The sequence below is a fragment of the Streptomyces sp. XH2 genome (genome assembly GCF_049725035.1).
Classification (GTDB): domain Bacteria; phylum Actinomycetota; class Actinomycetes; order Streptomycetales; family Streptomycetaceae; genus Streptomyces; species Streptomyces roseoverticillatus.
In genome coordinates this window covers 1-223,098 of record NZ_JBMMMZ010000006.1, presented here as the reverse complement: position 1 = coordinate 223,098, position 223,098 = coordinate 1, and the positions used below count along the sequence as shown (strand labels likewise).

Sequence of the window (223,098 nt, the reverse complement as noted above, 5' to 3'; positions counted from 1 at the left end):
CTGGGGGGGTCGGGCGCGGGGTGGGGGGCCGGGGGGGGGCGGCCCCCCCCCCCCCCGCGACCCATGCCCGTACGCCCGGCACCGATCACCACACCCGAGCTCCAGCAGACGAAGGACCGTCCCCCATGGCCGAAAGCCATTCCATAGCAGACCGGTACACGGTCGAGCAGACCGAAGCCACCCCGCTCGACGAGACCCGTTACGCCGACGTCCTGCGCAGCGACTTCGTCGACCACTACGCCGGCGGACGCGACATATGGACCGGAGAGGAGGCGATGCGGCAGGCCCCTCGCCTGCTCATGGACGCCCTCCGCGCCCGGGCCGGAGCGGACGCCCCGGACGCCCCCGAGGCGCACGTCCTCGACCTCGGCACCGGCCACGGCCGCGACGCCGCGATCCTCCTCGCCGGCGGGCACCGGGTGACCGGCATCGACCTGGTCGCCTCCCCCGAGTGGGAGACCCTCACCGCCGGTCACCCCGGGCGGGCCCGCTTCCTCGCCACGGCCGCGCTCGACCTGCCGGGCGCCGCCGAGTACGACGCGGTGCTCGACAACGGCTGCTTCCACCACCAGCACCCCGAGGCGTACGGACCGTACCTGCGGCGCATCCACGAACTGCTGCGCCCCGGCGGCCTCCTGACCCTCTCCGTCTTCAACGCGACGGGCGCCAAGGGCGGCCTGTACGCCAACGCCGGCAACCGCCTCTACCGCGAGTTCACCGAGCAGGAGCTGACCGAGCTCGTCGGCGGGCACGGCTTCGCCCTCGTCGCGGCCCACCAGGTGCCCCGCGCCGTCGGCGACCTCACCTACCTCGTCAGCACCTTCCGCCGCATCGAGGGTGACGGCCGGTGAGCCGTACCGCCATCCGGCGCACCGCCGCGGCGGGAGCGGCCGCGCTGCTCTCCTGCGTGCTGCTCGGAACGCCGTCCGCGCAGGCCGCCGACGCGAGCGGCTGGACGGGCACCTGGGGCACGGCCCCCGCGCCCGCCGCCCCCGACGGCATCTCGAAGGAGGGCCTGGACAACCGCACCGTGCGCATGGTCGTGCACACCTCGGCCGCCGGCGGCGAGCTGCGCCTGCGCTTCTCCAACGCCCACGGCAGCGCGCCGCTGGCCCTCGGCCGCACGACCGTCGCCCTGCCCGGCCCGGGACCGAACCCCGCGCCGGCGGCCGGCACCCTGCGGCAGGTCACGTTCGGCGGGGCCGGCACGGCCACCGTGCCCGTCGGGGCCGAGCTCGTCAGCGACCCCGTGCCCTTCGACGTGCCCGCCGACCGCGACCTGCTGGTGAGCGTCCACCTGCCGAAGCCGACCGGCCCCACGACCTGGCACTGGCTCGCCCAGCAGACCAACTACGTCTCGGAGCCGGGCGACCACGCGGCCGACGCCGGGAACGGGGCGTTCACCCGCTCCGAGACCTCCTGGTTCTTCCTCACCGGCGTCGACGTCCGGGGCAAGGGCGCACGCGGCACCGTGGTGGCGCTCGGCGACTCGCAGACCGACGGCGTGAAGTCCACCCTCGACGGCAACGCCCGCTGGACCGACGCCCTCGCCCGCCGGCTGACCGCCGACCCCGCCGGCCGCGGCCTCGGCGTGCTCAACGAGGGCCTCGGCGGCAACCGCATCCTGCGTGACGGCAGCGAGACCGACCGGCCGCAGCGCGGGACCGCCGCGGCGGGACGGCTGCAGCGCGACGTCATCGACCGGCCGGGCGTGCGCACCGCCGTCCTCTACGAAGGCATCAACGACCTCCAGCTGGAGCCCAGGGCGAGCGCCGCCCAGGTCCTCGACGGGCTGCGCGGCATGGCCCGGCGGCTGCACGAGCGGCACATCCGGGTCGTGGTGGGCACTCTGACGCCGTTCAAGGACTCGCCCTTCTACACCCCGGAGGCCGAGAAGGCGCGCACCGAGGTCAACGCCGCCCTGCGCTCCCCCGCCGCCCGCGCCGACTTCGACGCCGTCGTGGACTTCGACGCGGCCGTCCGCGACCAGGCCGACCCGCAGCGGGTCCGGGCCGTGTTCGACGGCGGCGACCACATCCACCTCAACGACGCGGGCTACCGGGCCCTCGCGGACGCCGTGCCGCTCGCCGAGCTCACCGGCAGCCCCGCTCCCGCCGCTCACGGAAGGTAATACATGACCAGCAGTACCCCGCCGGTCGTCCTCGCCAACCCCAACACCCTGACCGACCGGGCCGCCATGGGCCTGCCCGACGCCTTCGCCGCACGGGGCCCGCAGCACCTCCTGGCCGGGCACCGGGACCTCCTGGCCGCCGCGCCGGACGTCCTCGTCGGGGTGGCGGAGGACCCCGCCGAGCCGTTCGCCCGCCGCCACGCCGCCGGCACCGTCCTCGGCCTGACCGGCGATCCGCGGATCCGCCCCGAGGACCCGCCGATGGCCGACGTGCCGGCCGCGCGGGTCCGGCTCGGCCTCGCGCCCGGCGAGGTGGCCGCGGTCACCGGCCGCTGGCGCCACGCGGGCGTCGAGGAGGAGTGGATCGCCAAGGAGTGCCCCGTCTACGAGGCGGACCTGGCGGCTTTCCGCATCGCCCTGCACCCCGTCACCAACGCCGAGTACCGGCTGTTCCTGGAGGACACCGGCCGCATCGAGCTGCCGACCAGCTGGCGCTTCGGCGTCTACCCCGGGCAGCTCGCCAACCATCCCGTGTGGACGGTGAGCCCCGAGGCCGCCGACGCCTACGCGGCCTGGCTCTCGGCCCGCACGGGGCGCCGGTTCCGGCTGCCGACCGAGGCCGAGTGGGAGTACGCCGCCTCCGGCGGTGACGGGCGCGACTTCCCCTGGGGCGACGAGTGGTTCCCCGGCGCCGCCAACACCGTCGAGGAGGGCCCGCTGGCGACCACGCCGATCGGGATCTTCCCGGCCGGCCGCTCGCCGTTCGGCGTGCACGACCTCGCGGGCAACGTCGAGGAGTACGTGGCCGACGACTACGCCGCCTACCCCGGCGGCGAGGACATCGCCGACGACCTCGCCGTCACCCAGGGCACCTACCGCGTCGCCCGCGGCGGGAGCTTCACCCGCTTCGGCGACCTCGCCCGCTGCCGGCGCCGGCACGGCTGGTACAAGCGCGAGATCTACGCGATGGGCTTCCGGCTCGCGGAGACGCCGTGACGGCGGCGCCCACCGCCACCACCGCCGAACGGGCGGCCATGCGCCGGGCCCTGGACCTCGCCGTCACCCGCCTGGGCCGCACCAGCCCCAACCCCGTCGTCGGCTGCGTCCTGCTGGACGCGGACGGCAGCGCGGTGGCCGAGGGCTTCCACCTCGGGGCGGGCCGCCCGCACGCCGAGGTCGAGGCGCTGACCGCCGCGGGGGACCGCGCGCGGGGCACGACGGCCGTGGTCACCCTGGAGCCGTGCGCGCACCGGGGCCGTACGGGCCCGTGCGCCGACGCGCTCCTCGCCGCCGGGGTCGCCCGGGTGGTGTACGCGGTCCCGGACCCCGTGCCCGGCCACGCGGGCGGCGCCGAGCGGCTGCGCGCCGCGGGCGTCGAGGTCGTGGGCGGCGTGCTGCGCGAGGAGGCCGAGCGGGCCAACGAGCTCTGGCTGACCGCGACCCGGCTCGGCAGGCCGTGCGTGACGTGGAAGTTCGGCGGGACGCTCGACGGGCGCTCGGCCGCGCCCGACGGCACCTCGCGCTGGATCACCGGCCCGGAGGCCCGGGCGGACGCCCACGGTCTGCGCGCCACGCACGACGCGGTCCTGGTCGGCTCGGGCACGCTCCGCGAGGACGACCCCCACCTGGGGCTGCGCCACGGCGTCTCCGGGCAGCCGCCGCTGCGGATCGTGCTGGACCGCACCGGGAGCATCCGGCCCGGTGCGCGGGTCCTGGACGACGCGGCCCCGACCCTGGTCGTGGTCGGCGAGCCGGCCGCCCGGCCCGCGCTGCCGAACGGGCACGAGGTCCTGGCCCTCCCGGAGGCCGGCGGCCGGCTCGACCTCGCGGCCCTGACGGCGGCCCTCTACGAGCGGGGCCTGCGCTCCGTCCTGCTGGAGGGCGGCGCACGGCTCGCCGCGGAGTTCGCCTCCCAGGGCATGCTCGACCGCGTCGTGGCCTACGTCGCGCCGGTGCTGCTCGGCGGCGGGGGGCGTGCGGTGCTCGACGGGTTCGGGGCCGGCACCCTGAGCGAGGCGCTGCGGCTGCAGCTGGACGAGGTCGCCCGGCTCGGCGACGACGTCCGGCTGGTGCTGCGCTCGCGCCCGCTCGCCGGCGGACCGGAGCCGGAGGAGGCGCCGTGACCCCGAAGATCGCCGTCGTCCACCACAGCCGGCGGGGCACGATGCGCGCCCTCGCGGAGGCCGCGGCCGAGGGGGCGCGCGCGTACGGCGCGCAGGTGCGGCTGGTGCGGGTCTCCGACGACAAGGCGGTGGCGGCGTGGCCCGAGCCGGAGGCCGCGCCGGAGGACGTGCTGTGGGCCGACGGCCTGGTGCTCGCCACGCCCACGTACTTCGGCAACCCCTCCTCGCCGTTCAAGCGGTTCCTGGAGAGCACCTCGCCGCTGTGGTCCCAGGGCCTGCTCGCCGACCGGATCGTGACCGGCATGACGTCGTCGACGTGTCTGCACGGCGGCCGCGAGGCCACTCTGCTGGCCCTGTTCCAGTCGGTCTACCACTGGGGGTCGTGGGTGCTGGGCTCCGACCCCTTCAGCGCCGAGTGCCGGGCCACGGACGGCAATCCGTACGGGCTGTCGGTCACGGCGGTGCGCGACGGCACCGTCGGGGAGGCGGACCTGGCCGCCGCGTGGGCGGCCGGCCACCGGCTGGCCGTCACCACGGCACGGGTGCGGCGCGCCGGCCGGGCGGACGGCACGGCCGGCCGCGCCCGGGTCACGGTCGTCCACTGCGCCGAGGACGAGACGGTCCGCATGCTGGCGCAGGAGTGCGCGGCGGGCGCCCGGGAGCTGGGGGCCGAGGTGCGGCTGCGCCGGCTGGCGGGGCCCGCGGCCGCGCGGGAGGCGGGCCTGCCCGGGCCCGCGGGCGGTGCCCCGCCGGCGGCCGTCGTCACCCCGGACGACGTGGCCTGGGCGGACTCACTGCTCTTCGGAGCACGCGTCAGGTCGGGATCCATGGCCGCCTCCATGCTGGGCTTCCTGCAGTCGCTGGAGCCCGAGGACGGCCCGGGGCCGCTGGCGGGCAAGCCGGCCAGTGGGTTCACCTGCACCCCCCGGCCCCACGCGGGCAGCGAATCGGCGCTGCTCGCCCTGAACAACGTGCTGCACCACGGCGGCGCGGTGGTGGTGCCGCCCGGCTACACCGACCCCGCGGTCTTCGCGGCGGGCGGCAATCCGTACGGCACGTCCCACTCCCGGTCGGCGGGGGTCCTGCCCACCCCGCAGGCGCTGGCGGCCGCCCGGCACCAGGGCCGGCGCATGGCCCTCGCCGGCGACCGGCTGCGCCGCGAGCCCGTGCCCGCGGGCGCCGCCTCCGACACCCCCCTCGAAAAGGAAGTCATATGACCGTTCAGCAGTACGACGACATCGGCGAGGCCTACGAGGGCTTCAAGTCGCTGCCCATGGCGCGTTACCCCGAGAGCGGCAGCTTCGTGCGGATGCTCGGCGATCTGAGCGGCCGTTCGGTGCTGGACCTCGCCTGCGGCACGGGCTTCTACACCCGGCAGGCCAAGCGGCTGGGGGCGGCGGACGTCCTCGGCGTCGACGTCTCCGACGGGATGGTGGCCGCGGCCCGGGCCATCGAGGAGCGCAGCCCCCTGGGGGTGCGCTACGAGGTGGCCGACGGCGCCGACCTGCCGGTCTTCGGCAAGCGCTTCGACGTGGCGACGGCCGTGTACCTGCTCAACTACGCCGACGACGCGGCCACGATGGAGTGGATGTGCCGGGGCGTGCACCGCAACCTGCGGCCGGGCGGCGAGTTCTTCGTCCTCACGCAGGCGCCGGACTTCCGCTTCGACGGCCCGCCGACGGACAAGTACGGCTTCCGCTACGAGCCGGTGGGCGAGGGCGAGGTGGGCCCGCGGGTGCGGATCACGGCGCTGCTGGACTCGCCCATCGACTTCGTGACCAACTACCCGCGGCGCGAGGTCTACGAGGGCGCGCTGCGGCAGGCCGGTTTCACCGGCGTCACCTGGGTGCCGCTGGAGGTGCCGGAGGACGGTCTCGCCGCGTTCGGCGAGGAGTTCTGGGCGGACTTCCTGGCCAATCCCCCGCTGGTGATGCTGCGCTGCACGGCGGCCTGAGCAGGCCGGTTCCCCCGTGGCCCCGACGGTCCTCACCGCCGGGGCCTTTCGGCATCCACTGTCACAGCAGCCACGGCCGGAAGTCCTCCGCGGGCGGCAGGCCCGCGTTCTCCCGGGCGGCCGCGGCCGTGCGGTGGATGTGGAACAGCAGGCGCACGGCCGCTCCCGGGTCGCCGAAGGAGACCTGGCCGTCGGGCTCCTCGCGCAGGGCCCGGCTCACGCGGGGCACGACGGTGCGCGGACCGATGATGGTGGCACCGGCCGTGAACAGCATCCTCTCGACCTCGGAGTACGGCTTCTGCTCGGCGATGGGCTCCTCGCAGGTGGTGAGGACGGCCACGGGCTTGCCCACGAGGGGTGAGCCCTCGGTCGGCCAGGTCAGCCAGTTCAGGAGCGTGCGCAGCGAGGCGGGCGGCGCGCCGTCCGTCTCGGGGGTGGTGAGGACGATGCCGTCGGCGAGCGACGCCATCTGGCGGAGCGCGTCGGCCACGGGGTGCGACGGGGCGATGATCTCGCTGCCGGCGCGGGCCAGCACGGAGGGGGCCGTGCTGACGACGAGCCGGGTGCCGGAGGCTCCTGGGGCCGAGAGGGCGCGAAGCAGCCGGTCACCGTACGGATCGTCTTCGGTGGGGGCGCTCAGTCCCAGCAGGAGGACGTTCTCCACGGTCGGTCTCCTTCCTTGAGGTGCTGTGGGTCCCGGGCGTCAGGCGGCCCGGGCGGGGCGCAGGCGCCGGGAGACGAGGACGCCGGCCAGTGCGAGGACCGCGGTGATGGCGAAGGTGAACAGGAGTCCGGCCCGGGTGGTGGAGTCGTGCTGGTGGGCGATGGCGATGGCGGCGCCGCCGATGCCGGAGATCAGGCCGGTCGCGAGGGTCTGGGCGAGCTGCAGGGAGCCGCTGACGAGTCCCTGCTGCTCGGCGGGGGCCTGTTCGAGGGTGTCGGTGGTGGCGGCGTTGAAGCCGATGCCCATGCCGATGCCGCCGAGCGCCCAGCCGGCGATGGCGACGAGCGGCGGAATGGCCTCGACGAGGACGGCCGCTGCCATGACGACGAGTCCGGCGAAGAGGATGGTGAAACCGAGGGTGACGCTGCCGGTGCGGCCGTCGCCCTTGCCGTCGCGCTTGGCCTGCCAGGCGGAGCCGACGACCCAGGTGATGGCGCCGGCGGACAGGCCGAGGCCGGCCAGGGAGGCGTTCACGCCGCGCAGTTCCTGCAGGCCGAGCGGGAGGAAGGCCTCGCTGCCGAAGTAGACGCCGCAGAGCAGGAAGCGGATGCCGATGCCGGCGCCGACGCCGGCGCGCAGGCTGAGCGTGCCGGCGGGGGTCACCTGGCGCAGGGTCGGCACGGCGACGGCGATGCCGACGAGGGCGAGCACGACGAGCAGCACGACGTTCTTGAGCAGCAGGGCCTGGAGGAGCAGGGCGGTGCCGGCGGTGAGCAGGATGCTGGCGGCGAGCGGGCTCTTCCACCAGGGGCCCGCGGGGGCGCTGCCGCCGGCGCCGGCGGCCGGGCGCTCGAGGCGGCGCAGGCCCGGCAGGGTGAGCAGGGCGGCGATGGCGATCAGGGGGAGCATCAGCAGGAAGACGCCGCGCCAGCTGGTGAAGTCGGCGAGGGTGCCGGCGATCACGGGGCCGATCAGCGAGGGGATGGTCCAGGCGGAGGAGAGCAGGGCGAACATGCGGGCCCTGAGGTTCTCGGGGTACGCGAGGCCGATCACCGTGTAGGCCATGCTCATGACAGCACCGACACCGAGGCCCTGGAGCGCCCGGCCCAGCAGGAAGAGCGGCCACGTGGGCGCCGCGCCCGCCACCGCGCAGCCGATGGCGAAGACCAGCATGCCGATCGCCATCGAGCGCACGGGGCCGCTCCGGTCGGCGGCGCGGCCGGCGACCACCGTACCGATGATGTTGGCGAGCATCAGGGCGGACAGGCCCCAGCCGTAGGCGCCCAGGCCGTCGAGGTCCTTCGCGATGTCGGGCAGGACCGTGGCCACGCCCAGGGACTCGAAGGCGACCATGCTCACGGAGAGGATGACGCCGAGCGTCAGCGCGCGGTAAGCCCCGCCGAAAACACTCTCCGATCCCCCGGCCGAGGCCGGCGTGCCCCCCTCCGCGACAGGTGACGCGAGCGGCTCACCGGCCCCCTCGGTCATCTCGTTCACATCTTGCGACACAACAGCCTCCCAAGTTTCGTTCCGTTCCGGGACGTAATTAATAGCAGATTACCTATACTGACCGCATGGTGAACACCCCGAACGGCGCGGTGGCCGAAGAGCGCGAGGCCGGCCAGCAGCGCACAGGCAGGCCGCGGGACGGCCGCATCGACGCAGCCGTGCCCGCCGCGGTGATGGAGCTCCTCAACGAGTCGGGTTACGGGAACCTGACACTCGAGGCGGTGGCCGCCCGCGCGGGCACGAGCAAGCCCGCCCTGCGCCGGCGCTGGCAGTCCCGCCAGCACCTCGTCGTGGACGCGCTGGTCACCACGATGGGCACCACCCCGACCCCGGACACCGGCTGCACCCACTGCGACCTGATCGCCGGGATCGGCACGCTCAGCCAGGCCTTCGGCACCACGCTCGGGCGGCGCGTGCTGCCCGCCCTGGTGGCCGACCTCGCCGACCAGCCGGAGCTGGACGCCCTCTTCCTGGAGCGCTTCTTCCACCCGCGCCGGGCCTCGACGGCCGAGGCGCTGCGGCGCGGGATCCGGCGGGGGGACATCCGCCCCGACGCGGACATCGACCTGCTGTTGGACATGCTGGCGTCCAGCACGTACTACCGGGTGCTCTTCGGGCACCTGCCGGTGACCGCGGCGCTCGCGGAGGACGTGGTCGAGGTGGTCCTGAAGGGCGTGGCCACCGGTGCCTGGCGCGAGCGTCACCGGCACGGGGTCTTCGACGGTTTCTGACGCACGGGTTCCGGCGTACGGGGGGCGGCGGGGGGCCGGGCGCCGTGACGGCCCGGCAGGTACGAGGGGAGGGAGAGACTGTTGCTGAGCCGCGACAGCGAAATGACGGCCCTGGACGGGGGCTTGTCCGCCGCGGAGGCCGGCATGGGGGCCAGCCTGCTGCTGGAGGGGGGCATCGGCACCGGCAAGTCGCACCTGGTGCGGGCCGCGCTGCGGACCGCCCGGAGCAGGGGCTTCGGGACGGTCTCCGCACGCGCCAGACCCGGCGAGCGGAGCCGGGCCCACGGCGTCCTGCACCAGATGCGCGACCAGTTGCTGTGCCTGCTCGGCACGGACCGGGTGCAGGAGCACGCGGGGGACGGGGACGCGGAGGCCGCCGGGATGCACCGGCTGATCACGGCCGCCACGGCCGGCGCCCCCCTGCTGGTCGCGATCGACGACCTGCAGTGGACGGACACCCCGTCGCTGCGCTGGCTCGGCTACCTGACGGCCCGTCTGGAAGGCCTGCCGGTCTTCCTGCTGGCCACCCTCGGCGTGGACCGCCCCGGGCCGGCGGGCGGGGGCGGCGGGCCGCAGAGCGCCGAGTCCCCCGCCGGGGTCGCCTCGTTCTTCCACCGCCGCGCGGTGCTGCAGGGCCTCAACGCCGACAGCGTCGCCTACCTGCTGTCCGCCTTCACGGGCGAGCACGCCGACCCCGGCCTCGTACGGGCCTGCCGCGCGGCCACCGGCGGCAATCCGCTGCTGCTCCAGGCGCTGCTGCGCGAGCTGCGGCGCACGGGCCTCGCGCCGGGCGTCGTCTCCGCGCACCGGGTGGCCGGGCTGGGCCCGGTGGAGGTCGCCGAGACCCTCCTGACCCGGCTCGACGGCAGCTCCCGCCAGGTCGGCGCCGTGCTCGACGCCGTGTCGATCGTCGCGCCCGGGGCGAGCGCCCCGCTCGTCGCCCACCTCACGGGCATCGGCGCCGGCGAGGCCGCCGACCTGCTCCACCGGCTCGTGCACTGGGGCGTCCTGACCGAGGGCCAGGACGGCATCGGCTTCGCCCAGCCCCTCGTCATGTCCTCCTTCCGGGCCCGGATGCCGCCCAGCGAGCGGGCCCGGCTGCACGCGGAGGCCGCCAGGGCCCTCTACGCGAGCAGCGCCCCCCGCGAGCGCATCACCGCGCACCTGCTTCCCGCCGCTCCCCTCGGCGAGCGCTGGGCGCTGCGGCTGCTCGTGGACGCGGCCGACGCGGCGCTCGCCGGCGGCGCCCTCGCGCAGGCCCGCGTCTGCCTGGAGCGCGGCCTCGCCGAGTGCGGGCCGGAGGAGGAGCCCGGGCTGCTGCGCCGGCTCGGCCACATCGAACTGGCCGACGGCCCCGAGCCCGCGGTCGCCCGGCTGCGCCGCACCGTCGGCCTCATCCAGGGCGGCACCGAGCACCGCGCCATGGCCCTGCTGGACCTGGCGCAGGCCGCCGCCATGACCGGCGACGTCCCCGAGGCCCTGCGGATCGTCGAGGAGGAGGCCGGCGAGCTGGAGCGCTCCGGCGCCCCGAAGGAGCTGCGGGCGGGCTTCCGCGCCGTACGCGGCCTGCTGGAGCTCCTCGAAGGCCGCGGCGCCCGGCCGAAGCCGTCGTGCGTACCGGCTTCGGCCTTCCCCGCGCAGCTGAGCGAGGTCGCCCGGTGTCCGTGGGTGCGGCGCGCCGAGGCCGCGGCGCAGGCCATGGGCGCGCAGTGGAGCGGCACGCAGCGGGCCGAGGCGGTCCAGCAGGCCCGCCTCGCGCTCGGCGAGCCCGTCACCACCGTCAACGACCACGCCCTGATGCGGCTCGGTCTCGTCCTCGTGCTGGCCCGCTCGGGCGCCGCCGAGGAGGCTTCGGAGCACGGCGCGGCCCTGCTCACCGCGGCGACCGAGGAGGGCTCGCGCACCGTGGCGGCGCTCGCCCGGGCCGTGCTCGCCGAATGCGCCTTCCGCACGGGCCGTCTGACGGAGTGCCTGGAAGCCGCGCACGGCGCGCTGGAGCGGGGCCCGGAGCCGACCGGGCGCGAGTGGCTGGGCTCCGCCGCGGCCCGCGGCTGGCTGGGCAGCGCCCTGTACGAGTCCGGTGACCTCGACCAGGCGCAGCGGGTCCTGCTGGAGGCCGGGCTGGAGAACGCGGTGCCCGCCGTCACGCTGCCCGGGCTGCTGTTCCACCGCGGCCGGCTGCAGGTCGCGCTGGGGCGGGTCGGTCCGGGGCTCGCGGACCTGGAGGAGTGCGGGCGGCTGCTGCTGCACCGGGGCTGGACCAACCCGGCGCTGTGGCCCTGGCGTTCCGAGGCGGCCCTGGCGCACGCCCGGCTGGGCGACGAGGACGCGGCCCGGCGGCTCGTCCGGGAGGAACTCGCCCTCGCGCGGGACTTCGGCGCGCCGCACGCCGTCGGCGTCGCCCTGCGCGCCGCGGGCCTGCTCGGGCCCGGCGAGGAGCGGGCGGCGGTCCTCGCGGAGTCCGCCCAGCTGCTGCGGGAGGCGGGCGCCGCGCTCGACGAGGCGCGGGTGCTGCGCGACCTGGGCCGCGAGCTGATGCGGACCCGTAAGACGCGGCAGGCCCGGGAGCACCTGCGGGCCGCCGCCGCGCTGGCCGAGAAGTGCGCGGCGCACGTCCTGGTCCAGGAGCTGCGCCAGGACATGATCGAGGCGGGTGCGCGCCCGCGCCGCGACACCGAGATCGGCCCCGCCTCCCTCACCCCCGCCGAGCGCCGCACCGCGCTGCTCGCCGCGGAGGGGCTCACCAACCGGGAGATCGCCGGGCGGCTGTACGTGACCCGGCGCACCGTGGAGATGCACCTGAGCCGGGTGTACCGCAAGCTGTCGATCTCCGACCGCCGGGCGCTGAGCCTGGCGGCGGACGACGAGCGGCTGTCGCCCGCGGTGTGTCTGCACCTGCCGGAGCACGAGGCCGCCGAGTCCTGCGCCTGACGCGTGCTGCCGCCGGCGGGCGGCGGCACGCGCCCCCGGCGGCGGCCGGCTGTCGTCTCGGTACCGGCACCCAATTGCTCCGGGGAAGGCTACGGGCCGCTCCGTGATCTGCGGGACCGGTGGGCGGCGGAATCTGGAGTCCCCAGCTCCGGAAGAAGGTGAGGCGCCCCATGACCGACGCGGCGGACGGCAGCGCAGCGCGCCCGTCCCACGACGACTTGCAGTACGACCGGATCGGCGAGGACTACGAGCTGTCCAAGACGCTGCCGCTCACGTGGTACGTGGAACGGCCCAGCGTGCTGGGCCTGCTGGCGGACGTCCGGGGGAAGGACGTGCTCGACCTCGCCTGCGGCACGGGGGTCTACACCCGTCACGCACGCCGGCTGGGGGCGGGCCACGTGCTCGGCGTGGACATCTCCCCGAAGATGATCGAGGCCTGCCGGGCCGCGGAGGAGCGCACGCACCTCGGCGTCGAGTACGCCGTGGGCGACGCCTCCGCGCTGCCGCGGCTCGGCGAGTTCGACGTGCTGCTCGCCGCGTACCTGTTCAACTACGCGGACTCGCCGCAGGCGCTGGAACGCATGGCCCGGGCCTGCGCCCGCAACCTGCGCGCGGGCGGCGTCCTGCGGGCCTTCGTCGCCCACCCGGACTTCGACTTCGACCGCCCGCTGCCGGAGCGGTACGGCTTCTCCTTCGAGCGGGAGCCGGACCCGGCGCACGACGGCCGGATCCGCGTCACCGCGCACACCGACCCCCGGATCAGCTTCTGCGCCTATCTGCCCTCCGGCCGGGCCTTCGAGGAGGCCTTCGCCGCCGCCGGCTTCTGCGACTGTTCCTGGGACGCGGCGCAGCTGTCCGTCGAAGGGGAGCTGGAGCACGGGCCCGCGTACTGGGACGACTTCCGGGCCAACCCGCCCTGGACGGTCTTCCACTGCGCCAAGTGCACCGAGGGCGGCGCCGCATGAGCCTGCCGGCCGCCATGGACTTCCTCCTGCCCGACCGGCTGGACGAGGCGCTGCACGCGATGGCCGCCCGCGCCGGCACCCTGCCCGTGGCCGGCGGCACCGACGTCATGGTGCGGCTGGCCCGGGGCCGGGAGCGCCCGCCCGCCGCCGTCGACCTCACCCGGATCCCCGGCCTGGCCCGCTGGGAGCGCTCGGCGGGCCGGGTCCGGCTCGGCGCGACCGTGCCCTACACCCGGCTCGCCGACGAGCTCGCCGGCCCGCTGCCCGGACTCGCGGCGGCGGCCCGCACGGTGGGCTCCCGTCAGATCCGCAACCGCGGCACCGTGGGCGGTGCCCTCGGCACCGCCTCGGCCGGCGGCGACGTCCATCCCGTGCTGCTGGCGTGCGACGCGGAGGTGGAGCTGGTGTCCGCGCGCGGCACCCGGCTGGTGCCGGTGCGGGAGTTCTACACCGGCCCAGGCCGCACGGTCCGCGCGCCGGACGAGCTGGTCCGCGCCGTGCGGGTGCCCGAGGCGGAGGGGCCGCAGAGCTACGCCAAGGCGGGGCGGCGGGGCGCCCTGGTGGTGGCGACCTGTTCCTTCGCGGTGGCGCTGTGGCCCTCCCGGGGCCGGGTGGGCACCGGCATCGGCGCGGCGGCGGACCGGCCCCTGGCGGCGCGCGAGGCCGAGCGGTTCGTGGCCGGGGAGCTCGCCGAACGGCGGCTGTGGCGGTCCCGGCAGCCGCTCCCGGACGGCGTCCTGACCCGCTTCGGCGAACTGGCCGCCGCCGCTGCCTCCCCCGCCGACGACGTGCGCGGCTCGTCCGCCTACCGCCGGCACGCGGTGGCCGTGCTGGCCCGCCGCGCCCTCGGCTGGGTGTGGGACGACTACCGCGCGGACCGGCACGCGAAGGAGGCACCGTGCGCCTGACGCTGACGGTGAACGGCGAGCGGCACGACATCGACGGCGTCGCCGGGACCGAGAGCCTGCTGTCCGTCCTCCGGCGGCGCCTCGGCCTGTCCGGCGCGAAGAACGCCTGCGAGCAGGGCCAGTGCGGCTCCTGCTCCGTCCACCTCGACGGGGTGCTGGTGTGCGCGTGCCTGGTGCCCGCGCCCCAGGCCCACGGCCGCGGCGTGGAGACGGTCGAGGGCCTGGCCGGCGAGGACGGGCCGCACCCCGTGCAGGAGGCCTTCCTCGCCTGCGGCGCCGTGCAGTGCGGCTTCTGCACGCCCGGCATGCTCAAGGCCACCGAGGACCTGCTGCGCCGCTGCCCCGACCCCGGCGAGGCCGAGATCAAGGACGCCCTCGCGGGAAACCTGTGCCGCTGCACCGGCTACCGCCACATCCTCGACGCCGTCCGCCTGGCCGCCGGCCGCACGCGCGCCCTGGAGGCCCGCCCGTGACCCCGTACACCCCGCGCACCCCTGACTCCCGCCGCACGCCCGGGGCGGTCGGCGACAGCGCACCCCGCCCGGACGGGCCGCTCAAGGTCCGCGGCGCCTTCGCCTACTCCTCCGACCTGGAGGCGCGGGACATGCTGTGGGGCACCACGCTGCGCAGCCCCCACCCGCGCGCCCGGATCCTCGCCGTCGGCACCGCGGAGGCCCTCGCCCTGCCGGGCGTCCACGCGGTGCTGACCCACCATGACGTGCCCGGCCGCAACCTGCACGGCGCGATGGTCGTCGACCAGCCGGTGCTCGCCGTGGACACCGTGCGCTACGAGGGCGAGCCGGTCGCCGTCGTGGCCGCCGAGGACCCGGAGACGGCCCGCCGCGCCGCGGAGCTGGTGCGCGTCGCCTACGAGGTGCTGCCTCCCGTCACCGACGCCGAAGCGGCCCTCGCGCCGGACTCCCCCGCCGTGCACGCGGGCGGCAACCTCCTGCGCCACGTCCCGCTGCGGCGCGGCCGCGCCGCGCGCGGCGAACCGCTCGCCGCCGACGTCGTGGTGCGCGGCGTCTACGAGGTCGGCATGCAGGACCAGGCCTTCCTCGGACCGGAGTCGGGCCTGGCCGTGCCCGACTCCGACGGCGGCGTGACCCTGCACGTCGCCACGCAGTGGCTGCACGTGGACCACGACCAGGTCGTGGCGGCCCTGGGCCTGCCGCGCGAGAAGGTGCGGCTGCACCTGGCGGGCGTCGGCGGTGCGTTCGGCGCGCGCGAGGACCTGTCGATGCACGCGCACGCCTGCCTGCTCGCCCTGCGCACCGGCCGCCCGGTGAAGATGTGCTACACCCGCGAGGAGTCGTTCGTCGGCCACGTGCACCGCCACCCCGCGAAGATGGCCTACGAGCACGGCGCCACCCGTGACGGCCGGCTCGTCTACGTCAAGGCGTCGATCGTCCTCGACGGCGGCGCCTACTCCTCCAGCTCCCCCGCCGTCGCCGGCACCGTCGCGACGTGCTCCCTCGGCCCGTACGAGGTCCCCGATGCGGAAGTGGACGTGCGCGTCGTCTACACCAACAACCCGCCGTGCGGGGCGATGCGCGGCTTCGGCGCCGTGCAGGCCTGCTTCGGCTACGAGTCGCAGATGGACCGGCTCGCGCGCGAGCTCGGCATGGACCCGGTGGAGCTGCGCATCCGCAACGCCGTGGCCGAGGGGTCGGCGGTGGCCAACGGGCAGGTCCTGGACCACCCGGCGCCGGTCGCCGAACTGCTGCGCCGGGTGCGGGAGCGGCCGATGCCCGCCCCGGCTCCGCCCGAAGGCGCCCACCTGGCCCGTACGGCCTCGCGCGGGGAGTCCGTCGTGCGCGGCGTGGGCTACGCCGTCGGCTTCAAGAACGTCGGCTTCGTGGAGGGCTTCGACGACTACTCCACCGCCCGGGTCCGGCTGGAGTCCGACGGCGGGCAGGCGCGGGCGGTGGTGACCAGCGCGGCGGCCGAGGTCGGCCAGGGCGTGGTGACGGTGCAGGCCCAGATCGCCCGGACCGAACTCGGCGTCGAGCAGGTGACGGTCGAGTTCGGGGACAGCTCCTTCGGCTCGGCCGGGCCCTCGTCGTCCTCCCGCCAGACGTACGTCACCGGCGGCGCCGTCAAGGCGGCCACGGAGGCCGTCCGGGCCCGCGTCCTCGCGCGCGCGGACCGGCTGCTGGGCCGGCCCGGCACCGCCACGGGCCTGGCCGGCGGTGCGGTCACCGGCGCGGGCGGCCAGGTGCTGTGCAAGCTGGCCGACGTGCTGGGCGACGAGGCCGTCGAGGAGACCGTCGAGTGGCACCACCGGCCCACGTTCCCCCTGGACCCGCACACCGGGCAGGGCGACTCGGTCTTCCAGTTCGCGTTCGCCGCGCACCGGGCGGTGGTCGACGTGGACACCGAGCTCGGCCTCGTCCGGGCCGTCGAGATCGCCACCGCCCAGGACGTCGGCAAGGCCGTCAACCCGCAGGCCCTGCTGGGCCAGATCCACGGCGGCACCGTACAGGGCCTGGGACTCGCGCTGATGGAGGAGATACGGGTCGAGGGCGGCCTGATGCAGAACCCCTCGTTCACCGACTACCTGATCCCGACCGTCCACGACGTGCCGCCGATGCACGTCGACGTCCTCGAACTGGCCGACCCGCACGCCCCCTACGGCGTGCGCGGCGTGGGCGAGCCGCCGAACATCTCCAGCCCGGCCGCGGTCGCGGCCGCCGTCCGGGACGCCACCGGCCTCGACCTGCCGCGCATCCCCCTGCGCCCCGAGGACGTGGCCGGGCTGACCGGTTCGCCCGGCTCCGGGGGGCGGTGAGCGCCGTGCTGGGCATCGCTCCGGTGCTGCGCCGCTGGCACGCGGCGGGCACCCCGTTCGGCCTGGCCACCGTGGTCGGGGTGCGCGGCAGCGCGCCCCGGCGGCCGGGCGCCGCGCTCGCGGTCTCGCCCGGCGGCCGCGTGGTGGGCAGCGTGTCGGGCGGCTGCGTGGAGGCCGAGGTCTACGAACGGGCGCGCTCGGCCGCGCTGGGGGCCGGTCCGTGCCTCGCCGAGTACGGCGTCGGGGACGAGGACGCCTTCGCCGCCGGGCTGACGTGCGGCGGCACGCTGCAGGTGCTGGTCCGTCAGGTGGTCCCGGAGCGGGAGCCGGACTGGGGCCCGGTCCTGGCGGCCCTGGAGCGGTCCGGCGGGCCGCAGGCGCCGCTCGCCCACGTCACCTGCGTGGGCGGCACGCCGAAGCTCGGCGCCTGGCTGGCCGTCCGGCCCGGCGGGTTCGCGGGCACGCTGGGCGAGGCGGCGCTGGACCGGGCCGCGGCGGCGCGGGCCCGGGAGCTGCTGGACGCGGGGCGCACCGGCCGGGCCCCGGTCCGGGCCGGGGCCGCCGCCGCGGAGGTGTTCGTGCAGTCGTTCCTCGCCCGGCCCCGGATGCTGATCTTCGGCGCGGTGGAGTTCGCCCGCGCCCTGGCCGGGGCGGGCCGGTTCCTCGGCTATCACGTGACCGTGTGCGACGCCCGCCCGGCGTTCACCACTCCCGAGCGGTTCCCCGAGGCCGACGAGGTCGTCCGGGAGTGGCCGCACCGCTATCTCGCCGGGGCGGCCCGGGACGCGCGCACGGTGATCTGCGTCCTCACGCACGAGGCCCGCTTCGACGTCCCGCTGCTGCGGGAGGCGCTGCGGCTGCCGGTGGCCTACGTCGGCGCGATGGGCTCGCGGCGCACGCACGAGGACAGACTGCGGCGGCTGCGGGAGGCGGGTGCCGGGGAGGAGGAACTGGCGCGGCTGCGTTCGCCGATCGGGCTGGACCTCGGCGGGTCCACGCCCGAGGAAGCCGCCGTGTCCATCGCCGCGGAGCTGATCGCGGTCCGCAACGGCGGGACGGGCCTGCCGCTGCGGGACGTCCGCGGCCCGCTCCACAAGGACCGCGGCCAGGCCCGCGAGGATCCCGGCCCGGCCGCGTGCCCGGCCGCGCCCACCACCGTCCCCGGGCCGGTCACGGCCGGGGCCCCGCCCACCGGAGGAGACCCCCCATGAGCCAGGAGCGCACCACAGCGCAGTACGACGTGATCGGGGCGCGCTGGGAGGACGCGCGGTCGCTGCCCACGGTCCACCCCGAGCGCGCGAGCTTCCTCGCCCTGCTGGGCGACGTGAGCGGGCTGGACGTCCTCGACCTGGCCTGCGGCGACGGCTTCTACACCCGGCAGGCCAAACTGCTGGGCGCGGGCCGGGTCGTGGGTGCGGACGTCTCGGAGGAGATGGTCGCGGCGGCGCGGGCCGCCGAGGAGCGGGCGCCGCTGGGCACCCGCTACGTGGCCGCGGACGCGGCGGACCTGCCGGACCTCGGCCGCTTCGACGTCGTGACCGCCGCCTACCTGCTCAACTACGCGCGGGAGGAGGAGACGCTGACGGCCATGTGCCGCGGCGCCTTCGAACGGCTGCCGCGGGGCGGGCGGTTCGTCGGCGTGACGCAGAACCCGCGCTTCTCCTTCGACGGGCCGCGGCCCGACCCGTACGGCTTCTCCTTCGAGCCGCTGGAGACCTCGGCGTTCGGCACCCGGATCCGGGTCACGGCGGCGCTGGAGCCGCCGGTCTCCTTCGAGACCTGCCTGATCCGGCCGGAGGTGTACGAGGCGGCGTTCGCGGCGGCGGGGTTCGCCCGGGTGTCGTGGGTGGCGCTGCACGTGCCGGAGGCGGCGCTGGCGCGCTTCGGGGCCGCGTACTGGGAGGGGTTCTCGGCCAATCCGCCCATCGTCCTCTTCGAGGCGGTCCGCTGAAGGCGCCGGGCCGGCCCCGGTGTCCTCGCGGGCGCCGGGGCCGGCCCGGCCGGTCAGCCGGCGGCGGCCAGCCGGGGCGGCTGAATGGCCGTCAGGAGTTCGTGGAGCCGGTCGAGCCCATCGGGGCGGACCGAGTAGCAGATCTGGGTGCCGCGGCGGCGGGTGACCACGAGGCCGGCCTCGCGCAGCACCTTCAGGTGCTGGCTGATGGTCGGCTGGGTGACCTCGAAGAGCTCGGTGAAGTCACAGGCGCACGTCTCGGGTTCGGCCGCCAGCGCGCGCATGATGCCCAGTCGCACGGGGTGTCCGAGCGCCCGGAGCATGGCGACGTCCGTCTTGCCCTCCGCAGGTTCTCTCACGTTGACAGGCTATCAAACAGCGCCTATATAGTGGATCCCCTAAATAGGAAATTGCCTATGTAAACTGGTTCGGAGGTCCGATGACCGACAACACCGGGACGCCCGCCGCAGACCCTGCCGAGGGCGGCGTCCTCTCCCCCCGCTACCGCGCGCTGTCATTAGGACTGATCACGTCGGTCACGCTGGTGGCCTTCCTCTGGCTGGGCGTCGCCACGGTCCTGCCCGAGGCCGCCGAGGACCTCGGCGGGGTCCACCTCTTCGGCTGGGCGTTCACCGCGTTCATGCTCGCCAACCTCTTCGGGACCATCGCCGCCGGCCAGGGCGCCGACAAGGGCGGCCCCACCCGCCCGTACGTGCAGGCCTTCGTCGTCTTCGTCATCGGCTGCGTGGTCGCCGCGATCGCCACCAACTGGTGGATCCTGCTCGCCGGCCGCATCCTCCAGGGCCTGGGCGTCGGCGGCGTGCTGGCCCTGGCCTACCTGATCGTCGGCCTCGCCTACCCCGACGCGCTGCGCGCCCGGATGCTCGCGCTCGTGGCCTCGGCGTGGACCCTGCCCGCGCTGCTCGGCCCGGCCATCGCGGGAGCGATCGCCGGCGCCACCAACTGGCGGGTGGTCTTCCTGATCCTCGTCCCGCTGGTGCCCGTCGCCGCCCTGCTCACCCTGCCCGCGATGCGCAAGCTCAAGCCCACCGGCGACGGCACGCCCGGCGAGAACCGGCTGCCGCTCACCGTCCTGCTGGTGCTCGGCGTCGGCGCGCTCCTGGCCGGCCTGGAGAACCGCAACCTCGCCGTGCTGGTCCCGCTGGTCGTCGCCGGCGTCGCGATCACCCTGCCGGTGCTCAACAAGCTGCTCCCCGCGGGCACGCTCACCGTCCGCCGCGGCATGCCCGCCGGCATGATCGTGCGCGGTCTGGTCAGCGCCGCCTACTACGGCGGCGAGTCCTTCTTCCCGCTCAGCATGACCCGCGTCCTCGGCCTCAGCACACTCGGCTCCGGCCTCGCCCTGTCCGCGGGCGCCCTCACCTGGGTCAGCGGCGCCTGGCTCCAGGCCAAGCTGGACACCCGCAGCGGCGGCAAGGGCCGGCACGCCCGCGTCGTCCTCGGCTTCGTCCTCCTCGTGGCCGGTGACGCCCTGATCGCGCTGGCCGTCGGCACCGGCCTCAAGAGCGTCCCGCTCGCGATCGCCGGCTGGGCCGTCGCCGGTCTCGGCATGGGCTTCGTCTACCCGGCCGTCACCACGATCGTCCTGTCGCTGGCCCCCAAGGGCAAGGAGGGCTCGGCCAGTTCGAGCCTGCAGCTGTGCGAGACCCTGTCCGTCGCCGTGATGACCGGCCTCGGCACCGCCATCACCGCCTACGGCTCCTCGCACGACTGGGCCGACAGCCGCGGACTGGGCATCATCTACGTCATCGCCGCCGTGTGCGCCTTCCTCGGCATCGCCGCGGGCCTGCGGACCGCCGTCCGCAAGCGCGCCGGCGGGGGCGACGACGGCTCCGAGGAGGCGCCGGCAGCCCCGGCAGCGCTCCAGGAATCGGAGCGAACGGCCTGATCAACGGCCGGATGCGGGCCCGGCACGGATCCGGTTCGGTACGCGGCGCGGAAAAGCTTCGGTCGCTGTACCGGGCCGGTCCGTGCTGTCCGGGGCAGCTTCCTCGGTGATGCTGGAGCGACCGGTGCGAGTGACGCGCCGGGCGCGCAAGCATCCCTGGGAGGAACAGTGCCCGAAGTGCTGAACGGCGACGTGCTCAGCGGCGAGGCGCCGGCCCCGGCGGGCGGCCGCCGGGGCGGGGCCCACGTCCGGTCCCGGGTGGAGATCCCGCTCCACCTGGCCGACGGCTCCTGGCAGACCGCGCACGTCATCACCTTCGACGGGCTCTCCGACGGCCTGGAGCACATCGCGGTGTCCTACACCCGCCACCCCGCCGTCCCCCTGGTGCGGGTCCACTCCGAGTGCCTGACCGGCGACGTCCTCGGCTCGGGCCGGTGCGACTGCGGGCCGCAGCTGGACGAGTCGCTGCAGCGGGTGGCCGAGGAGGGCGGCATCCTGCTCTACCTGCGCCAGGAGAGCCAGGGCCGCAGGGACGTCAGCCTCTACGACAAGCTCGACGCGTACAGCGCCGCGGACCGCGGCCGCGGCGCCGGCGCCGCGGGCCACGGCCTGCGCCTCGCCGACGACGCCCGCGACTACCACGCGGCCGCCCAGATGCTCCGGGCCCTGGGCGTCGTGCGGGTCAGGCTGCTGACCAGCAACCCGGACAAGGTGCGGCAGCTGAGCTGGTACGGCATCGCCGTCGAGGAACGGCTCGACTTCGCCGGCCGCGGCGTCTGAGGGACGCCGCGCGCCCGTGCCGGCCGGTCACCCGGCGCGGGCGCCCGACCAGGCGGCGGGCTCCGCGGCGCACTCCGGGCGGTCGGAGCCCGCGGAGCCGCTCTCCGGCCGCGCGAAGTACTCCGCGAGGCCGGAGCGGCCCGTCACGGCCAGCTTGCGGTAGACGCGGCTCAGGTGCAGCTCCACCGTGCGCTGGGTGACGAACATCTTCGCCGCGATCTCCCGGTTGGTGAACTTGGCCACCGCCATGAGCGCGACGCGGCGCTCGGTCGGGGTCAGGGCGTCGATGCCCACCTCGGTCGGCCGCCGCGGCCGGGCACCGGCCGCCAGCAGCTCCTGACGGGCCGTCTGGGCCAGCACGGCCGCCCCGCACTGCTCGGCCAGGGACTGCGCGCGCCGCAGGTGCTCGCGCGCCTCGCCGAGCCGGCTGGACTTGCGCATCAGGATGCCGAGGTCGGTCAGCGCCCGGGCCAGGTCCAGCCGGGCCGCGGACTCCTCCAGCACCTCGACGGCCTCCCGCAGCGCCTCCTCGCCGCCCAGGCCCTTGGCCAGCAGCCCGGCCGCCCGCAGGGCCCGGCCGGTCGCCCGGCGGCCGCCCCACCGGCGCGCCCGGCCGAGCTCCTCGTCGACGAGGGCGAGCGCGGCGTCGCGCTCGCCGAGCGACGCGTGGACGAGCGCCGCCTCCGAACGCCACGACAGCACGGACGGGTTGAGCTGCCCGGCGGCGCCGAGCCGGCGGCCGCACTCCAGCAGGTCGGCCAGGCCGGCCTGCGGATGGCCGCAGGCCACGCGGAGCCGGCCGCGGTGGAAGAGCAGGGCCGCGAACCCGGCGCCCTCCGGCACGTCGGCGTCCAGGCCGAAGTCGCTCAGCGCCCGGTTGGCCTCCCGCAGCTCGCCGGTCTCCAGCAGCGCGGCGACGACCGCCGCCATCGCCTGACCCGTGCGGCTCCAGTGCCCGGAGGGCGATGCCCCGGCCGGCTCCAGGGCCGCGCGCGCGTCCTCCAGGCAGCCGGTCACGTCCCCGGAGCGGTAGCGCACTTCGGCGCGCATGCTGTGGGCGATGGTCAGCAGCGTCCGCGACCCTTCGGCCCGCGCGCGGTCCAGGAGCGCGCGGCACTCGGACAGGGCGAGGTCCAGCTCGTCGGCGCGGGCGAGCACCTGGAGGGGCACCGTGCGGGTCGCGATGCGCCAGTCGAGGCTGACGTGCTCCTCCTGCAGCGCCTGCCGGGCCTGGTGGACGGCCCGGTCGCGCTCCTCGCCGCGGCGCGAGGAGCGCAGGGCCGCGAGGCTGAGCCTGGTGTGGCGCTCGCCGGGGGTCGCCGTCGCCGCCGGCGGGAGCGGTTCGGCGGCCCCGGCGCAGTCCGCCTCGACCACCGCGTCGACGGCGTGGTTCAGTTCGCGCAGCAGGCAGCGCTCGGCCCGCAGGACGCTCGCCGCTTCCTCCTCGGCGCTGCGGGCCTCGGCCACGCCTTCCAGCAGGACGCGCTCGGCCTCCTCGGGGCGGCCCAGGAGCTGCAGGGCGTGGGCGGTGCACAGCCGGATGTCGGCGCGGCTGTCGGCGTCGGGTTCCAGGGCGAGGGCGTGCCGCAGGTGTTCCACCGCGGCGGCGGGGTCGGCGGCGAGCTCGATCCGGCCCAGGGCGCGCAGGAGTTTGCCCCGGCACGCTCCCTCGCACTCCTCCAGGCCGCGGTGGAGGTAGGCGCGGGCCTGGCCGGTGTCGCCGCGCTGCATGACCTCGCCGGCCGCCGTGTACAGCACGGTGCAGGTCCAGTGCAGGCCGAGGGTGCTGCGGACGCGCAGGAGCTGGGCGGCGACGCGCTCGGCGGGGGCGCCGGACTCGTGCAGCAGCTGGGCGGCACGGGCGTGCAGGGCGTCGCGGCGGCTGGGCGGGATGCGGGCCAGGACGGCGGTGCGCAGGACGGGCCGGGCGAAGCGGACGACACCGTCCTGCCCGGTGAGGGCGCCGGCGCGGACGAGGGCGTCGACGACGTCGGCCGCGCCGAGGGCGTCCAGCCCGAGCAGGCGGGCGATCACGGCGGTGGTGGCGGAGCCGTCCAGGACGGCGACGGCCTGGAGCACCGCCGCGGCACCGGGGTAGGCCCGGTCGTAGCGCGGCAGGAGGGTGTCGGCGACCTCCACCGGGGCGAGGTCGCCGATGCGGTCCGCGGCCCCGGCGTCGGGGCGCAGGCCGTGCAGGCGCATCACGCGGAAGAGGGCTTCGAGCAGGTACGGGCTGCCGCCGGTGGCGGTGCGGCACGCTTCCACGAAGCGGGGGTCGGGGGCGGCCTCGGCGGAGTCGGGGGCGAACCCGGAGGCGAGCCCCGGGGTGGCGAAGGCGTCGGCGGCGATACGGGCGGTGTCCTCGGCGGAGAGGCCCCGTAACAGCGTGCGGTGGCGGAAGGAGGAGAGCACCTCCGCCAGGACGGGGTCGCCGGGGGTCTCGCCGAGGGCGACGGTGGCGACGACCGCGACCGGGGTGTTCTCCAGACGGGCCATCAGATAGCCGAGGCAGCGCAGGGACGCGGTGTCGGCCCACTGGAGGTCGTCGACGGCCAGCATCAGCGGGGTGCCGCTGGACAGCAGCCGGGCGAGCGGGTGGACCACCGCGGATCCGGGCGCGGGGTGCGCGGCGTAGGGGGCCGGGCAGTTGAAGTGGGCCTCCCAGGCGCCCGGGCCGTCGGCCTCCGGGGCGGCGCCGGCCAGGAGGGTCCGGGCACCCGCGATGAGCTGCTGCGCGATGCTGTACTCGACGTCCTGCTCGGAGGCGCGGGCCCGCGCCGACAGCAGGTGGAGGCCGTGTTCGCCGGCCTGGTCCATGGCGTGGCGCAGGAGTCTGGTGCGCCCCATGCCGGCCGTGCCTTCGATGAGGATGCTCTGGCCGCGGCCGGCGCCGGCGGCTTTCAGGATGTCGTGCACGCGCGTGCCCTCCCCGTAAGGCGGCGGGACCGTCCCGGAGCTGCATGCCACTCCCCCGGGTCCCCCGTTTACCGGCCCGGCCTTTGCTGCCGTGTTGCCGTGGGTAGTGATGTGTCTCAGGAGGCCGGACCGTGAAGTCGAAGACGTTAACTCGTATGAACAGGATGACCAATGATTGGTTCACCGTAGCTTATGGCGACACAAGAGGTGACCCTAACTTGAGAGTTGGGGCATTTCAACCGGCATGACACGGCCACGGACGCCGCCTGTCGTGCGGCGTCCGTGGCTCGTGGGATCCCGGTCCGCGGGGTCCTGGCCGGAGGGCCGGCGCGGGGAACCGGCCGTGGAAAGAAGCGGGCCGGGGCCCGGCGTGCGCTAGGGGCGCCGCGTCCCCTGCTCCAGCTCACGGAGCTGGCGGATCATGTCGGCGGCCATCCGCTTCCCCTCCGGGGAGAGTGCCGCGAGGTCGCCGCGCAGGTAGACCGCGCTCACCCCGGCCTCCGCCATGGCCTGGTCCAGCTCGCGGCCGGCCAGGACCTCCTCGTCGATCATGCGCCGGGCCACGTCGTCCTCGGTGAAGTAGGAGACGGGCACGTCGAAGTAGGCGGCCATCGCGCACAGGTGGCGCAGCGTCGGATTCGTGCGCTCGCCCCGGTGCAGCTGCCACAGGTACACGCTGGAGAAGGTCTCGCCCGACTGTGCGGCGATCTCCGCGGCCAGCTTCTTGTAGGACGGCTTGCCGTTCTCGCTGGGCCCGGCGCGCATCTTGAGCAGGTGGTCGAGCTTCTGCGCCACCGTGAGGCGGCGCCGGTCCGGACCGCCCCTCTCGTCACTCATCCTCTGCCAACCCCCCTCTGCACGTCACCAGTTTAGGCACGAAAGGCCGGGCCCCGTGCTGCCGGGCCCCGCCGCATCCTGCACTATCCCGCTTCTTCGATGCGCCGTCTGCGCTCGCGTTCCTTCTCGGCGAGCGCCATCATCTCCCGTACCTCCGGGCAGGTTTCCGCGTCCTCGTCGTCCTCCTCGTCGCCGTCGGGGACCAGGCCCTGCTCGCGCAGCTGCTGGTCGTGCACCTTGACGGGGGGCTGCGGGTCGTGGTCGGAGGGGCGCGGGCCCTCCGGGCCGTCCGGTCCGACGCGCACGAGGCGCTCGATGCGCACCACGCGGAAGCGCCGCCCGGCCACCTCCGCCTCAAGGCCGCGCTCGGCGTCGAGCCGGTCCGCCGCCCGGGCGTACTCCTCGCGCCCGGCCTCGTCCAGCCTGCGCAGCACCGGCGCCATCACCCGCAGGTCCAGGGCGAGGGCGTCGCGCGCGCCCTGGGGCGTGTGGCAGCCGCCGGTCACGGGCTCCCACTCGCCGTCGCCGGACCATTCCGCGATCATGTAGCTGACGGGGAGCAGCACGCCGCCCGGGTGGGTGGAGGTGGCCCGCAGGGAGTCGGCCCGCACGTCGGCGGGCGTGGTGCCCGGGCCGCGGACGAGGGACAGCAGCTCGACCTTGAGGATGCCCTCGGACATGCCGGTGGCCGTGAGGGTGTCGATGACCATTCCCCGGACGGGGTCGGGCACCTCGTGGGAGCGGCCGGCCGGGGCCGGGTCGGGGTCGGAGGGGCGCGGCGGCTCGGGCCCGTCGGGGCCGGTCCGGATGAACTGCTCCGCGCGCACGACGCGGTGGCGGACGCCCCGGACGGTCATCTCGTCGACGGCTTCCCAGTCCAGCCGTCCGGCGGCGGCGAGGCACTCGTCACGGGCGGCTTCGTCCCCGGCGGCCTCCGCGTCGCGGGCGGCCCGGCGGAAGAGCGCGGCCATCGTGTCGCGGGAGTCCTGCGGCGCGGGGTCGGCGAAGCCGGTGAGCAGCTCCCAGCCCCCTTCCTCGCGCTCGCGCGCCACGCCGAAGACGGGCCCGCCGCCGCCGAGGATGCCGGGGTACGCGTCCCGGGCACGCCACGCCTCCTCGTCCGCCAGGGCGGCGACGGGGGCGTCGGGCGCGGCCATCCTGATCTGCCGGTACCCCGGCACTCGCTCGCTGTGATCGGACATGCACTCAGCATGTCGCGCGAGTTGGCTCCCGCGCAGGAAAACGCGTGTGCTCACCCCCTTCACCCGCGCAGCAGCCGGGCCGCCACGCCGAGGTCGGACACCAGGCCCGCGTAGGCCTCGGCACGGGCCGCGGCGTCCGCGCGCAGCACCGCGGACGGGTGGATGGTGGCCACGAGCGCACCTTCCGCCTCCGCTTCGCCGGTGCCGTCCGGCGCGGGCAGCGTCAGCGGGACGCCGCGCTGCTGCGTGACCCGGAAGGAGGGGCCGAGCAGGGACTTGCCGGCCGTGGCTCCGAGGGCGACGACCACCTCCGGGTCGACCAGCCGCAGTTCGGAGGCGAGCCAGGGCCGGCAGGCGCTGATCTCGCGCAGGCCGGGGGTCTTGTGGATGCGGCGCTTGCCGCGCTCCTGCCGCTCGAACTTGAAGTGCTTGACGGCGTTGGTGACGTAGGCCTCGCCGGGGTCGATGCCGGCCTCCGCGAGCGCCCGCTTCAGGACACCCCCGGCGGGGCCGACGAAGGGCTCTCCCCGGCGGTCCTCCTGGTCGCCCGGCTGTTCTCCGACGAGCACCACGCGGGCGGAGGCCTCGCCGGCGCCGAAGACGGTCTGCGTGGCGTCGCGGTACAGCGGGCAGCCCCGGCAGCCGGCCGCGGCCTCCCGTAGGCGGCGCAGGTCCGCCTTCTCCGGCACGAAGGGGCCCGCGTCGTAGGCCTCCGGCCCCGGACCGGGCATCAGGCGCCCGCGGCCTTGCGGAACTCGGCGAGGGCGGCGGCGCAGAACACCTTGAGGTCGGCCGGTTTCCGGCTGGTGACCAGCGTGTTGGGGCCCTCGGTGCAGATCGCGACCTCCTCGTCCACCCAGGTGCCGCCCGCGTTGCGGATGTCGGTGCGCAGGCTCGGCCAGGACGTGAGGGTGCGGCCGCGCACGACGTCCGCCTCGACGAGGGTCCACGGGGCGTGGCAGATGGCGGCGACGGGCTTGCCGGCGTCGAAGAAGGCCTTCACGAAGGCGACGGCCCGGTCGTCCATGCGCAGGACGTCGGGGTTGGCGACGCCGCCGGGCAGGACCAGGCCGTCGAAGTCGCCGGCGCGCGCCGTGTCCACGTCCTCGTCGACGGCGAACGCGTCGGCCTTGTCGAGGTGGTGGTAGGCCTGGATGCGGCCCGTCTTCGTGGACACCAGCCGCGGCGCTCCGGCGGCGTCCATGACGGCCTGCCAGGGGTCCGTCAGCTCGATCTGCTCGACACCCTCCGGTGCCGCGAGGAACGCGATCCGCATGGTCATGAGTCTCCTTCCGGGGGTCCGGGGCGGGCCTTTCAGTCCGGCAGCTGCGGCAGCACCTTGCTGCGGTAGAAGTCGAAGAAGCCGCGCTGGTCGGGGCCGATCTGGTTGATGTAGACGGTGTCGAAGCCGGCTTTTGCGTACGCGCTGATCGCGGTGAGGTGGGCGTCCAGGTCGTCCCCGCAGGTCACCGCGGAGGCCACCCGCTCCTCCGGAACGAGCTCGCTCGCCTGTTCGAAGTGGCGGGGGGTGGGGAGGATCTGCGTCAGCTCGCCGGGCAGCTGCTCGGTGGCCCACAGCCGGTGCGCGGTGCGGACGGCCTCGTCGCGGTCGGTTCCCCAGCAGACCTTGAGCCCGCCGTGCGCGGGCTTGGTGCCGCCCCCGCTGCGCCGGAAGCGGTCGACCGCCTCGGCGTCGGGTGCCATGGTGAGGAAGCCGTCGCCGATGCGCCCGGCCAGCTCGGTCGCGGTCGGCCCGAACGCGGAGACGTCGATGGGCACGGGCTCGTCGGGGACCGTGTAGAGCCGGGCGTTCTCGACGGTGTAGTGCTTGCCGTGGTGGCTGACCTCGCCGCCCTCGAAGAGCAGCCGCATCACCTGGACGGCCTCCTGCAGCATCTCCAGCCGTACGGCCGCCTGCGGCCAGGCGCCGCCGAGGATGTGTTCGTTGAGCGCCTCCCCGCTGCCCACGCCCAGCCGGAAGCGGCCGTCGAGCTGGACGGCGGCGGTGGCGGCCGCCTGGGCGACGACGGCCGGGTGCATCCGGATGAGCGGGCAGGTGACGGCGGTGCGGACGGGCAGCGACGTGGCCTGCGAGAGCGCGCCGATCACCGACCAGACGAAGGGGCCCTGACCCTGCTCGGAGTTCCAGGGATGGTAGTGGTCGGAGATCCACAGGGAGGTGAAGCCGGCCTGCTCGGCCATGCGCGCCTGTTCGACCAGGTCGGCGGGGCCGTGTTCCTCGGTGGACAGGAAGTAGCCGTATTCCGTCATCGGGGGTGTCCTCCTGGAGGGCGGGGCTTCGGCCGCCGGGTATCCACCGGGACGCGGGGGAAACATCCGGGCGGGAACCGGCCCGGCCGCCGGCCGTCACGCACCGCGGGCCGGCCGTCCGCACCGGCGCCGGCGCAGGGCCGCGCGGGCCGCCGCGCCCACCGCGAGCAGGGCGGCGGCCGGGAGCAGCGCGGGGTGCCGGGCCGCGGCCGCCTGCGGGGAGTGCGCGTGGGACTGCTCGTCGAAGGCGCCGTGCGCGCCGAAGTCGCCGCCGCCGGCGTCGTCCACCGGCTGCCACAGGTTGTGCGGCCGGTCCGCGCGCGCCTGCTCGTCGGTCTGCTGGGAGGAGATGCCGGTCCGGGCCAGGTAGCGGTCCAGCAGGGCGGGGGCCGCCTTGTCGGCCAGGATCGTCGCCAGCGTCGAGGCGCCGACGTAGTACTGCTTGCGCCGGGGGTGCCGCGCGGCGTGCACGACGGCGCGGGCGGCGACCTCGGGCTGGTAGATCGGCGGCACGGGCCGGGGGTGGTTGGGCAGCCTGGACAGGACCCAGGAGAACTGCGGGGTGTTGACCGCGGGCATCTGCACGACCGTCACGCGGACGCGGCTGTGCCGGGCGAGCAGCTCGGTCCGTACGGCGGAGGTGAAGCCGTTGACGGCGTGTTTGGCGCCGCAGTAGGCGGACTGCAGGGGCACGGACCGGTAGCCGAGCGCCGAGCCGACCTGGACGACGGTGCCGGCGTCGCGCGGGAGCATGCGGCGCAGCGCGGCCCGGGTGCCGTGGACGCAGCCGAGGTAGGTGACGGCGGTGACGCGCTCGTACTCCTCCGGCGTGATCCGGGTGAAGGGGGCGAAGACGGAGGTGAAGGCCGCGTTGATCCAGACGTCGATCGGCCCGAAGGCCTCCTCGGCGGCGCTCGCCGCGGCCTCCACCTGGGCGTGGTCGGCCACGTCGGCGGGCAGGACGAGGGCCTTGCCGCCCAGCCGGGTGACGTCGGCCGCGGCGGCCGCGAGCCCGGCCTCGCCGCGGGCCAGCAGCGCCACGCGGGCGCCCTTGCGGGCGAACATGCGGGCCGTCGCGCGGCCGATCCCCGCGCTGGCGCCGGTGATGACGACGGTCTGGCTCATGGGGTTCCTTCCCTCGGGGTCCTGGGGAGGCGGTGACCGGTGCGGTCGCCGGTGCGGTCAGCGGACCCGGTACGGCTCGGCGCGGGCGGCGAGCAGCACGAGTCCGTGGCCGGGTGTGCCCTCCGCGCCCGGGCGTACGGATCCGCCGCCCGGGTCGAGGGCTCCGGCGAAGAACAGCGACTCGATCCTGGTGTGGTCGTGGAACCACTCCAGGTGGCGCAGGTTGGGCACGGCGGCCGCCGCGTGGGCGTGGACGTGCGGGGCGCAGTGCGCGGAGATCTGGATGCCGGCCGCCTCGGCGAGGGCGGCGGCGCGCAGCCAGACGGTGATGCCCCCGCAGCGGGTGGCGTCGGCCTGGAGGCAGTCGACGGCGCCGGCCTGCAGCATGCGGCCGAAGTAGGACAGGGTGTAGCCGTACTCGCCCGCGGCGACGTCGGGCAGGACCGTGTCGCGCAGCCGTGCCAGGCCGGTGAGGTCGTCGGAGGAGACGGGTTCCTCGAACCAGACGACGCCGTGGGCGTCGAGGTGCCGGGCCAGCCGTGCGGCCTGCTTGCCGGTGTAGGCGCCGTTGGCGTCGACGTAGAGCTCCGTACGGTCGCCGACGCTGCGGCGGGCGTGGGCGACGCGGTAGCGGTCCCGGTCCTCCGCAGTGCCCCGGGACTCCCCGATCTTGATCTTGACGCGGGGGATGCCGAGCTCCTCGGTCCAGTGCCGCAGCTGGCGGTCCTGGTGCGCGTCGTCGTAGGTGGTGAAGCCGCCGCTGCCGTAGACGGGCACGTCCGTGCGGCACGCGCCGAGCAGCCGTACGAGCGGCAGGCCGAGCAGCCGGGCCTTGAGGTCCCACAGGGCGATGTCGACGGCCGAGAGGGCGCCGGCGACGAGGCCCGGCCGGCCGGTGTTGCGCACGGCGCGGCTCATCGCCTCGTTGGCCGCCGGCACGTCGAGGGCGCGGCGGCCGGCGACGACGTCCGCGAGCTGACCGGTGATCACGTCGGCGGTGGCCGGGGAGCCGTAGGTCCAGCCGGTCCCGGTGGTGTCGCCGGAGTGCACCGAGGCGAGCACGAGGGTCGTGGAGTTCCAGGTCAGGGTGCCGTCCGCCTCGGGCGCGTCGGTGGGGACCGTGTAGACGGCCGCCGTCACGCCCTCGACGACCGGGCCGTCCGGGCCCGGGCCGCTCACCGCGGGGCTCCCGCGGGCGCGCGCAGACCGCTGCGCGCCCCGGCCGCCAGCCGGGCGGCGGCGCGGTCGACGAGCGCCATGATGGTCAGGGCCGGGTTGGCGCTGCCCTGGGTGGGCAGCACGCTGCCGTCGGTGACCAGCAGGTTGGGCACGGCGAAGGTGCGCAGGTCGGCGTCCACGACGCCGCTCTCGGGTCCCGCGGCCATCCGGCAGCCGCCGACGAGGTGCGCGTACCGGTTGATCGTGATCACCTCGGTGGCGCCGGCCGCGCGCAGGACGTCCTCCATGACGGTCCGCGCGGCGCGGATGAGCATGCGGTCGTTGTCGCACTGGCTGTACGAGAAGTGGGCGACGGGCAGGCCGTAGCGGTCCTTCTCCTGCGACAGGGTGACGCGGTTGTCCGGCAGGGGCAGCAGTTCGCACAGCGCGCCCAGCGTCGCCCAGTGCACGAAGTCGCGCATGTACGTGCGCAGGTCCTCGCCCCAGTGGCCCTGAGCCGACACGTGCTCCGCCCAGACGATGGGCAGCGGGGAGACCGTCTGCAGGGAGAAGCCGCGCTTGTACGGCTTGGCCGGGTCGGTCTCGTAGAAGTCCTCCGAGGACACTTCCGGGGGCGGCGCCTTGTACGCCCGGACCTCCTCGGTGAACCGGCCGGAGGTCTGCGGCGCGCCCTGCACCATGACGTACCGTCCGACGAGGTCGAAGTCGTTGCACAGCCCGTCGGGGAAGCGGCGGCACGCGGAGTTCAGCAGCAGCCGGGGCGTCTCCAGGGAGTAGCCGGCGACGGCGACCGCCCGGGCGCGCTGGAAGCGTTCCCGGCCCTCGCGCAGGTACCGGACGCCGGTGGCCAGGCGGCCCCGCGCGTCGAGCTCGATGCCCGTCACCATGCAGTCGGCGCGGATCTCCGCGCCGTGGGCCAGCGCGTCGGGCACGTGCGTGATGAGGGTGGACGCCTTGGCGTTGACCTTGCAGCCCTGGAGGCAGAAGCCGCGGTAGACGCAGTGCGGGCGGTTGCCGAAGCGGCCGTTGGTGATGGCGACCGGGCCCACGCGCGCCCCGATGCCCAGGGCGGCGGCGCCGCGCAGGAACACCTCGCCGTTGCCGCCGACGGGGTGCGGCGCGTGCGGGTACGGGTGCGGGTCGCCCCAGGGCCAGTACTGCCCGGCGACCGGCAGCTCCTGCTCGATCCGCGCGTAGGAGGCGCGCAGGTCCGCGTAGCGCAGCGGCCAGTCGGCGCCCACCCCGTCCTCCGTGAGCGTGGTGAAGTCGGAGGGGTGGAAGCGGGGCGCGTAGCCGGCGAAGTGCGTGGTCGAACCGCCCACGCCGCGACCGGAGTTGTTGGCGCCCAGCGGGACCGGGTCGGTGCCGGAGACGACGCGCGGCTCCGTCCAGTACAGGTGGTGCGAGCCGGCCTCGTCGCTGACCCAGTCGGTGTCCGGGTTCCAGAACGGGCCCGCCTCCAGGCAGACCACGGACCAGCCGTGGCGGGCCATGCGCTGGGTGAGGGTGGCACCGCCGGCGCCGCAGCCGATGACGACGAGGTCCACCTCGTCGTCGTCCTCGTGGCGGCGCATGCCCTCGACGAGGGCGCGGTCGAAACGCCGGTCGCTGCGGGGCAGGAGCCAGGCGGAGGCGTTGCGGTCGCGGATGCGGCCGGTGGGTGCTGTGGTGAGCCGCAGGGTGCCGGCCGCGGCGCGGGCTGCTGCCACGGGACCCCGGCGGGTGGTCTCTGCGGGTGCGGCCCGGTGGTCCGGTTGTGCCCACCCGTCCCGCCCTGCGGGACGCCTGCCCGCAACCTGCTCGGAATCCGTTACCGGGTCCACCGGGTGCTGGTCCCGGACCTCCCACGGCTCCCGTTGGCCCAGGCCCAGCCTCACGTATCCCCGCGGGTACGCCGGCCCCCCGAAACCGATCTCGTTCCAGGCCCACGGGTGGGAGTAGTAGGCCGTCGCGGTGTAGCGCGTCCACAGGCCCCACACGTGGCCGGCCGGCATGCCGTGCCAGCGTGCGGAGCCGGTGTCGCGCACGGCCTGGACGAGCGCTGCCTGCCGTTCGCGCGCGAGGCCGCCGAAGGGGGCGCCGTGCAGGGCGCGGGCGTCGTCGTCGAGGCCGGCGAGCGAGCGCCGCCACGCCTCGTCGTCCTCGGGCATGTCGGCGAACCGCCAGCCGTCGGTCTGCATCTCGGCGAGGCGGGCGTCGACCATCTGCAGGACCGGCACCCGGGGTTCGTCCCACTGCGCGAGGAGGTGGTCGAAGAGCGGGCGGGCCACGGCCTCCTCGTCCAGGGCGAAGAACCTCAGGCCGGGCTGGACGGCGGTGCGCGAGAGGACGACGCCGGAGGTCGCCGCGTCCCACGTGCCGGCCCGGGCGAGCACGTCGTACCCCGCGAACCGGGGGTTGTGCCGCCCGGGCGTCGTCATGTCACCGCTCCCTGCGCAGCAGGGCGGCCAGCAGGCCCATGCCGCCGACCATCGTCACCAGGAGCGGCGCGAACAGCGGCGGCCCCAGCTCGATGTTGCAGCGGGCCATCGCCCAGCCGCCGGGCTTCTGGGCGATGCCGCGGACGTGCAGGTACGTGCCCTGCAGGCCGTTCGCGGCGATGGCAGCCGAGGCCATCGGCAGGGCGGTCTTGGCCATCCGCTCGCTGGCGAACCCGGCCACGCCCGCGGCAGCGCCGACGGGCCCGAGCAGCACGGGCCACCACATGACGCGGTTGCCGAAGCTGGCGCGGTCGTGCTCCAGGTAGATCTCCGCCGCGGTGACGAGGGAGCCCGCCGCGGTCAGCAGGGACAGCGTGCGCTCGAACCTGCCGTGGCGGACGTTGCGCACCATGCGGTCCAGGACGTAGGGCGCCGGCCGGGCCCGTCCCCCGCGGCGCGGCAGCGGGCTCATCCGCCGTCACCCTCCCTGTGCCCGCGGCGCTTGTGGCCGCCGGGCAGCATGTCCTGCAGCTTCGCCTTGAGGCCCTGCCGGACGACGGCGGCGCGGTCGCTGTCGCCCTTGAGGACCGCGGCGGCCGCGGCCTCGATCTGGTCGAGGGTCGCGTGCGGCGGGATAGGCGGCACAGCCGGGTCGGTGCGGAAGTCGATGACGAAGGGCCGGTCGGCGGCGAGGGCCCGCTGCCAGGCGGCGACGACGCCGTCCGGCTCCTCCACGCGCACGCCGTCGAGCCCGATGGAGCGGGCGAAGTCGGCGTAGGGCACGTCGGGGATCGCCTGCGAGGGCAGGAACTGCGGGGCTCCCTCCATGGCGCGCATCTCCCACGTGACCTGGTTGAGGTCCTGGTTGTTGAGCACGGCCACCACCAGCCGCGGGTCCTGCCACTCCTTGTGGTACTTGGCGGCGGTGATGAGCTCGGCCATGCCGTTCATCTGCATCGCCCCGTCGCCCACGAGCGCGACGGCCGGCCGGTCGGGGTGGGCGAACTTGGCGCCGATGGCGTAGGGCACGCCGGGTCCCATCGTCGCCAGCGTGCCCGACAGCGAGCCGCGCATGGTGCCGCGCATCCGCAGGTGGCGCGCGTACCAGTTGGCGGCCGAACCGGAGTCGGCGGTCAGCATCGCGTTCTCGGGCAGCAGCGGGTCCAGGGCGTGGAAGACGTACTCGGGGTTGACGGGGTCGGCGGAGACCGCGGCGCGCCGCTCCATCACCTCCCACCAGCGGGCCGTGTTCTTCTCGATGCCGGCCCGCCAGTCGCCGTGCTCCTTGGGCTTCAGCTGCGGCAGGAGCCGCGTGAGGGTCTCCCGCGCGTCGCCCACGAGGTTGATCTCGAAGGGGTAGCGCAGGCCCACCATGAAGGGGTCGATGTCGATCTGCACCGCCCGCGCCTGCCCGAACTCCGGCAGGAACTGGGTGTACGGGAAGCTGGAGCCGACGACGACGAGCGTGTCGCAGTCGCGCATCAGCTCGTACGAGGGCCGGGTGCCCAGCAGGCCGATGGCCCCGGTCACGTACGGCAGGTCGTCGGGGAGCGCGTCCTTGCCCAGCAGCGCCTTGGCCACCCCGGCGCCGAGGACGTCGGCGAGCCGCTCGACCTCGGCGCGGGCTCCGCGGGCGCCCTGCCCGACGAGAACCGCCACCCGCTCCCCCGCGTTGATCAGCTCCGCGGCCCGGGTGATCTCGGTGTCCGCGGGCACGGGCGCGTAGGGGGCCACGCCGAGGCTGGAGGGGACCATCTTGAACGCGTGCCGCGGCGGCGCGTAGTCGAGCTCCTGCACGTCGGCGGGGATGATCAGCGCGGTGACGGTGCGGCGCGTGTACGCGGTGCGCATGGCCCGGTCGAGGACGTTCGGCAGCTGCTCGGGGACGGTCACCATCTCGCAGAAGTCGGAGGCGACGTCCTTGAACAGGCTCAGCAGGTCGACCTCCTGCTGGTACGAGCCGCCCATCGCGCTGCGGTTGGTCTGCCCGACGATCGCCACCACCGGCACGTGGTCGAGCTTGGCGTCGTAGAGCCCGTTGAGCAGGTGGATCGCGCCCGGCCCGGACGTCGCCGCGCACACGCCCACCCGGCCGGAGAACTTCGCGTAGCCCACGGCTTCGAAGGCGGACATCTCCTCGTGCCGCGACTGGATGAACCGCGGGTTGTCGTCCGCCCGGCCCCACGCGGCCAGCAGGCCGTTGATGCCGTCACCCGCGTAGGCGAACACCCGGTCGACGCCCCACTCGCGCAGGCGCTCCAGGAGGTGGTCGGACACCTTGGTGGACATGGGGGTCTCCCTCTCGCAGGGGCGTCGCGGTCGGCTCGCGGCGAAGCTGCGCGCTCCTCGCCACAGTGGTACGGGTGACCGGTCCCGGGCGCGGGAAACGCGGGGCACGCCGAATCCCTCGTGCGGATGTGCGGGGTCAGTCCTTCGGCCGGTACCGGCGCAGGGCCCAGCCGGGCAGCCCGAACCAGCACAGCACGAGCCACGCCACGATGCCCGCCACCAGCCAGGGGACGGCGGCGTTGTGCAGCGCGACGCGCAGGATCAGCAGCAGCGCCGAGGTGACGGTGCACAGCAGCAGGACGACCCCGGCCAGCGTCAGCCGGGCGGCCCACGCGACCGTCTGCGGCTTGATGCGGCGACCGCTGACGATCCGGTGGAAGGAGACCGGTCCGATCAGGGCGCCGGTGGTGGCCGCGCCCAGCAGCACGGTCACCACGTAGATGGTGCGGTCGGTGCTGCCGAGCGTGGCGAAGCGCGGGGTGAAGACCACGGTCAGCAGGAAACCGAAGAGGATCTGCACGCCCGTCTGGGTGACGCGCACCTCCTGCAGCAGCTCGCCCCAGCGCCGGTCCGCCCGCTCCTCGGGCGTCTCGTGACGGCCGCCACCGCCCTGCGCTCCGCTCGCCGCCATGCCGGTCCTCCGCATCGACTCCTGACCGGGGTACCCCTGCTCGGAGCGGACATGCACCTCTGCGGGAGCAGGGGCAGGGGACGCTTCGGCGCCCGGCTCAGACGGCGCCGGCGCGGCGGACCGTGATGTCGCCGGCCGAGGTGATGGCGTAGACCTCGGCCGTCTCGGCGGCTCCGCCCGGGCCGTCGGACGCCGTCAAGGAGTTGAGGACACTGCCGGCCTTGGTCCGTACGTCGAGTCGCGCCGCCGTGCCCTCGGCGATGCCGATCTCGATGCGGCCGCTCGACGTGCCCAGGACGATCTCGCCGCGGACGATCTCGCCGATCCGGATGTCGCCCGAGGCCGTCTTGGCCTCCAGCGCGGCGTGGGCCTTGCCGACGGTGACGGTGCCGTTGGCCGAGCGGACCCTCAGCTCCCCGGTGGCCTCGCCCACCCGGGTCTCGCCGTTGGCGTTCTTGATCACCGCCGAGCCGGCCAGGGCGCCGATCCGTACCGCGCCGGATCCGGTGGTGACGGCTGCCGTGCCGTCCATCCGGTCCGCGGTGATGTCGCCCAGCGAGGTGGTGAGGGTGGCGCGGCCGGTCTCCTCCAACCGGATGTCACCCGCCGACGTCTTGATCCGGCACTCGCCCAGCCGGCCGTAGCAGTGGAAGGCCGCCAGCTGCCCGGTGCCCTCGACGTCCGAGCCCGCCGGCAGGCCGATCGTCACGTCGACGGACCCGGACCTGCCGAAGACGCGTGGCTTGGGGCCCTTGACGAGCAGCCGGCCCGCGGCGAACTCGACCCGTGTGTCCTCGGCGGCCTTCGTGTCCACCTCGCTCCGCGGGTCGCTCGGGCGCACCTCGACGGCCGTGTCGGTGCGGTCGCCGGCGTCGAGGCGGACGTCGCCGATCGCCAGGTCGACGGAGACGGAGATCGGCTGCGGCGTCTCGAACGACGTCTCGAAAGCAGGCATGACTGCCCCTCCAGGTGAACCGGCCGGCCGTGCCCGCCGGCCGGATGCGTGGTGCTGCTGCGGTGCCGGGCGTCCGGCGCCGGGGACGGTCAGATGACCCAGCCGGTGTAGTGCTGGCCGCCGCGCGGGGCGCGCCGTTCGGGGCGGCGGGCGCGGTCGTCGTCGAGCATCGCGGACACCGACCGGACCAGCCAGGCGTTGACCGACAGCCCCTCCCGGCCCGCGGCCTCCTCGATCCGTGCCTTCAGGTGCTCGGGGGGCCGGAAGTTGATGCGCGACGTGGCGCCGTCCTCGGCGCCTGCCGGCGGCAGGGGCGCGGCGGGCAGCGGTGGCGGAACGGCGCCGGCGTGCGCGAAGTCGTCCCCGGCGCCGCCGGGGCCGTGCTCGGCGGGGGGAGGAGTGACGACGAAGCTGGGGTCGAGCCCCCGCAGGCGCACCTCCACCGAGCCGGGCGCCAGCTCACGGGTGATCTCGTCCGCGGCGGCCGACAGGGCGTCGAGCAGGACGAGCCGGACGGCGGAGGAGAGCGGTGTGACGAGCCGCTCGGCGAGCTCGCGTGCTTCCGCGTCTCCCGCCTCGGCCGCGACGAGGAGCTCCTGCCGCAGATTGTCGACATACCGCATCAGTTCCATGGCGCCATCCTCGCAGCGCCGTGGCGCCACGAGCAAATTTCCGGGCCCGCCTTGCCCGCCGGGCCACACCGGGCCGCGCGCGCAGGCCGGGCACGGGCCGCGCGCAAGCCCCTGCCCGCCGTATCGCCGGAACTCCTTGGCCGCCGCTGTGCCGCCGCATACGATGTCCCGGCGCGCAGTCCGAAGGTCTTCTGAGTCATTCCGGCCGCCCCGCGCGAGGCGGTGACGGCCGGCGCAAGGTGGGGGCTGATGACGACCGACCAGGGGGAAGCGGAGCGGTTCGTACGGCAGTTCGCCGACGAGTCCGGAACGGGCGACGACGCGCTCCGCGCACGGCTCGCCGCGATACGCCGGGAGATAGCGGAGACCGGCAGCTACCGCCACACCCCCGAGGAGCTCGCCTTCGGCGCCAAGGTCGCCTGGCGCAACTCCGCGCGCTGCATCGGCCGGCTGTACTGGCAGAGCCTGCGCGTGCGCGACCGCAGACACGTGACCGGCCCCGCGGACGTCGCCGCGGAGTGCTTCGCCCACTTGCGCGCGGCCACGAACGGCGGCCGCCTCAGGCCCGTCGTCACCGTCTTCCCGCAGGACGACGCCGAGGGCGCGCCCGTCCTCATCTGGAACGAGCAGCTCATCCGCTACGCCGGGTACCTGCGCTTCGAAGGCGGCTGCACCGGCGACCCCAGGGGGTTCGGCCTGACGGAGCTCGCGACCAAGCTGGGCTGGGAGGGCGCGGGCGGCCCGTTCGACGTCCTGCCCCTGGTCATCCAGACCCGGGAGCACGGCCTGCAGTGGTTCGGCGTCCCGCCGGAGGTCGTCCTCGAAGTCCCGCTCAGCCACCCCGCACTGCCCTGGTTCGCGGACCTCGGCCTGCGCTGGCACGCCGTCCCCGCCATCTCCCACATGCGGCTGCGCATCGGCGGCATCTCGTACTCCGCGGCCCCCTTCAACGGCTGGTACATGGGCACGGAGATAGGCGTGCGCAACCTCTGCGACTCCGACCGCTACGACATCCTGCCGGAGGTCGGCCGCAGGCTCGGCCTCGACACCTCCAGCGCGCGCACCCTGTGGCGCGACCAGGCCCTCGTCGAGGTCAACCGCGCGGTCCTGCACTCCTTCGACGCCGCGGGCGTCACGATCGCCGACCACCACACCGAGTCGGCGCGCTTCCTGCGCCACGTGGCCAGGGAGGAGACCGCGGGCCGGGCCTGCCCCGCCGACTGGTCGTGGATCGTCCCGCCCATGTCCGGCGGCCTCACCCCCGTCTACCACCGCTACTACGACGACCACCGCCCCCGCCCGGACTTCCACCTGGACGACGGCGCCCGCCTGCGCGCCCAGGGCGTGGCGGCGGAGGAACACCGGCCCGGCGGCCCGGAGTACGGAGAGGCGGGGCAGCCGGCCGGGTGGGCGTCGCGCACGGGTGCCGGGTGACGGGCCAACCACCCGTTCGGCCTCCGGAGGCCGCCCCGCCTGGAATGATCCGGAGCAGGCACAGGGGGGAGCGGGAAGCGTGCGCGTGACGCTGAGGCATCGGCTGCGGTACTGGTTCGACGCCACCATGGACCGCGGGACCCCCGCCCTCATCGGCTGGCTCGCCCTCGCCTCCCTCCTGCTGATCACCTCCACCACCGTCCTGGTGGTGCTGAGCACCGACGAGGAGACCGAGGCCAACGGCGGCTGGCCGGGCGTGGCCTGGATGAGCATGCTGCGCACCCTCGACCCGGGCACCATGGGCGGCGACACCGGCGGACCGGTCTTCCTGGGGCTGATGCTGACGGCGACCGTCGGCGGCATCTTCATCGTCAGCGCGCTCATCGGTGTCCTGACCACCGGCCTGGACACCCGCCTCCAGCAGCTCCGCAAGGGCCGCTCGCGCCTGGTCGAGCACGGGCACACGATCATCCTGGGCTGGTCCGAGCAGGTCTTCACGGTGGTCGACGAGCTGGTGGAGGCCAATCAGAGCAAGCGCCGCTCGTGCGTGGTGATCCTCGCCGACCGCGACAAGGTGGGCATGGAGGAGCAGATCCGCATGCGGGTCCCCGACACCGGCCGCACGCACGTCATCTGCCGGTCCGGCAACCCCCTCAAGCGGGCGGACCTCGAACTCGTGAGCCCGGACACCGCCAGGTCGGTCATGGTGCTGCCGCCGGGCGGGGCCGACGGCGACACCGGCGTCATCAAGACGCTGCTGCTGCTCAACAACCGGACCTGGCCCGGCCGCCGCCCCCACGTCGTCGCGGCCGTGCAGGACTCCGGCAACCTCTCGGTGGCCCGCCTGGCCGCGGGGGAGGCCGGCCTGGTCGTCGACGCCGAGGACTTCGCCGTGCGGCTCGTCGCCCAGTCGCACCGTCAGACCGGCCTCTCGGCGGTCTGCGACGAGCTCCTCAGCTTCGTCGGCAACGAGATCTACCTGCGGCCCGAGCCCTCCCTGACGGGCATGACGTACGGCGAGGCCCTGCACTGGTACGAGCTCGGCGTTCCCATCGGCGTGCGCCGGGCCGGCGGCCGGGTGCTCGTCAACCCGCCGATGGACACGGTGATCCAGGACGGGGACAGCATGGTCGTCGTCGCCGAGGACGACCTGCTCATCCGCCTCGCCGACACCACCGTCCCCGTCGTGCGCGCGGCCGTCGCCTGCCGGCCCGGGCCGCCGCCCGTCCCGGACCGGACGCTGCTCATCGGCTGGAACTCCCGCGGACCGAAGATCGTCAACCTGCTGGACCAGCTCGTCCGCCCGGGATCCGTCCTCGACATCGCCGCTCCGCGCCGGCCCGCGCACACACTGACCGTCCCCCGGGCGAACCTCACCGTGGGCCACCGGTCCTGCAGCCCCACCAGCCGGCGCTCGCTGGAGTCCCTCGGCCTGGGCGGCTACCAGCACATCGTCGTCCTCTCGGACGAGACGGTGCCGCCCGACCTCGCCGACGACCGCACCCTGGTCACCCTGCTCCACCTGCGCGACATCGAAGTCCGGCTCGGCGACCCGTACTCGATCGTCACGGAGATGAACGACGACTGCAACCGCGAGATCGCCCAGGTCACCAAGGCCGACGACTTCATCGTCAGCACCAAGCTCGTCTGCCTGCTGCTCACCCAGCTCGCCGAGAACCCGGACCTGTACGAGGTGCTGTCCGACCTCTTCGACCCCGCCGGCTCCGAGATCTACCTCAAGCCCGCCGCCCGCTACCTGCGGCCGGGCGCGGAGGCCAACTTCGCGACCGTCGTCGAGGCGGCCCGGCAGTGCGGCGAGACCGCCATCGGCTACCGGCTCGGCGCGCTCAGCGACAGGCCCCCGTTCTACGGCGTCTTCCTCAACCCGCCCCGGGCCGCGGCCCTCGCCCTCGGCGACCGGGACCACGTGGTCGTGCTCGCCGAGCAGTGACGGGCGGGGGGCCGGGCAGTGACGGGCGGGGACACGCGCCGTGCGGTGACGGCAATCTTCTGGCCACGCGCGCTCTCCTGAGGGATCTTGTACTGACACCACAGGAAACACCACAGGAACGGCAAGAGAGAGGACCCGACAACAGTGAGCTCGCCAACCACGGGGGACCCGGGCACCGGCACCGAGGGGTACAAACGGAGCCTGGGCTCCCGGCAGATGCAGATGATCGCCATCGGCGGCACCATCGGCACCGGCCTCTTCCTCGGCGCGGGCACCGCCATATCCCAGGCCGGCCCCAGCCTCATCATCTGGTACGCCGCCGCCGGCGCCGTGCTCTTCCTCGTCATGCGGGCCCTGGGCGAGTTGCTCACCCACCACCCCGTCTCGGGGAGCTTCGCCGACTACGCGCACCGGTTCCTCGGCCCGTTCTGGGGGTACGCGACCGCCTGGACGTACTGGATCATGTGGGTGACCACCGGCATGGCCGAGATCACCGCCGCCGGACAGTACGTCAACTACTGGTACCCCGGCTTCGACCAGTGGAAGACCGCACTGATCTCCCTGGTGGTGCTCGCCTGCGCCAACCTCATCTCGGTGAAGATCTTCGGCGAGCTGGAGTTCTGGTTCGCGATCATCAAGGTCACGGCCATCGTCGGCATGATCCTCATCGGCCTGGGCGTCCTCATCATCGGCTTCGGGGACGCCGGCGACACCGCGTCCGTCAGCCACCTCTGGGCCGACGGCGGCGTCGCCCCGCACGGCGTGTGGAACTCCCTGATGACCCTGCAGATCGTGCTCTTCGCCTACCTCGGCGTCGAGCTCGTCGGCGTCACCGCGGGCGAGACCAAGGACCCGGAGAAGAACATCCCGCGGGCCATCAACAGCCTGCCGCTGCGCTTCGGCCTGTTCTACCTCGGCGCCCTCTTCGTCATCCTGTCCGTCGTCAGCTGGCAGGAGTTCCACCCCGGCACGAGCCCGTTCGTCGCCGCCTTCACCAAGATCGGCATCCCCGCCGCGGCCGGCATCGTCAACTTCGTCGTCCTCACCTCGGCGCTGTCCTCCTGCAACGCCGGCGGCCTGTACGCCACGGCCCGCATGCTGCGCACCGCCGGGCGCAGCGGCCACGGGCCCGAGGCCCTCGGACGGCTCAGCAAGCGCGGCGTGCCCGCCACCGCGGTCGTCGTCTCGGCCCTGGTCATGGCCCTCGGCGTGCTGATCAACGCCATCGACCCGGAGCACGCGTTCGCGTACATCACGGCGGTCTCCACCGGCGGCGCGATCACCGTGTGGAGCATCATCCTCGTGACGCACCTGAAGTACCGCCGGGCCGTGGCCGTGGGCCTGGCACGGAAGTCCACGTACCGGATGCCGGGGGCCCCGTACACGAACTGGCTCGCGCTCGCGGCCTTCGCCTTCGTGACCCTGCTGATCGCCTGGGAGTCCGAGACCCGCATCGCCCTCTACGTGATCGCCATCTGGTTCGCGCTGCTCGGCGCCGGCTACCCCCTCGCACGCCGGCGCGCGGCCCGCACGCCCCTGGTGGCGGCCCCCGCCGACGACCCCGCAAACACCCCCCCCCACCGCGGCCCCGGCCGGGCCCCCCCTCCCGGGGGGGCCCCGCTTCCGCATGCCCGCCCGTCAGTTGCCGCCGAACGGCTCCCGCGAACGGCACCCGCGTGGCAGCATTTTCTGACCGGTCGGCGGTGACACACGCCGGCCCGAGGGGGGCTGAGCGACGTGCCGGAGCCTGTGAGACGGCCCTTGGGAACCGAGGGCATCGAGGCGCTGTTCCAGGAATGCCGCACTCAGGTGCAGGACGGGCGCGCGGCGGCGGGAGGGCGCGGGCTGCCCGTGGTGGTCCTCGTCGGGACCCGCGGCAGCGGGCGCACCACGGCGCTCGAATGGCTCGGCTTCCTCGGCTCGCACCGCCCCCACGCGCTCTACGACTTCGCGTCCGCGGGGCCGCGCCGCCCGCACGAGGTGGCGGGCCGCCTCGCCTACGGGCTCTCCCACCGCTTCGCCCGCCAGCCCGCCCTGCTCTTCCCCCGCCTCACCCTGGGCCTGCTCGTCGTCGACCCCGGCCTCTCGCTCGACGCCCACGACTCCCGCCGGGCCGGTCAGCAGCTGCGCCGCGCCCTCCACGACGCCCACGAGCACACCGTGGCGGCCGACCGGGCCGCCGAGGTCGCGGGCCTCCTGCAGGACCTCAACCTCCTGCAGATCCCCGGCATCGGCCTGCTGGCCGGGCTGATCCGCCGCCCGCCCCGCATGCCGCTCGGGATCGCCCGGCGCACCGGCTTCTCCTGGTACGCCGGCCCGCACACGCCGCTGCACGAGCTCGTCGCCCTCAACCAGCTGAGCAAGAGCGGCACCGACGCCGACCGGGCCGCCGTCGACCGGCGGCTGTGCGAGGCCTTCCTCGCCGACCTGCGCGGCGAGTTCGCGCGCCGGCGCCGCGACCGCAACTGCGTGGTCCTCCTCGACAACGTCGACGCCCCGGGCGGCCGCGGCTTCCTGGACCTGCTCGTGCAGCTGCGCGAGGCGAACGGCGCCCCCGACCCGCTGCTCGCCGTCGCCACCGCCTCCGACGCCGGCAAGGTCCCCGGCCCCTTCGCCCCCGGACCGGCCGGGGTGTGGATCCGCACGCCCGAGCAGGCCTCGTACGCCGACTGGGAGCAGTCCGTGCCCGACCCGCCGCCCGACTCCTCCTGGCGGTGGTACTGCGTCCAGCTGCGCGACCTGACCGCGGGCGAGGTCTCCCAGCTCGGCGCCGGCCTCGCCGACCGCCTGCCCGAGGCGCCCCCGCTGGTGCACCGGCTCACCCGCGGGCACGCCTGGAGCGCCCACCGGCTCCTGGAGGCGGCGGCGCACATCCCCGGCCGGGGCGACGCCCAGGAACTGCTGCGCGGCATCCTCTCCCTGCCCGTGCCGCCCACCGGCGACGACGCCGGGCCCGACCCCGGCCCGCTCGGCCGGGCCGTCCTGAACGACCTCCTGGAAGACCTGAGCGAGGAGCAGCGCACCGCCCTCGTCGAGTGCTCCGCCGCCCGCGAGTTCGACACCGCCTGCGACACCGACCTGCTGGACGCCTTCTCCCTGCGTACCCGCAACAGCCTGGCCCGCGAGACCGGCAACCGGCTCTGGCTGACCCCCGCCGTCCCCCAGGACGCCGGCGCGCGCGGCGGCCGCGGCTCCGGATACCTGCAGGACGCCCACCCGCACCCGCTGTCCGCGCACCCCGTCCTGCACCCGTGGCTGCGTCTGCTGCTCCTGCAGGAGCTGGCCCGCAGCAGCTCCCGCTGGGACGCGGTCCACGAGCTGCTGCAGGACTGGCACGCGCGCCACGGCCACCCCCTCGACGTCCTCTACCACGCGCTCGCCCGCGGCCGGCTCGACGACGTCGTCGGCCACCTCGCCCGCAGCCTGGCGGACCTGCCCGGCACCGACGCCTGGCTGTACGAGCTCTACGCCGTCACGGCCGCGCCCCTGCGCACCCCGGTCCTGCCCGAGCAGACGGCCACCCTGCGCGTGGACCGGCTCGCGGAGGAGCTGGCCCCCGCCTCCTTCGCCGCACCCGACCGCAGGCCCCTCACCATGCTGGTGACCGCCCTGTGGCTGGCGGGCGACCCGCGCAACCGGATGCCCGCCGCCCGGCCCGAACTCAACGACACGATCAGCTCGATGTTCCAGAGCCTGGCCATGCACTCCGACCCGCGCAGGGTGGGGCTCAGGCACGAGGCCGCGAAGTACGTCTGACCGCGCCGCAGCGCGCGACCGCCCTCCGGCAAGGAGCCCGCACCATGCCCCTGAACCGTCCCCGCCCACTCGACGAGCTGCCGCCCTGGTGGAAGGGCCGGCAGGGGATCGCCGCACTCGTCCTCGTCCTGGCCCTCCTCGCCGGAGGCGGCTTCTGGCTGCTGGGCGGGGGCGACGACGGGGAGGACCGCTGCGCCGAGGACGTCCCGGGCCTCGTCCTGGCCGGCTCCGGCGGCGACCGCGAGTGCATCGGCGTCATGAACGAGACCGCGTACGCCTTCGACCCCCGGCTGAAGGACGTCACCGAGAAGATCGCCGCCGAGAACCGGCGGGTGCGCGACCAGTGGGAGAAGCCCGCCGCCGGCCGGACGCCCGTCCCCTACGTCAAGGTGGCCCTCCTCACCCCGGTGACCGCGAGCGACAGCAGCGTGCTGCCCATCGAGGAGATCAGGAGCAGCCTCGAAGGGGCCTACACCGCGCAGTGCCGCGCCAACGCCTGCCCCGGGCTCTCCGCCGTGAACGCCACCGGCATCCACGGGCGGACGCCCCAGATCCAGCTGGTCCTCGCCAGCGAGGGCAGGAACCAGGTCCACTGGCGGCCGGTCGTCGAGCAGCTGGCCGGCATGACCGGCGGCGAGCACCCGCTCGTCGCCGTCGCCGGCATGGGCGTCAGCGTGCCCGAGACGCAAGCCGCCGCCGACGAGCTCGCCAAGCGCAAGATCCCGGCGATAGGCGCCGTCCTCACCGCGACCAACGTCAACTCCGAGCGCCTGTTCAAGGTCTCGCCGTCCAACACCGACTACGCCAAGGCACTGCGCCGGAGGCTGGACCGGCTGCCCGCCGAACAGCGCCGCGGCTACCTCGTCTTCGACAGCCGGGACGACAACTTCGTCCGGACCATGCGCCAGGCGTACGACGAGGTCTTCGCCGACTACATCGACAAGCGCCGCGTCTCCTTCGTGGGCACCACCGGCCCGCGCACCGAGGGCATGCCCAGCCTGTTCTTCAACGCCTTCAACAACATCTGCCTGACCAAGTCGGAGCTCGTCTTCTGGGCGGGCCGCGGCCGCGACCTCGCCGACCTCGTACGGTCGCTGTCCTCGCGCAACCAGTGCGGGCACGACAAGCCCATCACGATCGTCGTGGGCTCACAGGGCGCCGTGCAGCAAGCGAACGACGTGATGGGACTGCTCAAGGACAGCAGGATCACCATCCTGGAGGCGTCGGCGACCGACACCGAGCAGTGGATCAAGTCGAACGGGGCGCCGAGCGGATTCAAGCCCTTCCTGCAGAGCTTCCGCGACCTGAAGTTCCCCGACAAGGAGCTCTCCGACGGCTACGCCGTCATGCACCACGACGCCGTGCTGACCGCGGTGTGGGCGCTGCGCATGGTCACCGGGCAGACCGGCCGGGAGACGCCGGGCGTGCAGGACGTCTTCAACCAGCTGACCAACCTCCACGACGCCGCCGTGGTCCCCGCCGCCAGCGGGGACCTCAGCTTCGACGACGCCTCCGGCGGCTGGCCGCACAACAAACCGGTGCCCATCATCCAGGTGCCGGACGGCTCCGCGGATCCCGGGCCGCTGTACAGGACGTCGTAGCCCCGGCCCCGGAAGCGGCCGGGGTCAGTGCCCGAGCTTCCGCTTCAGCTCGGCCTTGTTCATGTGCGACCGGCCGTGGAGGTTGCGGCGCTGGGCCTCGGCGTACAGCTGGTCGTACGTCGGGCCCCCGGAGCCGCTGTGGGAGCGCTGACCGCCCCGCCGGGAGGAGGACATGTCCTGGGTCGAGGATTTGCTCGCCGTCTTCGACTCCCCGGAGCGGGCGCGCTCCTTGTTGACGGTGCGCGCGGCGATCTCCTTCGCGCGCTTGGTGCTCTCGCCGCGGTCTTGGGCGCTCTCCTTGATGTGTTCGTACTGCCGTTCACGCTTGGGACTGGAACCTCGAGGCATGATGTCCATCCTTAGGATGATTGTTTACGTTTTTCACCCTGCCCGCGGTGCCACGGCACCGCAACCGTGCGGGACCGGGACCGGGGCCGGCCCCGGTCACCACAGGGCCAGCAGCGAGACCAGCCCGATGCCGGCCACCGTCCAGGCCACGTAGTCGCCGACGTGCCCGGACTGCAGCCGGCGCAGCGGCGCGCTCCCGGGCACGGCCCGTGACCTGCGGCCCACGGACAGGGCGGCGAGCGCGACGGCGAGCCCGGCCGACAGCAGGCCCAGACCGGCGCCGGCCCACGTCCACCAGTCGTACGTCCCTGCCGGCCGCGCGGCGGGGTGGCCGTCGAGGACCGCCGCCGCGTAGCCGGCGTGGTCGGTGAAGGCCTCCGCGGCGGCGGTGACCGCGCCGGTGAGCCCGGGCACCGTGCCCACGGCCAGCGCCCCGGCCAGCAGCAGCGCCGCCACCGTCACCATCGGGACGGGCGGGCGGCGGACGCGGCGGCCGGTCTCGGGCTCCTCCTCCCCGCCCGCGGTCTGCGGACCCGCATCGTCCGCACGCCCCGCCTGCCCCGCACCCAGGAAGACACGCGCGGCGACCCGCAGCACCGCTCCGCCGGTCACCGCCGAGACGAGCACGAACAGCGCCGGCAACCAGGGGGACTGCTCCTCCACGAGCGCCTTGCCCAGGCTCGTGCCGAACGGCGGCAGCCCGGCGAGCGCCAGCCCGCCGGCGGCGAAGAGCAGGCCCGTGCCCGCCGTGTCGCGGCCCTTGCCGTGCAGCTCGCACTCGTCGACGCTGCCGTGCCGGTCCAGGAGGATGCCGGTGCAGGCGAAGAGGGCGGCCTTCGCCCCGGCGTGCCCGAGGACGTACAGCGCCGTGCCGGCGACGCCGTGCGGCGTCAGGAGGGCGATCCCGGTGAGGAACAGGCCGGTGTGCGCCACCGTGGAGAAGGCCAGCAGCCGTTTGACGTGCCGCTGCTGCCAGCACATCAGCGCACCCGCGAGCGCGCTCGCCACCCCCAGCACCAGGAGCGTGCGCCGGGCCCCGGCGGCCGGGACGCCGCCCGGCCCGGCGAAGACCGTCGTGTAGACGCGCGCGGCGCCGTAGCCGCCCATCTCCACCATCACGCCGGACAGCAGCATGCACACCGGCGTCGGCGCCACCGCGTGCGCGTCGGGCAGCCAGAAGTGGAAGGGCACGGCCGCGGCCTTGACCAGCAGCGCGGTCAGGATCAGCACGAACGCGGCGACGACCAGGGCGTCCCCGCCGCGCCCGGCCGCGCCGGCCTCCCCGTCCAGGGCCCGGCCCGCCTGCGCCATGCCGAGCTCGCCGGTGCGGGCGTACAGCAGGCCGATGCCGAGCAGGCCCGCGTAGCCGCCGAGGGAGTTGACGAAGCCGAAGACCAGCGCGCCCTGCACGGGGCGGGCCTCCTCGACGCGGTAGCCGGTCAGGGCGTAGCCGACGACGCCCATGAGCTCGAAGAACACGAACGCGTCGAAGAGGTCCCCGGTCAGCGCGAAGCCGCACATGCCCGCCTGGAAGAGCAGGACCAGGGCGGGGAAGGCGCCGCCGTGGCCGTGCGGCGGCTCGTCGAAGTAGTGCCAGGAGTAGGCGAGCACGGCGACGACGAGCAGCGAGGTGAGCGCGGCCATGCCCAGCCCGATCCGGTCGCCGACCAGCACGATCCCGACGCTGTGGCCGTCCCGCGGCCCCCAGGCCCCGAGCCAGGAGACCGCGGGCGGGCGGGTGAGGGCGACGGCGGCGAGCCCGGCGGAGGCCGCCGCGGCCAGCCCCGCGACGGCCTCCGCCACCGGTCGGGGCACGTGGCGGCCGCCCGCCACGAGCAGGGCCGCACCCAGCAGCGGCACCACGACGATCAGCGGGAGCAGCCGGCCCACCGCGGCTCAGCCCTTCAGCCCGGACAGCTCGTCCGGGTCGATGGTGCCGTGCCGTTTGGCCGTCTGGACGACGAGGGCGAGCAGCAGGGCAGTGACGGTGGCGCCCACGACCACGTCGGTGAGGGCGAGCGCCTGGACGACGGGGTCGACGACGGTCGCGCTCGTCGGCGCGTCGGAGAAGACGGGGGCGGTGGCGCCCTTCCGGTAGCCGACGGACAGCAGGAGCACGTACGTGGAGGACTGGGTGACGGCCAGGCAGCCGACGGCGTGGATCAGGTTGCGGCTGGTGGCGATGCCGTGAACGCCGGCGAGGAAGATCCACCCGGCGATCAGGTAAGGCAGCAGGCTCATGCGCCGCGGTCCTCCTCCCGCTCGCCCTCGATCTCCAGCGCCTGGGCGAGGAAGTGCGCCAGCAGGACGACGACGGCCGAGGTGACCTCGATCCCGACGGCGGCGTTCAGCAGCGGCACCGTCCCGCCCGAGGCGAGGGTGTTGAACGTGCCCAGGGGAAGGACGTTGGCCAGGTAGGCCGAGCCGGCGAGCAGCCCGGCCGCGCCGAGCAGCACGTAGGCCGCCTCGCCGGCGCCGTCGGCCAGTTCGTACAGCCCCAGCGGCCGGAAGCGCTCCAGGGCCGGGTAGTCGACGGCGATGTACAGCAGGTGCAGGGAGGTGGCGGCGACCACGCCGCCCTGGAAGCCGCCGCCCGGGCTGAGCTGGCCGTGCGCGATCACGTAGAGCCCGATGAGCAGGGTGACGGGCAGCATGAGGCGGCCGTAGCGGCGCAGCGCGGCCGGCACGCGGACCGGCTCCGGCGCCACGCGCTTCTCGTCGCGGGTCCGGCGCAGCAGCACGACGGTTCCGAGAACGCTGGCGAACAGGACGGTCTCCTCGCCGAGGGTGTCGAAGGCGCGCAGGTCGAAGTTGACCGAGGAGACGGTGTTCGCGGTCCGCTGCTGCAGCGCGGCGCGCACCGCCCGGTCACCGTAGGGGTGCCAGGAGCCGCCGAAGCCCGGCAGCCGCGTGCAGGCGGCCGCGTACAGCGCGGCCGTGGCGAGCAGCCCGGCGGCCAGCACCCACAGCCGTACGCGCCGCGTCACTTCGGACGCCCCTTGCGCTGCCGCACCTTGCGGACCGTCAGCAGGATCATCAGCGGGGTCACGGCCGAGCCCACGGCGAGCTGCGCGAGACCCACGTCCGGCGCCTGCAGGACGGTGAAGAGCACGGCGAGCGCGAGGCCGAGCAGCGAGAGCACGATCGCCTGCCGGGCCGGGTCGCGCTGCAGCACGGCCGCCGTGGCCGCGGCCGCCACGAGCACCAGGACGGCGACGACGAGCGCGTCATCCACGGCGCACCGCCCGCGAGGTGACGGTGCCTCCGGCGATCAGGAGCACGCCGATGAAGATCAGTTTGATCGTCGCGCGGCCGGGGCCGGTGGCGACGCACATGGGCACGACGGTCGCGGGCGCGCCGATCAGGACGGCGGGCGTCAGCAGGCGCGTCCCGGGCGGCCGCGCCTCCATCTCGTCGCCCAGGAGACGGGTGAAGACCAGCGTGCCGGCGGGCCCGAGCACGGCGATGACCAGGGCGAGGTCGACGTAGGACGGGCGTCCGTAGCCCTGGGCCAGCAGGAGGAAGACCAGGCACAACAGGAGCGTCGCCATGTTCTGGGCGACAACCCGCCGCCCGGCCGCCCCGCGCGCCGCGCCCCACAGGCAGGGCCCCAGACCGCCGGCGACGAGCGCGCAGGCTGCGGCCAGCCACCAGTTCACCGGGCCGCGGCCCGGCGGGCACCACGGGCTGCCCACGCCGCGAGCAGGGCCGCGCCCGCTCCGGCGGCGAGCTCCAGCGTGTCGGCCTGGCTGATCAGGACGGTCCACACCGCGGTGAGCCCGGCCCACCACGCGAGGACCTCCGCCACGGCCCCTACGATGCCGCGCGTCATCCGCTCCACCTCCGCCGCTCGCGGGAATGCCCCAGTATCGGCCTGCGGGCCCGGCGATCCGGCGGACCGGCCGGGCGCGTGTCGCGGGGCGTGTACCCCTGTTTTATGAAGATATTGCGACCTCCGGGCCGTCCTCCCCCGCGCCGTCCGCCGCCCGGTACGTGTCGCGGTACCAGCGCCCCCACGCATCGAGCTGGTCCGCGATGGCGTCCAGGCTCCGGCCGGCCTCGGTGAGCGCGTATTCGACGCGTGGCGGCACCTCGCGGTACACGGTGCGGGTGAGCAGCCCGTCCGCTTCCATCTCGCGGAGCTGGCGGGTGAGCATCCGCTGGGTGATCCGCGGGAGGGCGCGCCGCAGCTCGCCGAACCGCAGGGTGCCGCCCAGCAATTGTTTGAGGATGGCGAGTTTCCAGCGGCCGCCGAGGACTTCCATGGCGGTCTCGATCGCGCAGTAATCCGGCGTCTGCTGCTCCTTGCCGTCCCGCACGGAGTTCACCCCCAAGGTCGGTGTCCGGAGCCGGCGTACGGATCCGGAGCCGGTATACAGAGTGGTACTACGGCACTTTTCTGACCGTACTTGTCCGTGCCGTCGGTAGCCACCCATAGTGCAGGTATGCCTGCTGGGATGTCCGCCGGGACGCCGAAGAGCGAGACGCCGGTCCGCGCAACGCCCGCCTCGGAGAAGCCGCCTGTCACGCGGGGGAACCGCTGGGCGGTCCTGGCGGTGCTGTGCGCCGGCCTGCTGCTGTGCGGCATCGACCTGACCGTCCTGCACGTCGCGGTGCCGAGCATGAGCCGGGAACTCCGCCCGGGTGGTGCGCAGTTGCTCTGGATCGTCGACGTCTACTCCCTGACCCTGGCTTCCCTGCTGGTCACGTGCGGGACACTGGGCGACCGCATCGGCCGCAAGCGGATGGTACTCGGCGGTTTCGCGGTGTTCGGGCTGGCGTCGGCGGCCGCCGCGTTCTCCGCGTCGGCCGGGCAGCTGATCGCCGCTCGGGCCGTCCTGGGCGCCGGCGCGGCCATGATCATGGCGTCGACCGTGGCCGTCATCCGGGTCGTCTTCACCGACGACCGCGAGCGCAGCGTCGCCGTCGGCGTCTGGACCGCCGCGCACAGCGCCGGCGCGACGGTCGGGCCGCTGCTGGGCGGCCTGGTGACGGAGCGCTGGGGCTGGGGCGCCGTCTTCCTCGTCAACGTGCCGGTCGTGCTCGTGATGCTGGCCGCCGGGGCGCGGGTGATCCCCGAGTCGAGGAACCCCGTGCCGCGGCGCCGGGACCTGCCCGGCGTCGCCCTGTCCATCGCCGGTCTCGGCGGGGTCGTCTATGCGCTCAAGAGGGCGGGCGAGCACCTGGGCACGGACCTTCCGGTGCTCTGCGCCGGGCTCGGCGGTGCGCTCCTCCTCGCCGTGTTCGTCCGGCGGCAGCGGCGGCTCGCCGAACCCCTCCTGGACGTCTCCCTGTTCGCCGACCGCCGGTTCTCGACGGCCACGGTCTGCGTGATGACCTGTTTCGGCGGCTACGTCGCCCTGCTGTTCTTCCTCACGCAGTGGCTGCAGCAGACCGGCGGCTTCTCCCCGCTGCGGGCGGGGCTCGCGCTGATGCCGCTGGCCGCGGCCAACGCGGCCGGGGCGGCGACAGCCCCGTGGCTGTCGGCTCGGTGGGGCGGCCGCCGGCCCCTCGCGGGGTCGCTCGCCGCCTTCGCGGCCGCGCTCGCGGTCCTGGCCGTGGCCGGGGACACGGGGCGGTACGGCTCGCTGGCCGGTCCGATGCTGGTGGCCGGGTACGGGGCGGGCGTGGTCATGACGCTGGGCGCCGACTCCCTCATGGCCGCGGCCCGTCCGGAGCGCGCCGGCGAGGCGGCCGCGATCCAGGAGACGTCCTTCGAGCTCGGCGCCGGCCTGGGGGTGGCCGTGCTGGGGACGGTGCTCACGGCGGTCTACCGCGAGGCCCTGCCCGCGTTCCCCGGCCTGTCCTCCGGCCGCCGCGCCGCCGTGGAGCAGTCGTTCGGCGGTGCCGCGGACGTGAGCGACGAGCTCGGCGCGTCCGCGGCCCGCACGGTGATGGACGCCGCGCGGCGGGCCTATGACCAGGGCTTCGCCGCGGTCGCCGCGGTCGCGGCCGCGGGCCTCGCGCTCACCGCCGTCCTGGTGGCGCTGATGCTGCGTCCGCGCCGCGGCGGCACCGGCTAGCCCGGCGCGGCCGCCGCCGGCGCGTACGCTCCGCTGGTAGGGCCCCGTCAGGGTGGGCGCCGGCGAGCGCCGCGGCGGCTCGCGGCCGCTGAGGAGACCGGATGCGACAGGTTCTGGAACGCGTTCTGCAACGCGCCGCCGACCGGCTCTTCCCGGACGGCACGAACGCGCACGGCGCCCTGCCGGCCGTGCTCGTCGTGCTGACGCTGGCCACGGGCATCGTGGACGCGGTCAGCTTCCTCGGCCTGCACCACGTCTTCGTGGCCAACATGACCGGCAACGTCGTCTTCCTGGGGTTCTCCCTGGCGGGCGGCGGGGAACCGTCCGTCCGCGCCTCCCTGCTCGCCCTCGGCGCCTTCTCGGCCGGGGCCTGGGCAGCCGGCAGGCTCGGCCGGCGCGTGCCGCACCGGGCGAGGCTGTTCGCCGCCCTCACGGCCGTCCACGCGGGGCTCGTCGCGGCCGCCCTGGCGGTCGCCCTGACGGCCGGGCACCGGACGGCCGCGGCGCAGACGGCCCTCATCGCGCTCCTCGGCTGCGGAATGGGGCTGCAGAACGCGGCCGTCCGCGCGCTCGCCGTCCCGGACCTGACGACCACCGTGCTCACGCGCACCCTGACCGGCCTCGCCGCCGACGCCCCCGGGCCGGCGACGGTACGCCGCCTGGCCTCCCTGACGGCCATGTTCACCGGCGCCCTGTGCGGAGGCGCGCTCTTCCTGCGCGAGGGCGTGGCACCGGCACTGGCCCCGGCGCTCGTGCTGGTCCTGTTCACGGCCGCCGCAGCGCCCGTACGGGGCGGGGGCCGGTGACCGGGTCACCCGTGGATCGTCGGGTTCCGGCCGCTGACGCAAACGGCTCCTTGACGCGTGTCCCGCGCCGGTAAATGGTGTGTGATCGCCGCGTTCGCAGAGAGAGCCCCGCAGGTCAGCGAGGGTTCTCGCGCCTCCCGCACATCATTTACGAGGAGCCGCCTTGTCCGGCGAGCAGCAATTACCGAAGGTCTACTCCGACCGCGCGTACGTTCACACCACCACCGTGCGGCACCAGGGCACCACGGTGGCCCTGGCCATGGACGACCAGCGGCGCCTCGTCTACACCGTCCTCGCTCTGGCGCGGCACGACGAGAGCAAGGGCGAGCTCGACGCCGCCTACTGGTCGGAGAACCCCCTTCCGCTCCATTTCCCGTCCGAGATCGCGGACGTGGGCTTCGCGGCCGTCGGCGCCACCGCGCTGCCGGCCGTCAAGCGCGGCGGCAGGGTGAAGGCCGCGCCCGGGGAGCGGCTGGACGACGACGAGGTGGACCCGTTCCTGTCCACCACGGCCCGGCTCACCGCCCTCGCCCCCTTTCACGCGCTGTCCGACGGCACCCACATCGTGGTGCTGCGCCAGTCGGTGGACGCGGCGCACCCCGACGCCGTCCACAAGCTGGCCGGAGGCGCCTCCTCCGGCGATCCGGCCCGTACGGACTACGCCAAGGACGCCGCCGGGGCCAAGGTGCCCCTCGTCGCCGTCACGCTGCTGTGCGACCGATTCCTGCTCGTCGGCGGCGAGCTCAAGCCCGTCCTGGAGGCCCGTTACCGCCGCAGCCGGCACCGGACGCGGCCCGACTCGGCCAAGGACAGCCGGGGCACCACGGACATGGAGGGCCGCCCCTTCCACGAGCCCACCAAGGAGCTGTCGTTCGTACGGCACCTCTCCGGCGGGCGCTTCACCGCCCTGCTCGTCCCCACGGCCGTCCACGGGCAGCAGCGCTGGCAGATCTTCGCGCACAACGACGCCACCGGCACCGGCGCCCTGCTCCTGGGCCGCGCCCTCGCCCAGGGCGCCCGCGCCGAGCTGGACGAGGTCCGCGTCTGGGACCGCGCCCGCACCGCCGACGAGCTCAAGCGCGACAAGGGCGTCCGCCTCATCGGCAACGACCCCGGCCTCGTCGCGTACTACCGCTTCGACGAGGGCTCCGGCACCCGTCTGCACGACCAGACCGACCACGGCCGCCACGGCGAACTCGTCGGCGGCCCCCGCTGGGTGACGTCCGAGGCGCCCATCGGCGACCACCCCGGCGTCCGTCGCGACAGCTTCGCCGTCGTCGGCCGGAAGACCGTCTCCGGGCTCTCCGCCGTCCTCTACCACCAGCAGGAGGACACGGCCGTCGGGTACGGCCAGGAGCCCAAGCCCGCCAAGCGCCAGGCCCGCGTCCTGCTGTCGTACGCCACCTCCGGCCTCGACCCGAAGACCGGCACCGGCACCGGGGACGCGTACCTGGCCACGGTCGACTTCGGCGTCGGGCGCGACGGTCGTCTCGCGCACTGCGCCGGGGGTGCGATCCCGGCTCAGCGGAACTCCCGACGGGCGGCGGCCGCGAGCTGCTCGGCCAGCGGGTGCGCGCCCCGTAAGGGCAGCGCGAGCGACACCTGGACCGCCGGGGCGTTGCGCAGCGGCACGTACACCACCGAGGGGTGGCTGGTGCGCCGGGCGGCGAGTTCCGGCACGGCGCCGATGCCCTGGTCCGCGGCGACGGCTTCGAGCCACTCGTCGTAATTGCTGCAGACGGCGCCGACCGCGGGGCGGCGGCCGGACGGCCAGAGGTCCGGGGCGGTCGTGCCGCTCACCGTGTTGCGGACCAGCGGCCAGTCCGCGAGCTCCGCCCAGTCCAGGTGGTCGCGCCGGGCCAGCGGCGAGCTGCGCGCGACGGCCGCCACCCGGGGTTCCCGCCACAGCGGGAGCGCCGTGACGGGCCGGTCGCGGGGGATGCGGCGCAGCAGGGCGACGTTGGTGTGCCCGTTGTCCAGGCCGGCCGTGGCGGTGTCGTCGCGCACGAACTCGAAGTCGACCCCGGCCTCCTTCGCGAACCGCGCGACGAACCGGGAGAACTGCTCGGGCAGCAGCCAGCAGAACCCGATCCGCAGGACCGAGGACGAGTGCAGCCGGCTGATCGCCCGGTTCAGGTGGACGTAGGCCTCCGTCAGGTCCGCGTGGAACGTCCTGCCCTCGGGGGTGAGGCTGAGGTGGCGCGTGGAGCGGTCCAGGAGGCGGGCGTTGAGCGCGCTCTCCAGGCGCTGGACGGCGCGGGAGACGGTGGGCTGGGTCACGTGGAGGCGCCGGGCCGCACCGGTGAAGCTGCCCGCCTCGACGACCGCTATGAAACACCGGAACTGGGACAGGTCGACGTCCGCGTTCCCGACGGACGGACGCACGTGCCCACGCATCATCAAAGCCCCCTTACACACCCCCGGATGAACGCGCATCAACGGGGACGGAACACGAAGGGGAGCCTGCGTGACGACGCCGGGATAAACCGGTCGCTCATCCGGTTCCCGCGCTGAATAGCCGTACGGCGCCCGCGTGCTCCGTTGCACGCCCGCCGCTCCCCCGTTCTTCGGTCAGTACGCACGGGAAATCTAACATCCGGGACATTGAAGCGGCACTGGTTGATCATGCAACCACCCCCCGCCACAAACATCACACCCCGTCAAACTTTCGCAAAGACCGCGGCAGAGGATGTAGCGTTCGCGCTGCTCAGCGCGGGGGCGACGGGACGCATGCCGACTGCGGACGCTCTTATGCGCGCACTGAATAAATGATGCGCGGAAGTAATTCTTCTTGGCGATCAAGCCCGCCTAGGGTTCGATACATGCTCGACGCAAGGACATTCCAGGCCGATGGGAATCGGTTTCCGGAAGTTCCCGTCACGCGCTGACCGCCCTGTTCCCCTTGTGCATTCACCCGGGAGGGAAGACCCATGTCTCCTGCCACCCAGAACACTCTGGACATCGAAGCCGAGCTGCAGGTGAAATACCACGTCTCCATCACCCGGGACGTGTTTTCCCCGGACAATCCGCTGCTGCTCGAAACCGTCGACCGCAGCACTTCGGCCGGAAAGCAGCTCGTGATACTCGACGCGGCGCTGTCCGCGGTCCTCCGCGGGCGCGTGGAGGCGTACTTCGCCGCCCACGACGTGGCCGTCGAGGTGATCGAGGTCGACTCCGGCGAGGTCAACAAGAACCTCGACACCTGCCTGTCCATCGTCGACGCGCTGGAACGGTCCGGCGCGCGCCGGCAGAGCAACCCGCCCATCGCGATCGGCGGGAACGTCCTGATCGACGTCGCGGGCTTCTCCGCCAGCATCTACCGCCGGGGCATCCCCTGGGTGCGGGTGCCCACCACCCTCCTGGGCATGATCGACGGCAGCGTCTCCGCCAAGACGGCCGTGAACCACCAGGGCAACCGCAACCGGCTGGGCACCTTCCACCCCGCGATGCGGACCGTCGTCGACACCGGCCTGCTGGCCTCGCTGCCCCGCCGGCACCTCGTCAACGGCTGCGGCGAGATCCTCAAGATGGCCATGATCAAGGACAGCCGGCTGTTCTCCCTGCTGGAGGAGCACGGCCCCGAGCTGGTCGCCTCGCACTTCCGCACCGAGCCCGCGGAGGAGGTCGTCACCCGCGCCATCGACGGCATGCAGTCCGAACTGCGCCAGAACCTCTGGGAGAAGGACCTGCGCCGCATCGTCGACTACGGCCACACCTTCAGCCCGCCGATCGAGATGGCCGTCGTCCCCGAGCTGCTGCACGGCGAGGCGGTCGCGATCGACTGCCTGTTCACCGCGCTGCTCTCGTACGTCCGGGGCCGGCTCACCGGCGCCGACGTCCGGCGGGTGGCCCGCACCATGCACCGCGTCGGGCTCCCCCTCGACCACCCGCTGTTCTACGACATCGACATGCTCGAGCGCGCGATGGACGAGGCGCGCCTGCACCGCGACGGCAGCCTCAACCTGCCCGTCGTCCAGGAGATCGGCTCCTGCGCCTTCACCCAGGAAGTGACCCGGGAGGAGCTGCACCAGGTCACCGCCCTGCTCAAGGAGCTGGCGCAGTCCGCGGGCGAGAACCTGCCCGCCCCCGCCCTGCAGCACTGAGCACCGCACCCCCACCGCACCACACCAGGAGGAGACCCGTGCCGGGTCCAGGATTTGAATTCCTCGGCGACGAGGAGCGACACAACGTCGAGCAGGTGCTCGCGAACTGGGGCCTCACCCGCTACCTGTTCGACGACCCCGAGGAGCACTCCTTCGTCCGGAGGCTGGAGCGCGACACGGAGGCCCTCTTCCGCAGCGGCCCCGCGATCGCCGTCAACAGCGGGACCTCGGCCCTCGCCACGGCCCTCGCGGGGCTGGGCATCGGCCCCGGCGACGAGGTCGTCGTCCCCGGCTACACCTACGTCGCCTCCATCGGCTCGATCGGCCACTTCGGCGCGACGCCGGTCCTCGCGGAGGTCGACGAGACCCTGACCCTCGACCCCGAGGACGTCGAGCGGAGGATCACGCCCAGGACGCGCGCCGTCATGGCCGTGCACATGCTGGGCGCGCCCTGCGACCTGGGGCGGCTGCGGGAGATCACCGACCGCCACGGGATCCTCCTGATCGAGGACGCCGCGCAGGCCTGCGGCGGCAGCTACGGAGGCGCGCGGCTGGGGACGGTCGGCGACGCCGGCGCGTACTCCTTCAACCCCTTCAAGGTCATCACCTGCGGCGAGGGCGGCATGGCCGTCTTCCGCGACCGCACGGCCTACGCCCGCGGCTTCGCCTACCAGGACCAGGGCTGGCCTCCGCTGCGCGACGACAACGGGGTCGGCACGGGCGAGGCGACGTTCGGCCTGAACCTGCGCATGCCCGAACTCAGCGCGGCCGTGGCCTGCGCCCAGCTGCAGCGCGTCGACACCGTGCTCGCCGCGACCCGGCGCGTCCGGGACCGCCTCGTGGAGCTCATCGAGCCGCACGAGGGCATGCGGCAGCGCGCCCTCAACGACGCCGCGGGCGACTGCGCCAACGTCGTCGTCCACACCTTCGACAGTGCGGACCGGGCCCGCGAGGTGGCGCAGAAGCTGTCCACCAAGCCGCTCGTCGACTCGGGGCGCCACTACTACGGCAACATGCCCCAGCTCAGCGGGAACGCGTCGATCCGCTGCCGGCGGGGCGACCTGCCCCGCACCGACGACCTGCTCTCCCGCTCCGTCGCCGTCTCCGTCGGCGTCTCGGACGCGCACCTCGGCTCCGGGTTCGGCGTCGGCGTGCGCAGCACCGAGGAGGAGATCGCCCGCGCCGCCGAGGCGTTCAACTCCGCCGTCCGGTCCGCGGTTCCCGCGTGACCGCCCCTCCCCCCTTCCCCTCACGCCACAAGGATCGGAGCATTCGGTGAAGAACACCCTGGACGGTTTCTCCATGGCGGTTCCGGACGTGGACGCCGCGGCGCACCTGTTCCGGACCGTCTTCGGAGCCGAGGTGCCGGCGTCCGCGGACGGCCGGGCCGCGGTCGTGGACGACCACGGCGCGCCCGCCCGGAGCGTCCTGCTGCAGCTCGACCCGCGGACGCGGCTCCGCCTGTTCGCGTACGAGGCGAGCGCGGGGACGGCTTTCGACGCCTCGGTCGTGGACATCGGCACCGCGCACTTCTGCTTCCGCACCGGGGACATCGAGCAGGCCGCGCGGTTCCTCGCGCAGTGCCCGGGGATCAGGATCCTCGGCGAGGTCATGGAGATCCCCGAGGGGGCGCTGCGCCACCACAAGTGGGTCTACTTCCGCTTCCCCTGGGGCGCGTACGGCGAGCTCCAGGAGTGGCCCGGGATCCCCTCGGCGGAGGCCGCGGAGCTCTTCCACGGCCAGGTGCCGCAGGAGGCGTCCCCGGTTCCCGCCCTGATGGGGATCGACCACGTGGGCTACAGCGTCCGGGACCTCGACGCCGCCGTCGACCTGCTCACGAGCGGCCTCGGCGGGCGGCGGATCCTCGGGTCCGTCATCAGCTCCGGCAAGGAGTTGATGACGCGTCAGTTCGAGACGCCCGTGCCGGCCCTGTCGAAGATGGCCATGGTGCGCATCGGCGAGCACACCAACATCGAGCTGTTCGAACACGTGGTGGACGAGGTCCGGCGCACGGGCGACCGGCTCGCCGTCGGGGCGTCCCGCATGGTCTTCCGCTCGGACGACCCGGCCGGATCGGGCGCGGAGCTGTCGCGCCGCTTCGGCTTCTCCGCGGCCGGGGACGGCGGGGCCGGAACCCTGCTCACCGCGGGCTCGGGCCTGGACGTCGAGTTCACGGCCTGCCGGTCGGGCGGCGGCGCGCCCGGCCGGCCCGGGCGCGCCGCACCGCGCATGCACGACCGGAAGCAAGCAATTCATGGGGGAAAACATGAGGAATGAACGGGCACTCGCCGATTCGCGGCTCCCGTCCCTGACCGGCCTGAGGTTCGTGGCGGCCCTGCTGGTCTTCTTCTTCCACCTGAGCGTGGAGAAGCTGTACGACGACGGCACGAACCCGGTGCTGTCGAAGATCTTCAATCCGGCCGGCGGCGTCGGCGTCTCGTTCTTCTTCATCCTCAGCGGATTCGTCCTCGCCTGGTCGGCCAAGCCGGGCCGGCCCGCGCGCGAATTCCTGCGCCGCCGCCTCGCGAAGATCTACCCGAACCACCTCCTGCTCTGGGTGCTGACCCTGCCCCTCCTGCTGCTGTTCGGGGAGCAGGTCGCCGCGGGGTCCGCCACGGCGAACCTCGCCCTCGTGCAGACGTGGTTCCCGCGGCTGGACTTCTTCTTCAGCGTGAACCGGCCGAGCTGGTCGCTCTGCTGCGAGCTGTTCTTCTACCTCATGTTCCCGCTGCTGGCGCGGTTCGTCGGGCGGTTCGGCCGGCGCGGCACCTGGGCGGTCGTCGCCACGGCCGTCGCGGGCGTCTGGCTGCTGCCCGTGGTCGCCGGTCTCCTGCACGGCGGGCCCGGCATGCCGCTCGACGTGTCGCACCCCGAGGCGGACAGCGGCGTGTCCGTGCGCCAGTACTGGCTGGTCTACGCGTTCCCGGTGTCGCGCTGCCTGGAGTTCCTGCTGGGCATCGCGGTGGCGAAGCTGGTCAAGGACGGTGCGTGGCCCCGGGTTCCCGTGGCCGTGGCCACGGCCCTGCTGGCGACCGGCTACGCCGCCGCCGTCGTGTCCCCCGTGCTCTACGGTCTCGCCGCCCTCACCGTGATCCCCTTGACGCTCTTCATCCCCGCCGTCGCGATGGCCGACCTGGAGGGCCGCGGCTCCCTGCTGCGGAGCCGGTCCATGGTGTGGCTGGGCGAGGTGTCCTTCGCCTTCTACCTCGCGCACCAGACCGTCCTGCGGATCGGCCACGACCTGCTCGGCCACGACACCTCCTGGAACGCCTGGACGGCGTCCGCGCTCGCCGCCGCCTTCGCCGGGGTCACCCTTCTGATCGCCTGGGCGGTCTACCGGTGGTGGGAGATGCCCGCCATGCGCCTGCTGACGGCGCCGCGTTCCAGCGGCAAGAGCATTCCCGTGGCGTCCGGCGGCCCGCGCGTACGGCCCGGACCGGAGACCGCGCGGCCGCGCCCCGCCGAGCTGGCCGCCGACAAGGACTGAAGCCGGCAGCACACCCCCGCCCGTACCCGCCCAGCAACACCGTGAGGAACTTTCGCCATGCTGACCGTGGACCGCGTCACCGAGCCGGAACTTGCCGCTCCCGCCGTGGAACAAGCCCGCCCCGCCACCTGCCTGCAGTCCTATCAGTCCGCCCTGGAGCAGGTGGGCATCGGCTCCGGGTGGCACGTGCTCGACGCGGGCTGCGGCAGCGGCGCCTTCCTGCCGTGGCTCGCCGAACTGGTGGGCCCCGGAGGGCGCGTGTCGGCCGTCGACCGGCTGGAGCGCAACACGGCGGCCGCCGCGGAGCGGATGCGCCAGTACGCCCCCGGGCAGGCCGTGGACGTGCGCCGCGCGACCGTGCTCGGCCTCCCCCACGCCGACGGCTCGTTCGACGCCGTGTGGTGCGCCGACGTCCTCCAGCACCTGGACGACGGCATGCTCGGCCGGGCCCTGCGGGAGCTGCGCAGGGTCGTGCGGCCGGGCGGGCTGGTGGCCGTGCAGGTGCCGGACGTCACGGCGGTCGCGGCACGGCCCGGCGACCCGTTCCTGTTCACCGACTTCTTCCGCGCGGCGGCCCCGTCGTGCCCGTACGCCCGGCAGTTGCTGCGCGGCCGCGAACTCCACCGGTGGCTCCGCGAGTCCGGCCTGGAGGCGGTGCGCCAGCACACGACGGTGATCGAGCACCTCGCCCCGCTGGAGCCCGGCACCCTGCGGTTCTGGACCCGCACCGGCGCCCTCGTCGCCCGGCAGGCGCGGGGCCTCGGCGGCGGCTGGGAGCACCGGTTCGCGCCGTTCGCCGACGCCGGCGCGGAGGACCACCCGCTCCGCTCCCGGCACGGATACGTCAGCGAGGGCACCACGGTCGCCGTCGGCACGGTCCCCCTCGCGTGATAAGTTAGGATTCCCTTACTAAGGGATGATGATATGTTCTATCGGGAGGTGGGCGGAGTGCGCGCGGTACCGCGTTCGGCACTGATCGAAGGCACCATCGAGCGGCTGAAGACGCAGATCGTCAGCGGCAGGTGGCCGATGGGGAGCAAGATCCCCGTCGAGGACGAGCTCGTGGCCGAGCTGGAGGTCAGCCGCAGCACGCTGCGCCAGGCGGTGCAGGCCCTGGTCCACGTGGGCCTGCTGGAGACCGCGCAGGGCCGGGGGACGTTCGTGCGCGGCACCCACGAGGTCGACGCCGTCCTGACCCGCTATCTGGCCGACGCCGAGCTGCGCTACGTCCTGGAGACCCGCCGCGGCCTGGAGGTGGAGGCGGCGGGCCTCGCCGCCGAGCGCCGCAGCCGGTCCGACCTGGACCGCCTCGCGGCCGTGTATGAGCGCCAGACCGCCGCCCACCGGGACGGCAGGGCCGGCGAGTTCAACCGGGCGGCGGTGGAGTTCCACACCGCCGTCGTCGAGGCCGCGGGCAACCCCGTGCTGACCCGGCTCTACAGCAGCATGCTGGGCTCCGTCCGGGACTCGGTCCGGGTGGGCGGCGTGCGCCGCCCCGACGAGCACTACGGGGACCCCGGCCACGCCCGCATCCTGGAGGCGATCGACGGCGGCGACCCGCAGGCCGCGCGGGACGCGGCGGCCGAGCACGTGTCCGCCTTCCTGATCGCGCTCGCGCCGGCCGGCAAGGACGCGCCGTGACGGCCCGGGGCGGCGCGGCGCCCTCCCCCGGCGGCGAGCAGGAGCCGCTGTTCACCCGCACCGCCGTGGCGGCGTCCTGCCTGGGCATGGTGATCATCGGTGCGCTGATCGCCCTGTACGGACCGGTGGTCCCCGCCCTGCGCGACAAGTTCTCCTTATCGGAGCCGACGGCCGGGCTGGCCCTGGCCGCCCAGTCGCTCGGCGCGGTGGTGGGCGTCCTCGGCTTCCACTCCGTCCACCGCCGGATCGGCAACCGGGCGCTGCTGATCTCCTCCTACCTGACCATGCTGGCAGGCACCGTCACCTTCGGTCTCTCCGGGACGTGGCCCCTGATGCTGGGGGCGGCCGTCGTCACGGGACTCGGCCTCGGCGGCGTCGACTTCGCCATCAGCCGGCTGTTCCTCATCGGGCTCGGCTCCCGCGGCCCGGCCCTGCTGAACGTGGCCCACGGCTGCTTCGGGCTCGGCACGGTCCTGGCGCCCGCCGTCATCGCCGTCACCGGCCCCGAGCGCTACGGCGCCACGTTCATCACGATCGGCCTCCTGACCCTGATCCCCCTGGCCTGCGTCCGCGGGGTGCGGGCCCGCCCGACGCCCGCCGAACTCGCCGAGGCCTCCCCCGCACCGGCCCACCGCTCCGGCGGACGCGGCCTGGCCGTCGTGCTCGCCGGCTTCGTGGCCGTCTACATGCTGCACTTCGCGGTGCAGAGCGGCATCGGCAACTGGGAGCCCACCCACCTGCACGCGCTCGGGCAGAGCATGACCGGCGCGACCGTCGCCACGTCGGCGTACTGGCTGGCCATGACCGCCGGCCGCTTCCTGGTCGCCCCGCTCGCCCGCCGCTGGTCGCCGGCCGCGATCGTGACCGGCGCCTGCGCCCTGATGACCGTCAGCGTCCTGCTGGTGCCGGTGCCGGGCCTCGCCCCCTGGGCGTACGCGGCGGCCGGGCTGTGCATCGGCCCCATCTTCCCCAACGGCCTGAACTGGCTGAACCGTTCCGCGCCCGCCTCGGGCAGCGCCATGGCCTACGTCATCGCCGCGGCCATGCTCGGCTCCGTCGCCTTCCCGCCCGCGCTCGGCGCGGTCATCGAGGAGTACGACGTCGGCGCCCTGCCCCTCACGCTGTCCGTCCTGTGCCTGGCCACGCTGGCCATCAGCGCTGCCCTCGCGCGACGGCTGCGCGGCGCCCGGCCGGGGACGGTCACGGCCCGGACCGGGGTCCCCCGCGAGCAGACACGCACCACAACGACCGTACGAACGACAGGCACACGAGAGAAAGGCGCGTCATGACCCAGCAGTGGGTGGCGGGATTCCGCAGCGCGGTGATCAGCCCGTACGAGACGATCCGGCTCACCGAGCCCCGCGGCTTCCATGACCAGACGGTCCGTCAGGTCCTGCACATGGCCGGCGGGGGCGAGCGGGTCCGGGTGCGCCTCTCCAACCGCTACGGCCGCTCCCCGCTGACCGTCGCCGACGCCCGGGTGGCCGAACGCAAGACCGCCGACGAGATCGTGGCCGAGACCGATACCGGGGTGCGCTTCGACGGCTCGGCGCAGGTGACGGTCCCGGCGGGCGGCGAGGTGGTCAGCGATCCGGTCGGCCTGCCCGTCCGGGCGGGCGCCGACCTCGTCCTCAGCCTCCACCTGCCGGCGGAGACCGGCCCGGCCACCTTCTCGCACATGCCCGGCGAGACGTCCTACGTCACCGCCGGGAACGCGACCGGGGCGACGGGCCTCCCCGGGGCCGAGCAGGTCCCGTGCCGGTTCTACGTCACCGGGATCGACGTGCTCGCGGACGAGGGCACGGCGGTGGCCGTCGCCTTCGGGGACTCCTGGTTCGAGGGCGTCGGCACCACGCCCGGCGCCAACCGGCGCTCCGTGGACGCGCTCAACCGGCGGCTGGAGCGCGGCTGGACCGTCAACCAGGGCATCGCCGGGAACCGGCTGCTGACCGACGAGATCGGCGAGCACGCCCTGGCCCGCTTCGAGCGGGACGTGCTGTCGGTGCCCGGCGCCGCCCACGTCCTGGTGAACTTCGGCATCAACGACCTGGGCCTGCCCGGAATGGCCGGCCTGCCCCCCGCCACGGCCGGCGAGCTGATCGCCGGGTTCACCGAGCTGGCCCGCAGGGCGCACGGCGCCGGGCTGACGGTCCACGCGGCGACCGTCGGCCCGTTCGCCGGCGCCGTCTACCCGGGCCACAACACCCCCGAGGGCCTCGCCGCCCGGCGCGAGGTGAACGAGTGGATCCGCACCGGCGGCGCCTTCGACTCGGTCTTCGACGTCGCCCGCGCCGTGGAGGACCCCGAGCGGCCGGACCACATCCGCCCGGAGTTCGACAGCGGCGACGGCATGCACCTCAACGACGCCGGAGCCGAGGCCATGGCCGCCGCGGTCGACCTCGGCGCGCTCGCGTTCTGACGCCACCGGCGTCCCACGACGACCCCGCACGGCGCACTTCTCGTGCAACCCCCGGCCGTGCGGGGTCCCTCCCGTTCCGCTACGAGACCGTCACTTCGGCGATGCCCGTGCGGGACCCGGCGGCCCCGGCACCGTGCACCACCACCCTCACGTACCGCGCGTCAACCGGCGTACTGCTGCCGCCGGCCGCGGCGTCGTGCCAGTGCCGTCCGTCGGTGGACAGCTGAACGGCGTACGAGGACGGGGCCGGGCCGCTCCAGGCCGGGGTGACCTCGCTGACGCGCACGGACCTGCCGAGATCGGTGGTCAGGCTGCCGTCCGGCCCGTCCGGGACCCAGGCCGTGGCCGTGTTGCCGTCGACGGCGGCCCCCGCGTACATGCCGGGTTCCTCGGACGAGGCGGTGGCGGCGGTGCAGCGGGCCTTGTTACCGGTGGGCGCGAGGTCGGGGCGGCGGGTGTCGAGGACGGCCGGGGACGCCTTGGAGACCACCTTCGCGCCCTGCGGCGTGTCGAGGGTCATCGGCGCGCCGTCGGTGAGGCGCACGGTGGTGCGCCGGGCGCCGAGCTCGACGTCGTACGTGCGGCCCTGCCAGCGCAGCCCGCGCAGGGTGACGCCGCGGCCGAGCTGCGGGGGCAGCACCGGGTCGAGGTGCAGCTTGTCCTCGCGCATCCGCATGCCGGTCAGGCCGTTGGTGAAGATCTGCAGGAAGCCGCCCTTGCCGGTGAGGAAGTCGTGCGCGGGCGAGCCGGCCAGCGGGTCCTCGGCGCCCGCCTTGGCGCCGCGGGCCTCCGAGAACTGGGCGAAGGGGCCGCGGACGAACGGCCTGATGGCGCGCTGGAGGTAGGTGTACGTCGAGCAGCCCGGCTCGCCGATCGCGGCGGAGACGACGGCGTGCACCGAGTCCGTCATGGCCGGGCCGTCGGGGTCGGTCCGCTGCGCGTAGTAGTCGAGGGTGCTCGCCGCCGCGCCCTCGGGCATCGGCCACTCCAGCGGGTACATCAGCAGCACCGTGTCCGCCTGCTTGATCTTGCCGCCGCGGTAGCCGTCGTACTGCTCGAAGACCTTGCGCTGCGCGTCGTAGGGGATGCGGATCCGGTCGGCGATCGCCGTCCACTCCCCCGGGGCGCGCTCGCCGAGCAGCTGGGCGACGCGGGTGGCGTGGCGCAGCGCGGTGGCCGCGCCCGCGTTGGTGAAGACCGCGTCGTCGACGCCGTTGCTGTACTCGTCGGGGCCGGCGGTGTCCTTGATGGAGTAGCTGCCGTCCGTGTTGGGGCTGACCCTCCCGGCCCAGAACTCGGCGATGCCCTTCATGACGGGCCAGCCGCGCTCGCGCAGCCACGCGGTGTCGCCGGTGGCGAGGTAGTACTGCCAGACGGCCAGGGAGATGTCGGACTGGAGGTGGATCTGGGTGCGGCAGTGGGGCGGGTCCACGCTGTGGCACTCCTGGGCCAGATCGCCCTTGCTGCCGCTGTTCCAGGGGTAGAACAGCCCCTGGTAGCCGAGCTTGCGGGCGTTCTCGCGGGCTCCCGGGAGGGTGCGGTACCGGTACTCGACGACGCTCCTGGCGAGGGCGGGGTCGGTGGCCAGCAGGGCCGGGTACATCCAGGTCTCGGCGTCCCAGAACACCAGGCCCGCGTAGTTGTCGCTGGTCAGCCCGGCCGGGGCGATGCTGTCGGAGGCGTCCTTGCGGCTGCTGGAGAGCAGTCCGTACCGCGCGGAGCGCACCCAGGTCTGCAGGTCGCGCTGCCCGGGCACCTCGATGTCGGCGCGCCACAGGCGGGCCCAGGCGGCGGTGTGGGCGCGCAGCAGCCCGTCCCATCCCTGCCGGGCGGCGCGCTGTGACGCCGCGGTGGCGTCCCGGCGGGGTGCCTGCGAGGTCAGAGCGGTGTCGACGCCGACGTACTTGGTGAGTTCGTACGCGTGGCCGCTGCGGACGGGGAAGGCGAGGGACTGCCGTGCGCTCAGGTCCTCGGCGGCCCCGGCGGCTCCCGCCCTGTCCGTGCGCACGCCGTTCCCGGCGCGCAGGGTGGAGGCGACGGCGCCGTCGGTGTCCGTGCCGTCGGTGCGGAAGGCCACGTCCATGGTCCGCCCGTCGCGGCCGGACCCCTCGGTCCGGTCTCCCCCGCCGGTCTGGCGGATGCGCCGGGCGCCGTGTCCGTCGATCCGGTCGGTGACGGTGGCCTCGCCGCTCCAGCGCGGTGTCATGCGCAGCCGGACGGCGCCCACGTGCGGGTCGTTGCGGTCGGCGAGCACCTCGTAGACCAGGTCCGTCTTCCTGCCGTCGGCGGCGGTCCAGGTCAGGGACGTGCGGACGATGCCGCAGTGCAGGAAGAGGGTCTGGCGGTAGCCGGACACCCGGCCCGGTTCCGTCGAAGAGTTGAAGGTATCGCCGTGGGCGCCGCCGGTGCCGACGGTGAGCCCGGTCCAGGTGGGCAGTGCCGCGACGGCCTGCCGGTCGCCGGCGGTCTGCTGGTTGTGCGCGTAGAGCCCGGAGACGAACGAGCCGTCGTAGCTGGGGGTGAAGAGCGGCCAGCCGGTCTTGGTGTCACTGCCGGTGTAGCCGGTGCCGTTGGGCGCCACGCGCTGGCCCAGGTAGCCGTTGCCCACGTAGGCGTGGTGGGTGTCGGTGGTGTCGATGCGGGTGGAGTCGAGCGACCAGCCGTCACCCGTCCGGCAGTCGGCGGACGGGGGGACGGCGGCGGGGGAACGGTCGGCGGTGGGGGGTTGTGGTGCGGTGGCCGCGGCCGCGGGCGCCACCGGGGCGACGAGCGCACCGGCGAGCAGCAGCGCGGTCAGGCGGGCGGGACGCGGGCGCGGGCGCGCTCCGGGGGAGTACGTCATTGTTCTCCGTCGTTCTCGTATCTCCTGCGAGAGTCCCGCGACCATAAAGTTGCTGAACGGACAACGTCAATGGTTGACGTTATTCATACAACTTCTGAACTTCCTTGGGTGAGGGCGCATACGGCCGTCGCCGGGGCGCGGTTCCAGCGCATCCGGGACCAGGGCAGGGCCAGTTGACTCTGGTCGGACACCTCCCGGGGGGCGAGGTCCGCGATCGGCGCGGCCTCGCGGTGCCGGGCGTGGACGGTGTCGACGTAGCGGTGGCCGGTGTCGGCGGCGATGAAGAGGACCGTCCGTTCGGGGGCACGCTCGCGTTCGTGGCGGGCGGCGAGGTAGCCGGCGCCCGTCGACAGGCCCGCGAAGACCGCGTGCCGGCTCAGCAGGTCGACGCTGCCGGCCAGCGCCGCGTCGAAGGAGATCCAGTGCAGCGTGTCGTACAGCTCGTGGGAGACGTTCCCGAAGGGGATGGAGCTGCCGATCCCGGCGATGATGATCTCGGGGTCGGAGACGTGCTCGGCGCCGAAGGTGACGCTGCCGTAGGGCTGGACGCCGACGAGTTCGACGCCGGCCGGGCCGCCGGGTGCCGCGCGCAGGTAGCGGGCGAGGGCTCCGGTGGAGGCGCCCGATCCGACCCCGCCGACCACGGTGAGGCCTTCCGTGCCGGTCGCCTCGCGGATCCGGTCGGCGACGGCGCGGTAGCCGAGGTAGTGGATGTCGTCGTGGTACTGCCGCATCCAGTGGTACTCGGGGTGCGCGGCGAGGATCTCGTGGATCCGCTCCACCCGCCGCTTCTGGTCCAGTTTGAGGTCGCTGCACGGTTCCATCTGCTCCAGCGTGGCCCCGAGCACGGCGAGCTGGGTGCGCAGGGCGTGGTCGACCGTCGTCGAGCCGACGATGTGACAGCGCATGCCGTGCCGGTGACAGGCCAGGGCGAGCGCGTACGCGTAGATGCCGCTGGAGCTGTCGAGCAGCGTGTCCCCGCGCCGTACGGCTCCGGTGTCGAGCAGGTGGCGCACCGCGGCGAGGGCGGAGACCACCTTCATCGTCTCAAAGCGCAGGCAGACGAGCCGGTCGTCGAGGCGTATGAGGTCCGGCCGGCCGATCGACTCCGCGACGTGCTGATCCATCCAGGGGCTCCTTGGTGGTGGTGAAGGTCGTGAAGGTCCGGGTGGCGGGGATGCCGTGGGCGTCCAGGGCGCGCAGGCAGCTGCGGACGCGGTGCCGCAGGCCCGGGACGGCGGGGTCGAACAGCACGCCCGCCACGGCGCCGCTGTGCGCGATCTGGACGCCGACGGCCCCGGCCCGGCGGGCGATGACGGTCAGTGCGTCGAACTCCGGGTGGCCCAGGGCCTGCTGGCCGCGCCGGGCGCTGGCGGTGGCGACCCGGCCGAGCAGCTGGGCGTCGCCGGTGGCCACCGCCCGGCGCAGCCGTGTGCGCATCCGCTCCCAGGCCCGTACGTCGCTGTCGGCGGGTTCGTGCACGGGCAGGGAGAGGGTGTCCACGGGCGCGCCCCCGCCGAGGGTGCAGCCCACGACGACCAGGGGCGGCAGGGCCGGGCCGAGGACCTCCAGGACGCGGCCCTCCCGCTGGGCGAACAGCACCGGCCGGCCGTCCAGCATCAGCGGGTCGCAGGCCAGTTCGGCGCGCACGGCCAGCCGGGCGACCGCGCCGGGGGCCGTCCGCAGCCGGTACGAGTCCGCGACCGCGCGGACGGCGGCGATCACGTCGCTGGTGGAGCTGCCCATGCCCAGGCCCACGGGGATGTCGCACGTGATCCGCAGCTCCCCGCCGCAGGGCGGCTGACCGGTCCGTTCCGCGCACTCGGCGACCGCGAGGGCCGCGGCCCGGGCGGCCTTCGTGCGGTCGGCGGGCACGACGGTGAGTGCCTCGGGCGCCGTGCCGGGCCGGCGGACGAACTCGGCGCTGCTGCCGGGCCCCGCCATCGGCAGGGTGACCAGGCCCGCGCACCGGCGCCCGTCGTCGTCGAGGAAGACGCCCTGGAGGAGCTCGCCGTGGTGGCAGGGGGCGTGCCCGGTGCCGGTGGGGAGGACACCGGCACCGGGTGCGGTCGCACGGGCGGCGGGGATCATGCGCCGCCCGCCGTCCGGTAGCGGTACAGGGCGGTCTCCTCGGCGCTGAACTGGGAGAAGGGGAACGGTTCCGCGGACAGGGCGGTCACGCCCGAGCCGAGGAAGGCGCGGGCGACGGCGCTGCCGGTCTGCGCGTAGACGATCAGCGGGACGCCGCGGGACCGGCAGCGCTCCAGGACGGTGTCGAACGAGCCGTTGCTCAGGGTCATTCCGGTGGCGACGACGGCGTCGGCGCGGTCCAGCACCTCGTGCATGTCGTCGGTGACGGGATCGCCCCACTGGGTGGCCCTGAGGTTGAGGTCGCAGGGCAGGGGTTCGCCGCCGCGCGCGCGTATCGCCGCGACCAGCGGGTTGACGACGCCGATGAGGCCGACCTTCGCGCCCTCTTCGATGTCCAGCAGGCCGGCGACGGCCGCGTCGCGGGCCCGCGCGCGGACCTCCGGGGTGCCGGTGGGGAGGGTGACGGCCTCGGCGTCGCCCTCCTCGGCGGCCGCGCGGTGGGGGCGGGTCTCGGAGAGGTAGGCGTCGAGGGCGGCGATCCGCAGCGGGCGCGGGGCCTCGCGCAGGAGGGCGTCGAGCGGGGTGCCGGAGGAGTCGCGGCAGATCGAGGGGTCGAGCTCGCCGGCCTCGAAGGCGCAGCCGCCGAAGGAGCCGCCGAGGCGGACCAGGACGTACTGGTTGAGGTAGGTGGTGTCGCCGCCGGCGAGGCGGGTGCCGTGGTGGATCCAGAACACGCTGGTGGCGACGAGTCCGGAGGGGAGCGGGCCGTGTTCGCCCGCGAGGACGGCTTCGACGAGCGCGTCGACGGCCGGGGCGGGGGCGGGGGACGTACGGGTCATGGGGTTCCTATTCGGAGGGAGTGGTGGAGCGTTGCGGTCCGCGGTACGTGACCACGGGATGCCCCAGGGCGTCGGTGGTGAGTTCGGCGTCCACCTCGAAGACCTCGGCGAGCCGCTCGGCGGTCAGGACGGCGGCGGGGGTGCCGGAGGCGATCAGGCGGCCGTGGTGCAGGAGCAGCAGCCGGTCGCAGTACCGGGCGGCGAGCGACAGGTCGTGCAGCGCGACCAGGACGGTCTGCTCGGTGCCGGTCAGCAGCTCCATGAGTTCCAGCTGGTGTTTGACGTCGAGGTGGTTGGTGGGCTCGTCGAGCAGGAGGGCGTACGGCTGCTGGGCCAGCGCGCGGGCGATGTGGGCGCGCTGCCGCTCGCCGCCCGACAGGGCCTTCCAGGAGCGGCCGGCGAGCGCGGTGAGCCCGACGCGCTCCAGCGCGGTGGCGACGACCGCCCGGTCGGTGGCGTCCGGTCCGTGCCAGCGGTCGCGGAACGGGGTCCGTCCCAGACCCACGACGTCGGCGACCCGAAGGTCGCTGTCCGCGCCCGGGTCCTGTGCGGCGAAGGCGGCGTGGCGGGCGATCCGGCGCGCGCTCCAGCCGTGTACGGGCTCGCCGTCGTAGCGGACCGTGCCCGTCTCGGGGGCCCGCAGGCCGGCCAGGCAGCGCAGGAGCGAGGACTTGCCGGAGCCGTTGGGGCCGAGCAGTCCGACCGTCTCGCCGGGGGCGATGTCCGCGCTGACGCCGCGTACGACCGGCGTGCCCGCCACCGACCAGCTCAGTTCTTCGGCGGTGATCCTCACAGTTCACCTCGTTTGCGCAGGACGAGCAGGAAGAGCGGCACGCCGAGCAGTGCGGTGATCACGCCCACGGGAACCTCGCGGGGCGCGAAGGCGATCCGCGCCAGCGCGTCCGTCCAGACCAGGAACACCGCGCCCGCGAGCGCCGCGTACGGCAGCAGCACGCGGTGCAGCGGACCGACGAGGAACCGCACCCCGTGAGGGACGATCAGCCCGACGAAGCCGATGGCGCCGACGGTGGCCACCGCCACGGCGGTCAGCGCGGCCGTGGCCACGAGCAGCAGCATCCGCGTGCGCCGTACGCCGATCCCGAGGGAGGCGGCGGTGTCGGTGCCGAACGCGAACCCGTCGAGGGCGTTCGAGCACAGCCATGCCGCCAGCAGCCCCGGCGGGGTGACGATCGCGCAGGCCGCGACGGTGTCCCAGCGGGCCGGTGCCATCGATCCCAGCAGCCAGTGCGTGACGGCCCGGGTGGTGTCCGCGTCCGCCGAGGCCATCAGGACGAGGGAGGTGAGCGCGGTGAAGAGCTGGCCGACGACCACGCCGGTGAGGACGATGCGGGCCGAGTCCAGCCCGGTGCGGCGCAGGAGCAGGAGGAGCAGCCCGAAGGAGAGCAGCGCGCCGGCGAGGGCGCCGCCGGTGACGCCGAGCGCGCCCGCTCCCGCTCCGAGGACGACCACGGTGACGGCTCCCGCCGAAGCTCCGGAGGAGACGCCGAGCAGGTAGGGGTCGGCGAGCGCGTTGCGGGTGACCGCCTGCAGCACCGTGCCGCACACGGCGAGCGAGGCGCCGACGAGGGCGGCCATCAGCACGCGCGGCAGCCGCAGGTCCCAGATCAGGGAGTCCGTCAGCGGGGGCAACGGCTCCACGTCCAGGCCGAGATGGGCGCCGAGGACGCGGGCGAGGCCGGCCCAGCCCACGCCGGAGATGCCGGTGCGTACGGCCGCCGCGATGGAGCCCGCCAGGGCGAGCGCGGCGAGGAGGAAGAGGAGCGCCCGGGTCGCGGCGGACCGGCCGGACCGCGGTGTGGTGACCGGGTCCTCCGTCACCACCAGCCCGCGGGCCGCCGGAAGCAAGAGATCTGCCGGCGGCACGAGATCCGCCGGACCCTTCCGGGCCGCGGTCTCAGCGGACATGCCCGAGGTCCTTCATTCCCTCGGCCAGCATCCCCAGGGCGTGCACCGAGCGCACGGACGGGTCCAGTTCGATGCCCGGCACTTCGAGGATCTTGTTCTCCCGTACCGCGGCCAGCTTGGAGACCACCGGGTGCCCGGTCATGGCGGCGCGCTTCTCGGAGGCGCTGTCGCCCGGCCGGCCGCGCTCGGACAGGTCGCCGATCACGATGAAGTCCGGGTCGCGCTCGGCGACCTCCTCCCAGGAGACCTCCGGCCAGTCCTCGTTCACGTCGTCGAAGGCGTTCTTCGCGCCGATGATCCGGCTCATCTCGCTGGGCAGGCCGCTCCTGCCCGCCACGTACGGCATGCCGTTGAAGACGGAGTAGAGGTAGACGACGGTCGGCCGCTCCTTGCCCCGGGGGGCCTTGGCCGCGCTCTCCCCCGCCTTGGCGACCGCGGCGCGCTGGCCGGCGGCGAGCTTGCCGGCCCGTTCCCGGACTCCGAAGACCTTGCCCAGGTTCTCGTAGTCGGAGAAGAGGAGTTCGAAGGGGGTGCTGCCGGCCGGGTTCCGCTGCGGGCAGTCCACGGCGCTGACGAAGGTGGGGACCTTCAAGGCGGCCAGCTCCTCGCGGGTGCCGGCGCGGTCCTTGGTGAAGAGGTCCGCGGATCCCGCGACGACGAAGTCGGGGCCGGCGGCGCGCAGCTGCTCACCGGTGGCGATCTTGGGGGCGATGACCGGGACCCCGGCGTACGCGGCCTCGTACTGCGCGGGGATCTTCGTCTTGAGGTTGGCCGTTCCCGCCATCCGGTCCTGGAGGCCGAGTTCGAGCAGGGTCTCGGTCGAGGCCTGGTCCAGGGCGACGGCCCGCTTCGGGGGCCCGGCGACGGACACCTGACGGCCGCAGCTGGTGACGGAGGCCGCGGTGGCGGACTCGGCGTCCGCCCTGGAGCCGTCGCGTGCTGCCGTGGAACAGCCCGCGGTAGCGAGGGTGACGGCCAAGGCGATGCCGAGGCGGGCGGGGTGGCGCATGGGGTCTCCAGTCCGGGAGGGGGTGCCGCGTTCGAAGGGTACTGTAATGGTATTCATTTTCATTAAGCGAACCCGGGTGCGATCCGGCCCGCCGATCCGCACCCCCGGCCCCCACCCCGAGGAGCAACCACACCGTGCCGACCACACCCGCGCCGACAGCGGCCAAGTCCACCGCCCCGCCCCCGCGTTCGGTCCTCCGCGACACCGCGTTCCTGTGCCTGTGGACGGGCACCACCGCCTCCGGCCTCGCGACCTGGGCCCTGCCCTTCGTCCTCGGACTCGCCGTGCTCCACCGCGACCTCGGCGCCACCGGCCTCGGCCTGGTCCTCGCCGCACGCACCGCCGGCTTCCTCCTCGCCGTCGCCGTCGGCGGCGTACTGGCCGACCGGCACTCCCGCCGCGCGGTCGTCCTCTGGTCGGCCCTCGCGGCCGCTGTCGCCGCGCCCCTCCTCGCCGCCGGTCTCGGCCGCTCACTCGTGCTGATGACGGCCGCCGCCGCCCTCGCGGGCGCCGGACAGGGCGCCTGCCGCCCCGCGTTCCAGGCGCTCACCGCCGAGACCGTCGCCCCCGAACGCCGTCAGCGGGCCAACGCCGCCATGACCATCGCGGTACGGAGCGCCACGCTCACCGGCCCCGCCCTGACCGCGCTGCTCGCGGCCTTCCTCGACGTCTCGACGCTCCTGCTCGGCATCGGCCTGCTCTGGCTGGTCGCCGCGCTCGTCCCGGGCAAGGGGGCCGCCGGTCCCACCGCGGCGGACCCGGCCGCGGAGCCCGCCGCGCGCGCCGGCTTCCGCGCCGAGTTCCTCGAAGGGATACGGGAGGCGCGGCGCCACCCCTGGTTCCTGGCCGGCCTCGCCGCCCTCGCCGCCGTCATCGCCCTCGGCTACTCCGCCACCGGCGTCGCACTGCCCCTGATCAGCCGGGACCGCTACGACACCGGGTGGGTACTGGCCGCGGCCATGACCGCGTACACCGTGGGCGCGCTCCTCGGGGCCCTGCTCGTCGCGCGCCTGCGCCCCCGCTCCCAGGGCTGGGCCGCCTTCGCCGGGCTGGCCGCGTACGGCGTCGCGCCGCTGAGCCTGATGCTGCCCGTGCACCCGCTCGTGGTCGTCGCCGCGTACGCCGTCGCCGGGGCCGGCATCGAACTGTTCAACGTGCCCTGGTTCACGGCCACCCAGCGCGAGGTCGCCCCGGAGAAGCTGGCGCGCGTCTCCTCGCTGGACTTCCTGGTGTCCTACGGCCTGGCACCCGTCGGCCTGGCCCTGATCGCCCCGGCCATCGAACGGTTCGGGACGACCCCCGTCCTCGCCGTCGCCGCCGCGGCCTGCTTCCTCGTACCGGCCGCGGCAGCGCTGGTCCCCACCGCCCGCCACTTCACCCGCACGGGCCCGGCGGCGGGGGACTGACGCGGAGCGGCCACGGCCGCCTCGATACTGTTCCAGAACCTGAGAGTCGGCAGAGCGCCTCTCACTTGCAGATCAGCAGCCCGCCCTCGGCATTTCCAAGGAGCCCGCCGTGAAAATGTTGATCAACGTTCCCGAGTCCGTCGTCCCCGATGCCCTGCGCGGGATGGCCGCGGCGCATCCGGAGCTCACCGTCGACGTGGAGCACCGCGTCGTCGTGCGGCGGGACGCGCCGGTGGCCGGGAAGGTGGGGCTCGTGTCCGGGGGCGGGTCGGGGCACGAGCCGTTGCACGGGGGGTTCGTGGGGTACGGGATGCTCGATGCCGCGTGCCCCGGCGAGGTTTTCACCTCGCCCGTTCCGGATCAGATGGTGCGGGCCGCGGCGGCCGTGGACAGCGGCAAGGGCGTGCTGTTCGTCGTGAAGAACTACACGGGTGACGTCCTCAACTTCAACATGGCCGCGGAGCTCGCCGAGGACGAGGGCATCCAGGTGGCCAGTGTGCTGGTCAACGACGATGTCGCGGTGACCGACAGCACCTTCACGGCGGGCCGGCGCGGCACCGGCGCCACGCTGTTCGTGGAGAAGATCGCGGGTGCGGCGGCGGAGGAGGGGGCGCCGCTGGAGCGGGTGGAGGCGCTCGCGCGCCGGGTGAACGAGGCGTCGCGGAGCTTCGGCGTGGCGCTCGCCGCGTGCACCACGCCCGCCAAGGGCAGCCCGACGTTCGACCTGCCCGCCGGGGAGCTGGAGCTGGGGGTGGGCATCCACGGCGAGCCCGGGCGGGAGCGGCGGGCGATGATGACGTCCGGCGAGATCGCCGACTTCGCCGTGGACGCGGTCCTGACGGACCTGCAGCCGGGCGGGCCGGTGCTGCTCCTGGTCAACGGCGCGGGCGGGACGCCGCTGCTGGAGCTGTACGGGTTCACGGCCGAGGTGCACCGGGTGCTGCAGGAACGCGGCGTGCCGGTCGCGCGGACGCTCGTGGGCAACTACGTGACCTCCCTCGACATGGCGGGCGCCTCGGTGACGCTGTGCCGGGCCGACGAGGAGATCCTGCGGCTGTGGGACGCACCGGTGCAGACGCCCGGCCTGCGCTGGGGACGTTAGCCCCTCGGGCCGGCCCCTTCAGTCTCTTGGGCCGGCCCCCTCCACCCCCTCGGGCTAGCCCCCTTGCGGGCGGCTCACCGTCCCCAGCCACAGCGTGTCGCGCGCCCGGGTCATGGCGACGAAGAGCTGGCTGCGGTGGAGTTCGCGGCGCTCGCGCGCGACGCCGTCGTCGGTGCCGTCGCCCTGCCCGGCCGCGGCCGGGGCGTCGTGGTCGGGCAGGTGCACGTGCTTGAACTCCAGCCCCTTGGCCCGGTGGTAGCTGCCGAGCTTCACGCCGGGCACCGGGCGGCCGTCGTACTGCTCCAGGGTGATCGCGGGTATGCCGGCCCGGGTGAGCAGCCGCCGGTAGCGTTCCCGCTCCGTGCCGGTGCGGCAGAGCACCGCCGTGTCGGGCCACGCGCCGGGGCCCAGGGCGTGCAGGGCAGCGAGGAGGGCCGCGTCGTGCTCGGCGAGGGTGGCCGCGGCGACCCTGGTGACGCGGCCGTCGCCGTAGGTGAGGTCGACGTCGCGGCGCCCTGCTGTGGGGGTGCCGTCGATGTCGTCGAAGGAGTCCTGGGCGACCACGGCGAGGGCGGCCTCCAGGACGGCCTTGGAATTGCGGTAGTTCGTGCGCAGCACCTGCCCGCGGTCGCCGCGCACGTCGACGCCCGCGTCGGAGAGCCGGAAGCCGCCCGGGTAGACGGCCTGCTGGCCGTCACCGACGAGGAGCAGGCCGTTGTCCGCGTCACCGACGAGCGCGTGCAGCAGGCGGACGCCGACGAGGGTGAGGTCCTGCACCTCGTCGACGACGACCGAGGTGTACGGGCTGCTGCCGGGGTGGGCGAGGGCCTCGTCGAGCGCGAGGGCGAGGAGGTCGTTGAAGTCGTGGACGCCCTTGGCCGCGAGGTTGCGCTCGTACTCCTCGTACAGCGCCCACACCGCCTGCCGGTGCGGGCGGCGCAGGTGGGTGCGGCGGCGCACGCGCCGCAGCGTCGCGTACTCCTCGAAGTCCGTGATGCCCCGGCCCTTGAGGACGTAGTCGATCTCCTCGCGCCAGTAGCCGGGGGCCGGGTCGAGGGCGGCGAGCACGGTGTCGCGGCCGTGGTGGGTCCAGGCGCGGCTGAAGGCGTCCTCCGCCCTGCCGCCGTCGAGGCGGCTCGCGATGCCCCGAGCGCGGAGGAACTGACCGGCCCACGCGTGCAGGCTGCTGAACTCCACGCGGTCGGCGACGGCCGGGGCCATGGTCTTCAGGAACGTGCTCTGCACGCGGGGCAGGTTGTTGGCGAAGGTGACGTAGAGGATCCGCCCGGAGGTGCGCTGGGCGAGGTGGGCGGCGCGGTGCAGGGCGACGACCGTCTTGCCGGTGCCCGCGGGTCCGCTGACGCGGGCGGGACCGGACCAGTTGCGGCGGACGAGGGCGAGCTGGTCGGGGTGGAGAAATGTCATCCACTGCTCGATCGGGGCGCTGCGGGCGGCGTCCAGGGCCGCTTTCCGTATGCCCTCGGCGTCGAAGAGCGCGTCGTCGGGCGCGTCCGGGGCCGGTGCCGGGGCCCGCGCGGGTGCGGGCCTGGAGGGTGCGGCGGTGCTCTCGTAGGCGGGGAAGGCGCGCTCCAGGTGGTCGGCGACGGCCCGCACGTCGGCCGGGCGGAGGCGGGTCCGCTCGGCGACGAGGGCCGGGGTCACCTCGCGCTCCCCCAGCAGCCGTACGGTGCCGAGCGCGGCGTTCACGGACCGGCCGGCGAAGACCATCAGCGGCTGGACGGCCACGGGTGACAGGTTCAGCCCGGAGACGGCGTTCGCGGCGGTGCGCGTCATCCGGAGCAGCTTGCCGATCTCGCCGTCGTGGGTGCGGCCGCCGGCCGTGAGGTGACCGCCGGCCGTCCCGGGGGCGTGCCGCCAGTTCTTGACGTCGATGACGAAGACGCCGCCGGGGCCGACGAGCAGCATGTCGACGTTGGCGGCGCGGGTGCCGGGCCAGCGGCGGTCGAGGAGCAGCCGCCAGCCGCGCCGGGTGAGCACCTGGAGCTTCGCGGCGACCTGGCGTTCGCCTTCGCTCGCGGCTTCCCAGTTGCGGACCTCCCACTGGGCCGCCCTGAGCTGTTCGCGCAGTTCGCGCTCGTACTGCCGGGCCTCCTGGGCCCGCTTCCACGCCGATCCCCCCGCGCCCATGCGCGTCCCCCTCTGCCACCCCCGGACGTAGAGTGATGATCGTATAACCCAGGGGATCCATCGGGGTATCTCTCACCCTTTACTTGACGTTGACAGCTGCCCATGCGGCCGCGACCGCCGCGTACGGGCCGCTGTCCGTCCCGTACAGCTCCCCCGCCGCCCGCAGGGTCGCGACACGCGCCGCCGCGTAGTTCGTGCGCGCGGTCATGTGGACCGTCAGGGCGCGGTACCAGATCTTCTCGGCGGCGGACAGGCCGATGCCCTTGACGGGCTTGCCGTCGTAGGTGGGGCTGTCGTAGTGGACGCCGTTGATGTCCTTGGGGCCGCTGCCCTCGGCGAGCAGGTAGAAGAAGTGGGCGGCGGGGCCGGCGGAGTAGTGGACGTCGACGTTGCCGATGCCCGGGTACCAGTAGTCCTTGGAGGCGCCGTCCTTGGAGGGCTTGTCCATCCAGCCGCGTGCGGTGGTCCCGTTGAGGTCGGTCCGCTCGCCGGTGAGGTAGTCGCCGGGGTCGTTCGGATTGTGCGCGAAGAACTCGGCGGCCGCGGCGAAGATCGTGCTGGTCGCCTCGTTGAGGCCGCCCGCCTCGCCGCTGTAGTCCAGGACCGCCGTGGCCGAGGTGACGCCGTGGGTCATCTCGTGCGCGCCGGCCTCGATGGTGAGGACCGGCTGCCCGCTGCCGTCGGCGCCGTCACCGTAGGTCATGCAACCGCTGACGGCGTCCCAGAAGGCGTTGGCGTAGTGGTTGCCGTAGTGGACGCGGCTGCAGGAGCCGCGGCCGTCGCCGTAGATGCCGCTGCGGCCGTGGGTGTTCCGGTAGTAGTCCCAGACGACGGAGGCGATGTAGTGGGCGGCCACGCCGGCGGTCTGCCGGCCGCCGTCGCACCAGATGTTGTCGGCGTCGGTGAAGAGGGTGCCGTTGCCGCTGGTCGCGCCGTTCATGTCGTAGGTCCGGTGGTGGCCGCGCCCCGGGTCGTCGAGTTCGTACCGGCCCGTGGTGGTGTTGTGCGTGGTGCCGAGGATGACCTCGCCGACGGTGCTGCCGCCGCAGCCCTTGCCGGTGGCCGGCTCGCCCGCGGGCCGGGCACTCGCGGGGCCGGCCTGCAGGCCGGCGAGGAGGATGACGGTGGCGGCCGGCACGGCGAGGGCGAACGGCTTCCGGGATCTACGGGGCATGACGGCGGCACCTTCTTCGGCTGCGGCGGGGGCAATTCCTGCAAGGCGGACGCGGATCCGTGGGGCAGGAACGAGGGTGCCACCCTGCGAGCCTCTTGTCAGGCCCCCGACAACCGGGGTTCGTCAGGTCCCGCCGGCGCGTGCCGCAGATACGCCAGCACCGCGCTCACCCGCCGGTGCAATTGCGGTATCTCGGCGAGCCCGAGCTTGGCGAAAGTGGAGTTGACGTGCTTCTCGATGGTCGACTCGGACAGCCGCAGCGACTCCGCGATCGCGCGGTTGGTCTTGCCCTCCGCCATGTGCCGCAGGACGTCGAGCTCCCGGCGGGTGAGCCGGGACAGCGGGGCGTCGGCGGCGCGGGCGTGGCTGCCCATCAGCACCTCCACGATGCGGGGGTCGACGACGGAGCGGCCGGCGGCCACCTCGCGCAGGGCGCGCAGCAGTTCGTCGACCTCGCCGATGCGTTCCTTGAGGAGGTAGGCGAGGCCGTCGGTGCCGCGCCGGAAGAGGTCGAAGGCGTAGTTCTCGTTGGCGTGCTGGGAGAGCACGACGACGCCGATGCCGGGGTGGCCGGCGCGGATGGCGTGGGCGGCGGCGATGCCCTCGGTGTGGTGGCCGGGCGGCATGCGGATGTCGGCGATGACGACGTCGGGGCGGAGGCGGCCGACGGCGTCGAGGAGCTCGCCGGCCGTGCCGACCGCCGCGACGACGTCGGCCTGGCCGGTGTCCTCCAGCAGTCGGCGGGTGCCCTCGCGGACCAGGTAGTGGTCCTCGGCGATGACGACGCGCAGGGGGTCAGGCACGGGTCTCCTCCCTCACTCGCTCCAGGAGCCGGGCGCGGATGACGGTGCCGGTGCCGGGACCGCTGACGATGGTGAGCTCGCCGCCCACGGCCTCGATGCGGTCGCGCATGCCGGTGAGGCCGGATCCGCGGGTGGTCTCGGTGGGGAATCCGGCGCCGTCGTCGCGGACCTCCACCAGGAGCCGGCCGTCGCCGCGGGCCATGCGGATGGTGACGTGGCTGGCCGCGGCGTGCTTGAGCACGTTGGTGAGGGCTTCGGAGACCAGGTAGAAGGCGGATTCCTCGACGTCGAGGGCGAACCGCACGCCGCCGAGGGTCTCCTCGCTGTGGACAGTGACGGGGATGGGCATGCGGCGGGCGCAGGAGGTCACGGCGGCCACGAGGCCCTGGTCGGTGAGGATGGGCGGGTGGATGCCGTGGGCGAGCTCGCGCAGTTCGTCGATGACGCGGTAGGCGTCGTCCCGCATCTCGGTCAGGGCGGCGTCGATGTCGCCGCCGCGGCGCAGGCAGCTGCGGGCGAGGGCCAGTTTGGCGACGAGGGCGACGAGCTCCTGCTGGATGCCGTCGTGGAGGCGGCGTTCGATGCGGCGGCGCTCGGTGTCCTGGGCGTGGACGATGCGGGCGCGGGAGGCGTCGAGCTCGGCGGCCTGGCGCTGCACCTCCTCCACGCGGGCGCTGAGCTCGGCGGCGAGGCGGACGTTGTGCACGGCGAGGGCGGCCGAGCGGGCCAGGGTCTCGCCGATGTCGTGGTCCTCGGGGGTGCAGCGGCGGCCCTCGGTCTTCGGGCCGTACTCGATGATGCCCAGCACGTCCTCGCCGTAGAGGAGGGGGAACTCCCCGAGGGGCGCGCCGGGCCGCCCGCCGGTGCCGGCGGGCCGCGCTCCGGCCTCCCCGACGGAGACGGGCAGGCCCTCGCCGCCGAGCCGGACGCGCACCCACTGCAGGTCGAGACCCTCGTGCAGGCCGGTCGCGAGCCGGGGGGCGAGCCGGTCGAGGTCGTAGGCGTGCTCCAGGGTGGTGCCGAACTGGACGAGGAGCTCGAACCGGCTGAGGCGCTTGCCGAAGACGCGGCGCTCGGCGAGGGCGTTGAGGCGGGCGCGCAGCGGCTGGAAGAGGGCCGTGGCGACGACGGCGACGAGCAGGGACAGGCCGACGGGGAGGTACTGGCCGGCGGTGAGCCCGAGGGTCAGCGCCATGCCGAGGTACCAGCTGTTGATGATGAGCCACAGGGATCCGTAGACGGCCGAGCGGCGGATGACGAGGTCGACGCCGAGGAGCCGGTGGCGGAAGGCGGCGTAGACGATGGCCAGGGAGATCACCACGTAGGGCAGGGCGCCCAGGACGGCGCCGACGAAGTAGAGCACGCCCTGCTCGCCCTGCCAGGTGCGGAAGAGCCGGGAGGCGGCCCGGGCCAGGAGGAGGAGCGCGCCGGGGACGGCGAAGGGCAGGAGGGCGGCGATGTCGCGGCGGCCGGCCGCGGGGGCGCGCAGGCAGCGCAGCACGAGGAGGACGGCGCCGAGGCCGGGCAGCCACGCCTCGGGGTAGTAGAAGACGACGTAGTGGACGGCGAGCTGGGTCATCCCGGTCAGCGGCAGCAGGGCGGGGAGGGCCAGCAGGCCCCACAGGGCGCCGAGGACGCGGCGCTCGTAGGGGAAGGCGTACCTGCCGTCGGGCAGCAGGGCGAGCAGCCGGACCACCAGGATGCTGACCACCAGGTCGCAGGTCTGGCTGAGGACCTGGAGGCCGTACTCCGCGGGCAGCTGCAGGGCGTGGGGCGTGGGACGGAGGTTCCAGCCGAAGGCCCGGATCAGCAAAGTGGTGCTGTAGCGGATCGCAATGGTCACCGAGAGCCAGGTGCCGATCAGCAGGAGTCGTTTTGCGACCGGACTTGTCCGCGCATGCCACCACGTGAACAAACCCGCGAAATAGCACGGGAGAACGGAACCCAGGATCCACGGCAGCGTATACCTGTTCTGCAACTGGGTGGTGCCGATGAGCGTCGCCCAGAGCATGCACACTCCGCCGCACACCGCGACGATGTGCATCCCCCGGTTTCTGGCCGCTGCCATAAGGGACATTGTCCCGGGCCGCCGCCGGAGACGTCCAGGGAGGAAATCCACCGTCGTGCATGGCGGAGAACCTCCATGCGGATCGGGGGGCGGCCGGGTGCCCGGGAAAGGCCCCGGGCAGCACACTCATGACATCGCATCAGGGAATTCGAACGGGCCCGTCCGGGGAATCGGCGGGTTCGTCCGCCGGATCTCCGAGAACGGGGCGGTGGCCGCCATGAGTCCTTCCTCCGGTCCAGAAGTGGTCGTCTGGGACACCACCTACGCCTGTCCCCTGCGCTGCTCGCACTGCTACTCGGAGTCGGGGCGGCGCCCCTCCCGGCAGCTCGGCCCGCCGGACATGCTCCGGGTGGCCGACGCCCTGATCTCCCTGGGCCCGCGGGTCGTCGCCCTGTCCGGCGGCGAACCGCTGGTCGTCCGGGGCCTCTTCGAAGTGGCGGCGCGGCTCCGCGCCGCCGGGGTGAGGACGTCGGTCAACACCAGCGGCTGGGTGATGAACCGGCGCCTCGCCGAGCGGCTCGCGGACCACTTCGACGAGGTGATCGTCAGCCTCGACGGCGCGACGCCCGAGGTGCACGACCGCATCCGGGGCCGGGCCGGCTCCTTCCGCCGGGTGCTGGCCGCGCTGGCGCTGCTGGACGAGGTGGCCGGGGAGCGCCCGGCCGACGGCCGGGGGCGGCTGCGCTTCGGCATCGACTGCGTGGTGATCCGCAGCAATTTCGGGCAGCTGGAGGACTTCGCCGCCGGCATCGCGCACCGCTTTCCCCGTCTGAACACCCTCGTCTTCAATTCCGCCGTTCCCGAAGGGCTCGCCAGCCGCCCGGAATTCTGCCGCCGCGAACTCCTCGACGACGCCCAGGTGGAGCACCTGACCAGCGACGGGCTGCTGGCCCGGCTGCGCGAGCTCGCTCCCCCGTCCGTGTCCGTCTTCACCACCGACAACTTCAACCTCGTCATGGCCCCCGAGCGGGTGGCGAGCGGCGTCGACACCCCGGTGATGCAGGTGGAGCCCGACGGCAGGGTGCGCGCGATCCCCGTCTACGAGGGAACGGTCGGCAGTCTGCTGGAGGAGCCCGCGGCGCTGCTGTGGGCGCGCACCCTGGAGCGGCTCCGCGACCCCTTCGTCGTCGAGACCCTGTCCTCGGTGCGCTCCATGCAGACCTGGGCGGAGGCGGTCCGGCGCATGGACCTCCGCTTCGCCTCGCCGGAGGACCTGCTGAGGATCGGCCGGCGCTCGGTCCGTACGAATCCCCCGGAATTCGCCGAAGCGGCCGATTCCGCGGCCGGCTGAATTCCGGGCCGCATGCCGCGGATCCCGGAGCGAGCGAAGACCTCCGAAGCGCCGAGAAGACTTCCGGAATACCGAAAGGAGAGGCCCGCCTTGATGACGCTGAAGGACTACGACCGTTTCTACCGGGCCGACCCGGACTTCTTCGAATTCCCCGAGCGGATCGCCGACGCCTCCGGAAGGCTTTCCGCGGTCCTCGGCGAACCGCCGGCGGGCTGGGACCGCACGGACCGCGGCTGGTGGGTGGCGCTGCGGCCGCGGGCGGTGCGCGTGCCCGCGCAGGGCTGGCGGATCCACGTCTCCGTGGCCCTCCCGTACGTGGCGCGCGTCGCGGAGATCGTCCGGGGCTTCTGCCTCCTGCGCGGCATCCCCTTCGACGTCGTCCGCAGCCTCGACGCGGCCCGCGCGCTGGCCGGCGAGCACGCCGACCGGCTCACGTGCGGCGACCTGATGACGCTCCACCCCGCCGGCGAGACGCAGCTCGCCGGAACGCTCGACGAGCTCACCCCGCTGCTGGACGCGCTCCCGGGCCCGTACGTCCCGGGCGGTCTGCGCCACCGCGCCGGGCCGCTGTACGTGCGGTACGGCTCCTCCGGCACGCTGCGATGTCCCGAGCGGGCCGCCGCGTACGGGGCCGGTGACGAGCCGCGCCTGGTGCCCGCGCTGGAGCGACCCGACGGCACGCTCGTGCCCGAGAACCGCCGCCCGGTCTTCCGCTGCCCGGACTGGGTCGCCCTGCCGGAGTTCCTGCGCCCGGACCTGGAGGCGCTGCACGCCGTGCCGGAGGAGCCGCTCCCCTACCGCGTGCGGCGGGCGCTGAAGGCCACCACCGGCGGCGGCACCTACCTGGCCGAGGACCGCGCCACCGGCACCCGCGTCGTCCTGCGCGAGGCCCGCCCCCACACCGGCCTCGACCCGCGCGGCGACGACGCCGTCACGCGCCTGGGCCGGGAGCGCGCGGTCCTCGGCCGGCTGGCCGGGCTGGACTGCGTGCCCCGCGTCCTCGGCCACCACGTACGGGCCGGGCACCACTTCCTCGTCCTGGAGCACTTCGAGGGCCGCAGCCTGGCCGAAGCCGCGGCCGCCGCCTTCCCGCTGACCTCCGAGGCGCGGGCGGCCGAGGAGGCCGCCGCGTACGCGGACCGCTCCCTGGCCGTCGTGGCCCGGATCGCCGGCGCGCTCCGCGAACTCCACACCCGGGGCGTGCGCCTGGGCGAGCTCGACCCGGACGACGTGCTCCTGCGCCCCGACGGGCGCGTCGTCCTGACCTGTCTCGCGACGGCCACGGACCTGGAGGACGACCGGGCCCCGGCCCTGGGCGGGGAGGGCTTCACGGCGCCGCCCGGCCTGCGGGGCGCGGACGCCACCGCGTACCTGCTCGACGCCCTGCGCCTGTGGCTGCTCCTGCCCGTCCCGCACCGCAGCCCGGCGACCCTGCGCGCCCTCACCGCGACCGCCGAGGAGCTGTACCCGCTGCCCGCCGGTTTCGGCGGCAGGCTGCTCGCGGGCCTGCTGCCGACGCCCGTGGCGTACGGGGCGGCCCGGGAGGAGGACCACGCCGCGATGCTCGCCGCGGAGGACCTCGACTGGCCCGCCGTCCGGGACTCCCTGGTCGCCGGCATCCACGCCATGGCCACCCCCGAGCGCGAGGACCGGCTCTTCCCCGCCACGCCGGCCGGCCCGGACTCCCTCGGCGGCCACGCCTTCGGCCACGGCGCGGCCGGGGTCCTCTACGCCCTGCACCACGTGGGGGCCGGCGTGCCGGACGCGTACGTCGCGTGGCTGGTGGCCGCCGCCGGGCGCGACGCCGATCCGCGGCCGGGCCTGTACGACGGGCTGCACGGCGTCGCGCTGGTCCTCGACCTGCTCGGCCGCCGGGACGAGGCCCTCGCCGTCCTCGCCCGCTGCCGCCCGGCCGAGGCCCGCGTGATCCGCCCGGACCTCGCCGGCGGCAAGGCGGGCATCGCCCTGAACCTGCTGCGGTTCGCGCGGGTCACCGGGGACGCCGCGCTCCACGAGGACGCGCTGCGCACCGCCGGAGAGCTCGCCGCGCTCGTCACGGCCGGGCCGCTCACCGCCCGGCCCGGCGTGCCCCCGCCCTGCGGGCTGCTGCACGGGGCCGCCGGCATCGCCCTGCTCTTCCTGCACCTGTACGAGGAGACGGGCGAGGCCCGCTGGCTCGATCTCGCCGACCGCGCGGTGGGGCACGACATCGACCGCTGCACCGTCGGCAAGGACGGCGCCCTCACCCTCTTCGACGGCACGCACCACCTGCCGTACCTGCACGGCGGGAGCAGCGGGCTCGCGTTCCCGCTGCAGGGCCTGCTGCGGCACCGGCCCGGAAGCTCCGGAGCGGCGACGCTCTCGGCCGTCCGGGACACGTGCCGGGCACTGTACGTGCGCAACGCCGGGCTGCTGCGCGGGCGGGCGGGGGCGATCGCCACGCTGGCCGCACTGGACGGTCACGGGGGCCGGCCCGGTGCGGCCGTCCGCACCCAGGTCCGCCGCCTGGCCTGGTACGCGCACTCCTACCGCGGGCACCTCGCGTTCCCGGGCTTCCGGATGCTGCGCCTGTCGGCGGACCTGGCCACCGGGTCGGCGGGCGTGCTCCTCGCCCTGGGCTCCGCGTTCGAGGGAGATGCCGCGGCGGGGCGGGGCCCCGTCCTGCCGTACCTCGACCCGCGGTCGTTGCCCCGACGAGCCGAAGAGCGGAGGTGATTCGGATGGCGGAGATCCTGGACCTGCAGGAGCTGGAGGAGGAGACCCCTGCCCTGTGGCCCTGCGCCAACAGCTCGCACAGCTCGATCGGCATGGCCTGACGGGCGGATGCCCGGCCGTGCCCGAGAACACCGCCGGGGGAGGTGAAGAACATGTCGGAGATCCTGGAGCTGCAGGAGCTGGAGGAGGAGACCCCTTCCGTGTGGCCCTGCGCCAACAGCTACGAGAGCGCCCGCGGCGCCGCCTGACGCACCGCTGACAGCAGCGCTCGCCCGCAAGGACTGCCGGCCGTGGGCTGCCCGCGGCCGGCAGGAAGCGGGGATCAAGGGGCAGCAATCAGGGGTCAGGAGACGGGGAGGAGAAGGTCGCATGCTCGCTCAGGGTCATCTCGCCGCGGATCCCTGCTTCGTGGACACGCTCGACCGCATCGACGACGCCGGGGAGCGCTTCGCGCGTGCGGACGGGCCGCCGCCCCCGGGGTGGCTGCGGTCCGAGCGCGGCGGCTGGGTCAACCTCCACCGCCCGGACGCCGTCCTGCCGCGTCAGGGCTGGAAGATCCACGCCTCCGCGACGCCCGCCCGCGCCGAGCACGTGATCGACACCGTCTGGGACCACTGCGCCGAACGCGGCATCTGCTTCAAGTTCCTGCGCAGTCCCGCCGTCCACAAGCAGGTCGACAGCAAGCAGGGGCCGCGCTCCGCCGGCGGGAAGCTGGTCACCGTCTACCCCGCGGACGAGCGGGAGCTGGAGCGGACCCTGACGGAGCTGTCGGCGCTGCTGCGCGGCGTGCAGGGCCCGTACATCCTGAGCGACCTGCGCTGGGACGACGGCCCGCTGTACGTGCGGTACGGCGGCTTCAGCCTGGCGTACTGCTTCTCGCCCGAGGGCGAGTACGTGCCGGCGGTCGAGGGGCCCGGCGGCGGGCTCGTGCCCGACGTGCGGGGCACGTCCTTCCGGGTGCCGCCCTGGGTGGAGGTGCCCGCCTTCATCGCCGCCCGCATCCGGGCCGCCGGGGCCGGCACGCCCGGCGGCTTCCCCTACCGGGTGGAGAAGGCCCTGCGCTTCTCCAACGGCGGCGGGGTCTACCGCGCCACGGACAAGAGCTCCGGCCGGCGCGTCGTGCTCCGCGAGGCCCGGCCGCACGCCGGCCTGGACGACGGCGGCGCGGACGCCGTCGCCCGCCTGAACCGCGAGCACGCGGTGCTGCGGAGTCTGGCCGGCCTCGACTGCGTGCCCCGGGTGTACGCGCGGACGCGCCACTGGGAGCACCACTTCCTCGTCGAGGAGCTGGTCGAGGGCGAGCCCCTGCAGGAGGCGGTCGGGCGGCGCCATCCGCTCTTCCGGCACGGCCCCGGCGAGGACGAGGTCGCCGCGTACGCGCGCTGGGCCTGCGAGATCCTCGCGCGGATCGAGAAGGCCGTGGCCGAACTGCACCTGCGGGGCATCGTCTTCGGGGACCTGCAGCCGGGCAACGTCATCGTGCGCCCCGACGGCAGCGTCTGCCTGGTCGACTTCGAGACGGCGTTCTCCGAGGGCGACGGGGCGGCCCGGCCCGCCCTGGGGACGCCGGGCTTCACCGCCGCGTGGGCCCGGTCGGGCACCGCGGTCGACGCGTACGCCCTCGCCGCCGTGGCCCTCGCGCTGTTCTGCCCGCTGACGCCGCTCCTGCGCTTCGACCGGGAGAAGCACGTCCAGCTGGCCGGGTGGGCGGAGCGGCGGTTCCCCTTGCCGCCCGGCTACGCCGCGCGCCTGCGCACCGGACTCGCGCCGCCCGCGGGCGGATCCGCCGCGGACGACCCGCCGGACGGCTCCCGCTGGCCGGAGGAGTGCACGGCCGACGGAAGGGCCGCGCTGGACTCCCTCTGCGAGGGGATCCTGCTCAGCGCGACGCCGGAGCGGCCGGACCGGCTGTTCCCGGGGGACGTGCGGCAGTTCGACGGGCAGGGCGCGTCCATGGCGTTCGGCGCGGCCGGCGTGCTGCACGCCCTGCACGTCACCGGGCGCTCGGACCACGAGGCGTTCGGCGACCACGTCGAGTGGCTGGTGCGGGCCGCCGGGAGCACGCCGTGGCCGCGCCCCGGGCTGTACGACGGGCTCGCCGGCGTCGCGTACGTCCTCGACGAACTGGGGCGGCCCGAGGAGGCGCGCGAGACGCTCGCCCGGCTGGACGGCATCGACCTGCGGGGCTGCGGCGCCGGGCTGTTCGGCGGGCTGGCCGGGATCGGCCTGACCCGGCTGCACTTCGGGGACGCGGACGCGGCCGCACGGCTCGCCCGCCGGCTGGCGGACGCCCTCGCCGGTACGGAGCGGCTCGCCGGCAAGGCGGACGCCGTCGGGCTCACGCACGGCTGGTCGGGGCCCGCGCTGCTCTTCACCCGGCTGTACGCGACGACGGGCGAGGCCTGTTGGCTGCGGCACGCAGAGGCCGCGCTGGCCAGGGACCTCGGCCGCTGCGGAGCGCCCGGGGAGGGGCGGATCCACGTCAAGGACGGGCAGCGCTGGCTGTCGGCGCTCGACCGCGGCAGCGCCGGGATCGCCCTCGCCCTCGACGCGTACGTGCAGCACCGCGAGGACGCCCACTTCGCGCTGCTGCGCGACCGGATGCGCGACAGCCTCGGCACCGAACTCCTGCTCTCCCCCGGACTCCTGGACGGACAGGCGGGGCTGCTGTACAGCCTCGCCCACCTGGCCGGCCCAGGTCCCGCACGGGCTGCACACCTGCGGGGCCTGGGCCTCCACTGCGTACGGTTCAAGGGCCGGCGGGCCTTCGCGATGGACGGGCTGCTGCGGCTCTCCATGGACCTCGCGACCGGTAGCGCGGGCGTGCTGCTGGCGGTGCACACCGCGCTCCGCGGCGGCCCGGCCGGGATGCCGCACGCCCCGCTGCCCTTCCTCGCTCCCTCCTCGCCGCCTCCTTCGCCGTGAGGGTGCCGTGAAGCCCGGGTCCTGCAGGCGCGCGGCCCCGCCCGGCAGCCTCCGCCGGAACCGGGACTTCCAGCTCCTGTGCGCCGGCCAGGGCCTCTCCATGCTGGGCTCGGGCGCCTCGGCCGTCGCGCTCCCCCTGCTCGTCCTGCAGATCACGCACTCGCCGCTGCGCGTGGGGCTGGTGGAGGCGGTCTGGACGGGCGCGCTGGCGCTCGCGTGCCTTCCGGCGGGCCCGGTCGCCGACCGCTTCGACCGCCGCACGGTCCTGCTCGTGTGCGAGACCGGCAGGGCGGCGGCGAGCGCGGCCCTGGCCGCCGCGGTCCTCACCGGCTTCGCTCCGCTGCCGGTGCTCCTGGCCGCGGGCGTCGTCCTGGGGTTCCTCGCGGCGCCGTTCAACGCGGCGGTGCTCCCGGCGGTCCGGGAGGTCGTGCCGGAGAACAGGCTGGCCACCGCGCTGGCCGTCAACCAGGTCCGGGGCCAGCTCGCGTTCCTGCTCGGACCGGTCGCCGGGGGCGTGCTGTTCGAGGCGTCGCCGAGCTGGCCGTTCTGGCTGGACAGCGCGTCCTACGCGGTCTCCGCCGCGTGCGTCCGCGCGCTCCGCACACGGATGCGCACCCACCTGCCGGACGGGGCCGGGCGCGAGGGCTGGTGGCGGTCGTTCACCACGGGGATCGCCTTCCTGTGGGGCGAGCGCGTGCTGCGCAGGCTGACCCTGATCGCCTCCGCGCAGAACTTCGTCTTCGACGGGGTGTACCTGGCGATCGTGGTGACCGCGGCGCGCGAGGGGGCGGCGGGCGGCTCGGTCGGGATGCTCACCGCGATGTCGGCGGTGGGGGCGATGACCGGGGTGGTCCTCGCGCCGCGCGCGGGCAGACTCCTCTCCCCGTCCGGGGTGCTGCTCGTGACCGGCGTGCTGTGCGCGCTGCTCGTCGGTGCGATGGCGCTGACGGCGAGTGCGCTGGTGCTGGCCGTCCTGCTGGCGGGGTGCGCGCTGGCCGTGGCCGTCGCCGGTTCCGTGCTGACGGTCGCGCGGCTGCTGCGCACGCCGGCCGGGCTGCAGGGCAGGGCGAACAGCGCGATCGGGCTGCTGTTCATGGCCACTCCCCCGCTCGGCTCGTCGCTGACCGGGCTGTTCCTGGACGAACTGCCGGGCTGGATCCTCTTCTTGTGCTTCGGGTCGGCCCTTGCGCTGCTGGCCGCCGCGTCGCCCCGGGAGGCCGCGTTCGCCTCCGCCGACGCTCTGGACCGTTCGAACGGTGTGGGACACACTCGGGCGCATGCGATGGACTGACATTCAGCAGATTGCGGCCCAACTCGCCGCGAAGCACCCGGACCGCAAGCCGCTCTCCGTCGAATTCCCCGAGGTCCGGGACCTGGTGACCGGGCTGGAGGGCTTCAGCGACAACCCGGACCGCTACAACGTACGCATCCTGGAGTCCATACAACTCGCTTGGAGCGACAGACACGACGGAAGCGACACGATCAACGGGAGCGGCAGGAAGGGCTGACACTTCCCGGAGCCGGTGCCTCCGGCCTACCTCCGGCACCGGAGGCACCGACAGCTCCGAACCGGACATCGTCGGAAAACTCCGCGCCAGATTCTTGTTGCGCACCTGTCAACTTTTGCCGGGAGCTGGCACCATCCTCTCGATTCACTCCTGCACCAACGGGCAGTCCGCCCTGGGATGTCCGATCCCTCGCCGGGCCTCGGCCCCGGCGTCCTTGCTAGGAGACAGAGTTGAGACGCTTCACCACCCCCCGCAGCCACACCGTCCGCACCACCGCCCTCCTCGCCTCCGCCGCCCTGTGCGCCGTCGCCGTGCAGACCGGCGTGGCCGGCGCCCAGGCCGAACGCGGCCCGGACGCCACGGCCCTCCAGCTCAGCCCCGACCAGCGGGCCTCCGAGATACGCGCCGCCCAGGACGGGGCGGGCGCGACGGCCGGGCGGATCGGCCTCGGCGCCAAGGAGAAGCTGGTCGTCCGTGACGTGATCAAGGACGCGGACGGCACCGTGCACACCCGCTACGAACGCACCTACGACGGGTTGCCGGTCCTCGGCGGCGACCTGGTCGTCCACCGGGACACCGCCGGCCGCACCACCGTCACCAAGGCCACCGAGGCGACCGTGGCCGTCGCCTCGACCGACGCGCGGCAGCCCGCGTCGGCCGCGGCGAGGACCGCCCTGTCGGCCGCCTCCTCGGCGCACACCGCGAAGCCCTCCGCCGGCACCCCGCGCAAGGTCGTCTGGGCCGCCTCCGGCACCCCGGTCCTCGCCTACGAGACCGTGGTCGAGGGCTTCCAGCCCGACGGCACCCCGAGCGAGCTGCACGTCGTCACCGACGCCGCCACCGGCACCGAGCTCCACCGCTACGAGGCGATCGAGACGGGCACCGGCACCAGCCAGTACAGCGGCACCGTGCCGCTGACCACGACCAAGAGCGGCAGCGGCTACCAGCTCAACGACGGCGCGCGCGGCGGCCACAAGACGTACGACCTGGGCCAGGGCACGTCCGGCACGGGCACGCTCTACACCAACGCGACCGACACCTGGGCCGGCGGCCGCCTGACCGCCGGCGTCGACGCGCACTACGGCGCGGCCGTCACCTGGGACTTCTACAAGAACTTCCTCGGCCGCAACGGCATCCGCAACGACGGCAAGGGCGCCTACTCCCGCGCCCACTACGGCAACGGCTACGTCAACGCGTTCTGGAACGACTCGTGCTTCTGCATGACCTACGGCGACGGGTCGGGCAACAAGAAGCCGCTCACGGCCATCGACGTCGCGGGCCACGAGATGAGCCACGGCGTCACCGCCGCCACCGCCAAGCTGGTCTACAGCGGCGAGTCGGGCGGCCTCAACGAAGCGACGTCGGACATCTTCGGCACCGCGGTGGAGTTCTTCGCCAACAACTCCTCGGACGTCGGCGACTACCTCATCGGCGAGAAGATCGACATCTTCGGCACCGGCAAGCCGCTGCGCTACATGGACAAGCCGTCGAAGGACGGCAACTCCGCCGACAACTGGTCCAGCGGCGTGGGCGGCAAGGACGTCCACTACTCCTCGGGCGTCGCCAACCACTTCTTCTACCTGCTCGCCGAGGGCAGCGGCAAGAAGACGATCAACGGCGTGGCGTACGACAGCCCGACGGCCGACGGCTCCAAGGTCACCGGAATCGGCCGGGACAAGGCCGTCAAGATCTGGTACAAGGCCCTCTCCACGTACATGACGTCCACCACCAACTACAAGGCCGCGCGCACCGCGACGCTGTCGGCCGCGGGCGCCCTGTACGGCACGACGAGCACCGAGTACAAGACGGTCGGGGCGGCCTGGAGCGCCGTCAACGTCAAGTAGACCGGCATCCCCGGATGCCCTCCCGGGCCCGCCCCCACCTCCACAGGGGGCGGGCCCCTCCGCGTCCCCCGGAGCGCCCCCTAAGCGCCCTCGCGCACCGTCCGGATCCCGCCATACACCGGCCCCCACATGTGCCGAGAGAAAATGCCAAAACCCTCCCCCCACAGCTCTGTCATCTAATACCTTCCGTCGCAGCGGAGACGCCGCTGGCAATCGGGCACGGGGGGCTGGAGAGGATCGTGTGACCGGTATCGACGGGTGCCTGGCCGAGGCCATGACCATCCCGGGGGCGCGGGGCGCGAGCCTCGTGGACTGGACGAGCGGGCTCGCGCTGGGCGAGGCGGGCGAGGGCCCCGGGCGCGACCACGAGAGCGCGGCCGCGGACACCGCGGAGCTGGCCCGGCTCGCCTTCGAGAACAGCGCGTTCACCGGCGCCACGGCGCGCACCGGCCCCGTCGAGGACCTGATCGTCACCGCGCGCGGCAGCTACCACCTCGTCCGTTTCGTGGAGACGGAGTTCGACAGCAGCGTCTTCCTCTATCTGTGGCTGGACCGCGCCGAGGCGAATCTGGCCGTGGCCCTGTTCCGGCTCAAGGGCCTCACGGACAAGCTGGTCCTGGCATGACGGCCGCCGGACCGGCCGGCCCGATATCCCCCGCCGGCCCGGCCGAGGCGGCCGGACGCACGCTGGACCGGCTCGCTTCCGAGCGGGCCACCGGTGCCCTGCACGGCTGCGCCGGCGCGCTCTACCTCGCCGACGGCGCCGTGGTGCACGCCGAGAGCCCCGCCGTGCCCGACCTGGGCCGGCGGCTGACCGCCCGGGGGCGGCTGTCGGCGCAGGCGTGGGAGGAGGCGGTCGCGGAGGGCGGGCCCGGCTACCGGGCGGGCAGCCTCCTCGTCGAGCGCGGCCGGCTGAGCCGCGGCGAGCTGGAACTGTGCCACCTGAGCGCCCTGTTCGACGCGGCCTACTTCGTCCTCTCCCCGCTCGACCCGGCCGAGCGCGCCCCCGACCGCTTCCTCGGCGAGGCCCGGCACTGGCTGGGCCCCATCCGTCCCGTCCCCGTACCGCTGCTGCGGCGGGAGGTCGTTCGCAGGCGGCGGCTGCTGGAGCGGGCCTGGCCGCGGCCGGAGGTCGACGCCGCGCCCGTGGTGCGCACGTCCGGCGGCGAGCGGGCCGGGCCGGCCCGGGCGGGCGGGCCCCGGGCGGTGCTGGCGGCCGCCGACGGCGTCCGCACCCCCGTGCAGATCGCGCGGGCCCTCGGGCGCTCGGCCTTCGCGACCCTCTTCGACGTGCGGCGGCTGGCCGCCGCCGGCCTCGTCCGCACCCCCTGTGCGGACGCCCCGGCCGCTCCGGGGCCGCCGCCTCCCGCGGCCCCGGAGCTCTCCCTGCTCTACCGGATCCGCGACGCCCTGGAGGCCCTGTGACGGTGAGGCGCGCTTTCAGACCGTTCGCCGGAAGGAGACAACCGATGACCGCCGCACCCGAGGTGCTCGACGAGCTCCAGGGGTTACGGGCCCGGGTTCCGCACCTGACCGGGGCGATGGTGGCCAGCACGGACGGGCTGGTGATCGCGCACCTGGTCACCGGCATGGAGCCGGACGGCGTGGCCGCGCTGACCGCGGCGGCGCTCGGGGTCGGCGCGCGGCTGACGGACGCCGTGGGCCACGGCGGCTTCCGCGAACTGCTCGTCAGCGGCGAGCACGGCTACGTGGCGACGTACGCCGCCGGGCCCTCGTGCGTGCTCACGCTCCTGGCCACGGCCGACGCCAACGTCGGCCGGCTGAACCTGGAGGCCCGCCGGGCCGGGGCGCGGATCGCCCCGCTGACCGGCGGGCCCGCCGACCGCAGGGAACGGGCCCCCGTCCCGCCCCCGCCCTCCCGGTCGCCCCTGCCTTCACGTCCCGGGCGGCGACCCGACACCACCACCAACAACGACAACGGAGCCTCTTCATGACGAACACCGAAACCGCCCTCAAGGACGCGATGGGCTCGATCGAGGGTGCCCTCGGCGTGGCGCTCGTGGACTACGGCAGCGGCATGGCGCTGGGCACGCTCGGCGGATCACAGTCGCTCGACCTGAACGTGGCCGCGGCGGGCAACACGGACGTGGTGCGGGCGAAGCTGCGGACGATGGAGATGCTCAACATCCAGGACTCCATCGAGGACATCCTCATCACCCTGGGCGGGCAGTACCACCTGATCCGGCTGCTGACCGGCCGCGGCGGCAACGGCCTCTTCCTCTACCTGGTGCTGGACTCGCGGCGCGCCAATCTGGCGATGGCGCGCCACCAGCTGAAGCGGATCGAGTCGGAACTGGAGGTCTGACCCCGGGCTAGCCGCGGTTGCCGCTCCCGTTGTGATCGAGCAGGGAGATGCGCTCCGCGAGGTGCGACAGCGGGTTGTTGCCGTTGCCGGTGACCGAGCCGCTCGTGCACTGCTGCTGTTCCTGCGACGTGAGCACGGGGATGTCCTGCAGCGAGATGTTGTTGAGCAGGAGGCCCTGCACGCCGATCTTGCCGACCCCGATGCACAGGTCGTTGAGCGTGCCCTGGACCGCCGTCGTCTGCGGGCTCATGTAGCCGCCGGTGAGGGTCGCGCCGGAGTCGGTCCGCGCGCCGTTGGCGTTGGCCACGTCCCGGCCGTCGCCGACGGCCGCGGCGGGGCCGGCGATCACGCCGACGGCGGAGGCCGTCAAGGCCGTTGCGGCCATCACCTTCTTGAGCACTTCAGCACCTTTCAACCGGGTCCTCGGTTCCCTGGGGAACGCGCAGTGACTAACTCCCGGATGCCGTGAATGTTCCGGCTTGTCACCCATTCGACCTCGGCCCGGCGGGCCGCTTGCACGCACACAACGTCACCGACAAGATGCGGTGCGTCACCAACCGTGCGGGCTCACCCGAGAGCCCGGTCCGCCAGGAAAGGTCGTGCGCGTGCATCCGGAGGGCTCAGAGGACTCGGCGGAGAACGACCGGGCCGTGGCCGTCGTCGGGGCGGCCTGCCGGCTGCCCGGCGGCATCGGCGACCTGGCGGCGCTGTGGGAGGCCCTGGAGCAGGGCCGGGACCTGATCACGCGGGTGCCGGAGGACCGTTTCGAGACGGCCCGCTTCGTGGACCCGTCGGCGCCGCGGCCCGGCAAGAGCCGTACGGCGGCGGGCGGGTTCCTGGACGACATCGCGGGCTTCGACGCGGACTACTTCGGCATCTCGCCCAGGGAAGCGGCGCAGATGGACCCCCAGCAGCGGCTGCTGCTGGAGCTGACGGCCGAGGCCCTCGACGACGCCGCGATCGACCCGGCGGCGCTGGCCGGTTCGGACACCGCCGTGTTCGTGGGGATCTCCGACACCTCCTACGGCGCGCAGCAGATGCTGCGGATCGAGGGCGTCGACGCCTACACCATGGCGGGCGGCGCGGCGTCGATCGCGGCGAACCGGGTCTCGTACGCCTTCGACCTGCGCGGCCCGAGCATGGCCGTCGACACCGCGTGCTCCTCGGCGCTGGTGGCGCTGGACCGGGCCTGCCGCACGCTGCGCGAGGGCACCAGCCGCACGGCCGTGTCCGCGGGCGTCAACGTCCTGCTCAGCCCCTATCCGTTCGTCGGGTTCTCCCAGGCGTCGATGCTGTCGCCGCGCGGGAGGTGCGCGGCGTTCTCCGCCGCGGCCGACGGCTATGTGCGGGCGGAGGGCGGCGGGGTGGTGGTCCTGAAGCTGCTGCGGGACGCGCTGGCCGACGGGGACCGCGTCCACGGGGTGATCCTGGCGACGGCCGTGGGCAGCGACGGCCGGACGGCGGGGCTGTCGCTGCCGAACCCGCGGGCGCAGGAGGCCCTGTTGACGTCGGTGTACGCGCAGGCCGGCGTGGATCCCGACGAGGTGGTCTACCTGGAGGCGCACGGGACCGGGACCCCCGCCGGGGACCCGGCCGAGTGCGAGGCCGTCGGCCGGGCGCTGGGGACGCGGCGCCGGCGGGGGGCGCTGCCGGTGGGTTCGGTCAAGTCCAACCTGGGTCATCTGGAGCCGGCTTCGGGAATGGCCGGGCTGCTCAAGGCGCTCCTGGTGCTGCGGCACCGCAGGATCCCGGCCACGCTGCACGCCCTGCCGCTCAGTCCGGGGATCGACTTCGCGGGCCTGGGGCTGGCCCCGGCCACGGAGGCGCGGCCGGTCGACGGCGACGCGGGGCGGCCGGTGGTGGGCGTCAACTCGTTCGGCTTCGGGGGCGCGAACGCCCACGCGGTGGTCGCCGCCGCGCCGCCGCCCCCGCCGCGTGCCCGGCGGGCGGGGACCCGTCCGCGGACGCTGCCGTTCCTGGTCTCCGCGCGGACGCCCGAGGCGCTGGCGCAGGCGGCGGCGCGGGCCGCGGAGCAGCTGGCGCGGGCGCGGCCGGACGACTTCTACGATCTCGCGCACACCAGTTGCGCGCGCCGCGGGAAGCACCCGTTGCGCGCGGCGGTGGTGGCGGGCGGCCCGCGGGAGGCCGCGCAGGCGCTGGCGCGGCTCGCCCCGCGCGCCGCGCTCCCCCCGCAGTCGCCGGCGGCGGTGCCGGCCGTGGAAGCGGTCACGGGGGAGGCGGTCCGGCACGGCCGGATCGCGTTCGCGTTCTGCGGCAACGGGGCCCAGTGGGCGGGCATGGGGGCCGACCTGCTGGCGGACCCCGTCTTCCGGTCGGCGGTCGAGGCCGTGGACGAGGAGCTCGCGCCGCGCGTGGGGTGGTCGGTGGTCAAGGAGCTCGCCGAGTCCTCGCCCGAGCGCCTGCGGGCCACGGAGGTGGCCCAGCCGCTGCTGTTCGCGCTGCAGACCGGTCTGGTGGCCGTGCTCCGCGCCCACGGCATCACGCCGTCGGCCGTGCTGGGCCACAGCGTCGGCGAGGTGGCGGCCGCGCACGCGGCCGGGGCGCTCGGGCTCGGCGAGGCGGCGTGGGTGATCGCCGAACGCAGCCGTGCGCAGGCGCCGCTGGCGGGCTGCGGGCGGATGGCGGCCGTGGGCATGTCCCGCGAGCAGGCCGGGGAGTTGCTGGCCGGGTATCCGGGGCTGGAGGTGGCGGGGGTCAACTCCCGCCGGGACGTGACGGTCGCGGGGCCGCAGAAGCAGCTGTACCGGCTGCTGGGCGACCTGGCGGGGCGGGGCGTGGTGTGCGCCGAACTCGACCTGGACCACGCGTTCCACAGCGCGGCCATGGATGCGCTGCGCGCTCCCCTGCACGCCGCCCTCGACGGGCTGGTCCCCTCCCCCGTGCAGGTGCCGCTGCTGTCCACCGTCACGGGCAAGCCGCTGGAGGGGCCCGAGCTGGACGCGGACTACTGGTGGCGCAACGTCCGCGAGCCGGTGCTGTTCTCCGACGCCGTCGAGGGGGCCCTGGAACAGGGCGCCGACATCTTCCTGGAGATCGGCCCGCAGCCGGTCCTGCAGAGCTACCTGCGCCGCATCACCGCCGGTCATCCGGCGCCCGGGCCGCGGGCGGTGGCCCGTACGCTGCGCAAGGGCGACGACGGCGTGCGGGCGATGCGCACCGCGGTGGCCGGGCTGCTCGCCGCCGGGGCCCGGGCCGACTGGGACGCGCTCTTCCCGCGCCCGGGCCGGGTGGCGTCCCTGCCGGCCTACCCCTGGCAGCGCGAACGGCACTGGAGCGGCGGGCCGGAGTCGTGGGTGCGCAGCAGCGGCGACGGCCGCACGGAGCACCCGCTGCTGGGCGAGCGCATGCCGGCCCCGCTGCCGGTGTGGCACGGCGCCGTCGAGCCGGCCCGGCTGCCGTGGGCCGCGGACCACCGGCTCGGCGGGTCCGTCGTGATGCCCGCGACGGCCTACGTGGAGATGGCGCTGGCGGCGGGTCGCCGGGTGCTGGACACCGCGGTGGAGGCCGACCACCTGGAGTTCGTGCGGCCGTTGTTCGTGCCGTGGGGCGAGCCGGGCACGGTGCACACGCAGGTGTCGTTCGACCCCGAGGACGGGGTGGTGCTGATCAGCAGCACGGACGACCAGACCACGGGGCAGAGCCGGCACGCGCGCGGGCGCGTGCGGGCCCGGTGGGGCCGGCCCCCGGCGCCGGCGGACCTGGCCGGTGCGCGGGCCCGCTGCGGCCGCCGGGTGAGCGGTGAGGAGCACTACCGGCGGGTCGGTGAGGCCGGGCTCGGCTACGGGCCGTCCTTCCGGGTGCTGACGGAGCTGTGGGTGGGCGAGGGCGAGGTCGTCGCGGCCTACGGCGACCACGGGCCCCTGGACGGGCTGGAGCTCAGCCCGGCCCTGCTGGACGGCGCGGTGCAGGCCGGAGCGCCGCTGCTGGACGACGAGATCCTCGCGGGGCACACGTACTTGCCGACGGCGATGGACGCGGTCCGCGTCTGGCGCGCTCCGGCGGCCGAGGGCGCGGTCCACGTGCGCGAGCGCGGGCGGACGGCGACGGAGGTGTGCTGGGACATCGCGCTCACCGACGCGGACGGCACGGTCGCCGTGGAGCTCCGGGGGTGCCGGATGCGCCGTCTGACCGGGGTGCGGCGCACGCCGGTGACCCGTCAGGAGACGGTGCTGCGGGCCGCTCCGCCGCCCGGCGGCCCGCAGGAGCCCCTGGCCGGGCCGACGCCGCGACGGCTCGCCGAGCGGGCGGCGGGCCGGATCCTGGCCCTGCGCCGCGACTGGCGCTCGGCCGGCTACCCGCGCTACGCCGCCCGGGTGCAGGAGGCGGCGGCCCACGCCTACGCCGCCGCGCTCGGCGGTCTCCTGCCGGAGGGGTCCGGCTCGTTCACGGTGGGCGACCTGGTCGCGGGCGGGATGCTGCCGAGGCACCGGCAGGCGATGGAGCTGATGCTGGCCGCGATGACGGAGTACGGGCTGGCGCGGCAGGAGCCGGACGGCCGCTGGCTGCGGCAGGGCGAGCCCCGGTGCGCGATCGGCATGCTGCGCGAGGCACTGCGGGAGCAGCCAGCGTACTCCACCGAACTCAGCCTGCTCGTACGCCAGTTCCTGCACCTCGGCGAGGTCCTGAGGGGGGCGCGCGACCCGCTGGACCTGCTGGGGGCCGAGGGCGCCGCATCGCCCCTCGAACGGTTCCACGACGTGGCGCCGGTGCTGCGCTTCCACAACCGCGTCGCGCAGGCGCTGGTGCGGGAGGTCGTGGCGGCCCTGCCGGCCGGCCGGCCGCTGCGGGTGCTGGAGATCGGCGCGGGCACCGGCGGGCTCACCGCGGCCCTGCTGCCGCTGCTTCCGGCCGACCGCACCCGCTACCTCTTCACGGACGTGTCGCCGTCGTTCTTCGCGCGGGCCCGGCAGCGCTTCGCCCCGTACGACTTCGTGGACTACCGCACCTTCGACGTCGACGCCGACCCGGCGGGCCAGGACCTGCCCGCCGGCGGTTTCGACCTGGTGGTCGCGGCGAACTCGCTGCACGCGAGCGGTGATCTGGAAGCGGCCGTGCACCGGGTGGCGTCGCTGACCGCCCCGGGCGGCCGGCTGCTGGTGCTGGAGAGCCACGACCCGCTGCTCCTGCTGCCGTTCTTCGGCACGCTGGAGGGCTTCCGGCACCGCACGGACACCGGGCTGCGGCCCCGCTCCCCGCTGCTCGGCCGCGAGGAGTGGAGCGCGCTGCTCGAACGGTGCGGCTTCACGGGCACCGTGCGGACCGGTGACGACGCCGACCCGGCCCGCGAGGACTTCTCGGTGTTCCTGGCCGCCCGTACGGACCTGCCGGTGCGGGCCCCGGCGCTGCCCGCCGCGGGCATCGGCACCGACTGGGTCCTGGCGGCCGAGACCCCGGAGGAGAGCGGGCTGGTGGGGGCCACGGCGGGCGTGCTGCACGCGGCCGACGCCGCGGAGGTGCACACCACCGTCGCCGGCGAGGACCCCGGCGCGTGGGCCGCACTGCTCTCCCGGGAAACGGTCATCGTACTGGTGCTGGCACCCGCCGGCACCGGCGACGTGGTGGAGCGGACGACGCGGCGCAGCGCCGTGCTGCGCGCCCTGGCCGTGGCGTGCGGGCGGCGGGCCGGCGGGAGCGTCTCCCTGTGGCTCGTGACGCGGCCCTGCGGGGCCCTGCCGGAGCCCGGATCCCCCGGAGCCGATCCCCTTGATCCCGCCGATGCCGCCGCCTGGGGCGTGGCGCAGTGCCTGGGCAACGAGCACACGGCGCTGACGACGCGCCGGGTGTCCCTGGCGCGCAGCGGCGACACGGCGGCCGACGCCGACCGCCTCGCCCGGGAGCTCCTCGCCCCGTCGCAGGAGACCGAGGTCGTCCTCACGAGCTGCGGCGGCCGGTTCGTCCCGCGCGACCGGGAGTTCCCCCGGCCCCTCGTGGACTCGTCGGCCGTCGGCGCGTTCGCCCTGGAGGTCCGCGACCCGGGACTGTCCTTCCGGCCGGCCTGGGCGGAGGCGCGGCGGCCGGCACCCGGGCCCGGGCAGGTCCTGGTCGCCGTGCGTGCGGCCGCGCTGAACTACCACGACGTGGTCCTGGCCACCGGTGCCCTGGCCGGCGAGGAATCCGCCGACGGGCGCTTCGAGGCGGTGTACGGGCTGGAGTGCGCGGGGACGGTCGCGGCCGTCGGACCGGGCGTCAGGGGATTCGCCGTGGGCGAGCGGGTGTTCGCCAGCGGATCCGGCTGCCTGGCCTCGCACGTGGTGACCTCCGCGGACGCCGTGGCCCCGATGCCCGGCACGATGGGCTTCGCCGAGGCGGCCACCCTGCCCGCGGTGTTCCTGACCGTCCACTACGGCCTGGGGTGGCAGGCCGGGCTGTCCGCCGGGGAGACCGTGCTCGTGCACGGCGGGGCGGGGGGCGTGGGCCTCGCGGCGCTGCAGTACGCGCGCCTGCACGGGGCGCAGGTCATCGCCACCGCCGGCAGCCCCGCCAAGCGCGACCTGCTGCGCGCCCTGGGCGTCGAGCACGTCCTGGACTCGCGCAGCCTGGCCTTCGCCGCCCGGGTGCGGGAGCTCACCGGCGGGCGCGGCGTCGACGTCGTCCTCAACTCCCTCGCCGGCGAGGCCGTCTCCCGCAGCCTGGAGCTGCTCCGGCCGGGCGGCCGCTTCGTCGAGCTCGGCAAGCGCGACATCCTGGAGAACAACCGGCTGCTGCTGCGCCCCTTCGAGCGCGACCTCGCGTTCTTCGGCGTCAACCTCCTCGCGCTGCTGGCCGACCCGCAGCGGGCGGCCCGGCTGTTCGCCGAGGTCCGGGAGCGCATCCGGGCGGGCGACTACCGGCCGCTGCCGCACACGGTCTTCCCCGCCGCCCGCGCCGAGGACGCCTTCCGGCTCCTGCAGCACTCCCGCCACATCGGCAAGGTCGTCGTCTCCTTCGACCCGCTCGACGAGCCCGTCCTGGTCGAACCCCGGGCGCGGACCCCGCGCTTCGACCCCGGCGCCACGTACCTCGTCACCGGAGGCCTCGGCGGCTACGGCGCGGCCACCGCGCACTGGCTCGCCGACCACGGCGCCCGCCGGCTGGCCCTCGTCGGGCGCAGGGGGGCGCGCACCCCGGGCTGCGAGGCGCTGCTCGCGGACCTGGAGCGGCGCGGCGTGCAGGCCGTGCCCCACGCGGCGGACGTCGCCGACCTTCCGTCCATGCGGCGGCTCGTGGAGGAGATCGACGCGAGCGGGCACCGGCTGCGCGGCGTGGTGCACTGCGCGATGCACCTCGACGACGCCCCGCTGGACGAACTGACCGACGACCGCTTCCGTGCCGTCCTGGCCCCCAAAGCCGCCGGCGGGGCCGTGCTCGACACCCTCACGCGCGGCCGGGAGGACCTGGAGCTGTTCCTGGTGTTCTCCTCCGTCGCCGCACGCGTCGGGCAGGTCACCCAGGCCCCCTACGCCGCGGGCAACCTCTTCCTCGAAGCACTGGTCCGCCGGCGCCGGCGGGACGGCGAGCCCGGCCTGGCCGTGGGCTGGGGGGTCCTCGGCGGCACCGGCTACGTGGCCCGCCACGGCCTCGCCCCCGCCCTGGAGAGCGGCGGCCTGGAGGCGCTCTCCCCGCGCGAGGTGTTCGACGCGGCCGGCGTGCTGCTGGGCGACGGCACGGACGTCGCGGGCGTCGGCCGCTGCAACTGGGCGCGCCTGCGCGCCTGCCTGCCCGGCCTCGCCGCCCCCCGCTACCGGCAGCTCGTGCCCGAACCCGACGAGGAGACGGGCCGCACCCACGCGGAGGTCGTCCGCGCCCTCGCGGCGATGCCGCCCGCGGACGCGCTGCGCACGATCACCGGGCAGCTGGTGCGGATCCTCGCCGACGTCCTCCACCTCGACCCGGCACGGATCGACCCGGGCCGGCGCATCGAGGAGTACGGCGTGGACTCCCTCATGGCCGCCGAGTTCCTCGCCACGCTGCACCGGCACTTCGACGTCCGGGTGCCGCCCATGGAGCTGATGCGCGGCGGCGGCACGGCCGCCGACATCGCGCGCATCGTCCACCTGCGGCTGGGCCCCGGCGCGGGCGCCGCCAGCCCGCGGCCCCCGGCGCCCGGCCCGGCCGCGCCCCTCCCGGAGGTCCCCGCGCAGCCCGGGCCCGCCGCGGACCCCGCGGAACAGGCACCGCCGTGCTGACGTCCCTCGCCCGCTTCGCCGCGCGCCGGTGCCGCACGGTCCTCGTCCTGGCCGCGCTGGCCGCCGTGGCCTGCGGGCTGTTCGGCCACGGCGTGGCGGCCCGGCTGGCGGGCGGCGGCTGGACGGCGCCCGGCTCGCCCTCGGCCCGCGCCGAGGCCCTGCTGACCGGCCGGTTCCACGCGGGCGCGCCCGACGTCGTCCTGCTGGCCCGCGCCCCGGACTCGGTCGACGCGCCCGCGGCCCGCGCGGCGGGCCTGGCCCTCGTCGGCCACCTGTGCGGCGAGCGGGGGGTCACCGGCGTGGACTCCTACTGGACCGGCCCCGTCACGCGCGGCTCCTGCCCCACGGCGGGAACCGGCGGCAGCAGCGTGGACGACGTCGCGCTGCGCTCGGCCGACGCCCGCACCGCGCTCGTGTCGGTGCGCCTGGAGGGCGGCGGGCGCAGCACACGGGCGGCCGTCGAACGCCTCCTGCCCGCCGCCACCGCGCCCCGCGCTCCCCTCCGGGTGCAGGTCACCGGGCACGCCGTCCTCGACCGGGCCCTGGAGCGCTACAGCGAACGCGATCTGCTGCGGACCGAACTCCTCGCCGTCCCCGCCACCTTGCTGCTCCTGCTGTTCGTCTTCGGGAGCGCCGCCGCGGCCTGCCTGCCGCTCGCCGTGGGCGCGGTCGCGGTGGCCGGGACGCTGGCCGTGCTGCGCGCCCTGACCGCCGTGACGGAAGTGTCGACGTTCGCGCTGAACATCACGGTTGCGGTGGGGCTCGCGCTCGCCATCGACTACAGCCTCTACCTGGTGGCGCGCTACCGCGAGGAGATCGCCGCGGGGCGGCCCCCGGAAGAGGCCGTGCAGGCCGCGGTCCGTACGGCCGGGCGGATCGTGGTCGTCTCGGCGGCGGCCGTGGCGCTCTGCCTGCTCGGCCTGCTGCTGTTCCCGCTGTACATCCTGCGCTCGATGGCCTACGCGGGGGTCAGCGTGGTGCTGCTCGCGGCCGCCGCGGCCCTGCTGCTCGTCCCGGCGGCACTGTCCTGCTTCCCCCGGGCGATCGGCCGGGGCGACCTGTTCGCGCGGTGGCGCCGCCCGCCGGACCGGGCGGGGGACGGCTGGCGGCGGCTGGCCCTGCGGGTGATGCGCCGTCCGCTGCTGGTCACGGCCGTCACCGCAGGGGCCCTGCTCATTCTCGCGCTCCCCTTCCGCCAGGTCGCCTTCGGCTTCAGCGACGACCGGGTGCTGCCCCGCGACGCCCCCGAGGTGCGGGCCACCCGCGAACTGCGCGACGGCTTCCCCCAACTGCGCAACCCCGTCGAAGTGGTCCTGCCGGGATGGCGGCCCGACGGCCGCGGCCGGGTCGCGGAGCTGGACGCCTACGCGCGGCGGCTGTCGGTCCTCCCGGGCGTCCTGGCCGTGCGGACCGCGACCGGCTCGTACGTCCAGGGCCAGGACGTCCCGCTCGCCTGCGCGGCCGGGGCGGCCCCCGCGCCGGGTGCCCTGCCGGGCTGCCCGGCCCTGCGGAACTTCACCTCGCCCGCCGGCACCTGGCTCGCGGTCAGCGGCACGGCCGGCCCCTACGCCCCGGAGTCCGCCGCGCTCGTCGGCAAGCTGCGGGCGACCCGGGCGCCCGCCCCGGTCCTCGCCGGCGGACCGACGGCGCAGTTCCGGGACGCCCGCGACGTGCTCGCGCAACGGCTGCCGTGGGCCCTGGGCGCGATGGCCACTGCCACGTTCCTGCTGCTCCTCGCGTTCACCCGGAGCGTGTTCCTGCCGCTGAAGGCGCTCGCGGTCAACCTCCTCAGCCTGACCGCGTCGTTCGGCGCCATGGTGTTCGTCTTCCAGCAGGGCCACCTGAGGTGGCTGGTCGGCGACTTCACGACCACGGGCACGATCAGCATCGTCGTGCCCGTGATCACGTTCTGCCTCGCCTTCGGGCTGTCCCTGGACTACGAGATCCTGCTGCTGGCCCGGATCGGCGAGGCCCACGCCCGCACCGGCGACACCGTGCGGGCCACGGCCGCGGGACTCCGGGCGGCGGGCCCCCTGTTCACCGCCTCCGCCGCCCTCGTCCTGGTCGTCCTGCTCGCCCTGGCCACGGCCGAGGTCGCCCTCGTGAAGCTCCTCGCCGTCACGACCGCCCTGTCGGTCGTCCTGGACACGGTGGCGATCCGTCCGCTCCTCGTGCCCGCCGTGATGCGACTGGCCGGCCGCGCCAACTGGTGGCTGCCGGCCCTGCCCCGGCGCGGAGCGCGCCCCGCGCTGCCGGAGCCGTCCCCTTCCGAGCTCTCCTGAACCCGGCGTCAGGCACCGTGCAGAGCAGGCACGAGCAGGTCCGCCGCGAAGTCCCCGGCCGAGCGGGGCGCGCGGCCGAGCACGCGCTGCACGCCGTCGCCGAGACGGGCCACACCCTCCCGGCGGTAGTTCGCGTACAGTCCCTGCAGGCCGTCGATGACCTGCGGCGTGACTCCGCGGTCCGCGAGCGCCGCCCGCCACGCGCCGTCGAGCGGCACGTCGGCGTACCGCACCGGCCTGTTCAGCACGGCGCCGAACCGGTCGCAGAGCTCCGGCAGCGTCAGCGCCTCGGGCCCGCTGACCTCGATCTCACCGCCGACCGGGCGCGCGGCCAGGAGCTCGGCGACCGCGACCTCCGCGATGTCCCGGGCGTCCACGTAGCCCCGGGCGCCCGGGCCGGCCGGGTCGGGCAGCGTTCCCCCGGCGATCGACGCCGCTGCCGGGAGGAAGTTCTGCAGGAAGCGGTCGGGCTGCAGCACGGTCAGCTCCCGGACACCGGCGCTCCGCAGCCGCTCGGCGATCGTGTCGTGGACGCCGGTGACCGCGTCCGGAACGCATCCGGGGCCGGCGAAACGGCGGGCGCCGAGCTTGACGATCCGGTGCACGCCGGCCTCGGCGGCGGCCGCGCCCAGGGCCGTCTCGGCGGCCACCTGGTCCTCGGCGAAGGGGTGCGCGAGATAGAGCCGGTCCACGCCGGCGACCGCCCGCCGGGCGTCGGCCGCGTCCGTGGCGCTCCCTCGGACGACCTCGCCCCGGACCCTGCCGAGCGCCTCGGCGCCCGCCCGGGACCGGACGAGGAAGCGCACGTCGCTCCGGTCGCGCAGCGCTTCGGTCACGTAGCGACCCACCGTGCCGTTCGGTGTGGTGACCAGAATGGTCATGGCTCTCCTCCGCGCACGCGATCAAGGTTCCCTCCCGCCCAACGGCCCCCGGTTCCACCGCATTCCCGGTGGCCGGTCCCCTCCGGCTTCCGCGCCGGCGTTTCCTCGGGTGCGTCCGCTCGTTGATCCGGCATTAGCCATCCCGGGGGCATGCGAACGGAGAGACCCGTGCGAGTGACCGACATCCAGCGGTGCGAGATCCGGCCCGGCCGGCTCGTGGAGTGGACCCTGCACCGGACGGCCGTCGAGGCCGCGCTGGAGCTGCCGGACGACTGCCGTCCGCCCGCGTACGTGCAGGAGTCCCACGTGCGGACGGCGCGATCGGTGCGCCGGGACGGCCTGTTCGTGCCGACCTGGCTCGGCACGGCCTTCGACATCCCGGGCGAAGTCGATCTCGACGTCCTCCAAGTCGCGCTGCGGGCCTGGACACTTCGTCACGAGACGCTGCGCAGCGGCTTCCGCTGGGCGGGCGACGAGATGCGGCGCTTCACGCTGGACGCCGGTGCCGTCGTGCTGCACCGCGAGGACGTGGGTCACTTCTCCGACGCGGAGACGCTGACCCGGTACCTGCAGGACCGCTTCGACGCCGCGGCGGACGCGCTCAGCTGGCCGAACTTCATCTTCGCGGCCGTCGTCCGGGACGACGGCACCAGCGTCTACATGGCCTTCGACCACAGCAACGTCGACTCGTACTCGATCCAGCGCATCACCGCCGAGATCCACGAGCTCTACGCCGCCGCCCTCGCCGGACGGGCCGTGGACGCGGCACCGGCCGCCAGCTACGTCGACTTCTGCGCGACCGAGCGCACGGACGCCGACCGGATCGACGACACGCACGCGATCGTGGCCCGCTGGCGGGAGTTCATCGCCCGGTGCGACGGGAAGCTGCCGAACTTCCCCGTCGACCTCGGCCTCGACCCCGAAGGGCCGCTGCCGACCCAGAAGTTGCTGCACGAGATGCTCGTGGACGACGCGGACGCGGCCGCCTTCGAGGCGTACTGCCGCCCGTACGGCGGAAGCCAGGTGGGCCTCCTCGCGGCCGTCGGCCTCATCGTGCGCGAGATCGGCGGAGTGCAGGTGTACCGCACGGTCGTGCCGTTCCACACCAGGGCGAAGTCCCAGTGGTCGGACTCGGTGGGCTGGTACGTGGGCGGCGCGCCGATCGAGGTTCCCGTGGCGCGGGCGACGGACTTCGACGGTGCGCTGGAGATGGTCCGGGCCGCGCTGCGGGAGAACAGGCTGCTGGCACGGATGCCCATCGCCCGCGTCCTCCACCTGCTGGGCTCCGACTTCCGGCCCACGTCCCCGGACCTGTACTCGATCATGTCGTTCGTCGACACGCGCGGCATGCCGGGGTCGGAGCGGTGGCAGGAGCTCAAGGCGTACGGGCTGGTCCGGGTGTCCTACGGCGACCAGGTGTGCGCGTGGATCACCAGGCTCCACGAGGGCCTGCAGTTCGCCGCCCGGCATCCGGACACCGATGCCGCCTACAAGAACATGCGGCTGTGCGTCGAGCGGCTGCGGGAGCTCATCGTCGCCGTGGCGCGGCGGGAACTGGTCACCTGTGGCCCGGTCACCGGAGCGCAGGCTCGGTGACGCGTCTCCGGCCGCCCGGACGCACCACGGCCGTCGTCGCGCTCGCCGCGGCGCTGACCCCTGCCGCGGCCCTGCCGGCCCGGGCCGGCGGCGACGCCCTCCCGCGCAGTTGCATCGCGTCGTGGTACGGCGCACCGGAGGAGCGGCTCGACGGCTGGCCCACCGCCAGCGGCGAGCCGTTCGACCCGGAGGCGATGACGGCCGCGAGCCGCGACCTGCCGTTCGGGACCCGCGTGCGGGTCACGAACGCCGGGACGGGGGATTCGGTCATGGTGCGGATCAACGACAGGGGGCCGCGTGACGCGCGCCGCTGCATCGATCTGACCCGGGGTGCGTTCGGTGAGATCGCCGCCCTCAGCGAGGGACTCGTACGGGTGAATCTGGCACCGTCACTCGTACGGTAGTATTCCTTTCGCGCCGCTAGCTCAGTTGGTTAGAGCGGCTGACTCTTAATCAGCAGGTCCGGGGTTCGAGTCCCTGGTGGCGCACTGGAGAGCGAGGCCCCCGCCGGATGGCGGGGGCCTCTTCCGCTGTCCGGGCGCACCGGTCAGCTCGTCTGCGCCTGCTCGTAGAGGTCCTGGGCCTCGTTGCCGAAGTACGGTCCGAACATCGTGTTCGGCAGGAACGTGTACCCGAAGCTGTTCACCGAGGCCTGCAGGCCGGTGCCGGTGGCCTCGTCGAACGACGCGAACCAGGGCCCGCCGCTGGAGCCGCCGGTCATGTTGCAGCTCAGCCCGTGGTCCTTGGTGAGCAGGAAGTCCTTGGTGGAGTTCCCGCTGCAGTGGATGAGCTTGGTGCCGTCGTACGGGGCCGCCGCGGGGAACCCGAAGGCGTACATGGGCTTGTTGTAGTCGCCGTTGAACCGCAGGCCCTGACCGCCCACGGCGTCGCCGAGCCGCTTGCCGTCGAGCGGGGCGACGACCGCGGCGCCGATGTCGTAGTTCATGTCCTCACTGGCCGTCCACTGGGGCGTGGAGAGCGTCTTGGTGGCCGCCCAGGTGCCGTAGGGCTTCTGCCCGTCGTGGTAGCCGGGGACGAAGGTCCAGTTGGTGTGCCAGTTGCCCTGGTATTTGACGCAGTGCCCGGCCGTGATCACGGTGCTGCCGTTGCGGCTGGTGACGGCGTCGCCCGAGCAGGAGGCGTTGCGGCCCTGCATGGTGAAGAACACCCGGCCCGAGGTCTTCGTGACGGCGCCCCCGCCGGTCCACGGCCCGCCCTGCTGGGGGAAGGACGCGAGGGTGCCGGCCGCCGGGGCGGTGGCGGCTACCGTGCGGACCTCGCCCCGGGCGGCCGGAGCGGAGGCGGAGAGCGTGCCGGGGGCCGCCGCGGGCAGGTCGAGCGGCGCGGCCGCGCGCATCCGCTCGGGGGTCCAGTAGTCGCTGACGGCCTGCTGGTCGGCCGGGGCGGCGGCCGCGGTGTGCACGGCGGGCGCCGCGGCCCGGCCCGGGGCGGTTCCGGCCGCCGCGGCCTGCGTGCCCGCGGTGACCAGGGCGCAGGCGGCCAGCAGCACACCTGCGGTCGTACGTCGGGATCGTCTCACGCGTACTCCTTCCACGCGTACTTCCTGCTGCGCGTACGTTCTTCTGCGCGTACGCCCTTCTGCGGTGCGGATACGGCGAGTTGGCGGCGAGCGGGCTGAGCGGGGGTGCGTGGGGCAGGGTGCCACGAGAACCCAACTATTGACAGGGGCGCGTCAAGAGTGAGGTGTTCGCCGGATGTGACGACCGGTCAGAAAGACCACGTTCGAGTGGATTAAGGGCGTTCACCCGTATCGCGTTCGCGCCATGCGTCATCGTGCAGACGATCACCGTCCGAAACCGGCCGTCACCACCCGCAACCAAGGGGATTCACGTTGTCCGCCGAGACCACCGAGGTACATGAGGAATTACGCTTCCGTTCCCCGACCCTGACCGCCTTCCAGAAGAGCCCGCTCACCGCCCGCGCGATGGGCCGGCGCCTGCCCCGGCTCGTCCGCAAGGCGCTGGGCCTCGCCTGGCGCGTGGACAGACGCGCCGTCCTCGCCCTCCTCGCCTGCCAGCTGCTGTCCGGCGCCTTCGAGGCCTTCGGCCTCCTCGCCACCAGCAGCACCATCACCGCCCTCATCACCTCGGGCCACATGCAGGACCGGCTCGTGGACGCCCTGCCCTCCATCGGCCTCCTCGCCGGCGCCGCCGGGACCCGGGCCCTGCTCGCCATCGCCGTCAGCAACATCTCCAGCCGGCTGGCCCCCCGGATCTCCCGCGAGGCCGAGCTGCAGATGCTGGACGCGGCGATCAACGCCGAGCTCGCGGCCTACGACCACCCCGGCTTCAACGACAAGCGCGAGGCCGCGGACCGCGGCGCCGACGTCGCGCAGGACCTGCTGACCGAGTCCCAGGACCTCATGGCCTGCCTCGCCTCGCTCGTCGCCGCGGCCGGCGTGGTCACGCTCCTGCACCCGCTCCTGCTGCCGCTCCTGCTGCTGGCCACCCTCCCGCAGGGCATCGCGAGCGTGAAGGCCGCCCGGGTCCACTACCAGACCTCCCGCGCGCTGAGCGCGGACCGCCGGGTGCTCAGCCACCTGCGCTGGCACGTCACCGACAAGATCTTCGCCGACCAGCTGCGCTCGGGCACCATGGCCGGATTCCTCCTCGGCCGCTACCGCCAGGTCGGCGACCGCATCCACACCGCCACCGACCGGGCCGTCCACCAGGGCACCCGCTACGCCCTCGCCGGCGCCGTGGCCGGCGGGATCGCCTCCGGCCTCGTATGGGGGGCGCTCGCCCTCCTGCTCGGCACGGGCCGCATGTCGCTCGCCTCGGCCGGCACGGCGGTCTTCGCCCTGCGCTCGGTCGGCTCGTCCCTGCGGGGCATGGTCGGCTACGGCGCGCGCCTCTTCCGCACCGGCCTCTACCTCGACGACTGGGCCGAGTTCATCGACGAGGCCGGCGGCCACCGGATGCAGCGCGGCACCCTCGCCCCCGCGCCGCCCCGGGCCGTCCGGGCCGAGTCCCTCACCTTCTGCTACCCCGGCTCGGACCGCCCGGCACTGCAGGACGTCAGCCTGGAGGTGCAGCGCGGCGAGGTCCTGGCCCTGGTGGGGGAGAACGGCTCGGGCAAGACCACCCTCAGCAAGCTCCTGACCGGCCTCTACCTGCCCACCGGCGGCAAGGTCACCTGGGACGGAGTCGGCACGGGCGAGTTCGCCCCGCAGGCGCTGTGGCGGCAGACCGCCGTCGTCCCGCAGGACTTCGCCCGCTGGCCCCTGTCCGCCCGCGACAACATCACCCTCGGGCAGGCCCACGAAGGGGACGGCGTCATCCTCGAAGCGGCCGCGCACGCCGGCGCCGACGAAGTCGTCAAGGAGCTCCGCAGCGGGCTCGACACCCTCCTCGCCCGCGAGTGGTTCGGCGGGGTGGAGCTCTCCGGCGGCCAGTGGCAGCGCATCGCCATCGCCCGCGCCTTCCACCGCCCGGCCGGCCTGCTCGTCATGGACGAACCCACCAGCGCCCTGGACGCCCGGGCCGAGCACCGCATCTTCGCGGGGCTGCGCAAGGTCGCCCAGGAGCGGGCCGTCGTCCTCGTCACCCACCGCCTGGCCAACGTGGCCGTCGCCGACCGCATCGTGGTCCTCGACCACGGACGGGTCATCCAGCAGGGCACCTTCGCCGAGCTCGTCGAGGCCCCCGGCCTCTTCCGGGAGCTGTGGTCCCTGCAGTCCGACCGCGGCGTCCCCGCGGCGCACGAGAAGGCGGACCCCGCCGTGCGCTGACCGCCCCGCACCGCCTGCACCACAGCCGTACCCGCGCCGGAACCGCCGACCCCCGCACAAGGAGGGCTGTCATGACGAAGCGTCCGCCGAGGAAGGGCCGCACGGTGAGAGCCGCACTGGCCGCGCTCCTGACCGCCGCCGCGACGGCAGGGGCCGCGCTGCTGGCTCCTGCCCCGGCAGGCGCCGCCCTCCATGCCCTCCCTGGCGGGCCGGCCGGGTCCGTCGCGCCCGGCGGTGGGCACGAGCGCACCCGGGCCGCCATGGACGCCGCCGTCAAGGCGGGCGTCCCCGGCGTCATCGCCCTCGCCCGCGGCCCGCGCGGCACCTGGCACGGCACCGCAGGCGTCGCCGACCTGCACACCCGGCGCCCCAGGCTGCCCGGGGAGCACTTCCGCGCCGGCAGCATCGTCAAACCCTTCGTCTCGACCGTCCTCCTCCAACTGGAGGCCGAGCACCGGCTCACGCTCGACGACACCGTCGAGAAGTGGCTGCCCGGCCTGGTCCGCGGCCACGGCAACGACGGCCGCAGGATCACCCTGCGCCAGCTCCTCAACCACACCAGCGGAATCCACGACTACACCGCAGACCCCGAAGTCCTGCGGAACCTCACCACCACCGCGTTCCTGCAGCACCGCTACGACAGCTGGACGCCCGAGCAGATCGTGCGGACCGCGACGGCCCACGCCCCGGACTTCCCGCCCGGCACCCGCCACTCCTACAGCCCCACCGGCTACGTCCTCGCCGCCCTCGTGATGGAGAAGGCGACCGGCCGGTCCTACGAGGAGGAGGTGGAGCGCCGCATCATCGCGCCGCTCGGCCTGCACGGAACCCTCCTGCCGCGCCACAAGCGCACGCTCCCGGCCCCCGCCGGACGCAGCTACAGCTGGTTCTCCGACGACCCGGACCGCAGGATGCACGACGTCACCGACCTCGACCCGTCGCTGATCCGGGGCACCGGCGACCTGATCACCACCCCCGCCGACCTCGACCGCTTCCTCACCGCCCTGCTGCGGGGCAGGCTGCTGCCGCCGGCCCAGCAGCGGGAGCTGAAGACGACCGTCCCCACCGGCGAGGACCCGGGCGTGGAATACGGCCTCGGGCTCTTCCACTTCACACTCTGCGGCACGGAGCTGTGGGGCCACACCGGCTTCTTCGTCGGCACCCAGAGCGTCGCCTACGTCTCCGCGGACACCCGGCGCAGCCTCGTCTACCACTTCAACACCGACACCCTGGGCGACACCAGCGCCGCCGGTGACGTGATCAAGGCGGAGTTCTGCCCGGCCGCGACATAGCCGGGCAGAACTCCCGGGTCACGCGCCGCCCATCACCGCGGCGAACGTCTCCGGATCCGCGTCGAACCCCCGAACGGCGCGCCGGCACTCCCACACGCCCCTGCTGTCGCGCACGAACTCCACCACCGTCGCCGCCGTGGCCCCGGCGACCCCGGCGAAGTCGTCCACGACCAGCTCGGTGTACCCCTCGACGACCCGCACCCCGGTGTTGGGCACGTCCCCGAAGGTCTTGCGCCCGCCGTTCTGCTGGACGACCACCCCCACGACGACGCGGGCGTACGAGGACGAGAGCCGGTCGAGCTCCAGCGTCATCACCTCGTCGTCCCCGAAGCCCGCGCCGGTGCGGCTGTCACGGTTGAGGTTGATGGTGCCGTCGGGCGACAACCGGCGGTCGAAGTGCACGAGATAGGCGGCTTTTCCGCGCGGATCCTCCGCGCTGTACGTTCCCGCGATGATGTCGAGGTCATGATCCGGCGCGCCCAGCGGGCTCGGATCCCACTTCAGCGACACCTGCACCTTGCCCAGCCCCTTGCTGAGGCTGCCGCTCGTCTCCTTGTTGAGTCCGCTCACCGGACGTCCCCTCCCGTTCCTTCGTCCTCGTGCCCCTCCACCTTGCCGCCGGAACGGTCCGTGCCGCTACCCCGGGTGAACAGCAAAGACCGGCCGGCATCCGGCGGGGTTCTCACTCCCGCACCGCACTCGACGGTCCTCGGAAGTGATCCCGTCGCACACGACCGTCACCCACACCACTGCCGCCTCGGCGTCCTCCCGGTGCCCGAGGAGATCCCGGTGCACGCCGTCCCGCCGGCGGAGCCGGCCGACATCCTGGTGCGCACCGCAGCCGGCGAGGTCGTCGGCCCGTACGAGGACTGACCGTCCGCCGGCCAGGGGGCCACCGTGAGCCTCGGGCAGGGCCCGGTCGGGCCGGCCCCCGGAGGCCGGATCTGCTGTCCGAAGCCGCGGCTCGCCCCCGGGACTCAGCCCCGCCGAGCCCCGGGCCGCAGGAAGCGACGGAGTTTCTGCAGGGGCCAGGTGTTGATGATGTCGTCCTTGGTCAGCCAGCCGCGCTGGGCCGTGCCCACGCCGTAGCGCATGTAGGGCAGGTGGGTCACCGAGTGGGCGTCCGTGCTGACCGCGAACTTCACGCCGTACCGTTTCGCCCGGAGGATGTCCTCGTCGCACAGGTCCAGCCGCTGCGGGTGGGAGTTGATCTCCAGGGCCGTGCCGGTGCGGGCGCAGGCCTCGAAGACCGCGTCGAAGTCGGCGTCGATGCCGGGGCGCTTGCCGATCCGGCGGGTCGTGGGGTGGCCGATGATCGCCACGTGGGGGTTCTCGCAGGCGCGGATCAGACGCCGGGTCAGTTCGTCCCGGGTCTGGTTGAAGTGGGAGTGGACGGAGGCCACGCACAGGTCGAACTCCGCGAGGAACCCGTCCGGCCAGTCCAGGTCGCCGTCGGGGCCGATGTTCAGCTCCGTGCCGTGCAGCAGGTGCATCCTGCGGTGCTTGCCGTCCAGGGCCCGGACCTGCTCCCGCTGGGCGAGGATCTTGGCGTCCGTCATGCGCTGCATGGAGAGGTTCGGGGCGTGGTCCGTGACGGCGTAGTACGAGTACCCGCGCCCGGCGGCCGCGGCCACCATCTCCTCCAGCGGGGCCACGCCGTCGGTGAGGTCGGTGTGGGTGTGCAGGTCGCCGCGGATGTCGTCCTCGGTCACCAGCTCCGGCAGCTCGCCCTGCAGCCCGGCCGCGATCTCGCCGCGGTCCTCCCGCAGGGTGGGCGGGATCCAGGGCAGGCCCAGGCGGGCGTAGACCTCCTCCTCGGTCGCCGAGACGATCTTCTTGCCGCTCTTGACGTGGAAGAGGCCGTACTCGGAGAGCTTGTACTTGTGGCGGACGGCGAGCTCGCGGACGCGGATGTTGTGCGCCTTGGTAGCGGTAACACTCAGACACCTAGGATAACCGCAGGTCAGAGGCTGTGCCCCACCCGGCGGACCGGGTGGGGGCTCTGCCCGGCTCGCCCCGCGACCGCTCCGATGGCACGCTGAAACCATGGCCCGGCCCAACGAAGAGGTCGCGGCGGTGCTCCAGGAGTACGCCGATCTCGTCGCCATCACGGGCGGCGACGCCTTCAAGGCCCGTGCCTACGAGAAGGCCGCCCGCGCCATCGGCGGCCACCCCTCCGACGTCTCGAAGCTCGACATCGACGGCCTGCGCGAGATCCCCAATGTCGGCAAGTCGATCGCCGAGAAGGTCGTCGAGTTCCTGGGCACCGGCCGGGTCGCCGCCTTCGAGGAGACCCGCACGTCCGTGCCGCCGGGCGTCCGCGAGCTGCTCACCATCCCGACCCTGGGCCCCCACAAGGCCCTCGTCCTCTACGAGGAGCTGGGCGTCTCCTCCGTCGACGGACTCCTCGACGCCATCCACCAGGAGCGGCTGCGTGACCTCAAGGGGTTCGGCGAGAAGACTGAGCAGAACATCCTGCACGGCATCGAGCTGATGAAGAAGGCCGGCGGCCGGATCCTGCTGTCCGCCGCCTCGGACGCTGCCGAGCGGATCGTCGCCGACCTCTCGCGGGTCGACGGCTGCGAGCGCTGTGCCTTCGCCGGGTCGCTGCGCCGTATGCGGGAGACCATCGGCGACATCGACGTCCTCGTCGCGGCCGCCCGCTCGGGCCCGTTCATGGAGGCGATCGCCGCCCTCCCGTACACCGCCGAGGTCATCGCGCACGGCGCGAAGAAGACCTCCGTCCGCACCGTCGACGGGCTCCAGATTGACCTGCGGGTGCTGCCGCCCGACGCGTGGGGCGCGGGGCTGCTGTACTTCACAGGCTCAAAGCCCCACAACATTCGGATACGAGAAATCGCCGTCAGGCAGGGCTGGAAGCTCTCGGAGTACGGCCTGTTCTACGGCAAGAGCGGCAAGAAGATCACTTCCGAGACCGAAGAGGCAATCTACGCCAAGCTCGGCCTCCCGTGGATACCGCCCACCCTGCGCGAGGACCGTGGGGAGGTAGCGGCCGGCCTCCGGGACGAGCTGCCGACGTTGATCGAAGAGGCCGATATCCGGGGCGACCTGCACACCCACACAGATCTCACGGACGGACTAGCATCCCTGAAAGACATGATCGCGGCCGCTGCTGAGCGGGGTTACGCGTATTACGCGATCACGGATCACGCGCCCAACCTGTACATGCAGCGGATGACCGATGCGAAGATGCTCGCTCAGCGGGAACAGATACGGAAGCTGGACGGCAAGCACCGCAAGATGCGGCTCCTGCACGGCACGGAGCTGAATATCGGTCCGGATGGGGATGTGGACTGGCCGGAAGAGTTCCTAGCGGGGTTCGACCTGTGCGTTGCCTCGGTGCATGACCACTTCAAGCAGAACCGCACAGAGCAGACTCGCCGGCTCGTCCGGGCCTGTGAGAACCCGGCCGTGAGCATCATCGGGCACCCCACTACCCGGTTGCTGGGCAAGCGCCCAGGGATAGACGCTGACTTCGACGAGGTGTTCGCCGCCTGCGCGCGGACGGGCACCGCGCTGGAGATCAACGCGCACCCGGAACGGCTGGACCTAGGTGACGAGGACATCCTTCGGGCCAGGCGCCACGGAGTGAAGTTCTCGATCAACACCGATGCCCACTCGGTGATGCACCTGCCTTACATGCGGTACGGGGTCGGGACGGCACAGCGCGGATGGTTGACCAAAGACGATGTGATCAACACGTGGCCGTTGCAGAAGCTGCGCCGGTTCCTCCGCACCAGCCGCTGACCCTGCCCCGAACGGGCAGCGGCCAGCCCACACACGGCGGTGCCCGGGTAGCAGTGAGCCCCGACCCTGGTGGGCCGAGGCTCCCGGTGGTGCTGGGCTCCCTTACAGTGCCGCGAACCGGTCGCTGAGATCAGTGATCCGCTCGGCACGGCGGCCCATCAGATAGATCTTGTTGTGAGTGCGCTGCACCTCATGCAGCAGCTCGAACCCTTGCGTCTCGTTGTACCTCACGAGTCCGGGGAAGTGGCAGCCACGCCGAACCCACTGCTTACCTTGTTGCGCTGCTCGGTCCACGGCCCACAGCCCCATCACGGTGCCGGGCTTCTTCTCCCGGTACGCCGGGTCGGTGACCGACGTGTACAGGTAGTGGGCCGGCTCGCTCAGCTCGGCCTCGGTCCACCCCCACGGCGGAGTGTTCTCCTGCACGGTGGTGCACCCAATGACCTTTCCGCCCTCAGCGAGGACCCATACGTCCCCGTCGCGATTCTCCGCTTGTCGTGCGAGGTCGGCGGCGTTCTCCCGCCAGCTCGGCAGTCCGCGGTCCTCCAGCCATGCGGAGCGGGCGAGGATCATGTTCTCGACGGCGGGAATGTCGGCCTCGGTGGCCGGACGCATGGCGAACACGTTGTCTCCTGGGGTTGGGGGTTTACAGGAAAGCTGTGGCGGCGAAGTGAAGGTCCAGCACTTCGAGGAGCTGGGCGTCGCCATCTTCGCGGTACGGCCCTTCGGACAGGCGCCGAACAGCCTGACGGAGTCCGTCCGGGTCCACCACCTGTTCCTCGAAGAGCGGTGAGCCGTCGTGGAGCATGCGGGCGAATAGGGGTCGGGCGTGGGTGGTGAGCGTGTGCTGGACGACCTCCGCGAAGGACTCGCGCTCGCGGGATTCGGTGACGTCCGGGCTCAGCCCCAGGGCGGCGAGCCGGCGGCGCTGGAGCTGTTTGAGCTCTCGCCAGTGCATCGGAAGCCACTCGCCGAGCTGGACCATGCCGGGGTCGGCGAAGGGGTGCACGGGCCAGATGCCGGCCCGCATCAGGACGGGGGCCGTCGTCTCCAGGGAGAGCAGCGTCATGCTGTTGACGGCGGCCGGCGGGGCGATGTTGTCGTCCGCGTACTCCAGCGCCGCCCGTGCGCGCGGCCCGATCCACGGCAGGGCATCGCTGATCTCGCCCATGGACTTATGCGGGTACTCGTCCTGGGACAGGGCCACCATCTCGTCACCACCGAGGCCCGTGACGACCACACGGGCCCCGTGCTCGGCCAGGGTCTCGGTCAGGCGGGTGAAGGGGCGGTGCAAGGGTTCCTCGTACGGGCTGATGCGCGCGCCCCGAACTCGCCCGCACTCCGGGTTGAGCGGGGAGTGTTCCATCGCGTCGACCAGGTGGTCCGGCTCGGCGAAGGGAAGCGTCTTAAGGATCTCGGTGCGCCGCCGGATCTGGTGGGCGCGTCCGGGGCCGGCGATAAGGAGGGCGGCGGTCGGGAACCGTCCGGGGTAGCGCTCGGCGAGCCGGGTCCCGACGGTGCCGGAGTCGAAGCCGCCCGTCAGGTGGAGCACGGTTCCGCCCTCGTCCAGCGGGCGCAGATCCAAGGCGTCGTCCATGGCGGCGACGAAGGCCGTGAGGACGTCGGCATCCTGAGCGAGTTCGCGGGGACCGCTGTGCAGGACGGGTTCGGGGTAGTGCAGGTGCAGGTGGCCGCCGTAGATGGCGGTCGTGCGCTCGGTGACGCGGTGGATGCCGCGGAAGACGGTTTCGGTGCTGTAGCGCGGCCGGTAGATCAGGAGGCGTGCGACCTCGCGGGGCGACAGGCCGGCCGTGTGTTCGGCGAGGTCGGCCATGTCCCAGGAGCCGTACAGGCTGACGGCGTCGCACGCGACGTAGAGCGGCGCGATTCCTCCCGGGCCCGCCGTCACCCGGCAGGGGAAGCCAGGAGCCGTCTCCACCAGGACATAGGCGGTGGGCCACTGCCGAGCCAGTTCGGCCGCCTTGTCGAAGTCCCCGGGCGTGACGTCGACGGGACCGGGCTGAGCGAGCGGACGGCCCGCGACCCGTTCGCGCACGACGATCAGCGTGCGGGTGCCGTCGCTGACCGCAGTCTGTTCCACCATCGGGTGCTCGAACGGTTCGATCTCGCTCCTGTGGTCGGCAGTGACGAACCGGCGGCCGTCCCACGTCCATGTCGTGCTCGCGTACGGGGTGAGTCGCAACTTGATCAAGACGTGCTCTCCCTTCGAGGGCCCGAGGGGCACGGCGAACCGGCCCCTCGGGTGGTGGAGACGATCTGCGGATCAGGTGGCGGTGGTGTCGTACGTCTTCGCACCGTCGGAGGAACCCGAGGTCTTCTTGTACTCGTGGGTCTCCGCCGGCGTCTGGATCCGGCGGTGCGCCTTGGTGGTGAACAGCCTCTCGAAGCTGCGCGCGCGCCTGAGCGGCGGCGTGAATTCGTTCACGGTGTCACTCCTGGTGTTCTCCCAGCGCGGGGGCCTTCCCCGCGTGGCGGTGCTCTTGCGGACCCGCCCCGGCGGAATGGACCTCAAACCAACAGCTGGGGCGGGAGTCGAAGGGGCGTTCCCTCACTGATCGTGAAGGTGCCGGTGGCGGTGCTCGTAGGGCCGGTAGGCGGTTCGGGGCGGCGGTCGGCGACCCCGAGGGCCGCGCCGCCGAGCGCCCGGTAGTCGGGGAACATCCGGGCCCCGCAACGGCAGAGCGTCACATCGCTATCCGTGGTGCGGTTCTCCGGCGGGTGCGTGCAGCGCACCCCTCGCCGGGCATAAGACCCCGCGCCGACCGGGCTTCCCGAGGGAGAGGGGAAGTCCTCGGGGCCTTTCGGCGGGCGCGGGGAGTCGGTGGTCACAGCGTTGCCACCGCCCGGAGACGGGGAAGCTCGGCGGCCTGGGGGTACAGCGGCACGGCTGTCAGGAAGACGTACGGGGCGACGATCAGTGCGTACGGTTCTCCATTGCGTAACTCGGCCATGGCCTGCTCGTGCGCCCCGACATTGGCTTCCCAGGCTCGCAGGATCTGAGTCGGGTCCGGCCGCGTCGCCGAGTACCCGACCCGGAGGAACCCGAGGTGCTGCGGGTCCTCGGGGGCGGGGTCGAGTCGGTCGGCCGCGTACAGGGCGTGCCACCGTAACCAGCGGACCGCCAGGCGTGGCGTCTTCGTCGGCTCCCCCGCCAATGGGAGAGACCGACGGGAGCCGTCCTTCGCCAAGCCGTGCAGCTCGCACCAGAACCGGTAGCGCGGTCGGTTCACCGTGGCACTCCGGAAGGCGGCTCGCGCTGCTCGACGTCTGCGTACGGGTTGCCTCGGCTGGGTTCGGTCCGCCAGAAGGTCTCAGCGTGCAGCTTGAAGACCCGGCACTGCGGGCTTCGGCCTGTGTGGCTGAGCGACCAGTGCTGGGCCGGGCCGGCGTCGTTGTCGGTGGCACCCGACTCCGCGCCGCAGGCCACGCATTCCATCGAGTAAATGGCGTCGGGCACGCCTTCGCCTGTCAGCAACCGCAGTGCCCAACCTGCGACGGCGAGGAGAAGCCGAGGAGTCACCGGCAGACGCCCCCGTTCCGGCTGGCCCGGTTCGCCTCTGCCACACGGGGGCTGAGCTGTGCGGACGTCGGGGCCGGCTCGATGTCGGACGGAGCCGCTTCCCATTCCTTCCCGCCGCGCAGCGGGCGCAACTGGTAGCGCGGGCCGCACTTGCCCATGACGACCCCCACCCTCTGGTCGCGCTTGTCGCGCACGACATCGTCCGTTTCGAAGGTTTTCTGCTGTGAGTCCGCGGATCTCACCGCAACCCCCTTGTGTTCGGCGGTTGGTGTGTGCGCTCCAGCGTCGGGGCTCCCGGCTGACATCTCGATGCCGCGGACTTGTCATCTTCGCTGTCTTCGGGTGACCTCGGGGAGGCCGCATGTCACGGCAGTGCCTTCTTGCCGCCGTCTTCACGGCAGGGGCCCGTTTGCGACTCCCCGGTGGTATCCCGGTCAGTAGGTGTGCTCACTCGACGATTGGAGAGCCCGGGGTGGACAGCGCTTCCGAAACCCTGTTGAGGCGCTTGGCGCGTGCACGCGGCATTGAGCCGTACGCCGCGTTCCGGCCGGAGTACGAACGTTCTGCTCGTGAGTTGAGCACTCAGGACAACGACCCCGACATCCGCCAGGCCACGTTGAGTCAGCGGCAGTACGCCCGGTGGCTGGCCGGGGACGTCAAGGAAGCTCCCTATCCCGTGGCCTGTCGGATCTTGCGCCACATGTTCAACCGCTCGGCCGGCGAACTCCTCGCCCTGGCACCGCCGGTCGAGCCGACGCCGCAGATCGTCCACATGGCCTCGGAACTCCCGACCATCACGGAAGACGAGCTACTCATGTCAGCACACGACGCCGCCTCTCACGCCGGCGACGCCGCATCGCAAGCGCTTTCCCCCGCAACCCTTGATCTCCTCCGCAACGAAGTCTTCACCCTCGCGCAGAAGTACCACGTGAAGCGGCCCGACGATGTTTTCCGAGCCGCGCGTGCCGTTCGCGAGAAGGTCGAGCGGCACATGCCGCTCACGCACCGGCCGGACCAGGAAACCGACCTGTACGTCATCGCGGCGCAGTCATGCGCCCTGATGGCCTCCGCCGCGTTCGACCTCGGCTCGCAAGAGGCGGCCCGCACGCTGACGTACGCCACGCTCGGCTATGCACGGCCGATCGATCACCATCCCCTCATGGCCTGGAGCAGCGGCAACCTAGGGCTTCTGGCCTACTGGGGGAGTCGGCCGGCGGAAGCCGTCGGACACGTCCGGGCTGCCCAGGAGATAGCGACGTCAGGGAGCTGCCAGGCCCGGTTGCACAGCATCGCCGCCCGCGCGTACGCCTACCTGGGCGATGCCCAGTCCGTCGAACGCGAGACCCACAGCGCCGAAGAGGCCGACCGGGACCACCGGGACGAGCTGCATGACGACGTCGGCGGCGAGTTCGCGTTCCCCCCGGAGCGAGCGGCCATGTCGGCCGGGACGTCCTGGGTCCTCCTGGGCAACGGTCATCATGCGGTGGCCGCCTCCACGAGGGCGATCACGCTGCTGCAAGGGATGCCCGCGCATCAACGCTCCACGAAGGTCGGTGCCGAAGCCGCTGCCGACCTAGCGCTCGGTCACCTGCTGAACCAAGACCTTGAGGCGGCCGCCCACGCCCTGGAGGAGGTGTTCCGCCTTGCTCCTGAACAACGCGTCGACGGCCTGATGCTGCGCATGGCCGGGGTTCGGTCTCAGCTGCTGACGGCACCGTTCCGGCGTGCTCGTATCGCTTCCGATCTGGGCGAACGCATCGAAGAGTTCAGCCTGAACTCGGCCCGGCTCCTGCTGCCTCCGCCGGCTCCCCGAGCGCTCACCTAGCTTCACCCACGGGTGGCTCGCCATTCCGCCAGTAGCGCCGCTTCCTTCGCGGCGTCGAGGCCGATGGCAGCCGCCCGTTCATGCTCCACGGCGTTGTTTCCACCGGATAGCCACGCCCAGGTGTCGGCAACCGTCTCGGTCAGAGATCGGCACACCAGACCCGCGTCCTGGGCTCGCTTTCCCGAAACCTGCCACGTCCCGGGATAGGTCCGCCATAGCGGAATCTCGGTCCACTGCTTCGCCCCACGCGACAGGAGGAAGTCAGCGTCCACCCATTTCAGTTCGACGTCGGAACGGCCGGTAACTTCGATGCAAGCGGCCAGGAAATCCCCCATGGTGGAGTGCCCTATAGGTGCCACAGCGTTGAAGGCCGTGCTACCGCTGTCCTGACCGACCTGGTCACAAGCGAATTTCGCAACGTCGCGAACGTCCACGGGCTGAATTGGCTGCTCCGGCCGCCCGGGGGCAAGCACCACGCCGCCCTTGGCGATGCGACGCAGCCACCACGGCAGCCGCCCCACATACTCGTGAGGCCCGAGGATCACACCGGGCCTCAGAATCGTCAGAGCTTCCCCGATGTTGGCCTTCGCGACCTCCTCACACTGCGCCTTGTCCTGGCCGTAAGGCACGTTGACGTCCATCGGCATCCCTGCCGCAGGCTCGGCCTCCGCCAGGGTGGGCATGTCCTCGAAGAGCGGCAGCAACGGCCACCCCGCGTACACGGATACCGTGGACAGGTAGATGTACCGGCCCGCCACCGGACCCAGCGCCCTGGTAGCGGCGTCAACGGTGTCAGCCGTCATCCCGGACGTGTCGACTACTGCGTCCCATCGACCGCGCGCAGCCAGCCTCTTAAGGTCCTCCTCACTCGTCCTGTCCCCCTTCAGCGCGGTGACGCCTTCGGGGTTGACGCCGGTGCGCCCTCGGTTGAAGACAGAGACCCGCCAACCTCGCCGCAGGCCCTCCTCCGCGACACAGCGCCCAAGGAAGTGCGACCCACCCATGATCAGAACGTCCATGCCGAAGATCCTGCCCGCTCGGGGGAGCTCTGCACCACCGCCAGGGGGCATGAACTCCAGGGCGCGCCCCTATGTTGCCCACGAGCGGGCGGCAGCGCAGTAGGGCCACTGGTCACCCGCTCGCCTTTCGGGTATCACGCCGCTTGGGCCGGCTCCTCAATGGCGGGAGGGCTGTGGGGTCGTTGGTCACCCATTCCGCGGTCTTCTCGTACCGCCCCTCCTCTCCTCTGGCATACATCACCAACGCGAGGGGCTTACCTGTTCCCTTGGCGCAGCAGACCAGCCGGAACGCGGCGGGCCTCTCGAATGGGCTGTTCGGCCACCTGTACATTCGCTTGACGAATCGTGAGTAACGCAGAATGACCTGGCCAACCTCCTCCAGCGTGTGCGCCGCAGTGAGCAAGGCGACTGGCTCGTTACCCGGGAGCGGTGGCTGGGCCCGTGCCGTCTGCCATTGACCACCGGGGTGATCTATTTTTTGCAGTTCGAGATGGACGTTTGTGTCCCTTATCCGTGCGCTCACGCCTCCATCATTACTCGCTCTGCTCGGACTGGAAACTCGGGGACGACCACCCGTCAAATCTACTGGTCAGTCATCTGTCGCTCTGCGGACGGCCACAATGCATTCTCGGAGGACGCACTTCGCAAGTGTAGCGATATTCTAGTCTCTCTTAACCTGTAACTTCGCAGGTCAGGGCGGTGTTGCTGACAACTAACAGGCCCTAGGGTTGACGCACGGTTGAGAGTGGGCGCCGCAAGATCAGGTTTCACGCGTGAAATTTTCCGCGTGATCCCGGGGTTACCGGTCAACTACGGTGGCGCGCTGCTTAACTGTTTTTTCGGCGAACGAGACAAGGCCCCCGCCGGTTCGGGCGGGGGCCAACTGACATAACTTGATTAAGTCAGTTGAGTCAGTAGTGAGCTTTCCCACGGGCGATCAGTACCCACCGGCCTGGTAGGCGATCTTCTCGAAGCTGCCGTAGGCCGCGTTCGCGTACCGGACGCCGGCGCAGATGCTCGCTACGGGGTCGTACGGGTCATTGGGGAGAGTCTTGATGCGGTAGGCACGGAAGGTCGGGTCGATCACCTGAAGGAGGCCCTTCGACGGGGTGCCGGCCACCGCGTTGCTGTCGGTCAGGTTGATGGCCTTCGGGTTGCCGCCAGACTCGATCATGACCCGCGCCTTGATCGCTGCGGCCGAGGGGACCAGATCACCGTTCTTGAGCAGTTCCTCGCGCGCCTGCTCGATCCAGCCGTCCAGGGTGCCGCTGACGGGAGCGCGAGCCCGATCCTTCTTCGATGCCGACGGGGGCGTCGGTGCCTTCGCCTTCTCGGTCAGGGGCGGCGTCGCCCTGGGGGCGGTGCTGTCCACGGTGAGGGATTGACCGGGGAAGATCAGGTCCGGGTCGGTGACCTTGTCGGCGTTGGCTCCGTAGAGGCGCTGCCAGTCCTCGCCGGAGCCGAGCTGCTGGGCGGCGATGTCCCAGAGGGTGTCGCCCTCGCGCACGGTGTGCGAGGTCTTCTTACTGATCTTGTTCTGGCCGGGTGCGCCGGCCGTATTCGATGGTGCCGTGGTGGTCGGCGTGGCCTTGTCGGGGTCGCCGGAGTACGTGGTGGCGGCAGCCTGGGGTACGGCGTGGGCGGTGCCGGCGAGTACACCGGGTATGGCGAGGCCGGTCACCAGGGCGACCGTCCGTTTGCGGTGGATCAACTGCTGTCCTTCATGGCGTACCGTCCGGCCGGGGTGGCCGGCGGTGTCTAGGCGGCCTCGGCGAGGTAGCGCGCGAGGTCGAGTACGGCGGCGTGCGTGAACGGTGTGTCGCCCTGGCGGAGGAGTTCACGGGCCCGCAGATAGGCCCGCTCGGCGTTGACCGTGGCCGGCTGGGGGAGCATGGCGTCCGCGAAGGTCCCCATGGCAGGTTCCGGCTGGTCTTGGCCGCGGCTCTCCTGCGCCGGGAGGGAGGGTTCCGCTGTCTCCTCGACGGTGTCGTTGATGGGCGTTCCGGCCGTCTCGGAGTTGACCTGCGCGGGTTCAGCTCCGAAGGGGAGTACCGGCTGGAGCAGGGGGAGGGAGAGGGTGTCGGACGGGCTGACCACCGCCCGTTCGACGGCCGGCTCGCCGGGGCTGGTGTCGCGTTCGAGGGCCAGCCCTTCGCGGTTCAGCGCCTCGGTGATCGTGTCCTTGCGGTCCTGCTGCTGTTCTTCCGGCCGGGCTGCGCGCTCGGCGAGGTCGTCGAGCACCTGGGTCAGGAGCCGGGTTTCCCCCGCGTCCAGGTACACCATGCGCGGGGTCTGTTCCTGCTCGTGGACGGCGAAGGCGATGTCGCCGTCCGTGTCCAGGGAGACGGCCATGTAGTCGCCGGGGGTGGAGTTGCAGTTGAAGCGGTAGATCATTTCTCTGCTCTGTGGTCGTCGAAGCCGGTGGAGGCCGGTCTACTGCTCGACTTCGGAGGTCGAGTCGCACCAGACCCAGGAGTCGTCCCATGTGGTCCAGTCCTGGCCGTCCAGGACGGACGCGCCGGCCAGGGCGGCGTCCTCGGGGGTGGCGTAGTAGCTCACCTGGTGATCGCTTTCGTTGGTCAGATGTGGCCTACTTCCCGGGCCTTGCGCAGCTTGGTGCGGGCCCGCTTGAGGGTCACGTTCACGGTGTTGTGGGTCTTGCCGAGCGCGTGCGCGGTGGCATGGAGGTCGGGGGCGCCCTTGGCGGTGGCCTCGTTGTAGACGTAGGCGGTGCCGTAGGCGACGGAGACGACTTCCCGTTCGGCCGGGGACAGCAATTCGGCGATGCGGCCGGCGATGACGTGGCCGACGGCTATGGAGCGCTCGCGCATCTCACGGTCGGCGGCGTGGTCCACCAGGGCCCCGACCTCGCGCCAGGTGGCCCCTCTGCCCTGGGCCGGCGACTGGCCGGCGTGGATGCGTTCGCGCCGCTTCGAGCCGACCTGCACTCCCTTGCCGGTGGTGGCCACGCCCTTGCAGCGGACCGCGTCGCGCGAGAGGTCGAGCGGGTGGCACATGTGGTCGGGGAGCTGGCCCTGGTCTTCGGCCCAGCGGTCGCCGCTGGTGTATGCGGAGGACGGTGCGGGCAGGGCTGCTACCCCGGCCGCGGTCGCGGAACTTCCTTCGATGGGTTCGGGGCCTTCGAAGGCGCTGCGGACCAGCGCGGCGAGCTGTGGTGACAGTCGGCGCTCGGGGTCTTCCAGCGTGGTGACGATGCGTACGGCTTCGTCGAAGTTGCCGCCGCTCTGCCGCAGGGCGGCGGCGAAGGTGGCCCGCGCGACGTCGCCGATCCCGGGGACCGTCCAGCGCAGGGCGGCGCGGTGGACGTCGTACTTCGCCCGCTGGAACGCGTAGGTGGTGAAGGCGGCGGCGTTGTCGGCGTCGACGTCCCAGTCCTGGAGGGCGCGCCAGAAGGCCATCCGGGCCTCTTGCATGAGGTCGTCGCGCATCTGGGTGCCGCCGGCGGTGCGGGTTGCCCGGTCGGCGGCGATCTTCACGGCGGCGCCCTCCAGGGCGGCCAGGACGTAGTCGGCAGCGGCGGCGTCGCCGTTCTGGGCGGCGGTGATCTGCTCGGCCGTGATGGTGGTGCGCAAGGGTGTTGCTCCTTGTTCGGTTCTCCGCCGGGCTTGAGTTCGGGTTGGGTACAAACCCGGAGAAAGCGCCCAGCGGAGGGCCGAAAAAGGGCATGGCGAAGCCCCCGTGCGGCGGGTAGGCCGGGCGGGGGCGTGATTGGTTACAAGGGGGCCCCTGTGCCGTGATCAGCGCAGGGGTGTGCGAACGGCGCCCTGCGGGTTAGGCGCAGGACTCTTCGAGGGTGAGCAGCCGGGCAAAGACGCCGTCGGCGCGGCGGCGCTGGGCAGCAGCCATGTGGGCGGCACGAGAGACCGCGCGGTGCGACCACACCTGGTGAAGGTGGAGGGTGTGAAACGCGAGGATCAGCCGGACGATCACGCTCGGGCACAGGCCGGACAGCCAGTGCAGCGCGAGACAGCGAAGGCGCTCGATCAGAGCCCGGATGAACAGCCCGGGGGCCGCCGACCGGCTGGCGAAACAACTCTGGCAGGATGGCGTGGGACGGAAGGTTGAAAACCGCATGACCCTCCGCTTTCCCGCTTGTTACTCACTGGTGCGCAATTCGCACCGCAGTACTTAAACACGGCGTAAACCCCGATTGGCCGTGCCGTAACCCAAATCCGCCGCCGGAACGAGACCCGCTCGGCCGCCCCCTCCTTTTGAGGGACAAGGGTGTGATCGTCGTGACCTCCGCGTGACCGCGACGCGATGTTCCGTGACCTGATCATGGGGGGGATCTCCCCTGCCTTATCCCGTCCGCGCCCAGGTCAGCCCAACACCTGGGCCCGCAGGTCGGCCGTCCGGGATAGGTAGGCGACGGCTTTCTCCAGGACCGCCGGGTCGTCGGCCAGCAGTCCCAGCGCGGCGTTGCACGTGGAGTGCAGGAGGCCGCGGGGCAGCCCGGAGACGTGGTCGTGGTCGACGACGAGCCGGCCGCCGGAGGCCGGGCCCTCGCCGCAGACCGGGCAGCGCCAACCCTGGGAGGCTCCCATCGACCGGTAGTCCTCGCTCGTGATCCCGTACGCCCGCCGCAGCCGGCGGTCCCGCTCGCGGGCGGGGTCGCGGGTCTGCTTCCTGCGGGTGGTGGTGCAGACCTGGCAGCGGGAGGCGCGGCCGTCGTCGCTGGAGCGGTGCCGGGGGAACCGTGCGAGCGGCAGGAGATCTCCGCAGTCGCAGCAGGACTTGACGCTCACCCGTCCCACCTCCTCAGAAGTCGCCGCCCTTGAGGCTGCCCCATGATCTTTTGCCGATGTCCGCGCTCGCGGTGATCGGTACGCCGTAGAGGTCGAAGTTCATCGCCTTCTCGACGGCCCGCGCGATGTCCTCGGCGTCCTCGGCCGGCGCGGACACAAGGACCTCGTCATGCACCGGCAACCGGAGGTAGCCCAGGACGCCGGCGTCGTGCATGTCGCACAGCGCCTGGCCCAAGCAGTCCCGAGCGGCAGACTGGACCTGGTAGTTCACGACCGCGTACGTACGGTCGCGGTCGAGCGGGAGCCGGCGGCCGGTCACCGTCGTGGTAACCATGCCGTTGGCCATGGCCTCGCGCTGCCAAGCGTTCGAGGCCTGCTTGATCTCCGGGAAGACCCGGTCGTAGGTGCGCATGGCCGAGCGGACTGCGTCCTCGTCGGCCCCGGTCATGCGGGCGACGCCGGAGGCCCCGCCGCCGAAGATCTTGCCGAAGCCGATGCCCTTGCACAGCGCCCGCAGGCGCCCGTCCGGGTCGTCCACGTCGCCGTAGACCAGGGAGCGGGTGTAACTGTGCAGGTCCTCACCGGCGAGGATGGCGGCCTTCATGCGTTTGACGTCCGCGAGTGCGGCCATGACCCGCATCTCGACCGCGTCGAAGTCGCACGAGATCATCACGTGGCCCTCGTCGGCCAGGATGGCGCGGCGGATCACGACGTCCCGGCCGGGGAGCGTCTGCAAGGCCGGCCGGGTGATCGACATCCGGCCCGTCCGTGCGGCCAGGGAGTGGATGAAGGGGTGCACCCGCCCCTCGACGTCCAGCGTTTGCAGGAACGTATCCGCGTACGCCGACTTCCACTTGCCCGCCCTCTTGGAGCGAAGAACCGCATCGGCCAGCGGGTTCGGGGTCCGGACACCGCGGCGTTCCCACGAGCTGTTGAGGTCGGCCAGGGCCAGCAGGACGGCCTTGTCGACGCGCAGCGTGCCGCCGGCGGTCCGTTCGGTCAGCGTCTCGCCCATGCCGAGGAGAGCGTCGGCCACCTGTTTGGGCGAGTTGATCGACTCGACGCCGTAGCGGCGGGCCTTGTGATCGAACTCCTCGGCCTGGGCGTGCAGCCGCTCGGACAGGTCCTTGGTGTACTCGGCGTCGCACAAGAGGCCCGTGCGCTGCATGTGGGCGCAGATGAAGGCGATGCGGTGTTCGTACTCCAGCAGTGCCGGCCGGATGCCCAACTCGGCGTGCACGCCGTTCAGGGCGTCCAGGAGGCGGGCGGTGAGCAGGACGTCGAGTCCTGCGTACGTCTCGTAGGTGGGGTGGTGAAGCGGGATGCTGGCAAAGCCCGCGGCCTTGGTGAGACCGAGGGTCCGGAAGACCCGGGTCAGGTCTTCTTGGGTGTCGGGGGCGGCCGGGTCGATGTAGTGGGCGGAGAGCGGCTTGAGGCCGGTGCCCACCCCGCCTTCCTGGGATTGGCGGGGGTCGACCAGGGTGGCCATGATCTTGGTATCGATGGTGCGCGGATACAGCTGTTCCAGCGGCACGCCGAGGTAGCGGTCCGCCACGAGCCAGTCGAAGGCAGCGTGATGGATGACGACGCGCGGCAGGTCGACAAGGACTCGGCGCGCGGCGTCGGCGAACAGCCAGCCGCGTTCGACAGGCAGCACCCACGCGGTGCGCTGGTCACCGAACTGTGCGAGGCGCAGCCGGTAGTCGGCGCTGAAGATATCCAGGCCGCTGGTCTCGGTGTCGAAGGCGACTGGGCGACCGGCCGCGATGTGGCCAGCCGCCCAGTCCTGGAACGCCCGCACGTCCTGGGCGTCCTCCACCACGTGGATGTCGACCGGCTCACCGGCGATGAGGTACCCGTGCGTGCGCAAGCGTTCTTTCCTTTAGTTATCGCCCCCGAAAATGCCGGGGCCCCGCTGTGCGGGTTTCGAGAGGTCCAGCAGGTTGCGGAATCCACGCGAGCCGTCGGAGCGCTGTCCTTCGACCACGCCGGGAAAGGTCCGCACCGCGTCGTAGAAGCGGTTGCGGCTCATGGGGTGCTTGATCCCGCATTCCTCGACCCAGGTGCGGTACCGCTCCCAGATATCCGGCCGACGCGTAAAGGCGCCCGGCTCGATGGCGAATTCCTCGCCGATGAAGCCGGAGAGCGGGTGTGAGGCGTCCCGATAGTGCGCGGTGCGCTTCTCGACCGACGGCGGGAAATCAAGTCCCTGGCCGTTTGCGTACTTGGCAAACCAGCGCACCGCGCCGGCCACCGCCCACGCGGCGATGCCTTCGCGTTCACGACGCAACGTGGTCGACAAGTGCCGGTCCTCCCGGCCCCGGAAGTCCTGTTCCCACGGGATGACGCGGACGCGCTGCCACAGTGCGGCGTCGGTGGCGTCCACGTCCGGGCAGTAATTCGTGTCTACCTGCACCAGGCAGGCCGGCCGGAACGTGATGTCGTGGCGAGCGTAGACGCCGCGCGCGCTGATGGTCTGGTCACCGGTGATGGCCTTCATCAGGGCTTGGTCGAGCTGCATCGAGGCCGGCCACTCGGAGCTGATCACCAGCCGCTTTCCGCGCAGGCCCACGATGTCCGCGCGGGGCCCGCCCGACTCCCGTCGGCGCTGGAACAGCGAGGCGTCCACGCGGTGTGCGGCCGCGCCGAAAACGTCCTCAAGGGTGCCGGTGAACGTCGTCTTGCCGTTGGTCGTCGGGCCGACGTGCATCACGAAGCACCGCTCGACCGACAGCCCGGAAAGTCCATATCCGACAAGTTCTTGAAGGAAAGTCGGCATGACCTCACTGTCCGGATGACATTCGCGAAGGAACCGTTCCCAGCGGGGGGCGGCTGCCTCCGGGTTGAAGTCCACGTCCACGAAGAACGTGTTCATGTTCTCCGGCCGGTGCTCACTCAAGACGCCCGTTGACAGGTCGACCATGCCGTTGCGGAAGGCGAGTTGGCGGGGATCGGCATCGAACTGGTCGACGCTCGCGTAGACGCCGGGTATGGAGGACAGCATGTCCACCATGCCGCGCACCCGCTGTGCGCTCTGGGAAAGGCTGACCCACTTCACCAAGGCGTCCGGGTTGATGTGCCCCGACTCCTTGGCCATCTCCGCCACAACGGCCCGCACGTCGGCGTACAGGGCTTCCTCCGGCACCTGGGCCCATTTCCGGCCCTGCCATTTGAAAACACCTGCCCCGGGGATCATGCGGACGTTCCCGCCGAGCTTTCGGTAAAGCCGCTCGGCGTTCCCAAGGTCGGTCAGGGGAAGCGGCCCCGGCTCCTCCGCCCCGGCCGTTGCATCGGCGGCGGGCTCGGGCTCGGCGGCCTTGACCGGCTGCGCCGCCCGCACGGCCCGGTGAAGACGGCCGGCGAACCCTTCGCGGTCCTGCTCCCGCCACTCGGTCAGATCCAGGCCGGCCGGGATGCCGTCAAGGCGGCGCACCATGACGCCGGCCCGCAGCAGGGCGCGCGCCAGGTCGTCGGTGAAGGCGTCGCCGGCCCGGTCGCGGTCGCCGGCCAGCACCACATCCCGGTCGCGCAGGCCCGCCGCCAGCTCGGCCACCAGCAGCTCGTTGCGCGCCAGGCCGGCCCCGCGTACGGCGACCGAGTCGTAGCCGGCCGCTGCGGCGGTCAGGGCGTCCGAGGGACCCTCGGTGATGAGGACGGTCTCGAAGCCGGCCCCGCCCCGAAAGACGCCGTACTTGGCCCACGTGCCACCGGCGTTGGCGAGGGAGACCCAGCGGGCCGGGCAGCGACCGGAGATGTCCCGGCCCTGGGCGCCGCGCGCGACGCCGTCGAAGCCGATCAGGGGGACGACCAGGCGCGGGAAGCGGGCGAAGGTGTCGGAGATGAACTCCGGGTACTCCGCGGCCGGCTGCCACCCGCCCAGCTCCAGGGCCTGGGCCTGCTGTGCGGTGAGCCCGAACCGCTCGGCGACGTAGTCGTAGACCGCGTCGCCAGCGGCCATCATCCGCTCGTCCAGCCACACCCGCAGCGCGGCGACCTGCGCCGACCCGACCGGCGAGAGCCGCTGTGCCGGAACGGTCAGGCCCTCCCCTTCGGCGTCGAAGAGGTCGGAGAACGTCAAGCCGGCCGCCTTCAACACATCGGCGGTCTTGCAAGCCGCGCGGCACACCATGCGCACCTTGCGGTCCTCGCCGCGCCAGATGCGCAGCGAGGGATGGTGATCGTCGTGGCCGGCGCACCGGGCCAGATAGCCACCGTCCGCGTGCTCCGAGACGTCCTCGAAGCGTGCCAGGATCGAACGGAACTCCACTTGCTTTCTCTCTCCTCAGTCGTCGGGGGCATCGACCCCCAGAAGCCGGGCCCGGACCCGGCGGAAGGTGCGCACGTCCATCACGGCGTAGCCGTCGCCCACGCCCTTTCGCGGACGCTTGATCAGCGCCACCCCGAACGGCGCGCCGGCGTTGTGTGCCTCGCGGTTGGCCTGTTCGACGAAGCCGGCGAGGTCGTACGCCTTGACGGCCTTGGCCTCGCCGGTGAACGGGTAGGCGTCCAGATCGCCGATGTCGTTCACACCGGTTTGCGCGTTGCGGCGTACCTGGGCGTTCCGGTCGGTCAGCCCCTCGTTGAGGTACGTCCGCAGGGCCGTTTCCCAGGCCGTGCCTTTGGCTTTGTGCGGGTTGGCCACTACTGGACGTGCCGCCAGGTCGTACCGTCCACGATGTGACGGGTGGCCCGCTCGGAGATACCGAAGGCGTGACCCAGGGTGGCCATGTGCGCGCCGGCCGCGGCGGCCGACCGGATGGCGCGGACCTTGTCCTCGTTCAGCTTGGCCGAGCTGTTGCCGGTGCCGGTGGACGGGTGAAGGTCGGGCAGGAGGGTGTCCTGGCGGAACGGCCATCGCATGATCTCCTCGGCGCTGAGCATGCGGCGCCCGGGGAGGGTGGTGCTGGTCAACCTGTCGATCTCCATGGGGTGTCGGTGGTCACGGGCCCGCCGCGGTGGTTCCTCGACGCGGCGGGCCCACGGAGGCACGTCTGGGTGCTAGAACGAGGCCCCGGCCGGCTGCACGGCCTTGTGGACATCGATGACGGGCTTGCGGTACCGCACGTCGATACCGCTCTTGGTCTGGAACTCCACGAGTTCCAGACGCAGCGTGCAGACCGCCGGGCCGCCGACGGCTTCCAGCTTGTTCTCGACCTCGTGCAGGACCTTCACCAGCTCCCAGGAGCCGGACACGAAGCGGAACCGCCCGAGGGCAGGGTGATCGGCGAGGGAGAACGTCACCTCGACGGAGGGGGCCGGGCCTCGACCGGTCTTGGCCGCCGCCTTGCGGTCGGCCAGCAGTGCGGGGCAACCGCACGGGGTGCCCTTGTCCTCCTCGGGGCTCAGGAACTCCACGCCGTCGCACTCGTGGATGGGGCCCTGCCGCCCCCAAAGGACCATGCGGGAGCGGATGGCCTGCGGACCGTCGATGATGACCTTCACGGCGTCGGCTTCGGTGAGGACTTCCAGCCGGTCCTCCGCCGAGGCCTCCCACTCCTCCGGCCGGCCGCCGTACGCCTTCGCGACGGCATCGGCGACCTCGGGGTCGCCGGTGGTCACGCGCCAGGCGCTCAGCGATTCCGGGCGGTTGCCCGCCATCCGGCCCGACCGGAACCGCCCTACCGTGTCGCTGCTGAATCGCGGCTTCGGCCGGCTCTCGGGGTCGGTCTCGAAAATGCGCAGGCTCAAGTAATTCTCCGTGCTCTGACTTGCGTTGATGAGCGGAGAGGGGCGCACGGCGGCTCAGCCGGGCCGGCGCGGCCCCTCTCTCGGAGGGCTTGAGTTCGGGCGAGGTACACCCCGCTCAGCGGCGGGCCCCGGTCACCAGCCAAAGCAGCACGGCCGAGACCAGGGCGAGCCCCACGACCGGTTCGAAGGTCACCGGGCCGCCCGGCGCTGGGTGCCGGTGACGAGGGTGGAACCGCCGGACATCACCGGTTTGCCGATGACCACCTTCGACCGCTCCCGCTCCCAGTCGAACGTCTCTCGCAGCGCGAGGAAGTGGCCGAAGACCTCGTCGGAGATCTCCACCGGCTTGAGCGCCCACTGGTCGGCGGTCACGTGCAGGACCGCGCCGGCCTCGCACCGGGGCATCGAGTGCTTGACCCCGTCGGCGTCAATGATGTGGTCCGCCCGCGCGTAGGCCGTCAGCTGAAGGGAGACGTCCGCATAGGTATCCTTCGACGTCTTGTAGTCCAACATCACCGTCTCGCCGTCGATCCGGCAGATGGCATCAAAGGAGCCGGCGTAGACGTGCCGGTCGGACCAGGCGACATCTTCCATCCGCAGGAACTCCGGCTGCGCCCGGTCCAGGAACTCACAGAAGTGCGCCCGGTACGGCTCGAGGTCGGGGTGGACGCGGCGGACGACCTCCCCACGGGCCAGGCGCTCGAAGAGGTCGTGCGCGTCGGAGCCGAGGGCGGCGCGCTGCTGCGTGTACCTCCTCGCCGCGCCCTTGAGGTAGTCGACCGCCCCGTCCGCGTCGTTCAGCGCCAGGCCCACCACGGAGCCGAGGTTCTGCACCGCGCACTCGGCCGTCATCTTCGCCTGCCAGAACGCCAGGAACGGCTTGGGCAAGCACGAGATGATCGAAGTGACTCCGGGGACCTTGATGCCGCTTTCGGGCTGCACGTAGAACCGTGAGCCGCCCCGCATGATCGTGTTCGCGCCTGCCATCGCACCCTCTCCGCAGCCCCGCCGGCGGCGAGGTCGTCGTCCTCTTGCGGAGGGCTTGAGTTCAGGCGGGGTACAACGCCGGTAGCGACAGCAGAAAAACCGCTGTGGGGGCCTTCTTTCCTTATACACGGACAGGGAAAGAAGGTGCACACAGCAGCCTTTTCGCTGTCCAGACTGCGCCGGGCCGGCTGGCCACCACTCCAGGCAGACACCGAACGCGCAAAGGCCCCCGCCGCCGGCCCGAAGGACCGACCACGGGGGCCAGAGGGTGGACGTCAGCGCGCCCGGTTGATGGACGGAACGCCGTCGCGGTAGCCGGGCACCTCAGCGCGTACTCGGGCATCCGCCGCCCGCTGCTCGCGCGTCTCGCGCGGCGTTACCGCCGCCCCGGGGCTCTCGTCCACGGTGTTCAGCACGTTCTCGGCGGGCACGGCTCGCAGGAGCTTGATCAGTAGGTGTCGCATCGGCTCTTTCTGGTCTGTTCCAAGGCCGCGTCCACCTGGCGGTGCAGCGCAGCGAGTGTTCCGTTGTTGTTGATCAGCAGCTCCCCGTGGTGGAGGGGCAGCCGCTCGGATTCATGCGCCGCGCCCGGGAACCCTGGCCGGTAGACGGACCACAGGGTGAAACCGTGCGCGACCAGGGCGTGCACCTCGTTCTCGAAGCGGACGTCCGGCACGACGACGGGGCGAGCGTCCCCCTCCCGGTACGCGGTGTCGGCGTTCCAGAGCAGCACGTCCACCCAGTGGTTCACGCTGATGTGGTGACGTACGCCGTCCGTGCCGAGGCGTTGCAGGAAGCGCCGGGCTTCGGGATAGCGCTCCTTGACCGTCTCCCAGCCAAACAGGCGCACCGCCTCGGCGAGGCGCAGCGCGCCGCCGTCCCGCACTTCGCGGGTGATCAGGGGGTCTATCCCGAGGGCCATGTCCTTGAGCGGGTCGGCCAGGGCCACGCGCCGGAATCCGTACGCTTCGACGAGCCGTGCGGCCACGGTGTCCTTGCCGCTGCGTGCCCGTCCGATGATCCCGATTCCTCGCACCCTTCCCCTTCCCTCGGCTGACGCGAGGGTTGAGTTCGGGAGGGGTACAGCTCAGCCGGGCCGGCCGCGTCCCTCGGCCTTCATCGACATGGTGGGCAGGAGCGCGGTCGGCCCCTCTGCGGAGCGGTCCGCCTGGGCCAGGACGGCCTCGGCTTCCTCGCGGAGCACCGCGCGGTGGTTGGGGGTGACACGGGCTCGCGCGCCGTGGCCGAGGAACAGCGTCACGGTGGCCACGACGGCACCGACCATGGGTTCGGTGTGCTCGATGCCGGCGAGTGCGGGAACCCACGCTCCCAGCAGGGAGAGAGCGGCCACGACGATGGCGCGCACCATCACGGGGTTGTCTCGGATGTCGTCTCTGATGATCATGCCTTTCCGGTGACGCGGATGGCCTCGGCGACGACCGCGCCGAGGGCGGAGACCCCGGCCAGGGGTGCGGCGTAGCGCCACCGTTCGATGGCGCGTAGCCGGGTCTCGTGGTCGGCGAGTTCCGCGGCCGTGGTGGTCTGGGTCTGGGTCAGCCCTCGGACGTCATCGCGCAGGCCCACGATCTGGTCGTAGATCTCGCGGGCGGAGATGCTGACGCCGAGGGAGTCGCGTTCGTTCATGCCGCCGTCACCGGCTCGGGCACGGCGCGCGTCAGCTCGGCGCGCACGGCGTCCTTCTTCGAGGTGGGCTTGACCGGGTGGAAGGTGATCGAGCCGTCCGCGTTCTTCTCCATGGTCCACAGCCCCTCGCCCAGGGGATCGGCCGGCGTGGGCTTGGCCTTCTCCGGCGGATCGGCCGGCTTGGCGGGCTTCGGCTGTGCCGGCTTCGCCTTCGTGGGGGCAGGGGCCAGGAGCTTGCGCAGAGAGACGGGTCCGGGGATGCCGTCGGCGTCCGCGCCGGTGAAACCGAGGGATCGCTGGAAGTCGGCGTAGTTGCGCTGGTCGGTCTGCGACCAGCGGGGGCCGGGGCCTTCGGCGTAGTGGCGGCCGAAGCCCTTGTCCACCAGGGCCTTGCCCAGGACAGTGATGTGCGGTCCATACGCGCCGGATCCGTACTCGTGGCCGTCGATGCTGACCCGGTCGGCCGACGTCTCGTCGTGATCCCGCCGGTGTGTGTCGGGTGTCGGCGGGGAGGGCTTGTCCGGAGCGGGCTTGGCGGTGGCCGGGACGGTCAGCTCCTGGCCTTCCGTGATCCGGTCGGGGTGGTCGATGCCGGGGTTCAGGGAGAGGAGGGCGGAGACGGTGGTGCCGCACAGGGCGGCGATCGCGCTCAGGGTCTGCCCGCGCTTGACGGTCCACCGGCCGGGGTCAGCCGGGGCGGTGTCGCTGGCGAGGGTGGCGAAGGCGGGGCGGCCGAAGCCGAGGATCATCGACCGGGGGCGGGTGCGGTAGTACACGCCGTCGCCGTTGTTCTGCGAGCCGGCTGCGCCGCTGGAGGTGTTGCCCTCGACCGTCTTCACGCTCGTCCCGGGATCGGCGTCGGCCAGGACGATGCCGACGTGATAGGCGACGCCGTCGCCGTTGTGGAAGAACACCACGTCGCCGGCCTTGGCCTGCGCCTGTGCGCTGTACCACTGGCCGCGGTTCCTGAAGAACTCGACGTGCGAGGGGCAGTAGGCGAACTTCCCGACCGCCGCCGCGTTGCCGGTCCGCTCGGCGCAGTAGGAGACGAACATGTCGCACCAGGGCTGCCAGTTCATCGGATACCAGCGGCCGAAGACGGTGTCGTTGTTGCGGCCTTCCTTGTACTTCTGGTCGGCCCACTTCCTCGCTTCGGCGAGGAAGGCGTTACGGGAACCCAGTGCGGGGCTCCTCCTTTCGAAATGAGGATGACTCGGCCAGGGCCCACATAATTCGCAACGGAGCCCTGGCGGTCAAAAATTACCTGACCCTGCCTCCAAATAATGCCTTGAGTGCCAGCAATGCACGCTCTCTAATCCGGGGGTCCGGATGCGTGACCGCCGTTAGCAGCACTGCGGTGATCGCTGCCAGAAACCCCGTACCCGGTAGGGCAGTTGCCATCTCCATGGCAGGAACGTAGCGCGACCGGTCCGCTGTGCGCAAATGGCAACCTTATGCATATGGCTCCGCCTTATGCATAAGGTCAGCGCGGATTTCCGGAATACCGGAAACAGTAATCCAGAAATTGGCAGGCTAAACGAAAGTGGGCGCCCTGTCGACCTTTGCCAGCTCCTCGTCGCTCAGGTCGTCCTCGCCCAGGGCGGTGACGGCCGGCACCCAGAACGAGGCGCTTGAGGTGTCGGTGGCGGGGGTGTTGCCGCGCAGGAAGAAGCGGTCCGCGCCGTCTCCCTCGGACCAGCCGGTGCGGCCGGGCCAGCGCCAGAACCACCGGAGGGTGCGATATTTGATCGTGCCCATGCCGGGGACGTCGTAGGACTGCATGTCCCCGGGGCGGACCACGGCGCAGGGGTATCCGCCGGTGTTGTGGGTGGTCTTGCCGGTGTTCGTCTTCAGCTCGACCTGCCAGTCCTGGGCGGAGAACAGGCGCGCTTCCACTCGCAGGATGGGTTTGTTCATGCCGGAGATCGGCACTTCGGCAAGGTCCACCCAGCCGGGGCCCTGGAAGCGGTGGGCGGAGCCGGGGTAGACGGCGACCGACTGGAACCGGTCGGTGCGTCCGCCGCGCGGGGGTGTGCGTTCCAGGTCGCGCAGCCGGCGTTGGAGGTCGGCGAGCTGGTCGACCAGGCTCGGCTCACGGACGAGTGAAGCTCTCCGCATCAAACAGCTCCTCTTGGCACAGGGACAGCTCGCACCGGTCCGAGCCGTCCGCGTTGACCGCCACGCGCACTTCGGTGAGCACGTACGAGCTGTCGATGCGCATGAATTCGTTGGCTGAGACGAGACGGAGTTTCTGGCCCATGTTCGGGTCGAAATGGTGGGGGGTGTAGACGTCGGGATAGGTCACCACGCGCGGGGTGACGATGCCCGTGGTCCCGAAGTGCAGGGCGGTGTCCCCGTGGAGATCGAGGGTGCTCTGGTGCTTGATCGATCCCATGACGTTGACGACGTCGCGCTGCGGGAAGAGCCGGCGCAGTTGGGGGTTGTCGCGGCGGGACCAGACGCCGGCGGTCTTGTCGCTGCCGCTCGCGCCGATGGTGTAGGCGGTCGTCGCGATGTTCTCGCCGTTGAGGAACAGTTCCTGCACCTCGCACGTGGTGCCGTCCACCAGGTCCGGCAGCGGTACGCCGTCCGGGTCGCTGGCGGTGCGGGGCGTGCGGTCGACGGTGTTGCGGATGTCGTGGCGCAGCTCGGTTCCCTCGTGGGCCCGCCATGCCGCACTGCGGAAGAAGAACCCGCCGATGTTGTCGGCGAGGTCCTGCATGACGTCCAGCGAGGGTTTGAACTCGTTCTCCAGGAACGACAGCTCGCGCTTGCGGGGCATCGCGGTGATGGCCGCGGTGCTGGTCTGGATACCCCACTCGGCGCGCAGGGCCATGCGCTTGAGGATGTCGGACTGGAGGTCGCCGCCGGCCTTGGTGGACCATCCGCCGTAGGCGTGGTTGGTCTCGTAGTACGACAGGAAGTCGCGGGCGGCCAGCTCCAGCGTGCGCTCCTCCAGGTCGACCCGGAGGTTCCAGACGATGCCGCCCCAGACCATGAAGCCGTCGCGGACGATGCCCAGGACGGTACGGAACGGCTGGATCGCCGGATACCGCAGGCGGGCGTCGTCCAGGGCGGCCAGCGGGATGGTCACGTTGGCCTCGGACGGCTTGTCCATGGTGCGCCGCCAGCCGACGCTGACGAACCGGGGCGAGGCCCGGTAGACGGCGCGCCAGCCCCTCTGGCGGAAGCTGTCGGGGTGCCACCCGGTACTGCCGGTTCCCCGGGTGAGGTCGAGTGCGGGGTCTCCGTCGGGGACGAATTCGTACAAGCGGGCTTCGTAGCCCGATTCGGTGACCGCCAGGGCGGCCCCCTTTCGTGCGGGTGGTGCGAGTGGATCAGCGCTTGGGGTAGGCGACGGCGTGCAGGTAGGTGACCTGGTAGCCGGTGCGCAGGGTGGCGCGGGTCTTGCCGCCGGCGTGCAGGCCGGCCAGGGCGCGGACGACGACGGGCACGCCGGCGGGGGCCTCGAACTGCGTGGCGACGTCCGCCCCGCAGCCCTTCGGCGAGCGCTGCGGGCGGGAGGGGGCGCGGAAGACGGTGGCCAGCTTGGTCTCCGCCGCCGCGCCGAGCTGGACTCGGATCTCGACGTCTGCGGAGGCCGGGGGCTGGTCAGGGAAGTCGCCCCACCACGAAGCGGTGAGTTCGACCTGGCGGGCGTACGGCGTGGGCTCGAACCGGACCTCGCCGAAGAGGGTCCAGCGCAGGTGGCCGGTGACGGTCAGGCCGGGCTCGGCGTAGTCGCTGCGGAACTGTGCTCCCGGCGTGCCGACCGGCACCCAGGTGCCGGCCGCCGTCCGCGCGTAGTCGGTGCCGGTGGCAGTGTCCAGGTAGAGGGTTCCCGGGGCCGTCACTGGCCCTCCCTCGGGTGGAGGGCGACGCGCAGGTAGGTGTCGTGCGGCCGGTCGGGGCTGATCTTCAGGCGCATGCCGGTGGTGTCCTGTCCGGCTTCGGAGCGGTAGGTGAAGTCCATCGCGTAGGTGACGGAGGTGCCGGCCGGGACGGGATGCATGGTGACGGTGTCGGTGCCGCCGGCACTGGTCCAGGCCGGGGCGCGGAACATCACGGCCAGCTCGTTGGCGCTGCCCTCGCGCACGCGCAGCGAGACCGACTCGGGGGTGTCGCCGGAGAACGCGGCCCAGGCCATGGCCTTGATGACCGCCACCCGGTCGTACGCGGCCGGGGCGATGGTCACGGAGGTGAGCGGCGTCCACCGGCCCTCGTCGGCCCCGGTGAGCGTGACGGCTGCCGGGAACGCTTCGGCGCAGGTCATACCCCGGCCGACGCGCTGCCAGGTGCCCGTCCGGTCGGCCCAGTACCGGTCGCCGGTACAGGTGTCGGTGTACCGGGTTCCAGGGGTTGCTATGTCGTGCTCCCTTGGTCGGGGTAGGCGGTGGCGCGCAGGAAGGTGCCCGGTTCGGTGTCCTCGACCTTCACGGTGCACACGCCGGTGCTGCGGGGTTCGATGCCGTTGCAGTGCCCGATCAGGCGGTAGGTCGCCGACGCGCCAGTCGGTAGCCGGTCGTAGGTGGAGACGTCCGCGCCACCGCCGTCCGGCCAGCACGGCTCCCGGGTGGCCTCGCCGACCCGGCCGGCCAAGGTCCGGCCGTCGGCGAGCCGGACGTCCCGCGTGATCGTCGTGGTGGTGCTGTTGACCCGGGTGGTCTTCCCGGCTCCGTCGGAGTGCCAGGCGATGGCAGCGTCCACCGACACGATCCGCGCGTACGGCGCGGGCGGGACGAGGAGCGAACCCAGCTCGACCTCCGGAGAGGCGTTGCCGGCGTACCCCATCCGGAAGGCATAGCGGTTGTTGTCGATACGGGCCTGCGCGCTGAACGGGCGGCGCTCCGCCAGCTGCCACCGACCGTCCTGCAGAGCGGTGTAGACGGTGCCCGCTCGAGTGTCGACGTAGGTGGTGCCGGGCGCGATCGCGTCAGCCATTGCCACCGCTTCCGGTGGCAGACGGCGCGACGGCGTACCCCGGGGGCGGCCCTTCGCCAGCCATGACGAGATCGGCGGAGCCGACCTTGAACGTCTTGCCGGTGCTCCCGGACTCGGCGACCCACAGGGCCCCGTCCTTGGCGTACAGGACCGCGCCGTCCTGCGGACGGTCCGGGGCGGCCGCGCAGGGGCCGAGGGTGACGACGCCGGCCGGGGTGACCTTGAACCGCTCGGTGGTGATGTTCTGCTTCACCACCAGGTCGCCGCCGACGGTCGCGCCGGTGTTGGCCTCGACCGTGCCCGTCTCGCCCTTGGCGCCCTTGAGGCTGCCGAGGAACGCCCAGTCGCCGCCGGCCTTGTTGAACAGGCCCATGGTCGCGGTGTTGATCCACTGGTCCCCGTTCAGGCCCTCGGCCTTCGCCGGGTCCACCGTGGCGGCGTAGAACTTGTTGCCGTCGCGGTGCCAACCCTCCTCGGTGCGCACGAAGCGGTTGCCGGTGGAGAAGTTGGTGTACTGGGTGCCAAGGCGGAAGCGGGCCAGCTCGGCCGGCGCGGGGTCCTCGCCGCGCGCCGGGCCGGTGCGGGTGACCAGGTACTGCCCCCACCCGTAGACGTACCGCTGGTCGTAGTCCGGGGGCAGGTTGAGGGTGCCGTCCGGGTAGCGGCCGAACTTCGCGACGACCAACCGTCGCCCTTCGCCCGTGGCCGGAGGGGCATCGGCGGGGAGCACCTGGGGCACCAGGGCGTTGCGCCAGTCGCCGTGGGCGATGTCCTCGACGTACAGCATGACGTAGCCGGACTGTACGGACGCCGGCACCGGGACTTGCAGGGCGGTGTCGGACTCCACCCAGTACACGCCGCCGGCCTCGTCGCCGTCCTTGATCCACGCCCGGCCCGGGGCGAGTGCGATGTAGCCGGGGCCGTGGAGGGCGGACAGGGACGGCTCGAAGCTCTCGCGGCTGTCGAAGCCGGCCACGAAGTCCTGCATGGAGCCGAACATCCGGCGGAAGCTCTGCGCCGGGTAGTCGGCCTCTTCCTGAAACGCGACTGTGATCACACGAACCTCCCGGGCTGCCACTCGACAAAGCCGCTGCCGGCCCCGTCGTAACTCGTCTTGCTCTGCTCGATGGAAACCTCCACCGTCCGGCCGGCCTCCGCCCGCCCCCACTGGGTGAGGGCCGGCGCGACGGCCGTTCCCGCGCTCGCGCCGTCCGCGTAGTGCGTGAGCGCCGGAGGGCCGGTCACGGGGACGTCGAGCACCAGGCGCTCACCGGCGGTCAGCCGGAACGGTGTGCCGTCCGGCCACCGCTCGACGCCCATGCGCCCCACGATCTGGCCGGCCTCCTTGAACACCAGCACCGGCCCTTCGATGGGCCCGCGGATCTCCGCCCGCAGCGCGGCGGTGTCCATCGACCCGTTCGTCAGCATCGCAGTGCGGGGCGGCCCCCAGCCGCCGTCACGCGGGATGCGCAGCGGCATGCGCAGCGCGCCGTGCCGGGTGAAGCGGTAGCCGCCGCGCTTGAAGTCGGTGGAGGCGGCCAGTTTCTTGCGGATCGGGCGCACGGCCCGGATCCACGGCTCGGTGCATTCGAGCTGCACGTCGACGAGGGGATGGAACTGTCCGTACGTCTCGTCAATGCTGGTTTCCCGCTTGCGGACGCGGCCGGCGACCTGGGCCCAGGCGCCTTGGGCGACGCCGGGCAGGCAGAAGGAGAACGGCTGCTCGTTGCGGGAGTGGGTGAAGGCCGCGGCGACCTCGCCCATGAGGAGATCGAGGTGTTCGGAGTCGTCGGCCATCACCCGGAACGTGATGCTGACGACGCGGCCGCGCATGTAGTCGCGGCCGGGCAGCATCCCGTCGTAGTTGACGAGTTCGAGGTCATGGGACTTCACGTCCGGCATGGCGGCGAGCCCGTCCACCTTCACCGGCAGGAGCGGGGAGTCCCCGCCCAGGAGCACGCCTCCGTAGGTGAGCGTCCACGGCGTGCCCGTGAACGGGATGCGCGCCGACTTCATCGTTTACCGTCCAATCCGCAGCTGCCATGCGACCTCGCGGCCGATCTCGCGCGGGTCGGCATTCGTGCTCGCGTTGATCGTGATCGGCCTCTCGGTCCTGTCCGTCTTTGCGTCCCGGTGCTTGTCGCGGTTCTCGTCCGCGCTGCGGCCGGCCTTGCGGCCGAAGTCGCCGACCAGGGAGCGGGAGACGATCTGCTGGAGGGGCTGGAGAGCGTCCGCGATCGGATCGCTGTACCCGATGGGCGACGGCCCGAAGTCGGGCAGGACGGGCAGGGCCATGAACGGCGAGGGGGCCGCGTAGCTCATGGGCATGGCGGCCAGGGACATGAAGCTGGAGAACGGCGACATGACCGCGTCCTTGATGCCGGAGATCACGCCGCCCACGGACACCGACTTCAGGCCGGAGATGAAGCCGTTGACGACGTCCTTGCCCTTCTGCACCAGCCACGATCCGGCATCGCCGATCGCGCCGAGGACCTTGTCCTTCAGGCCCCGGCACCAGCTCACCAGGTCGCCGAGCTTCGAGACCGCGCCGTCCTTCGCCCGGCCGAACCAGTCCGCGAACTTCCCCGGCAGCTCGCCGAGCTTCGCGCAGGCGTCGCGCACCCAGCCGACCGCGCGGGAGACCGCGTCGGAGATGGCCTGCCAGATCGTTGCCGTGACGTTTCTGCACGCGTCCCAGGCGGACGAGACCTTGTCCTGCACCCACTGCGCGCCCTGCGACGTGGCGTTGGTGATCCACTGCCAGGCGGAGCTCACCTTGTCGGAGCACCACTGCCACGCCGCGCCCGTCTTGTCCTGCACCCACTGCCAGGCCGCCGGCACCTCCGTGCGCACCCAGTCCACCGCCGTGGCGATGGCCGAGCGCATGGCCTCCCAGGCTTGGGCGAAGAGGTTCAGGGCGCCCATGGTGGCCTGGAGCCCGGAGACGAACTGCATCAAGATCCACGATGCGAGGTCGACCAGGAGCTGCATGGCCTCCGGGTTGTCCGTCAGCGCCCGCATCACCCCGCGCAGGGCCTCGGCGAGGGTGTTCAGCGCCTGCGGCGCGAAGTCGGCCAGGGAGACCAGCAGATCGGCGAAGGCGCTGGTGACGACCGACAGGAAGTTGATGAAGGCGTCGAAGACCTTGGACAGGGTCGGCGCGTTCTGCGCGAGCTTGTCGAAGAAGTCCCCGACGATCCGGCCGAGTTCGGCGAACCCCGTCGAGACGTGCTCGACGAAGTCCTGCATCCCCGACTCGTTGAGCGCCTTCGTCAGGCGCGGCAGGAGCTTGTCCGCGAAGCCGGTCAGGCTGCGGACGAGGGGATCGACGTACTGGGTGCCGGCCTCGAAGAAGGACCGGAACATCCCCCGGGAGGAGCCGAGCCACCCGCGGATGTGGTCCAGGGCGGCCTTGACCGGCCGCTCCATCACCGAGGCGGCGTCCGCGAAAACGGACTTCGCCTCCTTGGCGACGGCGGAGAACGACCCCTTGAGCTTGTCGGTCCCCAGCGCCAGAGCAGCGATGCCGGCGGCCATCGGCAGCAGCGGGACCGCTGCCAGGGCGGCGACGGCGACCAGGCCGGCACCCGCGACGACCGCGAGGGTCATCAGCGAGGCGACCGTGGCCATCACGGCCACCTGCACGCCGCTGCCGATCGCGCTGCTCGCGGCCCCGGCTGCGCCGGCGATGCCGCTGAAGGTCTGACGGCCGCCGGCCAGCAGATCGGAGAAGCCGGCCCGTACGGAGGTGAACGCGGTGCCGAAGCCGGCCGCGATCATCTCTCCGGTGCCGGAGAGGAGCTGCCGGGCGCCGTCGACCGCGCGGCCGACGTTGCCGAGGAAGCCCCGGTCCACCCGTGCCTGAATGCGCACATCGCGCCGACGGGTGAGCGCCAACAGGCGTGCCTCGGCGCGCCCGGCGTCCACGTCCGGGCGGATGGTCGGGGTGATGCGACGCGCGCGGCGGGCCAGGGCGTCCAGCCGGCCCCGTGCCGTGGCGTCGTCTACGTCCACATGGACACGCACTCGCGCCTGCCGCTCGATGCGGTCGAGATACCGCTGGAGCGACTGGTAGAAGTTGCTGGTGTCCGGGAGGACCTTGATATGGACGCGGCCGCCTTCGGGCCCGCCCGGCCCCCCACCTGCCAAATGGTGCTCCTTGCTAGTTGACGATGAAGGGGGGCGCCTCCGGCTGCTCCTTCGAGCGCTCGGCGACCACGGCCGGGATGGCGACCGACGCGCGGAGGGGCGCGAGGTGCGGTGCGCGCGGCCGGTCGCCGGCCAGCGCGGAGGCGAAGGGGTTCGAGGCCCGCTCGGCGGTGCCGGCCGCTTTGCCGGGGCGCGGGTAGGGCGTCGGTTTCTCCAGGGCCCCGGGTCGCTTCGCGCGCTGCGCGAGAGCCACGTAGGTGTTCCACTGCACCGCGTCCACCAGGTCCGCGAGGATGTGCGCGTGGACGTCCCAGCCGACGGCCTGTCGGCCGCCGAGGAGAGCGGCCATGACGGCCGCGTCGTCGGGAAGGTTCTCGACAAGCGCCAGGACGGCGCGGGCCGACATCTCGCCCCGGAAGTACGCCAGCAGGTCTAGCGAGTAGAATCGGCGCAAGTCCGCGTAGATGGCGGCCCCATGCTCGTCCAGCAGCCTGACGAGACTCAGGCTTCCGGGACCTCCGCAGCCTCCATCCACGCCTCGAAGATCCGCGAACGGCCGTCCAACGGCAGCTCGTCCAGAGCCGCCGCCATGGCCTTCTTGTCGGTCGCGACCGCGACCAGGGCCGCGTCCATGGCGTGGATCTTGGTGACGTCCGAGACCTTGTCGGAGCCGAGCGCGTCGATGTGCGCCAGCACGGCCTTGAGGTCACCGCCCGGCACGGTGGCCAACGGACGAAGATGAATCGTTTCGCCGGCGGGGCCGATGAAGGTCAGGCCGGCGGACGCCTTGCTCTCGGCCTCGGCCTTGAGATCAGCGAAGTTCAGGGTGGTCAAGCAGAGGTCTTTCTCAACGGGCCGCGAGGGTGGATCCCACCGCTGCGGCTACCGGGCTGCGCCGGCGGAAGTGCGGGAGGTCAGAGCGGGTAGCGCTCGGTCACGGTGCCGGTGGAGCCGCCGTAGCCGAGGATGGTGGCCTTCACGGGCACCTCGGAAAGGGCGGCCGGGTCCAGAGTGATGGAGTCGCCGCCGATGATCGCCACCTTGGGGTAGTGCCAGGCGACGGCGTTGTCCCCGTCCGTGCCGACGATCAGCAGGGCCTTTTCCGTGGCCGTGGGGTTCAGCGGGATGTTAAAGCCGACCGGCTTGGAGGTGACGGGGTCGGTGATGACCGCCTCGTCCCCGGCCCCGTAGTAGAGCTTGTACGTCTCGACGGTGAAGTCCTCAAGATTCACCGTGAGCGCGTACGTCTTCTTCGGGTTGGTCTGCTTGATATTCGGGTTCTGCCAGGACCCCAGGGTCTCGGCATCGTCGCCGTCCACGGACATCTCGATGCCGTTCTCCAGCGAGGTGTTGCCCACGTCCCGCCAGGCGGTGGACTTCACTCCGCCGACCTGCGGCATCGTCGCGTTCGGGTCCTGCGGAAGGATGGGAAGCGCCGGCATCGGGGTGCCAACTTCCGCCACGTATACGTACCCCTGCGAGGGGTTGATGACGGGTTCGATCTTCTCGGCCAAGGGCCGCCTTTCAAGCATGCCGACGGCCCGCCCAGGAAGCCCCGGGCGGGCCGTCGTCGGTCGTTCGTATACGAGGGGGTCAGGTGGTGTCTGCCGGGTGGTGTGACCAGCAGGCGTTCATGTCACTCCGACGCTGATGCGGGCGTGGCGATCTGCCGGACCGCGGAGAGGGATCGTCGCCTGAGCATGCAGCCGACGCCGCGGGGCCCGGGCCGTGTTCCGGCGCCCTGCTCACTCGGCCGGCACGGGCCTGAAGCGCACGGACCGGACGTGGAGTGTGTCCGGCTGCCGGCCGCTCAGGGGGGCGAGGGTGGTCTCGGTGCCCGCGCACCCCAAACGCTCGTACACGTCGGCATAGGCGTCGGTGCTGTTCTGCACGCCGTACACGTAATCCTGGTCAGCCTCGCCGTCGACGACGTCTACACATTCGTTCAAGGACGGGTCGTCCAGCTTGCCCTGCGTCAGGACTCCCCCGTCGTCCTTGTAATAGGAGAAATTACCTGCGGCCTCCGCGTACGCGGAGGTGGAGACCGACAGGGCCAGGGTGAGAGCACTCGCCAGGGTGAGCAGCGCGCGGCGCAGGCGCATGGGGGTTCCCTTCGACGGGGACGCGGGTGGGGCCGATCGGTCCCCATGGTGCTGGCGATCCGGTCCGGAAATACGCCGATGGGCCGGTTCACGGGTCTACTCCACCCCAAGGCGTGAACTCCCCGCCCGTCGGGCGACGTTGGCGACCCGCTCCCCTGCGCCACCGGCCCGCCGTCCGGCAACACGGAGCATTCCGCCTTCACCTATTCGTGGCGTAACCGACTTTCCTCTTGTGTGGTTATCAGGCCGAAGCGTCCGGACTCAGATCATCCGGTTTTCCTGCTTCGGCCTTTGCCCCCACTCGAGTGAGGACACTCATGACCGCAAGCATCCGCACCCGTCTCGCCGCCGCGCTGGGCTCCCTGGCCCTGGCCGCCGCGGGGGCCGTCGTCGTCGCCCCGGCCGCGCACGCCAGCGGCCCCGAGTGTGCCAACCAGCTCGCGGGCGGCAGCCCGGCCCGCAGCACCAGCCTTGGGGAGATCTCCTGCAAGGTCGGCTCGGCCGGCCTCCCGACGGTCAGTGACGCGGGGTGCAAGGTGCTGCTCACCCAGCTCGCCCAGATCAGCGGGATGAAGGCCGACAGTGCCTGCTCCGCGGCCCGCCGCTGAGCCGAGTACAAGAAGCGCTGTGAGCACACCGCTGCTCACAGCGCACTCCAGCCAGCGATGCACCCCCAGCGCACCCAGTCATCAGGCTCCTTTAGCTAGGAGCCAGCCCACTGGTGGGCGACGCGCGTCGACCACACGTCGGAGCCCTTGACGGACACGTCGTACTCGTAGACCTGGCCGACCATCGGGTACGGCTCGGGGGCCACGTGGACCTGCCGATAGCCGTTCTCGTTCGGGGGCCGGCCAGGGGCGGTGACGGTCCGCAGAAGTGTGCCGTTCTTGAAGATGCGGATGGTGTAGTCCTCCGCGCCTTCGACCGGCAGCCACATCACGTGCACCTCGTTCGGTGCGCCGCCGTCCCGCCAGACCTGCACGTCCTTTGGGGCCTCCGGGGTGGGGGCCGGCAGGGTCACGGTGAAGGCGAAGCGCCGCCCGGCCCGGTCCTCGAAGGAGCCGGCGAAGCGGGTGGCGGTGCCGGGGTAGGTGTGGTGGCAGGTCACCGCGGACTCGATTCCGGGAATGTCCACGATCTCCGCCGTCATCAGTCACCCCAGGTGATCTGACCCTTGCCCGCGACGGCGTTGCGAATGGTGGCGGACACCTTGCGCGGGTCGTCCTCGAAGTAGTCGAGCCGGATGTCCAGGTCGCGCGGGAGCCGTACGGTCACCGTGGCGGTGGCGGTGTGGCCCTCGAAGCCGGCGTCCTTCCAGGACGGCACGGTGACCGTGATGGTCTTCTCGCCGTCGGCCGTGAAGGCGTGCCGCTCGGTGAGCTTGCCGGCCGAGACGGCGGGGATGGACAGCGGGGACCCGTCGCCCCAGTTCACCGTCACGCCGGGCTTGACGCCGGTGGCCGACAGTACGCCCTCGAAGTTCGAGTCGGCGTCCATGGCCCAGGAGATTTCCACGGGCAGGACGGGCGCGGTTGTCATGGTCTTGGTGTTGCCGTCGGCGTCGGTGACCGTGACCGTGTGCGCGCCGAGCGTCTTGTACTCGTGCTCGACCACGACCGGGTCGGCTGCGATAGCGATGTCGGCCATGTGACCGTCTCCCCATTCCAAGCGTGCGGGACCGGCGGCTGCGCCGGCCACCTGCGCGCGGTAGTACCTGCCGTCGTCCCGGTCCGCCGCGAGCGCCAGAGTCAGCGACGGGCGAGCGGTCAGGGGGCGGGCGTTGAGCTGATAGGTGGCCGTGAACCGGCAGGCCCCCGGGTGGCCGGCGGTCAGGGCGTCGCCCGTCATGAACGGGCCGGTGACCTCGGTGAAGCGGCTGAGGTAGCCGTCAGCTCCCCGGTGCTGGTCCCGGCACGCGGCCAGCAGCGCGCCCCGGGCCTGCCGGGCGAGGAGCGAAGCGGCCGGGCGGGAAGCGGCCAGGGCCTCGACGGTGAACATGCCGGAGTCGATGAAGCGCGGGTCGCGGGCCTTGCCGCCCACGCGGCGGGCGACGACCAGCGGCAGCAGCCCGGCCCAGTGCTGCGGCATCGCCACCCGCACCGCCGTGCCGACGGGCAGGTAGGCGCGCAGCGCGTCCAGAACGAGCGCTTCGGTATCGGGCAGGACGTACACGTTCACCTCCGGCTGCGGGGGCCGCGTCCCGCGCCCACTACGTGCTCGATGGCGTGGATGCCCTCGACCCATTCGCCGGTCTTGGTGAAGTGGCCGTAGTTGATCGAGGCGCTGTTGCGGTCCTCAAGGTCGACCGAGTAGCCCTTGCGGTGTCGGCGGACCTTGATGCCGTGCTCGAACGCGCCGGTCTTGCGGTGCGGGGCAGCTGCGGCCTTGATCTCGCCCGCCATGACCGTGGCGTGGGCCTTGAGAACCTGCATGACGCCGGGCATGCCGGCCACGGTCTTATGGATGTTGGGCTTCACGTACGCCACCGCTGCCTCCTTCGATGACGGCGGACAGGTAGCGGGTGCGGCGCGAGGCCCCGTGCACGCGCGGCGGGTCCACGATGTGCCAGGGCTCGCCGTCGATCTCGACCCGCGCCCATACCTGGGCGGCCTCGCACGGTCCCGTGAGCACTTTCAGACGCACGGGTGCCGCCCAGCCCGTCGCAACCCCTTCGGGGGCGTCCACGGGCTGGGCGAAGGCGCGCACGGTCACCGGTTCACCGAGGCCCGGGGCGGTGCCGCCGTAGCCGTCGCTCGTCTCGGTCGGCGGGAAGATGCGCAGCTCGACGGGGGCCCGGCGGTCGAAGATCACACAAGCCCCCGCTGGTCGGACGGGTCCGGGTACGGGTAGCCGGCGCACCGGTCGGTGAGGACGACGGCCCGGACGGTCTCCAGCGAGCGCAGGGCGCTGCGGCCGGACAGCCGCTCGATCAGCAGTTGTTCGCCCTTCGACAGCGAGCCGCCCACCGCGCCCTGCTCGGGCATGCGGTAGCTGTACTCACCGGCCGATTCGCTCACGAACCCTTCCGGGTTGCGGACCTTCCGTTCGGCGACCGCCAGGACGATGGCCTTGACCGCCGCCGGCACTGGCCGGGGGCAGCCGTCGACGACCGCGCCCCAGGACGGATTCCCGTATGCCCGCACGATCGCCGAGGCGTCGTCCAGGGCGGCCTCGGCCTGCTGCCGGTCGGCCCCTGTGAAGGTGCCGCCGTAGCGGCGTTCCAGTTCGGCGAGGTCGGCGAGCCGGCCCGCGGACTGTGTGTCCGTCACGCGGGGCCTGCCTTACTTACCGGTGCCGTTGCCCTTGAGGGTGATCGGCACGTACCGGCAGAACTCCGCGAGACCGGTGATCGGGTCGGGGCCCTCGAACAGCGGCTTGGCGCCCGCGAAGACGTCGCAGATCGACAGGTCGGAAAGGCCGGCGGTGTCCCAGTCCTGGATCCAGCGCATCGCGTAGCCCTGGTAGGACTCCGAGCCCGAGTGCTTGGCGCCCATGGACGCCTGCGGGGCCCGCACGACCAGGGCGAATGCCTCACGGGTCATCGCCAGCGCGCCGCCCTTGATGTAGTTCGACTTGAAGACCTGGAAGTTGAGGATGTCGCCGACGTTCGCGCTGCGCAGGGCCTCGGTGCTGCCGGACTGGTCGGCGCGGACGAACAGATCGTCCTTGAGCAGTTCACCGTAGAAGGCGGGCGAGACGACCAGGATGCGGCCGGTGTCCGGGACGTTGGCCTCGTCCATGGTGACGCCGGCTGCGATGATGGCCTCGCGCACCGCCTTGGCCTTGGACGGGTCGACCGTGGCCGTCTCCGGGACGGCCTTGATGGCGGTGTTCATCGGTTCCGCGATCGTGCCCTCGATGCGCTCGCCGATCTTGCGGACCTGCGGAGCAAGGACCTGCTTGGCGAAGGACTCGAGGTCCAGTGTCAGCTCACGCGAGGTGACCTTGACCGGGTGAATGAAGTGGTGGTCCAAGCGGACCGGCACCGAGGACTCGCGGACGTCGAGATAGCCCTGGGTGCCGCTGCCGATCGTCGGCGTGGCAGTGCCGGCGTCGTGCGCCTCCTGCGTCTGGCCCGGCTTCTTGATGTTGACGAGGTTGCCCACCTCGCCGGTGAACTCGCTCTCGGCGTCCCGGTGGACCAGCCGGCCCAGGACCAGCTCGGCGGCGAGAAGGGAGAGAGCCTGACGGGCGACGTGACCGCCCGCGTTCTCCTTGGTGATGAAGCTGTGAGCCAAGGGGTGGTGCAACTACTTTCAGGTAGGCGAAAGCCCCGTGCCGGGGCAATGAAGGAACGTTTCTGCGCGGATCAGAAGCTGATGGCGCGGATGCGGCGGGTGATCGCCTCGGGGTCGTGCTCGGCCGGCGCGTCGGGCTCCAGCCCGCCCTTGCCGGTGACGGGCTTCGGGGCGACCAGTGCGGCGAGCTTGCGGGCATCGGCGGCGATCTCCGCAGCCGTCTCGCCCTTCAGACGCGCCGCAAGGTCGGCCGGCAGGTTGACGCGGGCGGCTTCCTGATGCCGGAGCACGGACACTTCCATCTCCGCCAGCCGGCTCTTGAAGCTCGCGACCTCAGCGTCCGCCGCCTTGGCCGCGTCCGCCAGGGCGCGGGCCTCCGCCTGTGCCTTCTCGTACAGCGCGCGATAGTCCACCGTGACCTCCGCCGGCTCCCCTGCCGGGGTGGGCTCAGCGGCCGGCGGTTCAGCCGGCACCGCTGCGGGCTCCTTGCCGCCGAAGACTTCGGTCGGCGTCGGAGCCGGGGCGCCCGGCGACTGCTCGGGCGCGTTCACCAGGGTCTGCTCACTCACGTGGTGCTGCTCTCCTTCTCAAGTTCTCGACGCCATTCGGCCAGCGTCAGACCGTCCTTGGACTTCTCGGCCCACAGCCGCATGTAGCGCTGGTTCGCTTCGGGGAGCGTGTGGGTGCGGGAGAAGATCGGGCGCGGTTGGCAATGACAGTCGGGGTGGTAGCGCTGCCCGTCCGACAGGCCGGCCGTCGCTGCCGACTTGTAGACCGCGCCCCGGCTGGCGAGCATCGCGCACCAGGCGCACGGGTCAGCGTCGGTCTCCCGGTAGTAGCCCAGCGCCTTCGGGTCGCCGCGTACGGCCTCGGCCAGGGCTTCGCGGCCGCCGTCCTCGGCGATCTGCGATCCGGTGCGGGCGGCTTCCTGCCGGGCGGTCGTCATGACCTCGGCCAGTTCCTTCTCGAACTCCGGGTCATCGAGCCGGCCCCGCCGCTCGGCCGCGCCCCGCGCCTTGTCCAGGCGGGCGGTCACCTCGCGGTGAAACGCGCCCTCAGCGCGCCGCTGCTCGGTGCGCTCGTCGTAGCCGGCCCACGGAGAGTCATCCACCAGCAGGTGACCACCGCGGCTCGCGGTACCGGCCTGCGCTCCGGCTGCGCGGTTGAACTCGCGCCGGAGCCCTTCGAGGGTCGGGCCCTCGGCCGTGGCCGTGCCGGGCAGGTTGACGACCGTGCCGGTCTCCAGCGCGCGCAGCAGCCGGTAGAAGGCGACGGCCAGGGCGTAGGACTTCCGCCGGCCCCGGGCGACGCGGGCCCGGTACTCGCGGCCCAGCGGCCCCGCACTGGTCCGTACGTCCTGCGCGGAGACGCCGACCAGCCATGTGGTCAGGTCGGCGGCGACCTCAGCGGCTATGCGCTCCTGCGCCCGCCGGTACAGGGCTGTCGCCCGCAGCGCGTCCGCGCTCGTCGCCATCCTTCACCCCCTCGCCGGGAGCCTTCGCCTGCTGACTCGCGGCGATCGCGCGTAGCTGCTGTTCCTGGGCGGCCTTCCACTCCTTGACCGCCTCGTCGATGTCCGACTGCGTGAAGCCGGGGACCTTGCGCAGGACGATGCCGAGCGGGACGCCGATCTGCGACAGCTTCAGGCCGGCGTCGGCGGCCTGGGCGAAGGAGCGGTTGCCCCGGTCGGCCCAGACGACTTCGGACTCTTCGTCCTCGAAGCCGGCCCGGTCGCCGGCTACCAGGGCACACAGCCTCATGACCGATTCCCAGCTCTCGCCGAACGCGGCCTGCACTTCGGCGACCTTGCGCATGAACGCGGACTCGGCCGCGGCAAGCGCGTCGGCCGCCATGTTGACCATGTCCGACATCACGTAGTGCGGCGGGGTCTCGGTGACCATGCAGGCGTGTTTGACCGCCATGGCTATGGAGTCCTGAAGATCCTTCGTGGACTGGGCGGGGAGCTGTCCGAACTCGGTTTCGGCGTTCGGGGAGACCAGCAGCGTGGAGGGGTCAAGGACCGGCGGGAGGAACGTCGGCTGCCCGTTCTCGTCGCGCACGGGGTCGCCGTACTCGTCCAGCACCTCCACCGGCGCGAGGCCGGTGGCGAAGCGGATCGCGAAGGCCCCGTAGTGCTGGGCGATGAGCATGTTGAGCGTCATCTGGTTGATGCGGTCCTGCGTGGTCATGACCCGTTCGACCAGCCCCTGAGTGCGGCCCTGCAAGTCGACCGCCGGCGCGAACCGCACGACCGGGCACACGCCCATGCCGTGCTGCTCGACCTTCGTGACCTTCGGGTCGCCGACCTCGAAATCCAGGTGGTAGACGGCCTGGTCATCGATCAGCCGGCCCGTGTGCGGGTCCTGGCCGCCGTCGCCCGGTGTGCGGTCCAGGTGCAGGGCGTACAGGGGGAAGGCGTCGAAGGTGGGGTCCTCGTAGACCGCCACCGTCTTGACCGCGTCGTACGCGCGCACCTGCGGCCGGTCCCGCTTCTCACCCGGCCGCATCCCGGGCAGGACGGTCACGTAACTGTGGCCGGCGGCGAGCGCGCCTCGGTGGACCTGGTGCTGCCGCTGGTCGAGCCGGTTGGCCTGCCACCACTTCCACTCGGGGGCGTTGGTGTCGCTGCCCGAGCGGCGGTAGCCGTCCACACCCATGGCGTTGGTCGGCGCGTCCACGATCAGCGGGACGATGTTGTCGAAGGACCGTTTCACCAGGGCCCGGAACTCCGGGTTGGCCTTCTTCGGAATGAACGGCGCGCGGTGGAAGCCCCGCAGGTACCGGTCGGCCAGGTTCAGCCGCTCGTAGTCCCGCTGGATCAGGCCACGGGCGTGGCGTGCGCGCTGCGTGAGCACGCTCGCGACCTCGGTCAAGCTGTCAATACCCTTCGTACGCGGTCAGCTGTGCCACCGCGCGCTGTGGCTTGAGCTTGCCGGACTCGATCAGTCGCCGGCGGGCGATCCAGCACAGCAGCAGGGCTGCGTACGCATCGACCTTGTGCCGGCTCTCGCGCGACTCCTTGCGGAAGCTGATGCCGTACTGATTCGGCCGCTTCCGGGCGTTCTCCACGTGCCTGCGCAGTGTGAAGTGGCCTTGGTGCAGGAGCTGGTGGGCTTCGATGGCCCCCACCATGGCCATGTTCTCCGTGGTGATCTCGCGCTGATTGGCGCGCATGTCGTAGCCCACCGCGGACCGCGCGTTCGAGCGGATCAGCAGCTTCGGGCCGTACTTCTCGGACCACTGGGCGGTGTAGGTCTCCCAGTACGCGACGTCGGAGAGGAACGCCACTACGTTGTAGGTGGTGAAGGCGTTCGCGACGGCGTCGCTGACGACTTCCTTGTCCACCTGCCAGCCGGCCCCGGCGGGACCGTCGGGCTTCTCCCACACGCCCACCGGGACGCACAGCGCATCGCGCACGCGCATGGCCACCAAGGCTGTGCTGTCGTCGGCTTCGCCGCCGTCCAGGCCGAGGACGATACGGTCGCCCGGCCGCAGGTCCCGGCCTTCGACCTCGCACCGGCCCCAGTCCTCGGGGTCGACCAGCGCGTCCTCGGCGACGGTCGTTTGGTTCAGGTACTTGCGGCGGGACTCGTCCTCGGTGGTGGACGCCGACCAGATCTCGGGCATGACGCGGTCCGGGTTGACCCAGACCGCATCGCCCCGGGCGCACAGCAGGGCGGCGCGCAACTGCTCCTCGTCGCCCAGATCCACCCCGGAGGGGGCTTCGACGCTGTCGTAGTACAGGCCGGTGGACCGGTTCTTGCCGTCGCGCTGCTTCTGGAAGTCGTACAGCGTGTTCTCGGCCACCGAGTCCTCGCCGATGACCGGGGCGTTCGTGATTTCCATGTACCGGCCTGAGACCTTGGCGGCGTTGGCCCGGATCGTGGCCGCGAGCTTGGGCCCCTGCGTGGCTGTCACCCAGTGCCACGTCTCGTTCATCAGGGCGAAGCTCGGGCGCCCGCCTTCGGCGGCCCGGTAGCTCGACGCCTTGGCCTCCAGCCGGCACCGCCGGCCGTCCGGCAGCGTCGCGTAACACTTCTCCTGCCCGAGGTCGACCGCGTACTGCGCGATCGTCTCATCCGTGAGCAAGCCCAGCAGCGCCGACATGGTGTTGGTGTTCTGCATCGCGGAGGTCGCGAAGATCTGAACCCACGGCTCCTTGGCCGGCACACCCTTGGGCGAACCGTCCGGGTGCCAGCCGCCGAAGCGGCACGGGCCCATCAGCTCGACCCAGCACACGGACGCCATCATCGGGTCCTTGCCCCAGCCCTTGAGGCGCCTGAGCGTCCCCGAGGTGTACGTGAACTCGCCCTCGGCGTCGATGGCGTACCAGCGGGCCAGGATGCGTACCTGTTCCGGGGTGTACCGCCAGTCGGCCCGGAAGTGCCGGGCCGTCCACCTCAGGATGTCCCGGGCCAGGGTCAGCTCGGGGACGGTGTCCTCGACGGTCCGTACGGGGGCGAAGACCGGCGCGGGCAAGCGCCACCCCCTTCGGTTCAGTTGGTCATGTACTGGCCTCCGCATCGCGCCGGGCCTCGGCCTCCAGCCGGGCCAGCAGCGCCGGCGGGACGTCCGCCGGGCAGGAGGTGAAGGGCTGCGTCATGTCGTGCGCCCACAGGGCCCGCGCCTGCTCGTGCGTGACGCCCTGATCCAGGCAGGCCCCGTAGTAGGCGATCGTCCGGGCGATGCGCAGGGCCTCGTTCGACGGGCCGCTTGCGGCCCTGCTCTTGCGGCGGGCCATCAGCGGCGACCTGCCCACCGGGCACCGGCCGCCGAGCGGGAGTTGTGCCCGCGCTCCGGCCCATCACCCTCGCCGCGGATCTTCGCCAGCAGCGCACCGGCGGCCTGCCGGAGCTGCCGGGCCTCGGTGATGCCGGGGTGCAGGACGAACATGCCGGCGCGGTTGCCGCCGGGCACCATCTGGCCCTCACGGCGCACGAGGTCGTCCAGGGACGCGGCCCGCGCGAGCATGGGGGCGGCGATGTCGATCGCGGCCAGGTCCGCCGGCTCCAGTTCCAGCTCGACCTCGAAGCCGTCCACGAGGGCGGCCCGGAGCTTGTCCGCGTCCTTCAGCTTGGGATCGATGCGCAGGGCGTCGTCACCTCGGGTCTCAGTACGTGGGGAAAGCGGCCCTCGGCCAAGCGGCGCAAGGGTCGAAGCGGCGAGAAGAGGGGGCCTCGGGATCGCACAGAAACCGAGCTGCTGTCACGCCCCGGTCAGGGAGAATCATGATCAGGGAGCCACCCCCCTGGGGTCGCGGCGTTCGTGATCACTCAACAGCGACTGATCACGCGACACGAACGACAAGTGATCAACAACGTTGAAGCGACAGCGAAGGAGCGAGCCGCATCACCAGACGCGGCAACACCTCGGCCCTGTCCATCGGGGGCACGCCTCGACGGGCACCACGCCCAGGCATCGTCGGCAGGGCCAGCGCACCGGCACGGTTCGACAACGCGTTGAGCAACGCGGCGAACATCACCGGGCCACGCCCTCCACACCCACCGGCCACGCGCTCCGCGCGGGCCACCCTCCCGGCCCGTCCCAGGGGTGCGGACAGGGGTCTGGTCGGGAACCACCAGGGGTATTGCCGCAGGGCCGAGAGGACTTACAGAGCCCCAGGGTGGGGCCTGCGACTGCGGGGCACCTCTCGGGCCTCGCGAGCCCGCCTCCGGCCGGCCGCCGCTTCCTGCGCCGTCTTACGGGCGTGGTGCCAGTGGCACAACGACCACAACGCCTCGGGCCGGTGATCGTGCGGGTCGAAGCGGTGGTCCACCTCGGACGCCTCCTCGAAGCACGGCAGGCCCGTGTCGTACCGGACCCACTGGCACAGGTGCGCGTCCCGCAGCAGGACGGCGGCACGGATGCGCGGCCAGTTTCGGGGAAGTTGAGCACGGCGAGTGCTGGTGGACCAGTGACCGCTCACCGAGTCCCGCTGAGGTACGCCGCAAATACGGGTCATAACCCTCGGCTAGCCCATCCATGCGGCTGAACTTTTCGTGATCCAGGGCCAGTTGCCCCATTCGGGGTGCGTAGAGTGGGACGCATCCACACACCAGGGGAGGGCCCTTGACCAGGCAAGACCTTGCCCAGCGAAATGAAAGGCCACAGATTGAATTCCGCTGCGGTGGGCTTTACTTGGCCGTTCAGCGCATTCCCTCGTGGCTGATAGCGATTGCGACCACCCTCGTCAGCAGCGGGGCTGCTTGGTGGCTTCACTGAGCACCAAAGCCAACGCAGTGAACTGTCGCCCCGCCCGGGGTCGAACCGTGGGAGGAGAGTCACCACGGGACCGCGCCGGACGGGGCAACGCAGGGCCGCGCTACGGGGCGTCGCTCCGATACTGCGCACGCACGCGCGTGGCGCTCTCGGCCTTGCACCCTGATTAAGTTCGGGTGGGGTACAGCAGGTGGAGCGGTCGGCACGGTGCCCCGCTGGGCGCCCTGAGCATCACGCCCAGCAGAAAAGGCGCTGCCCGTTCCTTCTTCTTCTAGTGCGTATTAGGGAAAAGAGGTACGGGCAGCACCCTTTTCGCTGTGCCCTCGATGCGAGGTCACGCGGCGGCAGCTCGCGTTCCGATCCCATCGTCGTGCTTACCATCCGGTTGCTGCGCCACCGGTTTTCCCGCCTTCGCCCACTTGATCGTCACCCGCTGGTTGCCGTCGAACCTTGTCCCCTTCTTCGGAGACTTCTTGACGGTCACGTAATCGATCGCCAAGCGGAGCAGGTCCCGTTGCATGGGCAGGGTGGCCGTATCCCAGAGCTCTTGGACCTGCTCCGGCTCAGTCAGGAATCCCACGGCGTCCAACGATGTTGTGGGTCCGTGTTCGGCGAGCAGTGCCCGGGCGTCCTTGAGGTCTTGGAGCGCTTCCCTCTCGTGCTCTTCGAAGAGGTCTTCCATCAGGTCGTAACGGCCCTTGTTCCGGTCCATCATGAGCCGCCGCATCCGCTTTTGAGCCGTTTCTACGGCCTCCAGGGCCTCTCGGTGAGCTTGGGTCTCCTCAGGCCGGGTGAGGAGCGCCCAGCGTTCCGCGACGGCCAGCAGCAACGGGTCTTTGGCATCCGAACCGCCGATGCGGTTGATCCAGCGAACGGCCGCGTAGTCCTCAAGAGGCTTCTTGGACACGAACGCGGGAGCGGGGCAATCCAGGCCCTGCTGGTGATGCCGGTAGCACCCGTAGGACTCCCGCGACACCGTGACCATAGGACCCTTGCAGCCGTGACACCGTAGGGCATCGGCGAGTAGCGATTGCGCTTTCCCTTGCTGGGGGAGCTGATGACTGTTGGGTGCCGGGTCCTGCCGGCTGAGGTGCTGCCTGGCCTTCTTGACGATCGTCGCGGGGATGGGTTCGAACCCCTCGGCGAACACGCCGACCCGGCGCCCTCGCGCGTTCTTGTAGACGAGATTCACGGGTGAGTTTCCAGCCGGGTTCCGAATGATCTGCCAGCCCTCGTACACGGGGTGGTTGACGATTCGGCTCAGCGTGGATACGGACCACGCCTTGCCACCGGGGGACAACTCGCCCTCCCGGTTCATGTCGAGCACCAGTCCCCGGCCGGACACCTTCCCCTCGGCGAGGGTGTAAAAGATCCGTTCCACCACGGGCCACCGCTCGCCGTGCTCCAGCTTTCGGTCCCGGTTGGGCCTGAGTCCGAACGGGTGGACACCCAGCCACTCGCCTCGCTCACGCTGTACCTGCTTGGTCTGCACCACGTTGTGTGAGAGGCGTTCGGAGTACTCGCGAGCCTGCTCGGCATAGTCGATGATCCGGCGTCGGTCCCCGGGCTCCATGGAGTCCAAGCGGTCGTACCAGAAGATGACGCGCACCTTGCCGATGACCCTTAGAAGATCTTCGGCGCCCTTGCGGCTGAACCGGTCCAGCCGGTAGCACCACAGGACGCTGATCTTTCCTGCGGCGAGAGCGGCTAGCGCCTCGTCGAAGTCCTCGCGTTCCCGGTCCTTGAACGCGGAGCCCAGCTCTGCCCAGACGAACTCCGGGGGCACCTCGGCCCCGGCCTCTGCGGCCTCCCGGTGGCCGGTGTCGATCTGCGCCTCGGTGCTCAGCTCACGACGCCGGTCGCCCTTCCCATAGACCTTCGACTTACGGGCGAGGATGCCCCAGCGGGGGCGCTCGGGTGCCGTGCCCATGTCTTCCATCTTCACTCTGACCTGCGGTTTTCGCTCGTTGAGGCAAGGTGTCAGAGTGCTTCCGCCTCCTTGGAGCCGGTGAAGTACAGCAGGCCCGCTCCCCAGGCGTCCGGCGGCAGGACGCGCAGGTCGACCTGCAGGCCCTTCGTCGTGCGGATGGAGGTCTTCTTCTCGCCGTGCGCGATGACCTCGGCGGTGACCGGCAGCTCGGTGAGGGCTTCCATCAGCGGGTCGGAGCGGTCGGCGGCTACGAGGATGTCGACGTCGCCGATGGTCTCGCGCATCCGGCGCAGCGAGCCCGCGTACGCGCACCGCTCGCACCCGGCCACGCCGGAGAGCTCGCCGGTGATCTGTTCGGCGACGTCCATGGCGGCGTCGATCAGGATGCGGCCGCCGGCCTGCTGCAGCAGGGCGATGCCGTGCAGGATGTTCTCCTCGGTGCGGGCGCCGAAGCCCTTGAGATCGCGGAGCCTGTGGTCGTGGAGGGCGTCGAGGAGCTGGTCGACGGAGGAGATGTGCAGTTCCTCGTAGAGGAGCATGGCCTTCTTGGGGCCGAGCATGGGGATGGCGATCAGTTCGCGCACGCCGGCGGGGATGACCGCCCGGGCCTCCTCGACCATGGCGACGTGGCCGGTCCGCAGGTATTCGAGGACCTTCTCGGCGATCGACTTGCCGACGCCGGGGATGGCGAGGAGGCCCTTGAGGTCGAGGCGGGAGACGTCGGCGTGATGGCCGCCGATGGCGCGGGCGGCCTTCTCGTAGGCGCGCGCCTTGTAGGCGTCGCCGCCGGTGATGGTGACGAGGTCGGCGTACTCCTGCAGCAGCGCCTCGACCTCTTCGTTGGGCCGGGCCATGGGTCTGCTGTTCCCCCTGGGACCACACTCCACACATTCCTCGGTAAATCCCACCATTTTTACAATGAAGGGCAGGGGGACGGACAGCACCCGCGGGAGGTGGTTGAACCATGAAACTCGCACTCGCGGGAGACACCATGCTGGGCCGGGAGGTCGCCGGGCGGCTGGCCACCGACCCGCCGGAGAGCCTCTTCGCCGACGACGTGGTGGCCGTCGCGCACGAGGCCGACGCCTTCGTCCTCAACCTGGAGTGCGCGGTCTCCGCGCGCGGCGAGCGCTGGCGGGACCCGTTCAAACCGTTCTTCTTCCGGGCGCCGCCCGTGGCCGTGCGCGCCCTGCAGCACCTCGGGGTCACCTGCGTGAACCTGGCCAACAACCACGCCCTGGACTACGGCCCCGAGGCCCTGCTCGACACCGTCCGCCACCTCGCCGACGCCGGGATCGCCTGGACCGGGGCCGGCCGGGACGAGGAGACCGCGCGGCAGCCGGCGGTCGTCGAGCGGGGCGGCCTGCGGCTGGGCGTCATCGGGGTCACCGACCACCCGCGCGACTTCGCCGCGGGCCCGGACCGGCCGGGCGTCGCCCATGCGGATCTGGAGACCGGCGCCCCGGTCTGGCTGCTGCGGACCGTCACGGGCCTCGCCACGGACGTCACGCTCGTCACCCCGCACTGGGGGCCGAACATGACCCGCGGGCCCGCCGCGTACATCCGCCGCGCCGCGCAGGAGTTCCTCGCCGCGGGTGCCACGCTCGTCGCCGGGCACTCCGCGCACGTCTTCCACGGCGTCGCGGACCGGATTCTCTACGACCTCGGGGACTTCGTCGACGACTACGCGACGGACGACGACCTCCGCAACGACCTGGGCCTGCTCTTCCTCGTCACCTTCGACGGCACCTGCCCCGTCCGCGTGGAGGCGGTGCCGCTGGCGCTCGACTTCTGCCGCACGCGGCTCGCGGACGCGGCGGAGGCCGCGTGGATCGCCCGCAGGTTCCGCCAGGCCTGTGCCGCGTTCGGCACGGAGGTGACGGAGGCGGGCGGGCGTCTCGTGGTGGAGTGGGGCGAAGGGTGAGCCGCCCGTGTCCAGGAGGCCTGCACGGCGCTTAAGCGGGTGCTCGGCGGTGCGGTGCGCCGCTCCCGCGGTGGGCCGCCCGGACGGGACGGGCCGCCCGGGCCGCCACGGCCGCCGCCTGCTGGAGGACAAGCGCTCGGGCGCCCGGTCGTGATCGAGGCGGACCTGCCGGCCGCCGCGTACGAGCAGTTGCTCGCGCTGGACCTGGAGGCTTGCGAAGGCCGGACGCTGTCCTGCGACAGGACGGGCGCCCGCCGGCCCTGAGGCCGCCGGGCGCGTGACAACGCCGGCATCGGTGCCGGTTCCGACGCCGGCTGCCCGCGGATTCCGCCGCCCCCGCCGCCATGGTGACGAGCCGTCGCGGTAGGCCGTCGTCGCCGCCGTGACGCAGGTCCGGCCGGACCGGGCGGCAGCCATGGACGGACCGAAGACGGGCGGACGGGCCCTGGGAGCGCATCCTTCTCCGGCCCCGGGCCGACAGGCCCCGAGGGCTCCCCTTCTCACGGCCCGTCCGCTACGTTCGCCTCGCGTACCGCCCTCCGTCACACCGACGACACGGCCCCGTCCCCGGCGCTCGCTGCTCTTGGAGCACCCGGCTCCAGTCCCGACTCCCGCGAGGTCCTCACACCCATGCCTGAACTCAACCGGCGGCGGTTCCTCCAGATCGCCGGCACGACCGCGGGCTACGCGGCCCTGTCGAACAGCATCGACCGTGCCGCCGCGATCCCCGCCCGCCGCCGTGCCGGCACCATCCAGGACGTCGAGCACATCGTCGTCCTGATGCAGGAGAACCGTTCCTTCGACCACTACTTCGGCACGCTGAAGGGCGTGCGCGGCTTCGGCGACCCGCGCCCGGTGTCCCTGCCCAGCGGCAAGCCGGTGTGGCACCAGTCGGACGGAGCCAAGGAGGTGCTCCCCTACCACCCGGACGCCGAGAACCTCGGCATGCAGTTCATCGCGGGCCTCAACCACGACTGGCAGGGCGGCCACAAGGCCTGGAACCAGGGCCGGTACGACCAGTGGCTTCCCGCCAAGGGCACCGGGACGATGGCCTACCTGACGCGCGAGGACATCCCCTTCCACTACGCGCTCGCCGACGCGTTCACCGTGTGCGACGCCTACCACTGCTCGTTCATCGGGGCGACCGACCCCAACCGCTACTACCTGTGGACGGGCCACACCGGCAACGACGGCAAGGGCGGCGGCCCCGTCCTCGGCAACGAGGAGGCGGGCTACGACTGGACGACGTACCCGGAGCGGCTGGAGAAGGCCGGCGTCTCGTGGAAGATCTACCAGGACGAGGGCGACGGCCTCGACAAGGCGGGCTCCTGGGGCTGGATCGAGGACGCGTACCGCGGCAACTACGGCGACAACTCGCTCCTCTACTTCAACAGCTTCCGCAACGCCAAGCCCGGTGAGCCCCTCTACGAGAAGGCGCGCACCGGCACGAACGTGAAGAAGGGCGGCGGCTACTTCGACGTCCTCAAGGCGGACGTCAAGGCCGGCAAGCTGCCGCAGGTCTCCTGGATCGCCGCCCCGGAGGCCTTCTCCGAGCACCCGAACTGGCCGGTCAACTACGGCGCCTGGTACATCGCCCAGGTCCTGGACGCCCTCACCTCGAACCCCGAGGTGTGGAGCAGGACGGCCCTGTTCATCACGTACGACGAGAACGACGGCTACTTCGACCACGTCCTGCCGCCGTTCCCGCCCGCCGATGCCGGCCGGGGCCTCTCCACGGTGGACGCCTCCCTCGACGTCTTCGCCGGCAACGCCCGCTACGGCGCCGGCCCCTACGGGCTCGGACAGCGCGTGCCCATGCTCGTGGTCTCCCCGTGGAGCACCGGCGGCTTCGTGTGCTCGGAGGTCTTCGACCACACCTCGGTCATCCGCTTCGTGGAGCGGCGCTTCGGGGTGCGCGAGCCCAGCATCTCGCCGTGGCGCCGCGCGATCTGCGGCGACCTCACCTCGGCCTTCGACTTCGGCCTCCGGGACACCGGCCCGGCCCGTCTGCCGGACACCGCGGCCTACGAGCCGCCGGACCGCAAGCGCCACCCCGACTACGTGCCGAAGCCGCCCGCGGGCCCCTCCCTGCCCGCGCAGGAGAAGGGCTCGCGGCCCACCCGCCCGCTGCCGTACGCGCCGCTGGTGGACGGCTCCGCGACCCCGTCCACCGGGCGGTTCACGCTCACGTTCGGCGGCGGCGACGCGGCGGGCGTGTGCTTCACCGTCACCTCCGGCAACCGGACCGACGGCCCGTGGACGTACACGGCAGGCAAAGGCAAGCAGCTCTCGGACACCTGGAACACCGCCTACTCCAAGGGCACCTACGACCTGTCCGTGTTCGGCCCGAACGGCTTCCTGCGCACCTTCCGCGGGCCGGGCAAGGCGGCGGGGCCGGAGGTCATCGCCCGTCACGACGCCCGCACCGGCGGGGTCACGCTGACGATGACGAACGCGGGCAACAGCACCTGCAACCTGACCGTCACCGACGCCTACGGCGGGAAGAAGGAGACGTTCCGGGTGCCCGCGGGCGGGCGGCTGGTCCATGCTGTGGACCTGCGCCGCAGCAAGCGCTGGTACGACCTGACCGTCGTCTCCGACACGGACGGCACGTTCCTGCGCCGCTTCGCCGGGCACGTCGAGACCGGCGGGACGGGGGTGAGCGACCCCGCGATCCGCACGGTGTAGCGGCGCACGGAAGGGGCGGTGGTGATGGCGCGCGGTGTGCTCGTCACGGTGTGGTCCGTGGTGCTGCGCACCGGCGCGGACGTCCCCCGGGACACGGCCGGCAAGCGGCGGCTGCGCGCCGAGGCCCGGGCGTGGGTCCGCGGCCGGCTCGCCGAGCGGCTCCAGGCCCCTCCCGCGCGGGTGCAGTGGGAGCGGAGCCGGGCCGGGAAGCCGCGGCTCGCCCACGATCCCGGCCTGTACGTGAGCTACAGCCACTCGGGCGGCGCGGTGGTGCTGGCCGTGTGCGCGGGCGGCCCGGTGGGCGTCGACGTGGAGCGCGTCGTCCCCCGGCCGCATCTGCGGGACCTCGCCGAGGAGTGCCTGGCTCCCTCGGAGTCCGCCTCCTGGCGCGGCACGGCGCCGGGGCGGGAGGCGGACGAGTTCGCCCGGCTGTGGACCCGCAAGGAGGCCGTGCTCAAGGCCTGGGGGCGCGGTTTTCCGGGCTCGCTCGCCGAGGTCGTGACCGGTCCGGGCGCGCGGCCGGGCGAGCCGGCGGTCCTGGCGCTGCCCGCCGCGCTGGGCCCGGTGGGGCTGTGGACGGTGCGCGATCTGGGGGCGCCGGACGGCTACCGGGCGGCGGTGGCCTGCAGGGCGCCCGCCGCCCGCGTGGACGTCAGGCCGGGGGCCGCGGGAGGGGCATGAGCGTGCGGACGAGGTCGTCCGTGCACGCGTACGCGCCCCGGAAGCAGGCTTCGACGGACGCGCCCCGTACGTAGTCGCCGGTCAGGGCCAGGCCCCGCAGGCCCTTCGCGAGTCCGGCGACGGCCGTGAGCGTCGTTGTGTGGAAGGCCGAGTAGGCGCACAGGCCGTGCTCCCAGCGGGCGGAGACGGCGGCGGTGCGGCGGGGGACGGAGAGGTCGACGTGGGCGCCGAGCTCCTTCTCGGCGAGGTCGGTCAGGTCGTCCTCGCCGTGGGACAGGGCGCGGGCAGCCCGGCCGCTGAAGGTGTACCGGACGAGGTGCCGGTCCCCCACCCCGTACGCGCCCGCGTTGCTCAGGGGGCTGCCCGGCGGGAAGGTCAGGGCGCGGACGCGCTCGTCGAAGACCGGCCGGTCGTACGCGGCGACGACGACGGTGACGGGGAAGTACCGTACGCGGCCCAGGAGGCGGGCGAGCCGCGGGTGGTGCGGGTGCAGCAGCGCCGCGGACGCGGGGGCGGGCAGCGCGAGGACGACGGCGTCGGCCGCGAGTTCCGAGGTCTCGCCGCCGGTGGTGGCGCGGACGCCGGTGACGCGGCCGTCCTCGACGGCGAGTGCCGTGACGCGGGTGCGGGTGCGGGTCTCGACGGTGCCGGCGAAGCGGCCGAGGATGCCGTCGAAGCCGCCGGTGAGCTGGTCGAAGCTGTCGAGGAGCATGCCGAGGTTGGTGCCGAAGGTGCCCAGGTGGGTCTCGTCGGGCTCGGCGCCGTTCATGCGGACGACGGCGGGGCGCAGCAGCCTCTCCCGCAGGACGGGGCCGAAGTACGCCGAGAGGGCGGGGTCGCCGGTGCGGGCGGCCAGGCGGTCGAACTCGGGGCCGGCGAGGAAGGCGTTGGCGCGGTCGCTGCGGACGTAGCGGGCGAGGCGCAGGATCCTGGCCAGGTCGCGGAGGGGGACGCCGGACAGCAGCCCGGCCAGGCTCGCGGCCCGGCTGGTGCTGTCGACGGTGCGGACACGGCCGTCCTCGATGCGGGAGGAGTTGATGCCGAAGTGCTCCCAGTCGGCGTCGCGGGCGCCCATGGCGGCGGCGAACGCGCGGAAGGAGGTGTACTTGCGGCCGATGTTCTTGCCGCCGAGGGTCACGGTGCGGGAGCCGAGCGGGGCCGCTGCGGAGCGGCCGCCGAGGGCGGGCTGTTCGTCGAGCAGGAGGGGGCGGGCGCCGGCGCGGTGCAGGTTCCAGGCGGCGGCGATGCCCGACCAGCCGCCGCCCACGACGATCACGCGGGGGGAGCCGGGCTCTGCGGGCGGCTCAACGGGCATCGGGGTCGCTCCTTCCGGACGGTGCGGCGGTGGCCTTCAGCACCCACTGGGCGAGGTGTGCGCACAGTGCCGCGTTGTGGCGGACCCAGCGGAAGTGGTCGATGTGCTTTCCGCCGGCGGCGTCCGTCGTGTACTGCCAGCGGTCGAGTGCGGCGCGCGGCGCCTTGGACAGCAGGTGTTCGCGCGAGCCGGGCGGGGCGAGGGTGTCGTTGTCCACGCCGATGGCGAGCAGCGGCAGCCCGAGCCGGCCGAGTGCCTGTTCGTAGTCGGTGGTGCTGCCGGTGATGCGGTAGCGGCCGGTGCGGCCCTGCCGGGCCCAGTCGCGCATGACGCCGGTGGCCTGTGTGCCGCCGAAGCCGAGCCGCTCCCCGGGCCAGTAGCCGAGGACGGTGGCCAGGGCGGCGAACAGCTGGCCGGCGGCGAGGTTGCGCAGCCCGCGCAGGGCGCCGAAGCCGCGGTACCAGACGGAGCCGGCGGCGATCAGGACGACCGCGTCGACGGGCTCGCGCCCGGCTGCCGCGTACAGCAGGGCCAGCTGCCCGCCGAGGCTGTGGCCCACGAGGACGAGGGGGCGGCCGGGGAGCGCGGAGCGGACGGCCGCGACGAGGGCCGGCAGGTCCTCCTCGGCCAGCTCGCGGTAGCCGAACCGTACGCCCCGGGCCACCGCCGGGGTCGCCTCGCCCTGCCCGCGCAGGTCGGCCGTGACCACCGTGAGGCCCTCCTTGTGCAGGGCGCGGGCGAACGGCAGGTAGAAGCGGGCGGCGGCGCCCATGGCGGGCAGGACCACGGCCACCGGCCGGCCCGGTTCCGGGCGCCGCAGGACGCGGGCGACCAGGGTGATGCCGTCCGCGGGCTCGACGCGGGCGAGGACCGGCGGTGGCTCGGGGGGCTGCTTCATGGGCACTACTTCATCAGCCTCGGGTACTCGGCGTCGTGTTCCTTGATGTAGACGGTCTCGGGCGTCACCTCGAAGCGGTCCTCGTTGTCGAAGTCCGCGCGGGCCTCGGTGAGGTGGTTCATCAGCACCTCGCCCTTGGTGTTCAGGGTGTGGCGCAGGTAGTCGGTCTGGAGGTTGCCGTGCCAGATGACGCCGAGCTTGTTGACGGTGTACCGGTCGTCGTGCTCGTCGATGACGCCGGCCGCCAGGTGCCCGTCGATGACGTTCTGCACGCGGGCGAAGGCGGCTTCGCCGACCCGTTCGGCGTGGCTGTGGAGCAGTGCCTTGTCGAGGGACTTGTAGCGGGGGAACATCACCATGACCCGGTCGAGGACACCGTCGTGGCCGATGGACTGGAGCGTCTCGGTGGAGGCGCCCTGTTCGTCGACGTTGGCCTGCCACTGGTCGACCTTCTCGGGGTTGATCGACACCATGTCGCGGAGGTTGCCGCGGGCGGCGCAGCCGACGCCGATGATGTCCTGCCGGGCGCAGTGCGCGGTCTGGTACTGGGAGCGTTCGGGGCGCTTGGACCAGGTCTCGGCGATGGTGTTGTGGTAGCCGGCCGCGCTGAGCGTGTCGTAGAGGTGCTCGCGCATGGCGAGGAGCTGCCAGGGGCTGCCGGGCTGTTCGACCCTGCCGTCCATGATGAGCTTGTGCAGGGGGCGGTAGGGCAGGTAGATGGTGGTGAACAGGTCGATCTCGGCGGGGTCGTAGGCGTCGAGGAGCTCGGCGAGCTCGCTTTGGAACCCCTCCAGGGTCTGGCCGGGCAGGTCGTACATCATGTCGACGCAGGTGTCGGCCTCGTAGCCGAGGTCGCGCATGCGGTTGAAGACGGCGTCGACGTCGTCGCGGGTGTCCAGGCGGCCGATCTTGCGGTGGATCTTGGCGTCGAGGGTCTCGATGCCGAAGGTGATGCGGTCCCAGCCGTGGTCCTTGAGGACGTCGAGGAGCCCGGGCCGGCGCAGGGTGCGGGGCTCGCCGGTGAAGGACTTCTCGATGGTGTCGAAGTTGGGGACGACCTTGCGGAGGTGGGCGCTCAGCCGCTCGACGGCGGGGACCGGGAGGGTGGAGGGGCTGCCGCCGCCTATGTAGATCGCGGTGAACTCGCGCGCCTGCACGTACGGCTGGCGCATGTACCAGTCGATCTCCTTGATGAGGTAGTCGGTGTAGCGCTCCAGCCGCTCGGAGTCCTGCTTGGGGTAGTGGTAGCGGTTGAAGTTGCAGTAGTGGCAGAACGACTTGCAGTAGGGCACGTGGATGTACATCATGATCCGGTCGTTCAGGTTGCCGCCCGGGTCGCTCAGGCTGCGGATGTTCTCGACGACCTTCTCGCGGGGGACCTGGTGCCAGTCCATCGTGGCGAAGTTCGGCATGATGTAGTGCGAGACGGTCATGACGCCGTCGAAGGGGACGGGCCGCGAGGGGCTGTCTCCCAGGTAGTACGGCTCCGGGTGCGCGGTCACCGGTGACATGGTTCCTCCTGCTCGTGGAGTGCGTGCTCGGGGTGTGCTCGGGGTGCCGCCCGCCAGCGGATGACGCCCGCTCCCCAGACGAAGCCGGCGCCGAACGCCGCCATCACGATCCGGTCGCCGGGGCGCAGGCGGCCGCGGTTGCGGGCCTGCCGCAGGGCGAAGGGGATGGACGCCGACGAGGTGTTGCCCACGGTCTCGATGCTGATCTCGGTGCGGGACGGCGGGACGCCGAGCTCCGCGGCGACGGCCCGCAGGATCCGTGCGTTCGCCTGGTGGCCGATGAAGAGCCCGGCGTCGGCGAGGGAGAGGCCGCAGCCGGTCAGCACGGCGCGGGTCTGCTCGACCATGGTGGCGACGGCGAACTCGTAGACCTCGCGGCCGCTCATGCGCAGCAGGCGGTCGGTCAGGTCGGCGTACAGCAGGTCCTCGTGGCGGCCGTCCGAGCCGAGGCGGAAGCTGGGCCGCTCGCCGGAGCCCGGCCCGGCGGGGGTGACCACGACGGCGCCTGCGGCGTCGCCGAAGAGGACGGCGGTGGAGCGGTCGGTGGTGTCGGTGATGCGGGAGAGCGCCTCGGCCGCGCACACCAGGACGCAGCGGGCCCGGCCGGACTCGATCTGCGCGCAGGCGTGGTCAAGGGCGTAGAGGAATCCGGCGCAGGCGGCGTTGAGGTCCATCGCGGGCGGGTTGGGGGCGCCGAGCCGGGTGGCGAGCTCGGGGGCGATGCCCGGGGTGATGCGGTCGGGGGTGACGGTGGAGACCACGACGTGGTCGACCGCGCGGGCGTCGAGGCCGGCGTCGGCGAGCGCCTCCCGGCAGGCCTGTTCGGCGAGGCCCGCGAGCGATTCGCCCGGGCCCAGCCAGTGGCGGGTGTGGATGCCGGTGCGTTTGACGATCCACTCGTGCGAGGTGCCGAGGGGGGTGAAGTGGTCGTTGCCGAGGACGGTGGCGGGAAGGGCCGCGCCGACGCCGGCGATCGTGGCGGTGGTCATCGTGCGCCCCCGGGAGGCGCGGTGGGCGTGGGCACGCACGCCTCGCGGCCGATGCGGTCCGCCTGTGGCACGTCCTCGACCGTGATCTCCAGCTCGGCCACGGGTTCTCCGCGCTGTTCCACGGTGACGGCGACCGTTCCCGTGCCGGTGGTCCCGGTGGGGCGGGCCCGGCAGCGGACGGGGGCGGACTGCTCGGCGAAGGCCAGGAAGCGTGCTTGGCAGGCGGTCGCGAGGAGGGCGCCGGCCGGTACGGCGCGGGTGCGCGCGCAGGCGGCCAGGGCGGTCTGCCGGGCCGCCTCCATCAGCAGCATGCCGGGCAGGTGGTCGAGTGCGTGGTCGTAGAAGACGGGGTCCTGCGGGTCGGCCACGATGTCGGCGACGGTTTCGGTCTCTTGGGGGATGTCGTCGGCTTCGGGCCTGCAGCTGCCTTCGGACCGTGCGGTGCGCAGGCCGCCGATGACGACGTTGCGGGGGTCGGTGCGACCCACGGCGGAGGGGTCGCAGCGCGGCGGCACTTGCCCGGCGGCCGGGGCCCGCGGACCGGTGCTGCCGGCGCGCAGGTCCTCGTAGGACTCCCCCTCCAGGAACAGCAGGGTTCCGGTGAAGCGGGCCGCGTCGCGGTCGCCGATGCGGCAGGTCGCGGCGCCGCGCAGGCTGCGCACCGCGCCGTCGCGGCGGCGGCGCAGCCGTTCGATGTCCAGCTCCACCCGGAGGTCGGCGGGGGCGGGGCCGGTGCGCACCGCGTCCAGGGCGGTGAAGGCGATGCCGAGGTCGCCGATCACGAAGCGGCGGTCGAGGGGAACGTGCAGCAGTTCGTGGACGATGGCCTCGACGGTCTGGCGTGCGGCCTCCCCCACGAGGAGGAGGTCGTGGTACGGGGCGCCGGTGTCGTTGTAGTGGCGGTGCAGCCGGGGCAGCTGGGCCGTGCCGAGCAGGCGCCCGCCGCTCTCCGCGACGGCCGTGGTCAGGACCTGTTCGACGGCGCGCTTGTGGACGAGGCGGCGGTGGACGGTGCGGTCGGCGGTCAGCGCCGCACGGGCGTCCTGCGGGGAGCCGGGGGCCGGCGTGCCGGCGTAGGCGGTGCCCGCGTCGCCGCCGTTGACGGCGCCGGCGGCCGTGCCGGCCGTTTCCGTACCGGGGTTCACCGTGCCCCGCCTTCCCCGGGCACGCCACCGGCGGCCGCGCTCGCGGGGGCGGGCAGCCCCATCCCGGCGGCACGCATTCCGCCGTCGGCGTGGAGCACTTCACCGGTGATGCCGCGGGCCAGCCCGGAGAGCAGGAAGAGCACCGGGCCCGGCACCACCTCGGCCGCGGCCGTGGCGCTGTCCCAGCCCAGGGGCGCGTTGCGGGCCCAGTGGGCGTCGAGCGCGTCGAAGGTGGCGACGCCGCGCCCGGAGACGGTGTCGGCGGGCCCGGTCGCCACGAGGTTGACGCGGGTTCCCTGCGCGCCGAGGTAGAGGGCGAGGTAGCGGCACACGGACTCCAGGGCGGCCTTGGCCACGCCCATCCAGTCGTAGCCGGGCCAGGCGCGGGAGCCGTCGAAGTCGAGGCCGACGACGCTGCCGCCGCCGGCTCCGCGCCGCAGGAGCGGGGCGAGTGCGGTGACCAGGGCGTGGAGGGAGGCGGCGCTGGTGCGGAAGGCCAGTCCGGCGCTCTCGGGCGGGGTGGTGAGGAAGGCGCCGCCGAGCGCGCCGGGCGGGGCGGCGGCGATGGCGTGGACGGCCCCGTCGAGCGCGGGCCAGCGCTCCTCCACCGCTGTGGCGAGGGCGGTGAAGTCGCCGGGCCGGGTCGCGTCGAGTTCCAGGACCTCGGCCGGCCCGGGCAGGTCGGCCGCGGCGAGTTCGGTGATCCGGCGGCTGCGGCCGTGGCCCGTCAGCAGCACCTCGGCGCCCGCCAGTTGGAGCTCCCTGGCGATGTGCCAGGCGATCGAGTCGCTGGTGAGGACGCCGGTGACCACGTAGCGCCGGCCGGGGAGCCGTATCACGCGGCCCTCCTGCCGGGGGCCGCCCGCAGGACGAGGACGGCGTTGTGGCCGCCGAAGCCGAAGGAGGTGGAGATCGCGGTGAGCGGGCCGCGCCCGTTCGCGGTGAGGGGGCGGGCGGTGGTGACGTGGTCGAGCGCGCCGAGCTCCGGGTCGGGGGCGCGCAGGCCGACGGTCGGCGGTGCGGTCCGGTGGTGCAGGGCCATGACGGTGGCGACCGCCTCCACGGCTCCGGCCGCGCCCAGCAGGTGCCCGACGGACGACTTGGTGGAGGAGAGCGGGATGCCGGCGAGGGCGTCGCCGAGGCCGCGCCGGAGCGCGGCCGCCTCCGCCCGGTCGTTGAGGACGGTCCCGGTGCCGTGGGCGTTGATGTAGTGCAGGTCCGCGGGGGTGATGCCGGCGTCGGGGGGGGGGCCGCCGCGCGCCCCCGGCGGGCCCGGGCGGCGCCCCCCCCGGCCGGGTCGGGTGCCGTGAGGTGGTGGGCGTCGGTGCTGGCCGCGTAGCCGGCGAGTTCGGCGAGGACCGGCGCACCGCGCTCGCGGGCCGCCTCGGCGTCCTCCAGGACGAGGACGCCGGCGCCTTCGCCCAGCCGGAAGCCGTCGCGGTCGCGGTCGAAGGGCACGGAGGCACCGGTCGGCGAGAGGGCGCCGGCGTTGAGGAACGCGGCGCGGACGATGGGCGACGTGGCGGCCTCGGCGCCGCCCACCACGGCCGCGTCCGCCTCGCCGGACCGGATCAGGCGCAGTCCCGCGCCGATGGCCTGGGCGCCGGCGGAGCAGGCGGAGATCACGCAGTGGCTCTCGCCGCGCAGGCCGTGGCGCAGGGCGATCTGAGCGGCCGCGGCGTTGGCCATCATCATCGGGACCATGAGCGGGGAGACGGCCTCGGGGCCGTCGGCGGCCAGGACGGTCGCTTGCGCCTCGAAGGTCGCCAGGCCGCCGACTCCCGAGCCGACGAGGCAGGCCACGCGCCCGGGATCGTACGGGAGTCGGCCGTCCCAGCCGGCCCCGGTCAGCGCTTCCTCGGCGGCGACCAGGGCGAACTGGCAGAACCGGTCGGTCCGGCGCGCCTCGCGCCGGGAGAGGGCGGGCGCCGGGTCGAAGTCCGTGCAGCGGCCCTCGCCGCCGGTGAACGCGCTCTCGCCGGCCACGGCGCGCCGGTGGAGCAGGCCGGTGCCGGTGCCGAGGGAGGTGACCGCGCCCGCACCGGTGACGGCCACAGCACGGGCGGCCATCAGATCCCCGCGGTGCGGCAGATGACGTCGAGGGCTTCTCCGACGGTCTTGACGCCGTCCATGTCCTTGGGGCGCACCTGTATGCCGAAACGCCGTTTCACGGCCTGGCCGAGTTCCACGAGGTCGAGGGAGTCGATCTCCAGATCCTCGAAAGTGGCGTCCGGTGTGATGAGGTCCGGTTCCGCGCCGAAATCGGCCAGTGACTCGGTGACGAATGCCGTCAGGGAAGCGCGGTCGGGCACAGTGGTCATGCGGAACTCTCCGATTCGCTGTCGCACGGGCCGTTAAGGCCGGTCGGTCAAAGGAAAAGGGCGGGGAAATGCGGTGGCGGGAAGGGGAATGGAACGGAACGGAACGGCGGAATCAGCCGTGGGGCGGTTGCGGGACGAACGCCGCCGCGGAGAGCCCGCCGTCGGCCGTCAGGGTGGTGCCGGTGACGTATCCGGCCTCGGGTGAGGCCAGGAAGCGGACGCAGGCCGCGATTTCGGCGGGGCGGGCGGCCCTCCGCAGGGGGATCGCGGTGCGCGCGGAGCGTCTGAGGTACTCGACGTCGCGGACGAGCCCGGTGTCGACGAGGCCGGGTGCGACGGCGTTGACGGTGATGCCGCGCCGTGCGGTCTCGATCGCTACGGACCGGGTGAGCCCTTCGAGCCCGGCCTTGGCGGCGGCGTAGTTGGCCACGCCGGGCAGGGACTGCCGGCCGAGCACGGAGCCGATGTTGACGATGCGCCCGAAGCGCGCCCTCGTCATGCCGGGCAGGGCCCGGCGCGTGGTGCGGTAGACGGCGCCGAGGTTGGTGTCCAGCACCGGCTGCCAGTCTGCCTCCTCCATGGCCGCGAAGACCTGGTCGGCGCGGATGCCCGCGTTGTTGACGAGGACGAGGACCGGGCCGTGGCGGGCCTCGGCCGCCGTGAAGAGCGCTTCCACGGCGCCGGGGTCGGTGACGTCGGCGCGGACGGCGAGGGCGGTGCCGCCCGCCCGCTCGATCGCCGCCGCGACCTCCCCGGCCGCCGCCTCGTCCTGCCGGTAGCAGAGGGTGACCGGCCAGCCGTCGGCGGCCAGGGCGCGGGCGATCGCGGCGCCGATGCCGCGGGAGGCCCCCGTCACCAGGGCCGAACCGGCGGGGCGGGAAGCGGGGTGGTGCTCGGTCGGTGTTTCCGGACAGGACTGAGCGTTGCGCGACATGCATTTCCCCCGTAGCGGGCAGCGCTGTTCAGCAAGGACCTCGCGGTCGCTGCTGTCTGGACCTTAGAACGGTGATCTTGGAAAGTCACTAGTCGTTCTTGACTGGTTGTCGGTTACAGGTGTCGTGTCTAACCTCGCCTCCATGAAGGAGAATTCGGCCGCCGGGCCGGCGGATTCGACATGTACCGGACGAGTGGAATCGCCCTGCGTGCAAGTGCAAACGCAGGACGGCATCGCCCTGCTGACCCTGAACCGCCCCGCGACGGGTAATTCCATGAATGCCGAGCTGCTCACGGACCTGCGTTCCGCATTGCGCGAGTTGGCGGCGCAAACCGCGTTGCGCGGGGTGCTGATCACCGGAGCCGGCAAGGCGTTCTCGCTCGGCGGGGACGTCCGCGCGTACCACCGGGCCCTGTCGAGCGCCTCCTTCGACGCCGCCGCCTACGGCGATCGTCTGACGTCGCTGCTCTCGGAGGTCGTGCTCACCGTACGGTCCATCGGCTGCCCCGTGCTGGCCGCCGTGAACGGCCAGGCGGCGGGGGCCGGTTTCTCGCTCGCCCTTGCCTGCGACCTCCGGCTGGCCTCGCGGCGCGCGTCGTTCCACTTCGCGTACGGGGCGATCGGCGCGTCCACCGATGCGGGCATGGCGTGGTTCCTGCCCCGGGTGGTCGGCTATCCGCGCGCCCTGGAGCTCCTGCTGGAGCAGCCGGTGCTACGGGCCGCCCAGGCGCAGCGCGAGGGCCTGGTGAGTGCGGTGGTGGAGCCGGAGGAGCTGGTCGGGGCGGGCCTGGCGCGCCTGCGGGGACTGGCGGACGCCGCGCCGCACGCGGTCCGCAGCGCCAAACGGCTGCTCGACCGGAGCCTGTCGACGGATCTGGCCGGGCATCTGGAGCTGGAGCGCCGGGACTTCGCGGAAGGCGTCGCCTCGCAGGACATGCGGCACGGGATCACGGCTCTGCTCGACGGAGAGTGGCCGCGCTTCCAGGGGCGCTGACCTCCTCCTCCGCGGCGGCGGGAGCGGGGCCGGCCCGGCCGGTGCCGGCCGCGAGGAAGAGGGTGAGGAGGATCGCCGGCACCGTGCTCGCGGCGGCGAGGAGCCAGCCCCGCTGCAGGGCGTGGCGCAGGGCGTCCGGTGCGGGCGTGCCGACCGCCGCGACCAGCAGCGCGACCCCGAGCACGGCGCCGGTCTGGCGGGCCGCGGAGTTGGCGGCGGTGCCCACGGCGAACCGGGCCGGAGGGACGTCGGCGAGCGCCGCCGCGCCGAGGCCGGGCAGGCTCGCCCCGGCCCCGATCCCGGTGAGCGCGCTGACGGGCAGCCACGCGCCGGCGAAGTCGGGGTGCGGCCCGATCCACGTCCCGTACAGGCAGGTGCCGGCCGCGAACACCAGCATCCCGGCGACGCACACCGTCCGGGCCCCGAAGCGGCGGGCCAGCCGTTCGGCGGGCAGGGCCACCAGGGACGCGGCGATCGGGGCGGGCGTGACGGCGAGGCCCGCCCGCAGCGTGGAGTAGTCCCACACCGCCGTCAGGTAGAGGACGTTGCACAGCAGCGTCGCGAAGAACGCGATCGCGAAGAGCAGGGACGCCGCGTTGGCCACGGAGAAGGACCGCAGCCGCAGCAGGGCCGGGTCGACGACCGGGGCGGCGTGGCGCGTGGAGCGCAGGGCCACCGCGAGCAGCGCCGCGGCGGCGAGGGCCAGGAAGCCGAGCACGGCCCATGATCCCCAGCCCCAGTCCTGGCCCTTGACCGCGGCGAGGGCCAGGGACCCGACGGCGACGCCGAGGAGGCCGGCCCCGGGCAGGTCGGGCAGGGGCAGGCCGCGGGGCTCGCGGCTCTCGGTCAGCACCCGCCACCCGGCCGCGGCCGTCACGACGCCCAGCGGCAGGTTGACCAGGAACACCAGTTCCCAGCCGCGGAGGGCGACCAGCACCCCGCCCACGGACGGGCCGATGCCCGCGGCGACCGCCGAGGCCGCCCCGTACGCGGCGACGGCGGCGGCCCGGCGGGCGGCGGGGAAGACCTCCAGGAGCAGCGCCAGCGACGTCGGGACGAGCAGGGCGCCGCCCGTCGCCTGCAGGACCCGCGCCGCCACGAGCAGCGGCACGTTCCCGGCGAGGGCGCACAGCCCCGAGGCCGCGGTGAAGACGCCGAGGCCGAGGAGGAAGGAGCGCTTGCGGCCCCAGCGGTCGGCGAGCCGGCCGAAGGGGACGAGGAAGGCGGCGAAGGCGATGTTGTAGCCGTTGAGGACCCAGGAGAGGTCGCCCAGGGAGTTGCGCGGGAAGGAGGTCGCCATGTCGGGGACCGCGATGTTGACGATCGTCGCGTCGAGGAACGCCATGAACGCCCCGACCAGGGTGACGGCGGTGACGGACCTGCGGCGTGACGGCGGCCGGCTGCTCACGGGGACCTCACCAACAAGACGTCGGGCACAGGCCGGGGAGTCGGACCCTTGGCGGAGCCCGGACACTGTATGCCGCGGCGGCCGGGCCGGACAAGGACACGCGCGCCGCCCGCGGATCGCCGGGCCACGGGGCCGCTACCGAGGGTGACGGCGGGCGCTTCCCGTTCGCGCCGCGGAAGAGGGCGGGGTAGACATGGGATATGGCCCGAATCCGGGACCGCTCCTCGGGGCCCTCGGGCCGCTGGTTCACCGGTCGGCGCCGAGACAGCAGGCGTGAGCCGGGACAGTCGCAGCACGGCTCACGGGTGCCGTCGGCCGGACGTCTCCGGTCGATGGCGCGCAGCCGCAGTGTCGCCGGTCAGATGTTCCTGCTGCAGCTGCTGATCATTCTGCTGCTCGTCGTCGCCGCGGTGGTCACGCTGGTGCTCCAGGCGCGGAGTGACAGGTTCCAGGCGGCGCGCGACCGATCGCTCGCCGCCGCACAGACGTTCGCCCACAGCCCCGGCCTGGTCGAGACGCTGCGCGGCCCGGACCCCAGCAAGGTGCTCCAGCCGCTGACCGAGGCCGCCCGCAAGGAGGCAGGCGTCGACTTCATCGTCGTGACCGACCGGAACGGGGTGCGGTACACCCACCCCCGGCCCGAGCTCATCGGCAAGCAGTTCATCGGCACCATCGCGCCCTCGCAGGCCGGGCACGTCACCATCGAGAGCGTCCACGGCCCCCTCGGCGAGGAGGTGCAGGCCGTGGTCCCCGTGGAGGACGACCACGCCAACGTCGTCGGCCTCGTCTCGTCCGGGCTGAAGGTCAGCTCGGTGAGCAGCGCCGTCGACCGGCAGCTGCCGCTCGTCCTCGCCGCCGGCGGCGCCGCGCTCGCCCTGGCCACGGGCGGCGCGGCCCTCGTCAGCAGACGGCTGCGGCGCCAGACGCACGGCCTCGGCCCGTCCGAGATGACCCGGATGTACGAACACCACGACGCGGTCCTGCACGCGGTGCGCGAGGGCGTCGTCATCGTCGGCGGCGACGGCCGGGTCCTGCTCGCCAACGACGAGGCGCGCCGGCTGCTGGACCTGCCGCCGGACGTGGAGGGGCGGCCGGTCACCGGGCTCGGCCTCGACCCCCGGATGGCGGAGCTGCTGGCGTCCCGGCGCGTCGCCAACGACGAGGTGCTGCCCGTCGGGGACCGGCTGCTCGCGGTGAACAACCGGCCCACGGACCGCCGGGGCGGCCCGCCCGGCAGCGTGGCCACCCTGCGCGACTCCACCGAGCTGCGCGCGCTCGCGGGACGGGCCGAGGCGGCCCGGGAACGGCTCAAGCTGCTGTACGACGCGAGCGTGGCCATCGGCACGACGCTCGACGTCCAGCGCACCGCCGAGGAGCTCACCCAGGTGGCCTCCCCCCGGTTCACCGACTACGCCACCGTCGACCTCGCCGAGCCCGTCCTGCGCGGCGACGAGCCCCGCGTGCTGGGGGCGGGCGCCGAGGCGCCCGAGCTGCGCCGGGTGGCGCTCAGCGGAGCCCGCGACGACCACCCGCTGTACCGGGCGGGCGAGGTGCACCGGTTCGCCGCGCCCACGCCCCAGGCCACGGGCTTCGTCAGCGGGAAGGCCATCCTCGTGCCGGACCTCGCGGCGTCCGCGGGCTGGCGCACCCAGGACGTCGAGCGGACGCAGGAAATACTGGACTACGGCTTCCACTCCCTGATCACCGTGCCGCTCAAGGCGCGCGGCGTGCTCATGGGCATCGCCAACTTCTGGCGGACGGAGGGCAACGACACCTTCGAGGAGGACGACCTGTCCCTGGCGGAGGAGCTGGCGGCGCGGGCCGCGGTGTGCATCGACAACGCCCGGCGCTTCACGCGCGAGCACGCCATGGCGGTCACGCTGCAGCACAGCCTGCTGCCGCGCGGCCTGCCCGAGCAGAACGCCCTCGACATCGCCTACCGCTACCTGCCGGCCCAGGCGGGGGTGGGCGGCGACTGGTTCGACGTCATCCCGCTGCCCGGGGCGCGCGTCGCCATGGTCGTCGGCGACGTCGTCGGCCACGGCCTGCACGCCGCCGCCACGATGGGCCGGCTCCGTACGGCCGTGCAGAACTTCTCCGCCCTGGACCTGCCGCCGGACGAGCTCCTCGGGCACCTCGACGAGCTCGTCGGCCGCATCGACCTGGAGTCCGCGGGCATGGACGAGGAGGCCCCGATCGCCGGCGCCACCTGCCTGTACGCGATCTACGACCCGGCCACGGGCGTGTGCGCCATGGCCCGGGCCGGGCACCCCCTGCCGGCGCTCGTGCGCCCCGACGGCTCGGTCGTCTTCCCCGAGCTGCCCGCCGGGCCGCCGCTCGGCCTCGGCGGGCTGCCCTTCGAGGCCGGGGAGCTGGAGCTGGCCGAGGGCAGCAGCCTCGTGCTCTACACCGACGGCCTCGTCGAGGACCGCAAGCGGGACATCGACGCCGGCCTCGCGATCCTCCGCGACACGCTGACCCACCCCGGCCGGACTCCCGAGGAGACCTGCGACGCGGTGATCAGCGCCCTGCTGCCGGCCCGGCAGCGGGACGACATCGCCCTCCTCGTCGCCCGCACCCGCCTCCTCCCGGCCGACCGGTCGGCCGAGTGGGAGCTGCCCTCCGACCCCGCGGTCGTCTCGCGCGCCCGCTCCGACGTCACGCAGCAGCTGTCCGACTGGGGCATGGACGAGGCCGCGTTCACCACCGAGCTGATCCTCAGCGAGCTCATCACCAACGCCATCCGCCACGCCTCGGGGCCGGTCCGCGTCCGCCTGCTGCGCGACCGCGCCCTGATCTGCGAGGTCGCCGACGGCAGCAGCACCTCGCCCCACCTGCGCTACGCCGCGGCGGAGGACGAGGGCGGCCGGGGCCTGTTCCTCGTCGCCCAGCTGGCGGAGCGGTGGGGCACCCGGTACACCCCGGAGGGCAAGGTCATCTGGGCGGAACAGCCGTTGCCGTGACGCGGCGGGAACAGGCCGGTCCGGGCGGCGCCCGGGGCGCGGCGAAGCCGGCGCCGGGCCCCTGCACGGGCCCGGCGCCGGCTCGACGCGAGGGGGCTAGCGCCCGCCCATGGACTTCTTGACCTTCTCCGCGGACTCCTGCACCTTGCCCGTCAGCTTCTCGGCCCGGCCCTCCGCCTCCAGCCGCTTGTCGTCGGTCGCCTTGCCGGCGGTCTCCTTGAGCTTGCCCTTGACCTGTTTCGCCTTCGCCTTGCCCTTGCCCATGTCGGGGTCTCCCTTGCGTGCGTTGAAGGGGGTTCTGCCGGAATCCACCCTCCGGCCGGCCCCCGGGCCCCGCAACCGCAGCGCCGGACGCGCGCTCCGGCGGCACGCCTAGCGCTCCCCGGCCCCCTGCAGCTGACGCAGGGTCCAGCCGCGGCCGCGCGGGTCGAGGGGGCGGGTGGCGGCGGTGAACGTCTCCGCCGCGCGACGGTAGGAGAGGCGGCCGCGGGCGCTGGCGAACAGCGGTCCTTCGATGCGGCCGAGGACGAGGAGGGGGAGCAGCCGCGCCGCGCCGTCGCCCCAGCGCAGGGGCGGGTGCCGGCGGGTCCGGGTGCGGCGGCCGGGGAGGTCGAGGTCGTCGACGTCGAGCGCGAGGAGGCGCTCGATGGGGGCGCGGGTCTCGTGCAGCAGGTGCCAGAAGGCCTGTTCCCGCAAGGGGGCGGGCAGCCTGAGCACGGCGCCGGCCTCGTGCGGGGAGAGCGGGCGCGCCGCGCCCCGTGCCTGCGGGACGGGCAGCGGGCGCAGTGCGGCGGTGGGGTCGCCGGTCACCCAGCCCCGGGCGCGCCACCAGGCGACGGCGCTGCAGAGCACGGACAGTTCGCGGTTGGCGGTGCGGGCGCCGACGGATGCCGCGCGGGCGGTGAAGGCGTGGTGCAGCCGGCCGGCGGTCCGCGGGGCGTCGAGCAGGGCGAGCGGGACGGACGGGGGCGGGGCGTTGCGGCGGCCCTCCCCCGCGGGCGGCGTGCGGTCGACGAGCGCCCAGGCCCACGTCGCCAGGGCGATGCCGTAGACGCGGCGTGATCCGGCGCTCAGGGCGGAGGCGGCGAGGTACCGCTCGGCGGCGACGGCGTACTCCACGGGACGGTTCACGGCGCGCTTCCTTCCATGGGCCCGGTCAGCGGTCGGCCGCCGACGGAATCCACCGCAGTAAACGGCAGCTGCATCGGGCCTGTCATCAGGATAAGTTGACTCTCCTCAACTCAAGTTCATTTCGCCGGGTCCTAGCGTGTCCGCCCGCGCCCCGTGCACGCTGCCCGCATGTCGATCGATCTTCGTCCGGCGGTGCTGCGCGAGCGGCACTTCCGGCTCTTCTTCACCGGTTACGCCACGTCGCTGCTCGGGTCGTCGATGGCCTCGATAGCCCTGGCCTTCGCGGTCCTGCGGGCCGGCGGCGGCGGGACCGAGCTCGGCCAGGTCCTGGCGGCGCGGATCCTGCCGCTCGTCGTCGTCCTCCTGGCGGGCGGCGTCGTCACCGACCGGCTGGGCAGCCGCCGGGTGATGCTGGCCGCCGACGCCCTGCGCTGCCTGACCCAGGCGGGGCTGGCCCTGGCCCTGCTCGGCGGGCCGCCGCACTTCGGACTGCTCATCGTCCTCGTCGCGCTCTGGGGCGCCGGGGAGGCCCTGTTCACTCCGGCACTGGACGCGCTCGTGCCGCGGATCGCCCGCGAGGAGTCGCTGCAGGACGCCAATGCCCTGCTCGGCGTGGCGCGTTCGGCGGCGTCCGTCGCGGGGCCGGCCCTCGCGGGCGTCCTGACGGCGGTCGCGGGCCCGTCGTGCGTGCTCGCGCTCGACGCCGCGAGCTACGGGGTGAGCATTGTGGCGCTGGCCCTGCTGCCCGGAGCGGGCCCGCGGGCGGCCGGGGGCGCCTCGTTCGCCGCGGAGCTGCGGGAGGGCTGGGAGGAGTTCCGCTCGCGCACCTGGCTGTGGGTCACCTCGGCGCACGTGTGCCTGTTCAACCTGTTCGTGTGGGCGCCGCTGCTCGTGCTCGGCCCGGTGGTGGCCGAGCGGCGGCTGGGTGGCGCGGCGGCGTGGGGGCTGGTCATGGCGGTGTACGGGGCGGGCGCGGTGGCCGGCGGCGCCGCCGTGCTCGGCCGGCGGCCGCGGCGGCCGCTGCTCGTGGCGACGGCTGCCACGGCGGCCTGGTCGCTGCCTTCCGCCGCGCTCGCCACCGGGCGCGCGCTGCCGTGGATATGTGCTGCAGCGCTGGCCGCCGGCGCCGGCTCGGCGGTCTGCGGGACGCTGTACGCGACGGCGACGCAGCAGCAGGTGCCGCCCGGCGCGCTCGCGAGGGTCAGCGCCTACGGGTCGTTCGGGGCGTTCGTCCTGGGCCCGGCCGGGCTGGCCGCGGCGGGCCCGGTGTCCGTGCTGGTGGGCACGTCGGGGGTGCTGGGGTTCGGGGCGGTGTGGCAGCTCGCGGCGGTGGCCGCGGTGCTGGCGCTGCCGGCGGTGCGGGCGGTGGCGCCGTCCGGCCCCCGCCCGTGACGGAGCCCCTCACTTCAGCCAGAACCCCGAGCGCTCCAGCCACAGGTCGAGCAGGGGCTCGTCGCCGAGGATCTCGACGCCGCCGGTGCCGCTGGGCGTGGGGCGCCGGTAGACGAACAGCACGAGGTCGGTGAGCGAGCCGCGCACGGCCACGGAGGCCTTGGCGTGGGCGTGGCTCCAGCGGGCGGTGTCGCCGGTGAGGTCGACCAGCCACTCCCCCGCCGTCGTGCCCGGTGCGGGGCCGGTGGCGTGGAAGTGGAGCGTGCGGCCGGGTCCGAGCAGGGCGGGGCCGCCCGGCGGGGTCTCGGCGGCCTCGGCGTACGAGGCGAACGTCATCCATTCGTCGAGGGCGTCGAGGGCGACTTCCTCATCCAGTTGGTAGTCGGCGCGGGTGGTCAGCGCGGCGTCGGCCCGGTGGACGGCCGTCTCGTGCGTCATGCGGCGGGCCCAGAAGGCCGCCGAGCGCTCCTCGGAGGGCGACCACACCTCCGCGCCGGGGCCGGCCTCGCGCAGCGTCGCGGCGAGCCGGGCGGCGCCCTCGGCGAGCCACGCGTCGAGGAAGGCGCCGTCCTCGTCGGTGTAGCGGGCGAGGGCGGCGTCGCCGACGGGGTCGTCGGGGACGGGCCCGGTGGCCCGGGTGCGGACGGTCTCCTCGGCCCAGCGGTGGGTGCCGCCGATGTGGCGCAGCAGCTGGCCGAGGTTCCAGCCGGGGCAGGAGGGCACGCGGGCCCGCATGTCGGCGCCCTTGACGTGCGACCTCAACAGATCGGTCTGCGCGGTGATTTCGGCGCAGCAGCGGTCGAAGCTCAGGGTACTCATGGGGCCACGGTACGGCCCGGGGCCGGGGCGCCGCCTGGGCCGGAGCCGGGGTGTACCCGTTCCAGCGCCTCCCAGCCGATGTCGTGCGCGCGGACGGCGGCCTCGGCCCGGCCGCCCCCGCGCAGCCCGAAGAGGCGCTTGGCGACGAGCAGGTACACCACGACGGCGGTGTTGATGACGAGGGTGAGGACCTTCGAGGCGCTGACGTGGCCGGTGAGTTCGTAGACCTCGGGGACGAGGAGCACGGACGTGGCGACGAAGGTGAGGTACTCGGCCCACCGGCGCGCCCGCCACAGGCCGACGGCCTCCACGCCTTCGAGGACGGCGTACGCGGCGACGACGGCGCCGATGGCCCACAGGGTGCGGCCGTGGGCGGCGAAGGCCCGTTCGGCTTCGCCGAGCAGGCCGCGGCCGTGGGCGCCGGTGGGGCCGCCGACGCCGTTCTGCAGGGCGTCGGCGAAGCGGTAGAAGGGGCCCCTGAGCCGCTCCCTTTCACGGGCGAAGACGAAGACGGCGACGGCGAGGACGGTCAGGACCGCGCAGTGCAGCATGCGGTCGAGGGCGATCAGGCGCAGGACGTAGCGGTCGCGCAACGGGCGGCCACGCAGGGGCAGCTCGACGGCCTCGCGGTCCGGGGGCACCTCCCGCCCGGGCCGTGCGGGCGGCGGCAGGGCCAGCCAGGCGTCGCAGCGCAGGCAACGGTGCCAGCGCAGGCCGGCGGCGTCCTCGCGGACGAGCAGGGCGTCGGCGGGGCGTACGGCCGCGGCGTCCGTGCCGGCCAGGCAGTGTCCGTGCAGGGCGCATTCGACGAGTTCGTACCGGATGCGGCGGCGTTCGGGGCGCGCGCCCGGAGCGGCCGTCAGTTCCGGCCCGTCGCTCACGCGTTCACCGTCCCTCCGCGCCCGGCTCGGCCACCGCGGGCCCTGCGGGCCGCTCCAGGGCACGAGTATGGCCGGTCGGGCCGCACGGGGCCGGGATTCAGGGGGTGTATTCAGTATCCCCGCACCCGGGCGGGCCTGTCACCCTCCCTCGGAATGATCTTCGTCTCGGTTCGCGCCCCTACGGTGGTGGGGACCCCGGCACCATCACCTTGGGAGTGGACGTGACACACGACGGCAGGCCCGCGCGGGAAGCGCTGGACACACTGGCCGCGGAGCTCACCGGCATGGCGGAGGCGGACCACCGCGCCGCGCCCGGCGCGCACAGCGAGGACCCGGCCGAGCAGCTGGCCTGGCGGCGCCTGACGGCCCGGCACGGCGACCGGCTGGCCCGGATCATGGACGAGTTCGGCTGGCCCACCGCAGAGCTCGTCGGCGAGGACGCGGCCCGCGCCGCCTGGCTCGTCGCACAGCACGCCGACCGGCAGCTCGACGTGCAGCGGAGGGCGCTGGGCCTGCTGGAGGAGGCGGTGGCGCGGGGCGCGGCCGGCGCGCGCGAGCTGGCGTTCCTGCGCGACCGCGTGCTGGTCAACGACGGGTACGAGCAGGTCTGCGGCACGCAGATCGCCGGGGTGAAGGACGGCGCGCCCGTGCCGTGGCCCTGCCGGGAGCCCGGGCGCGTGGACGAGCTGCGCGCGGAGGCGGGCATCGAGCCGTACGCGGAGTACGTCGCCCGGTTCTCGTGACCGCCGCGGCGCGCGGCACCTACGGGCGTTCCCGGCGCTCCTGCGGGCCGGGTTCCGCCGCCGGCTCCTCGGGCGTCAGGGGTTCCGCGTCGCGCCACTCCTCGGTCCGGGTGGGCCGGCCCGAGCGGGTCAGCTCTTCCACTTCCTTCTTCAGCTCGTCGTCCCGCTTGGCTCCGTGCTTGCTGCTTCCCCGGTCCATCGTTCGTGCCTCCTGATGGTCAGAGTGGCTGGAACCCGTCGGGTTCCCGGACTTCTCCGGGCTAAACCAGCCGCACCCTCCCCCGGAAGCAGGATTTAGTTAGGTTAGGCTTACCTCACTTTCTGCAGGTGAACGTGAGAACCGGGAGCCCTCTATGAGGCTGGGTCCGCTGGCGGTCCGTACGGGAGAGGACCGCCCGGTCCTCCCGGCACCGGGCGGCGTACGAAGAGCACGGGCCGCCGACGCACCCGCGCTCCACGCCCTGTCGGAACCCTTCATGCGGACCGGTGCGCTGCGCCGCCGCACACCGCACGTCTACGCGGCCCGGTTCACCGAGTTCTTCGTGGCGGAGGACGCCCACGGAACCCTCGAAGGGTGCGTGGCCCTGCGGGCCTTCCCCGGTGACCGCCTGTCGGCCACCGGGACGGCGGGCGTGCTGCACAACTTCTGCGTGCGGCCCGACCGCCAGCGCCGCGGCGTCGGCTCGCGGCTGCTGACGGCGCTGCTCCTCCACGCCTCCGACCGGTCGGTGACCGAGGTGTTCGCGGCGACGACCGGCGACGGCGAGGCCTTCCTCCGCAGCGGCTTCCGCGAGACGGACGCCTCGCGGGCACCGCGCACGTGGGTGGCGGCCCTGGATCCCGACCGCGGCTCCCGCGTCTTCGCCCGCCCCCTGCCCGGGGCGGCGCTCCCCGGGGAGGGCGCCGCCGTTCAGCCCTGGCCGGCGCGCCACTGCCGCGCGAGCACGTACACCAGGTAGCAGCCGCCGACGACACCGGTCAGGACCCCCACGGGAAGCTGCGTGGGGGCCAGCATCCGCTGCGCGGTGATGTCGCTGACGGCGAGCACCAGGGCGCCCAGCGCGGCGGACGGCAGGAGGCCCGGACCCGGGGAGCGGGTGAGGCGGCGCGCGACCTGCGGGGCCACCAGGGCCACGAACGGGACGGGGCCCGCGACCGCGGTGGCGAGCGCCGTCAGCCCCACGCCCGTGACGAGCGCCCAGGCCTTGGCCCGCTCGACCCGTACGCCCAGCGCCGACGCCGTGTCCTCGCCCATCTCCAGCATGCGCAGCGGCCGGGCGAGGAGCAGGGCGGCGGGGGCGAGGACGGCGAGTGCGGCCGCCATCGTCGACACGTGCTGCCAGCCCCGGCCGTTGAGGCTGCCGGTGAGCCAGACCTGGGCGCTCTGCGCGTCGGTGAAGGACGCCTTGGCGATCAGGTAGGCGTTGGCCGAGGAGAGCAGGGCGCTCACCCCGATGCCGACGAGGACGAGCCGGAAGGCGGCCGCGCCGCGCCGCCACGCGAGCAGGTAGACGGCGGCGCTGGTGACCGCGCAGCCGGCGACGGACCCCACGGCGACCGAGGCGGCGCCCGCGCTCAGCACGAGGATGGCGACGAGGGCGCCGGTGGCGGAGCCGACGGTGAAGCCGATGACGTCGGGACTGCCGAGGGGGTTGCGGGCGACGCTCTGGAAGAGCGCCCCGGACAGGCCGAGCGCGGCGCCCGTCAGCAGGGCGGTCAGCAACCGGGGCAGCCGCAGTTCCTCGACGATGTACGTATGGGCCGGGGTGCCGTCGCCGGCGAGGACGCGCAGCACGCCGGGGACGGGGATGCGGAAGTCGCCGGTGGTCAGCGTCCACACGCCGGTCGCGGCCGCGGCCAGGAGCAGGGCGGCACAGACGGCGGCGGCGCGCGGGTCCCAGCGCAGGGACAAGGCAGGCCGGCCGGGGCGGCCGGGCAGGGCGAGGCGCAGGGTGCGCAGGCGCGTGGCCCGCGGGGACCCGCCCGGCCGCTCCGCCCGGCCGGGGTGCGCAAGGGAGGTACGGCTGGTCACAGTTCGCTGATCCTCTTGCGGCGGACGAGTGCGATGAACAGGGGCGCTCCGAGGAACGCGGTGACGACGCCCGCCTCCAGCTCCTGCGGGCGCAGCACGACGCGGCCGAGGATGTCGGAGGCGAGCAGCAGGGCCGCGGCGAGGACGGCGCTGTAGGGCAGGACCCAGCGCTGGTCGGGGCCGGCGATCAGGCGGGCCACATGGGGAACGGCCAGGCCGACGAAGGCGATCGGGCCGACGGCGGCGGTGGCGGCCCCGCACAGCAGGGTGATCGCCGCCATGGTCGCGAACCGGGTGCGGCCCGGGTGGGCGCCGAGCGCGCGGGCGGTGTCGTCGCCCAGGGCCAGGGCGTTGAGCGGCCGGGCCAGCAGGGCGGCCAGCAGGGTGCCGGCGGCCAGGAACGGCAGCACCTGCCGGGCGAGGGCGCCGTCGGCGGCGCCGAGGGTGCCGATCTGCCAGAACCGGAAGCGGTTGAGGGCGAGCGGGTCGAGCAGGATCAGGCCGTTGACGACCGCGGTGAGGACGGCGGTGACGGCCGTGCCCGCGAGCGCGAGCCGTACGGGCGTGGCCCGGGACCGGCCGCGGGTGCCGAGCAGGTGGACGGCCGCCGCGGCCACGGCCGCGCCCAGCAGCGCGCACCACACGTAGGCGTCGAAGCCGCCGAGGCCGAGGAGGGCCGTGGCGCCCGCGACGGCGGCCGCGGCGCCGGCGTTGACGCCGAGCAGGCCGGGGTCGGCGAGCGGGTTGCACGTGAGGGCCTGCATGAGCGCTCCCGACAGGCCGAGGGCGATGCCGACGCCGATGGCCAGGAGGCTGCGCGGCAGCCGGGAGGTGCGGACGACGACCCAGTCGTCGTTGCCGGGGTCGTGGTGCAGGAGGGCGTGCAGGACGTCGCCGGGCGGGATCGTCCTGGCGCCGATGCCGATACTCAGCACGGCGAGGACGGCGACGAGGGCGGTGCAGGCGAGCAGCCCGGCGGCCCGCCGCGCGTGCTGAGCGCGGCGGGCCGGGGGCGGTCCCTCGCCTCCGGCGTGGTGCGCGGGGCGGGGGCCGTCGGTGGTGGGGGGAGCGGCAGTGGTGCTCACGCGTGCTCGTGCTCTTCGTCCGCGTGGTGGTCGTGGTTCTCCACGCCGCGCTTCCAGTAGCCGTCGATGTCGACCTGTTCCTTGGCCATGCCGAGCTCGCGGCGCAGGTAGCGGCGGATGGGCTTGAGGGTGCCGGCCTCGCCGGCGATCCAGGCGTATCCGAGCCCGCCGGCGGGCAGTTCGGCGGCGCGGACGGCCCGCTCCAGCAGGTCGCTCGTGCCGGGCGGGGTGTCCCCGCGGTGCAGCCAGGTCAGGGTGCAGTCGGCGGCGGTGGTGAACTCCTGCTCGTCCTGCGGGCCGGGCACCTCGGCGAACGCGAGGACGCGGACGCCGGCGGGCAGCATCTCCAGCCAGCGGCCGAGCGCGGGCAGGGCGGTCTCCTCGGCGGCCAGCAGGTACCAGTCGTGGACCATCGGGAGGATCTCGGAGCCGCGCGGGCCGAGGACGCCCAGCCGCATGCCCGGCTCGGCGCGCGCGGCCCACGCGGAGCCCACGCCCTCGCCGTGCAGGACCATGTCGACGTCCAGCTCCTGCGCGTCGGGGCGGTAGTGGCGGACGGTGTAGTCGCGCGTGATGGGCTCCACGGGGGCGTCCATCCAGGTGTCGTCGCGGATGACCGGCTCGACGGGCAGCTCGGCGCCGGACTCGGCGAAGCAGAGCTTCACGTGGTCGGTGGGCGCCTGTTCGCAGAACCCCTCCAGCGCCGGACCGGCGAAGGTCACCCGGACCGTGGAGGGGGTGATGCGGTCGACCCTGCGCACCTCCAGCAGGCGGTACTTGAGGGGGTGGCGGACGATGCGCACGCGCGGCGGGAGCGTCTCAATGGTCATTGATCATCCCAATCTGGGCGGGGTGTGCCGCGGGACCGGCACCGCGTTGCGGTGGCCCCCGCGCGGGCGCGCGGGGGCCACCGGGCTTCACGTGGACGGCCGGAGAACACCCCTCCGGGCCGAACTTAGGCAACCCTAACCTAACTCATCGTGTATTGGCCATCGTTCCGGCCACCCGGCCCCCGTCCAGCGCGATCACCCGCGGCAGCCGGGCGATGGTCGCCGGCCGGTGCGCGACGACGACGATCGTGCGGTCGCCGCGCAGCCCGTCCAGCGCGTGCTCCAGCCGGCCCGCCGTCACCGGGTCGATGTCCGCGGTCGCCTCGTCCAGGACGAGCACCGCGGGATCGGCCAGCGCGGCCCGCAGCAGCCCGACGATCTGCCGCTCCCCCGCCGACAGCCGGGAGCCGCGCACGCCCACCTCCGCGTCCAGGCCGCCGAGGTCGCGCAGCCAGTCCTCCAGGCCCAGTTCGGCGACGGCCCGTTCCATCGCGGCACGGCCCGGAGCGCTGTGCACCAGCTCCAGGTTGGCCGCCACCGTGCCGGTCACCATGCGGACCTCCTGCGGCACCAGCACCACGCGCCGGCGCAGCTCCGCCTCCGGGACGTCCCGCAGGTCGACGCCCGCGAACCGCACCACGCCCCGGTCGGGCGCGTACAGGCCGCACAAGAGCTTCGACAGCGTCGTCTTGCCCGAGCCGGTCTCGCCGACCACGCCGCTGCGGTCGCCTACCGGGAAGCTCAGCGAGACGCCGCGCAGCACCTCCGTACCGTCGCGGTAGGAGTAGCCCAGCCCCTCGCAGACGAGCTCCCCGCGCAGGGGCAACTCCCCGGCGGGCCGGTCCTCTTCGGGAGCCCGCACCACGGTACGGCCGGTGGCCGCCAGCAGGTCCAGCAGCCGGGCCAGGCCCGTGCGGGCCGTCTGCACCTCGCCGACGAGCTGCGAGATGTCCGAGAACGAGTCGAAGAGGTTACGGCTCGCCAGGACGAACACCACGACCGTGCCGACGCCCATCGCGCCGCGCGACACCGACCAGCCGCCCACCAGCAGCAGCACGACCAGCGCGAACCCCTCGATCAGGCCCACCAGATCGATGCGGTTCTCCACCCGGATCGCACGCCGCGCCGCACCGACGGCCGCGGTGTTCTCCCGGTCGAAGCGGCGCAGCCACCCGGGCAGGCCGCGGGCGCTCTGCAGCGCCTCCCGCGCGTTCAGGGTCTCGGTGAACGTCGCCGCGACCGTCGCCTCCGCCGTCGCCTTCCCGCCGAACGCGCGCGGCGCGGACCGCTGGAACCAGCGCATCACCAGCAACGTCAGCGGCACGAACACGGCGAGCTGCACCAGCGCGAGCTGCCACGAGTAGCCGAAGAGCACGACGAGCGTGAAGAGGAGCGTCGCCGTCGCCGACACCAGGTTGCGCAGGTGCATGCGCACGAACGAGGCCAGCGCGGCCACCTCGCCCGTCGTACGGCGCAGCAGGTCGCCCGTGCGGTGCGACTCCAGGAACCGCAGCGGCGCCGAGGCCAGGTTCTCCACGCACTTCTCGCGCAGGCCGCGCACCACGTTCTCGCCGGCCTTCGCCAGCAGCAGTTCGCCCGCGCGGGCAAGGCCCAGCTGGAGGACCGCGAGGAGGACGAGGACCGCGGCGGCGGCCAGCAGCCCGCCGCGGTCGTCGGCGAGCAGCGCGTCCGTCGCCCGCCCGATCAGCGGCGCCACGGCCACGAGCGCGGCGGAGTCGGCCAGCCCGACCACGACGGCGACGACGAGGGCCCGCCGGTGCGGGCGCAGGTAGGGAGCGGCCCGGCGCAGCACGCGCCGCTCGTCGGGCTGCTCGCGGAGCAGGACCGGCTCAGCCACGGGGGCCCTCCGGGGTGGTGACGGGGGTGGGTACGGGTACCGCCTGGGAGGCGGCGGGACCGCCACCGGAGCGGGCTTCGGTGCCGGTGCCCTTGCCGGGCCGGGATTCGACACGGGGGCCCGCCGGTTCGGCGGCGGTGACGGTATCGGTGCCGGTAACGGGGTCAGTGCCGAGGTCGGTGCCGGTGCCGAGGTCGGTGCCGGTGCCGAGGTCAGGGTCGGTGCCGGTGCCGAGGTCGGTGCCGGTGCCGAGGTCAGGGTCGGTGCCGGGGTCGGGGTCGGTGCCGGGCCCAGTGGCTCCGGAGGCGGTCTCGGTGCCCGGTCCAGTGCCGGGGTCGGGGTCGGTGCCGGGGTCGGTTCCCATGTCGAGCCCGGTGCCGGGCCGAGCACTGGCTCCGGTGCCGGTGCCGGTGCCGAGGCCAGTGCCAGGACCAGTGGCGACTCCGGTGCCGGTGCCGAGGCCAGTGCCGGGACCAGTGGCGACTCCGGTGTCGGGGTCGGGGTCGGCGTCGGCACCAGCCGGGCGGGTGGCTGTTCCCTTGGTCCTGCCGGGTCCGGGATCGGCGCCCGATCCGGCCCGTCCTGGCCCGGCCTCGGCGTCGGTGCGGGCCTCGGCGTCGGCTGTGCGGACCGCGGTCGTGGGGGCGGCGGAGCCGGCGGCGGCCCGGGGGCCGGCGGCATCACTCGCACGGCCCGCTGCCGTCAGCGTCACCACGCGGTCCGCCGCTTCCAGCACCGCCGTGCGGTGCGTGGCGAAGACGATCGTGCGGCCGGCGGCCCACGTGCGCAGGCGGTCCAGGACCGCCCGCTCCGTCGTGGTGTCCAGGGCGGACGTCGAGTCGTCCAGGATCAGCACCTCCGGGTCGCCGAGCAACGCCCTGGCGATGGCGAGCCGCTGGACCTGACCGCCCGACAGGGCGGTACCGCTCTCGCCGAGCTCCGTGTCGTAGCCGTCGGGCATGGCGGCGATCTGCTCGTGGATGCCGGCCGTCCGGCAGGCATCGCGCAGGGCCTCGTCGGACAGGTCGCGGCCGAGCCGCAGGTTCTCGGCGACGGTTCCGGACAGCAGCAGCGGGCGCTGGGCGACGTACGCGATCCGGCCGCGGATGTCGTCGAGGGCCGCGTCGCGCAGGTCGGTGCCGCCGTAGCGGACGGTGCCCGTGTCCGGGTCGTCGAGGCGGACGGGCAGCCGCAGCAGCGTGCTCTTGCCGGAGCCGGTGGCGCCGTCGACCGCGACGAACTCCCCTGCCCGCACGGTCAGGTCGAGCGGCGCGAGGACCGTGACGCCGTCGCGCACCGCGCTCACGCCCGACAGCTCCAGGTCGCCGCCCGCGGTGAGGGCGACCGGCTCGGCCGGGTCGGTGACGCCGGCCTCGACGGACAGCGCCTCGTCGATGCGGGCGGCGGCCACGTCGGCCTGCCCGCGGGCGAGGAGCCGGTCGACGAGGACGCGGGTGGCGAGGGTGATGCTCGCCATCCAGGACGTGAAGGCGACCAGGCCGCCGATGGTCAGCCGGCCGTCGAGGACCGCGAGCCCGCCGGCGCCCACGCCGATCGCCACGGCCATGCGCGGGACGAACGGCGCGACGGACGCCCAGGACGCCTCGATCCGGGCCGCCTTGACCGTCCGGTCGGTGACGGTGGCGCTGGCCGCGTCGTGCCGGTCCACCAGCGGCCGGTGGCCGCCCGTGCCGCGCAGGCCGGTGCCGAGCCGGAGCAGGTCGGCGACGGCCTCGGCACGGACGCCGTGCGCCTCGGCCAGCGCGCCGCTGGCCGCGCCGAAGCGGCGCGGGAAGTACAGGTTGACCCAGACCAGGAACGGCAGCATCCCCAGCGTCACCAGCAGCAGCGACAGGTCGAGCACGCCCATGCCGGTCAGGACGCCGGCGAAGGTGGTGCCGAGCACGACCCAGATGGCCAGGCCGTGCACCCATTCGCGTACGAGGTCGGTGTCCCGGCCGGCGCGCATGGCCAGGTCGCCGTGGCCGCGCGAGGCGAGCGCGGCCCGGTCCAGGCCGGCCAGGTGCCGCAGCAGCCGGGAGCGCAGGTCGGCGCCCACCTTGGCGTCGGCGGAACCGGCCCAGTACTGCCAGCCGTACAGCCCGGCGAACTGGACGGCGGCGGCGACGAGCGCGGCGGCCGCCCACCCCAGCAGCGCGTGGCCGTCCTTGGCCGTGACGCCGTCGTCCAGGGCTTTCTGGACGCACCACGGCACGGCGAGGAAGGCGACCTGCCGGACGCCGGCGGCGGCCATGGCCGCGCCGACCGTCGCCCAGTGCGGCCGCAGGGCGCCGCGCAGCAGGGCGCGGGCCCGCGCGCGCCGCTCGGGCGAGAGGTCCTGCGGGCTCTGCTCTTCTTCCTCCCCCGGGGCGGCCTCCGCGGGCGGGGCCTCCTCGGCGGGCGGCGGGCCCGGGGGCCCGCCGGCGGGGCCGGGGTGGTGCTCCGGCTTGGCGTGTTGGGTGCTCACGACGTCAGGTATCCGCTCTCAGCAGGTCGGCTCGGCCGCGCGGGCGGACCGGGCGGGAGCCCGGTCCGGGCCCGCGGCGGCGGGTCTTCGGGAGGGGTCCGGTCAGGACCGGGCGACGAGGCTCGCCGGCCGCATGTCGGTCCAGTGGGCGTCGACGTAGTCGGTGCAGCCCTGCAGGGAGTCCTCGCCGTGGACGGTGGTCCAGCCGCCGGGGATCTCGGCGAAGGCGGGCCACAGGGAGTGCTGGTTCTCGGCGTTGACGAGGACGAGGTAGCGGGCGTCGTTGTCCTCGAAGGGGTTGGTGGTGTTGCTCATGGTGAGGTGCTCCTTTGTGCAGGTGAATTGATGGGTGGTCAGAAGATGTGCGGGGCGGGTTCGCCGAGGCGGGCCGCGAGTTCCGCGACGGTCGGCGCCGCCAGCAGGTCGGCGATGCCCAAGCCGGCCTCGCCGGTGCCGAAGGCCTCGCGAATGCGGAGCACGAGGGTCATCGCCAGCAGCGAGTGGCCGCCGAGGTCGAAGAAGCCGTCGTCGACCGTGACCTCGGGCAGTCCGAGCACGTCGGCGAAGACGTCGCACAGCGTCTTCTCCGCCACGTCGCGCGGGGCGCGGCCCGTGCCGCCGGCGGCCATGTCGGCCGCGGTCGGCGCGGGGAGGGCCTTGCGGTCGAGCTTGCCGTTGACGGTCAGCGGCAGCGCGTCCAGCACCACGAAGGCCGACGGGGCCATGTACTCCGGCAGGGACCCGGCCAGGGAGCGCCGTACGGCGGCGGCATCGACGCCGTCCGCGGACGCGGGCACGAGGTAGGCGGCCAGCCGCTTGACGCCGGGGGTGTCCTCGCGGACCACCACGGCGGCCTGGGCGACCGGGGGCAGGGCGGTCAGGGCGTCCTCGATCTCCCCGGGTTCGACCCGGTAGCCCCGGATCTTCACCTGGTCGTCGGCCCGGCCCAGGAAGTCCAGCAGACCGTCCCGGCGCCACCGCACGACGTCACCCGTGCGGTACATGCGGGCGCCGGGCTCGCCGAACGCCGCGCCGAAGGGGTCGGCGAGGAAGCGGCCGGCGGTCAGCCCGGGGCGGCCGAGGTAGCCGCGCGCCAGGCCGACACCGGACACGTACAGCTCGCCGGGGACCCCGACGGGCACCGGGCACAGCCGCGCGTCGAGCACGTAGGCCCGGGTGTTCCAGATCGGGCGGCCGACGGTGGCCGTGTCGCTGTCGAGGGTGCCGCCGCCGAGGGTGTTGATGGTGTACTCGGTCGGGCCGTAGAGGTTGTAGCCCATGAGGCCGGGCGTCTCACGGAGCCGCTTCCAGAGCGACTCGGGGACGGCCTCGCCGCCGAGGAGGACGAGTACGGGACGGTGCCGTCCCTCGTCCAGCAGGCCGCACTCCGCGAGCGCCTGGGCGTACGACGGCGTGACGTTGATGACGTCCACGGCCTGCTCGGCGCAGTACGCAGCCAGGCCCTCGGCATCACGGCGCAGCGACTCGTCCAGGACATGCACTTCATGCCCCTCCACCAGCCACAGCAGTTCCTCCCACGACATGTCGAAGGAGAACGAGACCGTGTGCGCGATCCGCAGCCGACGGCCACCCGCGGATTCCACGACGGGGTTGAAGATCGCCTCGCGGTGGTTGAGGAGCATGTTGGTCAGGCCGCGGTAGGGGGTGACCACGCCCTTGGGGCGGCCGGTCGAACCGGACGTGAAGATGACGTACGCGGCGGCATCGAGGTCCACGCGTGCGCCCGCCGGGCCGTCGGAGAGGCCGGCCAGCTCGGCCACCACGGCGGGGTCGTCGAGCTCCACGCGCGGGACGCCGTCGACGTCCGGCATGCGGTCGCGCGCCGTGGAGTCGGTGAGCAGGACGACCGGCCGGGTCTCCCCGACCATGTAGGCCAGGCGATCCACCGGGTAGTCCAGCTCCAGCGGCAGATAAGCGGCCCCGGCCCGCAGGACCGCGAACAGCGCCGCCACCATCTCCAGCGAGCGCGGCAGGCCCAGCGCCACGACCCGGTCCGGGCCTGCGCCGCGGGCCAGCAGCAGCCGGGCGAAACGATTCACCCGCGCGTCCAGTTCGGCGAACGACCACACCCGGTCCCCCGCCACCAGTGCCACCGCCTCCGGCGTACGGGCGGCCTGCTCGGCCAGCAGGTCCGCGACCGAGGCGTCCGGCAGCTCGCGCGCCGTCTCCGCCCACTCCCCCAGCACCGCGCCCCGCTCCTCCCGCGTGAGCACGTCGAGGGAGCCGATGCGGCGGGCCGGGTCCTCGGCCACCTGGGCGAGGAGGGAGAGGAGGCGCTCGACGAGTGCCTCGGCGGTGGAGCGGTCGTACAGGTCGGCCGCGTACTCGAAGGCGATGTCGAGCTCGTCGGCGGAGGGCGTCTCCTCGAAGTTGAAGTCGAGTTCGAACTTCACTGCGCCCAGCTCGACGGGGAGGATGCGGCTCTCCAGCCCGAGGAGCCGGCGGGCCTCGCCGTCGCTGTTGCGGTACCCGAGCATCACCTGGAACAGCGGGTGGCGGCCGGGGACGCGCGGCGGGTTGACGGCCTCGACCAGGCTGTCGAAGGGCAGGTCCTGGTGGGCGAAGGCCGCCAGGTCGCGCTCCCGGACCCGGCCGAGGAGCTCGGTGAACGCGGGGTCGCCGGACAGGTCGTTGCGCAGCACGAGGGTGTTGACGAAGAACCCGACGAGCCCGTCGAGGGCGGCGTCCGCGCGGCCCGCGACCGGCGCGCCGAGGGGGATGTCGTCGCCCGCGCCGAGCCGGTGCAGCAGGGTGGCGACGGCCGCCTGCAGGACCATGAACGTCGTGGTGCCCGTGGCCGCGGCGGCGTCGCGCAGCCCGCGGTAGACGGCCGGCGGCACCTGGGCCCGTACGGTGCCGCCCCGCATCCCGGTCCCGGTCGCCGGTGTCCGCGTGCGGTCGGTGGGCAGGGCGAGCTCCTCCGGGAGGCCCGCCAGCGCCTGCTTCCAGTACGCCGCCTGCCGGCTGTGCAGGCTGTGCTCGTCCGCGGGGTCGCCCAGCAGGTCGCGCTGCCACAGCGTGTAGTCCGCGTACTGCACCGGCAGGGGCTGCCAGTCGGGTGCGCGGCCTTCCGCCCGGCTGGTGTACGCCGTGGTGATGTCGTCGACGAACGGCAGCATCGACCACTCGTCGCCGGCGATGTGGTGGAAGAGCAGCACCAGGACGTGGTCCGCGGGACCGGTCTCCAGCACGGTGACGCGCAGGGGCAGTTCGCGCGAGAGGTCGAAGCCGTGGCGGACGGCGGCCTCCACGTCGGCCTGCAGCGTCTCCTCCGTGGTGGCGGCGACGTGCAGCGCGGCGGCGGGGTCCGGCGCGTCGAGGACGCGCTGGACGACGTGGCCCTCGTGCTCGGCCACGACGGTGCGCAGGCTCTCGTGGCGGCCGGTCACGTCGGCCACGGCGTGCCGCAGCGCGTCCAGGTCGAGCGGGCCGCTCACGCGGACGACGAGCGGGACGTTGTAGGTGGCGCCCGAGCCGTCGAGGTTCTGCAGGAACCACATGCGGCGCTGGGCGTGCGAAAGGGGCAGCTCGGCGGGGCGCTCGCGGCGTTCGAGCGCGGGCCGCTCGTGGACCTCGCCGGCGGTGCGCTCGGCGAGTGCGGCCGGGGCCGGGGCCTCGAAGAGGTCACGGACGGCGAGGCCGGTGCCGAGGGCCGTGCGGATGCGGCTGACGAGGCGGGTGGCGAGCAGCGAGTGGCCGCCGAGGTCGAGGAAGTGGTCGTCGGGGCCGACGGGGCCGGTTCCGAGCACCTCGCCGAACAGCGCGCACAGCTGCTCCTCGCGGGGGTTCGCGGGCGCGCGGCCGGCTCCCGTCCCGGCGGGGTCCGGGGCGGGGAGGGCCTTGCGGTCGAGCTTGCCGTTGACGGTCAGCGGCAGCGCGTCCAGCACCACGAAGGCCGACGGGACCATGTATTCGGGCAGGGACCCGGCCAGGGAGCGCCGTACGGCGGCGGCATCGACGCCGTCCGCGGACGCGGGCACGAGGTAGGCGGCCAGCCGCTTGACGCCGGGGGTGTCCTCGCGGACCACCACGGCGGCCTGCGCGACCGACGGATGTCCCGTCAGCGCGTCCTCGATCTCGCCCGGTTCGACCCGGTAGCCCCGGATCTTCACCTGGTCGTCGGCCCGGCCCAGGAAGTCCAGCAGACCGTCCCGGCGCCACCGCACGACGTCACCCGTGCGGTACATCCGCCCGCCCGGCTCGCCGAACGGGTCCGCGACGAAGCGGCCCGCCGACAGGCCCGGCCGGTTCAGGTAGCCGCGCGCCAGGCCGACGCCGGACACGTACAGCTCGCCCGGAACGCCGACCGGGACCGGGCGCAGCCACGCGTCCAGGACGTGCGCGCGGGTGTTCCGGATGGGGCGGCCCACGGTCGCGGTGTCGCTGTCGAGGGTGCCGCCGCCGAGGGTGTTGATGGTGTACTCGGTCGGGCCGTAGAGGTTGTAGCCGATGAGCCCCGGCGTCTCCTTCAGGCGCGTCCACAGCGCCTCGGGGACGGCCTCGCCGCCGAGCAGCACGAGCACCGGGCGGTGCCGTCCCTCGTCCAGCAGCCCGCACTCCACGAGCGCCTGGGCGTACGACGGCGTCACGTTGATGACGTCCACGGCCTGCTCGGCGCAGTACGCAGCCAGGCCCTCGGCATCACGGCGCAGCGACTCGTCCAGGACATGCACTTCATGCCCCTCCACCAGCCACAGCAGCTCCTCCCACGACATGTCGAAGGAGAACGAGACCGTGTGCGCGATCCGCAGCCGACGGCCACCCGCGGATTCCACGACGGGGTTGAAGATCGCCTCGCGGTGGTTGAGCTGCATGTTGGTCAGGCCGCGGTACGGCGTGACGACACCCTTGGGACGGCCCGTCGAACCGGACGTGAAGATGACGTACGCGGCGGCGTCGAGATCCACCCGCGCGTTAACCGGCCCGCCGGGCAGGCCGGCCAGCTCGGCGGCGATCGCGGGGTCGTCCAGCTCCACCCGCGGGACGCCGTCGACGTCCGGCATGCGGTCGCGTACGGACGAGTCCGTGATGAGGACGACCGGTGCCGTCTCCCCCACCATGTAGGCCAGGCGATCCACCGGGTAGTCCAGCTCCAGCGGCAGATAAGCGGCCCCGGCCCGCAGGACCGCGAACAGCGCCGCCACCATCTCCAGCGAGCGCGGCAGGCCCAGCGCCACGACCCGGTCCGGGCCTGCGCCGCGGGCCAGGAACAGCCGGGCCAGGCGGTTGACCTGGGCGTCCAGTTCGGCGAACGTCCACCTGCGCTCGCCCGCCACCAGCGCCGGCGCGTCCGGCACGGACGCCGCCCGCTCCGCGAGCAGGTCCGCGACGGAGGCGTCCGGCAGCTCGCGCGCCGTCTCCGCCCACTCCCCCAGCACCGCGCCCCGCTCCGGCTCCGTCAGCACGTCGAGGCGGCGCACGAGGACGCCGGGGTCGGCGGTGATCTGTTCCAGGAGGGAGACGAGACGGCCCGCGTGCTCCTCGACCGTCGCGCGGTCGAAGGCGTCGGGGCGGAACTTCCATTCGAAGCCGAGCCGTTCGCCGGGGTTGGCCGCGAAGATCAGCGGGAAGTGGGTGGCGTCGACGTCGGTGACGTCGTCCACGCCGAGGGCCCGCCCGATGCGGTCGCGCTCGTCCTGGTCGACGGGCGTGTTGCGCAGGACCTGGAGCGTGTCGAAGAGCCGTCCCGCCCCGGCCGCGCGCTGGATGGCGCCCAGGCTGAGCTGGTGGTGCGGCAGGAGCGCCGCCTGCTCGCCCTGGAGGCGGGTCAGGTACGCGACGACCGTCTCGTTGCGGTCGAGCCGGGCCCGGACGGGGACGGTGTTGAGGAACATGCCGATGGTCCGGTCGATGCCCGCGAGCTCCGCCGGGCGGCCGGAGACGGTGGTGCCGAAGACGACGTCCTGCCGGCCCGTCAGGCCGGCGAGGAGCAGGCTCCAGACGCCCGAGAGGACGGTGTTGAGCGTCAGGCCGTGGGTCCGCGCGTAGCCGGTGAGGCGGGAGGTCAGACCGGCGGTCAGCTCCGTGACGTGCTGCTCGGGCAGCAGGGCGGCCCGCTCGCGGGCCTGCGGGGCGACGAGCGTGGGCTCGTCGACGCCCGCCAGGGTCGAGCGCCAGGCGTCCTCGCCGGCGGCGGTGTCCTGGGTGTGGAGCCAGGCGAGGAAGTCGCGGTAGGCCAGGGGCCGCTCCTCGTCCGGGCCCGGCTGCGGCAGGGCTCCGGTGGTCACCAGGGCGTGGCAGCAGGCCAGGAGCTCCTGGAGGAACAGGCCGGTGGACCAGCCGTCCCACAGCAGCATGTGGTGGGTGACGAGGACGTGCTGGCGGCCGTCGGGGGTGAGGACGGACGCCAGGCGCACCAGGGGCGGGGCGGCGAGGTCGAAGCGGGTGCGGACCTCGGCGTCCTGGAGGCGGCGCAGTTCGGCGCCGGCGGCCTCGGGCGTGAGGGCGCGCAGGTCGGTCTGGGTGACGGGGACCGCCGTCGTGGCCGGGATGAACTGGACGGGCCGGTCGAGTCCTTCGTGGAGGAAGCCGGCGCGCAGGTTGGGGTGCCGGTCGAGGACGGCGGTCACCGCGGTGCGCAGGACGTCCGCGGGTACGGGGCGGCGCAGGGTGACGACGTCGCGGGAGGTGTAGACGTCGAGGGCGTCCTCGTCGTAGAGGGCTTCGAAGAGCAGGCCCTGCTGGAGCGGGGAGAGCGGCCAGACGTCGGTGGCATCGGGGGCGGCTGCGCGGACGGCCGACAGGTCCTGCTCGGTGGGCGCGGGCAGTTCGGCGGCGGTCTCCGGGCCGGGGGTGTCGCCGGCGGGGGCGCGGCCGGCCCGCTCGGCCAGGGCGGCGGGGGTGCGTGCTTCGAAGACGTCGCGCGGGCTGAGGGCGAGGCCTGCGGTGCGGGCGGCGCCGACGAGGCGGAGGGAGACGATGCTGTCGCCACCGAGCCGGAAGAAGTCGTCGTGGACGCCGACGCCGGGCAGTTCGAGGACCTCGGCGAAGAGGGCGCACAGCGTGGCCTCGGCCGGAGTGGCCGGTGCGCGGTCGGCGGCGGGCGCGGCGGCTTCGGGGAGGTCGTCGGGCAGGGAGGCGCGGTCGAGCTTGCCGTTGACGCCGAGCGGGAGGGCGTCGAGGGTCATGAAGGCGGACGGGACCATGTACTCGGGCAGCCGGGCCGCGCACGCGGCGCGCAGCGCCTCGGGGTCCGGGGCGGCGCCGGGGGCGGGGACGACGTAGGCGATGACGTGCTGGGCGCCGGCGGGCGTGGTACGGACCAGGACGGCGGTGTGCCCGACGGCCGGATGGGCGGCGAGGACGGCCTCGATCTCGCCGAGTTCGATGCGGAACCCGCGGACCTTGACCTGGTCGTCGGTGCGGCCCAGGTACTCCACGGCGCCGTCCGCGCGGCGGCGGACGAGGTCGCCGGTGCGGTACATGCGCGCGCCACTGCCGGAGAAGGGGTCGGCCACGAAGCGTGAGGCGGTCAGGCCGGGGCGGTTGAGGTAGCCGCGGGCCAACTGGACACCGGCCAGGTACAGCTCACCGGGCACACCCACCGGTACGGGGCGCAGGGCCGCGTCCAGCACGTGCAGACGGGTGTTCCACACGGGCCGGCCGATGGGGACGACGGCGGAACCGGGTTCAGTTCGGTGGTACGTGACGTCGACAGCAGCTTCCGTCGGCCCGTACAGGTTGTGCAGCTCGATGTGCGGCCACAGTGCGGCGAACCGGTCCACGGCCGCGGGCGGCAGGGCCTCGCCGGAGCAGAAGACGCGACGGACGCCGGTGAATCCTGTACGGATCGTCTCGTCCTGCTCGGCAGCCGCCGTGAACGCGGTCAGCATGGACGGCACGAAATGAGCGGTCGTGATCCCGGAGCGAGCGGCCAGGTCCGCGAGGTAGTCCGGATCACGGTGCCCACCCGGCCGGGCGAGGACGACCGACGCGCCGCTGACCAGCGGCAGGAAGAACTCCCACACCGAGACGTCGAAGCTCGCCGGGGTCTTCTGCAGGATCCGGTCCCCAGGCTCGATCCCGTACGCCTCCCGCATCCAGTCCAGACGGTTGACGATCGCCTCGTGCGTGACGACAACACCCTTGGGGCGGCCGGTGGAACCGGAGGTGTAGATGACGTACGCGGCGTGCTGCGGGCCCGCGGCTTCGGGTACGGGCGCGGTGGCGGCGCGGGGGGCGTCGGCGAGGAGGACGGGAACGTCCAGGAGCCAGGACAGCCGGTCCCGCTCGGCCTCCACGGTCAGCACGCACACGGGTGCGGCGTCGTCGGCCATCCCGGAGAGGCGTTCAGCGGGGTGGTCGAGGTCCAGCGGCAGGTAGGCGGCACCGGACTTCAGGACGGCCAGCAGGGACACCATCAGCTCGGCCGAGCGCGGCACGGCCACGGCGACGATCCGGTCCGGGCCCGCGCCGGCCGCGGCCAGCTCGCCGGCCAGCGCACCCGCCTGCTCGTCGAGCTGACGGTAGGTCAGGGTGCGGTTCTCGTAGACCACCGCCGTCGCGTCCGGCGTGGCAGCGAGCCGCTCCGCGAACCGCGTGACGAGCGTGCCCCCGGCCACGGGGTGGTCCGTGGCGTTCCACTCGCCCGCCAGCGCCCGGCTCTCGTCCGGGAGCAGCAGGCCGAGGCGGGCCAGCGGGGTCTCGGGGTTCTCGGCGAACCGGGCGAGGAGGTGCAGGAAGCGGTCGGTGATGCGCTGGGCGGCCGCGCGGTCGAAGACGTCCGTGCGGTAGCCGAGCTCCAGGCGCAGGGTGCCGGCGCCGGGCAGGACGCGCATGGTCAGGGGGTAGTGGGTGGCGTCGCGGGCCCCGAGGCCGGTGACTTGCAGGCCGCCGGTGGCCGCGGCCGCGCCGAGGGTGGCGGAGACGTCGTCGCTGCCGGCGTAGTTCTCGACGACCAGCAGGGTGTCGAAGAGGGGGCCTTCGACGGGGGTCAGGCGCTGGACGGCGCCCAGGCCGAGGTGCTGGTGGTCCATCAGGGCGGCTTGCTCGGCCTGGACGGCCGCGGCGGTGGCGGCGAGCGTGGCGCCGTGCGCCAGGCGGACGCGGACCGGGAGGGTGTTGATGAACAGGCCGACCATGGTGTCGGCGCCGGGCAGGTCCGCGGGGCGGCCCGAGACGGTGGTGCCGCTGACGACGTCGGTGGCACCGGTGAGGGAGCCCACGAGGACGCCCCACAGCGTGTGGAGGACGTTGCCGAGCGTCAGGCCCCGGGCGCGGGCCGCGGCGGTGAGGGCGGCGGTGAGTTCCGGGCCGGCCTCGGCCTCCGTGTCCGCCGGTTCGGCCGCGGTGCCGAGGGCGGCTCCCGGGGCGACGGGGTGGGCCTCGGTGATGCCGTCGAGGGCGGCGGCCCAGGCGCGCCGGGCGGCGCCGGCGTCCCGGCCCGCGAGCAGTTCGAGGTGGTCGCGGTAGGGGCGGACGGGCGGCAGCGCGGCGAGGTCGCCGCGGGACCCGACGAGGGTGAGCAGCTCCCGCACGAGGATCGGCATGGACCAGCCGTCGAGGAGCAGGTGGTGGCAGGTGACGACGAGCCGGGCGGTGTCCGGGCCGAGGCGCAGCAGGGTCAGCCGCAGCAGCGGCGGTTCGGCGAGGTCGAAGCGGTGGTGCCAGTCCTCGTCCATCGCGGCGCGGACGGCCTCGTCGCGGGCCGCCGGGTCGGCGGCGAGCGCCGTGAGGTCGAGTTCGCGCAGGGGGGTGTCGACGTGGCGCTGGACGAACTGGACGGGGTCCTCGCCGTCGTCGTACCAGAACCCGGCGCGCAGGTTGGCGTGGCGGCGCAGCAGGGCACCGGTCGCGGCGGCGAGGTCGGCCGTGGCGAGGGGGCCGGTGAGGTCGAGGTGGGACTGGACGACGTAGACGTCGCGGGAGCCGTCGTCGTAGACGGCGTGGAAGAGCAGGCCCTCCTGGAGGGAGGACAGGGGGTAGACGTCCTCGAGCGCGGATCCGGCGCCGGGGTCGTCTGCCGGGGTCAGGTCGGTGGTGTCGGTCATGGTGGCGCTCTCGGTCGAGGAGTGGGCGGCGGGGCCGGGGGCGGGGAGGCCGTGGACGGGGCGGTCGCGGGCCGGGCTCTCGTGGGCGGCGCGGCCGGTGCCGGGGCGGTCGCCGACCGGCCCGTCGTGGGCGGTGCGGCCGGGGGCCGGGCCCCCGTGAGCCGTGCTGTCGTCGGACGTGCCGGCGGCGTCGGCCGGGTGACGGGACGTCATCGGCGCCTGCGCAGGCGGGATTCCAGGCGGTCGATGCGGGCCTGGCCGAGGGAGACGAGGCGTACGTCGGAGGGTGTGATGCCGCCGGCGTCGGGTGCGGCCGCGTGCCGGGCGAGCGCGTCGAGGGCGTCGAACCAGCGCGTGGCCAGGGCGGCAACCTGCTCCTCGGTGAACAGGGCCTGCGGCCAGCTCCATTCGACGGCCAGTTCGGGCCGCCCGGTGGCGCCGGAGCGGATGACGGCGTCGATCTCCAGCGGGTACGGGGCGGGCATGGCGGCGTCGGGGGCGGCGCCTTCGGCGACGGCGGCCCGTTCCGCGTCCGGGGCGAAGGACCAGTGGCGGCCGCCTGCCGTGGCGGCGCCGTGGTCGGTGCGGCCGCGGTAGTTGAACAGCAGCTGCGAGCCGGGGAGGGCGGCCAGGGCGGGTGCGGTCTGCGCGTTGAGGTGGCGCAGGAGGCCGTGTCCGAGACCGCGGTCGGGGGCGGCCCGGAGCTGTTCCTTGACCTGCTTGAGGGCCGCCCCGGCCTGCCCGCCGCCGGCCAGGGCGTCGGCGAGGTCCATGCCGCTGACGTCCAGGCGGACGGGGTGGACGGTGGTGAACCAGCCGACGGTGCGCGACAGGTCCGGCGCGAGGCCGCCCGTGTCGCTGCCGCCGCGCCCGTGGCCCTCCAGGTCGATCTGCAGGGCACCGGTGTGCGCGGCGGGCAGGGCGGGGTCGGCGGTGCGGCGGACGTCGGCGGCGGCCAGGGCCAGCCCGGCCAGCAGGACGTCGTCGACGCCGGCGGAGAAGGCCTGCGGCACGGCGGTCAGCAGGGGTTCGGTGCGGTCGGCGGACAGGGTCATCCGCAGGGTGCGCAGGGTCGCCGTGGTGTCGCGGTGCGGGTCGGCGGCGGTGCGGGAGAGCGGGGCCTGCGGCCCGGCGAGTGCGGTGCGCCAGTAGGCGGCTTCGGCGGTACGGGCACGGGTGTGGGCGTGCTGCAGCAACTGCACGACCCAGGAGCGCAGTCCGGTCGCCTCGGGTTCGAGGGCGGGTGCGCGGCCCGCGGCGCGGGCGGCGTAGGCGTCGGCGAGCTCCGGGACGAGGACGCGCCAGGATACGCCGTCGACGGCCAGGTGGTGGACGGTGAGCAGCAGCCGTCCGTCGGCGCCGGGGCCCGCGTCGCACCACAGGGCACGCAGGACGGTGCCGTGGTCCGGGTCGAGGGCGGCGGCGGAGGCGTCGGCCTCCTTGGTGAGCAGGTCGTTGAGGGCGGTCGCGGCCAGGCCGGTGATGTCGGCGCGGCGCAGGGTCGCCGGGTCGGTGACGGCGGGGGCCTCGGCGGCGGGCAGGATCTCCTGGGTCCACAGGCCGCCGGTCCGGTCCAGGCGGAGCCGCAGGGCGGGGTGGTTGCGGGCGAGGTCGGCGAGGGCCTCGCGGAGCGGCTCGGGCCGCAGTCCGGCGGGGACGGTGAGGAGGACCGACTGGTTGAACCGGTCGACGGGGCCGCCGCGTTCGCGCAGCCAGTGCACGACGGGCAGCAGCGGCAGCTCGCCGTCCTCACCGGCCGCGGGTACGGGTGATGCCTCGGCGGGTTCCTGGTCTTCGACGCGGCCCGCGGCGGCCAGGGCGGCCGGTGTGGGGTGCTGGAAGACGTCCTTGGCGGCGATGGTGAACCCGGCCTTGCGGGCGGTGCTGACGAGCTGGATGGAGACGATGCTGTCGCCGCCCAGGACGAAGAAGTTGTCGTCCTCGCCGACATCCGGGAGCCCGAGGATCTCGGCGAAGACGGCAGCCATCGCGGCGGCCGGGCTGTCCCTCCGGTCCGGGGCGGGTGCGGCGGGGCGGGCGGCGGCGCGGGCCGGCTCGGGGAGCGCCTTGCGGTCGAGCTTGCCGTTGACGCTCAACGGCAGCGCGTCCAGCAGGGTGACGGCGGCGGGCACCATGTGCTCGGGCAGCCGCCCGGCCAGGGCCTCGCGCAGCTCCTGCGCGCCGGGGGCGGCGCCCGCGGCGGGGACGGCGTAGGCGACGAGCTGCGGGGCACCGCCGGGCGCGAGCGGGCGGGCGGTGACGGCGGCCTGGGCCACGCCGGGCAGGGCGGTCAGCGCGGCCTCGATCTCGCCGAGTTCGATGCGGAACCCGCGGACCTTGACCTGGTCGTCGGTGCGGCCCAGGTACTCGACCGCGCCGTCCGCGCGGCGGCGGACGAGGTCGCCGGTGCGGTACATGCGCGCGCCACTGCCGGAGAAGGGGTCGGCCACGAACCGCGAGGCGGTCAGTCCGGGGCGGTTGAGGTAGCCGCGGGCCAACTGGACACCGGCCAGGTACAGCTCACCGGGCACACCCACCGGCGCGGGACGCAGGGCCGCGTCCAGCACGTACAGGCGCGTGTTCCACACGGGCCGGCCGATCGGCACGACACCGGCACCGGGCTCGGTGCGGTGGTACGTGACATCGACGGCGGCCTCCGTCGGTCCGTACAGGTTGTGCAGCTCGATGTGCGGCCACAGCGCGGCGAACCGGTCCACGGCCGCGGCAGGGAGTGCCTCACCGGAGCAGAAGACACGGCGGACGCCGGCGAAACCCGTACGGATCGCCTCGTCCTGCTCGGCAGCCGCCGTGAACGCGGTGAGCATGGACGGCACGAAATGCGCGGTCGTGATCCCGGAGCGAGCGGCCAGGTCCGCGAGGTAGTCCGGATCACGGTGCCCACCCGGCCGCGCGAGGACGACCGCCGCACCGCTGACCAGCGGCAGGAAGAACTCCCACACCGAGACGTCGAAACTGGCCGGGGTCTTCTGCAGGACCCGGTCCGCAGGCTCGATCCCGTACGCCTCCCGCATCCAGTCCAGACGATTGACGATCGCCTCATGCGTGACCACCACGCCCTTCGGGCGACCCGTGGAACCCGAGGTGTAGATGACGTACGCGGCGTGGCCGGGCCCGGCCGCAGGCAGCGGAGCAGGGGCCTGCGAGGCGGGTCCCGTCACCTCGTCCACAAGGACCACCGGGACTCCCCCCGTCGCCGGGAGGCGTCCCGCCTCGGCCGCGACCGTGACCACGCACACCGGCGCCGCGTCCTCGATCATGTACGCGAGCCGCTCGGCCGGGTAGTCGAGGTCCAGCGGCAGGTAGGCCGCGCCGGACTTCAGGACGCCGAGGAGGGCGGTCATGAGCTCGGCCGAGCGCGGCACGGCCACGGCCACGACGCGGTCCGGTCCCGCGCCGGCGGCGGCCAGCGCGCGGGCCAGGCGGCCGGCGAGGTCGTCGAGTTCGCGGTAGGTGAGGGCACGGCCCTCGAAGACGACGGCGGTGGCGTCCGGCGTGGCGGCCAGGTGCTCGGCGAACCGGGTGACGAGCGTGCCGGCCGGCACCGCGCGCCCGGTGGCGTTCCACTCCCCCGCCAGGGCCCGGCTCTCACCGGGGCTCATCACCTCGATGCGGTCCAAGGCCCGGCCGGGTGCGGCGAGGGCCTGGTCGAGCACGTGCAGCAGCCGGTCGGCGAGCAGTTCGGCGGTGCCGCGGTCGTACAGGTCCGCGGCGTGGATGACCGTGAGGTCGGTGTGCGTGCCGTCGGCGGACTCCACGAAGGTGAGGGCGAGGTCGAAGCGGGCGGCGTGCAGCGGGTCGGGCAGGAGTGCGGTGCGGGCGCCGAGCAGGGCGTCCAGGCCCGCGGCCTCCTTGCGGTGCTGGACCATCACCTGGAACAGCGGGTGGCGGCCGAGCGAGCGCTCGGGGCTCACGATCTCGACGAGGCGGTCGAAGGGCAGGTCCTGGTGGGCGAGCGCGCCGAGGACGGTCTCCCGGGCCCGCCCCACCAGCCGGTCGAAAGTGAGCGCGGCGCCGTCCTCGGGAGCGCTCAGGTCATGGCGCAGGACCAGGGTGTTGACGAAGAAGCCGACGACGTTCTCGACGGCCTCGTCGGAGCGGCCGGCGACCGGCGTGCCGAGGGCCACGTCGTCCGTGCCGGCGAGGGCGCCGAGCAGGAGGGCGCTCGCCGCCTGGGTGACCATGAAGGGGGTGGCGCCGGTGCGGTGCGCGTAGTCGCGCAGGGCGTCGTGCAGGGAGCCGGGCAGGCGCAGGCGGACGGCGCCGCCGCGGCCGCTCGGCTCGGCCGGGCGGGGCCGGTCGGCGGGCAGGTGCAGCTCGTCGGGCAGGCCGGCGAGGCGCTCGGTCCAGTACGCGGTGAGCCGGTCGCCGACGGCGGGGTCGCCGAGCATGTCGCGCTGCCAGAGGGTGTGGTCGGCGAACTGCAGGGGCAGCGGGGCCCATGCGGGCGCCTCGCCGCGGCGGCGGGCCGCGTAGGCGGTGTCGAGGTCGCGCAGAAGTACTCCTTCGGACCACTCGTCGCCGGCGATGTGGTGCAGGGCGACGCACAGGACGTGGGTGCCGGGGCCGCTGCTCAGGAGCGTGGCGCGGACGGGTGGTTCGGCGGCGAGGTCGAAGGCGTACGCACCGGCCCCGGCGACGGCATCGTCGAGCTGTTCCGGCGTCACTTCCCTTACGGAGAGGGGCGCATGGGCGTCTTCGGGGGCGAGGACCTTCTGGTACGGGCGGCCGTCGGTGTCGGGGAAGACCGTGCGCAGGGCCTCGTGGCGGGCGACGACGTCGGCGAAGGCGGTGCGCAGGGCCCCGGTGTCGACGGTGCCGTCGATGCGCAGCGAGCAGGGGATGGTGTAGGCGATGGAGGGGCCTTCGAGGTGGTGGAGGAACCACAGGCGGGCCTGTGCGGGTGACAGCGGCAGCTCCTGCGGAGTCTGCGGGCGCGGGCGGGCGGTGGGGCCGGAGCGGCCGGGGCCGGTGTGCCGGAGCCGTCGGGCGAGGGCGGCCGGGGTGCGGGCCTCGAACAGGTCGCGCACCGTGAGGTCGGCCTGGAGGGCGGTGCGGATGCGGCCGGTGAGGCGGGTGGCGAGCAGGGAGTGGCCGCCGAGGGCGAAGAAGTCGTCGTCGGCGCCGACGGCGGGCAGGCCGAGGACGGCGGCGAAGGCGCCGCACACCAGGGCTTCGCGCTCGTCGCGCGGGGTGCGTCCGCCGGGGGCGGCGAAGTCGGCGGCGCCAGGCTCGGGGAGGGCCTGCCGGTCGAGCTTGCCGTTGACGTTGAGGGGCAGGGCGCCGAGGACGACGACGGCGGACGGGACCATGTACTCGGGCAGGTGCGCGGCGAGCGCGGCCCGCAGCGCGGCGGGGTCGGCGGCCGCGCCCGGGGCGGGGACGGCGTAGGCGACGAGGCGCTTGACGCCCGTGCCGGTCGCGCGGGCCAGGACGGCGGCCGCGGAGACGGTCTCCAGGGCGGTGAGGGCCGCCTCGACCTCGCCGGTCTCGACGCGGAAACCGCGGATCTTGACCTGGTCGTCGTCGCGGCCGAGGTAGTCCAGGGTGCCGTCGGCGCGCCACCGGACGACGTCGCCGGTGCGGTACATGCGCTCGCCGCTGCCGGAGAACGGGTCGGCGACGAAGCGGGAGGCGGTCAGGGCGGGCCGGTTGCCGTAGCCGCGGGCCAGGCCGGGGCCGGCGATGTACAGCTCGCCGGGCACGCCGGCGGGTACGGGCCGCAGGCGGGCGTCGAGGACGTGGACGCGGGTGTTGGCGATGGGCCGGCCCACGGACGGGGCAGGGCTGTCGTCGAGGGCCGCGCCGAGGGTGTCGACGGTGTATTCGGTGGGGCCGTAGAAGTTGTGGCCGATGACGCCGCCGGTCTCGCGGATCCGCGTCCAGAGGGCGTCGTCGACGGCTTCGCCGCCGAGGAGGAAGAGGACGGGGCGGTGGCCGTCGCCGCTCTCGTCCAGCAGGCCGCATTCGACGAGCTGGCGGCCGAAGGACGGGGTGACGTCGAGGGTGTCGATGCGGTCGGCGCGCAGCCGGGCCGCCAGGGCCTGCGGGTCGCGGCGCAGCTCCTCGTCGTAGACGTGGAGTTCGTGGCCGCAGATGAGCCACAGGAGCTGTTCCCAGGAGGAGTCGAAGGAGAACGAGGCGGTGTGCGCGGCGCGCAGGCGGCGGCCGCCGGCGGCTTCGACGGCGCGGGCGAAGACGGTGGAGCGGTGGTGGTCGAGCATGTTGACCAGGCCGCGGTGGGGCACCTGGACGCCCTTGGGGCGGCCGGTGGAGCCGGAGGTGAAGATGACGTAGGCGAGGTCGCCGGGGGCGGGCCGCGCCGGCGTGATGCCCGCCGTGTCGTCCGCGGGGTCCTCCGCGTACAGCGTCGTGAAGCCGCCGCCGGTCAGGGCGGGCAGGCGTGCGGCGGTCGGGCGGGTCGTCAGGACCGCGAGGGGGGCGGCGTCCTCCAGCATCAGGGTGACGCGCTCGGCCGGGTGGTCGAGGTCCACGGGCAGGTAGGCGGCGCCGGCCTTCAGGGTGCCGAGGACGGCGGCGACGAGGTCGGCCGAGCGGGGCAGGGCCAGGGCCACGACCGTGTCCGGGCCCGCGCCGAGGGCGGCGAGGCGGCGGGCGAACACGCCGGCGCGGGCGTCGAGTCCGGCGTAGCTCCAGCGCGTGTCGCCGCAGACGACGGCGGTCTCGTCGGGGGTCGCGGCGGCCTGGGCCTCGAAGGCGTCGACGACGGTGCCTCCGGGCACGTCGCGCGCGGTGGCGTTCCAGGTGTGCAGGAGGGTGTGCCGCTCGGCCGGGGCGAGGACGTCGAGGGACCCGATGGTGTCCTCGGGGCGGGCGGCCATGGCGGCGAGCAGGCGCAGCAGGCGGTGGCCGAGGTCGGCGGCCCGGTCGGCGGTGAAGGTGTCGGGGCGGTATTCGACGGTGATGCGCGGCGCGTCGCCGGGGAGGGTGAGGACGGTCAGGGGGTAGTGGGTGGCGCCGCGGTTGCCGATGCCGGTGACGCGCAGGCGGCCGGGGCGGCCCGCGGGGTCGGGGGCGGTGAGCTCGTCGGGGTCGACGGGGTAGTTCTCGAAGACGAGGAGGGTGTCGAAGAGGGTGCCGAGCCCGGCCCGGGCCTGGATGCCGGCGAGGCCCGCGTACTGGTGGTCGAGGAGCTGCGCCTGCTGTTCCTGGAGGCGGGCCAGTGCGGCGGCGACGGTCTCGTCCTCGTCCAGGGCGAAGCGGACGGGGACGGTGTTGCTGAACAGGCCGACGATCGACTCGACGCCGGGCACGTCGGCGGGGCGGCCGGAGACGGTCGCGCCGAAGACGACGTCCGTGCGGCCGGTGAGGCGGCTCAGCAGGACGGCCCAGGCGCCCTGCACGAGGGTGTTGAGGGTCAGGCCGTGGCTGCGGGCGAGCCCGGTCAGGGCGGTGACGGTGTCCGCGGGCAGCGGCAGGTCCACCTCGCCGGCGCGGGCGCCCGTTACGGCCGTGGCCTCGTGGGCGAGGGTCCCGGCGAGCAGGGTGGGTGCCGTCAGGCCGTCCAGGGCGGCGGCCCAGGCGGCGGCGTGCGCCGTCTCGTCCTGGCGGGCCAGCCAGGCGAGGTGGTCGGCGTACGAGGCGGCGGGCGGCAGGGCGGAGGCGTCGCCGCCGGCCGCGTACGCGCTGATGATCTCGCGCAGCACGACGGGCGTGGACCAGCCGTCCATCACGATGTGATGGCGGGTCAGGACGAGGCGGTGCCGCTCGTCGCCCAGGCGCAGCAGGGCGCAGCGCAGGAGGGGCGGCCGGGTGAGGTCGAAGGGCGCGGTGGCCTCGGCGGTCTCGGCGGCGTCGACGGCCGCGTCGAGGGCGTCGGCCGGGGTGCCGGTGAGGTCGTGCACGGTCCAGGGGACGCCGGCCCGGCCGGCGATCGTCTGCAGGGGGCGGTCGGTGCTCGTGTGGTCGAAGCCGGCGCGCAGGGCGGGGTGGCGGGCCACGACGGCGTCGACGGCGCGGCGCAGGGCGGCCTCGTCGAGCGGGCCGGTGAGGTCCAGGCCGGTGACGGACGTGTACGGGTCGTCGGCGGCGGTCTCGTAGAGGGAGTGGAAGAGGAGCCCGTCCTGGAGCGGGGAGAGCGGCAGGACGTCCTCGGTGCCGGGGCGGGCGGCCTGGAGGCGGTCGAGGGCGGCCTGGCCGAGGCCGGCGAGCGGCACGTCGGAGGGGGTGAGCCCGCCGGCTCCGGGGCGCGCGGCGTGGGCGGTCAGGGTGTCGAGGGCGCGGAACCAGCGGTCCGCGACGTCGCGCACGGCGTCTTCGGTGAGGACGCCCTCCGGCCAGGTCAGGACGGCGGTGAGCTCGGGGCCCGCGGGCCGGTCGTGGACGAACGCGCCGATCTCCAGGGCGTGGAGGGCGGGCATGGCGGGGTCCGCGGTCGCCGCGATCGCGTCACCGGCGGCGCTCCAGAGGCTGTCGTCGGACGTGAACCGGCCGAGGTAGTTGAAGAGCAGCTGCGGGGCGGGGGCTGCCGCGAGCTCGGCGCGCGCCTCGGGGTCGAGGTGGCGCAGCAGGCCGTAGCCGGTGCCGTCGTCGGGCAGCGACCGCAGCTGCTCCTTGACGAGCGCGAGGGCCCGCACCGGGTCGTCGCCGATGGCTTCGAGGTCAAGCCGTACGGGGAACTCGCTGGTGAGCCAGCCGACGGTGCGGGACGTGTCGGCGCCGGGCACGAGGTGGTCCTGGCGGCCGTGGCCCTCCATGCGGATCAGCAGGTCGCGCCGGCGGCCCGCGAAGGCGAGGGCGAGCCCGGTGAGCAGCACGTGGTCGACGCCCGCGCGCCGGGTGGCCGGCACGCGGTCGAGGAGCGGCGCGGTGCGCTCGGCGGACAGGGTGAGGCGGAGGGTGCGGCTCGTGCCGGCGGTGTCCCGGGCCGGGTCGACGGCCCGCTCCCCGAGCAGGGCCCCCGCCCCCGGGGCGAGGACCTCCCGCCAGAGCGGCAGCTGGGCGCGCACCGCGTCGCCGGTGGCGGCGGCGTGGAGGCCGCGGGCCCAGCGGCGCAGCGGGGTGCTCGCGGGGGCGAGCTCGCGGCCTTCGTAGGCGGCGCGCAGGTCGGGCAGCAGGATGCGCCACGAGACGCCGTCGACGGCGAGGTGGTGCACGGCGAGCACGAGGCGTCCGGGCCGGTCCGGACCGAGGTCGCACCAGGTGGCGGCGAGGACGCCCCCGGCAGCGGGATCGAGCCGTCCGGCGGCGGCGTCGCGCTCGCGTGCGACGGCGGCGTCGATGCCGTCGGCGGGCGTACGGGTGAGGTCGGCGCGGCGGAGGACGACGGCGGGGACGGAGGCGGCGGGGAGAATCTCGGTGCCCCAGTCCCCGGCGCCCGGGGCACTGTCGAAGCCGCCGTAGCCACCGGAGTCGGTGCCCTCCGCGGTGAGCGGGGCGGGCTGCGGGGCGGCGACGGTCCGGCATCGGCGGCCCCCGGCGCCCGGGGCGCCGCTGAAGCCGCCGTAGCCTCCGGAGCCCCGGTTCCCGGCGGCGGGTGCTCCTTCGCCGCCGGCGAAGGGCGACGAGCCGTCGGGGCGGTCGCCCCGGTTCTCGCCCTCGGCGCCCCAGGCGCCTGCCGCGCCGCCCCGTATCAGCCGCAGCCGCAGCGCGTCATGATGCCGTGTCAGGGCAGCGAGGGCCGCCGTGAGACGCTCCGGGGCGAGGTCGGCCGGGACCGTGACGGCCGTCGTCTGGGCGAAGGTGCGGATCGGGCCGCCGCGTTCGCGGAGCCATTCCGTGATGGGCGTGGGCGGCAGCAGGCCCTCCGCGTCCTCGCGGAGGTCGGCGGCGGCAGCGCCGCCGAGGCGTTCGGCGACGGCCGCCACCGCGGCGATCGTCTTGCGCTCGAAGACCACGCGGGGCGTGATCCCCCAGCCGGCCTGGCGGGCGCGGCTGCCGAGCTGGATGGCGGAGATGCTGTCGCCGCCGAGGGAGAAGAAGTTGTCGTCGGGGCCGGCGGCGTCCAGGCCGAGGATGTCGGCGACGAGCGCGGCGAGCACCCGCTCGGCCTCCGTGCGGGGCTCCCGCGAGGCCGTGGCCGCCGCGGGGGCGGGCTCGGGCAGGGCCTTGCGGTCGAGCTTGCCGTTGAGGCCCAGCGGCAGGGTGTCCAGGAGCACGACCGCGGGCGGGACCATGTGCTCGGGCAGCGTCGCGGCCAGCCCGGTGCGCAGCGCCTCGGCGTCGAGCGCGGCGCCCGCGGCGGGGACGGCGTAGCCGACGAGGCGGCGCGGCCCGCCGGGTGCGGTCTCGCGGGCGGTGACGGCGGCCTGCGCGACGCCGGGCAGGGCTTCCAGCGCGGCTTCGATCTCGCCGAGTTCGATGCGGAAGCCGCGCACCTTGACCTGGTCGTCGGTGCGGCCGAGGTATTCGACGACGCCGCCGGGCGCCCACCGGACGAGGTCACCGGTGCGGTACATGCGCGCACCGTCGCCGTCGTGGGGCGCGGCGACGAAGCGGGAGGCGGTCAGGCCGGGGCGGCCGAGGTAGCCGCGGGCCAGCTGGTCGCCGGCCAGGTACAGCTCGCCCGGCACGCCCACCGGCACCGGCCGCAGCGCGGCGTCCAGCACGTACAGGCGCGTGTTCCACACCGGCCGTCCGATCGGCACGAGGCCGGAGCCGGGCTCGGTCCGGTGGTACGTGACGTCGACGGCGGCCTCGGTCGGCCCGTACAGGTTGTGCAGGGGCACGGCCGGCAGCGCCGCGTACCAGCGGTCGACGACGTCGCCGGGCAGGGCCTCGCCGGAGCAGAAGACCCGCCGCAGCCCGGCGCAGGCCTCGGCGGCCGTGGGTTCCTCCAGGAAGGCGCGGAGCATGGACGGCACGAAGTGGAGGGTGGTGACGCGCTGTTCGGCGACGAGCCGGGCCAGGTAGGCGGCGTCCTTGTGGCCTTCGGGGCGGGCGAGGACGACGGTGGCGCCCTCGCACAGCGCCCAGAAGAACTCCCAGACGGAGACGTCGAAGCTGGCGGGCGTCTTCTGCAGGACGCGGTCGTCCGGGCGCAGCCGGTAGGCGTGCTGCATCCAGGCGAGGCGGTTGACGATGGCCCGGTGGGTGACGACGACGCCCTTGGGGCGGCCGGTGGAGCCGGAGGTGAAGATGACGTAGGCGGGGTCGTCGGGGGCGGGGGCGGCGGCCTCGGTGCCGGCGGGGTCGCCGGTCGCGCCGTCCAGCAGCAAGGCGGCGTCGCGGGCGGCTCGCGGCAGGCGGTCGAGGACGGCGGGCACGGTGACGACCCGTACCGGGGCCGCGTCCTCGACCATGCCGGCGCGCCGCTCGGCCCGGTATCCGGTGTCCAGCGGCAGGTAGGCGGCGCCGGACTTGAGGACGCCGAGGAGGGCGACCATGAGCTCGGCGGAGCGCGGCACGGCGACGGCCACGACGGTGTCCCGGCCCGCGCCGGCGGCGGTGAGCGTACGGGCCAGCGCGCCGGCCCGCGCGTCGAGTTCGCGGTAGGTGAGGCGCTCGTCCTCGAAGACGACGGCGGTGGCGTCCGGGGTGGCCGCGGCCCGTTCGGCGATGAGGGCGGGGAGGGTGGCGGGGGCGACGTCGCGGCCCGTGGCGTTCCAGGTGCGCAGGACGTCCTCGTGCTCGCCGTCGGCGAGGAGCTGCGCCTGGTCGAGGGTGAGCTCCGGGTCGGCGGCGAGCCGCCCCATGAGGTCGGTGCACCGCTCGGCGTGCGCGGCGAGCGCGGCGGCGTCGTAGAGGGCGGGGTTGGCGTCGAATTCGAGGTGGAGGACGTCGTCGGGGCTCTTGCTGACCGACACGGACAGGTCCTCGACGGGCCCGGAGGCGAGGTTGACGGTGTGTCCGGGGACACCGGCGAAGTCGAGGTCGAGGTCGAAGGGCTTGAGGTTGAGCATCGGCCCGTGGAGCCGGTCGTCGCTGCCGACGAGGCCGAGGTCGCGCCGGATGTCCTCGCCGCGGTAGTGCTGGTGGCGGCGGGCGTCCTTGAGTTCGCCGGCGGCGCGCCGGACGAGGTCCGGGAAGGTGTCGGTGCCCTGGACGGGGAGGCGGACGGGCAACACGTTGACGGCCATGCCGGGGACGCGCATGGTGCCGGGCGCGCTGCGGGCCATGAAGTGCATGCCGAGGACGGCGTCGGTGGTGCCGGTCATGCGGTGCAGGTAGCCGGCGACGGCGGCGGTGGCGGCTTCGGCCCAGGTGCAGCGGACGGCGGCCGCGCGGGCCAGGACGGCGGCGGAGCGCTCGGCGCCGAGGCTCGTGCGGTGCCGCAGGGAGGTCCGGGAGGCCTGCGCGGTCTGCTCGGTCAGGCCGGTGACACGGGGGCGGCCGATGTGCCGTGCGGTCCAGTAGGCGCGGTCGGCGCCGGGCTTGCCGGAAGCGAGGTACGCGGCGTCGGCGTCGGCCAGCAGGGCCGCGGGTTCGAACGGCGAGGCGGGCACGTCCTCGCCGCGGACGAGGGCGGTGTAGACGGCGGCGACGCGGCGGGTGAAGAGGGCGACGCTGTAGCCGTCGACGACGAGGTGGTGGAAGTACTGGAACCACAGGTGGTGGCCGGGGGCGACGGTGACCAGCAGGGATCCGGTCAGGGCCGGGGCCGCGCCGGAGCCGTCGGTGGGCTCCAGGCGCGGCGGGCAGGCGAGCTGGTCGCGGACGAGGGCGACGGCGGCGTCGACCGGCGACGCCGCGCCGGTGGTGTCGAGCCGGGGCAGGTGCCACGCCGCGGCGTCGAAGGGCACCGGCCGGAGCACGGTGCGGCCGTCGTGCTCGGCGAGGCGGACGTGCAGGCCGTCGGCCTCGGCGAGGGTGCGGCGCAGGGCCTCCTCCAGGGCGGCGACGTCGACCGCGCCCCGGAGCTCCACGTACTGGCCGACGTTGTAGCTGGGGTTGCCGGGATCGATCCGCTGCGCCGCCAGCACTCCCTCCTGGGCTCGCGTGAGCTCCAGGATCCGTCCTGCGTCGCTGGTCACCTCTGACATGCCGGCCTTCCGGGTCGTTCGTGGTACGGGGAGGGAGTGCGGTGGGAGTGCGGTGGGCGTGGCTACGGGCCGGCCGGGCTACAGGCCCTTGAGGATCTTCTCGATCTGGCCGAGGACGTCGATGGACGTGCCGTAGCGGTCGGTGGTCGCGTAGGTGACCGGCAGGACGTGGTTGTCCTTGGAGGCCTTCAGCAGCTTCCAGGAGGGCTTGTCCTGGAGCTCCTTGACCTCCTTGGGCACCTCGCCGGTGGCGAACGTGCGCGGCACGAGGATCACGTCGGCGTCCGACAGGACGTCGATCTTCTCCTGGGAGTACGTCACCTCGTGCTCCTTGCCGTCCTCGGACGCCTCGGCGAACGTCGCGCCCGCGTCGGCGAGGACGCGGCCCACCCACGACGTGCGGGTGTCGACGATGAACTCGCCGTTGCCGTAGGAGGAGGCGACGGCCCATTTCACGTTCTTGAGCTTGTCGCCGTACGTGTTCTTGATCTGGTCGGCCTTCTGCCGGTAGTCGGTCTTCAGCTTGGTGAAGACGTCCTCCTTGCCGACGGCCTGGGCGATCTTCTCCTGCGCGTTGAGGAGGTCGACGGGGGTCTTGATGCCGAAGTAGAGCGTGGGCGCGATGCCTTCGAGCTTCTTGACGTTCCAGTCGAAGGCGGCGGCGCCCTCGACGACGATCAGGTCGGGCTTGAGGGAGGCGACCTTCTCGATGTTGGTCTCGATGCCCGAGCCGATCGAAGTGATCTTCTTGGCCCGCCCGGTCTGTGAGGGCAGCAGCTCCACGGGATTGTTCTCGTCGATGGCGCTGGTGCCGACGGGCTCGACGCCGAGGTCGAGGAGCGCGCCCGTGGCGTAGGAGATGCTGACGATGCGCTTGGCGTCGGCGGGCACGGTGACCTTGCCGTTGCTCGCCTCGACCACCCGCCCCTTCGCGCCCTTCCCGTCCTTGCCGCCCGCGGCCTCGGAACCGCCCGAGCCGTTGCCGCCGCACGCGGTCAGGGTCAGCAGGGCGGCGGCGCCGGCGAGTGCGGCGGCGGTACGGCCGCGGGCGGCACGGGGGTTCATGGCTCTCCTCGGGGTGGTGCGGTGGGTGAAGGGGACGGGTGGGACGGGTGGGTGCGGGTTCAGGAGGCGGTCAGGTGCGCGTGCCAGCCGCGGATGGTGGGGGTGGCCTCGATGAGCTCGGCGAACTCGACGGCGGTGCCGGCGGCGCGCCAGCGTTCGACGAGGGTCATGACGCGGATGGAGTCGAGCCCGAGGTCCTGAAGGTTCTCGTCCACGGACACGTCGCCGGGCTCCTCACCGAGCACGGCGGCGACGTCGAGACGAACGGAGTCGAGGGAGAGGGACGGGGAGGGCATGGGGGATCCCTTCGGGAGAGACAGGAGGGCTGGAGGACAGGAGGAGGGATGGCGGGCGTACGGGCGGCGGCTTCGCGGAGGGGTACGGCTGGGGCGGGGACGGGGCGGTCGTAGCGGCGCGAGCCGGATCAGTGCGGGTGGGCGGAGCGGACGGGTTCGGCAGGGGTGGAGCAGGGCGGTCGTGCCGGCGGCCAGGGTCGGCGCCGGGACTCTCGGCCGCCGCCGGGTGCAGGCGGGCGGGCCGGTCATTCGGCGCCGCACCGAGATTCCCTGGGTGGTCGTGCCGACGGCCGCGGTCGGCCCCGGGGGCTCCGAGCCGACCCCGGGTGCAGGCGAGCGAGCAGGTCATTCGGGGCTGCCCCGGCACTCCCTGGGCGGCCGTACCAGCAGCCACCGACGGCACCCGGGACCCCCGGCCCGACCCCGAGCCCAGCCGAGCGGACCCGTGACTCGGAGCCGCACCGACATTCCCTAGGCGGCCGTACCAGCAGCCACCGACGGCACCCGGGACCCCCGGCCCGACCCCGAGCCCAGCCGAGCGGACCGGTCATTCGGAGCCGCACCGGCATTGCCCTCCGCCGCAGCGGCGCGCGACCACGACGGCGGATCCCGGCGGCGCCCGACCGACACCGGCCCGACCCGCGCCGGCCCGACCGACACCAGCCGACCTGGCACCAGCCGACCCGGCACCCACCCGACCCGGCACCAACCCGACCGACACCGGCCCGTCCGGCCCCGCCGGTCCGCGCCGCGCAAGCTGATCACCGTTGCGGCGGAGGCGGATGCCCGCGGCCGGGCCTCCCGGCCGGCGGGGCCGGATGGGGGACGGCCCCGACATGCCGGGCCGCACCGCCCTCACGAGCCGCACCGACCCCGCGCCTCAGCGGACTTGGACCGCCAATTCGCCGGCGGACGCCCCGGCCGCCCGGGAACCCCCGTCCGCCGGGACACCGGCACCGGCGCCCGCGAGGGCACCCGCACCGCCGTCCGCGAGGACCCCCCGTCCCAGGGCGAGCGAGTCGCGGATCTCCCCCGCGCGCACCGCGAGCGTGGACAGCAGCGTCGAGGTGATGCCGTGCGTGTGCTCGGTGCCGCCGCCCTGGAGGTAGATGCCGGCGCGGACACGCCCGGTGGTCAGCACGCGGTGGTCGCGGTCGATGCGGAGCCGTCCTTGACCGTCCGTCAGGCATTCTCCGGCGAGGTCGCCGAGGAGTTCGCCCGGGTCGGCGGGCCGGTAGCCGGTGGCGAGGACGACGGCGTCGCAGTCGAGCGTGAGGTCCTCGCCCGTGGCGAGGGAGCGGATCACGGCCCGGGCCCCGCCGGGGACGTCCTCGACGGCGGTGAGCCGGCTGGTGTTGAGGATGCGCAGCCGCTCGCGGCCCTGGACCTTCTCCTGGTACGCGGTGCGGTAGAGCTGTTCGATCAGCTCTCCGTCGACCACGGAGTAGTTGGTGTTGGCGTGGTAGCCGAGGAGGGCCCGCTTGACGTCCTCGGGCGCGTCGTAGAAGTGGTCGACGGCGGCGGGGTCGAAGATGCGGTTGGCGTAGGGGCTGTCGTCGGCGGGGCTGTAGCCGTAGCGCGAGAAGACGGCGCAGACCTCGGCGTCGGGGAAGGTGCGGTGGAGGTATTCGGCGCTCTCGGCGGCGGACTGGCCGGCGCCGACGACGACGAAGCGGCGGTGCGGTGTGCCGGTGAGCCCGGCCGCGCGGAAGAGCAGGTCGCGGTTGTGCCACACGTGCGGGCCGGTGGTGACGCCGTCGGGGAGGCGCGGGGTGAGGCCCGTGCCGAGGACGACGTTGCGCGTGCGGCGGACGCTTTCGTCGGCCGGGTCGTGCACGCCGCGGGAGACGACGTCCAGGTACTCCGTGACGCCGTCGCCGTCCCGTACGGGGTGCAGGGCGACGGCGGCCCGGCCGTAGTCCACGGCGGAGGCGAATTCGGCGGCGCACCAGTCGAAGTAGTCGTGGAATTCGACCCGCGTGGGGAAGAACGTCTTCTGGTTGATGAAGTCGGCGAGCCGGCCGTGCTCCTGCAGGTAGTGCAGGAAGGAGAAGCGGCTGCCGGGGTCCCGCATGGTGACGAGGTCCTTGAGGAAGGACACCTGCATGGTGGCGCCCTCGATGAGCATGCCGCGGTGCCAGCCGAAGCTCTCCTGGCGCTCCAGGAATCCTGCGTGGATCTCGCTGCCGGGGTTACGGCGGTTGTGGTCGTCGATCGCGATGGCGAGGGCCAGGTTGGCGGGACCGAAGCCTATGCCGACCAGGTCCTCGATGGGGCCGCACCCCGTGTGTGCGGAGTCCCCGCGCCGTACCGACATGCTCATCCTTTCGTGGCTGCGGACAGCCCAAGAACGTGAATGCTTAGGTTAGCCTAACCTAACTTTTCCGTCAGGTGGACTGTCAAGTTCCGTCAGTTCCTGCGGTGTCCAGGATCCGTGGCAACTCCCTTGCGAACGCGTCGGCTTGCTCCTCACTCAGGACGAGCGGAGGAGCGAGCCGCAGCACGTCCGGGGCCGCCGCGTTCACCAGGAAGCCCGCCTCCAGCGCCGCTTGCTGCGCACGCGCGGCCACCGGCGCGGTGAGGACCACGCCCAGCAGCAGCCCCGCTCCCCGCACTTCGCGCAGCAGCGGATGGCCCGTGGCCGCGATGCCGGCCCGCAGCCGCTCCCCCACGCGCCGGACGTGCCCCAGCAGGCCGTCGGCCTCGATCGTCGCCAGGACGGCCAGGGCCGCCGCGCACGCCACCGGATTGCCGCCGAACGTGGAACCGTGCTGACCGGGCGTCAGCAGCCGGGCGGCGCACCCGAAGGCGACCGTGGCCCCGATGGGCAGTCCGCCGCCGAGCCCCTTCGCGAGGGTCACGACGTCCGGTTCCACCCCCGCGGCCTCGTGGGCGAACCAGTGCCCTGTCCGCCCGATGCCCGTCTGGACCTCGTCCAGGACGAGCAGCGCTCCGGCGGCCCCGGTGATCTCCCGGGCCGCCCGCAGATAGCCCGGCGGCGCGGGCACCACGCCGTTCTCGCCCTGTACGGGTTCCAGGACGACCGCGGCCGTCCGCACGTCCACCGCGGCCCGCAGTGCCGCCACGTCCCCGTACGGCACGTGCGTCACCTCGCCGGGCAGGGGCAGGAAGGGGTCCTGCTTGGCGGGCTGGCCGGTGAGGGCCAGCGCGCCCATCGTGCGGCCGTGGAACCCGCCGGCCGCGGCCACCATGCGGGTGCGCCCGGTCCGCCGCGCGATCTTGAAGGCCGCTTCGACGGCCTCCGCGCCCGAGTTGGAGAAGAACACCCGCCCGTCGCGGCCGGACAGTTCCAGCAGCCGCTCGGCCAGCCGTACGGGCGGCTCGGCCGCGTAGAGGTTGGACACGTGGCCGAGGACGGCGATCTGCTCCGAGACCGCCCGGACGACCGCGGGGTGCCCGTGGCCGAGGGCGTTGACGGCGATCCCGCCGACGAGGTCGAGGTACGTTCGTCCGTCCGCGTCCTCGACCGTCGCCCCTTCGCCGCGCACCAGCGCCAGCGGAGGCGTGCCGTACGTGTCCATCAGCGCGCCCCGCCAGCGTTCCCTCAGGGCGGCGGCGCCGCGTCCGGCCGGTCCCGGCGCCTGCCGTGCGCTCATGCGGGCACCCGCTCCGGGACCACGCCCGGATCCGGGACGACGGCCGTGCCGACGCCCTCGCCCGTGAAGACCTCCAGCAGCAGGGAGTGCGGGACCCGCCCGTCCAGGACGTGCGCCGCGCCCACGCCCGCACGGACCGCCCGCAGGCAGCCCTCCATCTTCGGCACCATGCCGCTCGCCAGGCCGGGCAGCAGCGCCTGCAGCTGACTTGTGGTCAGGCTGCGGATGACGTCCGTGCTGCGCGGCCAGTCCGCGTACAAGCCCTCGACGTCGGTGAGGACGATCAGCTTCTCGGCGCGCAGGGCCTCGGCGAGGGCGGCCGCGGCCAGGTCGGCGTTGATGTTGTAGATCTCGCCGTCGGCGCCGCGCGCGACGGGCGAGACGACGGGGATGCGGCCGCAGCCGAGCAGCGCCTCCAGAGTCTCCGGATCCACCGCCACGATGTCGCCGACCAGCCCGATGTCCACAGGCTCGCCGTCCACCTCGGCCATCCGCCGCACGGCGGTCATGGTGTGGGCGTCCTCGCCCGTCATCCCGACGGCGAACGGCCCGTGACGGTTAATCAGGCCCACGAGTTCGCGCTGCACCTGTCCGGCGAGGACCATGCGGACGACGTCCATGGCCTCGGGCGTGGTGACGCGCAGGCCGGCCTTGAACTCCGACGCGATGCCCAGCCGGTCGAGCTGGGCGCTGATCTGCGGGCCGCCGCCGTGCACGACGACGGGGCGCAGCCCCGCGTACCGCAGGGAGACGACGTCCTGGGCGAAGGCGGCCTTGAGCTCGTCGTCGACCATGGCGTTGCCGCCGAACTTGATGACGACGGCCTTGCCGTGGAAGCGCCGGAGCCAGGGCAGCGCCTCGATGACGGTACGGGCTTTGCTGTTGTTCATGAGGAGTACGCGCTGTTCTCGTGTACGTAGTCGGCGGTGAGGTCGTTGGTGTGGACGGTCGCCGTCCGGGTGCCGGCCGCGAGGTCGGCGACGATGTGCACTTCACGGGGGCTCATGTCGACGAGGTCGCGGTCGTCGCCGACGGAGCCGTTGCGGCAGACCCACACGCCGTTGATGGCCACGTTGAGCTTGTCCGGGTCGAAAGCCGCCGAGGTGGTGCCGATGGCCGACAGCACACGCCCCCAGTTCGGATCCTCACCGTGCAGAGCACACTTGAGGAGGTTGTTGCGGGCGATGGAACGCCCGACCTCGACCGCGTCGTCCTCACTCGCGGCGTTGATCACCTCGATACGGATGTCCTTGCTCGCCCCCTCGGCATCACCGATCAGCTGACGCGCCAGGTCATCACACACCTCCCGCACCGCCTCCGCGAACACCTCCTGGACGGGAGTGACACCGGAGGCGCCGGAGGCCAGCAGCAGCACCGTGTCATTGGTCGACATGCAGCCGTCGGAATCCACCCGGTCGAACGTCGTCCGCGTAGCGGAACGCAGTGCGGTGTCGAGGCCCGCGGTGTCGATGTCGGCGTCGGTGGTGAGGACGACGAGCATGGTGGCCAGGCCCGGGGCGAGCATCCCCGCACCCTTGGCCATCCCGCCCACCGTCCAGCCCTCACCCTGGACGACGGCGGTCTTGTGGACCGTGTCGGTCGTCTTGATCGCAATGGCCGCCTTCTCCCCACCGTGCGCGGACAGCCCCGCCGCGGCCTTCTCGATACCGGGAAGAAGCCTGTCCATCGGCAACCGGACACCGATCAGACCCGTGGAAGCGATCGCGATCTCCCCGGCGCTGTGCCCCAGCACCTCCGCCGCCTTCTCGGCGGTGGCATGAGTGTCCTGGAAGCCCTCAGGACCGGTACAGGCATTGGCACCACCGGAGTTCAGGACCACGGCGGAGACCTGCCCGCCCCTGACGACCTGCTGGGACCACAGCACCGGCGCCGCCTTGACACGGTTCGCGGTGAACACCCCCGCAGCGGCCAGACGCGGCCCCTGGT

At 73.6% G+C, this 223,098-nt stretch carries 179 protein-coding genes, 1 tRNA gene and 3 pseudogenes; 61 read left to right on the top strand and 122 right to left on the bottom strand.

Annotated elements, in window-relative coordinates; translation table 11 throughout:
* Nucleotides 1-125: 125 nt before the first annotated feature.
* From ACOTKD_RS14285 to ACOTKD_RS14260, 6 genes are read left to right on the top strand one after another with little or no spacing between them, the layout of a single operon-like run.
* Nucleotides 126-851 carry an SAM-dependent methyltransferase gene (locus ACOTKD_RS14285; RefSeq protein WP_424889299.1) on the top strand — a complete coding sequence of 242 codons (726 nt, stop codon included), beginning with the start codon at nucleotides 126-128 and terminating at the stop codon, nucleotides 849-851.
* On the top strand, nucleotides 848-2,131 hold the full coding sequence (locus tag ACOTKD_RS14280) for an SGNH/GDSL hydrolase family protein (protein WP_424889298.1): 1,284 nt from the start codon (nucleotides 848-850) through the stop codon (nucleotides 2,129-2,131). The genes ACOTKD_RS14285 and ACOTKD_RS14280 overlap by 4 nt, the downstream gene beginning before the upstream one ends.
* A 3-nt stretch (nucleotides 2,132-2,134) precedes the next feature.
* Nucleotides 2,135-3,127, top strand: a complete 993-nt coding sequence (locus ACOTKD_RS14275) for a formylglycine-generating enzyme family protein (protein WP_424889297.1) — start codon at nucleotides 2,135-2,137, stop codon at nucleotides 3,125-3,127.
* Between the two features lie 38 nt (nucleotides 3,128-3,165).
* Nucleotides 3,166-4,254 carry a bifunctional diaminohydroxyphosphoribosylaminopyrimidine deaminase/5-amino-6-(5-phosphoribosylamino)uracil reductase RibD gene (gene ribD, locus ACOTKD_RS14270; protein ID WP_424889472.1) on the top strand — a complete coding sequence of 363 codons (1,089 nt, stop codon included), beginning with the start codon at nucleotides 3,166-3,168 and terminating at the stop codon, nucleotides 4,252-4,254.
* Nucleotides 4,251-5,471 (top strand): flavodoxin family protein, encoded by a 1,221-nt coding sequence (locus tag ACOTKD_RS14265; RefSeq protein WP_424889296.1) that lies wholly within the window; start codon nucleotides 4,251-4,253, stop codon nucleotides 5,469-5,471. The genes ribD and ACOTKD_RS14265 overlap by 4 nt, the downstream gene beginning before the upstream one ends.
* Entirely contained in the window at nucleotides 5,468-6,208 is a 741-nt protein-coding gene (locus tag ACOTKD_RS14260; protein WP_424889295.1) for a class I SAM-dependent methyltransferase, read from the top strand. Before ACOTKD_RS14265 ends, ACOTKD_RS14260 begins: the two co-directional genes overlap by 4 nt.
* Nucleotides 6,209-6,269: 61 nt before the next feature.
* Here the strand turns inward: ACOTKD_RS14260 and ACOTKD_RS14255 are convergent, their stop codons facing one another.
* Both ACOTKD_RS14255 and ACOTKD_RS14250 read right to left on the bottom strand, forming a co-directional pair.
* A complete protein-coding gene (locus tag ACOTKD_RS14255) occupies nucleotides 6,270-6,872 on the bottom strand; it encodes an NAD(P)H-dependent oxidoreductase (RefSeq protein ID WP_424889294.1) in 603 nt (200 codons plus the stop codon).
* Nucleotides 6,873-6,911: 39 nt separating this feature from the next.
* The gene (locus ACOTKD_RS14250) at nucleotides 6,912-8,360 is read right to left on the bottom strand and encodes an MFS transporter (RefSeq protein ID WP_424889293.1); all 1,449 of its coding nucleotides are present in this window, start codon (nucleotides 8,358-8,360) and stop codon (nucleotides 6,912-6,914) included.
* Between the two features lie 86 nt (nucleotides 8,361-8,446).
* Here ACOTKD_RS14250 and ACOTKD_RS14245 point away from each other — a divergent pair, with 86 nt between their 5' ends.
* From ACOTKD_RS14245 to ACOTKD_RS14210, 8 genes are all read left to right on the top strand, one after another.
* A complete protein-coding gene (locus tag ACOTKD_RS14245) occupies nucleotides 8,447-9,112 on the top strand; it encodes a TetR/AcrR family transcriptional regulator (protein WP_424889292.1) in 666 nt (221 codons plus the stop codon).
* An 81-nt stretch (nucleotides 9,113-9,193) separates the two neighbouring features.
* Nucleotides 9,194-12,043 carry an AAA family ATPase gene (locus tag ACOTKD_RS14240; RefSeq protein WP_424889291.1) on the top strand — a complete coding sequence of 950 codons (2,850 nt, stop codon included), beginning with the start codon at nucleotides 9,194-9,196 and terminating at the stop codon, nucleotides 12,041-12,043.
* Nucleotides 12,044-12,213: 170 nt separating this feature from the next.
* Complete coding sequence (locus ACOTKD_RS14235; RefSeq protein ID WP_424889290.1) at nucleotides 12,214-13,008, top strand: class I SAM-dependent methyltransferase; 795 nt, start codon at nucleotides 12,214-12,216, stop codon at nucleotides 13,006-13,008.
* A complete protein-coding gene (locus ACOTKD_RS14230) occupies nucleotides 13,005-13,916 on the top strand; it encodes an FAD binding domain-containing protein (RefSeq protein WP_424889289.1) in 912 nt (303 codons plus the stop codon). The genes ACOTKD_RS14235 and ACOTKD_RS14230 overlap by 4 nt, the downstream gene beginning before the upstream one ends.
* Nucleotides 13,907-14,389, top strand: a complete 483-nt coding sequence (locus tag ACOTKD_RS14225) for a (2Fe-2S)-binding protein (RefSeq protein ID WP_424889288.1) — start codon at nucleotides 13,907-13,909, stop codon at nucleotides 14,387-14,389. The genes ACOTKD_RS14230 and ACOTKD_RS14225 overlap by 10 nt, the downstream gene beginning before the upstream one ends.
* Nucleotides 14,386-16,707 (top strand): xanthine dehydrogenase family protein molybdopterin-binding subunit, encoded by a 2,322-nt coding sequence (locus tag ACOTKD_RS14220; protein WP_424889287.1) that lies wholly within the window; start codon nucleotides 14,386-14,388, stop codon nucleotides 16,705-16,707. Before ACOTKD_RS14225 ends, ACOTKD_RS14220 begins: the two co-directional genes overlap by 4 nt.
* A gap of 5 nt (nucleotides 16,708-16,712) precedes the next feature.
* Entirely contained in the window at nucleotides 16,713-17,918 is a 1,206-nt protein-coding gene (locus ACOTKD_RS14215) for an XdhC family protein (protein WP_424889471.1), read from the top strand.
* Nucleotides 17,915-18,658 carry a class I SAM-dependent methyltransferase gene (locus tag ACOTKD_RS14210; RefSeq protein WP_424889286.1) on the top strand — a complete coding sequence of 248 codons (744 nt, stop codon included), beginning with the start codon at nucleotides 17,915-17,917 and terminating at the stop codon, nucleotides 18,656-18,658. Before ACOTKD_RS14215 ends, ACOTKD_RS14210 begins: the two co-directional genes overlap by 4 nt.
* 53 nt (nucleotides 18,659-18,711) lie before the next feature.
* Here ACOTKD_RS14210 and ACOTKD_RS14205 read toward each other — a convergent pair whose 3' ends face one another.
* Nucleotides 18,712-19,017 (bottom strand): ArsR/SmtB family transcription factor, encoded by a 306-nt coding sequence (locus tag ACOTKD_RS14205; RefSeq protein ID WP_424889285.1) that lies wholly within the window; start codon nucleotides 19,015-19,017, stop codon nucleotides 18,712-18,714.
* 80 nt (nucleotides 19,018-19,097) lie between these two features.
* On the opposite strand from ACOTKD_RS14205, the gene ACOTKD_RS14200 reads away from it, so the two are divergent.
* Nucleotides 19,098-20,567 (top strand): MFS transporter, encoded by a 1,470-nt coding sequence (locus ACOTKD_RS14200; RefSeq protein WP_424889284.1) that lies wholly within the window; start codon nucleotides 19,098-19,100, stop codon nucleotides 20,565-20,567.
* Between the two features lie 168 nt (nucleotides 20,568-20,735).
* On the top strand, nucleotides 20,736-21,347 hold the full coding sequence (gene ribA, locus ACOTKD_RS14195) for a GTP cyclohydrolase II RibA (protein ID WP_424889283.1): 612 nt from the start codon (nucleotides 20,736-20,738) through the stop codon (nucleotides 21,345-21,347).
* Nucleotides 21,348-21,374: 27 nt separating this feature from the next.
* Here ribA and ACOTKD_RS14190 read toward each other — a convergent pair whose 3' ends face one another.
* The 14 genes from ACOTKD_RS14190 to ACOTKD_RS14125 form a co-directional block, all read right to left on the bottom strand.
* Nucleotides 21,375-24,263, bottom strand: a complete 2,889-nt coding sequence (locus ACOTKD_RS14190; RefSeq protein WP_424889282.1) for an AAA family ATPase — start codon at nucleotides 24,261-24,263, stop codon at nucleotides 21,375-21,377.
* Between the two features lie 375 nt (nucleotides 24,264-24,638).
* Nucleotides 24,639-25,100 carry a hypothetical protein gene (locus tag ACOTKD_RS14185; protein ID WP_424889281.1) on the bottom strand — a complete coding sequence of 154 codons (462 nt, stop codon included), beginning with the start codon at nucleotides 25,098-25,100 and terminating at the stop codon, nucleotides 24,639-24,641.
* An 83-nt stretch (nucleotides 25,101-25,183) separates the two neighbouring features.
* Entirely contained in the window at nucleotides 25,184-26,302 is a 1,119-nt protein-coding gene (locus ACOTKD_RS14180; RefSeq protein WP_424889280.1) for a DUF5954 family protein, read from the bottom strand.
* 59 nt (nucleotides 26,303-26,361) lie between these two features.
* Nucleotides 26,362-27,033 (bottom strand): UdgX family uracil-DNA binding protein, encoded by a 672-nt coding sequence (locus ACOTKD_RS14175; protein WP_424889279.1) that lies wholly within the window; start codon nucleotides 27,031-27,033, stop codon nucleotides 26,362-26,364.
* A complete protein-coding gene (locus ACOTKD_RS14170; protein ID WP_424889470.1) occupies nucleotides 27,033-27,578 on the bottom strand; it encodes a type 1 glutamine amidotransferase domain-containing protein in 546 nt (181 codons plus the stop codon). Before ACOTKD_RS14170 ends, ACOTKD_RS14175 begins: the two co-directional genes overlap by 1 nt.
* Before the next feature lie 38 nt (nucleotides 27,579-27,616).
* Nucleotides 27,617-28,573 (bottom strand): TIGR03557 family F420-dependent LLM class oxidoreductase, encoded by a 957-nt coding sequence (locus ACOTKD_RS14165; RefSeq protein WP_424889278.1) that lies wholly within the window; start codon nucleotides 28,571-28,573, stop codon nucleotides 27,617-27,619.
* Between the two features lie 96 nt (nucleotides 28,574-28,669).
* Nucleotides 28,670-29,698, bottom strand: a complete 1,029-nt coding sequence (locus ACOTKD_RS14160) for an SDR family oxidoreductase (protein ID WP_424889277.1) — start codon at nucleotides 29,696-29,698, stop codon at nucleotides 28,670-28,672.
* Nucleotides 29,699-29,755: 57 nt separating this feature from the next.
* Complete coding sequence (locus ACOTKD_RS14155) at nucleotides 29,756-30,877, bottom strand: enolase C-terminal domain-like protein (RefSeq protein WP_424889276.1); 1,122 nt, start codon at nucleotides 30,875-30,877, stop codon at nucleotides 29,756-29,758.
* On the bottom strand, nucleotides 30,874-33,297 hold the full coding sequence (locus tag ACOTKD_RS14150; protein WP_424889275.1) for a GMC family oxidoreductase: 2,424 nt from the start codon (nucleotides 33,295-33,297) through the stop codon (nucleotides 30,874-30,876). The genes ACOTKD_RS14155 and ACOTKD_RS14150 overlap by 4 nt, the downstream gene beginning before the upstream one ends.
* 1 nt (nucleotide 33,298) lies before the next feature.
* Entirely contained in the window at nucleotides 33,299-33,769 is a 471-nt protein-coding gene (locus tag ACOTKD_RS14145; protein ID WP_424889274.1) for a hypothetical protein, read from the bottom strand.
* Nucleotides 33,766-35,586, bottom strand: a complete 1,821-nt coding sequence (locus ACOTKD_RS14140) for a thiamine pyrophosphate-requiring protein (RefSeq protein ID WP_424889273.1) — start codon at nucleotides 35,584-35,586, stop codon at nucleotides 33,766-33,768. The genes ACOTKD_RS14145 and ACOTKD_RS14140 overlap by 4 nt, the downstream gene beginning before the upstream one ends.
* Nucleotides 35,587-35,722: 136 nt before the next feature.
* Nucleotides 35,723-36,217, bottom strand: a complete 495-nt coding sequence (locus tag ACOTKD_RS14135; RefSeq protein ID WP_424889272.1) for a DUF6328 family protein — start codon at nucleotides 36,215-36,217, stop codon at nucleotides 35,723-35,725.
* Nucleotides 36,218-36,314: 97 nt separating this feature from the next.
* On the bottom strand, nucleotides 36,315-37,172 hold the full coding sequence (locus tag ACOTKD_RS14130; RefSeq protein ID WP_424889271.1) for a DUF4097 family beta strand repeat-containing protein: 858 nt from the start codon (nucleotides 37,170-37,172) through the stop codon (nucleotides 36,315-36,317).
* Between the two features lie 89 nt (nucleotides 37,173-37,261).
* Nucleotides 37,262-37,804, bottom strand: a complete 543-nt coding sequence (locus tag ACOTKD_RS14125) for a hypothetical protein (RefSeq protein ID WP_424889270.1) — start codon at nucleotides 37,802-37,804, stop codon at nucleotides 37,262-37,264.
* A gap of 249 nt (nucleotides 37,805-38,053) precedes the next feature.
* Here ACOTKD_RS14125 and ACOTKD_RS14120 point away from each other — a divergent pair, with 249 nt between their 5' ends.
* The 5 genes from ACOTKD_RS14120 to ACOTKD_RS14100 all read left to right on the top strand — a co-directional run bounded on the left by ACOTKD_RS14120 (nucleotide 38,054) and on the right by ACOTKD_RS14100 (nucleotide 46,546).
* Entirely contained in the window at nucleotides 38,054-39,238 is a 1,185-nt protein-coding gene (locus ACOTKD_RS14120; RefSeq protein WP_424889269.1) for a nitric oxide synthase oxygenase, read from the top strand.
* 85 nt (nucleotides 39,239-39,323) lie between these two features.
* Entirely contained in the window at nucleotides 39,324-41,189 is a 1,866-nt protein-coding gene (locus ACOTKD_RS14115; protein ID WP_424889268.1) for a CASTOR/POLLUX-related putative ion channel, read from the top strand.
* Between the two features lie 144 nt (nucleotides 41,190-41,333).
* Complete coding sequence (locus ACOTKD_RS14110) at nucleotides 41,334-42,896, top strand: amino acid permease (RefSeq protein ID WP_424889267.1); 1,563 nt, start codon at nucleotides 41,334-41,336, stop codon at nucleotides 42,894-42,896.
* Nucleotides 42,897-42,926: 30 nt separating this feature from the next.
* Nucleotides 42,927-44,945: a hypothetical protein gene (locus ACOTKD_RS14105; protein WP_424889266.1), complete on the top strand. Its 2,019-nt coding sequence runs from the start codon at nucleotides 42,927-42,929 to the stop codon at nucleotides 44,943-44,945.
* A 44-nt stretch (nucleotides 44,946-44,989) separates the two neighbouring features.
* A complete protein-coding gene (locus ACOTKD_RS14100; protein WP_424889265.1) occupies nucleotides 44,990-46,546 on the top strand; it encodes a hypothetical protein in 1,557 nt (518 codons plus the stop codon).
* Nucleotides 46,547-46,570: 24 nt separating this feature from the next.
* On the opposite strand, the gene ACOTKD_RS14095 is transcribed toward ACOTKD_RS14100, so the two are convergent.
* The 8 genes from ACOTKD_RS14095 to ACOTKD_RS14060 all read right to left on the bottom strand — a co-directional run bounded on the left by ACOTKD_RS14095 (nucleotide 46,571) and on the right by ACOTKD_RS14060 (nucleotide 51,222).
* The gene (locus tag ACOTKD_RS14095; RefSeq protein WP_424889264.1) at nucleotides 46,571-46,894 is read right to left on the bottom strand and encodes a plasmid stabilization protein; all 324 of its coding nucleotides are present in this window, start codon (nucleotides 46,892-46,894) and stop codon (nucleotides 46,571-46,573) included.
* Nucleotides 46,895-46,990: 96 nt separating this feature from the next.
* Nucleotides 46,991-48,784, bottom strand: a complete 1,794-nt coding sequence (locus ACOTKD_RS14090; RefSeq protein ID WP_424889263.1) for a complex I subunit 5 family protein — start codon at nucleotides 48,782-48,784, stop codon at nucleotides 46,991-46,993.
* A 6-nt stretch (nucleotides 48,785-48,790) separates the two neighbouring features.
* A complete protein-coding gene (locus tag ACOTKD_RS14085; protein ID WP_359098919.1) occupies nucleotides 48,791-49,135 on the bottom strand; it encodes a sodium:proton antiporter in 345 nt (114 codons plus the stop codon).
* Nucleotides 49,132-49,881 (bottom strand): hydrogen gas-evolving membrane-bound hydrogenase subunit E, encoded by a 750-nt coding sequence (mbhE, locus tag ACOTKD_RS14080; protein ID WP_424889262.1) that lies wholly within the window; start codon nucleotides 49,879-49,881, stop codon nucleotides 49,132-49,134. The genes ACOTKD_RS14085 and mbhE overlap by 4 nt, the downstream gene beginning before the upstream one ends.
* Nucleotides 49,878-50,129, bottom strand: coding sequence for a Na(+)/H(+) antiporter subunit B (locus ACOTKD_RS14075; RefSeq protein ID WP_030365527.1), 252 nt, complete (start codon nucleotides 50,127-50,129; stop codon nucleotides 49,878-49,880). The genes mbhE and ACOTKD_RS14075 overlap by 4 nt, the downstream gene beginning before the upstream one ends.
* A complete protein-coding gene (locus ACOTKD_RS14070) occupies nucleotides 50,122-50,589 on the bottom strand; it encodes an MrpF/PhaF family protein (protein ID WP_424889261.1) in 468 nt (155 codons plus the stop codon). Before ACOTKD_RS14070 ends, ACOTKD_RS14075 begins: the two co-directional genes overlap by 8 nt.
* Nucleotides 50,550-50,726: a hypothetical protein gene (locus ACOTKD_RS14065; RefSeq protein ID WP_424889260.1), complete on the bottom strand. Its 177-nt coding sequence runs from the start codon at nucleotides 50,724-50,726 to the stop codon at nucleotides 50,550-50,552. The genes ACOTKD_RS14070 and ACOTKD_RS14065 overlap by 40 nt, the downstream gene beginning before the upstream one ends.
* Nucleotides 50,727-50,829: 103 nt before the next feature.
* On the bottom strand, nucleotides 50,830-51,222 hold the full coding sequence (locus ACOTKD_RS14060) for a winged helix-turn-helix transcriptional regulator (RefSeq protein WP_424889259.1): 393 nt from the start codon (nucleotides 51,220-51,222) through the stop codon (nucleotides 50,830-50,832).
* Nucleotides 51,223-51,339: 117 nt separating this feature from the next.
* Here ACOTKD_RS14060 and ACOTKD_RS14055 point away from each other — a divergent pair, with 117 nt between their 5' ends.
* Nucleotides 51,340-52,917, top strand: coding sequence for an MFS transporter (locus ACOTKD_RS14055; protein ID WP_424889258.1), 1,578 nt, complete (start codon nucleotides 51,340-51,342; stop codon nucleotides 52,915-52,917).
* Between the two features lie 101 nt (nucleotides 52,918-53,018).
* Entirely contained in the window at nucleotides 53,019-53,723 is a 705-nt protein-coding gene (locus ACOTKD_RS14050) for a YoaK family protein (RefSeq protein ID WP_424889257.1), read from the top strand.
* Between the two features lie 1,521 nt (nucleotides 53,724-55,244).
* On the opposite strand, the gene ACOTKD_RS14045 is transcribed toward ACOTKD_RS14050, so the two are convergent.
* On the bottom strand, nucleotides 55,245-56,123 hold the full coding sequence (locus tag ACOTKD_RS14045; RefSeq protein ID WP_424889256.1) for a LysR family transcriptional regulator: 879 nt from the start codon (nucleotides 56,121-56,123) through the stop codon (nucleotides 55,245-55,247).
* Nucleotides 56,124-56,653: 530 nt separating this feature from the next.
* On the opposite strand from ACOTKD_RS14045, the gene ACOTKD_RS14040 reads away from it, so the two are divergent.
* From ACOTKD_RS14040 to ACOTKD_RS14005, 8 genes are read left to right on the top strand one after another with little or no spacing between them, the layout of a single operon-like run.
* The gene (locus tag ACOTKD_RS14040) at nucleotides 56,654-57,826 is read left to right on the top strand and encodes a sedoheptulose 7-phosphate cyclase (protein WP_424889255.1); all 1,173 of its coding nucleotides are present in this window, start codon (nucleotides 56,654-56,656) and stop codon (nucleotides 57,824-57,826) included.
* 38 nt (nucleotides 57,827-57,864) lie between these two features.
* Nucleotides 57,865-59,055 (top strand): DegT/DnrJ/EryC1/StrS family aminotransferase, encoded by a 1,191-nt coding sequence (locus ACOTKD_RS14035; RefSeq protein WP_424889254.1) that lies wholly within the window; start codon nucleotides 57,865-57,867, stop codon nucleotides 59,053-59,055.
* Between the two features lie 46 nt (nucleotides 59,056-59,101).
* The gene (locus tag ACOTKD_RS14030; protein ID WP_424889253.1) at nucleotides 59,102-60,103 is read left to right on the top strand and encodes a hypothetical protein; all 1,002 of its coding nucleotides are present in this window, start codon (nucleotides 59,102-59,104) and stop codon (nucleotides 60,101-60,103) included.
* The gene (locus ACOTKD_RS14025) at nucleotides 60,093-61,313 is read left to right on the top strand and encodes an acyltransferase family protein (protein ID WP_424889252.1); all 1,221 of its coding nucleotides are present in this window, start codon (nucleotides 60,093-60,095) and stop codon (nucleotides 61,311-61,313) included. Before ACOTKD_RS14030 ends, ACOTKD_RS14025 begins: the two co-directional genes overlap by 11 nt.
* Nucleotides 61,314-61,370: 57 nt before the next feature.
* Nucleotides 61,371-62,204 (top strand): methyltransferase domain-containing protein, encoded by an 834-nt coding sequence (locus ACOTKD_RS14020; protein ID WP_424889251.1) that lies wholly within the window; start codon nucleotides 61,371-61,373, stop codon nucleotides 62,202-62,204.
* A gap of 57 nt (nucleotides 62,205-62,261) precedes the next feature.
* Nucleotides 62,262-62,954 carry a FadR/GntR family transcriptional regulator gene (locus tag ACOTKD_RS14015; RefSeq protein WP_424889250.1) on the top strand — a complete coding sequence of 231 codons (693 nt, stop codon included), beginning with the start codon at nucleotides 62,262-62,264 and terminating at the stop codon, nucleotides 62,952-62,954.
* Nucleotides 62,951-64,243 carry an MFS transporter gene (locus ACOTKD_RS14010; protein ID WP_424889249.1) on the top strand — a complete coding sequence of 431 codons (1,293 nt, stop codon included), beginning with the start codon at nucleotides 62,951-62,953 and terminating at the stop codon, nucleotides 64,241-64,243. Before ACOTKD_RS14015 ends, ACOTKD_RS14010 begins: the two co-directional genes overlap by 4 nt.
* A complete protein-coding gene (locus ACOTKD_RS14005) occupies nucleotides 64,240-65,373 on the top strand; it encodes a GDSL-type esterase/lipase family protein (RefSeq protein ID WP_424889248.1) in 1,134 nt (377 codons plus the stop codon). The genes ACOTKD_RS14010 and ACOTKD_RS14005 overlap by 4 nt, the downstream gene beginning before the upstream one ends.
* A 79-nt stretch (nucleotides 65,374-65,452) precedes the next feature.
* Here ACOTKD_RS14005 and ACOTKD_RS14000 read toward each other — a convergent pair whose 3' ends face one another.
* From ACOTKD_RS14000 to ACOTKD_RS13970, 7 genes are all read right to left on the bottom strand, one after another.
* Nucleotides 65,453-68,215, bottom strand: coding sequence for a discoidin domain-containing protein (locus ACOTKD_RS14000; RefSeq protein WP_424889247.1), 2,763 nt, complete (start codon nucleotides 68,213-68,215; stop codon nucleotides 65,453-65,455).
* 83 nt (nucleotides 68,216-68,298) lie between these two features.
* Nucleotides 68,299-69,342 carry a pyridoxal-phosphate dependent enzyme gene (locus ACOTKD_RS13995; protein WP_424889246.1) on the bottom strand — a complete coding sequence of 348 codons (1,044 nt, stop codon included), beginning with the start codon at nucleotides 69,340-69,342 and terminating at the stop codon, nucleotides 68,299-68,301.
* Nucleotides 69,263-70,306, bottom strand: coding sequence for a GHMP kinase (locus ACOTKD_RS13990; protein WP_424889245.1), 1,044 nt, complete (start codon nucleotides 70,304-70,306; stop codon nucleotides 69,263-69,265). Before ACOTKD_RS13990 ends, ACOTKD_RS13995 begins: the two co-directional genes overlap by 80 nt.
* A complete protein-coding gene (locus tag ACOTKD_RS13985; RefSeq protein ID WP_424889244.1) occupies nucleotides 70,303-71,145 on the bottom strand; it encodes a Rossmann-like domain-containing protein in 843 nt (280 codons plus the stop codon). The genes ACOTKD_RS13990 and ACOTKD_RS13985 overlap by 4 nt, the downstream gene beginning before the upstream one ends.
* Before the next feature lie 7 nt (nucleotides 71,146-71,152).
* Nucleotides 71,153-71,938 (bottom strand): ABC transporter ATP-binding protein, encoded by a 786-nt coding sequence (locus tag ACOTKD_RS13980; protein WP_424889243.1) that lies wholly within the window; start codon nucleotides 71,936-71,938, stop codon nucleotides 71,153-71,155.
* The gene (locus ACOTKD_RS13975) at nucleotides 71,935-73,071 is read right to left on the bottom strand and encodes a FecCD family ABC transporter permease (protein ID WP_424889242.1); all 1,137 of its coding nucleotides are present in this window, start codon (nucleotides 73,069-73,071) and stop codon (nucleotides 71,935-71,937) included. The genes ACOTKD_RS13980 and ACOTKD_RS13975 overlap by 4 nt, the downstream gene beginning before the upstream one ends.
* Nucleotides 73,061-74,080 carry an ABC transporter substrate-binding protein gene (locus ACOTKD_RS13970; protein WP_424889241.1) on the bottom strand — a complete coding sequence of 340 codons (1,020 nt, stop codon included), beginning with the start codon at nucleotides 74,078-74,080 and terminating at the stop codon, nucleotides 73,061-73,063. The genes ACOTKD_RS13975 and ACOTKD_RS13970 overlap by 11 nt, the downstream gene beginning before the upstream one ends.
* Before the next feature lie 134 nt (nucleotides 74,081-74,214).
* Between ACOTKD_RS13970 and ACOTKD_RS13965 the strand changes: the two genes are divergently transcribed.
* Nucleotides 74,215-75,486 carry an MFS transporter gene (locus ACOTKD_RS13965; protein WP_424889240.1) on the top strand — a complete coding sequence of 424 codons (1,272 nt, stop codon included), beginning with the start codon at nucleotides 74,215-74,217 and terminating at the stop codon, nucleotides 75,484-75,486.
* A gap of 109 nt (nucleotides 75,487-75,595) precedes the next feature.
* Nucleotides 75,596-76,588, top strand: a complete 993-nt coding sequence (gene dhaK / locus ACOTKD_RS13960) for a dihydroxyacetone kinase subunit DhaK (RefSeq protein ID WP_424889239.1) — start codon at nucleotides 75,596-75,598, stop codon at nucleotides 76,586-76,588.
* Between the two features lie 54 nt (nucleotides 76,589-76,642).
* Here dhaK and ACOTKD_RS13955 read toward each other — a convergent pair whose 3' ends face one another.
* From ACOTKD_RS13955 to ACOTKD_RS13940, 4 genes are all read right to left on the bottom strand, one after another.
* Nucleotides 76,643-78,736 carry a UvrD-helicase domain-containing protein gene (locus tag ACOTKD_RS13955; protein WP_424889238.1) on the bottom strand — a complete coding sequence of 698 codons (2,094 nt, stop codon included), beginning with the start codon at nucleotides 78,734-78,736 and terminating at the stop codon, nucleotides 76,643-76,645.
* Nucleotides 78,737-78,815: 79 nt separating this feature from the next.
* The gene (locus ACOTKD_RS13950) at nucleotides 78,816-79,910 is read right to left on the bottom strand and encodes a M4 family metallopeptidase (protein ID WP_424889237.1); all 1,095 of its coding nucleotides are present in this window, start codon (nucleotides 79,908-79,910) and stop codon (nucleotides 78,816-78,818) included.
* 98 nt (nucleotides 79,911-80,008) lie between these two features.
* Nucleotides 80,009-80,713 carry a response regulator gene (locus ACOTKD_RS13945; protein WP_424889236.1) on the bottom strand — a complete coding sequence of 235 codons (705 nt, stop codon included), beginning with the start codon at nucleotides 80,711-80,713 and terminating at the stop codon, nucleotides 80,009-80,011.
* Complete coding sequence (locus ACOTKD_RS13940) at nucleotides 80,706-82,781, bottom strand: ATP-binding protein (protein WP_424889235.1); 2,076 nt, start codon at nucleotides 82,779-82,781, stop codon at nucleotides 80,706-80,708. The genes ACOTKD_RS13945 and ACOTKD_RS13940 overlap by 8 nt, the downstream gene beginning before the upstream one ends.
* Before the next feature lie 217 nt (nucleotides 82,782-82,998).
* On the opposite strand from ACOTKD_RS13940, the gene ACOTKD_RS13935 reads away from it, so the two are divergent.
* From ACOTKD_RS13935 to ACOTKD_RS13890, 10 genes are all read left to right on the top strand, one after another.
* Complete coding sequence (locus ACOTKD_RS13935; protein ID WP_424889234.1) at nucleotides 82,999-84,072, top strand: radical SAM protein; 1,074 nt, start codon at nucleotides 82,999-83,001, stop codon at nucleotides 84,070-84,072.
* Between the two features lie 93 nt (nucleotides 84,073-84,165).
* Nucleotides 84,166-86,787, top strand: coding sequence for a class III lanthionine synthetase LanKC (gene lanKC / locus ACOTKD_RS13930; RefSeq protein ID WP_424889233.1), 2,622 nt, complete (start codon nucleotides 84,166-84,168; stop codon nucleotides 86,785-86,787).
* Between the two features lie 369 nt (nucleotides 86,788-87,156).
* A complete protein-coding gene (lanKC, locus tag ACOTKD_RS13925; RefSeq protein WP_424889232.1) occupies nucleotides 87,157-89,712 on the top strand; it encodes a class III lanthionine synthetase LanKC in 2,556 nt (851 codons plus the stop codon).
* Nucleotides 89,713-89,719: 7 nt separating this feature from the next.
* On the top strand, nucleotides 89,720-91,003 hold the full coding sequence (locus tag ACOTKD_RS13920; protein ID WP_424889231.1) for an MFS transporter: 1,284 nt from the start codon (nucleotides 89,720-89,722) through the stop codon (nucleotides 91,001-91,003).
* Nucleotides 90,990-91,220, top strand: coding sequence for a Fe-S cluster assembly protein IscX (gene iscX, locus ACOTKD_RS13915; protein WP_424889230.1), 231 nt, complete (start codon nucleotides 90,990-90,992; stop codon nucleotides 91,218-91,220). The genes ACOTKD_RS13920 and iscX overlap by 14 nt, the downstream gene beginning before the upstream one ends.
* A gap of 230 nt (nucleotides 91,221-91,450) precedes the next feature.
* Nucleotides 91,451-93,064, top strand: a complete 1,614-nt coding sequence (locus tag ACOTKD_RS13910; protein WP_424889229.1) for a M4 family metallopeptidase — start codon at nucleotides 91,451-91,453, stop codon at nucleotides 93,062-93,064.
* Between the two features lie 241 nt (nucleotides 93,065-93,305).
* Complete coding sequence (locus ACOTKD_RS13905) at nucleotides 93,306-93,689, top strand: hypothetical protein (RefSeq protein WP_424889228.1); 384 nt, start codon at nucleotides 93,306-93,308, stop codon at nucleotides 93,687-93,689.
* Nucleotides 93,686-94,489 (top strand): transcriptional regulator, encoded by an 804-nt coding sequence (locus tag ACOTKD_RS13900; RefSeq protein ID WP_424889227.1) that lies wholly within the window; start codon nucleotides 93,686-93,688, stop codon nucleotides 94,487-94,489. Before ACOTKD_RS13905 ends, ACOTKD_RS13900 begins: the two co-directional genes overlap by 4 nt.
* A gap of 44 nt (nucleotides 94,490-94,533) precedes the next feature.
* On the top strand, nucleotides 94,534-95,019 hold the full coding sequence (locus ACOTKD_RS13895) for a roadblock/LC7 domain-containing protein (RefSeq protein ID WP_424889226.1): 486 nt from the start codon (nucleotides 94,534-94,536) through the stop codon (nucleotides 95,017-95,019).
* Nucleotides 95,016-95,390 carry a hypothetical protein gene (locus tag ACOTKD_RS13890; protein WP_424889225.1) on the top strand — a complete coding sequence of 125 codons (375 nt, stop codon included), beginning with the start codon at nucleotides 95,016-95,018 and terminating at the stop codon, nucleotides 95,388-95,390. Before ACOTKD_RS13895 ends, ACOTKD_RS13890 begins: the two co-directional genes overlap by 4 nt.
* A gap of 7 nt (nucleotides 95,391-95,397) precedes the next feature.
* Here ACOTKD_RS13890 and ACOTKD_RS13885 read toward each other — a convergent pair whose 3' ends face one another.
* Nucleotides 95,398-95,790 carry a rodlin gene (locus tag ACOTKD_RS13885; RefSeq protein ID WP_424889224.1) on the bottom strand — a complete coding sequence of 131 codons (393 nt, stop codon included), beginning with the start codon at nucleotides 95,788-95,790 and terminating at the stop codon, nucleotides 95,398-95,400.
* A gap of 199 nt (nucleotides 95,791-95,989) precedes the next feature.
* On the opposite strand from ACOTKD_RS13885, the gene ACOTKD_RS13880 reads away from it, so the two are divergent.
* Both ACOTKD_RS13880 and ACOTKD_RS13875 read left to right on the top strand, forming a co-directional pair.
* A complete protein-coding gene (locus tag ACOTKD_RS13880) occupies nucleotides 95,990-103,576 on the top strand; it encodes an SDR family NAD(P)-dependent oxidoreductase (RefSeq protein WP_424889223.1) in 7,587 nt (2,528 codons plus the stop codon).
* Nucleotides 103,570-105,858, top strand: a complete 2,289-nt coding sequence (locus tag ACOTKD_RS13875; protein ID WP_424889222.1) for an MMPL family transporter — start codon at nucleotides 103,570-103,572, stop codon at nucleotides 105,856-105,858. Before ACOTKD_RS13880 ends, ACOTKD_RS13875 begins: the two co-directional genes overlap by 7 nt.
* Nucleotides 105,859-105,866: 8 nt before the next feature.
* On the opposite strand, the gene ACOTKD_RS13870 is transcribed toward ACOTKD_RS13875, so the two are convergent.
* The gene (locus tag ACOTKD_RS13870) at nucleotides 105,867-106,739 is read right to left on the bottom strand and encodes an NmrA family NAD(P)-binding protein (RefSeq protein WP_424889221.1); all 873 of its coding nucleotides are present in this window, start codon (nucleotides 106,737-106,739) and stop codon (nucleotides 105,867-105,869) included.
* A gap of 168 nt (nucleotides 106,740-106,907) precedes the next feature.
* On the opposite strand from ACOTKD_RS13870, the gene ACOTKD_RS13865 reads away from it, so the two are divergent.
* From ACOTKD_RS13865 to ACOTKD_RS13855, 3 genes are all read left to right on the top strand, one after another.
* The gene (locus ACOTKD_RS13865; RefSeq protein WP_424889220.1) at nucleotides 106,908-108,335 is read left to right on the top strand and encodes a condensation domain-containing protein; all 1,428 of its coding nucleotides are present in this window, start codon (nucleotides 106,908-106,910) and stop codon (nucleotides 108,333-108,335) included.
* The gene (locus ACOTKD_RS13860) at nucleotides 108,332-108,739 is read left to right on the top strand and encodes a septal ring lytic transglycosylase RlpA family protein (RefSeq protein ID WP_424889219.1); all 408 of its coding nucleotides are present in this window, start codon (nucleotides 108,332-108,334) and stop codon (nucleotides 108,737-108,739) included. Before ACOTKD_RS13865 ends, ACOTKD_RS13860 begins: the two co-directional genes overlap by 4 nt.
* A gap of 10 nt (nucleotides 108,740-108,749) precedes the next feature.
* Nucleotides 108,750-108,823 (top strand) — tRNA-Lys (locus ACOTKD_RS13855).
* 59 nt (nucleotides 108,824-108,882) lie between these two features.
* On the opposite strand, the gene ACOTKD_RS13850 is transcribed toward ACOTKD_RS13855, so the two are convergent.
* Entirely contained in the window at nucleotides 108,883-109,875 is a 993-nt protein-coding gene (locus tag ACOTKD_RS13850) for a trypsin-like serine peptidase (protein ID WP_424889218.1), read from the bottom strand.
* 405 nt (nucleotides 109,876-110,280) lie between these two features.
* On the opposite strand from ACOTKD_RS13850, the gene ACOTKD_RS13845 reads away from it, so the two are divergent.
* On the top strand, nucleotides 110,281-112,086 hold the full coding sequence (locus ACOTKD_RS13845) for an ABC transporter ATP-binding protein (RefSeq protein WP_424889469.1): 1,806 nt from the start codon (nucleotides 110,281-110,283) through the stop codon (nucleotides 112,084-112,086).
* 71 nt (nucleotides 112,087-112,157) lie between these two features.
* On the top strand, nucleotides 112,158-113,378 hold the full coding sequence (locus ACOTKD_RS13840; protein ID WP_424889217.1) for a serine hydrolase domain-containing protein: 1,221 nt from the start codon (nucleotides 112,158-112,160) through the stop codon (nucleotides 113,376-113,378).
* A gap of 18 nt (nucleotides 113,379-113,396) precedes the next feature.
* Here ACOTKD_RS13840 and ACOTKD_RS13835 read toward each other — a convergent pair whose 3' ends face one another.
* Together ACOTKD_RS13835 and ACOTKD_RS13830 are read right to left on the bottom strand one after the other, a co-directional pair.
* Complete coding sequence (locus ACOTKD_RS13835) at nucleotides 113,397-113,948, bottom strand: TerD family protein (protein WP_424889216.1); 552 nt, start codon at nucleotides 113,946-113,948, stop codon at nucleotides 113,397-113,399.
* Between the two features lie 407 nt (nucleotides 113,949-114,355).
* Nucleotides 114,356-115,312, bottom strand: a pseudogene (locus tag ACOTKD_RS13830) (PHP domain-containing protein); the annotation flags it as partial.
* A 112-nt stretch (nucleotides 115,313-115,424) separates the two neighbouring features.
* Between ACOTKD_RS13830 and polX the strand changes: the two are divergent.
* A complete protein-coding gene (gene polX / locus ACOTKD_RS13825) occupies nucleotides 115,425-117,146 on the top strand; it encodes a DNA polymerase/3'-5' exonuclease PolX (protein ID WP_424889215.1) in 1,722 nt (573 codons plus the stop codon).
* 102 nt (nucleotides 117,147-117,248) lie between these two features.
* Here the strand turns inward: polX and ACOTKD_RS13820 are convergent, their stop codons facing one another.
* The 6 genes from ACOTKD_RS13820 to ACOTKD_RS13795 form a co-directional block, all read right to left on the bottom strand.
* Nucleotides 117,249-117,761: a GNAT family N-acetyltransferase gene (locus ACOTKD_RS13820; protein WP_424889468.1), complete on the bottom strand. Its 513-nt coding sequence runs from the start codon at nucleotides 117,759-117,761 to the stop codon at nucleotides 117,249-117,251.
* A gap of 31 nt (nucleotides 117,762-117,792) precedes the next feature.
* Entirely contained in the window at nucleotides 117,793-119,358 is a 1,566-nt protein-coding gene (locus ACOTKD_RS13815; RefSeq protein WP_424889214.1) for an asparagine synthase-related protein, read from the bottom strand.
* 72 nt (nucleotides 119,359-119,430) lie between these two features.
* A complete protein-coding gene (locus ACOTKD_RS13810; protein ID WP_223770529.1) occupies nucleotides 119,431-119,592 on the bottom strand; it encodes a hypothetical protein in 162 nt (53 codons plus the stop codon).
* 400 nt (nucleotides 119,593-119,992) lie between these two features.
* Nucleotides 119,993-120,397 (bottom strand): hypothetical protein, encoded by a 405-nt coding sequence (locus tag ACOTKD_RS13805; protein ID WP_424889213.1) that lies wholly within the window; start codon nucleotides 120,395-120,397, stop codon nucleotides 119,993-119,995.
* Nucleotides 120,394-120,624, bottom strand: coding sequence for a hypothetical protein (locus tag ACOTKD_RS13800; RefSeq protein WP_424889212.1), 231 nt, complete (start codon nucleotides 120,622-120,624; stop codon nucleotides 120,394-120,396). The genes ACOTKD_RS13805 and ACOTKD_RS13800 overlap by 4 nt, the downstream gene beginning before the upstream one ends.
* Before the next feature lie 59 nt (nucleotides 120,625-120,683).
* Nucleotides 120,684-120,929, bottom strand: a complete 246-nt coding sequence (locus ACOTKD_RS13795; protein WP_424889211.1) for a hypothetical protein — start codon at nucleotides 120,927-120,929, stop codon at nucleotides 120,684-120,686.
* Nucleotides 120,930-121,159: 230 nt separating this feature from the next.
* Here ACOTKD_RS13795 and ACOTKD_RS13790 point away from each other — a divergent pair, with 230 nt between their 5' ends.
* On the top strand, nucleotides 121,160-122,512 hold the full coding sequence (locus tag ACOTKD_RS13790) for a DNA-binding protein (RefSeq protein WP_424889210.1): 1,353 nt from the start codon (nucleotides 121,160-121,162) through the stop codon (nucleotides 122,510-122,512).
* A gap of 2 nt (nucleotides 122,513-122,514) precedes the next feature.
* Here ACOTKD_RS13790 and ACOTKD_RS13785 read toward each other — a convergent pair whose 3' ends face one another.
* From ACOTKD_RS13785 to ACOTKD_RS13640, 30 genes are all read right to left on the bottom strand, one after another.
* Nucleotides 122,515-123,531, bottom strand: coding sequence for an NAD-dependent epimerase/dehydratase family protein (locus ACOTKD_RS13785; protein ID WP_424889209.1), 1,017 nt, complete (start codon nucleotides 123,529-123,531; stop codon nucleotides 122,515-122,517).
* A gap of 937 nt (nucleotides 123,532-124,468) precedes the next feature.
* Complete coding sequence (locus tag ACOTKD_RS13780; RefSeq protein WP_424889208.1) at nucleotides 124,469-125,242, bottom strand: LysM peptidoglycan-binding domain-containing protein; 774 nt, start codon at nucleotides 125,240-125,242, stop codon at nucleotides 124,469-124,471.
* Nucleotides 125,243-125,289: 47 nt separating this feature from the next.
* Nucleotides 125,290-125,925 carry a hypothetical protein gene (locus tag ACOTKD_RS13775; protein ID WP_424889207.1) on the bottom strand — a complete coding sequence of 212 codons (636 nt, stop codon included), beginning with the start codon at nucleotides 125,923-125,925 and terminating at the stop codon, nucleotides 125,290-125,292.
* A gap of 39 nt (nucleotides 125,926-125,964) precedes the next feature.
* A complete protein-coding gene (locus ACOTKD_RS13770) occupies nucleotides 125,965-126,090 on the bottom strand; it encodes a hypothetical protein (RefSeq protein ID WP_275126604.1) in 126 nt (41 codons plus the stop codon).
* 20 nt (nucleotides 126,091-126,110) lie between these two features.
* Nucleotides 126,111-127,124: a hypothetical protein gene (locus ACOTKD_RS13765; RefSeq protein ID WP_424889206.1), complete on the bottom strand. Its 1,014-nt coding sequence runs from the start codon at nucleotides 127,122-127,124 to the stop codon at nucleotides 126,111-126,113.
* A 199-nt stretch (nucleotides 127,125-127,323) separates the two neighbouring features.
* Nucleotides 127,324-127,626 (bottom strand): hypothetical protein, encoded by a 303-nt coding sequence (locus ACOTKD_RS13760; protein ID WP_424889205.1) that lies wholly within the window; start codon nucleotides 127,624-127,626, stop codon nucleotides 127,324-127,326.
* 245 nt (nucleotides 127,627-127,871) lie between these two features.
* Nucleotides 127,872-128,297 (bottom strand): endonuclease VII domain-containing protein, encoded by a 426-nt coding sequence (locus tag ACOTKD_RS13755; RefSeq protein WP_424889204.1) that lies wholly within the window; start codon nucleotides 128,295-128,297, stop codon nucleotides 127,872-127,874.
* A gap of 13 nt (nucleotides 128,298-128,310) precedes the next feature.
* Nucleotides 128,311-130,167, bottom strand: coding sequence for a DNA polymerase (locus tag ACOTKD_RS13750; protein ID WP_424889203.1), 1,857 nt, complete (start codon nucleotides 130,165-130,167; stop codon nucleotides 128,311-128,313).
* Nucleotides 130,168-130,179: 12 nt separating this feature from the next.
* Nucleotides 130,180-132,564, bottom strand: coding sequence for a phage/plasmid primase, P4 family (locus ACOTKD_RS13745; protein ID WP_424889202.1), 2,385 nt, complete (start codon nucleotides 132,562-132,564; stop codon nucleotides 130,180-130,182).
* Nucleotides 132,565-132,579: 15 nt separating this feature from the next.
* On the bottom strand, nucleotides 132,580-132,939 hold the full coding sequence (locus ACOTKD_RS13740; RefSeq protein WP_424889201.1) for a hypothetical protein: 360 nt from the start codon (nucleotides 132,937-132,939) through the stop codon (nucleotides 132,580-132,582).
* Entirely contained in the window at nucleotides 132,939-133,208 is a 270-nt protein-coding gene (locus tag ACOTKD_RS13735; RefSeq protein ID WP_424889200.1) for a hypothetical protein, read from the bottom strand. Before ACOTKD_RS13735 ends, ACOTKD_RS13740 begins: the two co-directional genes overlap by 1 nt.
* 87 nt (nucleotides 133,209-133,295) lie before the next feature.
* Nucleotides 133,296-133,985 carry a hypothetical protein gene (locus ACOTKD_RS13730; protein WP_424889199.1) on the bottom strand — a complete coding sequence of 230 codons (690 nt, stop codon included), beginning with the start codon at nucleotides 133,983-133,985 and terminating at the stop codon, nucleotides 133,296-133,298.
* 189 nt (nucleotides 133,986-134,174) lie between these two features.
* Complete coding sequence (locus tag ACOTKD_RS13725) at nucleotides 134,175-134,972, bottom strand: hypothetical protein (RefSeq protein WP_424889198.1); 798 nt, start codon at nucleotides 134,970-134,972, stop codon at nucleotides 134,175-134,177.
* Between the two features lie 275 nt (nucleotides 134,973-135,247).
* Complete coding sequence (locus tag ACOTKD_RS13720) at nucleotides 135,248-135,436, bottom strand: hypothetical protein (RefSeq protein ID WP_424889197.1); 189 nt, start codon at nucleotides 135,434-135,436, stop codon at nucleotides 135,248-135,250.
* On the bottom strand, nucleotides 135,421-136,008 hold the full coding sequence (locus ACOTKD_RS13715; protein WP_424889196.1) for a hypothetical protein: 588 nt from the start codon (nucleotides 136,006-136,008) through the stop codon (nucleotides 135,421-135,423). Before ACOTKD_RS13715 ends, ACOTKD_RS13720 begins: the two co-directional genes overlap by 16 nt.
* 51 nt (nucleotides 136,009-136,059) lie before the next feature.
* Nucleotides 136,060-136,377: a hypothetical protein gene (locus tag ACOTKD_RS13710; protein WP_424889195.1), complete on the bottom strand. Its 318-nt coding sequence runs from the start codon at nucleotides 136,375-136,377 to the stop codon at nucleotides 136,060-136,062.
* On the bottom strand, nucleotides 136,374-136,616 hold the full coding sequence (locus tag ACOTKD_RS13705) for a hypothetical protein (protein WP_229347652.1): 243 nt from the start codon (nucleotides 136,614-136,616) through the stop codon (nucleotides 136,374-136,376). The genes ACOTKD_RS13710 and ACOTKD_RS13705 overlap by 4 nt, the downstream gene beginning before the upstream one ends.
* Nucleotides 136,613-137,695: a peptidoglycan-binding protein gene (locus ACOTKD_RS13700; protein ID WP_424889194.1), complete on the bottom strand. Its 1,083-nt coding sequence runs from the start codon at nucleotides 137,693-137,695 to the stop codon at nucleotides 136,613-136,615. Before ACOTKD_RS13700 ends, ACOTKD_RS13705 begins: the two co-directional genes overlap by 4 nt.
* 454 nt (nucleotides 137,696-138,149) lie before the next feature.
* Nucleotides 138,150-138,734 carry a hypothetical protein gene (locus ACOTKD_RS13695; RefSeq protein WP_424889193.1) on the bottom strand — a complete coding sequence of 195 codons (585 nt, stop codon included), beginning with the start codon at nucleotides 138,732-138,734 and terminating at the stop codon, nucleotides 138,150-138,152.
* Nucleotides 138,709-139,887 carry a hypothetical protein gene (locus tag ACOTKD_RS13690; RefSeq protein ID WP_424889192.1) on the bottom strand — a complete coding sequence of 393 codons (1,179 nt, stop codon included), beginning with the start codon at nucleotides 139,885-139,887 and terminating at the stop codon, nucleotides 138,709-138,711. Before ACOTKD_RS13690 ends, ACOTKD_RS13695 begins: the two co-directional genes overlap by 26 nt.
* A gap of 67 nt (nucleotides 139,888-139,954) precedes the next feature.
* The gene (locus ACOTKD_RS13685) at nucleotides 139,955-140,470 is read right to left on the bottom strand and encodes a hypothetical protein (RefSeq protein ID WP_424889191.1); all 516 of its coding nucleotides are present in this window, start codon (nucleotides 140,468-140,470) and stop codon (nucleotides 139,955-139,957) included.
* Nucleotides 140,467-140,889: a hypothetical protein gene (locus ACOTKD_RS13680; RefSeq protein WP_424889190.1), complete on the bottom strand. Its 423-nt coding sequence runs from the start codon at nucleotides 140,887-140,889 to the stop codon at nucleotides 140,467-140,469. Before ACOTKD_RS13680 ends, ACOTKD_RS13685 begins: the two co-directional genes overlap by 4 nt.
* Before the next feature lie 89 nt (nucleotides 140,890-140,978).
* Nucleotides 140,979-141,557 (bottom strand): hypothetical protein, encoded by a 579-nt coding sequence (locus ACOTKD_RS13675; protein ID WP_424889189.1) that lies wholly within the window; start codon nucleotides 141,555-141,557, stop codon nucleotides 140,979-140,981.
* A complete protein-coding gene (locus ACOTKD_RS13670; RefSeq protein ID WP_424889188.1) occupies nucleotides 141,550-142,614 on the bottom strand; it encodes a hypothetical protein in 1,065 nt (354 codons plus the stop codon). Before ACOTKD_RS13670 ends, ACOTKD_RS13675 begins: the two co-directional genes overlap by 8 nt.
* A complete protein-coding gene (locus ACOTKD_RS13665; RefSeq protein WP_424889187.1) occupies nucleotides 142,611-143,573 on the bottom strand; it encodes a hypothetical protein in 963 nt (320 codons plus the stop codon). The genes ACOTKD_RS13670 and ACOTKD_RS13665 overlap by 4 nt, the downstream gene beginning before the upstream one ends.
* A 3-nt stretch (nucleotides 143,574-143,576) precedes the next feature.
* The gene (locus tag ACOTKD_RS13660) at nucleotides 143,577-145,706 is read right to left on the bottom strand and encodes a phage tail protein (RefSeq protein WP_424889186.1); all 2,130 of its coding nucleotides are present in this window, start codon (nucleotides 145,704-145,706) and stop codon (nucleotides 143,577-143,579) included.
* Nucleotides 145,707-145,719: 13 nt separating this feature from the next.
* Nucleotides 145,720-146,160, bottom strand: coding sequence for a hypothetical protein (locus tag ACOTKD_RS13655; RefSeq protein WP_424889185.1), 441 nt, complete (start codon nucleotides 146,158-146,160; stop codon nucleotides 145,720-145,722).
* Nucleotides 146,161-146,207: 47 nt separating this feature from the next.
* Nucleotides 146,208-146,540 (bottom strand): hypothetical protein, encoded by a 333-nt coding sequence (locus tag ACOTKD_RS13650; RefSeq protein WP_126912863.1) that lies wholly within the window; start codon nucleotides 146,538-146,540, stop codon nucleotides 146,208-146,210.
* 80 nt (nucleotides 146,541-146,620) lie between these two features.
* Nucleotides 146,621-147,220 (bottom strand): hypothetical protein, encoded by a 600-nt coding sequence (locus ACOTKD_RS13645; protein WP_424889184.1) that lies wholly within the window; start codon nucleotides 147,218-147,220, stop codon nucleotides 146,621-146,623.
* 231 nt (nucleotides 147,221-147,451) lie between these two features.
* Nucleotides 147,452-147,808: a hypothetical protein gene (locus tag ACOTKD_RS13640; protein WP_424889183.1), complete on the bottom strand. Its 357-nt coding sequence runs from the start codon at nucleotides 147,806-147,808 to the stop codon at nucleotides 147,452-147,454.
* 317 nt (nucleotides 147,809-148,125) lie between these two features.
* Here ACOTKD_RS13640 and ACOTKD_RS13635 point away from each other — a divergent pair, with 317 nt between their 5' ends.
* Complete coding sequence (locus ACOTKD_RS13635) at nucleotides 148,126-148,416, top strand: hypothetical protein (RefSeq protein ID WP_424889182.1); 291 nt, start codon at nucleotides 148,126-148,128, stop codon at nucleotides 148,414-148,416.
* 95 nt (nucleotides 148,417-148,511) lie between these two features.
* Here ACOTKD_RS13635 and ACOTKD_RS13630 read toward each other — a convergent pair whose 3' ends face one another.
* The 14 genes and pseudogenes from ACOTKD_RS13630 to ACOTKD_RS13565 form a co-directional block, all read right to left on the bottom strand.
* Nucleotides 148,512-148,958, bottom strand: coding sequence for a hypothetical protein (locus ACOTKD_RS13630; protein WP_424889181.1), 447 nt, complete (start codon nucleotides 148,956-148,958; stop codon nucleotides 148,512-148,514).
* Entirely contained in the window at nucleotides 148,958-149,986 is a 1,029-nt protein-coding gene (locus ACOTKD_RS13625) for a hypothetical protein (RefSeq protein ID WP_424889180.1), read from the bottom strand. Before ACOTKD_RS13625 ends, ACOTKD_RS13630 begins: the two co-directional genes overlap by 1 nt.
* On the bottom strand, nucleotides 149,983-150,294 hold the full coding sequence (locus ACOTKD_RS13620) for a DUF5403 family protein (RefSeq protein ID WP_424889179.1): 312 nt from the start codon (nucleotides 150,292-150,294) through the stop codon (nucleotides 149,983-149,985). Before ACOTKD_RS13620 ends, ACOTKD_RS13625 begins: the two co-directional genes overlap by 4 nt.
* A complete protein-coding gene (locus ACOTKD_RS13615) occupies nucleotides 150,266-150,619 on the bottom strand; it encodes a hypothetical protein (protein ID WP_424889178.1) in 354 nt (117 codons plus the stop codon). The genes ACOTKD_RS13620 and ACOTKD_RS13615 overlap by 29 nt, the downstream gene beginning before the upstream one ends.
* The gene (locus ACOTKD_RS13610) at nucleotides 150,616-151,077 is read right to left on the bottom strand and encodes a hypothetical protein (RefSeq protein WP_424889177.1); all 462 of its coding nucleotides are present in this window, start codon (nucleotides 151,075-151,077) and stop codon (nucleotides 150,616-150,618) included. Before ACOTKD_RS13610 ends, ACOTKD_RS13615 begins: the two co-directional genes overlap by 4 nt.
* 12 nt (nucleotides 151,078-151,089) lie before the next feature.
* Nucleotides 151,090-152,046, bottom strand: coding sequence for a P22 phage major capsid protein family protein (locus ACOTKD_RS13605; RefSeq protein ID WP_424889176.1), 957 nt, complete (start codon nucleotides 152,044-152,046; stop codon nucleotides 151,090-151,092).
* Nucleotides 152,047-152,117: 71 nt separating this feature from the next.
* On the bottom strand, nucleotides 152,118-152,615 hold the full coding sequence (locus ACOTKD_RS13600; RefSeq protein WP_424889175.1) for a hypothetical protein: 498 nt from the start codon (nucleotides 152,613-152,615) through the stop codon (nucleotides 152,118-152,120).
* Nucleotides 152,612-153,520, bottom strand: a complete 909-nt coding sequence (locus ACOTKD_RS13595) for a hypothetical protein (RefSeq protein WP_424889174.1) — start codon at nucleotides 153,518-153,520, stop codon at nucleotides 152,612-152,614. The genes ACOTKD_RS13600 and ACOTKD_RS13595 overlap by 4 nt, the downstream gene beginning before the upstream one ends.
* Nucleotides 153,450-154,919: a phage portal protein gene (locus ACOTKD_RS13590; RefSeq protein WP_424889173.1), complete on the bottom strand. Its 1,470-nt coding sequence runs from the start codon at nucleotides 154,917-154,919 to the stop codon at nucleotides 153,450-153,452. Before ACOTKD_RS13590 ends, ACOTKD_RS13595 begins: the two co-directional genes overlap by 71 nt.
* 4 nt (nucleotides 154,920-154,923) lie before the next feature.
* Entirely contained in the window at nucleotides 154,924-156,525 is a 1,602-nt protein-coding gene (locus tag ACOTKD_RS13585) for a terminase (protein ID WP_424889172.1), read from the bottom strand.
* A gap of 25 nt (nucleotides 156,526-156,550) precedes the next feature.
* Complete coding sequence (locus ACOTKD_RS13580; protein WP_424889171.1) at nucleotides 156,551-156,787, bottom strand: hypothetical protein; 237 nt, start codon at nucleotides 156,785-156,787, stop codon at nucleotides 156,551-156,553.
* On the bottom strand, nucleotides 156,787-157,086 hold the full coding sequence (locus tag ACOTKD_RS13575) for a hypothetical protein (protein ID WP_424889170.1): 300 nt from the start codon (nucleotides 157,084-157,086) through the stop codon (nucleotides 156,787-156,789). Before ACOTKD_RS13575 ends, ACOTKD_RS13580 begins: the two co-directional genes overlap by 1 nt.
* 1,513 nt (nucleotides 157,087-158,599) lie before the next feature.
* Nucleotides 158,600-160,195, bottom strand: a complete 1,596-nt coding sequence (locus tag ACOTKD_RS13570; RefSeq protein WP_424889169.1) for a recombinase family protein — start codon at nucleotides 160,193-160,195, stop codon at nucleotides 158,600-158,602.
* Between the two features lie 68 nt (nucleotides 160,196-160,263).
* Nucleotides 160,264-161,049 (bottom strand): annotated as a pseudogene (locus ACOTKD_RS13565) (helix-hairpin-helix domain-containing protein); the annotation flags it as partial.
* A gap of 110 nt (nucleotides 161,050-161,159) precedes the next feature.
* On the opposite strand from ACOTKD_RS13565, the gene ACOTKD_RS13560 reads away from it, so the two are divergent.
* From ACOTKD_RS13560 to ACOTKD_RS13550, 3 genes are all read left to right on the top strand, one after another.
* Nucleotides 161,160-162,119 carry a CapA family protein gene (locus ACOTKD_RS13560; protein ID WP_424889168.1) on the top strand — a complete coding sequence of 320 codons (960 nt, stop codon included), beginning with the start codon at nucleotides 161,160-161,162 and terminating at the stop codon, nucleotides 162,117-162,119.
* Nucleotides 162,120-162,749: 630 nt separating this feature from the next.
* Nucleotides 162,750-164,807 (top strand): phosphocholine-specific phospholipase C, encoded by a 2,058-nt coding sequence (locus tag ACOTKD_RS13555; protein WP_424889167.1) that lies wholly within the window; start codon nucleotides 162,750-162,752, stop codon nucleotides 164,805-164,807.
* 24 nt (nucleotides 164,808-164,831) lie between these two features.
* Nucleotides 164,832-165,488 carry a 4'-phosphopantetheinyl transferase family protein gene (locus ACOTKD_RS13550; protein WP_424889166.1) on the top strand — a complete coding sequence of 219 codons (657 nt, stop codon included), beginning with the start codon at nucleotides 164,832-164,834 and terminating at the stop codon, nucleotides 165,486-165,488.
* On the opposite strand, the gene ACOTKD_RS13545 is transcribed toward ACOTKD_RS13550, so the two are convergent.
* The 10 genes and pseudogenes from ACOTKD_RS13545 to fabG form a co-directional block, all read right to left on the bottom strand.
* Nucleotides 165,460-166,803, bottom strand: a complete 1,344-nt coding sequence (locus tag ACOTKD_RS13545; RefSeq protein ID WP_424889165.1) for an FAD-dependent oxidoreductase — start codon at nucleotides 166,801-166,803, stop codon at nucleotides 165,460-165,462. The genes ACOTKD_RS13550 and ACOTKD_RS13545 overlap by 29 nt on opposite strands.
* Nucleotides 166,793-167,701 carry an alpha/beta fold hydrolase gene (locus ACOTKD_RS13540; protein ID WP_424889164.1) on the bottom strand — a complete coding sequence of 303 codons (909 nt, stop codon included), beginning with the start codon at nucleotides 167,699-167,701 and terminating at the stop codon, nucleotides 166,793-166,795. Before ACOTKD_RS13540 ends, ACOTKD_RS13545 begins: the two co-directional genes overlap by 11 nt.
* A 5-nt stretch (nucleotides 167,702-167,706) precedes the next feature.
* A complete protein-coding gene (locus ACOTKD_RS13535) occupies nucleotides 167,707-169,212 on the bottom strand; it encodes a coproporphyrinogen-III oxidase family protein (RefSeq protein ID WP_424889163.1) in 1,506 nt (501 codons plus the stop codon).
* Complete coding sequence (locus tag ACOTKD_RS13530) at nucleotides 169,200-170,201, bottom strand: beta-ketoacyl-ACP synthase III (RefSeq protein WP_424889162.1); 1,002 nt, start codon at nucleotides 170,199-170,201, stop codon at nucleotides 169,200-169,202. The genes ACOTKD_RS13535 and ACOTKD_RS13530 overlap by 13 nt, the downstream gene beginning before the upstream one ends.
* On the bottom strand, nucleotides 170,198-171,346 hold the full coding sequence (locus ACOTKD_RS13525) for an AfsA-related hotdog domain-containing protein (RefSeq protein ID WP_424889161.1): 1,149 nt from the start codon (nucleotides 171,344-171,346) through the stop codon (nucleotides 170,198-170,200). The genes ACOTKD_RS13530 and ACOTKD_RS13525 overlap by 4 nt, the downstream gene beginning before the upstream one ends.
* Nucleotides 171,343-172,185 (bottom strand): SDR family oxidoreductase, encoded by an 843-nt coding sequence (locus tag ACOTKD_RS13520; RefSeq protein ID WP_424889160.1) that lies wholly within the window; start codon nucleotides 172,183-172,185, stop codon nucleotides 171,343-171,345. Before ACOTKD_RS13520 ends, ACOTKD_RS13525 begins: the two co-directional genes overlap by 4 nt.
* A complete protein-coding gene (locus tag ACOTKD_RS13515; protein ID WP_424889467.1) occupies nucleotides 172,182-172,553 on the bottom strand; it encodes a hypothetical protein in 372 nt (123 codons plus the stop codon). The genes ACOTKD_RS13520 and ACOTKD_RS13515 overlap by 4 nt, the downstream gene beginning before the upstream one ends.
* A gap of 233 nt (nucleotides 172,554-172,786) precedes the next feature.
* Nucleotides 172,787-173,416: pseudogene (locus ACOTKD_RS13510) on the bottom strand (beta-ketoacyl synthase N-terminal-like domain-containing protein); the annotation flags it as partial.
* A complete protein-coding gene (locus ACOTKD_RS13505) occupies nucleotides 173,416-173,667 on the bottom strand; it encodes an acyl carrier protein (protein ID WP_359104621.1) in 252 nt (83 codons plus the stop codon). The gene ACOTKD_RS13505 and the pseudogene ACOTKD_RS13510, both read right to left, overlap by 1 nt.
* A 112-nt stretch (nucleotides 173,668-173,779) precedes the next feature.
* Nucleotides 173,780-174,601: a 3-oxoacyl-ACP reductase FabG gene (fabG, locus tag ACOTKD_RS13500; RefSeq protein ID WP_424889159.1), complete on the bottom strand. Its 822-nt coding sequence runs from the start codon at nucleotides 174,599-174,601 to the stop codon at nucleotides 173,780-173,782.
* Nucleotides 174,602-174,809: 208 nt separating this feature from the next.
* On the opposite strand from fabG, the gene ACOTKD_RS13495 reads away from it, so the two are divergent.
* A complete protein-coding gene (locus tag ACOTKD_RS13495) occupies nucleotides 174,810-175,595 on the top strand; it encodes an enoyl-CoA hydratase/isomerase family protein (protein ID WP_424889158.1) in 786 nt (261 codons plus the stop codon).
* Here the strand turns inward: ACOTKD_RS13495 and ACOTKD_RS13490 are convergent.
* Nucleotides 175,549-177,003: an MFS transporter gene (locus tag ACOTKD_RS13490; protein WP_424889157.1), complete on the bottom strand. Its 1,455-nt coding sequence runs from the start codon at nucleotides 177,001-177,003 to the stop codon at nucleotides 175,549-175,551. The two genes, ACOTKD_RS13495 and ACOTKD_RS13490, sit on opposite strands and share 47 nt — an antisense overlap.
* Before the next feature lie 332 nt (nucleotides 177,004-177,335).
* On the opposite strand from ACOTKD_RS13490, the gene ACOTKD_RS13485 reads away from it, so the two are divergent.
* Nucleotides 177,336-179,966, top strand: a complete 2,631-nt coding sequence (locus ACOTKD_RS13485; RefSeq protein WP_424889156.1) for a SpoIIE family protein phosphatase — start codon at nucleotides 177,336-177,338, stop codon at nucleotides 179,964-179,966.
* 96 nt (nucleotides 179,967-180,062) lie between these two features.
* Here ACOTKD_RS13485 and ACOTKD_RS13480 read toward each other — a convergent pair whose 3' ends face one another.
* Together ACOTKD_RS13480 and ACOTKD_RS13475 are read right to left on the bottom strand one after the other, a co-directional pair.
* Nucleotides 180,063-180,230 carry a CsbD family protein gene (locus tag ACOTKD_RS13480; RefSeq protein WP_424889155.1) on the bottom strand — a complete coding sequence of 56 codons (168 nt, stop codon included), beginning with the start codon at nucleotides 180,228-180,230 and terminating at the stop codon, nucleotides 180,063-180,065.
* Between the two features lie 108 nt (nucleotides 180,231-180,338).
* Entirely contained in the window at nucleotides 180,339-181,097 is a 759-nt protein-coding gene (locus ACOTKD_RS13475) for a hypothetical protein (RefSeq protein ID WP_424889154.1), read from the bottom strand.
* Nucleotides 181,098-181,265: 168 nt separating this feature from the next.
* Between ACOTKD_RS13475 and ACOTKD_RS13470 the strand changes: the two genes are divergently transcribed.
* Nucleotides 181,266-182,489, top strand: coding sequence for an MFS transporter (locus ACOTKD_RS13470; protein WP_424889153.1), 1,224 nt, complete (start codon nucleotides 181,266-181,268; stop codon nucleotides 182,487-182,489).
* Nucleotides 182,490-182,498: 9 nt separating this feature from the next.
* Here ACOTKD_RS13470 and ACOTKD_RS13465 read toward each other — a convergent pair whose 3' ends face one another.
* Both ACOTKD_RS13465 and ACOTKD_RS13460 read right to left on the bottom strand, forming a co-directional pair.
* Complete coding sequence (locus ACOTKD_RS13465) at nucleotides 182,499-183,308, bottom strand: maleylpyruvate isomerase family mycothiol-dependent enzyme (RefSeq protein WP_424889152.1); 810 nt, start codon at nucleotides 183,306-183,308, stop codon at nucleotides 182,499-182,501.
* Nucleotides 183,305-184,189: a DUF2127 domain-containing protein gene (locus ACOTKD_RS13460; protein WP_424889151.1), complete on the bottom strand. Its 885-nt coding sequence runs from the start codon at nucleotides 184,187-184,189 to the stop codon at nucleotides 183,305-183,307. The genes ACOTKD_RS13465 and ACOTKD_RS13460 overlap by 4 nt, the downstream gene beginning before the upstream one ends.
* A gap of 221 nt (nucleotides 184,190-184,410) precedes the next feature.
* Between ACOTKD_RS13460 and ACOTKD_RS13455 the strand changes: the two genes are divergently transcribed.
* Nucleotides 184,411-184,932 (top strand): DUF6624 domain-containing protein, encoded by a 522-nt coding sequence (locus ACOTKD_RS13455; RefSeq protein WP_424889466.1) that lies wholly within the window; start codon nucleotides 184,411-184,413, stop codon nucleotides 184,930-184,932.
* A gap of 19 nt (nucleotides 184,933-184,951) precedes the next feature.
* Here the strand turns inward: ACOTKD_RS13455 and ACOTKD_RS13450 are convergent, their stop codons facing one another.
* Entirely contained in the window at nucleotides 184,952-185,131 is a 180-nt protein-coding gene (locus ACOTKD_RS13450; RefSeq protein WP_424889150.1) for a hypothetical protein, read from the bottom strand.
* A gap of 154 nt (nucleotides 185,132-185,285) precedes the next feature.
* Here ACOTKD_RS13450 and ACOTKD_RS13445 point away from each other — a divergent pair, with 154 nt between their 5' ends.
* Nucleotides 185,286-185,891 carry a GNAT family N-acetyltransferase gene (locus ACOTKD_RS13445; RefSeq protein WP_424889149.1) on the top strand — a complete coding sequence of 202 codons (606 nt, stop codon included), beginning with the start codon at nucleotides 185,286-185,288 and terminating at the stop codon, nucleotides 185,889-185,891.
* Here the strand turns inward: ACOTKD_RS13445 and ACOTKD_RS13440 are convergent.
* From ACOTKD_RS13440 to argJ, 14 genes are all read right to left on the bottom strand, one after another.
* Nucleotides 185,843-186,964, bottom strand: coding sequence for a FecCD family ABC transporter permease (locus tag ACOTKD_RS13440; RefSeq protein WP_424889148.1), 1,122 nt, complete (start codon nucleotides 186,962-186,964; stop codon nucleotides 185,843-185,845). The genes ACOTKD_RS13445 and ACOTKD_RS13440 overlap by 49 nt on opposite strands.
* Entirely contained in the window at nucleotides 186,961-188,049 is a 1,089-nt protein-coding gene (locus ACOTKD_RS13435; protein ID WP_424889147.1) for a FecCD family ABC transporter permease, read from the bottom strand. The genes ACOTKD_RS13440 and ACOTKD_RS13435 overlap by 4 nt, the downstream gene beginning before the upstream one ends.
* Nucleotides 188,046-188,879, bottom strand: coding sequence for a siderophore-interacting protein (locus ACOTKD_RS13430; RefSeq protein ID WP_424889146.1), 834 nt, complete (start codon nucleotides 188,877-188,879; stop codon nucleotides 188,046-188,048). The genes ACOTKD_RS13435 and ACOTKD_RS13430 overlap by 4 nt, the downstream gene beginning before the upstream one ends.
* 145 nt (nucleotides 188,880-189,024) lie before the next feature.
* Entirely contained in the window at nucleotides 189,025-190,737 is a 1,713-nt protein-coding gene (locus ACOTKD_RS13425; protein ID WP_424889145.1) for an ABC transporter ATP-binding protein, read from the bottom strand.
* On the bottom strand, nucleotides 190,730-193,204 hold the full coding sequence (locus ACOTKD_RS13420) for an ATP-binding cassette domain-containing protein (protein WP_424889144.1): 2,475 nt from the start codon (nucleotides 193,202-193,204) through the stop codon (nucleotides 190,730-190,732). Before ACOTKD_RS13420 ends, ACOTKD_RS13425 begins: the two co-directional genes overlap by 8 nt.
* Before the next feature lie 102 nt (nucleotides 193,205-193,306).
* A complete protein-coding gene (locus tag ACOTKD_RS13415) occupies nucleotides 193,307-193,519 on the bottom strand; it encodes an MbtH family protein (protein WP_424889143.1) in 213 nt (70 codons plus the stop codon).
* 38 nt (nucleotides 193,520-193,557) lie between these two features.
* Nucleotides 193,558-203,427 (bottom strand): amino acid adenylation domain-containing protein, encoded by a 9,870-nt coding sequence (locus ACOTKD_RS13410; protein ID WP_424889142.1) that lies wholly within the window; start codon nucleotides 203,425-203,427, stop codon nucleotides 193,558-193,560.
* A complete protein-coding gene (locus ACOTKD_RS13405; RefSeq protein WP_424889141.1) occupies nucleotides 203,424-216,173 on the bottom strand; it encodes an amino acid adenylation domain-containing protein in 12,750 nt (4,249 codons plus the stop codon). The genes ACOTKD_RS13410 and ACOTKD_RS13405 overlap by 4 nt, the downstream gene beginning before the upstream one ends.
* 78 nt (nucleotides 216,174-216,251) lie before the next feature.
* Nucleotides 216,252-217,238, bottom strand: a complete 987-nt coding sequence (locus tag ACOTKD_RS13400; RefSeq protein WP_424889140.1) for an ABC transporter substrate-binding protein — start codon at nucleotides 217,236-217,238, stop codon at nucleotides 216,252-216,254.
* A 59-nt stretch (nucleotides 217,239-217,297) separates the two neighbouring features.
* A complete protein-coding gene (locus tag ACOTKD_RS13395) occupies nucleotides 217,298-217,534 on the bottom strand; it encodes a phosphopantetheine-binding protein (RefSeq protein WP_424889139.1) in 237 nt (78 codons plus the stop codon).
* 880 nt (nucleotides 217,535-218,414) lie between these two features.
* Complete coding sequence (locus ACOTKD_RS13390; RefSeq protein WP_424889138.1) at nucleotides 218,415-219,851, bottom strand: lysine N(6)-hydroxylase/L-ornithine N(5)-oxygenase family protein; 1,437 nt, start codon at nucleotides 219,849-219,851, stop codon at nucleotides 218,415-218,417.
* An 82-nt stretch (nucleotides 219,852-219,933) separates the two neighbouring features.
* Entirely contained in the window at nucleotides 219,934-221,151 is a 1,218-nt protein-coding gene (locus tag ACOTKD_RS13385) for an acetylornithine transaminase (RefSeq protein ID WP_424889137.1), read from the bottom strand.
* Nucleotides 221,148-222,041, bottom strand: coding sequence for an acetylglutamate kinase (gene argB / locus ACOTKD_RS13380; protein ID WP_424889136.1), 894 nt, complete (start codon nucleotides 222,039-222,041; stop codon nucleotides 221,148-221,150). Before argB ends, ACOTKD_RS13385 begins: the two co-directional genes overlap by 4 nt.
* The coding region (gene argJ, locus ACOTKD_RS13375; protein WP_424889135.1) for a bifunctional glutamate N-acetyltransferase/amino-acid acetyltransferase ArgJ at nucleotides 222,038-223,098 on the bottom strand (1,061 nt) is incomplete at its 5' end. The genes argB and argJ, both read right to left, overlap by 4 nt.

Excerpts from the sequence above, each read along its gene's own strand:
- ACOTKD_RS14285 (WP_424889299.1), top strand. The coding sequence starts at position 126 with ATGGCCGAAAGCCATTCCATAGCAGACCGGTACACGGTCGAGCAGACC.
- ACOTKD_RS14275 (WP_424889297.1), top strand. The coding sequence starts at position 2,135 with ATGACCAGCAGTACCCCGCCGGTCGTCCTCGCCAACCCCAACACCCTG.
- ribD (WP_424889472.1), top strand. The coding sequence starts at position 3,166 with ATGCGCCGGGCCCTGGACCTCGCCGTCACCCGCCTGGGCCGCACCAGC.
- ACOTKD_RS14260 (WP_424889295.1), top strand. The coding sequence starts at position 5,468 with ATGACCGTTCAGCAGTACGACGACATCGGCGAGGCCTACGAGGGCTTC.
- ACOTKD_RS14250 (WP_424889293.1), bottom strand. The coding sequence starts at position 8,360 with ATGACCGAGGGGGCCGGTGAGCCGCTCGCGTCACCTGTCGCGGAGGGG.
- ACOTKD_RS14245 (WP_424889292.1), top strand. The coding sequence starts at position 8,447 with ATGGTGAACACCCCGAACGGCGCGGTGGCCGAAGAGCGCGAGGCCGGC.
- ACOTKD_RS14235 (WP_424889290.1), top strand. The coding sequence starts at position 12,214 with ATGACCGACGCGGCGGACGGCAGCGCAGCGCGCCCGTCCCACGACGAC.
- ACOTKD_RS14230 (WP_424889289.1), top strand. The coding sequence starts at position 13,005 with ATGAGCCTGCCGGCCGCCATGGACTTCCTCCTGCCCGACCGGCTGGAC.
- ACOTKD_RS14210 (WP_424889286.1), top strand. The coding sequence starts at position 17,915 with ATGAGCCAGGAGCGCACCACAGCGCAGTACGACGTGATCGGGGCGCGC.
- ACOTKD_RS14200 (WP_424889284.1), top strand. The coding sequence starts at position 19,098 with ATGACCGACAACACCGGGACGCCCGCCGCAGACCCTGCCGAGGGCGGC.
- ACOTKD_RS14185 (WP_424889281.1), bottom strand. The coding sequence starts at position 25,100 with ATGAGTGACGAGAGGGGCGGTCCGGACCGGCGCCGCCTCACGGTGGCG.
- ACOTKD_RS14180 (WP_424889280.1), bottom strand. The coding sequence starts at position 26,302 with ATGTCCGATCACAGCGAGCGAGTGCCGGGGTACCGGCAGATCAGGATG.
- ACOTKD_RS14175 (WP_424889279.1), bottom strand. The coding sequence starts at position 27,033 with ATGCCCGGTCCGGGGCCGGAGGCCTACGACGCGGGCCCCTTCGTGCCG.
- ACOTKD_RS14170 (WP_424889470.1), bottom strand. The coding sequence starts at position 27,578 with ATGCGGATCGCGTTCCTCGCGGCACCGGAGGGTGTCGAGCAGATCGAG.
- ACOTKD_RS14165 (WP_424889278.1), bottom strand. The coding sequence starts at position 28,573 with ATGACGGAATACGGCTACTTCCTGTCCACCGAGGAACACGGCCCCGCC.
- ACOTKD_RS14160 (WP_424889277.1), bottom strand. The coding sequence starts at position 29,698 with ATGAGCCAGACCGTCGTCATCACCGGCGCCAGCGCGGGGATCGGCCGC.
- ACOTKD_RS14150 (WP_424889275.1), bottom strand. The coding sequence starts at position 33,297 with ATGACGACGCCCGGGCGGCACAACCCCCGGTTCGCGGGGTACGACGTG.
- ACOTKD_RS14145 (WP_424889274.1), bottom strand. The coding sequence starts at position 33,769 with ATGAGCCCGCTGCCGCGCCGCGGGGGACGGGCCCGGCCGGCGCCCTAC.
- ACOTKD_RS14140 (WP_424889273.1), bottom strand. The coding sequence starts at position 35,586 with ATGTCCACCAAGGTGTCCGACCACCTCCTGGAGCGCCTGCGCGAGTGG.
- ACOTKD_RS14135 (WP_424889272.1), bottom strand. The coding sequence starts at position 36,217 with ATGGCGGCGAGCGGAGCGCAGGGCGGTGGCGGCCGTCACGAGACGCCC.
- ACOTKD_RS14130 (WP_424889271.1), bottom strand. The coding sequence starts at position 37,172 with ATGCCTGCTTTCGAGACGTCGTTCGAGACGCCGCAGCCGATCTCCGTC.
- ACOTKD_RS14125 (WP_424889270.1), bottom strand. The coding sequence starts at position 37,804 with ATGGAACTGATGCGGTATGTCGACAATCTGCGGCAGGAGCTCCTCGTC.
- ACOTKD_RS14120 (WP_424889269.1), top strand. The coding sequence starts at position 38,054 with ATGACGACCGACCAGGGGGAAGCGGAGCGGTTCGTACGGCAGTTCGCC.
- ACOTKD_RS14100 (WP_424889265.1), top strand. The coding sequence starts at position 44,990 with ATGCCCCTGAACCGTCCCCGCCCACTCGACGAGCTGCCGCCCTGGTGG.
- ACOTKD_RS14095 (WP_424889264.1), bottom strand. The coding sequence starts at position 46,894 with ATGCCTCGAGGTTCCAGTCCCAAGCGTGAACGGCAGTACGAACACATC.
- ACOTKD_RS14085 (WP_359098919.1), bottom strand. The coding sequence starts at position 49,135 with ATGAGCCTGCTGCCTTACCTGATCGCCGGGTGGATCTTCCTCGCCGGC.
- ACOTKD_RS14065 (WP_424889260.1), bottom strand. The coding sequence starts at position 50,726 with ATGACGCGCGGCATCGTAGGGGCCGTGGCGGAGGTCCTCGCGTGGTGG.
- ACOTKD_RS14055 (WP_424889258.1), top strand. The coding sequence starts at position 51,340 with ATGCCTGCTGGGATGTCCGCCGGGACGCCGAAGAGCGAGACGCCGGTC.
- ACOTKD_RS14050 (WP_424889257.1), top strand. The coding sequence starts at position 53,019 with ATGCGACAGGTTCTGGAACGCGTTCTGCAACGCGCCGCCGACCGGCTC.
- ACOTKD_RS14045 (WP_424889256.1), bottom strand. The coding sequence starts at position 56,123 with ATGATGCGTGGGCACGTGCGTCCGTCCGTCGGGAACGCGGACGTCGAC.
- ACOTKD_RS14040 (WP_424889255.1), top strand. The coding sequence starts at position 56,654 with ATGTCTCCTGCCACCCAGAACACTCTGGACATCGAAGCCGAGCTGCAG.
- ACOTKD_RS14025 (WP_424889252.1), top strand. The coding sequence starts at position 60,093 with ATGAGGAATGAACGGGCACTCGCCGATTCGCGGCTCCCGTCCCTGACC.
- ACOTKD_RS14020 (WP_424889251.1), top strand. The coding sequence starts at position 61,371 with ATGCTGACCGTGGACCGCGTCACCGAGCCGGAACTTGCCGCTCCCGCC.
- ACOTKD_RS14005 (WP_424889248.1), top strand. The coding sequence starts at position 64,240 with ATGACCCAGCAGTGGGTGGCGGGATTCCGCAGCGCGGTGATCAGCCCG.
- ACOTKD_RS14000 (WP_424889247.1), bottom strand. The coding sequence starts at position 68,215 with ATGACGTACTCCCCCGGAGCGCGCCCGCGCCCGCGTCCCGCCCGCCTG.
- ACOTKD_RS13995 (WP_424889246.1), bottom strand. The coding sequence starts at position 69,342 with ATGGATCAGCACGTCGCGGAGTCGATCGGCCGGCCGGACCTCATACGC.
- ACOTKD_RS13990 (WP_424889245.1), bottom strand. The coding sequence starts at position 70,306 with ATGATCCCCGCCGCCCGTGCGACCGCACCCGGTGCCGGTGTCCTCCCC.
- ACOTKD_RS13985 (WP_424889244.1), bottom strand. The coding sequence starts at position 71,145 with ATGACCCGTACGTCCCCCGCCCCCGCCCCGGCCGTCGACGCGCTCGTC.
- ACOTKD_RS13975 (WP_424889242.1), bottom strand. The coding sequence starts at position 73,071 with ATGTCCGCTGAGACCGCGGCCCGGAAGGGTCCGGCGGATCTCGTGCCG.
- ACOTKD_RS13970 (WP_424889241.1), bottom strand. The coding sequence starts at position 74,080 with ATGCGCCACCCCGCCCGCCTCGGCATCGCCTTGGCCGTCACCCTCGCT.
- ACOTKD_RS13955 (WP_424889238.1), bottom strand. The coding sequence starts at position 78,736 with ATGGGCGCGGGGGGATCGGCGTGGAAGCGGGCCCAGGAGGCCCGGCAG.
- ACOTKD_RS13950 (WP_424889237.1), bottom strand. The coding sequence starts at position 79,910 with ATGCCCCGTAGATCCCGGAAGCCGTTCGCCCTCGCCGTGCCGGCCGCC.
- ACOTKD_RS13940 (WP_424889235.1), bottom strand. The coding sequence starts at position 82,781 with ATGGCAGCGGCCAGAAACCGGGGGATGCACATCGTCGCGGTGTGCGGC.
- ACOTKD_RS13935 (WP_424889234.1), top strand. The coding sequence starts at position 82,999 with ATGAGTCCTTCCTCCGGTCCAGAAGTGGTCGTCTGGGACACCACCTAC.
- lanKC (WP_424889233.1), top strand. The coding sequence starts at position 84,166 with ATGACGCTGAAGGACTACGACCGTTTCTACCGGGCCGACCCGGACTTC.
- lanKC (WP_424889232.1), top strand. The coding sequence starts at position 87,157 with ATGCTCGCTCAGGGTCATCTCGCCGCGGATCCCTGCTTCGTGGACACG.
- iscX (WP_424889230.1), top strand. The coding sequence starts at position 90,990 with ATGCGATGGACTGACATTCAGCAGATTGCGGCCCAACTCGCCGCGAAG.
- ACOTKD_RS13900 (WP_424889227.1), top strand. The coding sequence starts at position 93,686 with ATGACGGCCGCCGGACCGGCCGGCCCGATATCCCCCGCCGGCCCGGCC.
- ACOTKD_RS13895 (WP_424889226.1), top strand. The coding sequence starts at position 94,534 with ATGACCGCCGCACCCGAGGTGCTCGACGAGCTCCAGGGGTTACGGGCC.
- ACOTKD_RS13890 (WP_424889225.1), top strand. The coding sequence starts at position 95,016 with ATGACGAACACCGAAACCGCCCTCAAGGACGCGATGGGCTCGATCGAG.
- ACOTKD_RS13870 (WP_424889221.1), bottom strand. The coding sequence starts at position 106,739 with ATGACCATTCTGGTCACCACACCGAACGGCACGGTGGGTCGCTACGTG.
- ACOTKD_RS13845 (WP_424889469.1), top strand. The coding sequence starts at position 110,281 with ATGGGCCGGCGCCTGCCCCGGCTCGTCCGCAAGGCGCTGGGCCTCGCC.
- ACOTKD_RS13840 (WP_424889217.1), top strand. The coding sequence starts at position 112,158 with ATGACGAAGCGTCCGCCGAGGAAGGGCCGCACGGTGAGAGCCGCACTG.
- polX (WP_424889215.1), top strand. The coding sequence starts at position 115,425 with ATGGCCCGGCCCAACGAAGAGGTCGCGGCGGTGCTCCAGGAGTACGCC.
- ACOTKD_RS13820 (WP_424889468.1), bottom strand. The coding sequence starts at position 117,761 with ATGCGTCCGGCCACCGAGGCCGACATTCCCGCCGTCGAGAACATGATC.
- ACOTKD_RS13785 (WP_424889209.1), bottom strand. The coding sequence starts at position 123,531 with ATGGACGTTCTGATCATGGGTGGGTCGCACTTCCTTGGGCGCTGTGTC.
- ACOTKD_RS13775 (WP_424889207.1), bottom strand. The coding sequence starts at position 125,925 with ATGATCTACCGCTTCAACTGCAACTCCACCCCCGGCGACTACATGGCC.
- ACOTKD_RS13760 (WP_424889205.1), bottom strand. The coding sequence starts at position 127,626 with ATGCGGTTTTCAACCTTCCGTCCCACGCCATCCTGCCAGAGTTGTTTC.
- ACOTKD_RS13725 (WP_424889198.1), bottom strand. The coding sequence starts at position 134,972 with ATGGCAGGCGCGAACACGATCATGCGGGGCGGCTCACGGTTCTACGTG.
- ACOTKD_RS13720 (WP_424889197.1), bottom strand. The coding sequence starts at position 135,436 with ATGCGACACCTACTGATCAAGCTCCTGCGAGCCGTGCCCGCCGAGAAC.
- ACOTKD_RS13710 (WP_424889195.1), bottom strand. The coding sequence starts at position 136,377 with ATGATCATCAGAGACGACATCCGAGACAACCCCGTGATGGTGCGCGCC.
- ACOTKD_RS13705 (WP_229347652.1), bottom strand. The coding sequence starts at position 136,616 with ATGAACGAACGCGACTCCCTCGGCGTCAGCATCTCCGCCCGCGAGATC.
- ACOTKD_RS13700 (WP_424889194.1), bottom strand. The coding sequence starts at position 137,695 with ATGAACTGGCAGCCCTGGTGCGACATGTTCGTCTCCTACTGCGCCGAG.
- ACOTKD_RS13695 (WP_424889193.1), bottom strand. The coding sequence starts at position 138,734 with ATGCGGAGAGCTTCACTCGTCCGTGAGCCGAGCCTGGTCGACCAGCTC.
- ACOTKD_RS13680 (WP_424889190.1), bottom strand. The coding sequence starts at position 140,889 with ATGACCTGCGCCGAAGCGTTCCCGGCAGCCGTCACGCTCACCGGGGCC.
- ACOTKD_RS13675 (WP_424889189.1), bottom strand. The coding sequence starts at position 141,557 with ATGGCTGACGCGATCGCGCCCGGCACCACCTACGTCGACACTCGAGCG.
- ACOTKD_RS13665 (WP_424889187.1), bottom strand. The coding sequence starts at position 143,573 with ATGAAGTCGGCGCGCATCCCGTTCACGGGCACGCCGTGGACGCTCACC.
- ACOTKD_RS13640 (WP_424889183.1), bottom strand. The coding sequence starts at position 147,808 with ATGCGCCTGCGCCGCGCGCTGCTCACCCTGGCGAGTGCTCTCACCCTG.
- ACOTKD_RS13635 (WP_424889182.1), top strand. The coding sequence starts at position 148,126 with ATGACCGCAAGCATCCGCACCCGTCTCGCCGCCGCGCTGGGCTCCCTG.
- ACOTKD_RS13630 (WP_424889181.1), bottom strand. The coding sequence starts at position 148,958 with ATGACGGCGGAGATCGTGGACATTCCCGGAATCGAGTCCGCGGTGACC.
- ACOTKD_RS13595 (WP_424889174.1), bottom strand. The coding sequence starts at position 153,520 with ATGGCGACGAGCGCGGACGCGCTGCGGGCGACAGCCCTGTACCGGCGG.
- ACOTKD_RS13580 (WP_424889171.1), bottom strand. The coding sequence starts at position 156,787 with ATGGCCCGCCGCAAGAGCAGGGCCGCAAGCGGCCCGTCGAACGAGGCC.
- ACOTKD_RS13570 (WP_424889169.1), bottom strand. The coding sequence starts at position 160,195 with ATGGGCACGGCACCCGAGCGCCCCCGCTGGGGCATCCTCGCCCGTAAG.
- ACOTKD_RS13560 (WP_424889168.1), top strand. The coding sequence starts at position 161,160 with ATGAAACTCGCACTCGCGGGAGACACCATGCTGGGCCGGGAGGTCGCC.
- ACOTKD_RS13555 (WP_424889167.1), top strand. The coding sequence starts at position 162,750 with ATGCCTGAACTCAACCGGCGGCGGTTCCTCCAGATCGCCGGCACGACC.
- ACOTKD_RS13550 (WP_424889166.1), top strand. The coding sequence starts at position 164,832 with ATGGCGCGCGGTGTGCTCGTCACGGTGTGGTCCGTGGTGCTGCGCACC.
- ACOTKD_RS13545 (WP_424889165.1), bottom strand. The coding sequence starts at position 166,803 with ATGCCCGTTGAGCCGCCCGCAGAGCCCGGCTCCCCCCGCGTGATCGTC.
- ACOTKD_RS13540 (WP_424889164.1), bottom strand. The coding sequence starts at position 167,701 with ATGAAGCAGCCCCCCGAGCCACCGCCGGTCCTCGCCCGCGTCGAGCCC.
- ACOTKD_RS13535 (WP_424889163.1), bottom strand. The coding sequence starts at position 169,212 with ATGTCACCGGTGACCGCGCACCCGGAGCCGTACTACCTGGGAGACAGC.
- ACOTKD_RS13530 (WP_424889162.1), bottom strand. The coding sequence starts at position 170,201 with ATGACCACCGCCACGATCGCCGGCGTCGGCGCGGCCCTTCCCGCCACC.
- ACOTKD_RS13505 (WP_359104621.1), bottom strand. The coding sequence starts at position 173,667 with ATGACCACTGTGCCCGACCGCGCTTCCCTGACGGCATTCGTCACCGAG.
- fabG (WP_424889159.1), bottom strand. The coding sequence starts at position 174,601 with ATGTCGCGCAACGCTCAGTCCTGTCCGGAAACACCGACCGAGCACCAC.
- ACOTKD_RS13485 (WP_424889156.1), top strand. The coding sequence starts at position 177,336 with ATGGCGCGCAGCCGCAGTGTCGCCGGTCAGATGTTCCTGCTGCAGCTG.
- ACOTKD_RS13480 (WP_424889155.1), bottom strand. The coding sequence starts at position 180,230 with ATGGGCAAGGGCAAGGCGAAGGCGAAACAGGTCAAGGGCAAGCTCAAG.
- ACOTKD_RS13470 (WP_424889153.1), top strand. The coding sequence starts at position 181,266 with ATGTCGATCGATCTTCGTCCGGCGGTGCTGCGCGAGCGGCACTTCCGG.
- ACOTKD_RS13465 (WP_424889152.1), bottom strand. The coding sequence starts at position 183,308 with ATGAGTACCCTGAGCTTCGACCGCTGCTGCGCCGAAATCACCGCGCAG.
- ACOTKD_RS13450 (WP_424889150.1), bottom strand. The coding sequence starts at position 185,131 with ATGGACCGGGGAAGCAGCAAGCACGGAGCCAAGCGGGACGACGAGCTG.
- ACOTKD_RS13445 (WP_424889149.1), top strand. The coding sequence starts at position 185,286 with ATGAGGCTGGGTCCGCTGGCGGTCCGTACGGGAGAGGACCGCCCGGTC.
- ACOTKD_RS13430 (WP_424889146.1), bottom strand. The coding sequence starts at position 188,879 with ATGACCATTGAGACGCTCCCGCCGCGCGTGCGCATCGTCCGCCACCCC.
- ACOTKD_RS13415 (WP_424889143.1), bottom strand. The coding sequence starts at position 193,519 with ATGAGCAACACCACCAACCCCTTCGAGGACAACGACGCCCGCTACCTC.
- ACOTKD_RS13410 (WP_424889142.1), bottom strand. The coding sequence starts at position 203,427 with ATGACGTCCCGTCACCCGGCCGACGCCGCCGGCACGTCCGACGACAGC.
- ACOTKD_RS13405 (WP_424889141.1), bottom strand. The coding sequence starts at position 216,173 with ATGTCAGAGGTGACCAGCGACGCAGGACGGATCCTGGAGCTCACGCGA.
- ACOTKD_RS13400 (WP_424889140.1), bottom strand. The coding sequence starts at position 217,238 with ATGAACCCCCGTGCCGCCCGCGGCCGTACCGCCGCCGCACTCGCCGGC.
- ACOTKD_RS13395 (WP_424889139.1), bottom strand. The coding sequence starts at position 217,534 with ATGCCCTCCCCGTCCCTCTCCCTCGACTCCGTTCGTCTCGACGTCGCC.
- ACOTKD_RS13390 (WP_424889138.1), bottom strand. The coding sequence starts at position 219,851 with ATGTCGGTACGGCGCGGGGACTCCGCACACACGGGGTGCGGCCCCATC.
- ACOTKD_RS13385 (WP_424889137.1), bottom strand. The coding sequence starts at position 221,151 with ATGAGCGCACGGCAGGCGCCGGGACCGGCCGGACGCGGCGCCGCCGCC.
- argB (WP_424889136.1), bottom strand. The coding sequence starts at position 222,041 with ATGAACAACAGCAAAGCCCGTACCGTCATCGAGGCGCTGCCCTGGCTC.